Raw genomic sequence first — 183823 nt, 5'->3', positions numbered from 1 at the left:
GGACGCGAAAGTGAAGATCAGCATGGACGGGAAGGGCCAGTGGATGGATAACGTATTCATCGAACGCTTGTGGCGGTCAGTGAAGTACGAAGAAGTCTACCTGCATGCTTACGAGAACGGTTCCGGCGCCCGGGCCGGGCTCGGAGCGTACTTCGAGTACTACAACACACGCAGGCGTCACCAAGGTCTAGGCAGGCGTACACCAGACAAGGCATATTCCAAGGACCAGCCGCTCCCGCACGCGGCATAAAAACCAGGCAAGGACTCCACCTAAAAAACGCCGCGGACTGTCCAACCAACGGGGTCCACCTCAGTTTCTTGTTTGCGCGCTTCGATCGCTGCAAATCGCGGTGAGCCTCACGGCACGAGTCACAGGGTTCTTCCTTGTGTCGCAAGTGGCGTTTATACGCGGCTTCCGTCCCACATGGGGAGGGCTTACGAGGCATGCCGAGCACCTCCTCGCACAAATGGAGCACACGGAGAAAACTGCGGGGAGAAAAATGCCTCGAGCCGCGCGGGAGGTTGGCAGCAGGCGGGGCCCTGGATTTTTAGGGGGTGGGAGTTAGCGGCGCCGTCCGTTGAGGGTCCAGATGTCAAGGAGCGTGTCCCACCAGGCGAGGCGTAGGCGGTTCGTTTTCGTTTGACTTGTGGCCCATCGGTGGAGTGCTTGTTCTCGGTGTTGGACTAGTGTCGTGGTGATCATTAGCTGGCAGCCCATCCTTCGAGGTCGATGTCTTCGCGGTTGCCTTTGCGGCTGTTGCAGGAGCGGTGCATTGGTTGAAGTTGTTGGCCTACGAGTCTGCCGCCGTTGGCGAGCGCGTCAGGGTGGTCTGCGGTGAAACTCATGCGCTCTGTTCCAGGGAGGTCTGTGTCGATAGGTTGCCCGCACCAGTAACAGGGAAGGTTGAGCCGTTTGACCCTTGCTTTGAGGGCTGCTTGTTGTCTTCGGTATGCGCGGTGGCCACGCCCGTTGCGACTGCTAGCCTGTTTCACACTCACGTTGTCATCCTCCTGAATAGGTTTTCAGGTATGGCTGATAAACAGTGAAGGTCTTGTATTTGTGTGTGGAGCTGCGTCCCCTTGGGCGCACTTCCGCGCTTTTCTTAGTAAACGTTGAGCGGCACTGCCTCTGGCTGGTCTAGGGAACCTCCAACGCTGCATTCAACGTTAAGTGTGTTCTTGTCAACACTGGCTTCAATTTTTATGAACCATGTATCATCTTCATCAAGTGTCGCTGCGAGAATTCCGGCAAGCGTGTGTAGCTTGACTTTCGATGCGGGAAATTCATTCTTAAGTGCGGTTTCCCAGATGTCACCGCATGCATGTACAGCGCCGTATTGGTCTAGACCTTGCGAATTTGTTACTTCTTCCGGTTTAGATTCAGTAGCAGGTGCAGCCGGGACGGGTTCTTCGGCTGGTTGTTCTTCGGCAGGGGGAGCATCTTCGCTCTTTGTTTCCTCATTTTTCGTGACGGTAAGAAGGACTTGATTGTCGTTCTGTTTTTGTTCGATGACGGTCCAGTTGCCCTTATCGAGGATCATCTTTCCGTCATCGGATACGGCTTCAACTTCGTATCCTTCGAGCTCAAGGTTAGCCTCTGCGATTGTGAGCAGCTCGCCTACTTGATTGGAGGCTTGCGGTTCAGATTGAATAACTTCAGCTGATTGTGTTGTGCCCGAGTCAGTATCGTCACATGCGGTGAGTGTGAGTGCCAACAGTATTGCGGTGAGGGATGCGCCGATGCGTTTCATAAGTATCAGTGTATGTGGTTGGCACCCATTTCGGAAAGTGTCTACCCTGCCTTGACATTGTCTATCTAGGGGGGCTATACTATAGTTATGACGAAGCCGATGAAATACCGCGAACTAGCCAAGAAGCTCGAAGCTGCCGGGTTCACCTCGCGCCAAGGCAAAGGCGACCACGAGGTGTGGCGCAACGGCTCAGTCACGGTGACCATCACCCAAGCGCGCGTCGTGTCCCCAGCTGTTGTACGCGACGCACTGAAAGCTATCGAAAGGAGTCAAGCATGAGTGAGATCGAGGTGACCGCCACCAAGTGGGATGGCGGTTGGGAGTTGGAAATCGACCGAGACCATCACACTCAGGTCAGAACGTTAGACAAGGCGCGCCAGCAAGTGATCGACTATTTGGATACGACATATCCAGAGGTAGATCACTCTGATTGGTCTATCACCGTCGTACCAGATATTCCCGAATGGGATCTAGTGATGCAGGCGCGCGAAGCGACCAGGGAAGCCTCTGAAGCGACAGTGAGAGCAGCTGAGCTTTCCCGCCAGGCTGTGCGGCGTTTGAGGGCGAAAGGGTTGTCTGTCACGGATTCTGCGGCGATCATGGGTGTTTCCCGGGGGAGGGTATCGCAGCTAGTTGACTGATTTAGGGACACCAAATACCCCTCAGCGACAACATTAGCTTTCACTTGCGCTCTAGGCAACTGTTGATGTCGGCGAGGCAATAACGGCCTTCTTCCTTTTGAACCCTGCCACGGCCGATCCAGACGTGGAGTTTCCTGCCGTCGAGCTTCGGCCAGATGGTTTTCAGCTGGGCCCGGGTGACGAGTACGTTGCGGCTGATTTTCGGGCTACGGAGTCGTTCGATGAGGGCAGCGTCCCAGTCTTCTTTGGTGAGGTCAAACGACGCTCCGCACCCAGCGCACACACCCTTTGTGGCTTGTCCGTCATGGGTCATGTGGGCTTTGACTTTGCCGCCGCACTGGGGGCAGAGGCGCACGGTGACAGCGCTGCGGCCACACAGGCGCGCTACGGTGCCATGAGCTTGCGATAGCTCGGTGGTGAACTGCTCCCAGTCTTCCCAGGCGTGCCAGAAGGTTTCTGGGTAGAGCCAGAGTGTTTCGTGTAACCAGTGGGCGGGCCAGCCTTCCACGTCCACCTGGAGGTGTCCTGCGACCATGATGGGTAAGGCCGCGACTACAGTCAGCTTCTTGTGCAAATTTGTCGATTCTCTGAACTGACGGGGGTGGTGCGGGGCGTCACCTTCCAACTGAGCTTAAAGGTTGGTCGCGTTGGGGCCTGACTTTGAACGTAATCTTTGCGAAATTGGCTTGTGCAGATATATCAACCGAAAACCTGCAGCGCTCGTCCACTTAGCAAGTCCAAAATCAGACCCCACAATCAAGCTAATATTCGTTACTTCTATCCGCGTTCTATTCTTTTGTATCTAGTAAGGAGAGCAAGTCCGCCAACCACCAACAACACAACGGACAATAGTCCTATTATCAACGCGGTGGATCCAGTTATTGCCAGATCAGTCTGTGGCTCTGCGTCTGTACGCCCCTTTTCGCTTCCGCCAGACTCGCTTCCGCCAGACTCGCTTCCACCAGACTCGCTTCCGCCAGACTCGCCTCCGCCAGACTCAGGTTTCTCTTCTTCTGTGGCATCCACCTTGAATTCGATATCCCCCAGTGTCGCGCTTGCACCATACGTGTCGGTGGCACGCAGCGAACAACTATTGGAGGCAGATACTAGAATTTCATAACTGTAAGCTCCCTCAGGATCCGCGATGATCGTGTCTGTCCCGATTTCTTCTCCTGTGCACGTCCAGTTATTGGTAACCTCCGCGTTAGGACTGTACCCCTGACCTTTGACAAGATACGCTGTCTTTTTTTGGGTTGTGGCCCTTTCTTTTCCAGTTTCGGACGCACCTACCGAAATGCTTGGCTGCTTTGCTTCAGCACTGCCATCGGGATTGACTGTCTCGACCTTTCCTGGCCCATATACCGAAATCGAATAGATGCTGTAAGCGTATTTGGTCAATCTCGACGTACCAGTAACTCTCAGGTAGCGACCTGACGTCCCCTGAGGAAGATCTGAAGTCACCGTGATCGGAGAATAGGCGTTTTCTCCGTGTTCCACCACCGCCCATTCTTTGGCGTCATCTGAGACGGAGATCTGATACTCCTTAGCAGCAGCCTTCTCCCAAGCAACAACCACCGATCCAATCTGTTGGCTTTCACCCAGGTCAATTTGTATCCACTGGGGGTCAGAAGTAGCTGACTCCCAACGCGTAAGTGGATCACCATCAGTTACTGCCGCTGGAAGGTTTTGGTTACTGTTTTGTACTGAAGAAGCATTGGCAGTCTTACCGAGAGCTAAGTCTGGGTTGTCACTAACTTGCCTAACTTCGAAGCTTCTCAGTGAATAGCCACTAGCCCCTGGCACCACTGGCTCATCCAAAGATAACTTGACATATTGCGCACGCGTTGGAACGAAAGAAACTTTCGAACGCTTGCCAAACCCCTCGGTCTGCGTGGCAATGTCAATCCATGTCTGGTTGTCGCTAGAAACTGAGATTGTGAAGTCTTTTGCGGCCATGGGTCCCCACAACAGCTGCACCTCCGCAACGTCGGTGATCTTACCTAAATCAACGGTGACCGTCTGATTGTCTACTTCTGACGATTCCCACATTGTTTCCGGGGTTCCGTCGATAACACTATTCGCATCAAATCCATCCTTGGTCGAGGAAGCAACTACTGATACGGCGTCGCGGGCGATATCCCGGTCGGTATTGCGATTCCACCCCGCCGGAAGGCCGTCAAATGTAACCTCGTTTCCTTTTTCTACCCTGGTAGCACCTGACGGAATCGTCACCAACACCACGGAGCCTTCACCGGGTACCGAAATGTTCACTTGGCCTGATACTCCGTCGGCGATCACGGTGTCTGATACCGAATCATAGAGCCCAACGGGGCTCTCTCCGACGTTGACTGTCACTTCAGCGTCGTCACTATTCCCGTTGTAGTAGAGCGAAGTGGGGTAATAATTGTCGCCAAAAAAATCAAGTACGTTTAGGTCAACGCCAATGACGTTCTCGGTGCCGGTATCACTCAAGGCCGCGCCCATAAATCCGACCCAACTGGAACCATAGAGCCCTAGACTTGTGGCATCAGACCCGACACCCCAGTTTGTGGAACGGTCAGGTACATCACCCAGAGCCATAATTCCTGCGTTCCCCGATGACGTCAGCCCTTCGTAGGCAATCACGTTGGCCTCATCGTTTATGAAACGATCACCCCAGTACTGCTGATCTGCGCTCATTTGATCCGCATAGAAGTAACGCGCTGCGTGGTTGACGTTTGCCATCCATTTCCCAATTACATTCGCATACCGGGAATCATATTTCGCGGTGGCGGCTAGTAAAGGGGTGGCGAACGAGTTCATCGCAAATGCGTATCCTGATTTTCCGTCTCCACACCCCTTAGGACCGCAATCTGTTAGTGATCCTGACAGCCCATAGACGTCTATTCCGCCCCACGTATCTGCTAACGTACCCCAGCTTCTTCGGGCAGATGAACCCCCCATTAGCCAATTTAGATACATCGACACGTCATAGTCCGTGTTTTCTGTCGCATTCAGCCTGGCCGCGATATACGGGGCGAAGAGTACGAGAACTTCGTAATACAAGTTTTTGCCCGCGTTTTCAAGGGAATCCATTGCCCAGATGGCGCCTTCTAGATACTTTGCATCCCCGAACTTTGAGTTTGCCCATAGCAGGATCGCTGCAGCACCTGCAGCGGCTTCTCCTCCTTCGAGGCGTCCTTTTGTCACAGTTTCATTGGCAAAGTCGTAGTCCTGAAAGTCGAGATTGGCGTTGCTCTTGCCTAGCGCCTCAAGCATTTCGTAATATTGGTCTGCGATTGAGCGCAAAATTGTGTCCATGTCTGTCGCATTTGGATAAAGCGATCCCATCATGTAATACAAGACGTTTGCCGTCGTTGTATACCAAATTGATTTCGATCCTGGCGAGTTATCTTCACCAGCAGGCGTATTCATGGCAATCCCGGTCTCTGGATGATAGAAGGTGCGGAGCATGTCTACATAGTTGTAACCGTCTTGATTGCTCTTATCTATTCCAACCAAGGTAGCTCCAACAACGGAGGCTATTTGAGTTACCGCTTCTTGAGAGCCGTCACCCGATTCTGCAATAGTACGGCTGTCACCATAGTATGCGGGCATCTTGTAGGTGGTTTCCCCATCTTCCATATTCAGAGCGGTTGCGTCTTCACGAATCGTGGAATAAACCCCCCTATCAGTCCAGTCATAGACGAATGCGTCATAATCACGGGCTCGCTGTGCCCAATCAAAACTGCCCGTACTCGGTTGTGGGATCGAAGGGTATTGCGCCACTTTTACATCTTTTGCCTGTTCTTGTGGCACTGCAATAGCAGGACTTACAGCTACTAAAGAGCCAACAATAGCAGTAACGATCGCGGTACGTATTCTGATTCTCTTCCCCATATTGTTCTTTCTCTAAGTTCAGTTGTGGCAAGATGCCTTCACCTTTGAAGCTGTGATTCTTACGCACTGCAACCACGCACGTAAGGTGAAATGCCTTGGTTAATCATCAGCCGCCCTTGCCTGAAAGTGTCACTACCGCCTACGCTGCGGCATTACTAAACCTATTTAGTCCAGTCGCTGGTAGTGTAACTACGGCTATTCACGCTGTCAAGGAGGAGTATCGGCAATTAGGGCCACTCACTTCTATTCCGGGGTTTACTAAACCGCACAGAAGGAGATTGCTCCGCCAATCCGAAACCGAGTACTCCGGTTGGTGCGGCTTTGATCTCTGATCTGACAAGCCACCTGCTCAGCAAGCGCAAAACGGCCCCGGGAAGGGCACGCTGCCAAGCATAGTAGCCAGCTCTTTCCGCGTCCTCACAGGCCTTTACCAAGATAAACCAACATTGACCAACCCCCTTGACTTACCTTTTTCCTACTGTTACTGTCTTGAATGTGAAGACCGTGAAAGTTCAACAGGCAAAAACCCACCTTTCCGCCATTCTTACCGAGGTGGAAGAGGGACAAGAGTACGTCATCGCGCGCGCTGATAAGCCTGTTGCGCGGCTGGTCGCCATCGAATATGACGATAAACGGCCTCTAGGCTTCGTGAATTACCCGGTCCCTGACTCTTTCTTCGATGCTTTACCAATCGAAGAACTGAATGCATGGGAAGGTTAGAGTCTTGTATCTCCTTGATACACACACTCTGCTCTGGGCACTGACAGAGCCGAGTCGCCTAGGAAAAAATGCGTACCGCATCATCGAGGATAGGAACTCTGTACTATATGTGTCTCCAGCATCTGCATGGGAGATAGGCACAAAACAGCGTCTTGGAAAGTTGCCACAAGCAGACTTCCTCATTGCCGGGTACTCAGACTACCTCAACCAGTTAGGTGTGCAGCGACTGCCGATTACGGACCACCATGCAATGGTCGCCGGATCTATGGAGTGGCAGCACAAGGATCCATTCGATCGAATGCTTGCTTCTCAAGCAATTCTTGAGTCGCTCACACTTATCACCTGCGATAGCGTATTTGGCACTCTTCGTGCGCTCAAATATGTGTGGTGAGCGCAATCAGCATTCTCGTCGCATGCCGCCGCATTTCTACATTTCAAACATGTCACACAGTTGACACGAGAATCACCCACTGAGTCGAGCTCTCGACACCACATGCCATGCTGCCGAGAAACGCCCCTATCATGAGAGAACCAAGAAGCTCAGCAGAGAAGTCCTGCAGGCACTTCCAAACTAAGCATTTCCTTTAGCTGTCGACGCGATTGGATGCCGCTCTTCTTCAAGAGATGACTCCAGCCACTCAGCATCCCTTGCACCCTCCTCGAAGGCTTCTTTCGCCCTGTCAGGAAGCTGATCAATCTTTCCTGTGCACCAGCCTAAATAGATTCCGTAGACAGTTTGCTGGTAGAGCGCAGGGACATCGGCAACATTCTGTTCCAGCATTCCTTCAAGCTCAAGAGTAATAAGCCCGTGAACCGCTGCCCAAAAGCACGCGCCCAATTCAGATGCTTGCTCATCAGGAAGCTCACAATCCTGCCCTAGAAGTTTTGCGGCATCTCTAAACCTGCCCAAAACCCGTACCTCCAGATTTTGCATATCTGGATGAATGCGCCCCAAAACAGTTGAACCTCGGCGAATATCCTTATTGGCGGCAAAAATTCCGCGGAAAGTCTTTGGATCAAGCAGTGCCCGCCACCGGTAATATCCCGCCAGGTACATCAGCTGTGCCAACGGACATGAATGCTCACCCCGTTCTGACGATAGTGCCATTTTACGGTCCAAATCACGCACAATGACTTCAGAAATCAACGCTTCTTTGGAACCAAATAACGTGTACACAGCATTAGTCGAGGTACCAGCATTTTTCGTGAGAGTTCTCAGTGAAACTGCCTGATACCCCTCATCCTTCAGCATCCTTGTGGCTTCCTCAATAAGACGATCACGCAAAGTATCATCGTATATTTTCGGCCTACCCATACGTTCTCCTCCAAGTCGGGCCGGTCCCCAAACCAGCAAATATTACGGGAGTCCCCCATTCACGTACACCGTAAGATCGGTAATCCAACACCGTTGCGAATGCGTAGCGACGTCATTAGCTTACCGATGACACCCGTAAGTCGCAATAATCCAAATCGCTATATTGACCATACGGTCGTTGACTTCGGGTGATCGGTAACTGAGTGGGACTTAAGCCCTATTCATATAGGGAATGCCGGTCTTTTCGAATATTATCCTCATAGGCTTTGCAGAAATCTTATTTAGATCAAATCGCCTTATAAAGTCCTTTGAAGTATCACAATCGGGCACATTAAGAGATGCTGATAACATTGTGAACACTGCCTTTGTAGATAATCCTAAATCTTCACAATCTTCCATTGTGACAGCCCCATCACGTTTCGCTAAGCGCTGTCCGCCAGGCCCCAGGACTAATGGGACATGCACATAGGTCATAGGATGATCGGAAATGAGACTTGTAAGATAAGCCTGTGCCGGAGAAGAGGACAAGAGGTCATTTCCTCTAACCACTTGGTCAACACCTAAATCTATGTCATCAACAACAGAGGCAAGATTATAGGCGGGCCATAGGTCGCCGCGGCGAAGCACAAAAGCATCGACAGGACCGGTGAAGCGCCCCACGAAGTCGTCATCAATGGACCATTGCGTCACACTGGGTTTGAGTCGCAGCGCGGGAGTCTTTCCGGATAGCATGGCTTCTCTACGTTCACCGTCAGTGAGACGAAGACAAGTCCCCGGATAATGAGTCGGCGGCATATGCGGAGCTCGTGTAGCCTCGCGAATATCCTTTCGGCTACAAAAACATGGGAAAACCAGACCGCGTTGCTGTAGGTCAGATAAGACTTCTTCGTAGAGTTCTCGTCTCTTCGCCTGATAATAGACTGGGCCATCCCAGTCAATGCCTAATCTCTCAAGTTCCCGTATTTGCTGATCTGCTGCACCATCGCGTCCCGGATCAATGTCGTCTATGCGAAGAAAGAAGGACCGCCCAGTTTGACGTGCCAATGCCCAGGCAATAAGCGCGGTGCGCAGGTTCCCCAGATGCAGTGGCCCCGAAGGAGAAGGGGCATAGCGACCAGCATTCATAGGTGGATTCTCCCAATATCTACATAACACTGTCCACCATGCGCGCATTGCAACACGCATGAAGGCTCCCGCGTATGCTTAGCTCTGATCTTGGAGGTATGAGTTTCGTGATCGAGCTGATCGACGTGAGTAAGGTGTACCAGATAGCTGGTGGCACCGATGTCGTCGCACTCGATGATGTCTCTCTCACCATTAAAAAGGGCGCTATTCACGGAATCGTTGGCCAATCCGGAGCAGGAAAATCCACACTCATCCGATGCCTAACTGCACTTGAACGGCCGACATCAGGGTCAATCATTGTCAACGGCCAAGACATGACTGCTTTGAGAGGGACGGCTCTTCGCCAAGCACGTCGGAATATCGGCATGGTGTTCCAACAGCCAAATCTTCTCGACAACCGCACTGCTGGAGCAAACGTCGCCTATCCCCTCCACATCGCCAAAGCCGATAAGAACAAGATTTCTCGGCGAGTCGATGAACTGCTTGACCTCGTTGGCTTAGCCGGACGCGGGAACTCTTACCCTTCTCAACTCTCTGGCGGTCAACAGCAACGCGTAGGAATCGCGCGTGGCATGGCAACAAACCCCCCGGTTCTCCTGTGCGATGAACCTACCTCAGCTCTCGATGCGGGATCGACTGCACAAATCCTCGATCTTCTCCGTGAGCTTCGAGACACTGCCGGTGTCACCGTTATTATCATCACCCACGAAATGGGAGTTGTCACCGAAGTCTGTGACTCAGTGACACTTCTGCAACGCGGCCAAGTAGTTCAAAACGGGACATTGGATGAGGTATTGGCTGACACTGATTCCCCTCTTTCAGAATCTCTCATACCACCTCCCAGCGTTGATGATGCCGATGTGCGCCCGGGCACGGTCTTGGTAGATGTGGCTTTCACCTCACAACCTGGCGTCCCTACCGGAGCAACCGTCCTCAATTTGATTGCTTCACTTGGTGCCGACGTGACGGCAGGACGTTTCGAGTCAGTTGGCAGCCTGCAGGTGGGGCGACTCGCAGTCAGCGTGCCGCAGTACCATGTCGAATCAGTTGTGGCAGAGCTTCAACGCAACGATGTGAGTGCGCGGAGGCGGTCGGCATGATTGATGTGATCCTTGCAGGACCTAACGACCCCATGTGGTTGGAGAACCCAGTCCTGTCAAAAATGCTTTGGCCGGCGCTCTGGCAGACTCTGGCTATGGTCGCCTGCACTGGTATTGCCACAGTGATTCTTGGCACTCCATTAGGCTTGCTGCTTGCATCCAGTTCTAACGGAGGTCTACGCCCCCGTCCGGTACTAAACCAAGTAGTCGGAACCATAGTGAACGTCGTTCGCTCATTTCCTTTCATCATTCTGATGATCTCAATTTTGCCTTTCACTCGTTTCATTGTGGGAACGACTCTCGGTTGGTATGCGGCGGTCGTACCCCTTACTATCGGAGCTGTGCCATTCTTTGCTCGCCTTGTTGAATCAAACGTCGCTGGGGTAAGTGCGGGCAAAATTGAGGCGGCTCAAATGATGGGTGCGTCCATTTCTCGTATCCAATGGGGTGTTCAGATACGCGAGGCCCTACCCCAGTTGGTACAGTCAATCACCTTGTTGACCGTCACGTTGGTCGGCTATTCCGCAATGGTTGGAGTTGTCGGAGGCGGTGGCTTAGGCCAATTGACCATGAACTATGGCTACAGCGGGCACCAGTGGGATGTCTTGGTCGTCACAGTTATTCTCTTCTTGGTTATCGTACAAATCGTACAAATGTGTGGCGACATGATTAGCCGGTTGGTAGACCACCGCTAAGGCGCTGCCAGCCGGAGACCTCACCATAAAGTCTTGGCGTTCATCATTTTTTCTAAGTTAGAAAGTGGAAAATTCATGCGCAAATCAACTATTTTTTCAATCGCTGCAATCGCGGCCTTGGGACTTGCCGGGTGCTCAGGTAGCGCAGACAAGGCAGAATCCTCCGACACACAATCCGCAGAACAGTCCTCATCAACCGGCTCTGCGGGAGGCGACCTCACCGTCCTCAAGGTCGGTGCCTCGCCCAGCCCACACGGCCAGATCCTCCGCTTTGTTGATGAGAATCTTGCTGAAGAAGCAGGGCTGAAGATCGAAGTAGTCGAGTATGCCGACTACGTTCAGCCAAATGAGGCCCTTCGTAGTGGCGATCTTGACGCCAACTTTTTCCAAACCGTCCCCTATCTCGAATCCGAGTCTGAGGCACGCGGTTTTGACTTTGTTGCAGGTGAAGGTGTGCACCTCGAACCGCTTGGCATCTACTCCGACAAAATCGAAGACATTAAAGATCTGAAGGATGGCGCCAAAGTCGGAATTATCAACGATCCTTCCAACCAGGCTCGCGCGCTCAAACTGCTGGCGGATCAGGGCTTGGTGGAACTCCCGGAAAGTGGCGAGGCTTCAGTGGCTACGGTCACTCCGTTGCGCGGAATTGAACTGGTGCAGGTTGAAGGACCGACCTTAGTTCGCGCGCTCCCTGACGTCGACATTGCTGTGATCAACGGTAACTTTGCTCAAGAAGGCGGCCTCAGCGCTTCTGAAGATGCCCTGGTTGTTGAATCACCTGAGAACAATCCGGCGGTCAACGTCCTCGTATGGTCGGCTGACACTGACAAGGCAGATGCCATCAAGAAGCTTGAAGATCTGCTCCACTCAGACGATGTGAAGACTTTCATCGAGACCACATGGACTGATGGATCTGTGATCCCTGCTTTCTAAAGCTCTAAAAGCAAGCGCGGCTAGTTGTATAGCTCGATTGGCAGTATTTCTGTACTCCTTTCGGCTAACACATCTAGCCGCGTTTTTTGACCTCCCATTTGTGTGTGGGGCTAGTTCACCTGTGCCCCGCGAAGGCTCCACTGAGCTAGAATCAAGAGCATGAGGTCCGAAGCAGATTACGAGGCGGCGATGTCCCATGCGTTGCTTCTGGCCCATCGCTGCACAAAAACACGTGACGTTCCCGTCGGGGCGGTCGTACTCAATGCCAAAGGGCAAATTGTTGGAAAAGGGTGGAATCGCCGCGTCGCTGCCGATGATCCCACCGCACACGCTGAGCTTGAGGCTCTTCGCGAGGCGGGACGCAACTTAGGGACCTGGAATCTAACGGGCTGTACTCTGGTAGTCACTCTTGAACCGTGCACAATGTGTGCTGGAGCGGCTGTCAATGCTCGGGTCAGTCGTATCATCTTCGGAGCATGGGATGCCAAAGCTGGCGCATGCGGTTCCATCCGGGACGTGGTTCGTGATGCCCGGCTTAATCACCAGATAGAAGTCCATGGCGGTCTCATGGAAAACGAAGCCAGCGTCCAGCTGAAGGCTTTTTTTGCAGAGCGCAGAAGAGTCCACGAATACCCAGAATCAGACTTTTGGGCAAAACGGAAACCACGGACAGTCTCACCAGCTTCCCCAACTGAGAGTATTTCCCGCCAACCAACACACGACGAAAAGAAGCCAGCGGCCTCAGTTCCCACACCTACTTTAGAGAAGTCTGACACCAAGCCAACCCCTGTTCCCGCGCCACCTACCCGCAAACGAGCTGATCGTCACACAGGACGCATTGTTGTTCCTCCCCTTGATGACTCTGCGCTTCGGTAGGTCTTGTGAGCGGAGCTCTCTTAGGAGTTGCAGTCATTGCAACTTTGATCATCCTTGGGTGGGCAATGCAACGCACGCGTGCCTTTCCTATCGGTACTTCGGAAGCTTTAACTGCTTTTGCATATTGGGCTGCCACCCCTGCACTATTGTTTTCAGTCCTATCTCAACAAGATTTGCGCTCCGTTATCGGAGCTCCCTTTCTGGTGGCGGCAGCTTCGGGATTCGGCAGTGCGATGGTTTTTACCCTTGTGGCCATGTTGTTCCGTACTGACCGAGCTAACCTGACACTCGGGGCAATGGGAGCCTCTCTCAACAACATTGCGTATATTGGTATCCCCGTTGCCACTTATGTTCTGGGTTCAGCGCATCATATTGTTCCAGTCCTCGCCTTTCAGTTGGGCTTTTTCACACCGATGTATTTTGTTCTCGCCGAGTTGGCTGGCAAAAAGGGCGGGGCATCTGTTGGAAGCATCGTCCGAACAGTCATCACCAACCCTTTAGTCATCGCCGCCTTGGTAGGTGTTCTGTGGAACCTCACTCCCCTTGCGGTTCCCCTCTACGTATCAGAAGTGACCAGTTTTCTTGGCTCTGCTGCACCCCCAACAGTTCTTGTGGCTTTTGGCGCATCTTTAGTTGGACAGTCAATACATTTGGGAAAGAAAATCTGGTTCTTAGTGAGCTGGTCAACTGCATGCAAACTCATCGTTCAGCCTCTCATTGCCTGGGGCGTCGGACTAGCTCTTGGGCTCAGTGACATCGAGCTTGCAGCTGCCGTCATTATGGGTACCCTCCCAGCAGCTCAAAACGTATTCATCGCCGCAATGAGAGCTGGAGCAGGGAAAGAAGTGGCACAAGGCAGTGTTCTTATGTCCTCGGCACTGTCTCTTCCCGTTATTGTCGGTGTGGCTACGTTGCTCTTGTAGTAAAGCTAATAGGCTAGATAATAAGAGAATCAGGCACGTATAAGGCGCATGCAATACCTGCATACTGGCGATCAAGGAGTTCAGCATGACACACTCACCCGCATCCAGCTCAGCGCGATGGAACAATGTTGCTGACTGGAGCTACCTGGGACTTGGCGTATTGATGCTGGTATGTGGGATATTTCTTGACAACACGGACACCTGGGCATCACCCATCGCAGGTGTGGTCATGGTTCTGGTCGCATTGTGGGACCTTGCCGCACCATCCATCGCAGCAACGTGGGCAGAGGGCATTGTTGCCTTTGTAGTCTTTTTACTCCCGTGGTTTAGCGTATGGCTTCCTGGAGATTACAACGGGCTAGGAAGTTGGTTAACATGGGCTGGTGGAGTCTTAGGAATGATCTGTGCGGCCTGGTCGTGGGCATCCCACACCGACCCCCGCTGAACCATAGTCGCACCGTATTCGACGTCCAGGCACAATAGGTAGCATAGAGACGGTCGCGAGATTTAGAGGGGGCCAACATGACGGTGGCAAAAACGCGAGTTGGAATACTCACTGCCGGTGGTGATTCCCCAGGACTCAATGCAGCGATTCGGGGTTTTGGCAAAGCAGCAATCTCCTATCACGGGATGGAACTCATAGGTTTCCGCGATGGTATTACCGGGCTAGCGCACGATCGCACTATTGTTTTGGATTCCCGAGCCCTTTCTGGAATCCTCACAGCTGGTGGAACCATTTTGGGAACCTCACGCGATAAGCCCCACAAGATGGTGATAGACGGACAAGCCCAAGACATGGTGCCAACCATTGTCGAGAATTACGAGAAGAATCATCTCTCAGCTTTAGTGTGCATTGGAGGAGGCGGAACAGCTAAGAATGCCTACCGCCTGGCACAAGCTGGCCTCAATGTTCTCCATCTTCCCAAGACGATCGACAACGATATCGCTCACACTGACACGAGTTTCGGTTTCTCTACCGCTCTCGGCATTGCTACTGATGCTATCGACCGATTGCACTCAACCGCACATAGCCATCACCGGGTGATTGTCGTCGAAATCATGGGGCACAAAGCAGGATGGTTGGCTCTTGGATCTGGAATTGCTGGAGGAGCCGACGTCATCCTCATCCCAGAAATCCCCTACTCCGTAGAAGCTGTGGCTGAATCGATTCTGGCCCGCGCCGCTGGAGGACACAGTTTTTCGGTTGTTGCCATTGCCGAAGGTGCCCGGAACATCCAAGATTCGGCTGACTTGGAAGCCGCGGAATTACTGGTTAAAAGTGCGCGAGGCCCAGAAGCTAAAGCCGCTGCCAAGACCCACCGGAAGAATGTTGAATCAGGACATAGAGGAAATGCCTATCGCCTCGCGGACAAATTAGAAGAACTCACAGGGCTTGAAAGTCGGGTCACAGTCTTAGGGTATGTTCAACGAGGTGGAACCCCTGATGCTGCTGACCGCATGTTGGGGACACTGTTAGGAAGCGCGGGTGCAGACCTCGTCGAACAGGGAGTATCTGGTGTTACCGTGGCTTCACATGGACAATCTGCCGTCCCAGTACCGTTAGAAGAAGTGGCGGGAAATCTCAAGACGGTCCCTCTGGACCACCCCTGGTTATTGGCAGCGCGCCAAGTCGGGACCGGCCTTGGCGACTAAGAACAACAGCAGCATTTTCCTCATCGCCATAGTCGTCGCTGTTACGTCAGGGGCAATCGTCTCGCTGCAAGGATTCGTCGATGGCAGTCTCACTGATGCCTCCGGGTCACCTCTTGTTGGCACCCTCGTATCGTATGTTGGAACAATCATTGCATTACCCCTCTGGGCACTACTCACTGGCAAGTTCCCTTCGTTGTGGCGTCTACTTAGAGAGGAAAGCCAATGGTGGTGGTACTGCATCGGTTTCCTCGGCGTCCCCCTAGTCCTCGCAACGTCCTGGGGTGTCGTTCTGGCAGGAGTTGCCGTCGCCTCAGTTGCTTCAGTTGCAGGTCAAACGATAACCGGACTGATTTTAGATTCGCGTGGGCTTGGTATTCCTCGGCCAATTCCACTCACCCCCCTGCGAATCTTGGCGGCTGTCATCTCCCTGGCAGGGTTGAGCTTGGCACTCATCGGTAGTAACGGAATAGCCCCTTGGTTACTGCTTGGAGTTGGCGTAGCCATATTCCTGGGCGGTTCTGGACTAGCTGGTCTCCAAGCTGGCATGGGTTTTGTCACCGGTCGCAGCAATAATGCCTTAGCTGCGGGGCTTGCCAGTGCCCTAGGGGGCACCGTTCTGGTCCTGATCATCACAGTGGTGAGTTGGCTGTCAGGCAGTCTCGATTCGATCACCCTTCCCGCAGATCCTTTGCTTTATCTGGGTGGACCCTTGGGAGCCATCGTGGTCACGGCAGCTGCTTGGTGTGTGCGGCCCCTAGGGACCTTCCGTCTCTCACTGAGCGTGGTGTGCGGACAGATGGCCGCGGCTATGGTGCTCGATGCAATCTCCGGAATGCCACTTCCATGGACGACAATAGCGGCCTGCGTAGGGGTGGCTATCGGACTTCTTATTGCAGTATCCAAACCACAACAGAAAAGGAAAACGCATGTCTAATGCAGGACTGCAAGCTGCCATCGAAAAAATGGAAGCCAAAGGAGTCGCGCCCGCAGCGATCCGCGTTTTTTCTCGCTTTTACCAACAACTTGAGGAGGGAGAGAGCGGTATCATTCGCGAGGATAGTATTCGTCCCTACCTTGATCCCCCACTCCTTGACGACATTGAAGTCGACCCTGCTGCGGCTAGTAGTGCCCTCGACAAGACCGTCATCATCAAGCTCAATGGCGGCCTAGGAACCTCCATGGGGTTGGACCGCGCCAAGACACTTCTCGAAGTGCGCGACGGACTCACCTTCCTTGACCTTATTGTCCGACAAGTACTCGCAGCACGGGGTGAACACCACGCGCGCCTGCCCTTGTTATTCATGAACTCATTTCGCACCGAAGCCGATACTCTCCACTACCTGCAGAAGTATCCTGAGCTTGAAGTGCCGGGTATTCCCCTGAGCTTTATGCAAAATCAGGAGCCCAAGCTGCGTGCGGATGATCTGACTCCTGTGGAGTGGGAAGCCGATCCTTCACTGGAATGGTGTCCACCTGGGCACGGTGATCTCTACACGGCCCTTTTGTCATCAGGGATACTGGACCTTCTTCTAGAGCAAGGTTTTGCCTACGCTTGTGTTTCCAATGGCGATAATTTGGGCGCAGCCCCTAACGCGCAAATTGCAGGATGGTTCGCTGCCTCGGGCGCCCCTTACGCAGCCGAATTGTGCCGCCGCACTATCAACGACAAGAAGGGCGGCCACCTCGCCATCCGTAAGAGTGACAACCAGCTGGTGTTGCGTGATACCGCTCAGACTGCACCAGAAGAGATGGATTTCTTCACCGATGAATTCCGTCATCCTTTCTTTCACACCAACAATCTATGGTTCGATCTGAGGAAACTGAAGGCGACTCTTGATGAGCGCGAGGGGGTCTTAGGACTGCCACTCATTCGCAACGACAAGACCGTTGATCCCACAGACTCATCGTCAACTCCGGTGATCCAAATTGAGTCAGCAATGGGTGCAGCTATCGAGGTGTTCCCAGGAGCAACTGCAATTTGCGTGGGGCGCGATCGCTTCTTGCCTGTTAAAACTACCAACGAACTGCTTCTCTTACGCTCTGACGTGTATGATCTCTCCCCCGAAGGCAGACTAGAAACAACGACAGATAAGACACCAGAAATTGACCTGACTTCGTCTTATTACAAAACGGTCCAAGCATTTGACCAGCGCATTCCTTCTGCTCCCTCACTTCGCAAAGCTGAGTCATTGAGAGTGCAGGGCGACTGGGTATTTGAACCCGGTGTTGTTGTCGAGGGGTCGCTGGTTCTTGGCCCTGAAGGTGGAGTTGTCACCAAAAGAAAAACACTACTTTAGGACTTCCTGGGGGCACCAACAGATTCCCCTTGAAAGAGGGTGCCATTGATCCACACTTGTTCGGTAGTGCGGTGCTCATGTTGGAGTGCTGCCACAAGCACTCTCACAGTAGATTGCGCAATTTTATCTAGTGGCTGTGCAATGGTGGTGATTGAGGGGACCGTGTAACTTGCTATATCTAGTCCATCAAACCCAGTAACCGACACGTCCTGGGGCACTCGTACACCAGCTTCATGCAGTGCCCTCAGGACACCCGTGGCTACGGCATCACAGGAACAGACAATTCCGGTCGTGTCACCCAATCCCTCACCTAGCCATGCCCTCACAGACTCATACCCACATGCCATGGAGTACATATCTGGAGGATTCATAGCCGGTATCATGAGTGCTTCACCAGCTAAAAGCCCTGCTGTTTCCATAGCATCCCGGTAACCGCGATAACGCAACGCCCATGCATGCCCCGATTCGCGCCCGATCTCGTCCCCAACACAGGCATAGGCAATGTGTGTGTGTCCGCGTTCAATCAGCAGGCGTGTCACCTCACTAGCGCCAGCGTAGTCATCAACAGATACTGACGATTGAGAAAACGGTGACCCAGAGAAATCGGCAGTCGTGCAAAATACGATGGGCACACCCACCCTCGCAAGTTGGCTAGAAAGAAGCGGCGCGTCCTTAGATCCTGAGTTGCCATAGCGTCCTAGAAAAATAACGGCAACGTATTTTCGCTCGGACACAATGCGTTCAACTGTCGCGGCATCGGCTTTATCATCGGGAACATGGGAAAGGTACGAGTCATATCCCGCGTCGCTGAGTTTTTGCTCTAGCTCAGCAAGCAGTTTGATTAACAGCTCACTGGTTTCACCTTGGATAATGACGGCAATCGTCTTAGTGTTCTCGATCTTTAGGTTACGTGCACTCTCATTGGGTACATATCCCATACGTTTTGCCGCCTCAAGAACACGGGCCCGCGTTTCCGGATTCACGTCCGAGCGGTCATTCATTGCCCTCGAAACGGTGCTTGCCGCGACACCGCACGCCTCGGCCAGCTCTTTAATTGTCACCCGAGCCATGCTGGTTCACTCCCCTCCCTGGGATTTACCTCACCCCTTCACCGCACCAGCGATGACTCCTTGAATGATATGACGTTGACTGGTGATGTAAAAGATGACCACTGGAATCATCGCCAACACCAATACTCCCATCATGGCGCCAATATCAACAGCTCCATACCCTCCTTTGAGATATTGGACAGCCACGGGAATAGTCTTATATTTCTTTAGATCTAGGGTCAGATAAGGCAACAGATAGTCATTCCACAGCCACATAATCTCCAGAATTGCCACGGTCATCACCGCAGGCTTGAGGACCGGTAGTACCACTTGAAAGAAAGTACGAACCGTGCCGCAGCCATCGATAGTGGCTGCTTCTTCTAGTTCAAGCGGGATCGACTTGACGAATCCGGTAAAGATGAAAACTGCAAGACCTGCCCCAAATCCTAAATACACTAGCCACAGGCCAATGGGGTTACCCAATCCTAGATAGTCGGTAAACCATGAGAGGGTAAACATCACCATCTGAAATGGAACTACCAGATTGAGGAGGAATGCAAAGTAGAGAACTTTCGCATAAACGTTGTTGGCCCTGACGATCCACCACGCAGCCATAGAAGTACATAGAAGAATCCAAAATGCTGATCCAATAGTAATTACCAGCGACCAGCCAAATGCCGCCAGGAAGTTAGTCTTGGCAATGCCGTCGATGTAGTTCTGAATACCCACAAAGCTCTCTGATGTGGGCAGCGAGAAGGGGGTATCGGAAATATAGACTTTGCCCTTGAAGGAGTTGATGACGACCAACACGATGGGAAATAAATACGCGATGGCTATCAACGTGAATAATACAGTCCAGAGAGCAGGACGCTTTGTATCAGTCATTGCTGGACTCCTTCGAGCGCACGAACCAGTTTTGGGCCAGGGCAATGGCAGCCACCAAAATAGTGAAGACGACTGCTTTAGCTTGTCCCACACCTTCAAAGCCGGGTCTGCCGTAGAAGGTATTAAAGATATTGAGCGCTAAGAGCTCTGATTGACGCGACGGTGCGCCGTTAGTCAACGCCAGGTTCTGATCGAACATTTTGAATCCATTAGTAAGTGTAAGGAAAGTACACACAGTCACGGAGGGCATCACCAATGGAATGATAACTTTGTTAAGAATCTGGCGGTTATTGGCTCCATCGACTTTAGCCGCCTCGATTACGTCGGTGGGAATTGATTGCAGGCCAGCAATGTAAATGACCATCATGTAACCGATTTGCTGCCAGCACACGACGATGACCAAGCCCCAAAAACCGTAGGTTCCTGAGAAGGTGATTGAGCGCGCCCAATGGCTAAGAATGCCGTTGAGTAGCAGTAGCCAGATATAGCCCAGAACGATGCCACCAATAAGATTGGGCATAAAGAATACCGAGCGGAATATATTGCGGCCTTTAATTGCTTTGACCAGCATATAGGCAATGGCAAAAGCCAGGATATTGATGATGACTGTGGTTACTACCGCGTAGAGAGCGGTGTACCAAAGTGAGTGTGTAAAGGTTGAGTCGCCCCAGATTCGGACAAAGTTTTTCAGTCCCACCCATTCACTGCGTGTAACCGTAGTGAATTCGGTGAATGAAAGATAGATACCTAAAACAAACGGCACTACAAAGCCGATCATAAAGGCAAATACTGTAGGCCCGGTAAAAAGCCACCCCCATCGTTTGAGGGATCTGTTCATGGTGTGTCCTCTGTAATACTTCCCTGGGATCTGTGCTGGAAGACCCCAGGGAAGAGTTTCTTTTAGCTACTAATATGCCGCTGTCAGAGTTTTAGCCGTTATTAGTGAGTTCGTACTCTGAAGCCCACCCATCAACGAAAGCTCCCTTGACGCCATCCCACTGGCCAGTGCCCTGCGCATATTCAAGCAATGCCTGACCCACACCGTTCTTCCACTCTTCGGAAGGCATCAGAGTGAAGTTCCACGTCACAGGAGTCTTGCCCTTTTCTGCGTACTCATCATCTGCTAGAACCAAAGGATTCGTGGTCTTGAAGTCTTCGAAAGTTACAAAAGGAGTCACAAAACCCATTGTTTCAGAGAGCGTCTTGCGCCCCTCGTCCGAAGTAATAACCCATTCAAGGAAGTCAAGGGTTGCCTTTTGATCTGCTTCTGACGCTTCTGAGTTGACCACCCAGTAGTTTTCTGAGCCGGTGGCAAGTCCTTGATTTTCTTCACCAGGAGCCCCAATAAAGATGGGCAGCATGCCAAGGTTTTCATCATTGAGGACATCGCCAACCACATCGTTGTAAGCCCACGTGCCGTTTTGCAGGAATACAGCCTTGCCTAAAGCGAATTCAGACGTGGCATCTTCCATGGTCTTGCTGGAAAGCAACGTGGGGTCAGTGGTGGAGTTGTTGATGTAGAGATCAAAGATGTTCTTGTAACCATCAAGGTAGGTTCCCTTAATAGTGGCTGGCTGGTCGACTACTCCCTCGTCCTTGAACTCATAGTAGAGAGGAATATTGGCCAGGTGGGTTTTGAAGCGCCAGTCTGAAGAAGAATCAAAACCGGCTGAGGTGAATGCTCCCTCTACGCCGAGTGCTTCCTTGTTAGCCTGAATTCCTTCTGCAACAGCTTTCAGATCATCGAAGCTGTCGATCTCGTCAACGGACTTCACAGCCGCATCGGGCAGCTCGAAGTACTTATTGAGAAGATCCTTGTTATAGATAATTCCGTATGTTTCCATCACATAGGGAATCGCAGATATCTGTCCCGATTCACTGTCTTTGAGGGCTACATCCTTATCCTTGAGGTTCTCATAAATCGCGGAACCTTCTAGGTCAGCAGCATATGCGCCCCATGTCGCCAATCCCACCGGACCGTTGACCTGGAACAACGTGGGCGGATTAGATTTAGCCATTTCGGACTTCAGAGTTGTCTCATAAGTTCCTGACGCGGCCGTCTCTACAGTTACAGGAACCCCGGTCTCTGCGGTGTAATCTTCAGCCAGCTTTACCCAGTCGTCAGCCTGTTCTGGTTTGAAGTTGAGGTAGTACACCGCACCTTCGCCAGCCTTAGCATCAGCCGCTCCAGATTCTGCGCCACTCTCATTGCTACTCGATGATCCGCATGCGCTCAGCGCCAGGGCCATCGTCACTGCTACGGCCCCCGCAGCAATAGACCTGCGGTGAATGATCTTTTTCATTATCCTTCGTCTCCTCCATTGGAAAGTCGCGGCTATATGGCCAACGGTGGTCTCAGCTCCTCCACGGATAGTGAGTATCCGAAAAATCTTCCGGAACCGATTCCATTGCTTTCGTTTGTTGAGTTTACGTCACTACTCTCTCGTCGGCAAGCGAATAAGGTAACGACTTTATTACAGGAGTCTGATACTCAGCGTGGCGATGGCTCCGAATTGTGGTCTGATTCCTGCATCAACCAAGGGGCAAGCGATCGTATAAATAGCGGGATACTGCCGTAGGCCGGAAGCGCCACACCTAAGAGAACCAGGGGCGGCAAAGCCTGGGGAAGTTGCCATGTCACCAAGGCAATAAGTACCCCCATTCCGACATAAAGCAGCATGATTCCCAACGAGTACGGAAGGCGCGCAACCGACATCAAGACAGCATTTTTCACGGTGTTCCCTACCGAGTTCTCAAAGCGTGCCTGCACCATCCACAAGTAAGGAAACACCGTTAAATAGCAAATCGACAAAAGTGCTTTGAGCACAACAAGCTCGGAGGCATCAACATAAATCCATACCCATGCGAGTACCGCAAGTGGAACTGCCGCAATGAACCATAGAACTGTACTGGGCACACAATTGTCTTTGAAAGAACGCCAATACATCCGCACCACCGACCCACCTTGCTCATCGTATAGGCGCCAGCAACAGTCATTGAGCGCGGTGAAGGCGGCTCCCACTGTAATGAGTGGGAGAGAAAATGCAATGGTCAAAAGGTTGATGATCACTAGATCCGCGCAACGAGCAACAGCTTGCCAAAAGGGTGACTCTGGATCGAATAGGCGTTTCATTTCTTTGCCTCCACCGTTAACTGTCCATCCAAACAGCAGCATGCCACACGAAAACTCTCATGTCCTACGAGCAACACACGCATATTCTCAGAACCGTTTCCGCTCTGGAAGTTTTTCGCGTATCATCCAAAAGCAGATTCCTAGAGAAAGGCGACGATGGCATGACAGGCACTCTCACCACCGACGCAGCACCGCAGACTATCGCCCACAGCCCTGCTGACTGGTGGAAAAAAGCCGTCTTTTACCAGGTATACCCAAGATCTTTTGCTGACTCCAACAATGATGGAATTGGAGATTTGCCCGGTTTACTTTCCAAACTGGACTACCTCAAAGACTTGGGCATCGACGCCCTATGGATTTCACCGTTCTATCCTTCTCCACAATGGGATCAAGGCTACGATGTCGCCGACTATTTTTCGATCGACCCTAGCTACGGGTCTTTAGAGGACTTTGACGTAGTCCTGTCGGAAGCCCACCAGCGCGGGATGCGCGTTATCATCGACGTCGTTCCTAATCACAGCTCTTCTGAGCACGAATGGTTTCAAGCGGCCCTTGCTGCGTCACCCGGATCGCCAGAACGCGACCGCTACATATTCCGCCATAGCAGTGATGGAGCGCCAAATAACTGGGGATCCATTTTTGGTGGCCCCGCCTGGAGCCAAGTAGAGCCTCTCACTGGAAGAGAAGAAGACCACGGCTGGTGGTATCTACACATGTTTGATTCCCACCAGCCTGACTTCAACTGGGAGAATCAAGACGTTTGGGACCTATTTGATCGTTACCTACACTTCTGGCTTGAACGAGGAGTGGATGGGTTCCGGGTGGATGTTGCACAGGGCCTAGTCAAAGCTGAGGGATTACCCGATGACGAAATCGGTCCCGAACGCTACGCGTACGTAGACCCCTCCGGCAATGGTCGAACCCAACGAGCCCCCGACCGCGGTCCTTATTTTGACCAGGACGGCGTACATGAGATCTATCGTCACTGGCGCACTATCCTCGACCAGTACGGACCGGATCGGATCATGGTTGCTGAAGCAACAATCGATGACCCTGTGCGCAAAGCTCGATATGCGCGTGCAGACGAAATGAATCAAGCGTTCAATTTCGATATTCTTTCGTGCGGTTGGAATAGCGAAGAATTGCGCCACACCCTACACGCCACTATCGAGGCAAACCGTGAGGTAGGCGCGGTGAACACCTGGGTTCTTTCCAATCATGATCAAGTTCGCCACGCCACTCGTTTTGGCTATCCCTATGGCGCCTATCTCGACTCTGGTTTAGGCCCTATCGACCCCAGACCCGATGAGGAAATTGGTCTAGAACGCGCGTTGGCATTCACGACTTTCCTCCTCGGATTACCTGGCGCCATGTATTTGTACAACGGGGAAGAACTTGGTCTGCCCGAGGTCCTCGATATACCTGCCAACGAACGCCAAGACCCTACATGGAAACGTACCAATGGACGTGCATGGGGACGCGATGGATGCCGCGTGCCACTCCCATGGTCCTCACACCAGCCAAACAGCGGTTTTGGCACTGGCAAGCCATGGCTGCCTATGCCGAAAGGGTGGGAGCAGTACGCCGCCGATCTGCAAGAAATCAACCCCGCTTCATGTCTAAACAAGTACCGACAGGTGATCTCTCTACGCCGCCAGCTGGACTTGGGAGCGGGAGACTTCCACATGGTTCCTGCCGATGAAGACCTCGTGGTCGTACGTAACGGGGATATTACTGTGGCTATCAACCTAGGAATGGTTGCCCGCCCCGTTGAAGGAGTGCAAAAAGCTTTGGTCACTTCCTCACTAGGCACGGAAACGCTTCCAGTTAAGGACCAGGCCGTTTTCCTACCGCCGAATACTGCGGCATGGTTGCAGGCCGAGTAGCCGTCGGTCAGATGACTGCCTCCTCCTAAGCCTATCGGACAATACGCTCTGGCCAGTCCCTTTGACATTATGAATATATGCAAAACACGATTATTGATGTTGAAGGGCTGGTAAAGCGCTACGGCGATTTTCCAGCGGTAGATGACGTAAGTTTCAGTATGGAGCGCGGGCAGTGCTTGGCGATCCTTGGGCCAAATGGCGCTGGAAAAACAACAACGGTTGAAATCCTGGAGGGTTTCCGTTCTCCCGCTGCTGGAGCTGTCACGGTACTTGGCGTGACCCCGCGTACGGCTGGGCGACAATGGCATAACCGCGTGGGCATCGTTCTGCAATCAGTATTCAATGCTTCTACCCTCAAGGTGCGCGAAGAATTACAGCTTGCTGCTACCTCGTACTCGAATCCTCGCCCCGTGGACGAAGTGCTAGAACTGGTCGGGTTAAGCGAAAAGGCCACCAGTCGAGTTGGAAAACTTTCTGGGGGACAACGACGCCGACTAGACGTGGCTCTAGGGATTATTGGACGTCCCGAACTACTTTTCCTCGATGAACCGACCACAGGATTTGATCCAACTGCCAGGCACTCGTTTTGGGAGATGATCGAGGGTCTTCGCCTGGAAGACACATCGGTTCTACTCACTACCCACTACTTGGATGAGGCAGCGCGCCTAGCTGATCGAGTTCTTGTCATGGCTAAGGGAAAGATCGTTGCTGAAGGTACTCCCGAGAGCCTAGGTGGACCTCGCGCACATTTACCCCGAGTGCGATGGACTGACGATAAAGGGCGCACATGCGAAAAAGTTTCCGCTGATCCAACGGCTGAGGTAATCGCACTCAGCCGTGAAATGGGCGGAGTCATTCGTGATCTTGAAGTTATTCGCCCCACGCTTGAGGACGTCTATCTACAGCTGGTAGGCGAAAAAACGCCGGAAGGACACGCCGCATGACTGCTACGATTGACCGAGCACCCACACAGATTAACGCCCCTACCCTTCCCTCATCATTCATAGTTGCGCTACGACGCATTCCTTTTGAACTGCTCTCTTTTGTCCGCGAAACACCTTCCTTAGTTTTCAACTTCGGCTATCCAGCACTGATGTATATGGTGTTTGTTGCCACCGGCATTATTGATCTATCTACCGGCATTATGGCAATACCTGGCGCAACTGATTTTGGATTTGAAACCTATTTTCTACCAGGCATGATCGCCACCGGAATTTTGGTGGCCACTACCCAAGAACTGGGAATACGTGTAGTTGAGGAGCGTGAGTCTTCTGCACTAAAACGACTGAAGACCACTCCTACAACCGCAGCCGCCTACGTAGGAGGCAAACTAGGTCAAGTCTCCATCATGGTCCTGGGTCAAAACATCGTGCTCTTAGCCATTGCAAACCTTGGATACGATGCACTCTTGCCCCAGGGAGCAAAAGCGTGGGCGATGTACATTGGAATGCTATTTTTGGGTACTCTGTGCGGATCGGCACTCGGCTTTGCCTTGGCTGTACTACTTCCCTCAACGCGTTCCGCCAATGGAACGATCGTCCCCGTCCTACTCATCCTGCAGTTCTTCTCTGGAGTGTTCTTTCCTTTCAATCAGCTCCCTGAGTGGATGCAAACAGTTGCGGGATTCTTCCCATTGCGCTGGCTGGCTTCTGGCTTGCGAGCGGCCTTCTACCCCGAATTCATGACAGCTATGGAACCGGGCGAGTCATTCCAGACAGTCACCGGGTTGGTAGTCTTGGCCGCATGGACCTCAGCATCTATCGTTGTCGCCTTGCGCTTCTTCCGGTGGATGCCTCATGACGAAAAGTAAGAGCACCTAGTTTAGCTCCGCGCGCATCTGGTCTGGACTACTTGTTGGAATCGGAGCTGTCGTCATTGGTCTCACTCTCTCGGATGAGAGCGTTCAGGCTCCTCCTGCTATTGCGGCTACTGTCATCCTTCTCGTAGCCTGGTTTGCTCGGCAGGGTGGGCTACCCGGCACTTTCAGTGATGGTATCCGCGGCCAAGTATTCCTCGTCATCATGGTGGCAATAGTAGGCATTGCCACTTATTTCAGTGACTGGATGCAGATGTTTCTTTTTGTCTGTTACCCACTCACCTGGATTCTCTCCCGTTCACAATGGCAAGGACTCGCCTGGACGTGGCTACTGACGGTCTCTGTGGGGCTCGGTCTCTACTCTGCTTCAGGTAAAAATTTCAGTGAGGTACTGGGCTACTCGGTCGTAGTAGGAGCCTTCTCCTCAGCGATGGGTCTGTGGATCAGCGCAATCTTCCATTGGGGTCAAGAACGCGAAGAAATGCGCCACGCCATTGAAGCTTCCCGCGACAGGGAGCTAGAGGCCGCACGGACTCTGGCAATCCGTGAGCAACACGAGCACATGGCCCGCGAAGTCCATGACACTCTTGCCCAGGGCTTCGTTTCTGTCATTGCGCTTTCTCAAGCTGCTCAGCCACTAACCGAGAGCGTATTGACCGACAGTACTACCGAAAAGATACGCGACCGCCTCGACCAGATAGAAGAGGTTGCCAGGGAAAATCTGGAAGAAGCCAGAGCGCTTATACAGGCGTGGAAACCGCCAAGCCTTGCCGAAGGCGACCTCAAAGCAGCTGTGGAGCGCCTAGTCACCTCCGCGACGAAGCGCAGCGATATTACCTTTAACCTGACAATAAGGGGGGATGAAGCGCTTAGCACTGAGGATGAAGTTACGGTGTTGCGGATCCTTCAAGAACTCACCAGTAATGTGACGCGCCACTCCCAAGCAAACACGGTCACGATCGAAGTTTGCATTGCCACCGGTAGCTGCATTATGACGGTCGAAGACGATGGTATTGGCATTGCAGGCAACCCGGAGGGCACAGGTCTGCAGGGAGTCCGTCAGAGAGCCCGCATATCTGGAGGACATACCACGATTGAATCACCTGATAATGGAGGCACCCGCGTACGGGTAGTACTACCAAGAGAGGCGCCATGACTATTCGAGTTCTCATTGTCGATGACCACCCCGTGGTGCGCTCTGGAATTGCTGGAATGATTGAGACCGACCCCGAGATTTCCGTATGCTCCGAAGCGGGCGACGGAAAGCAGGCTCTTGCAAGTCTAGCCTCTTAAAAGGTAGATGTGATCCTCACTGACCTGCGTATGCCGAATATGGATGGCGTGCAACTGATTCGTGAGGTGCTCGCCCTAGGCCGGGATACTCGGGTCGTGGTTCTCACTACCTACGACTCGGATGCTGATATTCTCCATGCTGTCGAGGCTGGCGCCTCCGGGTATTTACTGAAGGATGCTCCCCGCGAGCAGATCATCGAATCCATCAAAGCTGTAGCTTCGGGAGAGACCGCTTTGTCGCCTCGGGTAGCGGCACGCCTTGTAGCCCATATAAACACACCCTCTGCTGCGTCTCTTACTGGGAGGGAAAGGGAGATTCTGACCCTTGTTGCGCAGGGGTATACGAATCAGAAGATTGCCCGCATTCTGGCCATCAGTATTTCCACAGTAAAGACGCACCTGGAACGCAGTTATGAAAAACTTGGAGTCTCTGACCGAGCTTCTGCCGTCAGTCAGGCTCTTGCCCGAGGGCTCATTTCTTCCTCGTGACAGGCCGAGTGCATCCCGCCGCCCCGTCAGGTGCGTGTTATGTGTCTGTTATGGCTGGGGTCCGGTCGCAAAAATCCAGCACCTGAGGAGTAGGGACACAACTCAGATAGCCACCAGGAACATTTCGCGGCAGACTGGAAACAGCCACATCACCGAAAGCAGGAGAATACGATGACGAATCTGGCCGAGGTGACTGCTCGGAATCTCGACAACGCTCTCACCGCAAACAACGGGCGCAGCGCTGAGCTAGTAGCCCACGACGGGGTTCTGCGCCAAAGTATCATCGCCTTACGCGCGGGAACTCGCCTCCAAGAACACAACTCGCCCCCCGCCGCCACTCTCCAGGTACTGAGTGGAAGTGTGCGTGTAGAAATAGGTGACAAAGAACAAGGCCACTTCAAAGAAAACGAACTGTGGGTGCTTACCCATGAACGCCATAGTGTTATTGCCGTTGAGGATTGCGTTTTTCTACTCACCACGGTCACGTCGACCGGGGAGGAATCCCACGGCTAGCCCAGGTTGTAGCTGGTAGCCGCATCCACCAGCTGTTTAGTATACGGATGATGAGGATTGTGAAGGATTTCTTCAGTTGCTCCCGCCTCAACAATATGCCCAGCCTGCATGACAACGACGTTCTGACAGATGCTCCGCACAACCCGCAAATCGTGAGAAATAAACACAGGCGCGTGTCTACTTCTATTCAATCCCGTTACGGACTCTATCGGCCCAAACCAATAAGCGTTAAATAGTTCTAAAAGTCGAATAGCAGTTGTATGTCTTCTGCACTGAGTCTCGCCCCTGATGTGGCCTGAGCACCGGACTGCTCATCAAGAAGTGCGTGCGCCAATTTGCGTTTTTTCTCTTGGAGGGACAACATTTTTTCTTCAATGGTGTCTTTTGCAACTAGACGATACACGTGAACTGGCCTGGTCTGTCCGATGCGGTGTGTGCGAGCAATGGCTTGACTTTCAACGGCCGGGTTCCACCACGGATCAGTAAGAATCGCATAGTCGGCTTCAGTGAGGTTGATTCCAACACCGCCCGCTTTCAAACTCATGAGGAATACTGGAGCGCTGCCCTCGCGAAAGCCTTGCAGTACACGCCCCCTATCGGTAGTACTCCCGTCAAGATACGAATAGGCTATTCCTCGATCGTCTAATTCTTTGGCAATCCGGCGCAAATACCGTGTAAATTGACTGAAAACTATCACTCGGTGTCCGTCAACCAGTACCTCATTGAGTACTTTCAGCAGCTCTTGAGTTTTCGAAGATTCCACGCGGGATTTTTCTTCGACAAGGGCTGGATCAATAGATAATTGGCGCAGGCGAGTAAGGGATGCCAGAATCTCGATCTGGTTGTGTTCGGTATCTTCTAACAGTCCAAGCACGCGTTGACGTTCTCTGTGCAAATGTTGGTCGTAGAGTCTTCGATGTCCACTTTCAAGAATGACTGGCCATATTTGTTCTTGTTTTTCAGGAAGGTCCAACGCGACTTTCTCTTTAGTGCGTCGCAATAAGAAGGGTGCGATGCGGCGGCGCAAAAGTGCCATCATTTGTTCGCCTTCTAGGCCGCCGTTGTCGATAGGTTTTCGGTAGGTTTGTGCGAATTGTTTGGGGCTTCCCATCATGCCGGGCGCCACCAACGTGAGCATCGACCACAGCTCAGTGAGGTTGTTCTCTACTGGAGTTCCGGTAATTGCATAGGTCACGGGGGCACCCGTCTTCACTAGTGCTTTGAATACTCTCGCACGATAGTTCTTCGCGTTTTGTGCCTCGTCGACAATAAGGCCAGCCCAGTCAAGTTCGGCATATTCTTCTTCGTCGAGCCTCAACAGGGCAAAAGACGTTATAAGAATGTCCTGTCCTTCAGCTATTGTGCTGAGACTTTGTGTCCGGCGCGCAGCCGTCCCCTTTATCACTTCCACTTTTAGAGTTGGGGTGAACCGGTGTGCCTCATCTGCCCAGTTTTCCACTACCGATGTGGGTGCAACCACCAGCCACGGGCGTTCCGTAGACCCAGTTTCGCGCTGATCAGCGATCATTGCCAGCGTTTGAACCGTTTTACCAAGTCCCATGTCGTCAGCCAAAATACCGCCAAGACCTTGGCGGCGAAGATTTGCCATCCAACGGAAACCCTCAACTTGATATGATCGCAAATTGGCACGCAGACCCGAAGGAATTGGTGCCTCTACAGGTGGAGTTTTGATAGCTTTCTTCAGTGAGTCAAACCACTGTGACGAGGCAGTTTGCACGATGTCCAAATCGAGCATTTCCTCCCACCATGACAGCTGTTGGGGGCGGACTTTCAGCCTACCGGCTTTTCCATCGCCAAGACTTTGTGCCTCGTGAAGTAGCCGCCGTAAGTGGTCGAACTCAGGATTGTCCAAGGGGAGATAACTTCCGTCGGGCAAGAATAGAGCGTCATCATCGCGTACCAGCGCAGCGATGAGGTGAGCCAGAGGAACTTCATGTCCGCCAATAAGTACTTCGACTTCCAAATCCAGCCAGTCGTTGCTGTGGGAGTCTTCGTTGACAGACAATTGCACGTGAACTGAGTCGGCGCGACGATATTGAGGGAGGTTAGTGGTCATAACTTGCACACCGAGCTTTTGCAACGCGGGCACACATTGGTCAACAAAATTTGCAGCGGCTAGCCCACTGATAGAAGTTGATTCTTCGATTGTGCCCGGGGCATCGCGGACTAGACGCGGATATGCAGCCACTTCCCGCGCCACTTGCGCCAGGATTTCTGACTCTGTTCGCTCGTCACGACCATACTCACCAAACCCTGGATAGAGAGAGGCGGCAGGAAGGTCGTCTCCATCTTCATCTCGGTATTGCCACTGCCACAGCAAGCGAATCTGTGGGATGTCCGTTTCTGTTGTCTCAGTGTCGAGGTGAAGCACCAACGTGGGGTGCTGAGGCGTTGGCGGCATAAAACTGTCATCGGATGATGTCCACCCTGCACGGGCCAGCGAAGGAAAAACCGAGCGCGTAAATTCTTTACTAGCAGTGGCGGGAACTTCTACTTTTCCACCTTCACGCAGCAGCCTCGACCACGCATTCGATGGCGGATTCTTCACCTGGGCTAGGTGAAGGTCCTGCTGTTCCAGCCATATCACCGAATGGGGTATCTCCCCCAATATGTAAAGATGCGCACCTTTCGAAGCGTGCGGATGTGACACCTCGGCAGAAATAACTAGATCTCCTTGCGGCAGGCTTACCACATCAATGGTGGTGTGTGCCGGTTGAGTTTCGACCACTACCGGAGAATTATAGGGGGCGAAGAGGAATGGTACGTGCCTTGCGGATAAGTCCCCCATGATCTCCCACCAGGCACCCCCCTCAAGCGATCCCACACTGACCGGAACGCTCCCCGATGGTGAGTAGTACGAGGTGCGGTCAGCCAAATCGCATAGGCGCTGGAAAACTTCTAGTGTTCCCAGGTCAAAACCTGAAGCTGATCGCCCGCGAATAGCACTCCAAGTGATTGCGTTCCTCACCCACTGCTTTGTCTTTCCTCTTGTCACTGATCGAATGTCGAGCCGGGCACCTTCATGTTTACTTCGTTTGCGCAATGCCCCTGAGCCCCCAAACCGGGTAGGACTTGTCTGCGCGATCGATGGCGTCGTAACCTCAAACTGCAACGCCAGCGGCATTACTTGCTGCCGAGGAGTCTGCAACCAGGAGGGGAAAACTCGACTGAGTTGCTGTTTCCATTCAGGTTCTCTCACCGGGGTACTTGCAGGTGCAACCTCTATGTCTTCGTCGATAATGTGAAAGCCAACAAGGGCTAGCGCCACGCAATGTTTGCAGTTGTGTGCAACCGGACAGCTGCATGCCCCGTCAATGGAAGCAAGCGCCCCATGTCGCGTGAACTCGCAAAGAACGTCGACAACGTAAGTTTTTCCTCCCGAGCCTCGACAGGTACCATACACCGTGCCCTTGACTGGATCGACGTCTTTGACTCTGACCCGCCGTCCACGCGCGTATGCTACGCCGAGCGTCCATGTATTTGGTGTTGCTAATCCAGGAATACTCGTTTGCTGCACGTCCCAACTTTAGGGCACTGGTATCACCTGGAGGAAATGCTTGCCACGCACTTGCCTATCCCCTCGAATAAAACAGTGTCCCGGCGATAAATATGTCACTGCTACGGGTTTTATGACACCGCGATAGGTTGGGGTTGAGAAAGAGTCCCCTAGCACCTGCGCATGTGATATTGATGATGTCATCATATTCACATGACAATGATTCAGGTGAGGAATGTTCCAGACGGACTCCACCGCGCTCTAAAAGTACGGGCTGCCAAAGAGGGGATGACCCTTTCCGATTTTGCTCTCAAAGAGCTTCGTCGCGCAGTTGCTACCCCCAGTCCGAGTGAGATGAGCGAGCGCCTGCAAGCACGAACCCCCCGTCCCTACAACGGTGAAACGGCAGCTGAATCTACTCGAGCCGAACGAGACTTGCGCTGATAGTCCTTGAAACGTCGGCGGCCATTGAGCTTCTGCTCAATCTGCCGCTCTCAATGGAAGTACAAAAGCATATTGAAAGGCATCAGTGGCATATTGTTGCCCCTCAACTACTTACCATTGAGGTACTGCAGGTCCTGCGGCGAAGAGTTCACAGAGAATTGACCTGCCTTACGGATGCTGAAGAAGCAATTGCATTGCTGGGAGACCTCGGTATTCACTACTACGACCATCAATTGTTGGCCACAAGAGTTTGGACAATGCGCGATAGTCTGACTGCTTATGACGCCTGCTACGCAGCACTAGCGGAGGCAACGAGTGCAGATCTACTTACCTGCGACAGGAGAATGGCCAATGCACATGGCATTCAAGCTCGTATCATTCTGGTGGAGTAACCATTTCTCACACCAGAGCCTCAGCAGAAATCATGCATCAATATTGTGGGGGCATTACAGATTGCCATATTAATGCCAAAAGATGCTGGCTCTCAACACTGCGTCTATCTAGCAACACTAGTGTGGATTCGCTGCATAGAGTAGCTGACGCCAGTATGAGCGCAGAACCGTTTTCAAAGTCTCGGTATTGAGATCACCGTGTGCGGTAACAGTATCAAGAGTCAGTCCACCTACCATCGCAGCTAGCTGAAGTGCATCAACTGCAGCTTCACCGCGCAACCCTCTCAGTTTAGAGACAGGGTATTGTGATAGCCGACGCACCATCCGATCGCCAGCCTCCTGGGCGACAGCACTCAGCAGTTCGCGGTATCCATTGAAGTTTCGAAGCGCTGTTCTGCCGATTGCGCCAGTTCATATCTGGCAAGAACGCGCGAGGCATCTTCCCGAGGTAAAACTGAACCGTGTTCGTCCCTTCGGTGCAAATTTTCCAATAAAGTCCGGCCTACCAGGTCTGGACGAGAACGCTTTTGAGCGAACCATCCGGGCCGAACACGCGCACCCAGCTTTGCCACACCTGTATGCCCCACCGGGTCAATATTCACCTCGCCCACTGGTTCTTGACCTGATTCGGGATCGGTTCCTCCGCCAGCAAGTAGCCGCAAAAAGTGTGATTTTCCTGATCCATTGGATCCCAGGACTGCTACACGATCCCCATGCCATGCTTCGAAATCAAAGGGCCGCATCAGTCCCGTCAGTTCAAGGGAATCACAGTTAAGAACTTTTTCCCAGTACGACCACCCCGCAAGCGTATATCGATATGTTGCCGGAGGGGTTGTTTTAAGGAGGGCCCTCGTGCTCAAAACGTCCCAACCGCGTTTGAGTGGCCCAATATCGGGAAGCCATGTCCGAGTTATAGGTAGCCTTTTGCTTATACGCCTGCATCTGTGGGCGCAGTTTCGCATGTTCCTCATCCCACCCACGACGCAGTTCTTCAAAGCGTTCAAACCTGTGTGCACGCGACTGGTAATAGGTTGAAAAACTCCCCGGATGGGTCCAGGCGGTGTTTCCCGCTGCACCTAGTTCGAAAGTGACGATTGACGTGGCGGTGCGGTCAAGTAGTTGGCGATTTCGTTCTCTAGTTCTTCTTCCTCCATAAGAAAAGAGTGTTTGCCCCCAGCAACCTTGACTGCTTCACTCAGCACGCGGTCAATGGGTCTAGGCATCCGCATTGGGATGTGCCACAATAACCGGCGTCTTCATCTAGGTTATACACTGGTGTTGGTACTGCAATTCGTAGAGGATGGCCTCAGGTTCAGGCGAATGCGTCGGATCCACGCAACAAAAGAGGGAGAAGAACTTGAGGCTCGACTCTCCGGTGAGCAAATGATGTTACTTGAAAAAGTGTTGAGTAACTTTGACTCCAAAGCCGAGATTCAGTGGCGGCACATACTAGAACACCTCGCTCAAACAGGCGACGCACAAGAATAAGCGAACCACGGTGCCGCGGATCACACCCATAAAGCCTATGTACGCTTGTACACACACATAGGATTATCTACACTAGACGTGTCATTGAATTCGCGGGTCGCACTGTTCCCGCTTGTCATGCTTCATACCGAGCGGAAATCATGTATTCAATTGTGTTGGCTATCATCTATGTCGCGTTCATTAGCTTAGGTCTACCCGATTCCCTTCTGGGTTCTGCGTGGCCGGTCATGCATTCTGATCTGGGTGTTCCCGTGTCCTACGCAGGTATCGTCACTATGATCATTGCCTTTGGAACGATTATTTCCAGCCTTCAATCAGATCGCCTTACCAAGAAGCTGGGTACTGGGCTAGTCACGACCATCAGCGTTGCTATGACAGCAGCCGCATTGATTGGATTTTCTTTCTCCCACTCTTTTGTCTTGCTATGCATATGGGCAATCCCCTACGGATTAGGAGCTGGCGCAGTCGATGCAGCCCTCAACAATTATGTGGCTCTGCATTATGCTGCCAAGCACATGAGTTGGCTCCACGCTTTTTGGGGCGTGGGAGCAGCAACCGGACCGGTGATCATGGGGGCGGTGCTCTCGGGCGGAAGTCCCTGGACAACTGGCTATTGGCTGGTCGGACTCATCCAAGGTGCTCTTACATTATTCCTAGTCTTCAGTCTTCCCTTGTGGAAGAAAGTGGAAACTTCTCCGTCGAGAAACACTGTCGGAGAATCCTTGCAACTAACTGAACCGATTCCCCTCTTTAAGGCAATCCGTTTCCCTGGAGTGCCATACATGTTGGTAGCTTTCTTTGGATACTGCGCGTTCGAAGCCACTTCCATGTTGTGGGCTTCGACCTACTTGGTTGAATACCGCGGAGTCGTTCCGGCCACCGCCGCACAATTTGGCGCGCTTTTCCTCATTGGTATTACTGCCGGACGCTTCATGAGTGGTTTCGTTGCCGACCGTATGGGAGACAAACGGATGATCCGTCTGGGAACTCTCACAGCATTGGTAGGTGCAGTCCTCATAGCGTTACCGTTATCGACCAATGGATTTGCCCTCGCGGGAATGGCTGTTGCAGGACTTGGATGCGCACCCATATATCCCGCGATTATTCACGCAACACCGGACAACTTTGGTCGTGAAAACTCTCAAGCCATCATCGGTATCCAGATGGCAAGCGCGTATTTGGGTACTACTCTTATGCCGCCACTTTTCGGGATTCTAGCGACAAACTTCTCTATGGGCCTATTCCCGTTCTACCTCATGATCTTCGCGGCGCTTACGTTCGTGATGACCGAACGACTCAACCTCCTCTCTACCCGCCGCACTAGCAACAAGGTTGACCTACATTGATAGGTCGGATTGTGCAGTAATCAGGTCTATTGCTCTGATTACCTCTGCCGGATCCCGTTCTTCTGTGTCCAGGGCTCTATGGATCGTCAATCCTTCGATAAGGGCATCAAGGATGCGGGCGGTATCGGCATCAAAGTGTTGTTCTAAAGCAGCGCGACTGCGTGCCATCCACGCCGACGTTATCTGTCGAAAGCTCGGGTTCCGCGCTGCCAAAGTGTACAACTCGTGCGTCAACACCAAGTCCGATGCACCACCAAAAATATCGTTAAGTACATGCTCGACAACTGCTGACTTGGCCGATTGGAAGTCCGTTGCCTGGGCCATACGCAATTCCATTTGCGCGGATGAAGTTGTTGCGAACCGCGTAAATGCCTCATGCAACAGTTCATCCATCCCAGAGAAGTGGTACGTCATTGAGCCCAGTGGAACATCGGCTGCTTTTGCAATCTTGCGGTGCGAGGCACCAGCAACACCCTCGGCAGCTATGACCTCCAGGCAGGCATCAATAATGCGATCGCGACGGTCAGGGTCTATGCGCCGCGGTCTGCGCTGCGTTCCACCATCCGTCGATTGCGACGCCATTTTCGGCTCCTATTCCCTTACCTACCTCTAAGACTATCTGCATTCCATCTGTCAGTTATGCGTGAGACGATCAAGGAGCTCAGCGCTCCTGCATATCCTTCGCTCTAGGCCCGCCTTCACAGGCTATGTATTCAGCTCACGGAACAGTGACACGACTGTTGCTATACAGGAAGTCACATATCAGCGCGCGCAAACGCACTCTTTGACTATGGCATCAGTGCGCGCGTTCAACGCGAAGGGAACACCCTCTGCCTGCGCGGCTGCGATCACCGATTCCATGAGAGCAACAGAGTTGTCGAAGGGTTTCATTTGATCTTCAACATTTGCTCCTGAAACACCGATTTCAATAGCTCTACGCACTGTTTGAGGGGCATCCCCAAAACCACCATCAAGGTCCGCAGTGACGGGAAGATTCGTTGCAGCCACTATCTCGGCAGTGCTCGCTAGCATGAGGTCAACTGGAATGTTCTCGCCGTCTGGGTATCCGTGCATAGCGGCAATGCTGTGTCCAGCAGTGGCAATAACTTTTGTTCCTGGCAACGCTGAGATTACGCGGGCAGTGACCGCATCCCAAACATTGACGAGGCGAAGAATCTCTGGTGTAGCCGAAAGCTGCCGAATTATCTGAGCAACAGCGGTTGTTTGAGTAATACTGCGAGTATTTTTTATATCTGCCATTAACCTACCTGCTGCCGACTACGAAGCACTAGGCGTTGCCCGAATCTCCTATGGACCCATGACTCAAAATATTGCCCTCACAGCCCTTAGGGAACTAGGTGCTGCACTGCTTGCTGGGGACGTTATTCCCGGGGACACAGAAATGCTAAACGACTTCGAGTGGTTCCTTCCGGTTCAACTGGTGGAGGAAGCCACGCACAATGAATGCACGCAGCGATACCGTTGCAGCTCGCTGTTATTGCCACTAAGACTGGACACGGGTGAATTTCGAGACAAACACAGATACTGTTCCCGCTGCGATCATTGGATTCTCCGTCCTAGATTCGTTAAGGACTTTTTAATATCTGCAGGGTTTGTCCCCATGGTGCCCGGGCCCGCACTGACCAGTAAGCCATCGATTTTGCCCAATTGAGAAACAGTATTAGACACTAATATGTCCATTTGTTCGGCGCGCGTCACATCTGCTCTCATACAGATCAACTCACCTGAAAGGGCTGACGCCTGATCTAAGAGAACCTGGAGGGGCTCTTCCGAACGCGCACAGACTGCTACATGTGCACCCTCACGTAGCAATGCTAAAACTGCCGCTTTACCTATCCCACGAGAGCCACCTGTCACAATGAATACTCTGTCAGCAAGTTTTAGTTCCACAAGGTTTATCCGATCATTGTGCGAGGAATAGTAGTGAGGTCAAAGGCTACGCCATTGCGTCCCCCCGTCTCTCACTACCCTACTGTGGGTGCTTATTCTTTAAAACCCCTCCTGGCTACATCTCCTGTTTCAATCTACGCCAAGTTCAGATTTTCACTTTCAGTTCTAAACCAAGATCGGAGTCGCGGTCTCCGGCCTGCATATTAGTTTCGCGCACCTCTTTGTATTGGGACAGGTGTGTATAGAGTTCCTGTGTGAGTGGATTGCGGTGATAGTGAATGATGGTTCGGACTTGGTAGATTAGCACTGCGATATTTGCTGCCAAGGCGATGAACGAGACTGAGAACAGGGCTACAGGATTGCCGGAAGAGTTCACGGCAAACTGTGAATCTGTCACGAATGCAGGAACCGCCATAGTGAACATCATCCACAGGGCCAGCGTATGTGCGCGGTGTTGTAACCATGCGCCCTTTTTGATGAAGAATGCAGGGATAGTACATGAAATCAACAGTGCAGCCCCCGCGTAGAAAGAGTGATCCCCCACGCAGTTGTATACGTAAGCAAAGTTCCACAAATCGTATGCAATAATCCAGAACCACAACATGTCCGGCCAGATCATATCTTTGGCTTTATCCCTGGAAATAATGATGCCCATCCACCCACAAATGGTCACGAGATTGATGATTCCAGCAATGCCATTCATCCAGTTCCATGAGCCGGAAAGCATGTAGACGCCATCCACCACTCCGTCAGCTCCCAGCGCTCCTACCTGGAAATCACGAATACACGCTTCCAGAATATTGATCGCCAAAATAGCCGGTGGGAACATCAGTGCCCACCGGTTCCGCGAGAGCTTCGGGAAATATCGAATGGCCATGAAACCAAGGCATCCAGCCAATGCGGAATACACTTTGACCCAGTGGAACCAGGTGCCCGTGGAGGAGTCTGGCCCGGCGGTTGTAGGCCACACAAAAATGGTCAAGATTATTGGAAGCGCGACAAAGAAAATGAGACCACCTGCTTTGGAACGCCTCGTCAGTTCATTGAAACCTATGAGCGCGGCTAACACGCCAAACCACGCCAGCCATGAATACCATGGGATTGATTCAAAGAGGAACACCTTTGCCTCCTAATAACGGGTCCCGGGGGATGTCCGGAACATGATCGAGCAGCCCGATTCGAGCTTCACTATCACGTTATAATTCCCAGTGGATAGGCGTCATTAGACAGTGTGGAACAAGTGTCTAATGACGAAGGTGATTCACTGCAGCATCGCAATGCGTGAGGGACAATGGACCCATAACGGCCAACTCCTTATGGACGGTGACAGATGGATAACCCCGGACGGTCGACACGCGAGCTATTACGTGATGCTCTAAAAGACGAGCTGACCCGTCAGCCCCTCGACCGCGTCTCCGTCAGTTCCCTCTGCCGACGCGTCGGCATCACCAGGCAAGCCTTCTACTATCACTTTTCTGACGTCTATCAACTAGCTGCCTGGACTTTTGAGGAAGAAATTGCCAAGCACATCATGCAACATGCCACCTATGACCAGTGGGCAGATGGTTTGAAACGCATGCTGATATATCTGCGCAGCAACCAACAACAAACCTACGCAGCCATAGACGCGCTTTCTATTCAGGAACTGGAAATCTTCTTTCTTGCACAGTTTAGGGCAATGATGCGTGCGATCGTCGCTGAGATAGGCGGGGACATCACGTTGCGCGGCAATGACCGTGACTTCGTCATTGACCACTACGCACTCTCCATTTTGGGGCACGTTCTATGGTGGCTATCTAACCGCATGCAGCAAGACCCCCACGTATTGGTCGCTCGCCTCGAGAAGATTCTCAACGGTAGTGTTCGGCAGTCACTTGAGAGGTTCGCTGATACCGACCAGCAGTGACACATATTGTGCACAGCAAGTTCACACACAATTCGACAACCGCGATGGAAGACCTATAACCTACCTCGGACTGTAGGCGACAGATCGCCTCGCCGAATCCTAGCGAATAGAAAAGTGCCTCTGTGCTACCCTCACTCCATGGTGTCTTCTCGAGTGTTGAAATCTGCTGTTGCAGTTGGAGGTTATGACTTTCTCTGGTATGCCTCCCCTGATCTGGCCAATACACAAGGAGGACACATTGCCCTGCGAAGCCTGGCCGCTGCCGGAGTCTCCGTTGCAGTCTTTGATACGGCATTGATGCACGTCAAAAAGGTAGTGGAGAATCGGGATGAGTTCGGCAATGAAGAACCAGAAGAACCACTCTCCAACGCCAAAGCAGTTGCTGCAGTTGCTGGCATAGTTGCAGTGGGGGCCATCGCAGTGGGAGGAGAAATCCTGACATACCGTTTTGGTCAGCGCCTCAAAAGGCGCGGATGGCGTTTTCCTCATCTGATGATTGGGGCACTCTCGGGTATCGGCACAGCGATCCTCGTAGCAAAGGAATTGCAGTCATCTAAAACTACTCCTGCCAAGGTCACGGTTACTTACGTTCAATAGCACCCGAGGGAATCCTTCTGACGGCTCACAAAGTCGATTGCTGAAGCAGAAAATACTTGGCTCATCAACCGCAGACATTCCTCAAATATGCGATCACAAGGCCGCCCAGCCCAATCGCCCAGAACTCCAATGACTAGCGGAAGAGAAAATACGACCATAACGCCCCGGCTATCGCACTTTTATCCCCCATCTTTGCCCTACTCAGCTCCGGCTGAAAGCTGCGGGTATCGCAGTTGAAACCGCTCACAAATAACCGGCATATCAGGCTCATAGCCTCGCGGATTGTCAGAAAAGCGACGCCAAAAACGCTCATGAATATCGCGCCAGGACTCTAAGCTACGGTCGTCTTCGCCTTCACCATAGGCATGAGCTTCACTCACTTTGTTAAAGGGAACCACTTCAACCAAGGTCGTTTCAATAAGTGCCTTCGGACTACCTTGCCCATCAAGAATGATGCTGAAATCACCCACTGCAGGAAGGGGATCCCGCAGCGACCATCTCCGGCGTCGGCTCCACGCACGATTTCTTCTTCTTAGATGCCACAGCATCCAGTGTGCGGGCAGACATGAATCATGCCCACCTTCCACGCCGACCAACCAGTCAGCGGATAAGGCCAGTTACACACTTCTAAGCACAGTCCCCGGATTCCAAACACGCTTCACTACACTGATACACAGACTCTCCGGGCAACAGATGCGGAATTGACACCTACATCCTGTCAGCCGGAGGGTCACCCACTGAAGCCCCCTCCAAGAAGAGCCCCTTGTCGTCTACGTCCTGGTCGTGCAGACGCGCCGCGGACTGCCTCTTTACTTTTTGGAGGACGTACGCGCCGATGCCGATCGCAATCAGAACTAAGACGATTAGAGGCCAAATCCACCAGGGGCGCTCCACCATCCCCGTGGGTCCAATTTCGTAGCCAAGCTTCTTCGCTGGCCCATCCACACGACTCCCAGTAACGAGCAGTCTGTGCGTATTAATCCCATAGGGTGTACAGGTGATTAGCGTAACCAGGTCTTCCCCTGGGACGCGCACAATATGTTCGACACCTTCTTCCGGGGTGTATACCTCAGTGCTCACAACTTGGTATGCCAGTTCTTCACCCAGCACGTTAATGAAGAAGTGGTCACCGACCTTCAATTCGGGTAGGCGGTCAAACATGCGTTTATCCAGCATCCCCGAATGTGCCGACAGGGCTGCATGGGTTGACGGTCCACCGACCGGCAGGTGCGTCCCGTACAGGTGGCCTACGCCCTTCATCAGCACATCGTCCGAGGTGCCGTGGTAGATCGGGAGATCCACTTCAATCTTTGGGATGGTAAGTCGTCCCATCACGGTGGACCCTGGAAGCGCCAAATACTCTTGGTATTCGGGAGGGTATTGCGCTACCTCTGTGTAATAGTCGCCAATCGGCATGACCGGGAGGTTCGCGTTGTACTCACGGGCCTTCTCTAGCATCACCTGAACGTCCGCACTCTCAATAGCATCCACGTAACCGGTGACCGCTTCAGCCTGCTTTTTTGAGTTGAACCAGCCCCCAGCGAACGGATACACGATGACACCGATACCGATCAACATGACCAGTGTCAGAGCCAGAATCGCGCGCTGTTTACGTTTAGCGGCCGCTTTCACTTCCTCAGGCGACAGTTCCGGCTGCGGAGGTCCCCCAACGAGGGGGTCAGTGAAGCCTGGCCCCCCCGGTTCGCCGGTCATTCCCACTTGGAACTCGGGAACAACAGCGCGGTCTGTCCTCTTTGGGAGGCGCCGAGTCCTGCTTGTTCGTCCCGTTACGGCATGCTGGGGGCGTGACCGCATACCCGCACTATCTCTAACGGCCGCGCGACTGCGCCATTGAACAGACATACATGTCACCCCTCCTAAAATGGCGCAGTCGAAGAACCAACTCGGCTTTTTGAGCCCTTATTATTTTATTGTTTCAGTGCCTGGCAGAGTAGGCACGTTTGGGCTTTCGCCCCAGTAGCGACACGCCACCTAGCGAACTTAGGACGATCAGGCCCCCAACAACCACGAACGCTGCTATCCCGAACATGCCGGCCCTGGGCAAACTGCCACCTGACTTTGCATTGAAGGTCGCAAACGACTTGTAGACCTTTCCGTCCTCGTCGTGCGCCTGAACCGTCACGGTATCTTGGTGGACGAATTCGTCCATCAGCAGACTTCCCTGGCAGTCAACGGAGCCAGAAACATCAAGAGTCCCGAGACCATCGCCGCCCACGTTCCACGAACAACTATTGCTGAGGCCATCAACCTCTGGACCCTCATCAGTCGTATCAATCAGCGAAGCACCGCTAAGTTCGGTTCCCGTATTGTTCGTTATCCGGGCCGTAATCGTGTGTTCTTCCTGGTACAACAAGTAGGACGAGGACTCAATCTTTCCGTCCTTGAGGACACCCTTGGAAACCGCGAGGCCGCTATCAGGACCGTCATCCACGGACGCCGTGAACGTTGCCTCTCCTAGCTGATCCGCGGATCCATTTGCCCAAATCATCAGCGAATCCTGGTGATCGCCCTTAGCAAGTTCAGCCAGGTCGAGTGACCCCTGACACTGCAGGGACTCACCGTTTTCAAGCTTCACGTCAACATCGACATTCGGCTCGATTTGATCATCGCCAGAGAACGTATAGACATTACCCCCAGAAACTCCGCCAGTATCAAACTTCTCGCAATCCTGCCATGTAACCTTGGGGCCGTCCTGGTTAGAATCCCGGAACTTCAGGTTTTCCAGAGCCACTTCACCGGTGTTCTTGATCTGCGCGGTCACAGTTTCCACCTGACCTGAAAGGTCACCACTGTAGACCACGTCACCCGCGATATCCCCAGTGTTCGGGTCCAGCACTCCCTTTTGCACCGTCAGCTCTGGCACCGCTGGCACCGTCGCACGTTCCAATCTTGCCTGTGCGTTTACCTCGGGCGCCCTGTTGCTCTTGTCAAGCGTCAACGGCGTCTTGGACACACCTTCAGCATTGATGGCCGCATCTAGCCACACCCATTCAGTACCCGCTGGAATGTTGGTTGGCAGCGTAGCCTTGTCGAACTTCAGGTAGTAATCCGCACCGTAGTCGACATCGTTGAACGTATATGACCCATCATTCTCCGTCGGAACTGTCTTTATCAGCTGTCCACTCGAGGACGGGTCACCATTGTACAGGCTCACGTCGACTCCCTCAGCGGGGACAAACGTCGCATCTGTCGGAGAGAAGCCGGCCCAGTCAACCTCAACGGTCCCGCTGATGGTGCCGCTCGTAGCCTCAACCCACTGCCCTACGGCGTCTTGCACGGTCTCCTGGGCTTTCACCACGGTGAGGGCCTCACTCTTGCCGTTCTCGGGGTCCAGCCACTTCCATACTTTTCCGTCTTCCAGCGGCGCCTGGAACTCGACCCAGTACTGTCCGGGATCCAAGTCCGGGAACTTGTAGGTGCCATCGTCTTCTGTCGCCACCGACAGCACGGGCGTCTTTTCGCCGTTTACTACCTCCATAAGCGTTACACTGACATCCTCGATCAGAGAGCCTGCATCATCCTTCACAGTGCCGCTCACGATCCCGGTCTTCGCGAGCTCGGCCGTGAACGTCTGCGACGACGTCCAGTAGGCATAGTCTGTCTCGCCTGGCGCAGATGCTGAGCCCTGCGACACCACCGTGACCGTGTCTGTGTGGGTGGCGCCATTACGGATCTCCGAAGTGTCTAGTGTGCCTCTGCAGACAACGGAGAACTTGGCCGCCACGGCAGTGCTGCCCGCTCCAGCCGGGACGTTATACCCATCGAAGAAGAGCTGCTGTCCATCGGTCGGTTGCGTCTTAAACGTGTGTCTACCGAAAACTGCGCCATTGGACTCCTCTCTTTGACAGTAGTCCCACTTCACGTTTCCACCGCCACCGGGCTGGTCCTTGAAGGTGAAGGAAGTCGCCGTCTGATTATTGGAGGTCTTTGTTTCGGAAATGATTTCTATGACGTCCGGGACATCGGCCTTCGTGGCGTAGACCTTGGTGTTTTCTATCCCTTGCGCCCCGCTTACGCCCTTCTTCACGTTTATCTTGGCAGGCGTGGCTGTCCCGCCGCCGGCGCTCTCTCCTGTGCCGCCCTCGTTGCCGCCGCCGCCCAGCTTCCCGTCGAACACGTAGTGGAACTCCGTCCCATTACAATTGTAAGCCGGACCGATTGCCTCTTCGAGATTCCTTTGGATCAGCTTCCAGTTGGAACCGAGTACCTTGTTAACCGAGTCCTTGTCAATGACGACTAGCCATTTCTCATTCCTTCGAGGAAGCGTGAGGTTGAAGTAACCCTTCGCGTTGGTGACGGCAGGGGGATTTATGGACCACCCTTTGGTGCCATCGTCATTGCGGAAATAGATTTGAACCTTGATGCCTGGGATAGGCGTCCCATCTTTAAGATGCAAAAATCCTCTAACATCATCAACTGGGCTCCCAGGGAAGCATCCTCTGGGAGTTGCGGTAGGTGCTTCCGCAGGTGCTACCGCCGCGGCGTTGCCGTCCGATGACTCTTGCACCGACGACCCGCCATCTTGACTGTTACCCTCGATTGCCACCGCCGCAGGCACCACGTCTTCCGGAGAGGTGGCATTGTCTGAATCATCGAATGCTGCCGCCCAAGCCACAAATGTGTCGCCTTCTTCGGCTCCGTTGGCCCGCGCCGTCACAGTAACTTTCGCTTCGGCTGTATCAACCCCGTCGGCTGGTGTCACCTTCACAGCGGTGGTATCCGCGCCGCAGTCGCTGCCCCACGCTATGGTGGGGAGCACAACTCCGCCTGCGAGGTCGGTGGCAGAGGTACATTCAACGTTGAGTGCCCCGGCCGCCTCGCTAGAAACTTCGACCGCGTCAACCGTCAAGAGTTCGAGGTCTCCGTGGAAGTCTGATGCCGCAGCCCCCTCGGCATCTGTGGCAATTTTGGCGTAAGCCGAATCGTCGGCACGCCCTGGGAGAACAAAGGTCGCAGATGCACCTGGGCTCGGAAGGGTAGCGGTCATTTCCCAAGTCAGGTCCTCAGAGAGGGCCACCACCTGGTTCGGCGTGTCCAGAGCAACCTGCGCGCTGGCCTCCGGAGGGTCATCAATCACCGACGCGCTCTCATCAACCATGTCACTTTGAGCAGGCTGCGGACCGCTCTGAGGCTGTCCTTCTCCGGCAGCATATGCAGCAGCCATGCCACCCGTAACCAGAGATGCCACGGCGGCGATTGCCGCCCACGTACGTCTTCCGAAGTGCATGCGTTCTCTCCCCCAAATGAAAGACCGTAGAAACTAACTAATCGGAGTGAAGTTCAGAGTCACTCGACTCGTATAGAGACACTGGCTCACTGCGCTTGTGAGTAAGACCGTGCCTTGAACTGTGTGTATTTGTGGCACGGTCCGATCTGCGATCAGAAGTTGAATCAAAAACCTAACTCAATGGTCCGTGCCAGTAATGAACAAATACTTGAAGGTCCTCTTGCTCCTGGCGGGTGCCCCGCACTCAATCGAAGTACGGGGCACCCGCTTAGGGCACTAGAAAATACGGGAGGTGTTAGGCCTTGGTCCGGGCAACCCGGTACATGCCGTAGCCCGCTCCACCGAGCACCAAGCCACCAACCAGAACCATCAAGATGATTCCGCTCATACCGGTTAAAGGCAGGGTGCCAGTCACCGAAGCGGTGGAAACGTTCACGATCTCGGTTGCGCTGGTATCAGCGTTGACCTTGAACATCACTGGCGCAGCCAGCGGCTGGTAGCCGTTGGGAGCCTCGGTCTCAACTAGCCAGTAGTATTTGCAGTCGGGGTTGACCGTGCCGCTGGTAGAATCATCACAGGTCAGCTGCGTATTCTTCGCCCAGTCGGTGTAACGCAATCCCTTTGCCGAGAACGCCCCGGTAGCGTCCGAAACCAAAAGGTCGTCTTTTGTCATGCCGTCGAGGCCCGTGATGCGGTTGGTCTTACTGAACACGGGAGTGTTGGTCCAGTAGACCTCGAACTTCGCGCCTGCCAGCTTTGCGCTTTTCTCGCTGACCTTTGAGAATGCCCTTGTGCCCATCTTCACCTCGACTTTGGCGCCCGGATCGGTGCTCACGGTGTGCTCACCGTTGCCGTCGTCGATGGTGTAGCTGGCCTCGTTGGTGATGCCATTAATGCCGTCTGCATTGAGGGTAGTCTCGATGGTGGTCTCAACCTTGGACGCGCCGGCCTGTTGAGCAGCCATCAGTTTGGCGAGACCCGCCTGTTTGAAGGTAACAACCACGGAGCCGGTGACTTCGTAATCAGTACCTTCAATGAACGTCGTAGTGCCAGCCTTGATGCTCAAGCTATCATAGGTCAGACCTTTGTGCAGAGTGTCCGTAATGACATATTTGGTTAGGTTTCCGGCGGGAAGGCCTGTGGTTATCGTGAACGAGACCTTATCCCCGACCTTCACCACCTTGGAGTCGTCAGCGGTTTTCTCAATAGAAGACACCGTGTTCTTCGGGTAGATGTGAACGTTGTAGTTCCAATCACCAGCTTTGGTCGCCAGAGGCACCGTCACCAAGAACGGCGGGGCAACCTTGATGCCCAGGTCGCCCGAGTAGGACTCAGTCACCAGGTACTGGCCGACCGCAAGGTCCGCGAACAGTGCATCACCGTCGGCATCGGTTTTTGCAGACTTCGCATCCACCAGGTCACAACCCGTAGGTGCCCAGGCGAATTTGTCGGTCGAAGCCTTGAGCGAATCCACCATCTGAGAGGCCTTTTCCCAGCCGGCATTGGTAGACAGGTCCACACACTTCAGTTTCTCGACTTTGAAGGTGACATCTTTCAACGGCTTCAATCCGTTAGTATTCTGCACGGTACCGTCAGGTGCATCACCTAGTGTTGCTGGCTGCTCAAACTTGTGAATGTTGATGCTGCCCACTGCGTTCGGGTCCACGGTTTCCGCAGCAAAAGCGACCCCCGAAGCGCTCACTAGTCCTGCAAGCGCCACAGCCGCGGTTGCGGCCAGTCCTCGCTTAAATCTCAATTTTCCCCCTCAATTAAGGTGTTCTTATAGGCCATTGTGCCCAGGAGCAATATAGCAAACACATCGGGGATAAGGAAATCCCGGGTTCTAGTGGGAAGTGCAACATCTTTTAGGGTGGTGTTGTCGAATCATCACTGTGAAAGGGTTGCACTTCCGTGGTTACAGGGTATCGGCATTTGTGTCTTGATGAATGCGTCCAGATTTGAAAACTGATTGATCAGGGGAAATCTGTTCGCTATGTGGCGGCGTGTTTGGGACGCTCGCCCTCAACGATCAGCCGGGAGGTGCAGCGTAATGGGTGGAAAGCCTTCCTCCACGTCCCAGGCTTACGTGCCCTACCGCACAGCGGCCCTGAAATGCGGTCCGTACACCCAGTGGCAATATCGGGCCAGCATCGCCCAAGACAAGGCAGCACAGGCGTTAGAGCATTCTCACCGGCCGTGGCGCATGACCCATGACCCCCTAGTGGACTGGGTGGTTCAAGCCCTCCGCCGGGGCTGGACCCCAAAAATGATCGCTGGGCGCCTTCGCCTGCTGTATCCAGAAGATACACGGATGCGGATCTGTGCTGAGAGCATCTACCAGTGGGTGTATTCCAAGGCACAGAAGTGGCGTGAGCTAGTTCAATACCTCCCTAGGGGCAATAAAAAAGAGACGAAAACGCTCGGGCCGTAAAGTACACCGACAGTCCTGCATTCCAGACCGTGTGAGCATTCACGATCGGCCAGGTGAAGTCGAGGATCGCCTCGAGTTTGGCCATTGGGAAGGGGGGCTCAGTGATCGGGGGCGATCATAGTGGGGTAATTCATACCAAGGTCGAGAGGAAAACTCGCTACCTAGCTGCGACTTTGCTGCCAAGGTGTGGGGCGAACGAGACCCTGGCCGCGCAACTCTGCATTTTCACTGCTCTGCCAATAGGGGCCAGGACGAGTGTGACGCCAGATAACGGGAAGGAGTTCACCGACCATGCCGGTCTGCATAAAACTGGTATCAAGACTTTCTTCGCTGATCCATACTCATCCTAGCAACGCGGAACAAACGAGCACTTCAACGGTCACATCCGCCGTTACCTGCCCAAAGAGACCCGGTTCGACACGATCAACGAACAAGAACCCCACGAGATCATCAACGAAATCAACCACCAGCCCCGAAAATGCCTCGGCTAACACACCCCAAACGAAGCCTTCGAACAAGACATACAATCAAACAACCACCCCATTGCACTTCCAAAATGAACGCGGGAATTAGGTGTGTCTGGGGTGGGGGTTGCATTACCGTTTCCAGGTTTTGTGGTGTAGGTCTTCCCAGCACAGTCCCTAAAAACACCAATTCTGGCCGCATACCCTCCACAACAGAATATGTGCAGGTTATTGAGATACCAACGAAAAACCCCGAGAAATCAATAGTTCCCGGGGCTATGAGCGGAGAGTAAGGGATTCTCCCACTTTGTTGATATTCCAACAAAAACTAGCTTAGGTGGTTGTACTGGCCTAAATATGCCCTGATTATTCACTAGATTTGGGCGTACCGCTGGGCAGTAATCTCAGCGGTACCTGACACCGATTAGGGGTTGTCATGGTTTTAGGTTATCAGGCACTACATAATGCAGAGGCGATCAACCTAGAGATGGGTCGGTTTGCGGGTTTGGGTGATTTTGTTTCTCAGGTTGGTGCGCTTCGTCATGATGTTGCTCTGGCGGTTAGGGAGCTGGCTGAGGGTTTTTCCGATGTGGACGTGCGGCTGCTCCGGGGGGTGATCGCCGAGGAAGTTGGTCGTTACTTTTCGGAGCGTTTGTCTGTTCCTCGTACGACGGTTTTTGATGTGTTTGACCGGCTCGGTGTGGTTGAGTTGCGTGACGTGGGTGGTCGGTTGGCGTCGGTGTTGGCTGAGGAGCTTGACCATGAGCAGGCTGGGGAGGTTGCTGCGCTGTGGGATTCACATTTGGATACTCACGGATGTTTGACGGTCGATGAACAGGTCGGCTTGGCGGTGAAGTATTTGCGTGATCGTGGTGGCTTGCGTGATGTTGGCTATCTTCTTGACGCTGGGAGCAACGAGGCTGAGCGGGGTTAGTGATCTGGTGTCTTCCAACCTTAAAGGGCGCTTGTTTTGCGTGTGTCCTTTGGGGTGAGTGGGTAGCAGATCACCAAATGCCGTTGGTTGAGTGTTCCTAGGCCGCTGGAGTACGTCAGGCCTTTATAAACGATAGTGGGCGGTTCATATCCTCATAGCCTTGTAGACCGCTGCAAGGGGACAATGCTTTAGCTAGGCGTTGTCCAAGCCATATGTGAATGCGGCTGCCATTGTGGTAGGCGCTGTTTGGTGTGGCGCGAATGCTTGGAGAGCGAGGACGGGGCCAGCGGGCACTTTGGGGAAGGGGCTACCACCGGTACCTAATCTGTTATAGATGACTTTGAACTACTGTCGATGATTTCGTGGATGCAAGGACAATCTTTTCTGAGGGCTTCAGCAGTGAATGCTCGTGTACGCGTGCGTCATTCCTGCTTGTTTTGAAAGTCCTTTTCTTGCTGGAGAAGCTTCCGTAGCGATTTTTTGGCTAAGAGTCTGCCACGTATGTTCCTGGTTTTCTTTCGGTCTCTCAGTTTCTTAAGTATGCTGGCTATTCTTTGTTCTTCCTTCCGATTCAACTCCCCTTCCACTTCGGTCTTTCCCTCATGAATCATCGCGTCTGCTAGTAATTGACGTAATTCCTCATCTTCGAGTCTGGAGCCACGCCTGCCTTGGTGCGCGATAATTTTCTCGTAGAGCTCTGTTTTAGTAGGCATGCCTAGGTAGCCTCTTATTATGCTGTCATTTTCCTCGTACGTGAGAGCGCCTGGTTCTAGTGATTGAGCATCTGGTTCTTGGTTCTCGCTGTATGTGGGATGTTGGAGCATCACTGATTTCAGAAAATCTTCCCTACGTTTACTCTCGAGGATTTCCACAAGTTCGTTCTTAGTGAGCTTCTGAGTGTCTTTCGTGGGGGAGACTATGGCTGCTATGGCGCGTAGCTCGTTGCGGGCGAGGCGTTGATAGTTACCTTTTCTCAGCAAAGTGTTGATTTTGTCGCGAGCGCTACTTGGTGTGGGATAGTCGTGAAGAACCGCTAAGGCGTTGAAAAAAGCTTGTGGAGACGGCTCGCTGTATTCAGCTATGACTTGTTCTCGGACGCTATCGATAAGCCGATTTCTCCCACCGATTAGATGGTTTACTTGTTTGCGAGTGATCCAGACGCCGATGTCCTGGTAAAGGTATATCAGTAGGGCGCGTATCTCAGCGGCAGATGTCCTAGAGGCCATACCTACATCGTATACATGATGACTCTTTTGGCTCTACGCGGCCTTTTCCTCTGAGTTAATGACTGGCCGGGGTGCAACTGGCCCGAATCAAACAGTCACGACAGACGTATTCATGCTGTTCAAAAGGTCGAAAAACCTGTTCACGCTTTGAACTGAAATGGGCGAGCTGCCCTAAATGACGTTGTGTTTGCGCTGGTCCAGACTGGTTTACATGAGCGAGAAAGAAAAGAACGTAGTTGCTGTCAGCGTGAATGAGGCCGCGGAAATCCTCGGAACTTCTGCTGACACGGTGCGCAGGTTGGTCGCTAAGGGCGAGCTGCCATCGTATCGGGTTGGTTCAAGCCGAATCGTTCGGGTGCTGCGTTCCGATGTTCTCGCTCTATTGAAACCGGTCTCCGCTGGCTTCAAGTAACGCAATGTACCGAAGCAAATCAAAGGTCCATGGGACCAAAACAGATGAAAGGTAACAGGATGAAAAATGTGTCTCTGGTGGCCGATGGGCTGCCGATCAAAGAAAATGCCGCTTTCGAGGCTGCGGGTCAGCCTCAGCCAGTCTTCGTTTATGAGGACGGGAAGCGAACTGATAGGAGGGAGGTGGTAGAAGGGTTACCGGTGTGGAAGGTCCCCGTCAAGATTCCTTGGAAGGGCGGCCGCTCCGACAATGTCAAGGTTTCTTCGGCTACTGAGCCGGTATTGGATGCCGGGGATGTGGTTGTTTTTGACCAGTTGATTGCCCGCCCGTGGTCTATGGGTGAAAATTCAGGCTTTGGTTTGCGTGCTCTCGGAGCGCGGAACGTTGGTCGAGTCCGTACCGAGGTACTACTCGACGACGAGTCCGACGCAGAATTGGAGCTGAACTGAAATGGAAGACCACAGTTTTTGGGCGGCATTCAAGGACGCCGCAAGGAAGTATTTTCAGAAGAAATCTGTTGATTTGCAGGGCCGAATCGAGGTTCGAGAGCAAGAAAACCGGGTCCAGGAATGGCAATGGTCCCTTGAGAACCAACTCGTTCCGGCACTTCAAGCAACGTTCGCGGCACGTCGCGGCGAAGCTGGGGGGCAGTCTCCAGGTTTTGTGGTCGGTGGCAATGGTCTGCAAACTGCGTGGCTGCGAGTGCACCTCGCGGGCACACAGTTGAACTGGACTATTGTCGAAAGCACCCTACGTAAAGCAGGGGATTCTTTGGGGTACCGCATCCAACCGATGCGACCAAGGGCATCTGACCCTGGATTACCTCGCAACATCAGGGTCTATCAACTCGATTTCAGACCCCACCAGTAACAGGAGGACTGAGAGGGTGGCGCGACCCGTACCGCTACGCCGGAGGCAAGCGGGAAGGGGAGCGTCATCCCTCTCGGAACGACTCATTGGGCGGCGAAGCCGCCCTGGTGGGGGGTTAGTGTTACCCCCCCACCTCTGTATCCGTATCTATACCAGACAACTATCGGCCCTGATCTGCGCAAAGGAGGTCAAACCATGACTACACCTGATCGTAGCCAATCTGGCAACCATGTAGCCAGCGTGTCTGACTTCGATGAGAATACCGAGAAGCCGGAAGCCCGCGTTGATGACACTAAGTCCAGTTCGGGGAGGGGATTGCAGTCCCGGGGGTGAATTCTCACTTTACCGGCCTCTGAGTATGACGAGACGGCCGTTGTGAAGGGTCTGGGCATGTATGGGGGCGTTGTTGGGCAACTTGAAGAAGGCACTGATACCGGGTATCGACATTTTCAAGTCTACGTGGAACACACGAGCCCGATCAAGTTCACCACGTTGCGTAACAAGTTCCCGAAAGGCCATTTTGAGCCTCGTCGTGGCTCTAAACGTCAAGCGTATGAGTACGTGACGAAAGAAGATAGCCGCGTCGTTGGTGAGGATGCTTGCCACATCGAAACCGGGTCAATCGATCTGAAAGACAACCAAGGCAAACGCAGCGACCTGGTTGTGTTCCATGACGCGATCATGGAACAAGGAATGAGCGCTCAAGAGGTTATGCGGGAGTACCCAGGCGCATACCGGTATGCCTCAAACCTGGAGGCGCTTCAGAACGCGCGGGACCAAGAACACTTCTCCACGCAAATGCGCGACATTGAAGTCACTTACATTCACGGTGCGCCGGGGGTCGGCAAAACCAGGTACGTATTCGATAAGTATGACCCCGCGCGCGTGTACCGAGTCACGGACTACAAGCACCCTTTCGATGCCTACCACGGGCAAGATGTCCTTGTTCTCGATGAGTTTGATTCCCAGATCAACTTTGATCTTCTAATGAATGTGCTGGACCGTTACCCATTGGAACTACCCGCAAGATACCGCAACAAATGGGCCGGATACACGAAAGTTGTGATCATTTCTAACCTACCCCTAGCAGACCAATACCAAGACATTTACTGGTCCCAAAGGAAACGATGGGGCGCATTCATAAGAAGAATACATCACGCTTTCGAGATGACACCTGGCGGGCTCCTAGTCAAGGATGACGCTCATCTACAGGGCAAAATAGTGCCTACACCTGCCCGGTCGAGAATATCCGACGCGGACGTTCACGCCCTACTCAACAAGGGCAGTTAATCCCCCACCAAAACGTTTACCTAAAGCCACGAAAACCTCTCTCCTTCCAGAGACATGAAAATACCAAACCCACCAAAAAGCAGGCCACGCACCAACCAAACACTACGGTAGGGGCCTGGGCAAACAAACCCCCAATAGGACAGCAAAAACAGGCTGGCCAAGTCGGGGCAGGGTTGGAATAGGCAGCACAAAACCCCCTACCCAAGAAGGTAAGGGGTTCGTGTATTGCAGGTTAAAGGTTGTCACCAAACTTCCCAGCAGGAACAACCATCACAATGCCACTCTGAACCAGGAATCCAATACCCTGGCTCAGATGGCTGAGACGGAGCAGGCTGAGATGGAGCAGGAGCTGGCTGTGACGGGGCAGGAGCGGGCTGTGAGGGAGCCTGGTACCCTCCACCGGAATTGTTGGAGTACCCGCCACCACTGTTACCACCGGAGTAGTCGTTGTAACCCGAATAGTCGCTATAGTCGGAGTAATCGTTGGAATAGTCCTCCGAGTACCCACCGTTGGAGGGAGCGGAGTTCTGGGCTGCCTGTGCTTGCGCTGCCTTAGCTTCCTCGTCAGCCTTCGTCTTAGCCGCCTGCGAATCGTTGACGGCCTTCATAGCCGCCTCTAGCGCCTTCGTAGCCTCAGACTTAGTACCCTTGCTCAGATCGCTAGGAACAGGATTCTCAGGAGCCTCAGCTTTGGCTTCCTTCTTCGCCGCGTCAATCGCCTTCACCAAAGCATCACGGGTCTTATTATCAGCAACCTTCCCGTCAGAACTCTTCAGCAGCGCCTCTGCCTTAGCAATGGTGTCGTCCAGCTTCTTACTGGCAGTGGTGTAGGTTTCCAAAGCGGCGTCCAACTTCACCCCGAAAGCCTCCGAAACAACCTCAGCACCCGTGTTAATCACGGTGTCAGTCTGGGCTTCAACTTCTGAGGTGAGTTCCTCGATCTTGTTGAGTTGTTCCTTGGTGTAGTCGACCTCTGGGTCAGCCGGGACAGTAACAATAAAAGGACCGAAAATGCTTGTAGAGCCTGACTGGGCGGTGTCTCCCGACTGGGCAGAGCCTGACTGGGCTTCGTCTTCCGATTGAGCGGCCTCAAGGGAGTACCCAAGCTCTTCGAGCTGAGTCGTGAGAGGGACTGAAGATTCTGAACCGGACTGTGAGTCTGATTGGGCCTCATCGGACTGTGCTTCGGAAGAATCGTTCTCTGCAAGCTGGGCGACGATCACCTGAGCGGAAACGTTCGACACGTCCGTGTAGAGTCCCGGGTTGTCGGGGTTGAGAGCGTCTGCAAAGGAAAGGTGTCCCGTCTCCTCGACCTTCGAAAGCACCACCTCAGTACCCTCAACAGCCGTAGCCACCGAGCTAGGCACCTCTCCCGCCTCGAACAGTTCCCCTGCCAGCGTTTCCAATGACACCGTGCTTGTTGCAAGCTCCACCGTGTCCTGCGTCAGAACCTCTACCGCCTGCGCGTACCGCTCGTTCAGGTTCCCCTGCGCGTTGGTTGCGACGCCCCACCAGATTCCGCCACCGGCCAGGGCTAGAGTCACTGCCGCGACTACGCCGACTACTTTGTTCCTGGATTTCATTTGTTCCTCGCTATTTTTTCAACGCGTGATTTTGCCGGGTTTCTACGTGTTTGTCTTGTTTGTCAGTTGGTGTTGCTGCTGCGTGATTGGCGAACCAGGTTTTGCAGTGCGCTGATGTGGGCTATCTGTTCGGGAGAGTTATCGAGGTAAATGGACCAGGTTTCTCCCGCGTTTGTTACTACTAGTGCCACTTCATGCCCGCGAGAGGAACTGACTGTATGAAACGAGACGGTAACTTCACGAAGGGCCCATTGAATGTTGCCTTGATACTCACGATAGGACTGTCGAAGATCAAAAACTTCTTTAACACCGTGAATCCACCCCTGCGAGCAATACAGGGTCTTCATTTGGATGGATGAGAAGGTGCGTCCCTCATTGGGAGCTGCCCACAAGTAAGGTTCGGTGCCCCAGACTGTTCTGTATAGCGGGTCCCCGGGAGTGGGAAGCGGAAAGTCTGTTGGGCGTGTCTCAACGAAGGGAGGTATGTCGCGGTACTCTATGTTGCCCAAAGCGTCTCGACTAGCTGTCTTCTCGTTTACTATGGCCTGCTCGGCTTGAAGGTTGAACTGTTCTGTAAGAGTCTGGAAATCCCGGTGCTCCTTATTTCCGATGTAAACGCACGCGGCCGCGCCTAAACCCATCAGCAGTGCCAGAAAGAATCCCACACCACGTAACTCTGTGGAGAAGAACCCAAGGAGGACACCTGCTCCCAGACACGCCGCCGCGGCTATCCCTAATGGCTTTACGAACTCTAACCACCGGCCAAACTGGAATTGGTAGTAGTCATGAATTGTCTTGTAGTTGACCGGTATCATTACTGCTCCGTTCAATAAGGTCATTCCAATTCTACCGGAACCTATCACTTCCGCGGAACTGATAAGTACCTGGTATTGATGGGTTCCTGCTCGGACTATGGGTAGGCGACTAAACCTCTCAGATTCTTGGTTGGCGAAAACCTGCGTGAAGTGCGGAAAAGCAGGGGACTAACCCAAGAAAAACTAGCGGAACAGCTAGAGGTGACCCCCAGGTATCTCGCGGGAATAGAGCGCGGGGAACGAAACCTCACACCGTTGACTCCGTTACCCTCCACCTCGGCGTTGAAGCACTAACACTCATTCAAGGGACTTCCGGCCCTCAATGAGCTGGCCCTATTGAGGCGGGCTGCGTGTTACTGGCAGGGGTTTGTGTTTGGGCAGGTAGGCTCATCGGCGGATAGGTCCCAAGAAACTGCTGGGTCGGTCCCGTTGTCGTAGTGCAGCCCCTGGAGGGCTTTACCATTCGGCGATCCGAAGGGGATTGCACCTATGGCGCATTCGCCGGGCTGAATGTAATTGGAGCCGGTGTTGCCATAACCGACCGATAGCGGGTCAGCACAGTCGGCAGATCCACAGATCACGTCACCATCTCTTGCCCCTACGTACGCAAAGTCCGCGCTCCACGGGACAATTGAATAGGTACCCTCGTACGTTGTAGAACAGATAGCGATCGTTACCGAGTTGCCGTCTCCAAAGAGCGGGGTAAGAGTGATTCCGCCCAGAACTGCGGGTTCACGCCAGTGCAGTGATCGTCCCGCAGGAACCGTTACGGCTGGGAGTATGCAATGCTGCTCAGGAACGACTAGGGTCCCACAACTGCGCGCCACGATACTACCGCCACCACCGCTGCTGTAAGGGGCAGAGTTGCTACTCAAGTCGGATTCTTCCTGCACGTTAGGTTCTGGCGTGTAGGTGGAAGGGTTCTCTTTTGCATAGTCGGTCGTGGCGATTGCCCAGGACATCATTCCCAACGTGCATTTGTCGCCCTCCGGAATTCCCTCAATGCATGAGTTGTTGGAATTCTCCGACACAAAATAGTCGACAACTATTGTTGGAAGAGTCTTTCCTTTGAAAGACAAAACCCACGAATCTCCTCCTGGAAATCTGAATCCACCTAATTCCGTGCCAGGCGTATTATCTATGTTGTCGCCCTCGCAGCCGACCAAAAGTGCTTTACTGTTGGCTTCGGGTGCACCGTAGGGGTCGTATCGCACCTGTCCTTTCCAGTCCGTTTCGCATTGCTCTATCATCGACACACTCAGATCGTAGGAAGAGACTTCGAATGTCATCTGTCCTGTGACTGCACTGAACTGATGGCCATCACTTTCGCATTCAATCCCGCGAAATCCGTCAGCCTCCGCTAATCTGCACGAACTTGCCAGGGGTGTTGGCAACATCGAACCGACGCCATTGCCCTGTACCCACTTCCAGGAGTCACTTGGCTGCATCCGCCCAGTCTCTACCGCCTTTGGGAAGTCGGCTGTGGATGTTGGCTCAAACCCGGGGTGTACCGGAAGATACGCTGAGGCGATCTGATTTTCCAGTCCATTTGCCGCTGACCTCCAGTCGGAAAGCTTTACATCTACTTCTTCATTTCTGGCTTCCAGGTCGGTCACACCTTCTTGGGTATTCTGAGCAGCAGGATTACCCACCACGTTCTCAGACTCTGTCAATGCCCCCAACGTCGCAGTCTCATACTCTTCTAGGCTCGTGGTGTCGACTTGATAGTCGAGGGCTTCCGAAGATAAAGCTTGTCCACGTCTTTGGAGTTCCGCCACAGCGTTCTTGTTGGCCTCATAGACACCTACGGCCTCCGTCCACCGTTCCTGTACCGCGAGGTGACTTTGCTTCGAGTAGTGATTGGCAAACAACCAACCAATAACACCCAACACAATAATGAGGGCACCGATTGTGATGAAGGTGCGCTTGAGGCTGCGCGGACGACGTGGGTGGGGATTTCCTTCGATTCCAACCCCTGGCACCATCGCCGACTGCGGTGTGAATTGACTGTGGTCGGTCATTATTAGCATCTCCGTCACTTTGCTTTCAGACATGTCTCACCTTACTGGAACTTATCGGTTCTCGAGTACTTATAGGTACCTGGTATTGATAGGTTCCCGCCTAGACGATGGGTAAGTGACTAAGGCCCTGAAATACCTGGTAGGAGAAAACCTCCGTGAAGTGCGCAAAAGCCGGGGACTAACCCAAGAAAAACTAGCAGAACAACTAGAGGTGACCCCCAGGTACCTTGCAGGAATAGAACGCGGGGAACGAAACCTAAGCCTTGACACACTTGATGCCCTCGCCAACAAACTCGACATCGACTCAAAAGAGTTTTTCAGCTAGGCCCGCCATTAGCGTCATAGCTGATTATCTCTGCTTCATCCATTCGTTCAACTGTGCTGTGTGCTGCTGATCGCGCTCGATACTGGAATGTTGGTACCGTTGGGCTGCGTCAACGTCTTTATGTCCGCCCCGGCGCATGATCTCGGTTTGGGTGGCTCCAGCCCTGGCATACATTGTTAGTCCAAAGTGCCGCAAAGCGTGAAAGTCCGTGCCGGGTCTAACCGTTGCCCTAGCCTCGTTCCACCGCCTGGCAAGCGCATTATGACTAATAGGCCTACTCTTGTCCCGAGGCGAAGGAAAAACCGGCGCGCTAGGACTATCAAGCACATACCTATCCAAATGCGCCTTGGCTTTCTTTGCCAGTAGATCAGGCACGGCAACAGTGCGGTAACTATCATCCTTGGGCGGACCATACGCAGGCGGATTCGCTTTGCTCAACCACTGCCGGTCAATATTCAGTGATGCTTTCCCGGGCTTATCAAGATTCTTGAAATCCCCCCTCTGCAAGCCGATCACTTCACCTACGCGCAGAGAACACCACGCCGCCAACAACACCGCCAACTCAGTTTCAGGTGTCATAGCCCCCGCCAAAGCAGACACCTCCTCCAACGAAGGCACCTCACCATCTTCACGGGTACGTGCCCGCGCTTTGCCAACAGTTGCAGTTACGGGCGATTCATTGAGTCCGCCGGCGTTAACGGCTATCGCAGCATTAAACATACTCTTGGCATAGCGAAGAACGTTCTTGCCTGCCGATTCATGCTTGCCACCATCCCGCGCCGCCTCTACGCACGCCTCAATATCGTCAGGGGTTACCTCGGTGAGGTTCATGTGGCCAATCCGAGGCAATACATGGGAGTTCATAGCGCTTCTGTAGCTGGCTACCGTGGATGGAGAACGGGCTTCCGTGCCCTCTGCCAAGTCTTGTAGCCACTGGTTACACCATTGACGAACAGTGAGCTTCCGTTCTTCTTCGCGTTTCTTTTCTTCGGCTTCTTGTTGCTGTTGTAGCTTGCGCAGCCTTCGTCGCTCTGCGGGGGGAATAAACTCGCGCCGGGCAATGTCCGCTTGTGCCAGTTCCAGCGCCGCTTTGGCATGGGTGAGAGGAAAGTAGCGCCCAACGGTGTACTGACGCCCTTCCCACGTCACCCGCACGCGATATTTGCCTAGAAGATGGTCCCAGTCGATTCCCGTAGGAAGAGAAGACTCGTTTTTCGGACGGCTTCTTGGTGGCTGTCGTTTCTTCCTCCGAATCCGCGTAACGGGTTTGTCAGTGTCCTGATTGCCTGACTGTCCCGCAACCATTACCCTCTCCTTGCTATTGGCCTAATAGTGCTCTACTATTGAGCCTATTAGAGCGTACTACAGCCTACAACTACATACAGCTAGATTATCGCAAACCGTGTCATTGCAACAAAAAACCCCGAGAACTCAATGGTTCCCGGGGCTCGTCGCGGAGAGTAAGGGATTCGAACCCTTGGTGCCATTGCTGACACATTGGTTTTCAAGACCAACACCTTCGGCCGCTCGGTCAACTCTCCGGGCTTCCGTCCAGGACAGAAGCACATTAGATTTTAGCCTCTTCTATGCGGCCAGCGCCAACTAGCGCGCTCGACCAAAAACATTCCAGGATCGTTTATCTGCCGGAGGCTGCTCCGGGTGATCTAAAAGACCACGTGAAAGGGCAGATGCGAAGGGGGGCCATAGGGGCACTCGAGGCATGAGGAATGCCTGCAAAGTGTGATAGATATCCGGTCGATTCGGTATGGTCTCTGCCACCGGTTCGTTGTCCGGGCCCAGCACCCGCGCGAAGACTCCCGGTTCAATCATCATGTAGTCGTTGAGGTAATCGAGCCACGATCTGTAGGAATGCTCATAGGCCTCCACATCGCCCGTAGTGCCACCGTCATCGAGAACGGCCCTGCGCAACGCAAGAGTCGCACAGATTCCCTCACTGACGACCCACTGCAAGTGGTCGCGCAACACCGGCTCGCCATCAAAATTTACTGTGTATATGAAACCGGGCACACCGTCCCTGCGCCAGCCGTCAAGGCGCGCACGCTCAAACAGTTCTGTTGCCATGCGCATCAAATATTCAGGTTCTGGGCGACCTAGCGAACGTAGGGCTGACCTCATTTGTACTGACAGCCGCGCCAATTCCATGCCGTGACCAATAAGAGAACCATATGGGTAATAGTGCGCGCTGGGATTGTCTTTGTTGAACGAGGGGTCTGGTCTCCACTGCTCATCAAAATGCTCAGGTACTCGCCAGTCGAAGGGTGCGGCTACTTCAGAGACCATGTGTAGCATCACCTCGGCTCGACTCACCCACTCGGGGTCAGTGGTTGCCTCCGCGGCGGCCATGTACGCCTCGATCGTATGCATCAGCGAGTTCATACCCCGATAGGGAGCACCGGTTGACCAATCGCGCGCATAGCGGTCCTTCACCAGGCCCGTATCCTCAGAGAGCCAGTACTCTTCTTGGTTGTCAAGGGCTTCGCGCAAGAGTTCAAAGGCGCCGGGACGGTTAGCCACTGCCGCCGCCGCCGCGGCAAGAATCAGAAAAGCATGAGCATACTGCCACTTGTCTGCTGCCGCCTCACTCCATGGAATTCCCACGCCATCGGGAGCTCGGTGTTTGATTGCACTAAACCACCCGCCGTATACAGGATCTTTGAAGTATTTCGCTAAGCAATGCAGTCCATGGTCACAGAATCTGCGCGATCCTGGAATTCCCATGAGTGTCCCTAGGGAATAGACGTATGTCATGCGAGCGGTGATAGCCAGGTCGATGGGCTTGTCTTCATCTACCTGACCGTCGGCACCGAAGTATCCAAATCCCGTCTCCGCGCGCGCAGCATGCCCGTGCTCCAGTAATGCCTGCATTTGCCGTGACAGCCACCGGCTGTGTTCGACGGAATTCAACCACCCCATTGTGCCTCCTTTGATCGTGTCTATTCTATCGTCAATATTGTTGCAGAACTGCACGGATGACAGCAGCAGCACCGTCGTGCTCTACGGGACCGGTTGTCGCATCAGCTGCGTTTATCACCGCAGAATCTGCACTTCCCATTGCTACTCCATGAGCAGCCCAACGCAGCATGGCGATGTCGTTCATTCCATCTCCGATTGCGATTGTGCCGTGAGAGGGTACTCCTAGGGCTACTGCAAGATCCTCTAGCGCACTTGCTTTGGTGACTCCCATCGGGCCAATGTCGGCCCATGCGGTCCAGCCAACAGAGAGTTCGCACCCCTCCAATTCCAACAAATGCATCATTTGTGCAAAATGTTCCCGGTCCATTTCGGGAGCGCGAACTACCAGTTTTGTGGTGCGTCTTCCTATGACCTCTTCCAAATCATTAGCTACCTGGTGAAACAAAAGCTCACCGCGAGGAAAGGGCGCAGACACCAACAGACCCAAAGCTTCTTCGTCACGGGCAAGAAGCGCACTGGGGATCGCCTGCAACACTTGCTCAGCAACCTCACGGGGGTCAAAATCATGACGTGTTGCCACTTCTGGCTCCCCCTCCCAACGTAGGGTTAGAGCCCCATTGGAGCACACTGTCCACCCATGCGTGAGCGCAACCTCGTTAACCACTGGAGCTGTCGAGGCCACGCCTCGCCCAGTGGCAATAACGACATGAGCGCCCACTTCCTGAGCTTCCTGCAACGCGTCGAAGACTCGAGGCGTTACCCCACCGGGGTGCAGCAACGTGCCGTCAATGTCTAACGCAAAAAGTAAGTCGCTAGGATCCTCAGGTAATCCGGGAAGTGAAGCAGCTGCTTCGTCAACTAACTGTTCAAAAGGGGTTTCTGGCAAACCTGAAAGTGGAGGACTGAGCAGGTTTTTCACGGAACCAACGCCTCTAGGCCTCCCATGTACGGACGCAAGGCCGGAGGTAAGTACACGGAACCGTCCGCTTGCTGGTGATTTTCGAGGAGCGCCACCAACCAGCGTGTTGTTGCCAGGGTTCCATTGAGTGTTGCTACAGGAGCGTTCTTCTGACGCACTCCCAGTCGTCGAGCCTGGAAGGTGGTGCAGTTCGAGGTACTGGTAACTTCCATCCACCGCTCTTGGGTTGGAAGCCACGCCTCGCAGTCAAACTTCCTCGCAGCTGAAGAACCCAAATCACCGGCAGCCGTATCAATAACTCGATACGGAAGCTCCAGTTTGCCCAGCATCTCTTCTTCCCACCCTAAAAGACGTTGGTGCTCTTCTGCCGCTTCTTCGACTGGACAGTATGAGAACATCTCTACTTTATTGAACTGATGAACGCGAATGATTCCCCGCGTGTCCCTCCCCGCGGCGCCAGCTTCACGCCGGTAGCAGGTGGACCATCCTAGATAGCGCAGGGGCCCCTCACTCAAATCGAGAATCTCATCGGCGTGGTAGCCCGCAAGCGCAACCTCAGAGGTTCCCACCAGGTAAAGGTCGTCGGCGGGAAGATAGTAGATTTCGTCGGAATGTTCTCCGAGGAATCCCGTGCCACGCATGATTTCGGGTTTGACCAACGTGGGAGTTGTCATCATGGTGAAGCCGGCCGCGGTTCCCTGGTCGAGGGCCATCGAAAGTAGTGCAAGTTCGAGCCGTGCGCCAACACCGGTCAAATAATAGAAACGTGAACCGGAGACTTTGGCTCCACGTTTCATGTCGATCGCCCGCAAGCCTTCAGCGATTTCGAGGTGGTCTTTGGCGGAGAATCCCTCAGCAGCAAAGTCACGCGGCTTGGGCCCTTCGTACCGAAGTACAACGTAGTCCTCTTCACCACCGCTGGGTGCACCCTCGACAATGTTTTCCAGCTGCATCGCAATCTTTTCGAGATCGCTGGCGGCGGCCGCAGACTCAGCCTCAGCCTCCTTGACTTGGGCGGCGAGTTCTTTCGCTTTGGCGAGGATTGCGGGGCGCTCTTCCGCAGTGGCTTTGCCAACAGATTTTGACATCTGTTTCTGCTCTGCGCGCAAAGACTCAAATGTCTGGAGTGCTCTTCTGCGCTTCTCGTCGGCAGCGATAATCTGATCTACCAGGTCAGGATCATTTCCACGCGCCAGTTGCGAGGCTTTCGCCACTTCTGGATTTTCGCGCAACATTCGCAAATCAATCATGACTCCATGCTATCGCGCAAGAGCAAGAGGAATAACCCCCATAATCGCGATAGTCTCTTAGACATGATCCCTCAGTTACCCGTTCCAGCTGGACCGCTTATTGTTTTGGCTGTTCTCATTCTGCTAGCGGTGATCATCATCTCGTGGATGCCGACGCATAGAACTGAGCCTTCCCCGGAGGCTCTAGCGTATCTTGGCCTTAAAGATGAAACCTTTGATGAGACTTCACCTGACGATGTTCCTCACAAACGCGTATGGGTAATTGCTAATCCAACGAAACCAAATAATCTCGAGGCTTTTAAGGCTCAGGTTAACCGAATTTGTCAGGCAATGACTGGCAATGAGGCGCAGTGGCTAGAAACCACCGTTGAGGATCCCGGAACCGGGCAGGCAATCGAAGCAATCCAACATGAACCCCTCGTTGTGCTAGCCGCGGGTGGCGACGGAACTGTCCGCGCGGTCGCAGCGGGCATGGCCCATTCGGGCTACCCCATGGGGATAATTCCTGCGGGAACTGGAAATCTGCTTGCGAGAAATCTAGGTCTGCCGCTTACCTTGGAAGGTGCCCTCGAAGTGGCCGTCCTGGGTGAGACGCGCCGGATTGACTTGGCATGGTTGCACGCTGAACGCGTTGTTGTGCCTTCGGACCTTCCGGCCGAGGGAGGTTTGCTTCGCGCAGCTAACGCATCAATGGTGCGTAGTCTTCCCGCCGGATTGGCGGAACCTCGACCAGATGAATACGCGTATCTGGTGATTGCTGGAGTGGGCTTTGACGGTGAAACGATGGCTAACACTAGCTCTAAGATGAAAGAGGCAGTTGGGTGGAGTGCCTACGTTTTTTCAGGAATGAAATCTCTTGCAATTGAGCGTATGAAGGCTACTGTGACCATCTTTTATCCTCCGGGCAGCGACGATGTTAAAAGGGTCCGCAAACGGTTCTCTCCTATCCCCCGCAGGGTCACCGAAAAAATCGTCGCCTCGCAAACCATTGGACATAAGAACTCTCCAACCCAGGCGATTCACACTGAGGAAAACTGGCAGATGTCGGTGCTGCGGGCGCGTACGGTTCTTTTCGCGAACTGTGCGGACCTTCCTTTTGTGAAACTGGCACCTGATGCGGTTATCGATGATGGTGTCCTCGACGTTATTGCGATTGATACAAAGGGGGGCCTAGTTGGGTGGCTAAGCGTGGCAGCAAAAATCATTAGTATGGGGGTGGGGTTGCCGTTGGGTAATGCGCGGAAAGGATTGGGAAACATAGTTTTCAAACAGACGCATAAAGCCCGGATAGATATTAATCGGGCTTACCCCGTTCAGGTCGATGGCGATGCAATCGGAACGTCACGAACTGTGATCGCCAGGACTGATCCAGGCGCACTGGCGGTTCGCGTTCCTTCTCGGAGCTTTTAGGAGCGGTTGTGGCACGAATTCTACTTTTCGTTGTGGCCATTGGATTGACGATTTATGCGTTGTTTGATTGGATTTTTCGGTCGCGGCAGCGCACCCCCGGGGGTGTCAATCGTTGGCTCTGGCTAGCCGTCATTGTCTTGATCCCCGTAGCGGGGCCAGCCGCTTGGATTATTCTTTCCCTGGTAATGGCCGCTGAGGCAAAAGACACCCCTGATCGTAGCGAATCTTTAGCCCCCGACGACGATCCAGAATATCTGCGCGAGGTGGCAGAACGAATCAAACGCCGTCAGAAGCGGACACGGCCCGTCATTCCCCCCAGACCGGAAGAATCTGAATCTGACGAATCTACCGATGAAGATGAGGACACCGATAACACCCCGCAATAAAAGTGTGTTTACGAACGTGTAGCCGCGGCTGAACTACCTGGGGTGACATCGTGGGCGAGTGTCAACAGTTTCTTTGCTGGCTCAGCATAGCTCCACCCCACTAGCGTATGTTCCTCGAATAAAAGCGAGGTGAGCGAGGCGAGCGAACACTGTCTTCTCAAGGGCGAGTGTGACAGTGGTCTACCTTGGATAAATCGTTGGACCATCACAATGGGTAGTTGATGGGATACCACTAGCGCCTCGTGACCATATGCCTGGTCAATAGCGCTGGAAAGGGCGGCTTGCATTCGAGTAAGGATCTGAGCGTAGGCCTCACCCCATGAAGGCCTATGGGGAGCGCGATATTTACTCCAATTGCGGGGATGCGCCAAGACCCATCTGTTGCGGTTCACATTGACCCCCTCGAAAAGGGACGCTGCCTCCACCAATCGCGCGTCAGTCTCAATGGGGAGCTCATAGGCGAGAGCTGTTGGCAAGGCGGTCTCTTGAGCACGCAGCAGTGGAGAGGATCGAACGTGAGTGATGTCGGCGTCTTCAGCCACCAGATAGTCGGCGACGCACTGCGCCATGTCTTTGCCCAGTGGAGTGAGCCCAAATCCGGACATTCTTCCGTATATCACGCCCTGGGGATTATCGACCTCTCCATGGCGCATGAGGTGAACTATCGTGAAAGTCATAGTCTTAGTCTCTCATGCGCCCACGGCCGCTATGGCAGACAGTTGTCTATAACCCATGTTTGAACGCTCTCCGCGTTCGTCATCATGCTTTCTAGCTTGCTGAACATCTCTTCCATGTCCTCTACGCTAGCGGAGGTCGGATCCGTTGCGAGATCAGCCGTCATCTTCATTGCTTCAGCGAGCTCTTGCAATTCAGATTTAATGTCAGCGGGAGCAACTGCTGCAGCATCGCCAAATACGCGTGCAGCTTCTCTTATAACCGCCGGGTCCTCTAAGTCCAATGACTCGAAGCCCGTCGTGCCATTTCCAAGTACTTCGCATGTCTCGCGGATACTAGGTGAATTAACTTCCGCTGATCCTTGCTGCTCTGGAGCTGGCTTTGTTTCTGTTTGCGGCGTGCCAGACCCCTCAGGTGTTGCCGATTCAGAAGTCGGTTCTTCTTGAGTTGCCGCGGGTCGGCCTGAAGTTTCAGCAGCTGGCGAAGAACCGCGTCCCAGGAACCAGTAGAGTGCGCCGACAATCAAAGCTACCGCAATAATTCCCAGAAGAATCCACAACCACAGAAGATTTCGCTTTCCTTCAGCAGACTGGGGGGCTGCAGAATATGATTGTGTAGCGTTTGCTTGCGGATAGTCCTGTGCCGGATATTGCATCGTCGGATATCCAGCCGCAGAGACCTCTGACCGTGAAAATTCTTGAGTAGCTTCACCTGTGGCATCCAAAAGCTCAGTCTTGTCCATGGGAGGGACGCTAGGCATTTGTTGCTCAATCCACCCGCGCAATCCCGGGTAGCAGTTGGGGTTCGCGAGTACCTGCGACCATAACTCCGGGTGTTCTGCAGCGATCTGCGCTAAGCGTTCTAGCTGAATGGCAGGATCTTGGACTTCGTCTTCAATGTTCATGGGTGCTCATTTCGTCAGTATTCTGTCCCGGTACCCCCGCACCCGGCGCAATATGCTTGTGGTTTCACTCATGGCAAAGGACAATATTCCCCTTTGCTCTGTCGCATTGTAAGAAAAACCGGGAGCCGCGAGGGTTCCCGGTTACTGGGAGTTATTTCTTATTTCTACGCTGGTGACGCGTCTTACGCAGCAACTTGCGGTGCTTCTTCTTAGCCATCCGCTTACGACGCTTTTTAATTACTGATCCCATACGGGCCTCCTTGAACTCAGGGAGCTGCTAGATAACGACTTAGGCTATCTTACCCGCCTAATGCGGTATCTTCGGAACCCTGCCATGAGATATCCAACAACTGTTGCACAGCTGCCGAAGGAACGCGAAAGCTCTTTCCGACGCGAATGGCGGGTAGCTCTCCCGCGTGGATCAGCCGATACACCGTCATTTTAGAGACACGCATAACCTCTGCTACCTCACTGACAGTAAGGAACTGAGGTGCGGCTGGTTTCTCCATGTGCGTATCCCGTCTTCAGCACTACGGCACGTTAGTTGATGTGGTTTCTTGGTAATACTACCTCACTTCTCACTTTCGTGGTGCCGGGGCACTAGGATTGTGATGTGTCCGCACAATCAGGTGATCTGGCAAAAAACCCTTCACAAGGTGAACATCGAATCGCGCGTTTCTTACGTCGCGCACTGCGCAACCACCCTGCCAGGGTCACAGTAGTTGTTTTTGTCTTACTCATCGTGTTTTTCTGGTCCCTTCTGAGTTTGCCCATTGCAACCGCTTCAGGACAACGGGCGCCAGTAATGGATGCACTTTTCACAGCCGTATCAGCCGTATGTGTCACTGGTCTAACGACCGTGTCAACTGCGACTTTCTGGTCGGTTTTTGGTCAAGTCGTCATTACGCTGGCAATGTTTGTTGGTGGCCTGGGAGTGATGACTCTCGCCTCTCTATTGGCCTTCGCTGTTTCACGCCACCTGGGACTAACGCAACGCCTCATCATGCGAGAATCGACATCAACCGGCGCGCTCTCAGACGCAGCAATGATTATCTTGGGCGTTATTTTTACTAGCTCAGCAGTCCAACTAGTCATTTTCCTATCGCTCTTCCTCAGCTTTTGGAGCGAAGGAGTTTCAGTTGGCACTGCCGCATGGGATGCAGTTTTCATGGCAATTTCAGCATTCAACAATGTTGGTTTTGTGGTTACTCCAGGTGGCATCGAACAATATACGAGTGACTGGGGCGTGATTTTACCCATTACCCTCGGCGCTTTCATCGGAGCGCTAGGTTTCCCTGTCGTCACCGAGTTGCGCCGCTTCTGGCGAACTCCCCGCCGCTGGTCCGTGCATACGAAACTCACCCTATCGATGTTCTGCGGCCTCGTGGCTACCAGTATCATCGCGACAATGGTATTGGAATGGACCAACCCCGACACCCTGGGTTCTGCCCCTTGGTCGGAAAAGATACTCGGAGCCCTCCTCTCGGGGGTGAGTCCACGGTCCTTGGGAATATCAACCATTGCAGTTGATGATATGCGGCCCGCAACCAGGCTACTCAACGATATTTTTATGTTTATCGGTGGGGGCAGCGCCTCGACCGCTGGAGGCGTCAAAGTAACCACTTTCGCGGTTCTCGTTCTGGCAGTTTTGGCTGAAGCGCGGGGCAACAACGACATCGAAGTCTTCCGTCGGCGTCTCTCCTACAATACTGTTCGTTTAGCGGTCGGGGTACTGATGTTGAGCTCAATCCTGGTATTTGGATCAACATTTGCTCTACTGCTCCTCACCGATTTTGGTCTGGATGAAGTGCTGCTCGAGGCGATTTCTGCATTCGCGACAGTGGGATTATCGACCGGTATTACGCCTCTGCTGCCCGATCCTGCGAAACTTCTCTTATCGCTACTCATGTTGGCCGGCCGGCTAGGACCCATCACGTTGGCAACCGCATTAGCATTGCGACAACGTCACAACTTGATCCGTATGCCTGAAGCACGTCCGATAATCGGGTGATAGAAAGGAAGTCATGGCAGAAAAGAAACGTACTAGCGGCACGATGGTAATAGGTTTAGGTCGTTTTGGTGCCGCAGTTGCCGCCACCCTTGACTCCATGGATAAAGAAGTCTTGGGGGTGGAACAAAACCGAAGAAAAGTACAACACTTCAGCGGACTCCTGCCAATCATCGAGGCTGATGCTTCTGACCCTGAAGCCTTAGACCAGGCCGGGGCCAGCGACTTCACTTCGGCAGTTGTCGGTGTGGGGTCATCGCTAGAAGCTTCAGTACTCATCACAGCTAACTTGGTCGACCTTGGAGTGGAATCCATTTGGGCGAAAGCAGTTTCCAGGGAACATGGCTCAATTCTCAAACGCATCGGCGCCCACCATGTTGTATATCCCGAATTCGATGCGGGTCAACGCACAGCCCACCTAGTCGGTGCACAAATGATGGATTACATTCGCCTGGACCGCGACGAATTTGTAGTGGCGAAGATGCGTCCTCCACGGGAACTTGAAGGATTTCCGCTGGGGAAGACCAAGGTGGAGGAAAAGTACGGCGTTCGTATCATTGCGGTACTTTCACCTCAAGACCCTTATTCGTATGCAGATGACAATACCGTCATTGATTCAAGTGACGTCATCATTGTGTCAGGATCTGCAGCAGCAGTGGACCGCTTTGCGGAACGGCCCCGTTAGACTTCCCGGGGTTCGTCAATGACTTGTCGCACCCATGATCTACGCTTGCCCTATGGCAAAAGCTAAGGTTCTCTATCAATGCAACGCATGCGGGTGGTCAACACCTAAGTGGGTTGGGCAATGCCGGGACTGCGGCGAGTGGGGGACGTTGGCAGAACACGCTGCCGTTGGTCCGACTGGTAGTGCGCCTACCGTCAGGCAACCAGCCCAACCGGTAACACAAGTTGACGCAACTCAAGCCCAAGCTTTTCCTTCAGGTATTTCTGAACTGGATCGGGTTTTGGGACCTGGAATCACGCCCGGGGCTGTTATCTTGTTGGTAGGCGAACCCGGCGTTGGGAAGTCGACGCTTCTACTTGATGTAGCAGCGCGCTTTGCGCGCATGGCTGTCCAACGTGGCCCAGTTCTCTATGCCACAGGGGAGGAATCGGCAGCGCAAGTACGCCTGCGTGCGGACCGTATCGGCGCTCTTACCGATAATCTCCTTTTAGCCGCAGAAAACAGTTTTGAGTCCGTCATGGCACATATCCAGGAAACATCACCCTCCCTCATCGTGCTCGATTCAGTGCAGACATTTACGACTGCGTCTGCGGACGGGGCTGCCGGTGGTGTCAATCAAGTTAAAGGTGTTGCCAGTGAAATCATTGCTGTGGTGAAGGACCGCCATATTCCGGCAATCCTGGTTGGACACGTAACCAAAGACGGTAATCTCGCTGGCCCACGCACTCTAGAGCACCTTGTTGATGTGGTATGCCAGTTTGAGGGAGACCGACATACACCACTGCGCCTGTTGCGCGCAGTAAAGAATCGGTATGGCGCTACCGATGAAGTTGGCTGTTTTCAGCTGACAGATGCTGGAATCGAAGAAGTACCTGATCCTTCGGTTCTTTTTACAACCTCGTATTCAGAAGAGATACCGGGTAGCTGTACCACTATGACGTTAGAAGGCAACCGTCCAATGGCCGTGGAAATACAGGCTCTTGTTGCACCCGGAGGTGGTGGTAGTGGTAGGCGTACCGTTGCGGGCGTAGACCCCGCACGCGTCGGAATGGTATTAGCCGTTCTTCAAGCCCGATTGGGACTAGATCTCAAAGACATGGATGTGTACGTGTCAACCGTTGGTGGCGCACCTGCTCGTGGTCCTTCTTCGGATCTGGCAATCGGATTGGCGTTACTCTCAGCAACATCGGGCAAGCCGATTGCTCTGCGCTCCTTTGCTGTCGGAGAGGTTGGTCTCACCGGCGACATCAGAGGGTGCGCAGGTCTTGGACGCAGAATCCAAGAAAGTGCGCGACTTGGCTACAAAATAGGCCTTATTCCTCAAAGCCAAAGTGAAAGTACCAGCCATATGAAGGATTGCACTTTGATTCCAGTTCGGACATTGAGTGAGGCCTGGACGCAAAGCCTAGCGTAGGATCAACAGAGGGGACATTTGGCAAAGGATACAACTGTGACCAGTGATCAAGAGGCTCTTAGAGAAGCACTGCATCTCATTGCACCAGGTACTGCCCTGCGCGAAGGTCTTGAAAGAATACAACTTTCTCATACTGGCGCATTGATCGTTTTGGGGTATTCTCCCGAAGTTGCAGCCATTTGCTCCGGAGGCTTCCGCGTCGACACAGAGTTTTCCGCGTCGCGCTTAAGAGAGCTCTGCAAGATGGATGGCGCCGTCGTTGTCGATACCGAAGAGTGGATTATTCGCCTAGCAAATGTCCAGCTGTTGCCTGATCCCTCCATCCCCACCAATGAATCGGGTATGCGCCATCGCACTGCCCAGCGCACTGCCAGACAAACAGGGCTCCCCGTACTGTCTCTTTCAGCGTCAATGCGGATTATCTCCGTGTATCTAGGGGACCTTCACTACACCGTTGATGAACCAGAGACCCTTCTGGCTCGCGCGAACCAGGCAGTTGACACTCTGGACCGCTACACGCAGCGCCTTGAAGAAGTTGTGACAACCCTAGGCATCCTGGAGATGCGCGATGAAGTTGCCATTAGGGATGTGGCGACCGTAATTCAGCGAATGGAAATGATTCGCCGCATTACCGCTGAACTGAACGGATACATTGATGAACTGGGGGCTGATGGAAGGCTCTTGGCACTCCAAGTCGATGATCTCCTTCGCGGTGCGGCCTCAGAGCGCGCGCTCGTATTACGCGATTACATCCGGTCCCCTGAGCTATTGGGCCAGGCTGAGCAACAGCTTTCGGCTCTCAGCGGTGAATCCTTAGTTGACCTCACCCAGATTGCCAATATCCTCGGTCTCGGCGCATACGAGCCTTCTGATTTAGACCGTAACGTTGTTGCACGTGGAGTGCGGGTTTTGGCGATGGTACCACGTCTGCCGTGGACCACCGTGCAAATCATCAGCGAAAAATGGCCGACCCTCACGGCGCTGCGTAATGTCACTACCGAAGATTTGCAGACCATTGAGGGCATCGGTCCGTACCGCGCTCAAATGATCGTAGAGCACCTCCAAGAACGCGAGCAGCTTGCCAGTGAACTAGCAGCTCGCTGGTAGGAACCGCACACCAACTACCGGGGGCAACAGCGTGTCTCTTCCCGTCAGGTGCGTGCTATGTGTCTGTTATGGCACTTTGCGGGCCGCAAAAATCCAGCACCTGAGTGAAGGTGGGAGGTGGAGGGGAGTTCATCCGATGGTAATTGGGATTTTCTCGCCTACAGGTTTGCCGTCCACCTGTACCGAAAGCAGATAGGTTCCCGCCTCGGCAAAGAGGTCCTCCACCTGTTCACACTGTTCGTAGATGCGGGCATCCCAGTCGAATTGCATGTCAGTTTTTATCCCATCTGCCAGCAAAAGGACTTCTTTGTTGGCAGCGCATGCAGTAGGCGTCCATACCTGATAAGTGCCGCTGGTGAGTTCTACGGCCAACGTGTCTTCAGTAAGAAGACATCCTGTCGGATTCTTAGTACTCACCGTCACCGTGACGTTCATCCCCTGGCTAACGTAGAGCTGAGTCGGTGTTGCCTTCATGCGGATGTCAATCTCATCAGGCTGACACTCGGATATATCGACAGATTGAGGTGCCGATACGGCGACTGCCGCTTCGCGTGTCTGTGAAAGATTTGTCCCAACCCACGTCACAAACATGTAGACGAGGTATCCGATACCAGCTAACAGCGCCAGCAGGATAACTGTAGAAATAATTCGACGCACCCAGATTTTGGCAGGCACTTTCATCATGCGCCAACTTTTCGTGAAGAGGAGTCTTGCTCTGGACTGTCGTCAATACACCAGTGCTCGACAATTGCCGCAATGACTGTCAACAGCAGTGCGCCCAAGGCAGCAACACCACTCCCAAGGGAAGCTGAAAGCATTGCTGGGGCCCAAAGCCTCATAACTCCAATAAGTGCTGTCCCGGACAAAAAACCGGTAAATCCGGCCCCATTAATGAGTGATGACCTGGCAAGAGCAGCGATGCGAGCAGCCTGAAGAGGACTAATACGCGTGGGAGCACCTGTTTTGAGGCGTTTCACGCCGATACCACCCCAGAGAAGAAATCCTGCGACTACCAGGAAGAATAATGCCAGCCAGGGGGTCAAGATCAGTGGGTTATGCCCCAGAACGACCAGTGTTCCAGACAGGACAGCTCCAACGATCGCGGCAATTACCGCGACTCCTATCACCAGCGGCCAGGAAACAGGTTTCACTGCGATCCAGAATCCGATTGAGTACCCCGCGGCAGACTAATAGAGCCTGTGGGGGTGGGACGGATGACGGCACGCCGAGCTACCCTGGAACCTAGAGGCCGGGGCTGCACAGTGGCATCTTCAGGATCATCCGAGTCGACAATACGGACGTTTTCGCGGGGTTCCCATTGGGGTACTGGCTCGGCACGGACAGCAACTGGCTGCCCCTGCTGTGGTTCAGCCGAGGCTTGCTGCTGGGAAGGAGACTCCTGTACCGGACTGTCCTTTCTATCATCTCGACGCGATCTCCTTGACCTTTTCGGCAACTCAGGGACGCTTTGAGGACTCTCTTCCGATTGTGGTTGGGGCATTGCCTGCGAAGGCTGTTCCTCACTGAGCCAATCTGCGATAGTGTCCGTGATTCCTTGTCTGTCAGGTGCCATTGCAGCAGCAGTAGCTACGCCGCGACCATCGGTGAGCCGTGCCTGCGGATCGACCTCCGACCACGGAACCAGCACAAAGGCCCTTTCCCCTGCGCGAGGATGCGGCAAAGTGAGATCGGAAGTCGTCAGTGTCCGACCACCGAAGTCGACGATATCGATGTCGAGGGTGCGCGCGCCCCAGCGCTCAGTGCGGCGGCGTCCACATCGGTTTTCAATGTCTTGTAGTGTCTTTAAAAGCTCATGCGGAGTCAGCACTGTGCGGGCCAAAACCACAGCATTCTCGTAGTCGTTTTGACTTGCCATGCCTGGTTCTAGAACAGGACGTGTGCGGTAGAGAGACGACACCTCATCCAGTTCCAATCCTGGAACTTCTATCAAAGCAGACACTGCGTTGCGCAGAATCCCCGTCGAGTCGCCCATATTGGATCCCAGCGCTAAAACGACACGGCTCACTTCAGGTTCTGGAGCGTCCTCGGTTCTGTCGCGTCTAAGGGTCACTGACACGTCAGAAAACTGGTGCCGCACGGGAGCCATCGGTTTATGCACCGTGACTTCTACTGCCTGGACCTGAGTGTAAGCGAGTGCGGCATCAACGAGGCGCTGCGCCAGGGTTTCCAGTAGGTAGACGGGAGTGCCGGTGAGAATCTTGACTGCATCTTCAGCAATCTGCGAATAGTCAACCGTGTATTTTACGTCGTCAGTAAGAGCCGCCTGACGCGCGTCAACGTAGAGTGTCAGGTCCGCGGAGAACACTTGAGAGCCTGACCGTTCAAAGTCGTAAACTCCGTGGTGGCCGACAGCTGAAAGCCCCCGAAGCGTTATGACGTCCAGATTTTCTCTCACGCTACCTCCACATTTTCTTTAACATCGTGCACGCGCACAGCCCACGCTCCAGCCAGCTGCGCTTGACGTGTCACCTCAAGCGTACCTGCCAGGACATTGTCACCGTAGCGTTCACGGATGAAACGTTTGCGAGATGCACCCACCATTACAGGGTAGCCAGTTGCCACCCAGCTTCCAAGAGCATCGACCACGCGCCAACAATCCTCTGCCTCCAAGGCAAAGCCGAGTCCCGGGTCAATAATGATCCGAGAAGGGTTCACTCCGGCAGATTGAGCTTGTTCAACTTGGGTGAGTGTCTCGTGAAGAACCTGTTCCACCGAATCATAGTGGCAGTCCAGATTAGGATCCGAGGGGAAGCCCCTCCAATGTTGGACAATATAGGGGACGTCAAGTTGTGCAACAGTTTCAAGCATCCGCGGGTCATAGCACCCCCCAGAAATATCATTGATGTAGCGGGCACCCGCCTCTACCGACCGGACCGCAGTTTCTGCATTGACGGTGTCGACAGAGACCGTCATGCCGCGCTTGACCAGCTCGGGCACGACCGCTTTAAGACGCATCCATTCTTCCTCTGGACTCACGCGCCGCGCTCCGGGCCGGGTGGATTCGGCGCCTACGTCAATAATCTCGGCACCTTCATCCCACATCCGCTGCGCATGCTGCACCGCCGCAGTCACCTCGGTGTACCGTCCCCCGTCACTAAAGGAATCCGGCGTGACATTGAGAATGCCCATGACAATCATGCGCGCAGTAACTCCAAGAATTCAGCTTTGTCGATCGAGCCACGGTAGGCAGTCGTCACTGTGATGGCACCCGGTTTGCGAATACCACGCATGGTCATACACATGTGCTCTGCCTCTACCATGACTGCCACGCCCTGCGCTTCTAAACGATCATGTACAGCATCAGCTATTTGCGCAGTGAGGCGTTCTTGAACCTGCAGACGGCGCGAGTACCCCTCCACCACCCGAGCAAGCTTCGACAGTCCAGTAACCTTACCTCCCGATGGAAGGTATCCGATATGCGCACGCCCGTGGAAGGGAAGCAGATGATGCTCACACACAGTGTGAAAGTCGATGTCCCTCACGATGACCAGGCCCTCTGTATCCACATCAAAACTGGTGGTGAGGTGCTGCGAAGGATCGTCACTCACACCTGAAGACAGTTCTGCCCAGCTGCGGGCTACTCTAGCTGGCGTATCTATCAGGCCATCGCGGTCAGGGTCTTCCCCAATAGCCGTCAAGAGAGTCCTGATGGCCCCCTCAATGGCTGCTTGGTCAGTCATTACATTTCCTCGTTTTCCGACAGAGGAGCAGGCGGGTCCACTTCTTCCGGTGTCAGGCCTACAGGATCACCAAATTTAGCGCCGGGAATTGCCGCGTCTGCCTCGTAGTTCCATACGGGGCGTTTGGGTTGCTTGATGAGGTCTTTAAACATTTCGGAGAGTTTCGCCTCATCCAAAGTTTCCTCTTCTAAAAGCCGAACAGCCATGCGGTCAAGAAGATCGCGGTTACGAGATAGGATCTGCCATGCTTCGCGCATAGCCTCATCCAATAGCTTGCGAACTTCGGTGTCGATCATGGCAGCGACCTCATCGGAATATCCGGGACCTCCACCGCGGCCCATTTCGCGACCAACAAATGGATCAGTTTCCTCGCTGCCCAACTTGACCGGCCCTACCAAGGAAGTGAAGCCGTAATCCGTCACCATTGCGCGAGCCGTCTTGGTGGCCTTCTCAATGTCATTGGATGCGCCAGTCGAAGGATCCTGGAAAACCAGTTCTTCAGCCACCCGTCCACCCAGGGCATAGACCAAGTCATCGAGAAGCATGTTGCGTGTCTTGGAGTAGCGATCCTCTACCGGCATCACCATGGTGTATCCCAAGGCCCCACCGCGCGGCAGGATAGTCACTTTGGTCACGGGGTCCGTGTATTGCAGGGCGGCTGCACAAATGGCGTGACCCATCTCGTGATAGGCGGTTACGGCTTTATCATGCTCGTTCATGACGCGAGTACGCTTTTGTGGTCCGGCAATGACACGGTCGATAGCCTCGTCAATAGCGCGTTCGTCAATCAAGTCTGCATTAGAACGCGCAGTAAGGAGAGCTGCCTCGTTGAGTACATTTGCCAAATCAGCGCCTGTGAATCCGGGAGTGCGCTTGGCAATAGCATGCAAGTCCACGGTATCGGTGAGCGGCTTGCCCTGTGCGTGAACCTTGAGGATCGCCTCGCGACCCTTCAAATCAGGTGCTTCTACTGCAATCTGTCGGTCGAAGCGACCCGGGCGCAGCAGCGCGGGATCGAGAATATCGGGCCGGTTTGTTGCAGCAATCATGATGACATTGGTACGCGCATCAAAGCCATCAAGTTCCACCAACATCTGGTTGAGGGTTTGTTCGCGTTCGTCATTTCCACCGCCAATGCCAGAACCACGGTGGCGTCCAATAGCATCAATCTCATCGACGAAAATAATCGCAGGTGCAGCTTTTTTAGCGCGATCAAAGAGGTCTCGAACTCGCGAGGCGCCGACGCCGACGTAGAGTTCCATAAATTCAGAACCCGAGATAGAGAAGAAGGGGACGCCTGCCTCGCCCGCAACGGCTTTAGCCAGCAGCGTTTTACCAGTTCCTGGGGGACCATAGAGCAGCACGCCGCGAGGAATCTTTGCCCCCACCGCAGTGAACTTGGTGGGGTCATCAAGGAACTCTCGGATTTCTTCTAGTTCCTCAACTGCCTCATCCTCACCAGCGACGTCAACGAAAGTTACTTCAGGTTTCTCTTCGTTGAATTCGCGGGCCTTGGAGTTACCAAAACCACCCATCATCTTGCCGCCACCCATGCGGCTCATCAGCCACCAGAAGCCACCCAAGAGGATAAACATCGGCAACAAGAGCTGCAGCGTTGACCCCCACACCGACTGCACCGGGTAGAGGGCGTTATAGCCTTCTGGGGGCTCAGCATCTTCAATGAGGTCAACAATTTCTTCCGACTGGATGCGTGCGTAGGTGAAAGACACCGCCTTGCCCAGATTCTTTTCTGGGTCGGTGGCTCCGGTGGACTCGTGCACGTATTCTTTTTGGAGAATCAGGTTTACCTGCTGAGTGCCGTCGTTCATCACCGCCTGAGCAACAGGTTGTTTGCGTAGAATCTCCAGGCCTTCAGACGTGGGTACGGGGGCGGGCTGGAACATGCGCATGACGAACCAGGCCGCAAATAACAGCATGAGTAGCGGCACTACGATGTAGGGCCATACCCGCATCTTGCCCTTGGGCTTAGAGGAAGTCTTTTTCGTCTGGTCACTCATCGACATCGTCTCCGCCATACACGTGAGGGGCTAGTGTTCCCACACAGTCAAGGTTGCGATATTTCCCTGCATAGTCCAAGCCGTATCCGACCACAAACTCGTTAGGAATATCAAAGCCGACGTATCCAACTTCAACAGGAACCTTGAGAGCATCCGGCTTACGGAGGGCTGTCACGATGGTAACGCTGGCTGCGCCTCTCGCCTCAAGATTTTCTTTCAACCACGCGAGTGTGAGTCCCGAGTCGATGATGTCCTCCGCCAACAACACGTGGCGCTCATGCACATCCGAATCTAGGTCTTTGAGAATACGGACAACACCTGATGACTTGGTGCCCGAGCCGTAGGACGATACCGCCATCCAGTCCATTTCGACATCGGATTGCAAGTGTCGAGACAGGTCAGCCATCACCATCACAGCACCTTTGAGGACACCCACCATGAGGATACTGCGACCTGCAAAGTCGGCATCCACCTGCTTGGCGATTTCCTTCAGACGTTGTTGCATTTCATCATTCGTGATCAGTACCCGTTCCAGGTCTGATCCCATTTTTGCCGCGTCCAATTACGCTCCTTGGTTAATACTCTCTGGGGACCAGACTGCCATATTTAGGACTCTCCTTGCACATGTAGCTGTCCTTTTTCGCGCCAAGCGCGAACACCTCCCGGCAAATGGACAGGACCTTGACCATGCCAGTCGGTAATAAGCGCGTCCATTTGTGCCACATGTGTGCTGGTCACCTGCCCTGCGGGGGAGCCTTCTTGTACCGCTGCTTCTAGCAGAGCTCTTTTGCGAAGTGCAGCCGGATACTTTTCCATATGTTCGAGGCGCTGGGGCATCAAAGACCGTAGTGCATCCTCATCCTCACCGGCTTGTGCGGCAAACCTCGCCAAAGCTGGAACAACGTCTTGTGCAAGAGCTTCTGAAAGGGCTGGGAGAGCTTTCTCACGGACTGCTGCCCGACGCAGGGGGTTCCCATCTTTACCCTGCCAAGGACCATCAGTGTAGTTGGTGGGATCATCAACTACCGGCAATCCCAAATACTCACAAAAGGCATGCGTATCAGCGCGGCGCACACCGAGCAGTGGCCGCCCCAAACTCACTGTGCCGAAGCGACGCCTGGGACGCATTGCTGCCAATGCGCGCAGGCTGGCACCGCGACCTAGTCTCAAAAGTACCGTCTCAGCTTGGTCATCCATAGTGTGGCCCAAGAGAACATCCACTTTCTTTGGAGCCAAAGCGCTTGCTGCTTCGGTCAATGCGGCGTAGCGCGCATCCCGCGCTCCCCCCTCACCTGCGTCAGTGAGTTTGACTTTCACAACAGAGGCATTGTGAGCTCCCAGTTCCTTCATAAGAGCAGCAACGCTGTTAGCTTCAGCATCCGAGTTCTTCCTCACACCATGATCGACTGTCACCGTAGAGACCTCTGGGCGATCGGCAAGGGCCAGCAGTGCCACAGCTAAGGCTACTGAGTCGGGCCCCCCAGAAACCGCCACCAGGACTGCTTCGGGAGTGTAACTACTCATATACCGCTTGGCAGCTAAAGAGACTGGGCGCAGCGGCTCAGCAGGAGTGCCGCCCACTAACGCGCGTGCTGTATGCATATCAGACGCTTTCTACCGTGCGCTTGTGCTGTAGCCAGCTTTCCATGATCGATGTCTCGTCGAGGCGCCCGACGGCAGGGTCTTCCAGAAATGACTGAACCTCTGAGTCTGCGGCTGCGACACTTTCGAGTCTCTCCCGTATCCATCGCACTGAGGAAATATCCCGGGGGCTCAGTTCTTCTAAACGCCGATGCGCTAGGACCCGGGCCATAGCTTGCGCTTCTCTATTGCCGTTGCCGATAGCGAGATATTCTGCGAAAAATGCTGCCTGCAGACACACCCATTTGGCGTAGTCTGCTTGGTCGAAGTCGAATCGAGTAGCGGTGACAAGAATGTTGGGCGCACACAACCACAGGCTGCCGGTTGATTTTCCGTACTGCAAGCTGCGGACTGCGCGGCGCATATCAGCCCAAGCGTCGCCGGCCCCTGGCCACGGGTCCCTCACCGAATCAAGGCATAGCAGGTCAATCAAACTGAGTCTGTCAATGACGAGGGCATTGGGAATATCGACGTGTGAGGAACCTGCTGAACCAGTTTTGCGTCGATACTCTTGTGCCCATTGCAGGCCCGAGCGGAGCCGTGACACTGTTGCACGGGCAGCTGATGGGGCGACTAGCGGACCTGCTGCCGTCGTGGCTTTGAGAGCCCGGGAAAGCTGGAGCCAGCGTTGCGTGTCCATAGATGAGATTCTATCCCGCTAGGGCAGAAACAAACTGGTCGATATAGGGCTTCACCCAGTAGGCGCCTTCGTCGGGGACCCCATCGGCACCAACCGCGAAGATCAAGGTTTTCCCATCCGCTGATGTCACCAGTCCGGCCAGTGAAGAAACGGAACCCAAAGAACCTGTCTTAGCCTGAAGATTTCCGAAGGTTTGTGCTTGGTCAAGGCGGTCGATAAGTGTGCCATCAATGCCAGCCCGCGGGAGCATCTGGAGGAGACTCCTACTCTGCTTGAGTACCTCTCCTAGCTGCCGCGGCGCAATCTTGTCATTTTCGGACAGTCCTGAGCAGTCGTCCAAGTATAGTCCCGCCGTGTCGATTCCAAGCGAGGCAACATGGTCAATAACCGCGGAGGTCGCACCCGCAAAGGTGGTTTCTGCCCCTTGAGCTTGGGCTGCCAGTTTGCAGAGTTGCTCTGCCATCGTGTTGTCAGAGTCGTGCAGCATGTACATGATCTGTTCGGTGATAGGGGCCGAATGGACCTCAGCTATTTGGGTAGCCCCTGCAATGCTACTGCCCGGTTGTGTCGACGTAACGGTTATTCCGGCTTCTTGGAGGCGGCTGGCGAATTCTGCGGCGACCACAGCTGCCGAATCATCGACAAAAGCCCATTCTCCAGGCGCAATACGGCCGGTTTCGATTGCAAACGAGGTTGTGTCCCCGGCAAAGTCGGTGACTTCTTGAGCCGCCCAGGCAGGAAGTCTCTTGTCCCCTTGGAAGAGAGAATCTTGATAGATCAGGGATACTTCAGAGACTTTGCGTTCCGAGAGTTCTTTCGCTGTCTTTGCTGCAAGGTCTGCCAGTCCTGCCCGCCCTGCTATAGCAGTGGAGTTTCCAACACCTGCAGATAGCAGTAGGTCACCCTCTCCCCATAAATACAGGGAATTATCCGCATAGGACACCCCCGTGGCCAAGGTATTCTTCCCGTCTAATGCCGAGAGCGCGAAGTCTGCAGTGAGTATCTTGGCAATAGATGCTGGAGTGTGGGGAGTTCCAGAGTCCGCCTCGAAAATCACTTCCCCCGTGTCGCCGTCGGCCACGTAGGCCCACGCTTTCCATTTACCTTCGCTGGCGGCACTTTCCATACCCGCCCAGGCTTGTGCAATCGTTTCTTGTGTGGGACCTGACCCCGCTGTCGGAATAGGAACTTCCACGACATGCAGGCCACTTTGTGGCTGAGGAGGGGGAACATACGTGGCCCCCTGATACACATCAATTGTGTCTTTGAGGTGTCCATCAGCAGTTTGTGACCACGGTGACCAGACAACCAGCCCCGCTACACCGGCACACGCCACAACGCCGACTACACTTGCCACTAGACCTCGCCGCATTGTTCACCTCCTCATCCAAGAGTAGAGCACTGCGGCGGTGCACAATACGATCGGAGCGAATGATGGAATTTGACGTCACAGTAGAGATCCCTAAGGGAAACCGCAACAAGTACGAAATTGATCATGAGACTGGGCGTATCCGACTGGACCGGATGCTTTTCACTTCGACCAGATACCCCGATGACTACGGTTTCATTGATGACACCTTGGGAGAGGATGGCGATCCCTTAGATGCACTGGTGCTTCTTGAAGAGCCAACCTTCCCCGGCTGTGTGATTCGCTGCCGCGCTTTGGGGATGTTCCGCATGAAGGATGAGATGGGTGGGGATGACAAAGTATTGTGCGTTCCTGCGGCAGATCACCGAGCAGCGTGGCGCACTGAGATCGAAGACGTCTCTGAATATCACCGTCTCGAAATCCAACACTTCTTTGAGGTGTATAAGGATCTTGAACCGGGCAAGTCTGTTGAGGGCGCACATTGGGTGGGACGCAAAGAAGCGGAGGAAGAAATCCTCCGCTCCTATGAACGTGCCCGCGCTCAGGGCCACTAGATTCCTCTGCCAGCGAGTGCTTGGTTTTTACTGGTTTCGATGAGGAAATCCGGTAAAAATCAAGCACTCGGCAAAGGACTGGGTGGAGTCAGACCACGCGACCGGCGTACGGCATGACACTGCCCCAGTTGTAAATGGAAGTAACCCGCACCGGGACCCCAAAGGTGGGCGCTTCGATTATTTCGTTATTCCCTAGGTAAATTGCCACGTGGTAGATGCCTGATTGTGAGCCATTGGAGGACCAGAAGATAAGGTCACCGGGCGCTGCCGAGTTGATGGAGACTTTGGCAGTCTCTGCATACTGCGAGCGCGACTGGTGAGTCAAGTAAATACCCACCGAACGATACGCCACTGTGACCAGACCTGAGCAGTCATAGCCAGGTCCTTCTCCGCCCCAAACGTACGGTGCTCCGAGAAGCTGCTTAGCGTAGTTGATAGCGCCCTGAGCACCTGAACCAGTCGAAGGTGGGGTCCATGGTTCAGGCTCTGGTGGATACCAGGGCTCCGGGGCAGGCGCTGGAGTCGAGGGTGTCTCGGGAACCAAAGTATTCTCTTCCTCGGCTTCCCGCTGTTCCTGCTCTTCGGCTGCTTGCTGCTGGGCAGCAATCTCAGCCGCTCTTGCCCTAGCAGCCTCTTCAGCAGCCTTTTGCTGTTCGGCCTCAATCGCCTTTTGTCGCTCAGTTTCTAACTCAACAGTCGTATTGCGGCGGACCGCAAGTTCTTGAATAACAGCGGCGTAGCGAGCTTCGGTTTGCGCTTGGATCGCAGATGCCTCTTGTGAAGCGCTTTCTGCCTCGTTAGAGCGAGTCTCTACAGCTGCTACTGCCTCTTCTTTGGCGACGCGAGCTTTCTCAGCAGTGCCTGCCATGACGTCAGCAACCTGCTGAAGAGCCAAGACCTCTTGCAGCTGAGCATCAACTGCCTGGCCGAAACTGCTCAAAACACTTTGCCTGGCCTCAATGTCGCTGAGACCATTGGAGGAAAGATACGGAGCCAGTGAATCAAGGTTCCCTGATCCCGTGCGATAGGTAGTCTGAACTACTGTCGCTAGTTCTTTACGCCCAGCCTCGAAAGCTTCTTGAGCCGTCTGCGCTTCAGCTTTTGCCTTTTCTTCTGTTTGAGTGGCCACATCCAGGTCAACTTTTGCCTGGTTAAGGTCCTCAGCTGCCACCCGCGCGGTAACCAAAGCAGCATCCGCATTGGCACGCACTGTCGCTAGTTGTACCTCTAGCTGCGCAACCGACATTTCCGCCAGTTGTTCAGCTTCGCGAGCTGCAGCAATGTCATCTTCTGACGGTGCGGCAACCGCGATCATTGGTGCGCTCATTACACCAACTAATAAAGTCGCTGCGGCAGCGACACGCAATACTCGCCTGTTTTGCATGGGTATACCCCCAATCCACGGACTAACCTACCGAACACTCGCCACAGATGCAACATATTCAACAATCGTAACAATAGCAACATGCCGCCCGCATCCTAGACAAAGCAACTAAGCTCTAGTTATGGTTGACGATTTGCCCGAGGTGCCCGACCAAACTGCACCCAATGACGTCGAATATGACGTCCTTGCCCCCTGGGGTACCGGCGGGCCACCCGCCTCCGGGCTGTGGGTAACTGACATTCTTGGAACTCCCTATTCCTGCCGCACACTCGAGCTCTTAGATGACGAAGAGGGGCCAGTCGTTGCAACATTAGTGCGAAAAACACGGCGCAACCCACGTTTTATTCTCTTGTACCTCCATGGCCGCAACGACTACTTCTTTCAAACCGAACTAAGTGAAATAATCGACCATAGTGGAGGCGCCTTCTACGCCCTTGACTTACGCAAATACGGTAGGTCCCTTCGGCCTTGGCAAACCATAGGTTACATTGATGACCTTAGCGCTTACGATGAGGACATTTCAGCCGCACTCGACCTTATTCGCCTCGATCACCCCGATCTGCCACTTATTGTCATGGGGCACTCCACGGGGGGACTTATTGCCACTCTCTGGACCTATCGCCATCCTGGTGCGTGCACCGGGCTGATCTTGAACTCTGCCTGGTTAGACCTCCAAAAATTTGCGTCAATGAAACCAGCCCTGAAGGGTGTGTTGGATAGAGTCGCGGCCAGATCTCCGCACGCGCCAGTGATCGGCGCAGGATCGGACACTTACTCGCGATCGCTTTCAGGTGGGTGGGAGCAATCAGGGTTCCCTCTCCCCGCACACCTGGAGGCTTACCGCGATGATCCAGCTGTTCGCGGATGGGTGTATGCACCTGAGTGGAAGCGGCCCGATTCCTACCCGGTTCCTGCCGCGTGGTTGGCAGCCGTAATACGCGGGCAGGAAGAAATCGAGAAAAATGCCCACATCGATTGCCCGATTTTGTCGATGACCTCTACGCGTTCAATGCTGGACGAGAAATGGAGCCCCGACGTTTTCAGCAGTGACATAGTTCTGGACGTCAACGCCATCCGCAAGCGAGCAGTCAACCTTTCCGACTGCGTCACCATGGCTCGCCTACCTGGAAAGCACGACTTGGCCACTTCAGATCCGGATGTCCGGGCAGACTATTACGCAATTATCACGCGCTGGCTGCGAGCCGTCTGCCCGTAATACAGCTAACCTACGCGCCGAATTGACTATTCAGTTCTGTGAGCGCTTCAGCAAGTGTTGGACCATACTGGTCACCGATGTGCCAGGCATCCCATCCGTCACGACCGTCGATTCCTTGGGCAACAAGAGCATCGGTTGGATCACGGAACTCACCCGCAGAGACGGTAATGACACCTTGGGCGGAGAGCTCGGCCTCAACTGGAGTGTCCCCCTCGTACACCAGAGTGACAGAACGCCCAACAGAGGCACCCATAGCTTCTAAGGCTTGCGGGGAACGTGGCCACGGTCCTTGCGAAGTGTTGAGGCGCTCACGGTGAGCCGCGCGGCGCCTTTCCAATCGTGAAGGGAAGGGGACTCCTACACGCCTGGTGGGTGCGCTGGGCGGCTCCTCCTCCACGCGGGCATGGGCATGCGTCTTGCGTTTGGCCAACACGTCCGCTTGGGCAATGGATGCCGTATCTGTGGCGGGTTCCTTGTGTTTCTCCAACTGGGGAATAACCTGTTCTTCTAGCATCCCCTGCGCAGAGTTTTCTCCCAGCAGCAAGTTGGCACGGTGCCCGTACATACGCGGCCCAACAATCGACACTTCTAAGAATGCGCGCCCGTTGCTCATTTGACGCAACGACATTTCATGAACTTCAATGCCCGACGAAGAAAGTACATCGAGAGCTGGACGCACCTCTTCGGTGATAGAAGCGGCGACAATCACGAGGCGAGGCCCGTGAGGAGGCGAAGGTGGCATAGATTCGCGGAACTGAAACCATCCCCGTTTGAAACCTTCGACTCCACCTGAGTATTCGCTAGCCAAGTCAGTCCAGGACATGGAGGCCGTGTCAGCCAGACGGGACAATGAATCGATCAGCGTTTCAGCGTCAAGACAGTCAAGCACCTCGACTGCAACCACCTGACCAGAAGCGTCCAGAGCCGTCAGGCGAGGAGTGCTGGCCGCCTCCGAATGGCGCATGATATTTCGCCACGTAATCGGAAAAAGTGGTCGAGAAATAATCTCCAAAACTTGCGCCCGCACTGCATCGAGTACTTCAGGTGTGAAACCGTCAACAACTTCGTGACCGAATTGTGCTGGGACAAGATGTCCGTCTTCCAACTCAAACAATGTCATACCGCGTCCCTTGTGTTTGCTTCAACCTCTATTGTCACACAGGTGGACGATCCATTCATGCGTTCGCTAATGGACAACCAGAACATGCGATGTGCGCTTGCGGCGATTGTGCTCCATGACACATTCCGAGCCCCGAGGCGCACAGGCTTGTCGCATCGACCAACAGTCCGCGCCGGCGCATGTCGTCGACGATGATTTCTCCCAGTGAATGCGATATTCCTGCCACTGCTGCGGCTCTTTCCACCGGCATGCCCTTGTGTAGCTGAGCTGTGAATGAGGCGACTGTCATATGAACAGCCTTCCAATTTGGAAGATTCCAACCGCCAACACCCAGGCTAATACCAGTTGAGCAATCACGGCGATAGTCGTTGCCCGCCCACCAATCTGGCGTGCTTGCTCTGCCACAGTTGCCAGGCATGGTGTGTAGGTGAGGACAAAGACTAGGAAGGCAAAAGCTGCCAAGGGCGCTGCCTCGCCAGCAGATTTGGTGAACGACGCATGTATTAGGTCTGGCAACGAGCCTAGGTCCTCGCCGCCGTCTTCAGCATCCCCTGCCTGCTCCTCGCCCAGATTGTAGGACACGACTATGGAAGAGATAACTGTTTCTTTAGCAACGAATCCTGTCATGAGGGCACCTGTCATGTGCCATTCCCCAAAGCCAGTGGGGGCAAATACGGGCTCTAATACCTGCGCAGTGGTTCCATAAAGAGAATCTTTCATCGGCATGTCGGAGTCGCCGAACGAATACCCTGCCGTCATTGGGATTGCCGACATGAGCCACACGACCATTGTCATAGCCACGATGATCTTCCCCGCACCCTTCACAAAGGCCCAAGAGCGCATCCACGTTGTCTGGAGTGTCACCAAAATGCGCGGTGTCTGGTACGCGGGTAGCACTAATGTGAGTGGAGCAGCCGCCTCGTTCTTAGTGAAAAACGGTTTGAGAGCCAGGGCCCCAATTATCACCATCACGATGGACAACACATAGAGCGCCATCACGACCGTTCCCGTGTGTTGGGGGAAGAAGATACGGGCAATCATCATGTAAATGGTCAGACGCGCCGCGCAGGAGGTGTACGGGGTGATCAGTACGGTTACCAATCGCTGACGCGCATTTGGCATGGTTCTGGCAGCAGCCAGCGAAGGTAGGTTACAGCCGAACCCCATGATGAGTGGCAAAATGACACGCCCATCGAGACCGAGTTTTCGCATGAGTCGGTCGCCGAGGAAAGCGGCCCTGGCCATGTAGCCGGAGTCTTCCAGGATGGAAATCATGAGGAAGATGACAAACATGAGGGGCAAGAACGAGGCGACAACACCTAAGCCGGTACACAGTCCCCCGACAAGAAGGCCCTGCAGCCAGCTCTCTTCTAATCCAACTCCGGTTAGTAGGGCAGTCACGCCGTTGGCTAGGGAGAAGACTCCCGGTTCATCTGATGCGAAAAGGGCGTCAAAGAAGTCTTGGATAGGACCGACCCATCCACCCGCAATCATGAAGAGCACCCACATGAGCCCAAAGAAGACAGGGATGCCAATAAACGGGTTGAGCAGCAGCCGGTCAATCTTGTCGGAACGAGACATACGAGTGGCTTCGCTGCTGGTCACGCCCATCTGTTTTTCGATGGTGTCCACCCAAGCAAAAATTTCGGCTGCTCTATCTGCGTCCGAGGTGGAATGAAGGGCTTGGGTTGAATCAGGAGCTGGCTGGTCACACTGGTCACACCCGCAAGAATCCTGACAATTGCTCTGTGCGGCCGCTGCAGCAAGTTGGTTGTAGCCAGGAGCCGTGGGGTCGGGTTGAACTCCCGTAATACGGGGGCGCTGGTGGAGTGCTGCGACGACAAAATCCTCAAGGTCGTGAATGCACTTGTGGCTACGGGGGTCTAGACCCATGACTGGAATGCCCAAGGCTGTCTGTAACGCTTGCAGGTCTACCGGTCGCCCCTCTTGCTCGGCAACGTCGCACAGGGTTACCACCACTGCCATAGGACGCCCGGTCTTGGCTACTTGCGCTAACAGGTAGAGGGATCGCGTCAGGGCCGCTGCGTCAAGGACGCATACCACTAGGTCCACGGAGCTTCCTTGTGCGGCGTCCGTGAAAGACCCGGGTGTTCCAGCCAAAGTATCCACTACCAGTTGCTCATCAGGAGATTGTGCAACGAGAGAATATGTACCCGGAAGATCCAGGATATGCGCGCCTATCTTCTTCCAGGTTCCGGTCATCACTTCCACGGTGGTTCCCGGAGCATTCACCACAGCCTGGCGCGCGCCGGTGACCGCATTGAAAAGTGTGGACTTCCCAACGTTGGGATTGCCAACCAGCACAATGGTTGGCATAGCTGCCTGCGCTGGCAGGACTGTTTGAGGGACAGGATCGCAGTGAGGACACGACATTAGAGGATCTCAACTTCCATCTTTCGCGCGCTACCGCGATCCACAGCTATCCGAGTGCCGCCGATATTGATGACAACTCCAGAGATCAAAGAACGATTCACCGCAGTGAAATCTGCACCGGGTCGAATACCGAGTTCTTGAAAGCGCAGGAGATATTTGTCGCTTACGGCAGGATCAACAATCCGCGCCCTGGTGCGCAAAGGACATTCGCTGAGATTCACATGACTAATGTTAGCCTCACCTAACGGAAATAGGTGGGACCAATGGCCTATTGCGTCGCCTGCGAAGGACACTGGAATATAGGGAGAAGGAAAAAGTCATTAGCATAGCACTTATGACATATGAAGAAGCATGGGCGGCATTGCAAGACCCGATGACTGATGCCCTTGTCTTAGCGACCATTGCCGAACAACACCCCGAACTAGCACCTCACATTGCAGCGCACCCCCAGCTATACCCGGGCCTGCGTGAATGGCTGATCGCCTTGGAAGACCCCCGCGTCGATCAGGCACTAGGTATACGCAGGGAGAAACCAGTGGAAGCACCGCCACCCATCCAGCCTCATCAATCAACGTCAGCTGCGCCGCCAGCCCGCCTGGTATTCCGCTTCGACGGATCAGCAGGGTCATATGTTGCCACTGCATTGCTGGCTTTTCTCATCACTGCCATCACCCTGGGGATTCTCTTCCCCTACGCCAACATCCTCTTGCAAAAGTGGCGGTGTGAACACACCTATATTAACGGGATGCGCTTGCGGTTCACCGGCACGCTAGGTGGGATCATGGGCCACTGGATAGTATGGCTACTTCTGACCATCATCACGTTGGGTATCTACTCTTTTTGGGTTGTTCCCCGATACACACGATGGATCGTTGAGCACCAAGAGGTTGACCAAAGAAACCTAGTTCGGCAGTTCTAAGAATTAAAATGCCGCGAGTGCGTGGAATGCGCAGATTCTCATCGAAATTCTGCGTCAAAACCACGCACTCGCGGTGTTAAGCCAGGTAAGGCAGAGCCCTAGCCCTGCATTACCGTGGCGCGTCCTGCTTCAAGGCGGGCCACCGGCACGCGGAAGGGTGAACACGACACGTAGTTCAACCCGATGGAGTTGAAGAAGTGGATGGAGTCAGGATCGCCTCCATGCTCACCACACACGCCCAACTTGAGGTCAGGCTTAGTAGAGCGACCACGTTTGACGCCTTCTTCGACAACCCGGCCCACGCCGTGCACATCAATGGTTTCAAATGGCGACACCCCGAAAATACCCTCTTCGATGTAGAGGGGGAAGAATACGCCTTCGACATCGTCGCGGGAGAAGCCCCACACTGTCTGAGTGAGGTCATTGGTACCGAAGCTGAAGAAGTCAGCCTCAGTGGCCAGGTCTTCAGCCGTCATCGCTGCACGCGGCAACTCGACCATACAACCAATGGGTATATCCAAGTCCACACCGTAGTTGGCCGATACCTCTGCAATAGCACCCTCAGCCTGCTCGCGGATCAAGGCAAGCTCACGAACTGACCCCACCAAAGGAACCATGATCTCAGGCTTGGGATCCAAGCCCTGCTTCTTCAGCTCTGCAGTTGCTTCAGCGACCGCGCGAATCTGCAGTAAGAACAGGCCTTCAAGGTAAAGTCCCAAACGCACACCACGCAAACCAAGCATCGGGTTTTGCTCGTGGAGGCGGCGCACCTCAATGAGCATTTTTGCCGTAGTATCATCCAAAGTGTCACCCGTAGCTTTAGCAACGGCAGCCTGAATTTCCAGCGATGTGAGGTCTGGCAAGAACTCATGCAACGGTGGGTCGATAAGACGAATAGTCATAGGAAGACCACTCATCACCTTCAGCATTTCCAGGAAGTCTCCCTTTTGCTTCTCTTCCAAAGCAGTCAAAGCTGAGGTGCGGGCATCCGAACCAGGTTCAGAAAGAATCGCGCGCTCAACCAGAGGGCGACGGTCCCCCAAGAACATGTGCTCGGTGCGGCACAGGCCAATGCCCTGAGCGCCAAATGCAACAGCACGCTCAGAATCCAGTGGTGTGTCAGCATTAGCACGCACCTGCATGCGCCGGACCTTGTCCGCATGGGACAACAGGCGATCAACGGCTGCAATCAGCTCTGACACGTCCTTATCGCCACCAGCCGCAGCAAGCCCAGCTTCCAAACCATCGGCCAGGTAGGTTGTCACAGGTGAATCCTGTACGGCAACCTCGCCGAGGAACACTTCACCAGTCGTTCCGTCAATGGCGATGACGTCATCGGCGGTGAGGGTATGACCAGCGACCTTGACAACGCCTTCTTCTTCATTGATATCCAAGGCTTCCGCACCAACAACGCACGTCTTACCCATGCCACGAGCAACCACCGCTGCATGCGAGGTTTTACCTCCACGGGCTGTCAGCACGCCCTCAGCGGCAACCATACCGGGAAGGTCATCCGGATTGGTTTCACGGCGCACCAGCACAGACTTTACGCCCGCAGCGGCAGCCGCCTCGGCCTGATCGTTATTGAAAACGATCTTTCCAACCGCAGCACCCGGTGAGGCAGCCATGCCCTTAGTGACGAGAGTTTTCTCTGCATCGGGATCAATCTGAGGGAACATCAGCTGGGTCAGCTGAGCGCCGGTGACACGCTCTAACGCCTCGTCCATAGTGATGAGTTTTTCATCGACCAACTGAGTGGCGACGCGGAATGCCGCAGCCGCGGTTCGCTTACCCACGCGGGTCTGCAGCATCCACAGTTTGCCGCGTTCAATGGTGAACTCAATGTCGCACAGGTCCTGGTAGTGAGTTTCCAGGGTGCGCATGATGTCACGCAGCTGCTTATACGAGGTGGCGTCTGTTTCTTCCAGCGCGGCAAGCGGCAGCGTGTTGCGAATCCCCGCAACGACGTCCTCACCCTGAGCGTTCATCAAATAATCGCCGTAGACGCCCGAGTGCCCTGTGGAAGGGTCACGGGTGAAGCACACGCCGGTGCCAGAGGTTTCCCCCATATTGCCAAAGACCATGGTCTGCACGTTAACCGCAGTGCCCAGGTCATCTGGAATACGCTCACGGCGACGGTAAATCTTCGCGCGCTCAGTATTCCACGAACGGAAAACTGCCTCGATAGCAAGATCCATCTGCTCACGAGGATCCTGAGGGAAATCGCGTCCTGTCTGCTCTTTGAAAATCTTCTTATACGTAGCAACAAGACCCTTGAGGTCCTCTGCGGTGAGGTCCGTGTCAGCCTGAACGCCGCGCTCAGCTTTGAGTGCCTCTAATGCGTCTGAGAAATAGTCACCTTCGATGTCCATAACCGTCTTGCCGAACATCTGGATAAGGCGACGGTAGGAATCCCAAGCAAAGCGCTCATCATCAGCGGTCTTTGCCAGCCCCAGGACAGAATCATCGTTGAGACCGATGTTGAGAACTGTCTCCATCATGCCCGGCATGGAGAACTTAGCTCCCGACCGCACCGATACCAGCAGCGGATCCTGAGCATCTCCCAGTTTCCTCCCCATCTGCTGCTCGACTTTGACTAGTTCTTGAGTGACTTCGGGAGCAAGTACTTCAGGAACTGCACCTTCATTGAGGTAAGCCCGACATGCTTCCGTTGTAATAGTGAATCCAGGGGGGACAGGAAGACCTAACTTGGTCATTTCTGCGAGGTTAGCTCCCTTGCCACCTAGCAGGTCCTTCTTGTCCTTGTCACCCTGCGTGAAATCGTAAACGTATTTGACCATGGGTTGTATTGGCCTCCGTGTAGTTATTAACTGCCTCTGTCATTCTAGCAAGCAATCTAGGGCTGAAGTCCCCCCTTTACCAGGGTTCAATCAGGGGAATACCCGATAGATGCTTTGGCGTGCGCCCTATAACCTAAAAATATGGAAAAGAAACTTGTACGCGACACCCAAAATAAGGTGTTCGGCGGAGTGTGCTCAGGCATCGCCAACTATTTCGGTATCGACCCCACATTGGTGCGTATCCTTACCGTCATCATCGCTGTTTTTACTGCAGTATTCCCGACCTTCCTGGTGTACCTGGTCTTCTGGGCTGTCATCCCGGCAGATGTGAGCGTCTACGGTCAACCTCAGCCGCCACAGAACTACCAGACTGGCTACCAGCAGGGTTACTGGGCTGGGTACTACCAGGCGCAGGCTCAGCAGCAGGAACAGGACCCCCAATTCCCACGTACGGAGTCATAAAACCGTACACGGGGCGGTATGCGGCCCCGGCATATGCCACATCGCCCAGGGAGTTGCAGGGCCATCCACGCAGAGGAGAAAGTCCATGCCTTCAGAAACTCCCGTGAATCATCTACTCCCACCTGGACAATTCCACCCCGCTTTTCTACCCTCCCCCGAATCCACCTGGCCAAGAGTGATTCTTCCGCTACACAGCGGCCGATCAGCACACAGGGCAAAGCTCAAGGTACTTCGTAGGCATACCTACATGGCACTTTCCGGCCACGACTCGGCGCACTGGCGAGAATTCCCAGCGCATGGAAGCTAGACAGCCGTTACTGAGAAAGCTCAGCGCTTCGGGTCTGCCAGACAATGTCAGAGACAGACGTTCGGAAAGCCTCCGCGTGTTGTAAAGAACTGGTAATAAACTCAAACGTGAAGGCCTGCGGAGAGCCGCCAAAGAAGACATCCGCAGTTACTGAGAGACTAAACAGGTTTTCCTCACAGTCCTTGAGCAATGCGCTGGTACCAATGACTCTGCCAGCAGGGATCTCTTGTTCCCAACACTCGTATTCGAGTACGTCAGTGAAATCAACGTAGGGCTCAGTTTTTCTTTCCTGCAAAGCCCTTGCATATGAGGTTTCTTCGTCTCTCAGTGACACGCGCAGAGAGCCATGAGCGCCCTGGTGAACTTCTGGATACCAATAGCCCACCAGTAGCGAGTCATAGTCCAGAAGGACTTCGATGAGGCTTGCGTACTTAGCCGACCTTGCTGGGACTGATTCACCTTTTCCAACCAAGTCCCAGTCTGGCGGTGCTGGCACATCTAAAAATGTCATTGCTTCTCTCTATTCACCAGCCACCAGGTTCCTGCTATAGAATCAAACAGGCTTGTGAATACCGTTTTGTCTTTGACTACGGGGAGTGTGAAAGACAGCTGCAATAATGCATCGTGTTTGCTGTCAGTCAGAGAGTAGATCACTGCCTCTTGCGCTAGGGCAGCATCCGAGGTGAGTTCTGGTGGAGGCAATGGAATCCACTGTCGGATCCCTCGTGACAATCGCGATGTGAACACTTCGGTGTCCTGACCTGTTTCCAGCATCGTTTCTATCAATTCTTCAGCGTCATTGCGGGGCATGGAAAGACAGCGTACAACACAAGTGAGTGAGAACAGGAATGGCTCTCCTGGGATAAGTGCTCCCGCCCAGATCGCTGCATCTGCATCGAGCGCCGCGCCAACGGATTCTTGAATACGGCCACAAATTTGTCTGCGTGTTTCGTCATCTACTGGTGCCAACACATTCCGATCAGCGTAATCGCGAATCTTGACAGCAATAGAGCCTGGCTCACTCAGATCAATAACAAGCCACCGATCCGGGAAACAAAAGACAGGCTTCAACACCGGCAAATTAGCGGAGGGGACTGTCATGGCCCGGTGTGGGTTGTGTGGGTGGGTGTGGTGTGGGTGGGTGCGGGCAGGGGAATGCTGGTGTTAGTTAGACGAGGGAAAAGAGCTTCGGTTGAACGCAAAAACTCTCTCACATTCTCCGCGCGGTAGCACTCATACTCAAGCACAAACCCTAATGTTTTATCACCAGCAGGAACCGTCATCCCCTCAACATCACGCAACGGAATAAACTGACGAACCACCACACACTCACTGACAGTATCAGCAAACACCTGCTGCCACCCAGACCAAAAATACGAAAACTCTACCGGCTGAGACTTACACGGATGACCATGGGGACAAACCTGACCCCCATGAGTAAACCCCCCACTGGCCCCAACCACCCCAGTATCAACAACACCAACACGCGCGACCCCACAACACTGCTCACCAAGCCCATCGGGATACCACTGCCCAATCTGGCTCCAACACATGTCAGGCGTAATCCAATGCGGCTCACACCGCCCCTGAGTCAAACGAGCAGAAGAACACTCACCAACCGACAAATACCAACCAACCGAAAAAGTCACCGCCAAAGACACCACCACACCACCGGCAGGACGAACAATCACACTACCCGCACGCAACTCCTTACCCACAACATCCAACCGCTCAAGAGCGCGAACACTATCCTCAACCTGACGGGCATAATCACTACGCTTACCCACAGGCTCAACAAAAGGCCTCACAACAACCGCGTACTCCACCACCTCGCCCGCACGAGCCGACACAAAACCCCGAGTACCAATCGCCAACCCCTGATACACATGATTAGACCCCACACCCGGCACATGCAACATATAAAAATACGCATCCACCGCAATCACCCCCATAGGCTCCTTCCTCGAACGAAGCCCCCACACCTCGATAGCATCCCCCACATCAACCAACACCACCGGCTCTTCCAACCGAGTAGGCAACAAACTCCACTTCTGCTTAAACCGCGTCCGCTCCAACACCCGCCGATACGGCAACATACACCGCGCCGCAACCAACACCTCACCAGAACGAAAACCACGCACCCGACGAACCAACCCCCCAATCCGCCACCGCCACACCACAGACCGCACACTCAAACCCACAACCACAAACAGAACAGTCAAGACAACAAGGACACTCGTGGCTACCGCAATCTCCAGCTCAAGATCACCGCGGAGGTAATCATAAAATGGCCAACCGAAGGCAAGCGCAGGAAACACGAGAAAAATGACCGCCAAATAGTACGGATCACGCAACGGATACTCACCAAAAATCACCGGATACTTCACACCCGAATCCAACAACCCCCGAGTATCATTCGTGACCATCAAATCACCTAGCCAAGGAATCAACTACACCCATGGCCCGGTGTGGGTTGTGTGGGTGGGTGTGGTGTGGGTGGGTGCGGGCAGGGGAATGCTGGTGTTAGTTAGACGAGGGAAAAGAGCTTCGGTTGAACGCAAAAACTCTCTCACATTCTCCGCGCGGTAGCACTCATACTCAAGCACAAACCCTAATGTTTTATCACCAGCAGGAACCGTCATCCCCTCAACATCACGCAACGGAATAAACTGACGAACCACCACACACTCACTGACAGTATCAGCAAACACCTGCTGCCACCCAGACCAAAAATACGAAAACTCTACCGGCTGAGACTTACACGGATGACCATGGGGACAAACCTGACCCCCATGAGTAAACCCCCCACTGGCCCCAACCACCCCAGTATCAACAACACCAACACGCGCGACCCCACAACACTGCTCACCAACCCCATCGGGATACCACGCCCCAATCTGGCTCCAACACATGTCAGGCGTAATCCAATGCGGCTCACACCGCCCCTGAGTCAAACGAGCAGAAGAACACTCACCAACCGACAAATACCAACCAACCGAAAAAGTCACCGCCAAAGACACCACCACACCACCGGCAGGACGCACAATCACACTACCCGCACGCAACTCTTTGCCCACAACATCCAACCGGTCAAGAGCGCGAACACTATCCTCAACCTGACGGGCATAATCACTACGCTTACCCACAGGCTCAACAAAAGGCCTCACAACAACCGCGTACTCCACCACCTCGCCCGCACGAGCCGACACAAAACCCCGAGTACCAATCGCCAACCCCTGATACACATGATTAGACCCCACACCCGGCACATGCAACATATAAAAATACGCATCCACCGCAATCACCCCCATAGGCTCCTTCCTCGAACGAAGCCCCCACACCTCGATAGCATCCCCCACATCAACCAACACCACCGGCTCTTCCAACCGAGTAGGCAACAAACTCCACTTCTGCTTAAACCGCGTCCGCTCCAACACCCGCCGATACGGCAACATACACCGCGCCGCAACCAACACCTCACCAGAACGAAAACCACGCACCCGACGAACCAACCCCCCAATCCGCCACCGCCACACCACAGACCGCACACTCAAACCCACAGCCACAGTCGGATACGAAACCGCCAAAAGAACACCCAACACCACAGCAAGTTCCAGCTCAAGATTACCGCGCATGTACTCATACAACGGGGCACCAAGAACAACAGCAGGAATAAACACAAAAAGGAACGCCAAATAGTACGGATCACGGAGAGGAAATTCTCTAAAGATCACCGGATACTTCACACCCGACCCCAGTAATCTACCCCTCTCATTCTTTACTTCAGAATCACTCAACACCTACAGCCTCCTTCACAGCCGCGTTTACCACCGGTTCACCCACGCATTCATATACTTTTTTTGTGACATTCCAACGAAATGCGATCCCTTGTGATTCAAGTGCCTGGTTGATGAGAACTATGTCGGCAGCGGTTAGCGGTTTCCATTGAATAAGTCGGTTAAGTCGTTCCACCGACCCCGTGTTCTCACCCAAAGAACGCCATACCTTGTCCAGCACCTCGAATGCAGGGGACTTGTCAAAGCCATTTACTGGAGGAGTTTTCACTGGCCCTGTCGCTAGGACGCTTTTTCTGGCGGCTTCAACGTCCTCTGCAAGACGTGCATTCGGCCCCTTGAAGTTACGAAATCCAGGGAATTTACTAGCTAGCTTTCCTGCCCCCGGTAAAGCTAGGAAGGCCCCATCAATGAGGACACCTTCCCATGTTCCCTCATCGTACTGAGTGAGGAGAACGACATCGATACCCAAAGTGGCGGTAGCCAAACCAAATGAGGCCATAGCAAGCCAGTAAGACGATCCTCCATCAAGTGGAACCGCCACCAATGAAAGAATCCCCAGCCCATATGCGAATATTCCCCCCACTTTTGACGCGCTTTGCAGGACTTTTTGCTCTGTTTCGTTCCACGCATCGATCATGCTGGAATCGAGAGACGAGGTGATAGTGTCCGCTGCAGTCTGCGCAGCTTGAAGCGACGTGTTGTAGTGCGTGTTCGCTTCGTCTACGTACCCATCAATTTGAGTGTTGAGATTCGCGATCCTTGTCTCTAGGTTGTTGCTAGACCTGAATAATTGGTCATGTTGCTCAGAGTATTCTTCGTCCGTCAACGGCTCCCCGATAAGCAGCCTCATCTCTTCTTCGATGGAATAGCGCTTTTCTTGGGCATCAGTCAGGGCGTCAGCGAGGACTCGTACAGTCATCTGGATCGCCTCAACCGCATCCTTGCAATTCCGCAACACTGGATGGTATGTGTCAAGTGCGGTACTGGTCTTCCGGTAGCTGGTTTGCACTTTGCTTAGCTGATCGCGTATCTCCGTGAGTTCTTGTTGCAAGGCCACAACACTCTGCCCTCGTAATGTCGCATTCCTCCCCGTAATGTCATCAAGCGTATTGACGGCGTCCCCAATGCTTTCCGCGAGATTTGCATAGTCGTTGGCGGCCGCCGCAATCATATCTGGATCGCCCGGAATCGGGTTTTCTGCTGCGACCAAGTCAAATTTCGTAATTGCCATTGCTATGCCACTCTCAGCAGATCAGCCATTATCAGTCTCTTCAAAAGACTTAGCTATATCAGTCGCAGAGGCTGCTGCTTGCCCCATCTTGTTTACTAGCTTTTCTCGCTTGAACTGCCAGTCGGCTGCGGACCTCAAAATGGCAGTCTGTAGAACTTCGTGGCCTGCAGCTGCGTCCGCTATGGCAACAGCGTCAGCCCCTGCACTGACGAACTTATCGGCAACAAATGCTAGTCGTGTTGAAGTCTCAGCCAAGACTTCATAGTCAATGAATAGATCAGCCATATGGCAGGCAATTTTTAGATTTGTGCTGCGAGTTGTGCGTCAGTCGATTCCATTGCTTCAGCGGCGCCACGCAAATACCGAGCAAGATCTTCTAGATTATTGATTGTTTCTGTTGCATTAGTGGTGAATTCCGTATACGTTTCGCCAAACCGAACAGAGGCTTGATCGGTGACGAATCCAGAGCTAATTAGACTGGAAATAAAAGCTTTTAGCTCATTGAGTTTCGAGACCATTTCGTCGCGGCCTACTCCAAGACGGTCTGCTGCCGAACGCATCTCGTCATAGGTCACATTTACGTTAGCCATAAGAATCCTCCAATCAAAAGGGCGGGAACACCCCGCCTGTGTAAAACAAACATGCGTGAACCGTCATCCATAAGGTCGACACGAAGATCCGTAAATGTTCATCGCAAAACGATTGCCTCTAGGTTACCGCACACTCGGAAAGGAAAAAAGGGAATTCCCCAAAGATCCGCTTCTAACCACAATCGCTCAATAACTGGGGCCACCAGCACTTTCATTAAAGTCGCGATACAGAGAAAACCTTGATTTTCCCGCTTAAATTACCGATTGGTATATAAAGCCAACATAGTTATTTACCTGTTCTAACACTCATTTTTTATGCACAATATCAAGTAGACGAATACTTGCAGCATCTTTTTTAACATCGTGTAAGTCTCATGTTGTGGCCAGCACTAGATAGACTCAACAGTTTTGCTAGGCTAACGCGCGCCAAAAATCAGTGAGTTAACTCAAAAATAGGGTCGTTTTTGCCAGAAAGCCGACGAATTATGTCGAAGGGGATGTGCTATGCAGTTGCGATTACGAGTTGTCACTACGGCAGCTGAAGTGATCGACCTTATCGTGACTTCCGATGCGACAGCGCGAGTTAGCGACATAGCCCGCGCTCTTGCCAAGGCCAATCCTGCATTTCATCGAGCCCCAGAGTCGGCAGAAACACTAACATTGGTCGTTTCTCGTCCAGACGGATCATCCCCCACGCGATTAGTTCCTCACGCTGCAATTGGGGATTCCGGAATTTGCTCAGGTTCCACTGTCTCCCTCGACGCATATCCACTAGAAAGCAATCGTGTAGGCGAAGTCCCCCTCGGTAAAATACACGTTTTTGCTGGACCAGACGAGGGACGAATGTTCAGCCTATACCAAGGGGCTAATACTATTGGTCGTTCTCGCAACAGCGATATTATTCTTAGCGATCCCACGGTCTCAAATACCCACGCAACCTTGCATGTCGGAGATAAAATCGCAGTCCATGATAGAGGCTCAGCAAATGGCACCTTTGTTGGCGCTTCCCAGATCGGGTCCGCTTATGTTTCCCCACATGACGTCATCAGTATTGGTGACACCGAAATAGGTATCGAGCTATTTGAGGCGACAGAGAACAGCCACCGCGCCATGAACCTTATAGGAACCCAGGTTCCCTACAATCGTTCGCCAGTAATCACGCGCCAGTTTGAGGGGACTGAAGTAATAGCCCCCACACCTCCTCTTCCTGCCAAACCTCAACGCTTTCCAATACTTCTCATGTTGGCACCCGCACTCATGGGTCTTGCAATGTATATGGTGACGCGCAATCCTATGAGCTTGCTGTTTATAGCAATGACTCCCTTGATGATCACCGGCCAATACATTGAACGACGTCTATCTGAGAGGCAACGGAAAAGATTGGAGCGTGACGAATTCGAAGAAGCGCTCGCTACTCTCCAAAAGCGTGCCCAATATTTGCGCCAAGAAGAAATCGCCACCCGCAACGCCGAAGTTCCAAGCCAGGACGTACTTCTTGCAACCTTATACGGTCAATCCGCACAACTGTGGTCGAGGCGTCCCGACAAAGAAAACTTTCTTGAGATTCATTTAGGGGCAGCTTTTAGACCTTCCCGAAACTCTATCTGCCTACCCACGAGAAGTGAATCGCGCTCAGCTGACTGGGAAAGGCTCATTGCTATCCGGGACGAATTCGCGACCGTGGGTCCAGTGCCCCTTACCGTGAAGTTACGTGATTGTCATTCTTTTGGTGTTGGTGGAAGCAAACAACTACGGCAGGATATTGCGCGCGCACTTGTGCTTCAGATAGTTACCCTTCACTCGCCCTCTGAAGTGATCGTGTGTGCGTTAGCTTCCCAGGATACTTGCCCCGAATGGGAGTGGTTGAAATGGTTGCCTCACACAGCATCCATTCATTCACCCCTGCCCGGGCCACACCTGGCAGCAGATGCACATTCAGCTCAGAGGCTAGTTGAATCCATCGAAGGGCTCCTAGTACGCAGAGAATCCCACAAGAACAGTGCTCATGAAATACGACTTCCAACAGTGATACTTCTCGTTGAAGACGACGCGCCAATAGAACGCGGAAGACTAGTAGCAATCGCAGAAAACGGTGCCCCATTGGGGGTGCACGTAGTGTGGTTCGCCGATAGTCAGGAACAACTGCCAAGTGCGTGCCGGGCTTTCCTATCTGTCAAGGCATTTCCTGGTCCCAATGTGTTTGGTGATGCACAATCCGATAGCCTCATTCAGGTCGATTCGTTATGGGTTACCCACGAACATGTGCGTTCAGGAGCGCTACGTCTCTCAGCATTGACTGATTCGGGTGCCCCACTCATCGATCAGTCTGACCTGCCCAGAAGTGTCTCTTTCCTTTCCCTTGTTGGCAGTGAGGTCGCAGATGATGCGCAAGCAATTATCGGGAGGTGGCATGAAAGCGGGTCGATTATTCGTGGTTTCACAAAGCCTCTGCGCCGTCGCAATGATGCCACTCTCAAGGCGATAGTCGGGCAAGGCACCCAGTACGAGTATTCGTTAGATTTGCGAACCCAGGGACCCCACGCTCTTGTAGGCGGCACGACCGGTTCCGGGAAAAGCGAGTTTCTTCAAGCATGGGTACTTAGCATGGCAGCCTCACACAGCCCCGATCGAGTAACCTTCCTGTTCGTCGACTATAAGGGTGGCGCCGCATTTGCTGATTGCGTGGAACTTCCCCATAGTGTCGGGCTAGTGACTGATCTTTCCCCTCATCTGGTTCGCCGGGCTCTCACATCACTTAGAGCAGAGCTACGCTACCGAGAGCACCTCCTCAATCGCAAGAAAGCAAAAGATCTCTTGACCCTGGAGCGGACAGGAGACCCCGAAACACCACCTGCTCTGGTCATTGTTGTTGACGAATTCGCAGCGTTGGCAAAGGAATTCCCAGAATTCGTTGACGGAGTAGTTGACATCGCCCAACGGGGTCGTTCCTTAGGACTCCACCTTATTTTGGCAACGCAACGCCCTGCAGGGGTGATAAAAGATAATCTGCGCGCCAACACCAATCTCCGTATCGCACTACGCATGGCCGACCCGGTCGATTCGACCGATGTTTTGGGAGACGGGCTCGCTGCGGACTTCGATCCATTGCTACCGGGTCGAGCCGCAGTAAGGACAGGACCCGGTAAGATCTCACTATTTCAAGCCGCCTATGCGGGTGGGCGTAGCTCCACTAAACCAACACCTCCCACCATAGAGTTAGAAACACTAACTTTTGGGCCAGGTGAAAAATGGGATATTCCGACAGATGCACCTACTGATGAGCTTAACGTTACTGAAGACGGCCCTACAGACATTGCCCGATGTGTAGCTACTATAAGCGCTGCAGCAACCCTCGCTACGATCCCTCCACCAAGGAAACCTTGGTTGCCCGAACTACCCTCCACGGTGGACCTACTATCACTGACATACAACCGTGGCCAGGTCCCCCTAGGCATTGTCGATTCACCTGAAGATCAGAGCCAATACGTAGTCTCTTACTGTCCCGACCACGATGGAAATCTAGCTGTTTTCGGAGCATCCGGCGCGGGAAAATCCACACTGCTACGTTCGGTGGCCCTGGCAGCTGCCCTAGGAAATAGTCCTGAGCCCGTCTGTGTATATGCACTCGATTTTGGTGCAGGAGCATTGACAATGCTTGAAGACTTACCGCACGTCGCTTCTGTCATCAAAGGTACGGATGCGGAACGTATCATGAGACTGACAAAACTCCTAGTCGAAGAAATTGAGTCTAGGACAAGGATTTTCTCCGAGTTTCGTGCTGAATCCCTTGAGGACTACCGGACCCTCAGCAACAATCCACATACTCCACGCATTTTTGTCATCATTGACGGACTGGCAGCCTTTCGAGATGCTTACGAGGGCGAAGCCAACTTAGTTTCAACATATGAATCTATTAAGCGCGTCATGGCCGAAGGCCGTCCCCTTGGAATACACGTGGTAGTAAGTATCGAGAGACCAGGTGCTCTCAGTTCCACCCTCAGCGCCTTCTTTTCTCTACGCCTAATTTTGCGACAAGCCGACGAAAATGCGTACCTCTCTTTGGGAGTAGACAAGAGTATTCTCACCAAAGATTCACCTCCCGGGCGTGCAGTAATATCCTCAGACCAACACGAAATCCAACTAGGCGTGATCGGTGGTCTAGGAAAACCTAACGATCAAGCAGAGTATGCGAAACAAGTAGCAGAACAACTGCGGCACGCTGGCATTCAAGATGTTGCGCCCATTGAACGCCTCGAAGAAGTGATACCGCTATCTTCAATCCTCAGCGACTACTCTAACGATCTCCCTTTGCTCGGAATCGCAGAGGATACGTTAGGGGCAGTAGGTTTTTCTCCGCATGGCATTATCATGCTTGCCGGAATGCCCCGCAGTGGCCGCAGCACAGCGGTTCACTGTCTCAGCCTCAGCCTGCGACACTGGTCTAAAGACATACGCATGGCGTATATAGGTTCTCCCCGCTCACAGGCAGCAGGGCTAGAGATATGGGATGATCGCAGCACCAACGTTGAATCAGCAGCTGAGCTTGCAGCGACGCTGCAAAATATAGCGCGGATTCCAGCAGGCGAAGAACCGGGCTTGGTGCTCGTCATCGAAGGATTGTCCGATTATCTGGGAACCCCAGCTGAGCAGCCTCTTCTATCCCTCATCAAAGAGATACGCCGCAACGACCACCTAGTGATTGCCGAGGGCGAAAACTCTGCATGGTCATCTTCATGGCCGCTCATTGCCGAGGTACGTAACCAGCGTCGAGGCTTAGTACTCCAACCCGATCAAATCGATGGCGAAGCCCTATTCCGAACTCCTTTCCCACGTATGCGACGCTCAGATTTTCCTCCGGGACGAGGAGAATTTGTTGACGGTGGCAGACTGAGACGAATCCAAATGCCTCTGCCCGATTTGTGATTCTCCCCAAGACCGTTACCTTGTTGACAAGTCCTTTTGACGGGTCCTGATGGGCTCCTGAAGCAGTTCACGAAAACGGTCCTGGAGACCGCGTTGAATGAGGAAATGACGGAGCATTGAATCGCCCCGGGTTTGGTGGAGGGTTGTTTATCCCGGGGCTATTGCGGTCTGGGTGCTGTTTTGAAGGTGCTGGTAGTTGGTTTCGCATTCGATTGGTGTCCGGTATCCGATCGTGGAATGGAGGTGGTCGTGATTGAACCAGTGCATCCAGGAAAGGGTCGCCGGCTCGGGTTCATCAGTGGTGCGGAACGGCCTGTCAGTCTTGACGCACTCAGTCTTGTATAGGCCGACCGCGGTCTTTGCGAGGGCGTTGATGCTCCTATGTTTGTCAAGTGAGGATTTCGCCGGTTTCTGTGTCGATTGGGACTGCTGCACGTTTAGGTGGCATTTGATTTGGCTAGTTTTTGGACTGGCTGGAAGGATGTTGCTGTGCCTGTGAAATACCCTGATGAGTTCCGCGAGGACGTTGTCCGCGTGGCACTTAACCGTGAAACTGATGTGACGTTAGTGCAGATAGCCAAAGATTTTGGGATTCATAGGTGTACGTTTCGACCCAAACACAGGGTGGACGGCGTGTTACCGTGCCGAAAGGTGATGGTAGTCAACCACGATCACGCACAGAGATTTCGGTGACAAACTCAAGATACCTGTCTGGGGAAGATACTGCCCAGGTGATTCAGGGGCACTATCTGGCTTGGTTGGATGCGGCAACGAGTTCACCTCAGCATCCGTACATGCTATAGGTAAGGGGAATGGGACAGAACGCGACTTCGACTTCATAATTTGTGAAGAAGTCTTTCAACGATTCGGTATTAATTCGACCGTCTTTTCACTTTCCGCGACTCCAGTCTTTCTCATCAATAACAGTTGGTTATGTGTGGCACCCCACTTGCAGAACTAACACTATTAACATAGTATCTTTCACACAAGGGGTGATGCGCCCATGATGAGTTTCTTAGATAGTCGATACGATAACATAGGCCTGACCATATTGTTCTGGGCAAGGTGGAACTCTTGCGTATCGTCTTTGAGAATGATGATCTTCGGCGTCTGGCCGAAGATGCGTCCTACACGCCGCGGCGCTGGGGCGCAGACATCATCAAGGCGTACCGGAAGAAGATTCAGGTACTGCGTGCCGCTACTGACGAACGAGACCTATATGCAATGCGTTCCCTCCGGTTAGAACAACTCAAAGGCAACCGTGTCGGAACCTCATCCCTTCGACTCAATGATCAGTTCAGACTGATCATCAAGTTCGAAACGGATGACGAAGGCCGGATAGTCATCGTCATCGAAATGGTTGATTACCACTAAAGGAGAGTACCGCTCATGAGTACGCCGATGGCCGCCGAGGTGTTCCCGGCCGGGGAATACCTGGCTGATGAACTCGACGCGCGCGGCTGGACTCAGGCCGACTTTGCGGAGGTCCTGGGACGACCAGCACAGTTCGTATCCGAGATCATCTCAGGCAAAAAGGAAATTACCCGCGAGTCAGCTGCGCAGATCGCGGCCGCACTCGGAACAAGCAGCGAGTTCTGGCTCAATCTCCAAGACTCCTATCTCCTTTGGAAGCAAGCACAGGATTCGCGCACTAGAGAAAATCTTGACGCCGTAAAGACCCGCGCCAGGTTGCGTTCGTTGGTGCCAGTCACCCTGTTGAGAAAGCGTGGTTTTATCACTGCATCAGATCCTGAGGGGCAGGCAAAAGAAGTACTTCACCTCTTTGGGATGCAGAGCCTTGAGGAAGAACCTGCTATCAGATTCGCTGCGAGACGAAGCAATACGGACGAGGCGGTCACTGTGCTACAACAGGCCTGGGTTGCCTGCGTGAAGGCTAGCGCATGTGAACTGGAGGTTGCGTCATACTCTCGTAATCGACTCCGAGAGTTGGCTGAGCATCTCTCGGAAAGAGCACGCAACCCGGAGGAGTTCGCCGCCTTCCAAGCAGATTTTGCAAAAGCTGGCGTGAAGCTGGTCTATGTTGAAGCTTTCCCCGGAGGGAAGCTTGATGGATGCACACTGATTGTTGATGGAACCCCTGTGATAGGCATTTCCGGTCGATGGAAGCGCCTCGACAAAGTCCTCTTCACAATCCTCCATGAAACTGCCCATATTCTATTGGGTCATGTCTCAGAGGATGGGGAGGTCATCGTTGATGACCTATCCGAGGAGGGCCGGGACGAGGAAACCGATGCAGATAGGCTCGCTAGTGAACTCGCAATCTCTGGGCCTCTTCCTATCGTTCCTGAACGCCCAAGCCTGGCTTGGGCGCACGCACAGGCAAACGAACTCGGCGTACACCCAATCACGCTAATAGGCAGGCTTCAAAACGATGGTCTGCTGTCGTGGAAAACTACCCTCGTCCGCGACGCGCCCAACGTCACTGAGCAGCTCAAGCAATGGACTGCACTCATCACTACTTGAGCCGATCTCGTTATTTCACCTTGAGGGGCACATCTTCCGCAGATCGGAGGCTTCAAGATACAGAGTGCTTCCGTGATGTGTCGAAAATAGCAGGCTTTCTCGCGCGTAAAGATGTTATCCTAGCGGCGACATACGAAGAATCTATCGTGCATCACCTCGGGCCACATGGCCGACTAAGGCGGCACTATTCCCGCTAGGAGGGCCATGAGCACGCCAGTGCGCAATCAGCAGCGCAGTGCTGACGATACCTTAATTGCCGTAGCAGGGTGGACCTACTTTCCCATTGCTTTTTTTGCTCGCTTGCCCTACGCCATGATGGTCGTGGGCGTAATGACGCTGGTTGTTGCCGCCCGCGGTTCCATCACCTTGGCAGGACTCACCTCCGCACTTGTAGGAGTCGGTGCAGCAACGGTTGGACCAATCTTAGGTAACCTCGCCGACCGCCATGGGCAACGCCCAGTGCTGTTAGTTGTTGGTATGTGCAATGCAGCGTTCCTCCTGGCGATTGCAGCAGTCGCCTATTCCGCTCTGCCAGGCTGGACGCTTCCGGCGATCGCATTTTTTGTAGGAGGTACCGCCCCGCAAGTCTCTCCCATGTCGCGTTCGCGGCTTGTTGAGATCATCCGTCAAAAGCTACCCAAGTCTCGCCTAACACGCACCATGTCCTTCGTCATGTCCTACGAATCTGCCGTCGACGAGATCGTCTTCGTCTTTGGGCCAGTACTGGTGGGGCTGTTGGCCACGCTCTTGGGAGCTGGCTCCCCCCTCATCGCAGCAGCGATCCTCACAGTTGCTTTTGTTTCCGCATTCGCACTTCACCCTAGCGCTGGCCTGGTCCAGCCTTCCAAACAACGCAGCGCCGACTCGGCGCCCATCGCTCCCATGAGCTCAATCCTGCGCCTGCCCCTCATCCTGTGTGTCATAGGTATGACGGGTATAGGCATTTTCTTTGGATCGACCCTCACCTCGCTCACCTCTTATATGGAGACTCTGGGACAGCCTGACACTGCGGGCCTTTGGTATGGGGTTTTAGGGGTTGGTTCCACGATCTTGGCTCTTGCAATCGCCCTAGCGCCCCCCACCTTCACCTTGCGGGCACGGTGGGTGACGTTCGGATCAATCATGGTGGCCGGATCACTCATCTATGCTCTTGCGGGCAACCTACTTTTCATTGGAGTGGCACTCTTAGTTGCGGGCATCGGCATCGGCCCCACATTGGTGACCCTCTATAGTCTTGCCGCTGACATTGCCCCCGAGGGGCGCGCCGCAACGGTCATGACGATCATGGGGTCTGGACTCATCGTGGGACAGTCGATCGCCTCGGCAATCACCGGATTCATCGCAGGACAGCTAGGGACAGCAGCGGGAATGTGGGTGCCGTTGGCTGCCGCCGCTATTGTCTTGGTCTCGGGGCTGGTCAGTCTGAGTACCACTCGCTACTCGCACGCGTGAGTGCTTGGTTTTGACGGAATTTCGAGTCGGAAACCCGTCAAAACCATACACTCAGCGACGGTATGGGGTTAGGCCCTGGGATTCCAGGTCCCCTGAGCAACAGCTGGCACAAAGTCGTTGAGATCCAGGGGCCACCTGACCGTTTCCCCCGTTTCAGCAGACTTGTATGCGGCCATCAACAGTTCTACTACTTCAAGGCCTGATTCTAGCGATTCGAGGGGCTGCTCTCCGTGAAGAAACATGGTGCACAGAGCCGCATTCTCCCCGGTGTATCCATAGCTCACAGACTCGTCCGACAAAAGCGGCATGAGGCCTTGCTCTGCATTTTGCTTCTCAATCATGTCCTCACCCTCAGCCTGCTCGAGACTCCTGGAAAGGAAGAGCTTCGACTCGGTGGACAAGGTATCGGACTCCATCGAATATTCTGGGCCTAGCAGCTCGAAGGAGAGTCGTAACCCGGCCCCCACATATGACCACGAGGTGGTTGCCTCCACAACTACCGGCTCGCCATCACCATTGACGAATTCGAATACTGCGTGCGCATAGTCCTCGCTGGGAGTCTTTGTGTAGTCGACAACCCCCGGGTAGGTGTCCTGCAACTGTTCAGCATACTTCTTTCGTCCCCACTTGAGTGAGGCAATAGTGGCGGTTACAGCAACCGGTTTCAGCCATGCGGAAGATTTCTCTCCCGGAGGTGTCAGCAGGAAACGTCCCGCCTCCACGGAATGGCACATCATGTCATTGAGCACGCCGCCCCCCTCAGTGGCACCATTCCAGAACCAGGTGTTGTGCGGGCCGGAGTGTTCCTCCGCTGCCCGCGCCAGATATGGCGTGCCAGCCGATGCAGCGCCGCGCGCCCACACAATCTCGCGCGCACGGACTAAACCGGGGGAATACACCTGGTTTTCCAAATATCCGTGCAACAACCCTGCCGCCTCAACCATTTCCAAAACCTGGCGGGCTTCATCAACTGTGCGGCCTAGTGGCTTCTCGATGGCAATGGCTTTGAGTTGGGCACGACCAGAAATCACCTCGTCAGTGATTGCTTTGATGACATCTATCCTGGTGAAGTTCGGTGTAAGTACCCAAATAGCATCAACGCGGGGGTCCTGAACAAGGGCCACCACATCGTCGTAAGCGGCGACGTCCTCACCGACGCCGGACTCAACGGCTTCACGGGCCAGTGACTCCGCGTTCTTTAGTGTGCGCGAACATACGGCCACAATGTCGCCGTCGCGAACCCCCTGCCACGAGCGCACATGGAACTGACCAATGAACCCGGCCCCTAAGATTCCCACTCCAAGAGACTTGCGTTCTACCATTATGTTTCCTTTCTCGATGTCCAATACGTTGTTACAGGGTGTGCACTCACGTGCGCAGGCGCCGCTGCCTTCCGTATGCGGCAAGAAGAACGATCAATACCAGGCCGTTGACAATGATGCGGCCTGATTCAGGCATGTTGACGGTAGTGAGGAAGGACCCTAAGACTGTCAGGAGAACAGCACCGATAGCGGAACCAAGATATCCGCCCACTCCACCGGCAACCAGGGTTCCGCCGATGACGACTGCCGCTACAGAACGAAGGGTGTAGTCATCAGCAAGGTTGAGGAACACGGTCTCGGTATATCCCAACAGCATGATGCCACCCAATGCAGCAAAGATGCCTGATGCACAGTAGGCCAAGAGGACCGTGCGCGTGACGGGGACTCCTGAGAGCCTTGCTGCTTCTCGGTTGGCTCCCACTGCGTAGAGATTCCATCCGGCCGAGGTGCGGCGCAGGAAATAAGTGACGGCCACAATCGCGATGATCCACAAGAACAGGACGCCGGGAATACCCAGAATCCACTTTCCGTTGACCAGTGCGGTGAGGGCGGGGGCGCTGCGTCCTCCGGCAACCCCTCCCGTGTACGCCAAGATGAGTCCGTGTACGACGCCCATCATTCCCAACGTCATTACAAAAGGCGGGATGCGCAAGTACAGTATTCCTAACCCGTTGACTACGCCGATTGCCGCACCCACCAATAGGGGGATGACTATTCCCGCAACGAGTCCCGCATTAGAGCCTTCCATGAGTTTGGAGGCGATTATGGCTGCGAAGGTGGCGACTTTCCCTACTGACAGGTCGATGCCGTCACCCCCGCTGAGAATGACGATTGTCTGGCCGATCGCAATAAAGCCCAGGAAACATGCCACGCGTAACATGGACACGACTTGTGGATATGAGCCGAAACCAGGAGAGATAATCTGTCCAACAAGGATCAGTAACACCGTGATGACAGCTGCAATCAATGGCGCATTCGTCAGTAGCTTTTTCACCGCTGGCGGTACTACCCCTCGGTTTTTCTCCAAAGCGGAGGTTTCTACACTCATTGTTTCTTCTCCCTTGTGGTGAGAACCGATAACGCCAAGGCGACAATGATGATGAGGCCGCTGGCAAGAGCGCGGTAGGTGGTGGGGACCCGCATGAAGGCAAGAATGTTTGTGCTTATTGCCAGAATCAGGGCTCCAGCGATTGCGCCGAGAGGATTCCCACGTCCTCCACTCAACGCAATTCCACCTAGAACCACTGCTGCGATTGAGTCCATTGCCATCGACGCTCCGATCAGTGGATCACCGGAGCCGGTGTTGGCGAGGACTGCGAAGGCTGCAATGCTTGCGAAGATAGATCCCGCAACAAAACTGGAAAATGTCACGCGGGTTACTGGAACCAGTGACGCGTAAGCGGCCTCACGGTTGCCCCCCACTGCATAGAGGTGTCGAACAAAACGGGTTCGCGACAACACCCACCACATCAAGGCGCCCAACACCACCACTATGACAGGAACTGGGATAGGACCCGCTACCATGCGGTATCCCGCAACCATTGCCGGTGGCACTGCGCCTCCAGGAGAAGGAAGAACCACCAGGGCAAGCCCAGAGAAGACCGAAGCCGTCGCAAATGTTGCGATCAGCGGCTGGAGTCGAATCACCGATACGACGAACCCGTTGACAGCTCCGCACAGCGCCCCAGTGAGAATCGCTGCAACCAAGCCCAGCACGATCTTCGAGTCTTGGCCATCCATCACCTTCAATGCCACGACCGACACCAGGGCAATTTGTGCCCCAATGGAAAGGTCAAGACCACCACCAATGACGATAACCGCCTGTGCCAGCGCAGCAAATACCAGTGGAACGAACGTGGCGAAGTTACTTGTAAATGAGTAGAGCGTGAAAAATGTGGGCTGAACAGCAGCGTTAATGACAACTGCCACAACCAGAAGGATCGCGGTGATTGCCCCCGAAAGATGGAACGTGAAGTAGGACTGCCACGGGCGGCCTCCCACAAGGGCAGGGCTAGTTTTCTTGTCCATCGTCCCCCTCCTTATCTCCTACACGCAAAGCTGCTGCGACGAGATTGTCCTGTGTGACACTGTCACCAGATAGCTCATCAACGACTTTCCCCTCATACATCACCAGAACTCTGTCGCACAGTTCTAAGAGTTCTTTGTCGTCGCTGGAGTTGAGGACAATGCCAACACCTTGAGACGCCAGGTCACGAATGATGGAGTAGATTTCAGCTTTGGAGCCGATGTCCACCCCTTTAGTCGGATCATCGAGCAACACGACTCGCGGTTTGTTCAGGAGCCATTTTCCGATAACAACTTTTTGCTGATTGCCTCCCGACAGCGACGAAACCGCATCAGAGAGTTCACCAATCTTGATGTTGAGTTGCTTCACTTCGTTGTCAGCCGCTTTCCGCTCCGATTTCATCGAAATGAAGAGTCCCGCAACTAGACGCTTTTTCAAACTGGCAATCGATAGGTTTTCTTGGATGGGGCGAACCATGAGCAAGCCTTGCGTTCCACGATCGCCCGGCACGAGTGCGAATCCCGCCCGAATAGCTGAGCGCACATTGGTCGTCTTTACGGAAGACTCGTCGATCGCAATTTCGCCGCTCTTGCGGGGAATATCGGCAAAAAGTGCGTGGAGCAGTTCGGATTGTCCCATTCCTTGCAGGCCGCCCAACCCCACGATTTCGCCGCGACGCACTTCGATCGAAACATCCCGAACCCCCGGAGCGCTCAGACCGCGTACCGTGAGAACCGGTTTTCCTTCTATCTCATTGGTGCGGCGCCCTTCCTGCGAAGGTGTAAAAGCTTCATCTCCGACCATCAGCCGGACGAGGTCTTGTTCGGAGGTATCCGCAAGCGACACAGTTGCAACAGTCTCTCCGTTGCGCACGATGGTGGCCCGCTCACATAGTGTTGTGATTTCTTCGAGGCGGTGCGACACGAAAACAACGCTGACTCCGTCGCTAACAATGCGTCGAACCTGAGAAAAGACCAGTTCAACTTGGTCGCGGCGCAACGACGCTGTCGCCTCGTCCAAAACGAGAATTTTTGGTTTGCGCGCCATTGCTTTGGCGACTTCGACTAGTTGCTGCGAACCGGGGCTTAGGGTGGCGACTTTCTTGTCGAGGCTGAAACCTGTGTCGAGCCCGCTCAAAAATGGTTCAATGGCAGCTTCAGCATACAGACGACCCTCACGGTTGTTGACGAATGGGCCGCGGGTGAGTTCTGTCCCTAAGAGGAGGTTTTCTGCCACGCTCAGGTCTGGAACTAATGAAAGTTGCTGGTAGACCGCTGAGACGCGATGCTTGTATGCGTCAAGTGGCCGGTCAATTGTCACCGGTTTGCCATCAATGGCGATGCGGGCTTGGTCTGGTCGCACCGTACCTGCGAGGACTTTGTTGAGGGTTGATTTTCCCGACCCATTGGGGCCCAACAGTCCGTGAACTTCAGCGGCGTTCACCGACAAGGACGCATTCTTGAGGGCTTGCACGCCGCCGTATCGTTTATACACGCCCTCCATGGTGAGAAGAGTCATGGCGTTCTCCGTAGATTGTGGCCGAAAGATTGGATTCCACACATCTCGTCGTGGCAAGCCACGTTGCGCCTATGGGCAGAACAACGTGGCTTGCCTATTGAAGAGAGCGGTGGTTTTACTTGAAGTAGGCGGCTACTTCTTCGGCACTGAGGATCTGATCCAGGACGTAGGTGTCAGGTAGGTCCTTCACCTTGTCCCATTCAGCCTCAAAGTTTTCGTTGGTGATGGCTGGAGCTAGCGGAAGGATAACCGTGTGCCCATCGGTTAGCTTGCTTTCATCCAGTGTCTTTCCTTGCAGTTGGTTGACAATGAAGTGCATTGCCGTGGCGCCGGTTCCCGGTGGGTTGATGATTCCTACGGAACCAAATCCACTGGGCAGCAGGTCGTTCCACATCCGCATGAAGCCAACACGCGCCTCACCGGACACTACGATTGAATCAGTCTTACCTGCGGCTTCAACGGCTTTGAGGACTCCCTGCGCCATACCGTCATAGGTCCAGATTCCGGCAATATCCGGGTAGGTGGCAAGAAGGTCGGTGGCAACAGTTTGGCCAGTTGTCTGGTCCCAGCCGCCGTCGCCTCGTGTCAGAACTTCGATCCCCTTTTCCTTGAAGATTTTTTCCGCGCCAGCCCAACGTGCGTCGGTGGCGGGGTTTCCGGTTGCCCCTTCGACAGTGACGATCTTGTCGCCTTTCTTGAGTTGATCTGCGAACCACTGAGCATTCGCGGCTCCCAGTTCTTCCTGTGAGATTCCCACGTTGATTACTTCAGGGGAATCAACCTGCTGGTCAATGGCATATACCAGGATTCCTTGGTCTGTTGCTTCTTTGAAGACGGCAGACAGTGCGGTTGCTGAGTTCGGGTCGACGATGATGGCGTCGACACCACTGTTGATGAGATTACGGATTTGCTGAATTTGACCGTTGACGTCAGCGTCGGCGTTTTCGAGGATTAGTTCGTCGACAATCCCCTGTTCTTTGTATTCACCGAAGACTTCTTCAATGGCTTCGATCATTTGTGTGCGGTATTCGGAGCCGACAAACGCGTTGCTCACACCGATGGTGAAAGGCCCTTCCTTGGCGCCGTCCCCCGTCGATGCTTCTGATTGTGTATTTGCATCCGTGTTGCTATCGGTGCCCGAGGGGCTTGGCGACGAGCAACCCGCCACAAGTGACGCACCGGCCACAAGGGCTGCTGCAGATAGTAGTAGGCGTCTTGCTTTCATAACGATCCTCCTCGATTCCTATGGTGGTACAAGACACCCCTTATTTTTAGGCCGCAAATAAGGGGTAGCACTATTCTTGCACCATATTGAAATCCAGACAATACACGCACAGCAGAAAAACCGCGCAAAACCCGCCTTAAGGCTGTTCAGATGCTAAATAACGTTTTGGCTACAACTCCGGATAGCGCGCAGAAGCACACCGGCTCCTCATCCGACAAAGATCATGCAAGGGACAGGATTCCGCCTTGACGGTCACATGCATACAAGGCAGCCCCCACCAGCTTGGCATCATCCTTGAGCGTGGCCGCCAAAAGAGTCGGACGATGCAAAACGTTGCCCTCCAGGCGGGTTTCTAGCTCAGGAATAACAAGATGCGACCACTTTTCAAAAAGACCCGCAAAGACAATCACTTCCGGGGCAACAATCGCTGACAGATTGGCTAGTTGGAAGGCGTACTCATCCATCGCCTCGGCGAAAAGCTGAGTTGCTTTAGCGTCGCCCTCTTGAACTTGTTTGAATACGACATCCGCCGAATCGTCGTCACTAATGACAACAGCTGCTTCAACGGCACGTTCACGCAACGCGTCCGCCCCAAGCCTTCTCTCTACCTGACCAAAGCCCTTGCGATTACTGCGCAGCCCCTCAACATCCATCAACATGCGGCCAAACTGTCCCGCAGCCCCGCCATTGCCACGCCAAAGCCTACCGCCCTCAACAATTCCAGCACCAACCCCCTGATAGACACCTATCGCAACCAAAGCATCAATTGTCCCCGCAAACTGGCGGTGATACTCAGCGTAGGCGATGAGGTTTACGTCGTTCTCAACGGTGCAGAGTATAGGAACTTCTCGGCGCAACGCAGTGCCTAAGTCCGCGTCATACCAGTCGACAGCCGGGGCAATGGTGACGATTCCGTCCGAGGTGACCGGGCCCGGAACGGACACCCCCACAGCAACATACGGCGACTCTTTGTGCGCTTGACACTGTTCAGCGATCGCACGGACAAACTGTTGCATGATTCCGGGGCCGTCTAAACCTTTGATCGAGATAAAACGTTTGGATAGAACATCTCCGAGAAGACTCGTTTCCGCCAATTCGATTCCGTGCTGAGTGACGTCTGCCGCCAAGATCTGACGCGCTTGCGGGTTGAATTTCACGAGGAGGGACGGCCGTCCGCCCGTGCTAATGTCCGACCCCACCTCCTCAACCAGTCCAGAAGCCATCAGCGCTGCTGTCAGGCGATTGACCGTTGCCGGTGAGAAACCCGTCATCTTTGCAATGTCGATGCGCGAAAGTGCCTGGCCATCCAAGAGACAACCAAGGACCGTTTGGCGGTTGCCTTTGGTGAGGTCTCTGGACTTCCCCGTCATACACTCGCTCCCTTCGCACAGCACCGATGGAACCTAGCCTACGCACTGTGAAGCGCCTTCGGCGCCATCGGCCCCAACTCACTAAGGGCATGAGTGCTTGCTTTTGACGAAATCTCGGGCAGGAAAGCCGTCAAAACCACGCACTCGGCAGCCAAGACAAACTAGCACCACAACACATGAGTAACACCGACAATGCTGGGCGGAGCGTCACACCTATCTACATGAGTACACGCCACTGCGCGCCGCGTGGCTATCCCTCAACCCCTCCGAACTTGCCGAACAGCGGCTCGCCAATCCTCTTTCAGCAGGGGTCCTCTCACACACGTCGGCAGCGAAGCTTCACAGACTCGGTGATCTCCTTGATGATAGGCCAGAAATTACGACACCGGACAGGAAGCAGAGCCGTCGAGGTCTTCGCCTGCATCGAACAGTACTCGGCGCTGATGAGATGACAATTGTGGAGGGCCTACCGGTGACGACACCCGCCCGAACCGTTGCAGACCTTCTCCGCGACAAACACGATCCTTCACATGTTGCGGAAATCGCCGGTGACGCACTTCGACGGGATCTCACATCGCGGCAAGACATGGTGGAAGCCCTGGAACCCCTTGCACGCAGAAATGGGCAGCCCAGCGGTGCTGCACTCCTGGAGCACCTGCTGGATCTGGTTGGTCTCAGCGCCGCGGCACTGGCGGAGAATCTCACAAATAGCGACCTGGGGAAGGCTCTCGTCACAGCAGGGCAGCTCAGTGCGCTCAAAGGGCTCACCGAGACTGTCTCGAATCTCGATATCCCAAGAAACGCACTTGGGTCGCTGGACTTCGAGGCAATGGCGGCATTCGCGAAAGATGCCATACCTCTCCTGGTCCCCGAGGGCGCGCTCTCGAAGCTGGATGTGCTGGCGATTATCAATGCGGCAAACTTCTCGATCCCAGTCGATACCGAAGCATTCCGCAGAGCCCTAAACACGAGCTTTCCCGAATGGCTGCCCAATATCATCCGATCTGTGCCAGCAGGTTCGTGTTCGCCGCCAGTACTGAAGACGGCATCTGCTGAAAGAGGTAGCCATCAACATGACCGATGAACTCCCATACAAGGACGGTAACGCGCTCTGGGCAGCAGCTACGGCTCACGCAAAGACCGATGCCCAAACCTTCGGAGTAACGTCAGGTACGCTGCTCAGGAGATTCGTTGTTGATCGGTTCCTGGCGCGCGTGTTCGCACTTCCCGGCGACGAGTGGGTGCTAAAGTGCGGCAACGCTGCGCTCACGCGTGTGCATGACGCACGTACGACCAAAGATATAGATCTACTCGCCAAACTGGATAACCTTGATGCAGCTGTTGCCCGCCTTCATAAGGCCGTTGAGATCGATCTCGAAGATCATTTTCGATTCGTAATCACCGGCACTCACATGGCATCTGGAAGAGTGATGCAACCCGATGTCGATGGATACAAAGTGTCGATAGATGCGTATTGCGGAGTCAAGCGTCGCGATCACTTCAGCGTTGATATGGTCACGGGTTCTCTAATGACGACCAAGCCTGATGTGCAGACGCGGCCCGGCCTGATATCTACCATCGCGCCGACCCGTGTGCGTCTCTATCCTGTGGTCGATCACATCGCTGACAAGCTTTGCGCAACTCAGAGCACCTATGGCGCAGCCGGTAGTCAGCCCTCGAGCCGAGTCCGCGATCTCGTTGATCTTGTCGTGTTCGCGCGCACGCAGTATGTCAGCGGGACTGACCTCATCAAGGCGATCAACTCCGAATGGGCGCATCGCAGGCTCCCTGGCTCGGCACACTTTGCACCACCGCGGCACTGGGATCGGCTCTATTCAGCAGCGGCGCGCCAAGTGCCTGCATGCGGTGATACGCTCACATTCGTCGCCGCTACGGAGCTTGTCACCGCGCTGCTCAACCCCGCATTCGACGGTATGGCAACAGGCAAGCATTGGGAACCCTCGTCCCACTCCTGGACACAAAACTGACGCTCAACAGCCATAAGGGCGCGCCATAAGACGACTGTATTCTGCTCCCTAAGTGGCACCTGGGCTTTACTCAATCAGCGATACACACAATGGACGCCTTCCCCACACAAACGAAAGTACATGTAACCAACGCGATGGCTGACGCCTCCCACCACGTAGTCATTTCAAGTTGAGCGCAAACTGCCACAACCACCCCTAGATTTCGCCTTATTATAGAGCCGGTTGGTTTCCCCAGAACCAACCGGCTACTCCCCAATTGAAAAAGAGGCTTTCATGCTCCCCCCTACGGTAGGACCTAGTCGATCGCGTGAACATGGTGATGCCACACTCTTAGTCGTCGGATCAGCCAACCTGGACATCGTTGCCCATGCTGAGCGGATTCCGGCCCCCGGCGAGACGCTGCTGGGAACAGAGGTGCTGTATTTGCCAGGAGGCAAGGGACTCAACCAAGCCTGCGCAGCCGGCGCAGTCTACCCACTCGTGCATTTCATAGGTTCGGTGGGCTCGGATAACGCGGGAGACCAGTTGTCCACGCGGCTCACAGAATACGGCGTGAACATTGAGCACCTGCTTCGCTCAGACCAGTCAGCAACGGGAACTGCACACATTTCTGTCGATACAACCGGCATGAACAGCATCATCGTTGTACCTGCCGCCAACGCTGATGTAACCTCTGAACATGTGGAGCAGGCGTTCACCGAGCTTGATGATCTCACCGGCTGTGTCACAGTGTTACAGGGTGAGATTCCCCCAGCTAGTTCGCTTTGGGCCGCGGAACTCACTTATGAACGCGGCGGCAGAACCGTGCTGAATCTGGCCCCCGTCACTCGGGAGGAACCTGCCCTTTTGACCTACGCTGATCCGCTGATTGTCAACGAATATGAAGCCGGAATCCTACTGGATGCCGATGCACCGGAAAGCTGGGAGGACGCGGAGATTGCGGCAGAGAATCTGCTAGCCACGAGTCCGTCGGCTATCGTCACTCTCGGGTCGATGGGATCGGTTGTGGCCTGCCGCTTAGATGAGGGGTCAATCCAGCTGACCCGAATCGAAGCAACCCCCATCGATCACCCCGTCGATTCGACAGGTGCGGGTGATGCTTTTGTTGGTGTGCTTGCCGCAGGATTGTGTCAGGGTAAAGATCTGGTCGAGGCGGCTCAGGCTGCCTCATACCATGCTGCTATGACAGTCGAGGTTCCCGGCGCCTCCGAGTCCTATTCTGTTTTGCGCACAGCCTCCGGAGACACCAAATAGACAGATACCCCCCCAGGGAATGGATGATCTCCTAGAGTCTCGCCACCTAGTAGCAAAACCCCTGTAGATAATCCCAAACCCCGAGGGCTATCCGAACCTTGGTTCAGTTTTATAACTCTGTAATGTGCATTAGGAGCCGTTGAAAGAAAATTCTTTCTGGCCGTCCTCTTCCTTCACCCCGACAGTCACCAGGTCGCCGGGCTTGATATCGCCGAAGAGGATCCGCTCAGAGATGGAATCTTCAATGTCCCGCTGGATGACGCGGCGCAGCGGCCTAGCCCCCAGAACCGGGTCAAAGCCACGCTCAGCCAAGAGTTCACGCGCCTCATCGGTAAGTTGCAAACGCATATCCTGATCTTGCATGCGCTTATCCAAACGTGCAGTCATCAAGTCAACAATCTGCTTGATGTCATCCTTGGTGAGCGGTGGGAAGACCACGATCTCATCGACACGGTTGAGGAACTCCGGGCGGAAATGCTGACGCAGTTCCTCATTCACCTTGGCCCTCATGCGACCGTAATCCTGAGTCAGGTTCTCCGTGCTTTGGAAGCCGGTGAGGACACCCTTGTTGATGTCGCGCGTACCCAGGTTGGTGGTCATGAGAATGACCGTGTTCTTGAAGTCAACCATCCGGCCTTGCGAATCTGTGAGGCGTCCTTCTTCCAGAATCTGCAACAGCGAGTTGAAGATATCCGGGTGGGCCTTTTCAACCTCGTCAAAAAGCACCACGGAGAAGGGACGACGGCGAACCTTTTCGGTCAGCTGACCGCCTTCGTCGTAGCCGACGTACCCGGGAGGTGCACCAAAGAGCCGTGAAGCAGTGTGCTTCTCAGAGAACTCAGACATGTCCAGCTGGATCAGTGCGTCTTCATCCCCAAAGAGGAACTCAGCCAGCGATTTGGCCAGCTCAGTCTTACCGACACCCGTGGGGCCAGCGAAAATGAACGAACCGCCAGGGCGCTTCGGGTCTTTGAGGCCAGAACGCGTGCGGCGAATCGACTGCGACAAAGCCTTGACGGCTTCATCCTGACCGATGACCCGCTTGTGCAGCTCATCTTCCATGGCCAACAGCTTCGAGGTTTCCGTAGCTGTCAGTTTGAAAACGGGGATACCTGTGGACATCGCAAGTACTTGTGCGATTTCCTCTTCGGTGACCTCGCCCATCTCACCGGTGTCTTCGCCGCGCCAGCTGCTTTCCTTTTCCTGCCGTTCAGCAGAGAGCTTCTGTTCTTCGTCACGAAGACTGGCGGCCTTCTCGAAATCCTGCCCGTCAATGGCCGCTTCTTTTTGACGCTTGACGTCCGCAATCTTCTCATCCAATTTGCGCAGCTCTGGGGGGGCGGTCATGCGGCGAATACGCAGCCTGGCGCCCGCCTCGTCCATCAGGTCAATAGCCTTGTCCGGAAGGAAACGGTCAGAAATGTACCGGTCAGCTAGATTGGCCGAGGCGTCGATAGCTTCATCCGTGATGATGACACGGTGGTGTGCCTCGTAGCGGTCACGCAGACCCTTGAGAATCCCCACGGTCTCTTCAACGCTAGGTTCTTCAACCTTGACTGGCTGGAAACGTCGCTCTAGCGCGGCGTCCTTCTCAATATGCTTGCGGTACTCATCCAAGGTGGTGGCACCAATGGTTTGCAGTTCACCGCGAGCCAGCATAGGTTTGAGCATCTGCGCTGCGTCGATCGACCCTTCGGCAGCTCCCGCTCCCACCAGCGTGTGAATCTCGTCGATGAAGACGATGATGTCACCGCGAGTCTTGATTTCCTTGAGTACCTTCTTGAGGCGCTCTTCAAAATCACCACGGTACCGGCTACCTGCCACCAGCGACCCCATGTCAAGGGTGTAGATTTGCTTGCCCTTGATGGTCTCTGGAACGTCGCCGTGAACAATGGCCTGCGCCAATCCCTCAACAACAGCCGTTTTACCAACGCCAGGTTCACCGATTAGCACCGGGTTGTTTTTGGTGCGACGTGAGAGAACCTGCATGACGCGTTCCATCTCAGTCTTACGGCCGATGACTGGGTCCAGTTTGCCCTCGCGGGCCATCTGGGTGAGGTTGCGCCCAAACTGTTCCAGCAGAGCGGAGTTTCCCCGCTCACGGTCCCGCATGGGGGCTCCGCCGGTGCCAACCGCTTCACGGCCTTCTCCTTGATGTCCCTGCAGCAGTTGCAAAACAGCCTGGCGGATTTGTGCCTGGTCGGCACCTAACTTGTGGAGGACTTGGGCGGCGACGCCTTCGCCTTCCTTCAACAACCCCAGCAACAGGTGCTCGGTCCCAATGTAGTTGTGCCCCAACTGTAGTGCTTCACGCATCGACAACTCGAAGACCCGCTTAGCCCGCGGCGTGAAGGGAATGTGCCCTTCTACCGGCTTTTCACCCTCGCCAATCAATTCAATGACCGCGGCACGCGCAGCGTCTAGCTTGATGCCAACCATCTCCATGGCCTTAGCGGCCACGCCATCCCCCTCATGGATCAGGCCCAGCAGAAGGTGCTCGGTCCCAATGTAGTTGTGCTTGAGTCGACGCGCTTCTTCCTGCGCCAGCACGACAACGCGCCGAGCACGGTCGGTAAACCGCTCAAACATATTTCACCCTCTCATTGATACTGCTGCAAGCCTAGAGGGACTTGCCCCTTTCGCGCTGGCTGTTTCGCTACCGGCGTGGGCGTTACGCCTCTACCAGAACGGTAAAAGGTCCCGAATTTGTTAGCGAAACGTCCATCATTGCTCCAAATACTCCGGTCTCCACCTGCAAGCCGCGCTGTCGCAACCCGTCAATGACCCGGTTGATCAGTGGTTCTGCTTCCTCACCGGGTGCCGCATCCACCCATGAGGGTCTGCGGCCCTTTTTCGTGGAGCCATAGAGCGTGAACTGTGAAATCACCATCACTGGCGCCGACGCATCGAGCGCAGATACTTCACCATCCAGGATACGCAAGTCCGCTATTTTGCGGGCAATCAGGTCGGCAGCAGCTTTGTCATCTCCGCGTTTGACACCAACTAACGCCACGATTCCTTCCCCACTGAACTCACCGACCACGGATCCATCCACGCTCACTGATGCGCCGTTAGCGCGTTGCAATACTGCAATCATTCTGGCCGCCTCAATACTCGCAGGCCCGCCCCGGGGCGCTCTTTTGGTGAATGGTCACTGCGCCCCTCAACTGGCACTATCAGTTCCTGGGCTATCGCAATGTCGCCGGTGCGCAGTGCCGCAGCAGGATCCAGGTTCCGTTTGAGTAACCCCAATGCTATTGGCCCCATTTCGTAGTGTCTGGCAGGCGAGGTGATAATCCCCACCTGACGGCCATCAAGTTCGATGGCATCACCTGGGGCGGGTATTGATTCTGTTGAGCCGTCCAACTGTAAGAAGGTGAATCTGCGGGGTGGTTTACCCAGGTTGACGATGCGGGCGATAGATTCCTGTCCCTTGTAGCAGCCCTTTTCTAGGTCGACTGCGCTGCGAATCCAGTCCAGTTCTGCAGGCATTGCCCGCGGGTCAACGTCGCTACGCATGAGGGGACGCCACGCAGCGATCCGTGTTGCCTCGGCGGCAAGCTCTCCCACGCGGGGCCGTTTAGGTGCAAATTCTTCGCCTGCCGGGACCAGGTAGACGCGCCGATTCAGGTCAGCGCCGGGGTGCGTTCCTTGGAAGTAGCGGGCTCCTTCTCCAGGCCAAGGGTCGTTCCATACGATGGTGGCACCTGGTGTTACCGCGGATTCAGCAACAGTCGAGTACGCGTCAAAGTCGCCGGTGCGGTCTGCTACTTCTACCCGCAGCATGAATTTCATAGATTCTAAGAATTCTGTGAGCGAGGCGGGGTCTCCGGTTGTGAGTAGCCATGTGGTTTCACCATCGTCAACGACCCCTGCTGCGTGTTCTATACGGCCGTTGGCATCCAACAACAGTAGTTCGGTGTCAGTTGCCACCACTTTGGTGGACAGGGTGGTGAGCCACGAGAGACGATCAGGTCCGCTAACAGTGACCACGCCGTAGCCATGTATGGGGTGGAGGCCGGTACCGGCCTCGTACAGTTCTTGTTCTTTGAAGGGGTCCCCGTAGTGGAGGCCTTCTGGGTATTCAGTCATTGACGCGCATCAATCGTCCGGTGAGCTCAACCTCTGGTTCCGCGTCTCCCACGGTGAGGTCTGTTGTCCACATCAGTTCCCCTGCGACCAGCCCGTACATGCGGGTCATTCGGTCAACATCAACGGCACCGGGTTCGCGGGCGATCACGTCGGTGGTCAATGTTACGCGTGGCCCCATGACCGCTCCGATCCACAACACCGACAATCCCCGCGTGTCACAGCTAGTCAAGGCCATTTCGCGAGGTGTTTGGTCGTCGTCGGGGACAACTGCGAGGGGTGAGGTGACCCTCCAGTACGCGGTTTCTTCACGCAGCAGGTCCCCGGCTGTAATAATCTCTAGGCCTTGGGCGGCGGTGAGTTCTGGGGCGACGTCGCTATCAGCATTGCCCTTGTACAAGGTGGTGACCATGCGCATCTGGGTGCCGACAATGTCGCAGCGGATTTCTTGGACGAGGGCACTGTCGCCTTCTTCAGTGAGCACCCCCCACCCTTGCCAGCGTCCCAGCAGCCAAGCCAGGGACGAGAGTTCTAGGGGGAGGTCTTCTGGGATTTCAAACATGTCTCTAGCCTATGCTGTACAGAAGTCAGGTTCTACTGCTGATAGATAGACACACAACTATCGCGTTTCATCCCACTAAGTACAGGAAAGCATTGTTGTTGCCTCAACCAATGAAGATCGGGTGCCTATCCCGCACCCAACTCTCATATCTTTGGGCAATATGCGGAGCTAACTTCTCGTAACCATCCCAACTATCCGGTACGCGGTAGATGTCGGTGACCGCGTCATCAAACGTTTCGGAGTAATCGTCAATGTAACGCGAGTCGTCATCCTGCCCTTCATAGTAGGCAAGGGCAAAAAGCGTTGCCTGTGTCAGTGAGATCATCACTTACAAATTTTCCGTCCAACACCTCCATAAGAAATACTCCGGGAGTAATCTCCTTTCTTTCAAGACGTTCTGTTTCTTCCCGCATTTCTGCAACAGTTTCTTCATCGAAAAGTTGATTGAGTAAACACCATGTCACAAACATCCCGATGTGTTGTCCCCACAGACTCAGGTAGATCCTCAGGGAAATCCCCCTCGCAATGCCAACTCGCGTCATCATATTTTGTCATACATCCAGCAAATCATATGTACGCGGTGGTGCCACTGAAATAGCCTTTGTCGCCGGGTCAGGTTTTTGTGTATACCTCGCAAAATCAAGATGTGCCAACCATATTGGCAAATAGTCCTTTAGGGTAAGATTATGAACGTGTTGACTGGGGTTAATGGGGTAGCTAACTTTCGTGATCTTGGGGGACTACCACTGCGTAGTGGTGGGGTAACAAATACGGGCGTGGTGTACCGGTCTGCCGCGTTGAACACTGTGACGGAAAAAGGTTTGGGTGAGCTGGCTGCTAGTAATGTGGCTTCTGTTGCTGACTTGCGTGCCACCGATGAGGTGCGCATGGCACCGGACCGCCTCCCCACGGGTACTGGTATTGACTATGTGGAATTACCGATCACGCCAGGAAACCTCACCCCCACACGCATGGAAACAATGCTCTCTGGTACTAGTGATATAGCAGCCGCGTTAGAAGCGAACATTCCCAGTCTGGGTGACTTGTATGAGTCCATGCTCGAGGGTTACGCACCACATTTTGCTGCCGTGGCACGTTTGGCTTCTGGTGGGGCCACGTTGGTGCACTGCACTGCAGGTAAAGACCGCACCGGGGTTGCCTGCGCGCTCATCCTCGACGCAGTTGGTGTCCAGCGCGACGCGATTGTGCAAGACTACGCCCAGAGCCAGAAGGCACTGGCAGGCACGTGGGCAGAAAATGCTAAAGCACAACTACAAAAAGCTGGACTCCCTTTAGTTCCTGCATTGGTTGAGGTGGCTACCACCACACCACCAGCAGCCATTGAACAGGCATTCACCTGGATTTGTTCCCATTTCAAGAGTTCAGCACACTACCTACGCCACGGCGGTTTGCTGCAAGAAGAATTGGAACAATTGCAGGTGCGTTTTGGCGCATGAGTGTTAGCCTGATTACATGGTTGCATATCGCTATTTGGGAAACTCAGGCCTCAAAATTTCAGAGATTACCTACGGGAACTGGATCACCCACGGTTCGCAGGTAGAAGACCGCACCGCCATTCGCACCGTCCACGCGGCGCTGGATTTAGGTATCACAACTTTTGACACCGCTGACGTCTACGCCAACACCGCCGCCGAATCAGTATTGGGACGTGCGCTGCGGGGAATCCCTCGTGAAAATCTAGAGATCTTCACCAAAGTGTATTGGCCCATCGGTCAAAAAGGCCCCAATGATGTGGGGTTATCACGCAAACACATTATGGATGGGATTCACGGGTCACTGCGCAGGCTAGACACCGATTACATTGACCTTTATCAGGCCCACCGCTTCGACTATGAGACTCCTTTGGAAGAAACCATGACGGCCTTTGCCGACCTGGTTCGTCAAGGAAAAGTCCTCTACATTGGAGTGTCTGAGTGGACGGCAGAGCAGCTTCGCGAAGGCGCGGCGCTGGCAAAAGAGCTGAACATTCAGCTGATCTCAAACCAACCACAGTATTCGATGCTGCATAGGGTCATCGAAGAAAAAGTTATTCCTACCAGCGAAGAACTGGGGATTTCCCAGATCGTGTGGTCTCCGATGGCCCAGGGAGTGCTCTCTGGAAAGTATCTTCCCGGCCAGCCTGCCCCTCAGGGGTCGCGCGCCACGGATGAGAAGAGTGGCGCAGCAATGATCGCCAAGTTTATGGACGAAGCGACACTCACTGCCGTCCAAAACTTGAAGCCCATTGCGGCTGACTTAGGATTGTCGATGCCGCAGATGGCAATTGCCTGGGTGTTGCAAAACCCCAACGTCGCGGCAGCCCTGGTGGGGGCGTCACGCCCTGAGCAGCTAGCAGATACAGTAAAAGCCTCCTCGGTCGAAATTCCCAAGGAGGCCATGGACCTCATTGATCAGACCCTGGCGGGCGTGGCCAACAAAGATCCTGAGCATACTTACACGGTGTCACCAAAAACGCGCCCGTGAGTAGCTAGTACGCTTACTGCATGTCGGGGCAAAGCTCCTGCAGCTTGTTCATGTCCTCAAGAAGAGTTGTTTGAAGTTCGGTGCTCTTAGTGGTGAGCTCTTTCATCTTGGCTTCGTCAATCGAAGCAGGGTCACTCAGGTCAACACCATCGAGCATCTGAACCATGGAATCGAGGTCGGTCACAATACCGTCCCACGCGCCCTTGACCTCAGTGTTGGTGATCTTTTCCCCGACGCCCTTGGCTGAATCAACCAGTGAGGTCAGGGCACTGGGATCCTGAAGTGCGGATGCGTTGAGGCTTCCGAATGCCGCTTTGCCCTCTTCGTTTAGGACTTTGCATGCCGCGTCGACTGACTGTTCACCGGAACCACATGCGGAGAGTCCCAGGGCTAGAAGGAGAGTAGTACACACTGCGATAGGAGTTTTTTTGTTCATGAGAAAAGACCCGATCGCGGTAAGCCCGTCATTAGCTACCCTCTCCATATTGGCTAGACTGTGATCATGTTTGCTTCCTCCACAAGCGCACACCCCACCTCGCCCACGTATACCGAGGGTGTTGTCAGCTGCAGAGGCCTGGTGAAAATCTACGGAGAAAAAGGCACCTCAGTCACCGCTTTAGACCACGTCAGCATCAGTTTTGAAGAATCGAAACTGACAGCCATCATGGGGCCTTCAGGATCGGGAAAATCGACGCTGATGCACTGCCTGGCGGGCCTCGATTCTCCTTCCAGCGGGGAGATAAAACTAGAGGGTAGCGAGATAACCCACATGAACGAGCGCCAGCTCACAAAAGTGCGGCGAGATCGCATCGGATTCATTTTCCAATCCTTCAATTTGGTACCAACTTTGACGGTAAAACAGAACATCACATTGCCTGCAAGTATCGCTGGCAAGAAGATTCCCGATGAACGCTTACGGGAGGTTGTCGAAGCCGTTGGACTGACCGATCGCCTTAGTCACCGCCCCTCAGAGCTTTCTGGAGGACAACAGCAACGAGTTGCCTGCGCCAGAGCGTTGGTCACAGAGCCAGCCGTGATTTTTGCCGATGAGCCAACAGGTAACCTCGATTCACGCTCATCCCGCCAGATTCTTGAATTTCTTCGCCGAGCCGTTGATGTCTATGGGCAAAGCGTCATCATGGTCACTCACGATGTCGATGCCGCAGCATGGGCGGACCGCGTCGTATTCCTCGCGGACGGCAAGGTTGCTGGCGAGCTGATCTCTCCTTCGCGCGACATGGTGTTGGATGCGCTACGCGAATTGGGACACGACACGGAAGTGTCTCTAGAAGAACAACTCACCCACATGGCACCTAGCGGAGAACTGCCGCCAGCTGCAGCGGAGCTAGCAGATCGGGCCAAACAAATCCTCGACAACCTTCCTGGCTCAGTCATAGACCAGTGATCGTGGCACAATAGACCTACCTGCAGTGAGAGGATCCACTTATGCGGCCAAACCCCGAAGCTGATTCACCTCAGCGGCCTACTCGTTCCTTGGGCTCCCTTATGTCCAGCGCCACATCCCAGTTCACGTCAATTTTGAAGGCTGAAGCTGAACTGGCGAAACTGAAGATGAAGCAGGCTCAGAAGAGTTTGGCGGGAGGCGCAGTTCTTGTGGCTCTTGCTGCTCTTTTCGGCCTTACATTATTTTGGTGGCTTTTCCACAGTATTGAGCTTGCTTTTGCCTTGATTGTGCCAACATGGGCCGCCGCCCTCATCACCGCGGGAATTTTGTTACTGCTGCTGGTGATCTGCCTGGTTATTGCGGTCCTACTTTTCAAGGATGGGAAACGCAAGATGCCTGAAGTCAAGGAAGGCGTCACCAAAGATTTCGACATTCTCAAGGAAGGACTGAGCGATGAGTGATCGGGCAACAGCACGTCAGATCCTGCAAATGGAGAATGCGCTAGCTGAAGATCGCGCCGAGCTAGAAGAGACCCTGGCACAGCTTCGCTATACGATGCAGCCCAAGGTGCAGGTGCAGCTCCTCAAAGAAAAAGCCCAAGAGAAAGTCGATGGGCTACAAGAGGATGCTGCCGCCACGTGGCAGCGAGCCCTCGCTGGCGACAAAGAATCAATCATGATACTCCTATCGACGGTTGTAGCGGCAGGGGCAACTGTCGCATTCATCGTATGGCGGATTCGAGAAAATACCGGCACCCGGCGTCAACGCAAGCAATGGCGGCGTTTTACTAGGGAATTGGGGAAGGTCTACCCTCCCCAAGGAGTAGATTTCACTGTCCGTTAGTTGGACGTCTATTTTCGTCCGGGTTAGAATGAGTCCCGGAACAGATTTGATACGCACAGGGGACCGCATCAAGCGGACCCGCAAGAGGTAGAGGGGGTCGACGCCATGGGGCGCGGCCGTCAGAAGGCCAAACAGATGAAAGTCGCTAGACGGCTCAAGTATTTCAGTCCTGAGACTGACCTTGAGGCGTTACAACGCGAGCTTTCCGGCGACACGGCAGAAGCGGATGATTTTGAAGACTCCGACTTCGAGGAAGACGATGCCTTAGATGATGAGGATGAAGCCTATCGGGGCTGGTCCTCACCTGAGTCTCTTTGAGCTGCCTGATTTAACTCATCGACACTGAGTGTCGAAAGGTCTGCTATCCCAGTGCGGTATGCGGTACGCCCTAGCAGGTGTGACGCGACTGGTGCAGCCAATAGTTGAATGGCAATCACTACGGTGCATATCAGCACCCAGTACCAAGTTCTCAGTGTGAGGCACAATCCTAGGCAAATGATAGTGAGCCCTAAAAGCTGGGGTTTGCTGGCAGCATGCATGCGGGCAAACAGTTCATGGAACCTAAAAAGCCCAAGGGCCGCGATGGCAGTGAGAGAGATGCCTAGTAATAGGCACACAGCACCAATAAGGTTGAGAACTTCGTCGCTCATGCGTTATCTCCCCGCTGTCTTTTATCGGCTTCATCTGCCAACGCCTTTTCTTTGAGCAACTGGCGTTCCTCTTCGTCGCGGAGTTTTTGCAATTGGCGCGCCGCTTCTTCCGGGCTAAGAATGCTCCGTTCTCCCGGACGCTCTTTACCGACGAACCTCGCAATAGCAACCGACGAAAAGAATCCAGTGAGGGCAAAAATAACCAAAAGGACACTCAGGTCTGCCCGGCCCTGCCAAACAATCACCAAGACAATCACAGCAATTGCCACCGCGGTAAGAAGGTCAACGGCAACGGCTCTATCTAAGATAGTGGGGCCAAGTCCCAGCCGGATAACCGTGAGGAGAGCCGCGAATGCGGCTAGCCCGCCGCAGATCCAGTAGATAATCTCAGTTGCTTCGGCCATCGTGCCTCCTTTCCTTGAGGCCAGTTTCGGACAGAACACTGTTCGGCGCGAGCGCTCGCAGTATTCGAGTTTCTTGAGCGGCGGTCGCCTCTCTCACACCGGCAATGCCACCTTGATATTCCATGTCCAAAACATGAAGGAAGATTCGGCGGTGAGGCCGATCCACCTGCACGACAATTGTGCCGGGAATCAGCGAAGTCATGGCAACCAGGATGGAGATGTATACGGGGTTGACGCTGCGAACCTGGCACTCAACAATGCCATCTTTGCGTGGTGGAGAAAAAATGACCAGGTAGGCCACATGAAGACCAGCTTTTGCCATGTCCCATAGAAACCGGACCACAAGCCATGCCAGCGGCACGACGCGTACATGCCATGTCTTTGACTGATGAGGAAGGGGAAACAGCCACTGTATGGCGATCGCAATTGCCGTGCCGCCGATGAGGGAAACCCATGAGAAGTCTCCGAATGCGGCAAACCAGATAAACAGCAGCCAAAGGCTAAAAATGAGTGAAAAACGCGGGTAGGCTGCGGGATTCTTCCCTACGATTGTCCGAACTCTTTTCCTCACTTGGTCTCACCCCCCACGTCGGGAAGGTTGGCGCTTTCATCAGGTGCATACGGGATTGGGCGAGGGGGAGTCTCCCACGGCAACGAGATTCCTCCCGTAACATCGTTAGACACTCCGCCGCCTCGCCCATCTTCACCAAGAACGGCTGTGACATACGAATGCTTGTTGATAAGTGCTGAAGCAGACTCAGTCGTGTACGCGAAGATGTTGCCGCCGAATACCGACATGGCTATCTGCACCAGGGTGAGGGCCACGACCGTTCCATACATGATGGCTCCTACATTGCCGCCACCACGTTCATGCTCAGTTCGAGCCGACTCGGCGACAATGTGTGAAACACGCTGAGAGCGATCGGCCAGTTGAGCACGTTTAAGCATCCGTTCTTCACGGCCAGACAGGTGCTTCTTCTTTCCAAAAGTATCGGCTAGGCGACTGCCATCTTCGGGGGTTTGCCAAAAAACTCGGTTCCACACTTTGATAAGTACGTAGAGGGTGAGCAGCGAAGTGACCAAGCCGGCTGCCAACAGCGACCATGCCACGGGAGTATCCGCATTGACCGAAGCCTCAGTGAGCCCCAGTTTTCCAATGAACCCTGACAACGGTGGGATTCCCACCAGGTTGGTTCCAGAGATAAAGAAGAGAATGGCTATAAACGGGGCTGTGCGCATCATGCTGGACAGACGTGATGAGGAGGTGGTTCCAGTCTTGCGTTCAATGAGTCCTACGATGAGGAATAAAGTGGCCTGCACCAAAATGTGGTGGGCAGCGTAATAGATAGCCGAAGATAGCGACAAAACTGTAGCTAAGGATATTCCCCACAGCATGTAGCCGATGTGTGAGACCAAGGTAAAACTCAAAAGTCGCTTCACATCATCTTGAGCCACCGCCCCCATAATGCCGGTAACCATTGTGAATATCGCGAGAACTGCCAATAATACCTGCAGATTATTGTCAGGGAAGAGAGTGAACTGCAGACGCATAATGGCGTAGATACCGACTTTTGTCAGCAGGCCAGCAAAGACAGCAGTTACCTGTGCGGGTGCGGTGGGATAGGAGTCTGGAAGCCATGCAGACAATGGAAAAATTGCTGCCTTGATGCCGAAGGCAACCAAAAGCATCAGCTGCAATAGGAGTGCCATATTGGGGTCAAGGTCGTGAATCCGCACCGAAAGCTGCGCCATATTCACCGTACCCAGTGCGCCGTAAATCAGTGCAATGGCGGTGAGAAAAATGACGGAAGAGATCAAGGAGACGACTACGTATACGGTTCCTGCTCGCACGCGGCCACGGGTACCACCAAGAGTGATGAGAACAAAACTAGCTGCAAGGAGAAGTTCGAAACCGACGTAGAGATTGAAGAGGTCCCCAGTGAGGAAGGCGTTAGACACTCCCGCCACCAAGACAAGGAACGTTGGGTGATAGATGGCGATTGGTGCGGCGGGTGAGTCGTCTGCAACATCTTGGCCGATGGAATAGACCATGACTGCTAGGGTGACGATTTGGGAGATCACCAGCATAAGAGCAGCTAACCGGTCGCCAACCAAGGTGATTCCGATGGGCGCTGCCCACGATCCCACATCCAAAACCAGAGGTCCAGAGTTAGCCGCAATAAGAATATAGATGCTGAAAACCAGCGAAGTCGCTAACGCTGCAACTGAAATAGCCTGTTGAATACGTGGCCGGCGGGAAACGACCAGCGCTAATCCTGCACTCAGTAACGGCAGTAGCACCGGAATAGGTAACATCCACGCGTTCACTGGTCGTCCCCACTCGCGTCGTAAATGATGTCCGGATCTTCTGCACCCGTGGCACCGCTGGTTTCAGCAGTTGCTGCGCGGCCACGCGCAACCCTACGATCTTCCACATCATCGGCAACCTCATCGTGACCGGTCAGTCGCCATGATCGATACGCTAATGCAAGACCAAAGGCCGTCGTCCCTAAGGACAAAACAATGGAGGTGAGAATCAACGCCTGCGGAAGAGGATCAACAATCGTGTCACTATTGCCTCCCAAGAGCGGAGGAAGGCCTGCAGCGCCGCCCATTGCCAAAATGAGGACGTTGACTCCGTTGGTAATCATAGAAAGCCCTATGAAAACGCGTGTGAGAGTCCGTTCCAAAACCAAGTAAACTCCGCAACCAACCAGGACTCCAGCAAAGAGCAAAATTGCAAATGAGGGCATTAGCGCACCTTCTTTCTGCTCTTAAGGCGGGCTTTTGCATCTCCTGACTGGCGATCAATCTCAGCTCCAAGCGCAGAAACTAAATCGATCACCAGACCGAGAACTAGGATGTACACTCCAACGTCGAGGACCATTGCGGTGGTGAAGTGGAGGTCACCAAGAACGCCTAAGTGAATATCAACTGCGGTTGACTGCAGAACTGAGTTTCCGAAGAGCAACGGAGCGGCGCCGCCAGCCGCAGCTACGAATAGACCGAAGCCCAGAAGCTGACCGGGTGGAATCGGCATCGCCTCGCCCAGTTCATAACGTCCCCCCGCCAAGTACCGTAGGACAAACGCCAAACCGGCGACGACCCCGCCAGCAAAGCCACCACCTGGATCATTGTGTCCGATGAGAAGCAGCCATACAGAAATCATCAGCATGGTGGGGAAAAGTGCTCTCGTGGCAACCTCAAGAACTACAGAGCGGTCCTGCGGGCGCAATGTGGCGACAGCCGGCAGCATCTGAGCTTTACTCTTCACCTCTGGAGAGGGCCGGTCAATCCTTCCAGAGCGAGACTGAACATAGATCAGCGAGGCAACCCCTGTAGCTGTTACCAGGAGTACAGAAACTTCGCCAACCGTATCCCACGCCCGCATATCTACCAAGATGACGTTGACGATGTTCATTCCATTGCCGAACTCCAAAGCCTCCGCAGGCATAAGCTCAGATACCGGCGAGTGCACACGCGATGACATGGCATGCCACCCACCAAAGACCACAAGCAGTCCAACAATGATGCCCACTGCCATGCGCCACCATCGGCTAGAGGCCAATGGCCGATCAGAGAAGTACTGCGGCAGCTTGCGTAGAACCAGAATGAAAACAATGAGAGATACTGCCTCCACCACCAGTTGGGTGAGTGCAAGATCGGGGGCTCCTTGCACTGCGAAAAGTAGCGTCACCATCATGCCTACTGCCGCAAGCGCTAAAACTGCTTTCAACCGGCGCCTAGCGCGGACAGTAATGACCGCAGCAATGATACCTATGGCCACAATCACGGCTTGGAAGGTGTTATCCCACAACAGGAGACTCTTGGTGGGCAGGCCCATGCGCATCAGTGGGTAACCGCACAGCACTATCAAAGAGACGAAAATAACCGACAAATCGTACGGTAGGGAACCACGCTGCAGCAGACTGGTGATGCGGGCCGAGACCAGTTCCAGTTCTCTGACCGTCCAGGAATAGAACGCAACCATGGAGCCGCGTGGGGCGATGCGCCGCTGAAACCGGGCCACGCGCGGACGGAACCGGGCTAACAGGACTCCACCGAGGATGATGAGTGCGGTGATGCCGGCTGGTCCCCATCCAGACCACAGTGCCACGTGGGGGGTTCCAGGCAGGTTCTGCGTGATGTGCGCAGTGAGTTTGTCGAGGGCTGGGAAAGCCAGTCCGATAAGCGCACCAAGTGACAGGAAGGCGATAGGAACGGTCATTCCCCGGGCAACCGGCTTGACCGTAACGTCCATGTGGATGCGTTTATCTCCGAAGGCACCCCACCAGAAACGCCACGCATAGGCGAGTGACAGCATGGATGAGATCACCAAGACAACCAGAAGAGTGATGTCTGTTGTTGATGTCGCCCAGGGTGCAGCTGATCCTTCCATCAATGTGGTGACTAAGGTTTCTTTACCCACGTAGCCGGTGGTGATGGGGATCCCTGCCATGGAAAGGGCAGCCAGTGCAGCCGCACCAGCCAGTACGGGGTGGTATCGCCAAAGCCCTGAGAGGTCACGCAGGTCGCGGGTGCCCGTGGAAGACTCAACTGCACCAACCGTGAGGAAAAGGGAAGATTTGAAGAGAGAGTGGGCAATGAGCAACACCAGCCCTGCGGCCATTGCTCCAGCACTGCCCATACCCACTGCTGCCATCATTAGGCCCAGTTGCGAAACTGTCCCGAAGGCCAAAATAAGTTTGAGATCAAACTGGCGCATCGCCCGATATGCACCCACTAAGGCCGTCACGAATCCAACAGTCACCACCACCGCAGACCAGCCTGCCACCAAACTCAGGCCTGGGGCGAGTCTGGCAACAAGGTACACGCCCGCTTTGACCATGGCAGCTGCGTGGAGGTAGGCAGAGACAGGAGTGGGGGCGGCCATCGCGCCTGGAAGCCAAAAATGGAAGGGCACCTGTGCCGATTTTGTAAAGGCACCCACCGCGATGAGAAGACCCGCAACAATGACGAGCGGGCGCTGGGGATCAATGGTGCCGTTGATGAATGCTTCGATAAGCTCCGATATCCGGTAGGAACCTCCACGAAGCTGACCGAGCATCACGAAGCCAGCGAACATTGCTAGGGCCCCGGTCGAAGTAATCAGGAGTGCCTGGCGGGCTGCGCCGCGCGCGGGGCCACGATCATGGTGATGTCCGATGAGGAGAAATGACAGGATCGATGTCAGTTCCCAAAAGACGTACAGCATAATGGTGTGATCTACCGTGACCACACCAAGCATTGCCCCGGCGAAGCCCACAAATATCCCCGCGAACCTACCCATGCCGGACGCACCAGGGGAGAAGTATCGGGCCGCATAGATCATGACGATCGCACCCACGCCACTGACAACCAGAATCATCAGCCATGAGAGTGCGTCAATGCGAAAGTCGATACTCAGGTTGAGGTCGCGAACCCACACGATGGTGGTGTCGATTCCGCCCGCAAACGCCTGCTGAGTGTGGAAAAGAGCCCACATCACAGCACTGATGGGCGCCAAGCTAAGAAGTAAAAATGCATTGCGCCCCAGGTAGCGAACCGCTAAAGGCGCGCACAAAGCCGCGACCAAGTGCAGTCCCAGGAGGGCTAGCATCAGGTGATGGTCCTCTCTTCGATCATGTCTATCCTAGTTGAGGAGGTGGTCCAGATTCGTGTTTAGTGTCAAGATTCTGCCTATGGCTCAAGACCACGCTTCTGGTCAAGATTGGCGACAGTGAGACAATCCTTGCATGATTGGGTAGGTATGAGCATCTGCGGAAAGGCATCATGGTGGGAACACCAGCAGTAGTGTCAGTGGCAATCGCCGTTGCTGCTGTCAGTACAGTGGCGGGCGTCCTCTCTTTTGGACGAGGTGTCTTTGCCCTTATCTCTGACATGCGCACCGGAAAACCCGACCGAACCCGCACCTCTCACCCATGGCGTCGGCTCTGGAACACGGTCTGGACTGTTGTCAGCCATCGCACATTCCGTGGCCGTCCCGTCGTGAGGGCTGCCCACTGGCTGGTGATGGTAGCCTTCGTCGTCTTGGTACTTACTTTGCTGCGCTCTTACGTGCAGATCCGTTACCCGGCATTCATGCTGCCATTGATCGGTTCGTGGTTCATTTGGGGATGGATTGCTGAGTTCTTTGCCTGGGCAGGTCTGCTGGGAATCATCTCCCTGATGGTCACCCGTGTAGTGGTGCGCATCCGTCACCGCGACAATCCTAAGAGCTCTCGTTTCTACGGTTCAACCAGGTGGCAGGCGCACTTCGTCGAGTGGGTGATCCTGCTGGTGTGCGCCTGTGTCATTGTGCTGCAGACCCTTGACTGCGCCTTTGAAGCTAAAGACCCCTCCACGGCGGGGCACGCCACTGTCCTTAACTATCCTTTGACCTTTTGGCTCACTAGTTTTGTTGAAGACTGGTCCGCTACCGCTTTGGCTAATGGGATTGTCGTTGTTTCCGCATTGAAGATTCTTGTCTCCATGTCCTGGATGACTGTGGTGGGTGTGAGTACCACGATGGGAATCTCATGGCACCGTTTCTTGGCCCCTATCAACATATTTGCCGGCCGAGAAGTAGGTGGTGCTAAATCTCTGGGAGCTCTTGCGCCGCCTTTAGTGCAAGGTGAGTATGTCGAAGATATGGACGAGGCTCCTGACGATGCAGTTTTTGGTTTGGGGCGCACCAGCGACCTCACGTGGAAAGACCGCCTCGACACTCTATCGTGCACTGAATGTGGCCGGTGTCAGGCAGTGTGCCCGGCGTGGAACACCCAAAAGCCGCTCTCCCCGAAACTGCTCACTTTAGCGTTGCGCGACAATGCCGCCTCAGCCTCGCAAGTGGATGTTCGTCAGACCGATGGTCCTACCACGATTGAGTCTGGCATTTCACTATCGCCAGGTTCTTTTGACATTCGCCAAGCACTCGCCGCAGACGGCATTTCTGTGCCCGCCGGGGAAGCCGAGTTAGTTCCGGGCGTGCTGGGCGACCAGATGATCTGGGATTGCACCATGTGCGGAGCCTGCGTCGAACAGTGTCCGGTCGACATTGAACATGTGGACCGTATTGCCAACCTGCGCCGCTACCAGGTACTGATGGAGTCGGCGTTCCCCCGTGACCTAGCTGCACCACTGAAGTCAATGCAGACCAAAGGTAACCCCTATGGCCGTCCGGCGCGGGCACGATTGGATTGGGCGAAAAAACTCGACTTTGACGTGCCCGTAATCGGCCAAGACATCGAGGATGCCAGCGAAGTCGACTACCTCTTTTGGGTCGGATGCGCCGGAGCCTATGACGACAAACAGAAAAAGACCACTGCAGCCGTGGCGGAACTACTGCACACGGCAGGGGTCAGTTTCGCAGTTCTTGGAGGAGGTGAATCGTGTACGGGCGATCCTGCTAGACGCGCCGGAAACGAGGCACTATTCCAGCTGCTGGCCTCAGCGGCAATCGAAACGTTGAACGAGGCGAAAGCACAGCGCATTATTGTCACCTGCGCTCACTGCTTCAACACGATCGCCAACGAATTTCCTCAGCTCAACGGCCATTTTGAAGTTATTCACCACACACAAATACTCAATCGTTTAGTTCGCGAAGGCACGTTGAAGCCGGTAGCACATGAAGAAGCACAGAAGATCACCTACCACGATCCGTGCTTCTTAGGCCGTCACAACCGAGTATTCGAGGCCCCAAGGGAACTGCTGGGAGGAATACCTGGCGTAGAGCTTACAGAGATGTCCCTCAACCGAGAAAACGCCATGTGCTGCGGCGCCGGGGGGGCGCGGGCGTGGATGGAAGAAACCCAGGGAGAAAGAATCTCTACGGTGCGCATGAGTCAAGCAGAAGCGACGGGCGCACAAACCATTGCCACAGCATGCCCGTTCTGCACTCAAATGCTCAGCTCTGCACCTGGTTTCTCACAGGCCCCCGAAGTTAAGGATGTGGCTCAGCTTCTGGTGGAAGCAGTTCGGCGGGGGCAACCAGAAAGTCATCCTCATCAATGATCGCGGCCCGCCCCACCTCGTCAACAATCATTGCTGCAACCATCGCTATACCTTGACGGGCTATGGAACGCCCCCGGCGCCCCACCCTAGACAAAGTTCCATTGGGCAGTATATTCGTAGCACCACCCGTCCAATTCAACTCATAAATGTAGACCGGCCCTTTGATCCAGTCTTCCCACCGAAGTGCGCGTGGAACCTGATCCACAGGTCGAACCCCTGCCATGACCTGCTCGGCATCCTTACCTAGCACAGCCACATGGGGGACCCCCACCTCGGTAGTGGCACCTGGCTTCGGTTCCACCCCCAGTAGGTGGGCAAATCTTACAGCATCAATGTAATGCGGCGAATACACACGCAGATTCACTGCGCTCTCGGGATCGGGTGCCATGACGGTGCCCGACCCTGCGATCCTCAGTGCAGCACCCAAACGACGGGACATACGTCGCATCACCAACAAGGCACGGTATTCGATGCCCACAGGCATTCCCTCAGGAAAAGCCGCCGCCCATTCATCGAAACGCCTGGTCGGCTCACTAGGGGGGGCACCCCGCATCACATCAGCCCGAAGTATCCAAGCAAAAGCGCAGTTGTCGGGAAGTCCTAAGGTTTCACGCACGTCGGCACGGAGAGGCCAAGGCCCCTCTAAAGTGGCTCCCTCGGCTAAATGGAGGACTCCCGGAGATGTCCACCCAGCTTCATTCCACACGGAAATCGCCAAAGCCTCGATCTCATCTTCAGACACATCAGCAGGTAAACACAGTAGGTGGTGGGCTGTCCCCACCTTCGGGTCAAGATCCTCCAACGTAATTGCGGGGGCTGCCAACGACGCAGCAGTATCAACAATCAACTCGCCAGTGGCAGCGACTCGAAAAGAAGAAGTCTGGGACTGTGGGTCCGGCATGGTCACTACGTGCAGTTCGACCAGGGACTCCTCAGCGTTTTCCTTTGACGCTAGACGCTCAGCAATGGAGCGGCGTTCCACGTCACCATTCACGATCTTCCACCCGGGTGCGTTCAAAGCGCAGATACGATTTTGACGGAGTAGGTCCGCGCTGACCTTGATAGTGCGATCCCGTCCCGCTACTGCCGTAGGGGTGCTCGGCTGGAGAAGACAGGTCGAAGAAACACAGCTGACCGATTTTCATGCCTGGATACAGCAAAATAGGCATCGTCGCCGTATTGGACAATTCGAGGGTCACATGCCCGGAGAATCCTGGGTCAATGAAGCCCGCCGTTGAGTGAGTCAGTAGGCCCAACCGTCCCAGAGAAGACTTCCCTTCTAAGCGAGCAGCAATATCGTCACCGAGCGTGACCAGTTCATAGGTGGAACCGAGGACGAACTCTCCAGGATGGAGGACAAAGGGCTCTTTGGGACCAACATCGACCAAGCGGGTTAAATCAGGCTGGTCCTGAGCCGGATCGATGACAGCGTAGCGATGGTTGTCAAAAAGCCGGAAATAGCGGTCCAAGCGCACATCAATGGATGCGGGCTGGATGAGGCTAGCGTCCTCTGGAGACAATTTGATGCGACCGGTGGCGATTCCCACACGGATTTCTCGATCACTAAGCAGCATGCATCAAGTGTGACACGAAATGGGACGCAGTCCCAACTGGAGATTCGCAGCAGATTTCGGGCCGACTAAGCAGACCCAGCAATGCCTTCCCTTCGTTGAAATATAGCCAAAAATCACTCATTATTGTGATATGAAGTTGCTCCGTCAATATCCCGTGGTTGCCCTTGCTGTTGTTGTGGCAGCGGTGGCTGCAGGCGTCTATTTTCTTTATGCTCCAGTAGGCGCCCAGGTTATCGTCTCTGTTTTTGTTGGAATCTTCTGTCTCTACACGCTGATCGATATGGTCCGCCAGATCCTTCGCGGGCATTTCGGCCTAGACGTGCTAGCGCTGATAGCTATGCTTTCCACCTTAGCTGTTGGAGAGTATTGGGCGTCACTTATCGTGGTCCTCATGCTCTCGGGTGGGGAAGCCCTTGAAGATTATGCCCAACGGCGCGCCTCAGGCGAACTGACCGCGCTGCTTGACCGCTCCCCCGCTGAGGCCCATGTGGTGGTTGCCGGTGATGAAACTTGCGACGTCCCCGTCAACGATGTGCAGGTTGGTGATGTGATCATCGTTCGCCCGGCAGAAGTTGTTCCGGTCGATGGCGAGCTCATGTCTTCCGTCGGCACTTTTGACCAATCCTCTTTGACCGGAGAAAGCCTTCCTGTCACGCTCAATGCTGGCGCCGAAGTGGCATCAGGATCCGTCAACGGCTCCTCGGCCGTCAAAATTCAGGCCTTGCGACCTGCATGTGATTCGCAATATCAACAGATCATTCGTCTAGTCCAAGAAGCTCAAGACTCCAAAGCTCCCGTCGTGCGCCTCGCCGACAGATTCGCAGTCCCCTTCACGGCGATATCACTGACAATTGCTGCGTGCGCATGGTGGTTTTCAGGGGACCCCGTGCGCTTTGCAGAAGTCCTTGTGCTAGCCACTCCATGCCCACTCCTCATCGCCGCACCGGTTGCTTTCATGGGCGGAATGTCGCGGGCTGCGAAAAACGGTGTAGTGGTCAAAGGCGGCGCAGTTTTGGAAGCAGCCGCACGCATTCACTCCGCCGCTTTCGACAAGACTGGTACCCTCACCGAAGGACGCCCTGAAGTTGTACGAGTCGAAGGGCCCTCAAAGGTTTTAGCTATTGCAGCCAGCGCCGAACAGTACTCGTCCCACGTGTTGGCGGAAGGAATTCGCCGCGCAGCAAGCGGCACCGCACTGCCAGCGGCAGATCGGGCCACTGAGGTTCCTGCCGAGGGTGTCGAAGCTCTCATTGATGGCCACACTATTCGTGTAGGTCGCTACGATTTCGCGGGCGGTGACGTTCGTGCGGAATTACGTCCGGGTGAGGTTGCCGTGTACGTGAGTTCGGATGGTCTTCCTTTGGGCACCATCATCCTGGCGGATGCTGTGCGTCCCGAAGCTGAGGCTCTTGTCGAATGGATGCGTGGGGAGGGAACAGAGCACATCGTCATGGTAACTGGTGATGCTCAAGCTGCCGCCGATGCTGTGGGGGCTGAGGTTGGGGTTGATCGGGCATATGCGGATCTTCGCCCTTCCGACAAGGTCTCTATCGTCACGGAGCTTGGGCCCAAACCAACGCTTATGGTTGGTGATGGCGTCAACGATGCCCCCGTTTTGGCAGCTGCATCGGTGGGGGTTGCCATGGGTGCGCGGGGCTCAACTGCCGCTGGAGAAGCTGCTGATGCGGTTGTATTGCAGGACTCGTTGACCGGCGTAGCTTCGCTTATTGCCATCGCAAAACATACGTTGTCTGTGGCCTTGACGGCCATTTGGTTAGGTGTTGTGCTTTCGGTAGTCCTCATGCTTGTTGCTACCACCGGGGTGATTCCCGCGATCTTTGGGGCCCTGGGACAGGAGATTTTGGACCTTGTTGCCATCCTCTATGCGTTGCGTGCCTTGGGAGGAAAGCTTCCCTCACTCCGCGTTCCCTCCCCCACGCCGCACCCCGCCTCCCCTCAGGTGCGTGTTATGCGTCCGTTATCGGATACCAAAACAGACAAATAACACGCAGCTGGCGAGGGAGAGGTTCCCGTTCGACTAGGACTGTCAGCCCTGAGCAAAATTCCTTAACTCCTCTTAGCACTCCCACCTTTTGAGTGCTAATCTATAAGCAGGTTGAGTCAAGGAGACTCAAGTTTAGAGATACCTGTGAAGGGAGTAGATAATGACAACAATCGATACATGGCGTGATTTCGACCGCCTAGCTCAGACAATTTTGGCCGGAAAGCCAGCTCTACGCGCAATGCCAATGGATCTATTCCGCCGGGGCAACGAATACATTTTGTCCGCTGACCTACCCGGGATTGACCCCTCGTCCATTGACGTTGACATTGATGGCCAGCAGCTCACGATTCGCGCGGAACGTTTCGTGCCTGACAGCAAAGACGTCAAGTGGTTGGTTCGCGAACGCAGTGGCGGCACGTTTGTCCGTCAGCTTTCCGTAGGTGAAGGAATCGACACCTCGTCAATCACCGCGTCCTATGACGACGGAGTTCTCACCGTCACCATGCCGGTACGTGAAAGTGCCAAGCCCCGGAAGATTTCGGTTGCCCGCGTAAGTGAAGGCGAGGCTGAAGAGGCTAAAGTCGTCGAGGCATAGTTCTTCACCGTGCCATTCCAGCGATGTGCACAGCGAACTACCTAAACTCTTACGGGAGAGAACCCAGCACCCGCGTTCCCGCATCCTGGGCGATATGGTAAATGCCGGGGCGGCATACGGCCCCGGCGCGGTTTTATGACCCCGTACGTGGGAATGAATGGAGGGGACTAGAAAAGCGTCTGTTCCTGTTCAGTCGCAGGCTCCTCCTCGGAAGGAATCACCTCTGTGGCAGGAGCCTGCACGCCAAAACCTGGACCGCTGGGAATAGGCCGCCCCGCTTGGAAGGCTTCGGAGACGGCCCTAGCACGCTGATCAGCAGCCTCATTCATGTCATGACCTGCATGTCCGCGTACCCATTCAAAAGTGACATTGCGTCCACGCATCGCCACATCCAGAGCCTCCAATATGGGTCTGTTAGCGACAGGCTTGCCATCAGCTTTACGCCACCCTCTGCGCTTCCACCCGGGCATCCACTGAGTAATGCAATTGATCGCATACTGTGAATCAGCCAAAATACGTAAAGGTTCGTCTGCAAGGCCCGCTGCGGCTGTCGCCTCCAAAAGGCGCAACACGGCGGTAAGCTCGCCCATATTGTTTGTACCCTCAGGCCAACCACCAGCATCCCAGCAATCGGGAGACACATACCAAGCCCATCCTGCAGGTCCTGGGTTTCCAAGCGATGATCCGTCAGCTGCTGCAGTAATAGTCACCAGGCCACATTACCTCAACAGCCAACGGGCAATCATCCTCTAATCCGTGGCCAATGCCTCAACTGGGCTGACCTGCGAGGCGCGGCGTCCCGGCAGCCACGAAGCAATCACAGCTGCCACTACAGCAACAACCAGCACAATAGCGATTTGTAGCCAAGGAACCGCAATTACCAGCTCGGTAAACTCGGCAGGAATAGCGGTCATCCCAATGGCGCCAAAGAAAATTCCAGCAGCGATTCCTAAAAGGGCTCCCACCACAGAGATCACTAAGGCCTCCACAGTAAGCAACCGTGATACCTGGCGGCGAGTCATTCCCAGTGCTCTCAGCAACCCGTTTTCACGGGTGCGCTCAACGACGGAGAGTGAAAGAGTGTTTGACACTCCAACCAGCGCAACCAGCACTGAGACAGCGAGGAGTCCTACGACTACAGCCAAAACAATAGTGATAATATTTTCGAATTCTGCGCGCATTGGTGCCGCACCTGAAACAGAAAATGAAGAATCAACACGTTGAATATCAGCAACAATTCCTGCATGATCACGAACATCGGTCAGCTGCGCGACTATCTGCTTGATGGGAGCATCCGGAGCCAACGCATCAAAAACGTCCGACGTTACGGCAAGTGCTCCTAAATCGACATAGGTCACCGGCAACGCAGTGAGCTTCTGGCACGTATTTTCACCACAGAGCTCTACCTCATCGCCCGATTCATATCCCGAGTCGAGGTTCACAGCCACCTGCGAAGAGTCGGGCGCGGTAATATCGGTCCGCGCCACCTCCACCAGAGCGTCAATATCCACTAATGCAGTGCTTTCACCATTGGCCGTGACGGGAGGTTCGCCTTCTCCGGACCAGACGTGCATGCGCAATGGTAGTGCTTTGGCAACACCTGGCACGGATGACACCTCATCAACCTGCGCCGCGCTCAGATCACCATGGGTCGTGATCACCACGTCGGTTGGCATGAGCCGATCTAGGTTGGTGTCCATGGTTTGGCGCAACGAATATGCACCGACCATCATGGTGACAATCAAACTGACACCGATCACAACCGAGACTCCAGTTGCCGCGGTCCGACCGGGATTGCGCAGAAGGTTACCTCTCGCCATTCTGCCCGTCACCCCACGCAGCGGATAGGCCAATGCCGCCACAAACCAGGGGAATGCCGCTGACAGGAGCACAATCAGTCCAACCAGACTGACGATGCCAGAGACAAATGCCATGCCAAATGATGCCGTGGTCTGGTGAGGGGCCTGCCACACCATGACAGCTCCAGCTCCAACCGCCATGATTGCACCAATAATGAGACGTGCCCACCATCCGACTCCACGTTTGACGGCAGGAACATCAGCGTTTGCCAGTGCCTGGATAGGTTCAATGCGACCGACCTTCAAAGCCGGACGAATGCCAGAAATAACAGTGATGACCACACCCAAGAGGAACACCCACAGCATCGTCCATGTCACCACAGCATCTAGCGCAGTGACGAATGTGGGAACCAGTCCGACCAGCCAAATTACCAAAGCTCCCAACAGCCCACCCACGACAACACCGATTGCGGAAGCTACTGCACCGACCGCAGCCGACTCGCCCAGAATTAGTCTGCGTACCTGCTTCGGCGTCGCCCCCAGACAACGAAGCAAAGCCATCTCCCGCAAGCGCTGCTGAACAATCACCTGGAACGTAGTACCAACGACGATGATGGCCACAATCGCAGCAATGAGAGGAAAGACCATTACCACCATATTCATCGAGGCCATGTCCATGTTAATCCCAGAAAGACCGGCGTCGATCACTTCGGATTTAGTTTGTACCAACAAACCCGTATCCGTCCCCAAAGCCGCAGCTACTGCGTCAGCTAGTTTTTGCTGCTGCGCATCAGTGAGGTCAGGATTCCCCTTGATGAGAACAGCGTCTGCGGACGCAGTACCGACCAATGCATCGAAATCTGCGGGATTCATCAACATTTGGTTGTTTGCCATGGTGATCAATCCGCCAGTGCCATAAATGCCCGACACTGTCAGTTCAAGGGGCTTGTCCTCACCACCGAATGCGTTGTCGACTGCAATAGTGTCACCAACAGACAGCTTAAGAGCATCGGCAATACTGCGATCTACGCTCACTTGACCGGTGTGAGGGCGTTCCCCTTCGGCATACTCAACTTCGACAAAACCTGGAAAGTCTGGTGCGCTACGCGTGTTCAATACGACATCGTCTGCTGCCACCTGGGCGTAGAAAGACACTTTAGGTGCTACAGCCTTGACCCCATCCACGTCTTGTACCTGTCTGGCAACGACCTCGTAGTTCTCGATATTGAACAAATCAGCGTCAGGATCGGCCACTACGGCCACATCAATATTCTCATACTCACCGATAAGTGCCTTCTTTGCCCCCGCCCCCATTCCAGCAGCAAAAGATAGCGCGAGCATGATGAATGCCACCGCGATTGCAACTGCGCCCATGGTTGCCACATATCTGCGCCCATGGTGACGCATATTGGCACGAAGGAGCCCTTTCATCGGTGAGCACCCACCATTTCATCTTGAGTAATTTTTCCATCCCGCACGGTAAGAACTCTATCGGTTCGCGCCGCACACGCAGGGTCATGCGTGACCATAATGACGGTTTGCCCTAGCCCGCGCACAGCCTGACGCAACAGATCTAGGACTTCTTCGGTGCTTTCGGTATCCAAGTTTCCTGTCGGTTCGTCAGCAACGATTACGGCCGGACGCATCACCAAGGCCCGCGCAATTGCCACGCGCTGCTGCTGTCCACCTGAGAGCTGCGAGGGCAAATGGTGAAGGCGCTCTGTCAGTCCAAGGGCCCGCGTCACCTGGCCAAACCAGTTGCGGTCTATGTGTTTTCCTGACAGCCGCATCGGAAGCAGGATGTTTGCTTCCGCGTCGAGGGTCGGAATGAGGTTGAAACTTTGGAAGACGTAGCCGATTCGCTCACGCCGTAGCCTGGTCAGGGCATTGTCATCGAGTCCAGACAATTCCACACCCTCAATGCTGATTGAGCCCTCTGTTGCCGAGTCCAGTCCTGCTAAAAGGTGCAGCATGGTTGACTTCCCCGACCCCGAAGGGCCCATTATTGAAGTAAATACTCCCTTTTCGAAGCCCACGCTGACGTTGCGTAAAGCCATGACCGCTGTGTCCCCTTCTCCATAGACTTTGCTGACATTGTGTAGGTTCACAACCACATCTGACATAGTTCAGTCTCCTTGCATCGTTACCATCCCATGCTGCCATGTGGCTTCCCGAATATTTTCAGATTTTTCCCTGGTTGTTCCCTGGTTCCCCTAGTCCTTTTGGATGAGGGAAAACCCCTACTTCAGGCTTTTGTCGGGCCTCTGGCCTATTCTTGATTCCATGCGTAGGCAATCATTTTCTGGACGAGGGGGCCGTCCAGCTAAGCGTTTTGATGACCGTCCCCGCTCTGGCTCTGACCAAGACCTTCTGCGTCTCCTTCGCGGCATAGATGGGTCTTCATACGGAGCCTATAAGCGCGCCTTAGGTGATTGGAACTTTGGGTCTTTTACAGTCATTCTGGACCGGATTCAGTCAGACCCATATGCGCCGCCTTCGGCTGCTCGCATCACAATGAGTGCTTCGACGGCAGGTCTTCCTGCTGAAGCGATTTCCACGCCAGATCAGCAGTTGGCCACTGCTGATTTTTTGGCGCGCAACTTCCACCGGGTACTGCGTCATTCATCCCGTTTTGGCGCTCTCTCTATCGCAACTCCAGGCCAAGAAATTTTGCAGCGTTCATCCTGCACGGTCACTGAAAAGTCGATTGAACTGCGAATTCAGATTCGGATGCCTGCGCGTGGCCGGACAATTCTTGGCCAACAGGCGGCCACAATTTTCGACGTGGCCATCCCTGATGCTGTGGGCGAGACTCTTGACTTCCTCAGTCCCCACGCAGCCGAATACCGCGCCGACCTGTTGCGCCATGTGGCCGCGTTTGAGGACCATCGCGCCCTTCAAGAGTTGGTGTCTGCACGTGGCTGGGTAACTTTTGTTGCAGACGAGGCGATGCTCGCGCGCCGCTCAGGGATATCCGCGTTGCCCCTTAGTGACGGAGTGCCTTTTTCCTCTCCCGATTCACTTCGTGAAACAGTATCATTACCCCACGCCGGACAGGTTTCTGGCATGGCAATCCCCCGGGGTATCACTTTGATAGCAGGCGGTGGCTACCACGGAAAGTCCACTCTGCTATCGGCCATCGAAAGCGGGGTCTACCCGCATATTCCAGGGGATGGACGCGAACTGATAGCGACCGCGCCAGAGGCGATGAAGATTCGTGCCGCCGACGGCCGACCCGTCACCCGCGTAGATGTGTCCCCTTTCATCAACCACCTACCAACAGGCACGGATACTCACATTTTCTCCACGCAGAACGCCTCCGGATCGACTTCGCAGGCAGCTTCTTTGGTTGAGGCAGTGCAGGCTGGAACCTCTGCCCTCCTCATTGATGAGGACACGTCGGCAACCAATTTGATGATCCGTGACGAGCGGATGCGTGCCCTCGTATCAGCCGCGCAAGAACCCATCACCCCTCTGATTGATCGCGTGCAAGCCCTGGCGAAAAAAGTGTCAGTTGTGATGGTGATGGGCGGGTCCGGAGCATATCTCGATGTGGCAGACCGCGTTCTGCAGATGGATGCCTACCATTGTCTTGACGTGACTGGTCAGGCACATCAGATAGCGCAAAAACTTCCTCGACACCTGTCCACGATTGATAGTTTTCCCCCATTGGCACCTCGTACACCTCGACCACTGAGCAGTCCTGAACGGGCGAAGACACGCTCATCTGGATTGGATTCCATCACTTTGGATAAACAGACCATTGATGTTTCTGACGTGGAACAGATCGTTGACCCCGGACAAACCGAGGCGATTGCTTGGGCGCTGCGTGGCATCCTTTTCCAGCTGGCAGATGGAACTAAGACCCTGTCAGAGCTGGCGTCCCAGGTGGAATGGCACATTGAAAGAAAAGGACTTGACGCTTTGAGTGAATACGGTGGGCGTCCTCATCCTGCTTTCCTGGTTCGCCCGCGACCAATCGATATTATTGCCGCTGCAAATCGGTATCGAGCACTTGAGATTGCCCCGGTGTCATAGCCCCGGCCGCAGCTTTTGACACATTCGATACCAGGAGTTCTAGAGGGCCGCGCTGACGGGTCGCGGCCAGCAGGCCACCAACTGCAAGAACCACCACAAGTTGCCACCAAAAGGCCCATTGCACATATCCGGGAGGAGAACTGAGGTCAAACGCGTTGAGGCCGACGTACATGAAGGCGGTCATCGCCACGTGGAGAACATAGATTGTCAGTGGAGCTGCGCCAGCGGACAGAACTGGTTTAATCAGCCAGGGCACCGTGGTGAGGGAAGCCGTGGCCAATAGACACGCACCAATAATTGCGATAGCAGCCCCGCCGGTATGAGCAATGTCAATCAACGTGCCTGAGTGGGGGGTCGGCAGCATCCACGCGGCGAAACCAGCGTCAATAGGGGCACCATAGCTGGACTGATACACATAATCGCGGATCATTGCGGTGCTTTCACCGGTGAGGTGAGCCACGGTCGGTGCGAAGCTCATGCGCACGTAGGCTTCCCCAAAAATGGAGGCTGCGGAAGACACGATTGCGCCGCCCACCAGCATCCATGTGGCCGCTTGGGTGAGTTTTCCACCAGAGCGCATTGCGAGCATCCACCTCGCCATGATGATGCCTATCAGCATGTACACGATCCAGGTCAGTACCGGATACGTCCCCGTGATGAACACTGATTCGAAGAAGTGCCCATAGTCCAGCAAACCTGGCATTGCGTCATACACTTCGATGCGGTACCACGCGTTAAACTGGGCTCCCCCTAAGGACAAAATTGCGGCAATAAGTACCAGACCCCAACTAGGGAGATTCACGATGAATGCTGAGACGGCAATCGCTGTTCCAAAATAGACCAAAACTACCGCAATGTTGTGGTCGGGAAGTAACTCCATCAGCCAGCCAATAAACACTACAACGATACCGCGAACAAAAATTCCCACGCTGGCGGAGAAGCCCTGTTGCTTGCGTGAAGCAAAGACGACCCCGAATCCTCCAAGGACAGCGAAGAGGGATGAGGGAAAACCTGAACTGACGATCTCCACCCACGCGGGAGCATTGCCCATTGGAACTAGCAGATGGGCTGCCATCATTCCCACAATGGCAAGGAATCGCGCCAGGTCGATACCTATAATGCGGGCCTTAACTGATGTGGTCACCTCACTAGCGTACTGCCCCGTCGCGCATTACAGAGTTATAAATCAGAACACCAGCCGATATTCCATACTTGGTTTAGTTTTATGACTCTGTAATGTGCGGAAGGGACGACTCAGTGATTCCCATCGCACCACTGCTCAGGCGGGACGACAGCCTTCACAGAGTCGATGTGCTGGCCACATCCACTCCACGTCGTTTTATTGCATACAGGGCACGGGACAGGTGAACACATAGTTTTCCTTCATGATAGGGAGAGGAACACCTTTTCAAGTTCCTCTACGGTGAGCGGTTGATCTGGATCTTCTAAACAGTCCTTCATTGCCGATGAGATGACGACGAATCCGGCGCGATCAAGCGCCTTTGAAACAGCTGCCAGTTGAGTGACCACGTCACGGCACGCGCGTCCCTCTTCCACCATCGCGATTACTCCATCAAGTTGCCCGCGGGCCCTCTTGAGCCGATTGACCACTTTCTTTTGGGTTTCTACATCCGGGGCAGCCATCTACATTCCCTTCTCCACAACCAACGTCGGTCCTAGCGTATCGGCGAGGGTGGTCATTCCACCGGAGAAAGTTGCGACGTCTATGCCTTGCTGAGCAAGAATCCGGTAGGCGAGGTAAGAGCGCATCCCCGACTTGCAGATAAGACGTATAGGGCGTCCATCAGCGGCAGCGGTGATCTGGTCGAGGCGTGCACGAATCTGCGTGTGAGGCACGCATAGCGCTCCAGGCAGGTGTCCCGAAGCAAACTCGGCTTCACTGCGCACATCAATGATGAGAGCGTTTTCCTGCGCCCAAGGAAGATCAGAGGCATACCAGAGTCGAATCTCACCGTCGAGCACATTTTGGCCAATCATGCCTGCCATATTGATGGCGTCTTTCGCGCTTCCATACGGCGGCGCGTAGGACAAATCCAAGTCGATAAGATCATCTACTGTCATGCCTGCGCGTATAGCTGTCGCCAATACGTCAATGCGCTTATCAACGCCATCCGTCCCGGCAGCTTGAGCGCCCATAACAGTTCCGTCAACGCCATAGTGCACCAATAGAGACATGGCTTGTGCGCCTGGAAAATACCCCGCGTGCTGGGTGGGGTGCAGGTGAATAGTGTGATAGGTGCGGCCTGCAAGCGCGGCTCGGTTTGCGCCCGTCATCGCCACAGTCAACTTCCCGATTCGGACAATTGCAGTGCCCAATGGCGTGGGAAATTTCCGCGCCAACTCGGGTGTAAAAATGTCATCTGCAATATAGCGGCCACCCCGGTTTGCGGGACCTGCCAGAGCAACAGGCCTGTTCATGTCGTGAAGAACCGCAGCATCTCCAGCCGCCCACACATGGGGCGCCGAAGTGCGTCCGTGCCTGTCAATAACAATTGCACCATTCTTCGTTTCGATTCCAGCATCCGCGAAGATCTCCGTATCGGGGCGCACGCCTGCTGAGAGAATGATGAGGTCGGCATCTAGCTGACGCCCGTCAGTCAGCAGCACTTGAGTCGCGCTGACTTCACTTGCCCCTACACCGGCAATGACATGAATGCCTAACCGTTCCAGTTCACGTGTGGCGATACTCGCTATTTCGCGTTCAACTGGAGGTAGAACATGCTCGGCAAGTTCAACGATAGAGACATTCCAGCCGCGGAACGCCAACGCTTCCGCGGCTTCCACACCAATAAATCCAGCTCCCAGGATGACAGCATTACCGGGTTGTTTCGCTACAGATGCAACCTCTACAGCATCGCCAACTGAGCGCAAGGTATGCACGTGTGGCAGGTCAAGGCCAGGGATGGGTGGCCGAACAGCCGTGGCACCAGGAGCGAGAACCAAAGCATCATATTTTAAGGAGTACCCATTTACCGTGATCACTTTCGCCGCAGTGTCGACTGCCGTCACCTCATGATTTACCCGCACATCGAGGTTGAGTGACTGCTGCAAGCTCTGCGGCGTCTGCACCAGGAGGTCCGATTCGTTGGGGATTTCGCCTCCAACGAAGTAGGGCAGTCCGCAATTGGCAAAAGATACGTGGGGACCTCGCTCTAAAACAATGATCTCCGCAGACTCATCGAGACGTCGTGCCCGGGCAGCCGCCGACATTCCAGCAGCCACCCCTCCGACGACAATCAGTCTCACTGAGCAACCTCAGCAATCACACGCCCCAGTCCTTGCGCATTGAGCGCACCAGGCTGAGCAAAGACTTGCTTACCACCGCGGAAAGCTACAAGTGTCGGAATTGAGGTGATCTTGAATGCTGCTGCCAGTGCTGGCTGCGATTCCGTATCGACTTTCCCAAAGACCATCTCTGGGTGTTCGCGTGACGCTGCCTCAAAGACAGGGCCAAAAGCCCGACACGGAGGACACCAATCCGCCCAAAAATCTAGGAACACGATGTCATTCTTCTCAATAGTGTCTTGTAGGTTTTCCGTCGTAATTTCTAGCGTAGCCATGTGAACACAATACCCCCCTGGGTATTATGACTGCAAGTGGTGTGCGCCTCTCAACGTTGTGGTGCGGTAACGTGTTGCTATATCGAATAGATGGGAGAACGCGTGGCAGCAGATCCACACTGGGCTGATAGTGTGCGGCCAGATAATGCTGAGGCAAAGCGCTACCCGTATGCTCCGCCGAATTATCCCGTCCACGGAACACCCACCCCCAGTCAAGTTCCACCACAGCAGACTTTTACCTACACGGGCCCCACCTTGAGCAACCCCTCAGCCGACCCTATAGGTGGTGGCAGCTCACTTGTTTTCGGGCTGCTCTCGTGGATTCCTTTCGTCGGCCTGCTGGGTATAGTTGGGATACTCTTAGCTCTCAATGCCCTCAAGCGTTCCGCAGAACAGAGTAAAACACTGGCACCGCTACCGTTGGCAGGCCTCATTACCAGCGCAATGGGATTGGGTGCAACAATTTTTATTATCGTTATTGCACTCTTTGTCGACTAAAGCCCCTACACCTCAGGTGCTGGATTTTTGCGAGGTTAACGCCGGTCAAACCCGCAAAATTCCAGCACCTGGCGCCTAATGGGTTACAGCATGCAAGAAACGCAGCCCTCGATCTCTGTTCCCTCCAGCGCCATTTGTCTGATCCGCACGTAGTACATGGTCTTGATCCCCTTACGCCAGGCGTAAATATAGGATTTATTCAGCTCACGAGTGGTGACCGTGTCTGGATAGAACAGCGTAAGCGACAGTCCCTGATCCACATGCTGCGTTGCAACAGCATAGGTGTCGATAATCTTCTCTGGGCCAATTTCATACGCATCCTGGTAGTACTCCAGGTTGTCGTTAGTCATGTATGGGGCCGGATAATATACGCGGCCAATCTTGCCTTCTTTGCGGATCTCGATCTTCGAGGTGATCGGGTGAATCGAAGAGGTGGAATTGTTGATGTAGCTGATTGAACCCGTGGGTGGAACAGCCTGTAGGTTCTGGTTGTACATGCCGTGTTCTTTGACCCGCGCGGCCAAATCAGCCCAGTCCTCAGAGGTGGGGACTTTGATCGAGGACTTCGCTAAAAGCTCCTTAGCTTTATCCGTCTTAGCTGACCAATCCCCGTTAATATACTTTTCGAAGAATTTGCCACTTGCATAATCGGAACGCTCAAAGCCGTCGAATGTCTCCTTACGTTCTTCGGCAATCTTGGACGAGGCTTTGATTGCCTCATAGGCAACGGTCATGAAGTAGACGTTGACGAAGTCAAGAGCTTCATCAGAGCCGTAATAGACATGCTCACGCGCTAAATATCCGTGGAGATTCATCTGACCCAGGCCAATCGCATGACTGCGGGCATTGCCAGCAGCAACCGAAGGCACTGATTCGATGTTCGATAGGTCAGAAACGGCAGTGAGTGCGCGAATGGCTGTTTCGATAGTCATCGAGAAGTCTTCAGAATCCATTGCCTTAGCGATATTGAGAGACCCCAAGTTGCACGAAATGTCCTTGCCGATTGTCTTGTAGGACAGGTCGGGGAAAAACTCTGAGGGTTCAGATACCTGCAGAATCTCCGAGCACAGGTTGGACATGGTGATGCGTCCATCAATCGGATTGAGCCGATTCACGGTGTCCTCAAAGACGATGTAGGGGTAGCCTGATTCAAACTGAATCTCTGCGATGGTCTGGAAGAAGCGGCGCGCGTTGATCTTCTTCTTTCTGATCTGGGGATTGTCAACCATTTCGCGGTACTTTTCCGTCACCGAGATTTCAGAGAAGGCCTTCCCGTAGACGCGTTCGACGTCGTATGGGCTAAAGAGGTACATATCCTCATTCTTCTTAGCCAGGTCGAAAGTAATGTCTGGAATAACAACACCCAGGGACAGTGTTTTGATGCGAATTTTTTCGTCGGCGTTTTCACGCTTGGTATCCAAGAAAGCCAAGATGTCGGGATGGTGTGCATTAAGATACACGGCACCTGCACCTTGGCGAGCCCCAAGCTGGTTCGCATATGAGAATGAATCTTCTAGCAGCTTCATGACAGGAATGACGCCACTGGACTGGTTCTCAATACGTTTGATCGGCGCGCCAGACTCACGCAAATTCGTGAGGTTTAGGGCCACACCCCCGCCGCGCTTAGAAAGTTGCAACGCGGAGTTGATGCCGCGCGCAATCGACTCCATGTTGTCTTCGATGCGCAACAGGAAACAACTCACCAGTTCCCCGCGCGCCTTCTTTCCAGCATTGAGGAAAGTCGGGGTTGCTGGCTGGAAACGCCCGGCCATCATTTCATCGACTAAACGCTCTGCAAGGGCATAGTCACCCCGAGCTAAGTAAAGTGCCACCATGCATACGCGGTCTTCAAACCGTTCAAGATACCGTTTGCCGTCAAAGGTCTTCAGTGTGTACGAGGTGTAGTACTTGAATGCCCCCAGGAAGGTGGGGAAACGAAACTTCACAGCATAAGCACGCTGGAAAAGCGCTTTTACTTGATCAAAAGTATATTGATCTAAGGTTTCTTTCTCGTAGTAGCCGTTATCGACCAGATAGTCCAGCTTCTCACCAAGATCGTGGAAAAATACCGTGTTCTGGTTGACATGCGATAGGAAGTATTGTCGTGCTGCCCGACGGTCAGCGTCAAACTGAATCTTCCCCTCAGCGTCATAGAGATTCAGCTGCGCATTGAGCGCATGATAATCGAGCTCTGGCGAGAGCGCGGGTTCTAGACCGGTGTCGGTGAGGTTGTTGACCAAAATCTCCTCAGTCCCTCTTGAACGCGGACAACATCTTCAGGAGTGCCCAGCAGTTCGAACTTATACATATGTGGTACGCCCACTTTCTGGGCGATGATATCTCCAGCTATGCAGTATGCCTTACCGAAGTTAGTATTGCCTGCCGAGATAACTCCCCGGCAGTGCGAACGATTCTGTTCATTGTTGAGAAACCGAATCACTTGCTTAGGGACAGCTCCCCTTTGGTTCCCACCCCCGTATGTTGGTACTACCAACACATAATCACGGTCTATTTCTAATGGCACATCGCCAGCTCTCAGTGGAATTCTGCTAGATGGAAAACCAAGGCGATCAATGAATCGCTTGGTATTTTCCGTCACTGAAGAAAAGTAGACCAGGTGTACCACGAAGAATCAACGCGCCGCCGCTAGTGCCAACGCGGCGACCTCCTTAACACGGTCAGGACGGAAGCCGCTCCAGTGACCCGCGTCAGTAACCACTACGGGAGCCTGTTGATAGCCCAAGCCAATGATGTATTCCAGAGCTTCAGGGTCGGCAGTCACGTCGACCTTCACGTAGTCCACCCCCAGCTTGTCCAAAGCACGATACGTAGCATCGCATTGCACGCAACGTGGCTTTGAGTAAACGGTGATGCTCATTTTTGCTCCTTCTCCCGGCTGAACTACATGCCTGTAATCACATCCATGTCATTCTCACAGAGAAGACTGATGCGCACAACTTGAACACTACACCTTGTGGTCATTCATCGAAACAACCCCTAGGTCTAGTGTCCAAACTTCTGTCCACTACATCACGTTCTTCTTGTGGAACCACACGTAACAGAGTCTCACAGAGCTCCGACAAGTCCCGGGTATCATGCCAGAAACACTGTGGAACAAAGTTATCCACAGGCTGTGGATACTGTGGATAGAATGCTGATGTGATTTTCCCGGCTCGGCGTGTCGCACACATGTGGCTCTCACATGCTTCAGTGCTCGGGAACTCAATGCGCACGCGCTCCCAGCACATCGAGCTTCCCCAAGCACATTGGCATCAGCTACACGCAGGCTCACACCTAGTCCGGCAGTATCTGCGAGCACACTTCCGTCACATACTCATCTGGACTCACACCCGAACCGGGGCCAACAACGTAGACGTTGTACATCATCGCCGGCTTCAAACCGTGGCGATCAGCATAGGCGGCCAGAATATCTGAAGCCGGTCCAATGGTGGAATCATATGATCCGGTGACCGTAATACTTATTGCCTCAAACTCAGGAACCGTCTGGCATTGCAAGGGTGCAGAAGGAGTAAAGGGCTCTGGAACTGTCATCCAAATCTCAACATCACAGTCAGTTTCTTTGTAGTCGGGGTCATAGAAGCTGGCTCCCACAACAGTATCTGGCCCCCAACTAATTCCTACTTTCCCAATAAGTGGCATGAATTCCTGCCACAGATCCCCTTCATGGCCGTAGTTCGGGATAATCTTGCGTAGCGCCGCACGGACATGGGCAGGCACTGTTTTGCGAATAACATTTTCTTGTGAAATCACTGGATCCTCAATCTGTTGGACGAGGCGTCTGACAGCAGCCATTTGTTGCGCCATCTTCTTAGCCTCGTGACTAAGACGGTTACCATGTGCTTCTAGAATTGTGATGACTCCAGCATCATCTAAAGTCAATGCTTGGGCAATCTCATCAATGGGCAGCCCCACATCGCGCAATTCTCGAATCCGCATTGCACGCATCAGTTCTGCGCCACCATAGAAGCGATAACCGGTGAAGGGATCAGTCCAGGCGGGCTGCAGCAAAGAGCGCTCTTGATAGTGTCTGAGCATTCGTATGGATATGCGCGTCAGACGAGAGAACTCTCCTATTTGCCACAAATCTTGGTCTGTTTCCTTCACATCCACTATGTAACTGTCTCACACAGTGTGAGGGTCAAGATACCTTTTCCACCATGGCTTCGACACGCCTGCGCATTTCCGATTCAGGAAGCGCGCCAATATTAACATCCGTCAGCAACCCGTCAGCTGTCACAAAATAGTGAGAAGGGACTGCCGCGTTGCGGTATAGCGAAGCCAACTCCGATTGGCGATCAACCACAATGGGAAACGTGAGGTCCAACTGCTGAGCATAGTTGCCCACCGTATCCTCAGATTCGCCAACAAACACCGTGATTATGTCGATGCTGTCGCCGTAGCGTTGATACATCTCCTGGAGATCAGGCATCTCCGCACGGCAGTTGGCACACCAGGTCGCATTGAACACCAACCATAGTGGGCGTCCTTCACGCTGCGCAATGCTGATTTCCTCTCCCTGCAAAGTCCTGGCGGTAAAATCAGGAACCTGTTCTCCTACCTTGGGAGCGGGACCGGAGGAATCTGAGATCTCAACCTGACTGGCTTGCGTGGACGTCACCCCTGCACCACCAGAAGTACCACTGCTATTACTAAAACCTCCACGACTCCACCAAATGAGGCCAAGAATAACTACCGCAGCAATCACAAGAACTACGACGTTAGTGACAGTAGAATTTCTGAATGATTCTTTTTCACCCATAGGAATGCAAACCGCCAAAGAAATGGTTCCCGAAGTACGCAAAGAGCACAGCAGCAAAACCCACCAGTAATAACCAGGCACTCCGCTTTCCCTGCCATCCTCTGGTAACACGAGCATGGAGGTAGGCGCCATAGATCAGCCATGTAACCAAAGCAGCTGTCTCTTTCGGGTCCCAACCCCAGTATCGTCCCCAAGCAGTGTCGGCCCACACAGCCCCCAAGACGATCATGATAGTGAGCATCGGGAATGTGACAGCAGCAGCCTTGTATCCAATGTCGTCGAATACTTCACGCCTCGGGAGTCCGCGAATTTTCAGTTTGGGGTAGAGCAAGTAGAGCGCTGCCGCACCACACGATACGCAGGCCGCACCGTAGGCAAGAATCGCAAATCCCACATGAAGGGTCAGGAGAAGGTTATTTTGCAGAGCTGGAACCAGTGGCTCTACCCCCGCATCCATTGACATGGCATAGACCAATAGGGCTGCTGCAATCGGCAGTACTACCAGCGATAGTGCGCGAATACGGTAGAGATATTCCGCGATGAGGTAGGCCCCCAGGATGCCGAAAACAAAGGACACCGCAAACTCGTGCTGGTTGGCAAAAGGCCCATGTCCGGTCATTATCATCCGCACTATCAAGTACACGGTGACTAGAAGAAAAGCAATCACTGTGAAGCCCGTGGCGTATAGCGCCAGTCCACGGATCGGGGGCCTCTTCTTACTCTGTGGTGCCGGTGTGGACGAGGTGGCACCTGCGGCAACGGGTTGCGTCACCTTTTGTCTAGCTTTTGAAGTACTGACAATTACGACATTGCAGATCATCGCAATGACCGTGAATACCAGTGCGCTTATCAATAGGTATTCGGCTAAGCGCAGCGTTTCATCCATGTTCTTCTTCTTTCTGTGGTGCCAAGCGCATCCCTACTTCTTCGACGATCGCTTGGAATTGCCTCTCAAAAGAAACATCAAATCGTGCAACCGCCCCGAATTGCACCACGGTACTTCCATCTGGTTTAGGTGTGGCGCGCAACCATAGGCGCCGGTATTGAAACCAGAAAGTAATCGTCATGCCAACCACTAACAACACCGACCCCGCCCACATAAGTGGCGCACCGGGATCTTGACGCAGACGCAATCCCGTAAACTGGCGTTCACGTTCGAAGGTGAGCTGGTATTCCCCAGCCTGGACCGCATCTCCTTGTGTCGCCTCGACCATCCCTAGCCGTTCATCTGAGTTGAGAGAATAGAGTTCAAAGGCGGCAGTTCCCGCAGCCAAGTCCGAATCGACTCTCCCAGATGCAGGAGTAACAACGACAACTTCGATGTCGCTGTCAGGAATGGTGAATTTTCCTATCGCATTGGCTCCATCTGATGAAGTCCATTTCAGTGGCACCGCTTGGCTGAAGAGCTCATTGCCGTCAAGGTCAGTGACACTCACGTCCGCAGCAATTCCGAAGGTCACCTGGTGGAACTTCAATCCGTCGTACACCAGGGGTGAATTGACGCGAACATCCTGTTCGGCAACTTTTTCTCCATCATCGGTGAGGATGACATGCGAAACATAGTCAGCGGGACGCCCCTCTTCGGTATACGTGTCCGAAAAAGCAGTGACCTCAAGACTCAATTTCGTGTTGTGGCCGACTTCAACGCTTCCCCCCACAGGAATCGACAGGTCCTCCTCGATCCCCCACGTCGAACTGACAACGAAAGCTAAGAGAATCATGATGAAACTTGCATGAGCCAACACCGTACCGATGCCGCTGCGGGCATTTCGGTCCGCATACCTTGCATGTTCCGGGTCACGATCATCAGTCAAGACACGATAATGTTGTGTGCCCAGAACCTGGGCTGCCACGGCAAGAGCTTCTTCTTGTGAAGCCTCAACGTGGACCTCGCCGCGATATCGAGCCTTCGTGAAGAAGGTTGGCGATACATGCAATCTGGGAGTGTGGACTCGGCGCCAAAGCTCTGGGATGCGGTGCACGGTACACGCCGTAATGGAAGCCGCAAGCATTCCGATCACCACATAGAAAGGAATCGAAGTAAAGATATTGAAGAACCCCAGGAAAGCCAGAATCGAAGTCCATCCTCCAAAAGATGGGCGCACCTGGTCCAGGAAACTTGCCGCGGCGGAAGGATCCTTCATCGTCCCCGGTGGGGCTTGAATCACCAGGGCACCGATGACGGCCATGACCGCGAAAAGAAGAATAAGAATAAGCCCGACGGTCTTGGAATAAAAGAAGCGATAAATCCACAGGAAGAATTCTTTCCCTGGCACCTCACTTGTCTGCTGCTCAGACTGAAGCTCCTCATTGTCAACTACAACAGAATGGGACACTCTTCTCCTTCCCTACGCGACCAGCCAAAGACTGGCCACTTTCTCAAATAGGCCAGTAATCATCAGCAGCCCTACAACGATGAGAAGCAGCCCTGTGAACCTAGAGATTGCGCGGCGATGCGCGGTAAGCCATGTCACTACCGGTTGCGCGGCCTGCAGCCCCATCGCGATGGCAATGAGAGGAAGCGACATTCCTAAGCAGTAGACAACTAAGAGAATGGCTCCACTGACCATCGATTCAGTTTGTGTTGCAAGGCCGATAACAGCACCCAAGATTGGTCCGATGCAGGGGGACCATCCCAGACCGAAGGTAAAGCCAAGAACGGCACATCCTCTGATAGTTCCTGGAGTTCCAGTCTTATCGATGGGTTTGAAAGCCCGATCAAGCAAAGGGATGCGCAGTAGCCCTATGGTGTGAAGTCCCATCACTACTAATACGCACCCTGCCACTATCTGTAACGGCTCACGCCACGACGACACCGCAAAACCAACAGCGGCAATGAGCAGCCAAAAAGCACAAAAGACTAAGCTGAAGGCCGCAGAGAACGCCACAGCTCCAAAGAAAGCACCCTTTGTTCCTTGCGAAACACGACTACTTGGTGAGGTCCTGGTCGCAGTGGTATTGGAACCGAGGATAAATCCCTGTTTTCCTGCGGTCGCTGCCAGAGCTGGATAGCGACTTGTTGCATTGCGCTCAGTAATAAAACTGAGGAAGACCGGGACTATCGGCAGGAAACATGGCGACGCGAAAGCGACTAACCCAGCGGCAAAGGCCAGGGGTGCCAAAACCAGTCCATCCATGTCATCCCTCCTCCGATTGGGAGGCTTGCTGCAGACCGTCAAGGTGAGTGCGCGCTTTGGCGGCCTCATCCGTATCCGGAGCAATGTCGATAACTTTCTGCCAGGCCGATGCGCCTAGTTTCGGATCATTGGGTGCGTAAAGAAATCCCAACCGATACCAGGCCTCGACGGAAAGCGGATCAAGTTCCGTCACTTTCTCAAGTTGTTCGATGGCGTCATCGGTAAAACCCACTGCAGTTTGCATGTCAGCAAGTCTGATGCGCATGCCTATATCGTCAGGATTCTGCTCGACCAGAAATTTGGCTTCTAGCAGTTCTTCCATCATTGCATCATCAGAATCTGCCATACCTGCTGGTACTTCAACATCTGGATGAGCAGAGCCAACTCCACCAATCCATAGTGACAAGCTCATCCCTGCAATCACCGCACATAATAGTGCCACCCAGCCCAGATACGGCAGGCCTTCACGCGTGGGCGCCCCAGATTTTTGCTGTCTACGTTTCACCCGTTTCTGGTAGACAATGTCGTCGTCATTGTCACCTAGTCCCTGGTAGAAGGCTTCGTCTTCCCCACCTTCCTCCACATGGTCAATCAGGGTAGTCGATGGCTGTTCCTCTTCCAGCAGCTTCCGTTGCGCCGCCGCCCAGTTCTTTACCGACGGCGGCGCGGTATCAAGAAACTCCAGAATGTCCTGGACTGAATCTGCTTCAGTCACCCGACTTTCCTTGCGCTCGCAAAGATGCCTCAAGGTTGGCCCGGCTGATCTCGGAGGGTTCTAGCTCTTCGGCAGATGCTCCAGCAAGGGCCATTTGCCCCTTGCGAGAGGCGTCAAGACTAGTCGAGAGAATCCTCTGAATATAGTCCGGTGCGTGGAAACCATAGGAGTTTTCAGAATAGACGTAGTCAGCATAAAAGCTGGCCTTGTTTTGATAATGCCGAGCTAGGTTCAGTTGTTCTTCACTGACACCTTCATCCATGGCAGTCTCAATGTCATCGACTAGGTCCACAAGTGCGTCCATTGCGCGATCGCGAGACTCAAGGAAGCGATCTTGGATGGTCGTGATTCGTTCCTCAAGGACACCATCGTCGGTGTCATGACAGGTTCCACATGAAGCATTGAGATCTGCCGTTGGCGAGGTGATGTGGTGGTTGCTGACCTTCTCAGCACCTTCTTTCTTATAGTTCATGTGGCAGTCCGCGCAGCTCACGCCGTTGGCTGCGTGAACGCCTTGCGACCAGATTTCGAATTCGGGGTGTTGTGCTTTGAGAATCGACGCCTCGGTTGTCGCGTGTACGTAGTCAACGTGCGGAGTCTCCATGCTGGCGTAATAGTTCCACTCGTCGTCGATATCGAGACCCTGAGCCCAGGGGAATGTCAGTGTCTTTTCTTCTCCTGCAAAGTAGTATTCGACGTGACATTGAGCGCACACATATGAACGCATTTCTTGACGTGTCGCATCCCTGTTGACATCGTAGTCTTCGATTCCCTCACTGGCCTTGAGCTTATTTAGAGCATTCTTGAGCGCTGGCCGTGTGATCACCAGGTCCATGGTTTCTGGGTCGTGGCAGTCGATACACGTGACGGGGTGTTCTGCTAATGCCGAGGCGTCGGCAAAAGACATCTTATTCATTTCGGCAAAGCCTTGATCGAGGTCGCCGTTCCCTAGCTCTTCCATGAGGATTGGAGTGGAGACGTGACAGTTGAGGCACGCGCCAGGCTGATTGAACTCTTTGACACGCAGGGTATTCTCCTGGTCAATTTTCATGTACTCATGTCCGCGGGCATGGCGGTAGTCGACCGAAAATGGGTATCCGGCCCACATCACTTTCAGTCGAGGATCTTCTTCGATCTTTGACGAGGTGATACTTTCACGAGGATCATCTTCTTGCACCGGAGCCACCAGTGTTCCGCCATGTGCAGACTGGGTGAATTCTCCGGTCTTAAGATAGTCCTCATATTGTGTGGGAAAGTTCTTTCCCCACACAGCGGGATCTGCCGTGTGAGAGTCAATCTCTACCACCTTGGCAAAACTGGTGGAGCCTTGAGACTTCTTCTCAAAAATATTGATCAAAAGCGCGGTGATCACGAACGTGAGGATCGCCGTGACCACTACGGCCACAATGAGCAGCCAGGTCCGATTTATCGACCGTTTATTGTGTGGGGTGTTCTCACTCACGATTCCTCCTCTTTAGTGGCCTATGCCTGAGTGGCAACGCACACATGAAAACTCTTCGTCTGCATAGTTGCCAGGATGGGTTACGTCGTCAACAAAATCTGCGTGGCAATAGATACATGCATCATTCGTGATCTGCAGACTCACGTCACGGATGACGATATTTTCTGGGTAATTCCCCAGAGTGAACTTCGATGCGTGAACGAAGCCGTTTTCTGCTTTGGTGTAGTACTTCGCCACAACATTGTCATGGGGTAGATGGCAGTCGTTACATGTCGCAACATTTGCATGCGGACCATGGAGCCATCCGTCATACTCTTCATTCATAACATGGCAGTTAATGCAGGCAGCCGGGTCACCTGAAAGGTAGGAAAATCCCTTGGCATATACGAAAGTGAACAGTCCCAGCCCCAATACCAGGCCGGTCATCACGGCGCCAATACCCCAAAGCACATGGCGCAGTGACCATCGCTGTGTCTGTGCACCTGCTTCCATATAGCGCCCTCATTTTCTCATGTCTGCTCCACTTACAAAGCTCTGCGTCCTTGCAGGCGGTTGGATGTATGACTTACTGTAGCGATACCTCGCAATAATTTATCCATTTTTGCCGTGCAAATTATGACGAATTGGTTTCGTTCACTTCACATAAGCAGAGACGTAGGCCCTTTGTCCTACAGGGCAAGTTTCATAACATGTGCCTACTTTCAACCTCTTCATTCCCAAGCCCGTAAACTGTCACCATGACCGAATCTCCCCAACGAATGAACGTCGAATCCTTCAACCTGGACCACACAGCCGTGCGCGCGCCTTTCGTTCGCATTGCCGACCGCAAGCGACTACCCGGTGGCGATGAACTCATCAAATACGATGTACGTTTTACTCAACCCAATCGCAGTCATCTAGAAATGCCCACTGTTCATTCCCTGGAACACATGGTCGCCGAACTCATGCGCAACCACACGGATGCCCTTGTCGATTTCTCACCCATGGGGTGCCAAACCGGCTTCTATGCACTGACGTTAGGCGTTGAATACGATGATTTTCTTACTTTGTTAGAGCAGACGCTTACCGACGTACTGAGTGCTCGGTCGGTACCGGCAGCCAATGAAGTTCAGTGCGGGTGGGGAGCGAATCATTCTCTCAGTGGCGCCCAGGACGCCGCGAAAGAGTTCCTTGCTCACCGTGATGAATGGCGGGATATCGACGCATGAAAGTGGATGTGATCATTGCATGCGCTATGGAAGAGGAGGCGGCTCCCTTCCGGGAGGTGACTGCCTTCAGTGGCTCTGGCCCCTGGGTTGGGAAGATCGGCGGTCTTGATGTGGGGCTGGTTGTCTCAGGAATAGGATTGGTCAATGCGGCGATGGCCGCCGCGGATCAACACCTCGACACCGACCTCTACCTTGTTGCGGGGACCTGCGGTGGGCTCGCCCAGCAGATTCGCGTCGGCGACGTTGTTGCCGGGACCTTTGCCAGTTATCTGCACGCAGATGCCACCGCGTTTGGTTACGAGCTAGGCCAAATACCTGGTATGCCTGCCAGGTATGAGTCTACTCGCGCACAACACATGATTCCAGCAGATCATGCTGGACTTGTATTGTCGGGAAATTCCTTTGTGACTGAAGATAATGTCGAACAGACCCGCGAAGATTTCCCCCTAGCCCTCGCAGTCGACATGGAAACCACTGCGGTAGCCCAAGTGTGCTACCGGCGGGGATGGGACTGGCTGTCGCTGCGGGCGGTATCTGACCTGTGCGGGCCCCGCGCAGGAGAAGACTTTCATATTGAACTCAATGTTGCTGCTGAAAAAAGTCGCGATGCGGTTGTCGCATATTTAGAGGAGTTGTGATGGAAAAGAGAATTCTTGGACGAGGCGGATTTCCCACCTCAGTTGTCGGTTTAGGAACATGGCAGTTGGGCGCCGACTGGGGCGATGTATCTGAAGGTGATGCTTTGGCTGTTCTTGACGCGGCCTACGAAGCAGGCATCACCTTCTTTGATACGGCCGATGTGTATGGTGATGGACGCTCCGAACAACTCATTGCTGCATGGCGCGCCACCCACCCCCACGACCAACTGCATATTGCCACCAAGATGGGGCGGCGTATGGATCAGGTGCCCGAAAACTACTGTATGGAGAACTTCCGCACATGGGCAGACCGGTCCCGGAAGAATCTTGCGGTTGACACTCTAGAGTTGGTGCAACTGCATTGCCCACCATCGGCAGTTTTCCACGACGATGAGGTTTTCGACGCTTTGGATACCCTGGTGGAGGACGAGGTGATAGCCCGCTACGGAGTCAGTGTGGAGACAGTTGAGCAAGCACTTGTTGCAATGGAACGTCCCAACGTGGTGAGCATACAAATCATTGTCAATGCTTTTCGTCTCAAGCCTCTAGAACAGGTGATTCCCAGGGCGCGCCAGCTGGGTGTAGGAATCATTGCGCGCGTACCTTTGGCCTCTGGGTTGCTTACCGGCAAATACACGAAAGACACGACCTTTGCCACCAACGATCATCGCAATTTCAACCGACACGGTGAATCCTTTGACGTGGGAGAGACTTTTTCAGGCGTTGACTTTGAGCTCGGTGTCGAGGCGGCGCAAGAGTTTTCGGCTTTAGCTGAGCGCTTTGCTCCGGCAACAACCGCCCAAGTTGCTTTGGCCTGGTTGATTGCTCAGGGAGTCACCACAGTAATTCCTGGTGCTCGCAGCCCCAAGCAAGCCCGCGCGAATGCGGCAGCGGCTTCGGTTCAGGTGGATGAGCAACTGAACCAGGACGTCAAAGATCTCTATGACCGTTATTTCCGAGCGGATATCCACCAACGCTGGTAGGCCTTTCGCGCCGATGTGCATGGGGAGGCTCAATGTGCATGGGGCCCGTGCACATTGAGCCTCCGAGAGCACATTGACGCCTGCTAGTTTTTCCACGATAAACTAGGAGTTGCCGTTACTGGCGCAGATGGAAAACCATCAGGGAGCGGCAACACAAAACGCGTCGTGCATCGCCCGCCTGGGTGCCCGCTTGAGAAAGAGGAGCACATATGACCCGTAAACCCATTCGCCGCGCATTGGTTTCTGTTTTCGATAAGACCCACTTGGAAGAACTGGGCCAGGCACTCTCCGCTGCCAGCGTCGAGGTGTTCTCAACCGGCTCGACCGCGACACGGCTATCACAATCGGGCGTAAAAGTGACTGAAGTGTCAACACTGACCGGATTCCCAGAATGCCTTGACGGTCGCGTAAAGACACTGCACCCAGCGGTCCATGCTGGAATCCTGGCAGATCTGTCAAAAGAAACCCATCGAGAACAGTTACACCAGCTCAGCCTTGAGCCCTTTGACCTCGTCGTTGTCAATCTATACCCCTTCGTTGATACCGTTGCCAGCGGTGCCGATTTCGCCGATTGCATCGAGATGATCGACATTGGTGGCCCCACTATGATCCGAGCAGCCGCAAAGAACAACGCACATGTTGCCGTGGTCACCAATCCTTCACAGTACGAAGAAGTCATGAGTGCACTGCGTGATGGCGGCACCACCACGGAACAACGGCAACGCCTTGCGCTTGAGGCTTTCCGAGCCACCGCCGCATACGATGTTGCAGTTGCTTCCTGGCTGGGCGAACAACTAGGAAAAGAACGCGAGTGGATGGGACGCACCTGGCGTGAGAGCTCACCACTACGCTACGGAGAGAACCCCCACCAAGCTGCAGGCCTCTACGTTGACGAAAGCCCAGAAGCCGCTTCCGGTGATTCCCTGGCAACAGCCACACAACTGGGTGGCAAAGCCATGTCCTATAACAATTATCAAGACGCTCAGGCAGCCGTGCGTGCAGCGTGGGATCAAAAAGGTCCGGCCGTGGCCATCATCAAGCATGCCAACCCTTGCGGGATCGCTACGGCTGAGAATGTGGCGCAGGCATATGCGGCAGCTTTTGCGTGCGACCCCCTCTCTGCGTACGGTTCCGTAGTCGCAGTCAACCGAGGCGTCGACTTAGCACTAGCCGAAAAGATCGTACCTGTCTTTACCGAAGTTGTGGCAGCACCTAGTTTTGACGATGATGCGTTATCTCTACTGCAAGAAAAAAAGAACTTGCGTCTGCTGCTCGTCAATCAACCTCATCAGTCTCGCTGGGAATTCACCGAGATTGACGGGGGTGCTATCGCCCAAGAAATCGACGCTATAGACGCAGAGGGTGAACGCGAAGATGGTAGTTCGTTCGGTGATTCACCTCAGCTCTGGACGTTGGCGGCAGGAAACCCGGCGGACAACCAGACACTGGAAGACCTCACATTTGCGTGGCGCGCTGTGCGTTCAGTGAAGTCGAATGCGATTCTCATAGCTAAAGATTGTGCCACTGTTGGCGTGGGTATGGGGCAGGTCAATCGAGTTGATTCCGCGCGGCTCGCCGTTGAACGGGCTAATACTCTTGATGCAGGCCGCGTACGAACCCAGGGGGCAGTTGCGGCATCTGATGCTTTCTTCCCCTTTGCAGATGGACTCCAAGTCCTCATTGATGCAGGCGTGAGCGCAGTAGTCGCACCGGGTGGGTCGATCCGCGACGCAGAGGTTATTGAGGCAGCTCAAAACGCCGGAATCACCCTATATTTCACGGGGACACGCCACTTCTGGCACTGATACCCCATATATAAGGGGGGCAGAAGAAAGCTCTGCCCCCCTTTATATGTTTATATGTCAAACGCCTAGATGCCGGTGGTGTTACGAATATAGTCGCGTGCCATCAGAGCATATTCGAGCGGATTAGCCAAAGCAGGATCCTGCTCTGCTTCGACAACAAACCAACCTTCGTAGTCTGAGTCGGCAAATTTCTTGACAACCGGCTGAATCTCAACGAAGCCGTCGCCTGGGACAGTAAATACTCCCGCTTTGACGCCATCGAGGAAACTCATCTTTTCGTCCTTTACGCGTTGAAGCACGTCCGGACGGATATCTTTCAAGTGAACATGGCCGATACGGTCGAAGTGCTTCTCGGCAACTGCCATGGGATCCTCTCCGGCAAAAGTGAGGTGACCCGTGTCCAATAACAGTGAGACTTTTTCAGGATCAGTATTTTCCATCAAGCGGTCAATTTCGGCAGCGCTTTGGACGCCTGTTCCCATGTGGTGGTGGTAGACGATTCGCTGGCCTGTTTCGGCCGCAAGCTCACCCAGCCGTTCCAAGCCAGTCGTCAAACGATCCCACTCCTCGTCAGTAAACTGCGGTTGATTATCGAAGACTGGTTCATCTAAACCTTGGATAGAGTGACCTTGTTCGGCCACAACGATGACGTCGGCTCCCATTGCCTTGAGGAAATCACGTTGTGCAATAAAGTCACGCTCAGTTTCTTCAAACGGTTTCGTTGTCAGGAATAGACTGGTCCACGCAGAGGCAACCCGCAAGCCACGCATCTCTAAGGCCTTACGCAAGACGTCTGTATCACGCGGGTACTTATTTCCGACCTCGGTGCCGGTGAATCCCGCAAGGGCCATTTCAGAAATGCACTGTTCAAATGTGTTTTCAGCGCCAAGCTCTGGAAGGTCGTCGTTGGTCCAGGCAATAGGGGCGATTGCCAGACTGATTTTGCTCATAATGGTTCTCTTCTTTCATTTCATAGTGCGGTTTTGGTTGGCGAGGAACCCTCACGAATCCCTCGCCCATGTCTCTTTAGGAAAAACGTTCTTCCATTTCAGTTTCGATTTGCTCCAAGGACTTCCCCGAAGTTTCGGGCATGATCTTGATCAGGACGAAGGCGAAGACCAAGTTGATAGCCGAGTAGATTCCATAGGTCCACGCTCCACCGAGGTTTGCCATCATGGGCGGGAAGCTGATGGCAACAATGGCGTTCATCACCCACAGAATGAACACTGCAGCGCCGTTTGCGGCGCCTCGGACACGTGCCGGGAACATTTCGCCCATCATGGTCCAAACCACAGGACCGTTCGAGCTTTGAACAATCAGCATGAAGATACCCATGATTCCAAGGACGAGGAAAGGTGCCCAGCTCGGTGGGAATACGCCTGAGTCCATTGCTGGTTGAATGGTAAATCCGAAAAGCAATGATATGAGACCCAAGCAGACGAATACGCCAAAGAGACAGGAGATCAATATCTGTCGGCGCCTAAAGCGACTGATGATCCACAACGCTGCCGCGGAGCCAACAACGGACATGATACCGTTGGCTACTTGCGCGGTGATTGCCGCAGACGTTCCCATACCGGCATACTCCAAGACTTTGGGAGCATAGTACATCACAGTATTGACACCGGTGGTTTGGTTCGTTATTGCAATGAAACACCCGACAAAGAAGAGCTTCCTGATCCAAGGAGTTCGAATAATATCTGCAAATCTGCCCTGGGGAAGGCCCTTCTCACGTTCATTTGTTTTTGCAATGTCGTAGATCTCGTCTGCAATGTCTCCATCTTTATCCTCATCCCGAATGCGCTTGAGGGAGCCAATCGCAGCATAGTAGTCACCACGCGCAGCCAGCCAACGAGGAGACTCGGGCATCATCCTCATGCCAATCCATAGGGCAACGGCTGGAATGGTACATAGAAGCAGCATCCAACGCCAACCTGCGCCGTTACCTCCGGCAACAGTGAGGTTATCCATGAACTGCCACCACTGGGAGTCACTCATGGTACCGATAGAAGTGGCTTTTTGGTGGAGCACATTATCGAAAGGCTGCATTCCTGGTTGGAGAATCCCCGAGGGGTCCTCAACCACATCCAGTTGCGGTCCGCCATATACGTGGTTAATGATTGCATTGAATGAGAATGCCATAAGCTGACCGGTGACAATCATGAGCTGATCGATCGCTACGATCGTGCCGCGAATACGTTTCGGAGCGGTCTCAGAAAGATAGACGGGGACAATTCCCGATGCCCCACCTACGGCCAAGCCTAGGATAAAGCGGAATGGGTACATCATCCAGATATTGAGGGCTCCGGCTGTCCCCAGTGAACCGATGACGAAGATAATTGCCAGCCAAATGATGGTACGGCGACGTCCAAGGGTGTCAGAGAGACGACCTGCAAAAAGCGCCCCAAATGCTGCGCCAATCAGCAGAGTACCGCCAACAAACCCCTCTTCCAAAGAGGTCATGTGGAGCCCGCCAGCGTTCCACGGCATCTGCATATAGGGAAGGGCCCCAGAAATCACACCCGTGTCGTAGCCAAAGAGGAATGACCCCAAGGTGACAACAAAAGCTATGAAGCCTATCTTTCGTTTCTTACCTGATGGCGGTACTTTAGCGACATATTCTCGCGCACTCTTACGCGACTGAAGTATTTCGTCACCCGCAGTCTCCGTACTAGACATGACTCTCCTTTGTGTCCTCATCAATCCGGTCAAATGTGAGAGGCCCTGTCACGGGTGCAACCGCATGCCAGGTGCCATCTTCAGCCGAAGCGACAGCCGCGTCGACTACTTCTGCTGCTAGGCACGCATCAGCGGCACTAGGGGCATATTGGATTCCGGATAGAACTGATTCAATAAACTGCGCTGCTTCAACAACTTTCATGTCGTCAAAGCCCATTGACGTTCCAGCTGATGGCTGGAACACTGAAAATGCCGGGAAATGGGAGTTGGCCATCACGCGGGTATATCCCTGGAACTCACTGTCCCTTCCCAGGCATACTTCCAACTCGTTGAGGCGTTCAAAGTTCCACCGTATAGACCCATCAGTGCCATAGACTTCGATGACGTATTCAGCGCGAGGGCCAACGCACACGCGCGACGATTCAATAGTGGCGATGACACCATCGTTTAGACGTGCCAGCACTGCAACATAGTCTTCATTTTCCACGGGACCTAGTTCGTCGGAAACTTGCCATCCTTCGTGGCCAACACCTGCTTTGAGTGGGATAGGACGCTTTGGAATAAAAGTTCCAGTCACAGCAGTGACATCCGTAATCGCGCCACACAGGTAGTGCACCAGGTCAGCGCCATGGCTCATTAAATCGCCAAGAACTCCAGCTCCTGCTTGCTCTCGGTTATATCTCCATGTGAGAGGTCCGGTGGGGGAACTTGCATAGTCAGCAATCAACCAGCACCGAGCATTTGTGATGCGACCCAGCTTCCCCTCGTGAATAAGTTGACGCGCCTTTTCAATGGCGGGAGTGTGCCGATAATTGAACCCGACGGCTGTCACCACGTTATGGCGCTGAGCTGCCGCGGAAATTTCTTGCGATTGCGCGGCACTTACACCCATCGGTTTTTCAATCCAAAAGGGTTTACCAGCTTGAGCGGTAGCAACAGCCACATCACGATGGAGGAAATTGGGACAACATATAGATACGACGTCAATGTCAGGATCAGACAAGAGGTCCTTGTAGTCGGAATACACGCGCTCGAATCCCAGCTGTGAAACTGCTGCGTCACGGTTGCTTTCGAGGGGATCCGCAGCGGCAACCAGTTGGATATCAGCATCGAGGTCAGGATAGTATTCCTGAAGTTTTCGGTAACTACGCGAATGTAATCGGCCCATCCACCCTAGCCCGATGACCCCAACGCCTATAGTTCTCTTCGTCATCACTGACGACTCCTTTGCCACTGTGATCGTCTCTATTCACGCCGCGTCCGCGCGACACATTCACAGTGAAACATATGTTAGAACAAAATAACTAACGATTTAGCATTCGTAACGTTTCGGAGTTTTTCCTCACTGCCTTACCGGCCCAGTACTACTGCGGATCACGAGCCGCGCCGGGAATGAAATGCGTTGTTCTTCTCCCTCACCAGCCATCCCGCTCGTCATTCTCTGATTGAGAAGCTCTAATGCCTTTGCTGCCATCGCCTCGCCCGGCTGGTAGATGGTAGTCAATTCGATGGTGGGATCAGAAGCCAAGTCTGTGTCGTCATAACCAACGACGCTCACATCTTCAGGCACACGGATTCCGCGTTGCCTCAGGCGGCGGACAATAGCGGCTCCCACCATATCGTTATATGCCACCACTGCGGTGGGAGGGTTCGACGCCTCAACAATGGCGTCTGCCGTTGCCACGCCCGCTCCGACGGTATCCCCCACACGCAAGATGCGCATATATGAAGTCAAGTCACGGCGCTCCATGGCGGCACTAAATGCGGCTTCTCTTTCTTCGCCCATAGACCTACCGGGTGCACTAGCGAACCATATATCTCGATGCCCCATGCTCACAAGATGTTCGATAGCATGATCTTCCCCTTGATCAGGGTCGGAATACACCTCGTCAACCCCGGGAAGATCTACAGAACGGCACAGGCTCATCACCGGCATCGTACGAGCCGCCTCGATGATATGCGGTGAAGCAAGCCCAGCCCCAGTGAGAATCAACCCGGTGCAGCGTTCCGTAAGTAAGAGACGCAAGCACTCAAGTTCTGAATGATGGGCCGTAGCGCCAGCGAGAAATAACTCAACTCCGGGGGCCTTGCCAGCGGCCGCATACAACGCATCAACCAGCTGCGCCTGAAATGCCTGTTGAACTTCGTATACAACTCCTACAACGACATAGTCGCTGCGACGAAGTTGGGACGCACGCCTATCTGCACGCCACCCCAACTGATTCGCCGCTTCGAGAACCCGTTGCCGAGTTTCAGGGGCGATAGAAGAATGCGTGCTGAAGGCAGCCGAAACCGTCGAAACAGACGTGTGCGCCAAACGTGCCACATCCCGAATTGTCACTCGTCGACTCATTGTCGTGCCTCCTTGGACTGCCTGCGGGCAGCCTACCTCACTACTCTCGTCTGAAAGTGCAGCATCATCAACCTAACGTATTTGTACGAACAATTAGGGCTATCGAAATGCCCCTCATAGGGATTCCCATGTTAACGGGCGGCGTCCGTTGATGCTCATATGCGGTCTGATCTAATGTTGAACTATGGGAAACCTAGGCCAGAGTGCAACACAGATCACTTCAGAACTCGTGCGTATCAACTCCACCACAGGAACCCCGGGAGAAGTCGAAGCGTTACAATGGGTCGCCCGTATTTTCGAGGCAAATCCAGGCTATACCCTCAGCTGGGCGCGCGATGAACGTGCGCTAGTTGTTGCCCCCACGCAACACTGCGGAAAGGAACTTCTCCTGTTGAGTGGTCACGTCGACACAGTCGTGGCAACGCCCGATGATTGGAGTTTTGATCCCTGGTGCGGTGATATCGTCGGCGGAATGCTGAGAGGCCGGGGAGCCTCGGACATGAAGTCTGGGGTAGGCGCGCAAATTGCTGCAATGCTTGAAGCTGGACCAACAGCACCTGTGGCGCTAGCTTTGTCGACAAGGGAAGAATGGGGATGCGCGGGCACCCCCGACGTGATCGAGGCCATTGAGAAAGCTGACATCAAGGTGGGTGCGATCTTAGTCGCAGAACCAACCGATGGGCTATTACTCCTCGGCCATAAAGGACCCCTGTGGTTAGAAGTGACAGTACGTGGCCGCTCCGCACATGGTTCGGCTCCCCACCTCGGCGAAAATGCCATCAGTAAAGCGGCGGCCCTCATTTCGCGCGCCGAATCAGAGATGCCCCTGAGGGAGCATTGGCGGTTGGGTAAAGAAACTCTCAACATTGGAATTATGCGTGGTGGCACCATGCGCAACGTGGTGCCCGATACTGCCACTATCGATATTGACATAAGGACCGTAGACCCGGATGCCCAGCCAGTGATTGATTGGTGGCGCAGCCAGCCGGAAACAGCTGATGTGCGCGTCGTTGCCCATCATCCTCCAGTATGGACTGCAGCGAGCGACCCTTGGGTGAGTGGGCTTCGTCTAAAACCTGAATCTGAGCCGGCTGCATTTGGTACGGAGGCGGCACCTTTGGGGGCTGCTCTCAATTGGCCGCCCACCGTCATTTGGGGGCCTGGTCCTAGAGCAGCGATGCATGTGGTTGATGAGGCTGTTCCCGTCAGTTCTATCGCTACGGCAGCTGAAGGCTACCTACATGCGATTGGCAGCTGGGATCGCCAGCGTAGTGCGTATTCCCCCAAGTAAAACAGTGTCCCGGCTACAAATACCTCACTGCCATGGTAATTAGCACACTGTGATAGAACAACTTTGGGGGCAAGCAGTGCTCGCCCCCAGTTCATTGTGTTCAGTCTTCGTCGCCTTGCGCAGTCTCTTCACCAACCGCAATTGCTGCAGTATCGGCAGCTTCTTCAGCATCAGCAGTCTGTTCTGTAACCAATGACTCATCCACTACATCAGGAGTTTCGGCCTCCAGATCAGACCAGTATTCCTCAGCCCAAGGATCTTCGATTGGGCGCGAACGACGCCACAACAAGTATCCAACCCCGGCCGCACCAGCAGCAACCAGAGTCCACTTCAGAACTTTTTTACCGCGCGAACGACGTCGAGGCTGGGTTAGCTCTACGCGGGCAGCCTCTACGGCTTCAGGAACTGAGGCCTTAGCGGCAGCAGCTTCAACAGCATGCCCCAAGCGAGGCAAATAGTCATCCACTAGATCTTGATGGACCTTGTGGAGTCCCTCACCAGCGCGTTCTGTGAAGCGCGCAGTATTGGCAACCGCGGAATCAACCCACGGACTAGCCGCTTTCACTGTTGCATCCGCTGCGTTCAGTACTTTAGGCTTCGCTACTTTTACACCAGCTTTGGTCAGCTCAGACGCGGTCAGCAGAGCCTCGGAGGCTTTGTCTGCAACCACGCTAGCTAATTCAGCGGCGCGCTGCTTTACATCATCGTTATTTCTTATGCCCACTGTGGTCCTCAATTCGCTAGAACGTGGCGTGTATCAGAGTCTATTCTGCCTCTAATCCGCTCTGAGCGCACCCCTGGACGTCGCGATGAGCGCCAGATAATGACAAGATAGGCATATGAAAGCAGTCATTCACACAAATAAAGGCACTATCAACGTCGAGCTATTCCCAGCAGAGGCCCCGCAAACTGTGGCAAACTTTGCGGGACTTGCCAAAGGAGAACGCGAGTGGACTGACCCCGCAAGCGGCCAGAAGACTTCCCGGCCCCTCTACGACGGAGTTATCTTCCACCGAGTAATCCCCGGCTTCATGATTCAAGGTGGCGACCCCCTCGGGACAGGCACAGGCGGTCCCGGATACACCTTCAACGACGAGATTAGCCCCAATCTCCGATTCAACAAGCCCTACCTCCTGGCAATGGCCAACGCCGGGACTCGTATGGGCAAGGGAACTAACGGATCCCAGTTCTTCATCACAACAGATAGCACGCCTTGGCTGGATGGAAAACACACCATTTTTGGTGAAGTATCCGACGACGAGTCAAAGAAAGTTGTCGATGCTATCTCGGCTACCCCCACGGGGGCAGCCGATCGTCCAGTCGACGACGTCGTAATCGAACATATCGATATTGAGGACTAATGTCTGACCTGCCCCGTTTTGGGCAATATGCGCAAAAGCCACGTGCGGAGATGTGTCCCCGTCATCCGGGGACACCCGCCGTGGGCTACTGTAAGCGCTGTAATAGGCCCACTTGTTCTGATTGCACCATTCCGACCGAAGTTGGCACCATCTGCGTGGACTGCGCTAACCCGCGCTCTCGCAGGCGTTTCACCCTGGCGGTCCCTGGCGGACAGCCAGTTGTCACCTATGCGGTGCTAATCCTTAACGCGCTGATTTTTGTGCTAGGAAAGATCTGGCCTGCGATATACAACGCATTGGCTTTCAACCCAGCAGCGGCCTATACGCAACCGTGGCGATTCATTACCTCAGGTTTCGTCCATATCGGTTTTTTTCACCTATTTTTCAACATGCTGATGCTCTACATCATCGGCGCGGCTGTTGAGAAGGCTGCTGGACGTTGGCGTTTCGTTTGCCTGTACCTACTCAGTATCATGGGCGGGTCCATGGCAATCCTCGGATGGGTATATGCCGACAACCAGTCTCTACTGGTGGTCACCGTTGGAGCATCTGGGGCGCTCTACGGCCTCTTGGGCGCAGTATTCGTCGAACAACGACTCTCGGGCATGTCGACAACCGCAATCCTGGTGCTGCTGGGAATCAACCTGGCATTTAGCTTTATCAATGCGGGGTCAGTCTCGTGGCAAGCACATATTGGCGGTTTGATTGTTGGTGCACTGGTCGCATGGATGTACTTGGTTCTCAGTCGCCCCCGACCGGGAATGACTGAGCGAAAACAGACCCTATGGTCCATCGCAGCAACAGCAGGCGTCTGTGCGTTGCTGGCAGGCATCACTGTCGGCCTATATCAGGGCCTCATGCCACTTCTTCACGCAGTTGGAGTCGCCTAACGCCACTTCAGAGTCATGATAAAACCAACCATCATGATTCCTATTCCAATCAGCAGATTCCAGTTTCTGATTCCCGGAATGGGGAACTGATAGCTTGAAAAATAGAAAATGACTATCCACAGTAAGCCGACAATAAGCAGCGTAATGAAAACAGGTGCCCACCAGGAAGGACTAAGTGGAATACCATCAGTCCAGCTAGGTATTTCAGACTGTTCTTCTGCCCGCGCACGCGCCGCTTTCTCGCGACTCTTATCTTTATTGTCGGCCACTTCACCCTCCGGTTTCGTTTTCTCCCCATAGACTAGCTCTTGAATATGCAACTCCACAAAAGGATCGGAGGAAAAAGGTGACTAGTCCTTTCCCGACCCGTAGCGAGCTGCGCAATGCGCAGCTGAACAGTAACCCTATCCCACCTCGGTCTCAGGCCAAGCCTCAGAAGAAAGTTGGTTTCTTCTGGCACTTGTTGGGCTTCGTGGGGGAGGTGCTCATCACAATTGCCATATTCTTAGGGCTGTACGTTGTCTGGCAGCTGTGGTGGACAACCGCACAGGTGGAGCCGCTGCGTCAAGCTCAGGTCAATACCTTCCAAGAGAAGAATCCAACACCCGCTACCGATATCGAACCTGAACACCGCACTGATCAACCTCCAGGGGTGGGCGAGGTATCAATTGGAGAGACTTACGGTGTTCTTCATGTTCCCAGTTGGGATTGGATGCAGATTCCTATAGCTCAAGGGACAGAGCAGTGGATTCTCGACCAGGCCTATGCCGGCCACTACGTAGATACCCAGCAACCTGGGGAAATTGGAAACTTTGCTGTTGCTGGTCACCGTCGGACCTATGGAAACAACTTCCGAGCAGTTGACAAGCTAGTTCCCGGAGACATTCTCGTAGTCGAAACAGCAGACGCATACATGGTCTACACCATGGACAGCTTTGAGATTGTCGACCCCAGTCAATCTCAGGTACTTTTCCCGGTGCCAAATCAGCCTGGAATAGCACCGACCGAACGCATCATGACCATGACAACCTGTCACCCAGAGTTCGGAAATTCAGAGCGCTACATAGTGTATTCGAAGATGCAATACTGGACTGCCAAGTCAGAAGGTAAACCTGGCGTCCTGCGCGATGAGCCCGTGCGTTAGGAGAGTAGAAATATGTACGGATGGATTTTTCGCCATCTTCCTGGACCGAAATGGCTCAAGGTTATCGAAGCACTTCTACTCATCCTCGTCATCATTTGGGCGCTATTTACTTACGTCTACCCGCCCATTCATGAACATTTCAACCAAGTAACTGTGGGTTAGAGTTCGCCCCACACTTTCAATAGTCGAGGGTATGCCCCCACCCGCTCTTGTGTCGGTGAGTGTGTGATTTTTACAGGTTACCGCCGTGAAAACCCGCAAAAATCACGCACTCACGAGAATCCGTCGTCCCCCCCCACACCAGTCGCTGGGGGCACCGCACACAGGAAACCACAATCCCTAGCTAACTCCTTGCAGCATCCTGGGCCATATGGTAGCTGGCGGGGCCGCATGCCGCCCCGTGTACAGTTTTATGACCCCGTACGTGGGCAGTGGGGCCAAGCCTGAGCCTTAGTTATTCGAGCCTTGGTCGCCTGACTGTGATGGCTCAGGATTTGGGTTGGGGGGAGGAGTTGGCTCTGGTTCTGGCGGCTTGGGGCCCTTCGACACAACGATAGATATCGTCGTACCCTGCGGTTGCAGGCCAGTGGGACTTAAGTAGATGACATTCCCCTCGGCCACCCGGTCGTCATACTCACCCTCGCCAATCATCACATTGAGTTTGAGGGCCTTCAGCATCTCTTCCACTTCAGCTTGCGGGTGATCCCACACTTGACTGTTTTCTGGAACTGGGACATTCCCGGTCGAGAAGTACAGGTTGACAGTGGAACCTGCTGGCAGCGTGCTTCCCATCGCAGGGTCAGTACGAATCAGTTTGTCCTTGGGTTGGTCGGGGACATCTTCATAATTAATATCTCCCATCTCCAGGCCAAGATCCTTAAGTTGATCCCGCACTTGCTGCTGATCCCATCCAGCCATGTTGGGCAGGTCAACTGATCCTGGACCACTTGAGAGGTGAAGAGTGATCGTAATCGGGTCGCCTTTTTCCTTCAACTCTGTTGGTCGGCCCAGTTCAGTGCCGACAGAAGGATCGACTTTGGCAACTTTGTCCTTGTCGATGTCCTCGCTGGCCACAGGATCGCCCACAACAACATCGAAACTCAGTTCAGGGTCTACAGCTTCAATGGCCGCAATTGCCTCTTCTTGAGACATGCCAATCACATTAGGGACTTTCAACTGCGCTTCGGGTTCTTTACTACCGCCAAAAACGCCCAAGGCGTACAAAGTACCGCCGATAGCCGCTATTGCGAGAATCACCAGCAAGGTGATCCAGACGGCTTTACCTTTGCCCTTCTTTTCTTCCAGCTGCTCGTTTCCCTGTGCCGGTGTCGGGGTTGTTGCCCCTCCGCTGCGAGTAGGTCCCTGGTACACGGCAGTCGCCGTTTGCTGCGCCGCAAGAGGTGTCGTAGCCGCGGTAACAGCGGTCCACGAGGCGACGGTGGGGGCATCCACCGATTGTCCCTGTACAGCGCGAATCATATCCAACCGCATGATCGAAGCGGTTGCGTAACGATCAGCCGGATCTTTGGCCATAGCCTTCATCGTCACCCGGTCAAGGCTCTCAGGTACATCCGAAGCAATACTTGATGGGGCAGGAGGCACCTCAGAGACGTGCTGATAGGCAACAGCCACCGCCGAGTCTCCTTGGAAGGGAGGCCTGCCCGTCAGCAACTCAAAAAGAAGACACCCTGTGGAATAGATGTCAGAGCGTGAATCAACCTGCTCACCGCGAGCCTGTTCGGGAGAGAGATATTGCGCGGTGCCAACAACAGCGTTTGTTTGCGTCATGGTCGCCTGCGAGTCGCTCATTGCACGTGCGATGCCGAAATCCATCACCTTGACTTTTCCGTCGTTGGTGAGCATCACGTTGCCTGGCTTGATGTCTCGGTGCACTAAACCTGCCGAATGAGCGTTCTCTAATGCGGACAGAACACCCGAAGTGATCTCGACTGCTTCATCAATCGGAACCGGGGTCCCATCACTGAGCAGTTCCTTTACCGTGTGTCCCTCCACATATTCCATGACAATGTAGGGAATACCTACCGGTTGGCCATCGGCGCCGGTCATGGTTTCTTCACCGGTGTCATACACGCTGACAATATTGGGGTGGTTGAGCGAGGCGGCCGCTTGTGCCTCTCGGCGGAACCTAGTTTGGAAAATTGGGTCACGTGCCAAATCAGGACGCAGCATCTTGATGGCCACCACACGCGAAAGTCGCACGTCGAAGCCTAGATGTACTTGCGCCATTCCTCCGCGCCCAATCAGGGAACGGATCTCGTAGCGCCCTGCTAGGCGACGGTTGTCGGCATTTGCCATGCTGATACCTCCTTGGTCAGGGCGCTGGCGGAATCTCCTGAGCCCTCATCGTGTGCGTTGCGGATCATGGCAACCACTATCAGGGCCACAGTTAGAACAACCAGCCCTATTATTACCCACAGTCCCCACGGGGACTGCTCTTCTTGAGGCGTGGCCTCATTTTCACTTGGCGTATACACTTCTTTGACAGGTGGGGGCGTGGCAGACACTGGCTGCCACTGCACACCGGAGTGATCCGGCAGATGCTTTTTCACCTGGTGGCGTACCGGCGGAATAACTTTAGGGAAAACTGGGGCCGCTTCTAGGCCTTCTTTTGGCACTTCGTTGACGGTAGGCATTGGCGCGGGCACGATCTCCGGCTCAGGCCGCTCTATCTGCACTATCTCAGAAGGCTCAGCGACTACCGGTCTTTGCGGATCGCCTAGAGGACGTGCATTGACGTCGATCCCCAACCCATCTGCAACCGCCCGGAGATGACGAACCAATGCCGCACCTGTTTGCGGACGATTTGCTGGGTCTTTATCCAATAATCCTGCGACGACCGCTGCAAGCGGTGCCGGGACGTCGTCAGGAAGCGGGGGCAGTTCGTCGTTCACGTGTGCGAAAGCAATATCGACTTGGGTTTTTCCTGTATAGGGGCGGTATCCCGCTAGGGCCTCATATGCGACCACCCCCAAGGAATACAAGTCACCCACCGAGGTTGCGGTCTTCCCAAGAGCTTGCTCGGGAGCCAAATACTGCGCTGTTCCCATGACCATGCCAGCTGCCGTGAGGTTAGCTTGTCCATCGGCCAGGGATACCCCAAAGTCGGTGAGCTTCACTAGGCCATCCTCGCGGATAAGGATATTGGCAGGTTTGATATCTCGGTGTACCACTCCCGCCCGCGCGGCAGTATCGAGGGCATACGCTGTCTGCACCAGTATTGGTAGCAGCTGCTGGGCTGAAAGACGTCCCCCCTCGCGCAGATAGTCGGTGAGCGGGCGCCCGTCGACCAGTTCCATTACAATCCAGCCTTGCCCATTTTCCTGGCCGGAATCAAGTACTGCTGCGATATTGGGGTGGCGGGCCACCATCGCATTCTTCGCTTCAACCCGCAGTCGTGATAGGGAGATTTCTTCGCCGCTCAATTCGGGGCGTAAGACCTTAATAGCCACCAGGGTCCCCGTGACCGAGTCGCGGGCTTTCCACACCTCACCCATACCGCCAGTCGCGATCAAAGTAAGTAGTTGATATCGTCCCCCCAGACGCGAACCAGTAGTCACACTCAATTGAGTCCCCTTTCCATGAGGGTTCGTGCAATGGGGCCTGCCACGTCCCCGCCGTGAGGGATGGGATCGTTGTCGTCCCCCTCTACGATGACAGATACGACAATCTGTGGATCTTCCGCTGGTGCAAAACCGACAGCCCAGGCATTTGCTCGCACTTGTCCGTCCGCTGTCTGGGTTTCAGCCGTGCCTGTTTTTGCGGCCACACTCACCCCATCAATTGCCATTGACTGTCCCGTGCCATAGGGCTGGTCGACTACTGCTCTCATCATCGTATTGATGCTACTGGCTTGGTCCGCAGTCAAGGGGTTACTCAGAACTGATGGCTCAGTTTGTGAACGTACGCGGTTGTCGGCATCGCGAATGGTGTCCACCAGATATGGCTGCATCATTGCGCCACCGTTAGCCACCGCCTGCGTCACCATTGCCATTTGTAGAGGTGTCACTTTGACGTCGAACTGGCCGATGGCGCTCATGGCAAGTTCAGCTGGACTTGGTTCTTCGGGAAAGGAAGACGGCGTGACAGATAGAGGAATGGAAATACCATCTCCGAAACCAAATCGCGCCGTAACATCCTGCATCGCCCTTGCAGGAAGTTTTTCTGAGGCAATTGCAAAAGTGGTGTTACACGAACGTGCAAATGCTTCTGTCAAGGACACCTCGCCACTACCGCATTCTGCATCCTCGTTGTTGTACATCGGGGTTTCTGTACCCGGCAAAATTGTCGAAGGAGGGGACGGCAGGACTGTCTCTGGTGTCACACCACTTTCCAACATGGCTGTAACCGTGAGTATTTTGAATACAGATCCGGGGGCGTAAAGATCGCCTCCAATCGCCCGGTTGACGAGGGGTCGACTCGGATCAGCGTTGAGGTTCTGCGATGCTTCCTCAGCGACCGCGGTGTCTAACGACGCCAAGGGGTTGGGGTCAAAGGTGGGGGAAGAGTAGAGAGAAAGTATCTTGCCGGTCTTTGCTTCCATAGCGACAACAGCACCTGCACGCTCCCCTAAGGAGTCGGCAGCCACTTGCTGCAGCTCTTGGTCGAGGGTGAGCGTCACGCCCCCTCCTTGGCGCTCCTTGCCCGCAAAGAGATTCTTCACCCTTTGCCAAAAGAGTTCTGAACTATCCCCTTCGAGAACCTCATCTTCGGCAGCTTCAATCCCCGTGGCAGAGAGATTCATTGCTGAAAAATATCCGGTTACACCCGCATAGAGTGGACCTTGAGGGTAGGTCCTTTGGTACCTGCGACTGTCCTCTAGCCGTTCCGAATATGCTACAGGTTCTCCCGCCACAACTATCGGACCGCGGTCACGTTCTGCCGCTTGAAGAAGTCGACGTACATTGCGTCCATCCGCGCCAAGGTCAGGGGCATACACGAACTGGATCAGCGTTGATGCAACTCCCAAAGCAAGGAACATGCCCAACACTATGACAAAAATCTTTCTCACCTGTGCATTCATGACAATGTCCCCTTGGTCTCATGATCGTGACTCCATGGGGCAGGTTTTGTTGCGGGACGCCGGGCAGCGTTAGAAATACGCAGGAGTAACGCCACTACGATCCATGAGGAAATCATGGATGAGCCGCCTTGAGCTAAGAATGGCGCTGTCAGTCCGGTCAGAGGGATGACTCGAGTAATACCGCCAAGGACAACGAAAACTTGCAGGGCGATCGAAAATGAGAGTCCCGCAGCGAGGAGTTTACCGAAGCCATCGCGGGTTCCCAGTGCTGCTCGTAGACCACGTTCCACCAAAATCAGGTAGAGCAAGAGGATCGCAAGGAGTCCGACAAGGCCAAGTTCTTCCCCCAACGACGCGAAGATGAAGTCCGACTGCGCAAACTGGACTAATTGCGGGTAGCCTCGTCCCCATCCGGTTCCAAAAAGTCCACCATTTGCCAAACCAAAAAGCCCTTGGACCACCTGGTATGATCCACCTTCCGCATCGTAAACGGCGGGATCAAGGGCATGTAGCCACACTGTAAAACGGTTGGCGACGTGAGGGAATGCCTTCATCGCTAGGTAGGCCGCTGGAATAAAGAGAAGAGCGCCGATCACAAGCCACGACACTCTGTTTGTTGCCACATAGAGCATGGCGACGAACAAACCAAAGAACAGAAGAGACGTTCCCAAATCACGCTGGAATACCAATATCCCAATTCCAAGCAACCATACGAGAACGATAGGTCCAAGATCTTTGAGTCGGGGCAGCCGCAGTCCGAGAATTTTTGGTCCGCCGACCGCAAGTTTATCGCGATTCGTCACCAAATATCCGGCAAAGAAGATAGCCAAAGTAATCTTCACAAACTCTGCCGGTTGCAATTGGAACCCAAATATCCTAATCCAGATTTGGGCTCCCAAGTGTTTGACGCCAAGGAACGGGATCATTGGCAGGATCAGGAGGATCACTGATATCACCATCGACGTATAGGTATACCGGCGAAGCACCCTGTGATCTTTTATAAGGATCAATGTCAATGCCGCCATCACCAATGCTACAGCTGTAAGAACTAGTTGACGTATCCCCACAATAGGCTCGTCACGGGCTATATACGACTGGTCGAGGCGATAGATCATTGCCAGACCCAGTCCCGTCAGAGCTGTGGCAATGGGAAGAATAACGGGATCGGCATAAGGTGCCAGCCAATGCACACCTACTTCGGCAACAATGGCAAAGGCGATCAGTACCCCAACATAGAGGCCCATGTTGGGAGGAAGATTGCCGGTGCGGTTAAGGTTCGTCAACACGTAGCCCGAGATCCCCAGCATGACCGCTAAGATCATCAAGACCATTTCCACAAAACGCCGGGGCCTGCCCGGAGATACCTGAACCGTGGCCATCAGTTCCCGCTTTGCGCAGTGCTGCCACTCTGAGAGTCGTCGCGCTTTTGTTCTTCAGCAGCTTGCCGCTCTGCGCGTGCAACAAGTTCGGTCAAATATGCATCGAGTTCTGCTCTGGACGCAAACGTCACCGGTTCTAGCAGTCGCTGCCGGTCGATCGGCTCTAACTCTGCAGGCTTTACGCCAGCAACTTGGAGTGGCTTAGATAGTTTAAACTCACCTATTCCCTGAGGTATTCCCTGATAAACAGTGATTTGTGCGCCATCGCTGAGTAAATAGTATTGGCTCTGTGACCACCGGTACCCAAAGAAACCAACAGCAGCCAAACATGCAACAAGCAAGAGAGTAAGACCGCTGGCCACCCATTTCCAGGTTGATCGTTTGCTGTCGAGCCCATCATCATCAGCTGCGTCCAATTGCGACTTACCCGGAGACACCACCGCCGCGGCTCGACCAGCAGCGCCCTTACCCAGCTGACTAGGAGCTAGTCGGTCGGTAGCTGCGGCTCCCACCACCTCCGGTGTCGTATTGGGTGCCGTAGTTGACGGGACCACATCTGCTAGAACACAGGTGACATTATCTGGAGCGCCCGCTAGGAGGGCAAGGTTGACTAGCTCAGCAGCTGCCTCGTCCAGATCAGGTGTTTGTCTGAGTACTTCTGCAATCGTATCCGCGGAGACGACTCCCGACAGGCCATCAGAGCACAGTAACCACCGATCACCAAGTACTGCTTCACGGAGGGTTTCGTCTGCAACATCCATACCTCCTGAATCACCCAAAACCCGTAAAATTACTGAACGCTTGGGGTGTTGCTCTGCTTCTTCAGGAGTAATTTGCCCAGTATCAACCAAGTACTGAACTAAAGAGTGATCGGTAGTAACCTGCGCTAGTTTTCCGTCGCGCAGCAAGTAGGCGCGCGAATCACCAATATGCACCATGGCCAGTTTATTTGCCGAACGCAGCAAGGCGATACAGGTGGTTCCAAGGCCTTTGAGTGATGGGTCTGTTTTTGAGCGGGCTACCAGTTCGTCGTGCGCTTCTTGAAGTGCAGTGCGCAGGCGAATCAGCATTTCGTCAGCAGGAATAGTATCCGAATCGAGTGGCGCCAGTGTCGCGACAGCAACAGACGAGGCAATGTCACCACCAGCCGGACCACCCATACCGTCAGCAAGGACTAGCAGGCGCGGACCCGCATAACCTGAATCCTGATTATTCGTTCGGACCAGTCCAACATCCGAGCGAGCCGCAAAAGCAAAAGTGACGTCTTCCATTACTTCACCAACTCGAATGTCGTCTGGCCCACCCGCACCGTGACACCGGGAGTGAGGCGAAGTGGCTCAGTTAGACGCTCGTCATCGACAAATGTTCCATTCGTTGAGCCCTGATCGGAAATTATCCAGTCCCCGTTAACATTTTCTAAAACCGTATGTCGGCTAGAAGCATAGGGATCTTCAATCACCAGCGTTGATGCCGGTGAACGGCCAATCGTGATAGGAGAATTCCCCAAAGGCAATAGGGTTCCCGTCAACGGACCACCGGTGACAAGGAGATTATGTGGCTGAGATGTGGGGGCTGTTTTTGGTGCCTTCCCAGAGCTGCGTCCTTTACCCCTAGGAGTAACCATGGTCCCGTAGATATCTTTACGCAACACCGCCACAGCCCCAAGAACCAAGAGCCATAGGGCGATGAGGAAGCCAATCCTGGTGACAGTGAATGCGAGGTCGGTCACTCAGTCCTCCGGGTGAGTCCAAAATAGAATCGGAGTTCGACCAATAACAATCTGGTTTCCATCCACTAACGTTGCCGCGTCGACCTTATGCCCTTCGACATATGTGCCGTTGGTTGACCCAAGGTCTGTAATGATCACTCCTGTAGGCGTAATTCTAAATTCGACGTGTTTTCGTGAAACTCCTGAGTCATTGACAGTGATGTCCGCTTCGCTACCGCGCCCTACTACTGTCACAGCCTCTGTAAGTAGCCATTTTTCACCGTCAATATCGATAATCGGATGATCTGGAGACGCAGTTGCACCTACCGCCGGTGCGGCTGGACCACGCTTAGCGACGGCTTGAACATCTACATTGCCAGTGAGTTCTGTCTCAGATGCTTCGAAATCCACCTCTACCGGCCCCAGAAGGGCATAACCTTGCTGCCCCACGTAGGTCGTGACCTCTTGCGATAGGCTCTCCGCAAGCACTTCGATGTCCTCTGCGTCAAGAGATGCATAATCCTTTGGCGCTACCATGACTCGGAAGTAGTTTGGTGCCAGCCTGTTGTCATTCGCTGCCGCATCATCAACGCTTTTTTTGAGTGCAGCGGAGACATCAACCGTTTTCAGACCCGAGCGAAAAACCCGGGAAAAGACGTTGTTAACGCCCTTTTCTACCGCGCTTTCGAACTTATCGAAGAAGCCCACGGTATCCTCATCTCTTCAGTCGCTATTACTTGGTGACAACCCCCTAGATTACATGGTATTGACACTACTGTTCCAGGAATCACCCTTCTCAGTTTGACGAATGCATAGGTTTTGTCGGTATAGTCATCTCAGCGCGCAAGTGGCGGAATAGGCAGACGCGCACGGTTCAGGTCCGTGTTCCAGAGATGGAGTGGGGGTTCAACTCCCCCCTTGCGCACTCTTTTCTTTTGTGTAATCTTTTTCATCACAGTGTCCTAATACTCATGGCAGTAAGATATTTGGGTCTCTTTGGTGAGATTTGCGGCTCTTCGGACTTTGGTGGGGTGTGGGTTAGGGGATGGTGATTGAGTCGAGTGTTTTCCAGTGGGGTTTGCCGGCGTAGAGGAGGACTCTGGTTTTGTAGTTGTTGAAGTTGGTGAAGCCGAATCC

186 protein-coding genes, 2 tRNA genes and 1 riboswitch are annotated in these 183823 nt (G+C 54.0%); of the genes, 74 read left to right on the top strand and 114 right to left on the bottom strand.

The features are described 5' to 3' along the window. Window positions 1–250, top strand: a 250-nt coding sequence (locus FYJ24_RS05535; RefSeq protein WP_154544364.1) for an integrase core domain-containing protein, incomplete at its 5' end; no start/stop codon positions are given. Window positions 251–702: 452 nt separating this feature from the next. Here FYJ24_RS05535 and FYJ24_RS13365 read toward each other — a convergent pair. Together FYJ24_RS13365 and FYJ24_RS05520 are read right to left on the bottom strand one after the other, a co-directional pair. Next, window positions 703–999, bottom strand: a complete 297-nt coding sequence (locus tag FYJ24_RS13365; protein WP_318656553.1) for an HNH endonuclease — start codon at window positions 997–999, stop codon at window positions 703–705. A 104-nt stretch (window positions 1000–1103) separates the two neighbouring features. Beyond that, a complete protein-coding gene (locus FYJ24_RS05520) occupies window positions 1104–1751 on the bottom strand; it encodes a hypothetical protein (RefSeq protein ID WP_154544360.1) in 648 nt (215 codons plus the stop codon). 87 nt (window positions 1752–1838) lie between these two features. Between FYJ24_RS05520 and FYJ24_RS05515 the strand changes: the two genes are divergently transcribed. Next, window positions 1839–2030, top strand: a complete 192-nt coding sequence (locus FYJ24_RS05515; protein ID WP_154544358.1) for a type II toxin-antitoxin system HicA family toxin — start codon at window positions 1839–1841, stop codon at window positions 2028–2030. After that, window positions 2027–2392, top strand: coding sequence for an antitoxin HicB (locus FYJ24_RS05510; protein WP_154544356.1), 366 nt, complete (start codon window positions 2027–2029; stop codon window positions 2390–2392). The genes FYJ24_RS05515 and FYJ24_RS05510 overlap by 4 nt, the downstream gene beginning before the upstream one ends. Before the next feature lie 40 nt (window positions 2393–2432). Here the strand turns inward: FYJ24_RS05510 and FYJ24_RS05505 are convergent, their stop codons facing one another. Both FYJ24_RS05505 and FYJ24_RS05500 read right to left on the bottom strand, forming a co-directional pair. Continuing rightward, a complete protein-coding gene (locus FYJ24_RS05505) occupies window positions 2433–2966 on the bottom strand; it encodes a hypothetical protein (RefSeq protein ID WP_154544354.1) in 534 nt (177 codons plus the stop codon). A gap of 203 nt (window positions 2967–3169) precedes the next feature. Continuing rightward, window positions 3170–6271, bottom strand: a complete 3102-nt coding sequence (locus tag FYJ24_RS05500; protein ID WP_154544352.1) for a discoidin domain-containing protein — start codon at window positions 6269–6271, stop codon at window positions 3170–3172. Between the two features lie 495 nt (window positions 6272–6766). Between FYJ24_RS05500 and FYJ24_RS05495 the strand changes: the two genes are divergently transcribed. Then, window positions 6767–6991, top strand: coding sequence for a type II toxin-antitoxin system Phd/YefM family antitoxin (locus FYJ24_RS05495; protein WP_318656552.1), 225 nt, complete (start codon window positions 6767–6769; stop codon window positions 6989–6991). Window positions 6992–6995: 4 nt separating this feature from the next. Further along, window positions 6996–7382: a type II toxin-antitoxin system VapC family toxin gene (locus FYJ24_RS05490; protein WP_225872013.1), complete on the top strand. Its 387-nt coding sequence runs from the start codon at window positions 6996–6998 to the stop codon at window positions 7380–7382. Window positions 7383–7562: 180 nt separating this feature from the next. Here FYJ24_RS05490 and FYJ24_RS05485 read toward each other — a convergent pair whose 3' ends face one another. Both FYJ24_RS05485 and gluQRS read right to left on the bottom strand, forming a co-directional pair. Continuing rightward, window positions 7563–8306, bottom strand: a complete 744-nt coding sequence (locus FYJ24_RS05485) for a TetR/AcrR family transcriptional regulator (RefSeq protein ID WP_154544346.1) — start codon at window positions 8304–8306, stop codon at window positions 7563–7565. A 210-nt stretch (window positions 8307–8516) separates the two neighbouring features. Next, window positions 8517–9431 (bottom strand): tRNA glutamyl-Q(34) synthetase GluQRS, encoded by a 915-nt coding sequence (gene gluQRS / locus FYJ24_RS05480; protein ID WP_206192520.1) that lies wholly within the window; start codon window positions 9429–9431, stop codon window positions 8517–8519. Window positions 9432–9538: 107 nt separating this feature from the next. On the opposite strand from gluQRS, the gene FYJ24_RS05475 reads away from it, so the two are divergent. The 9 genes from FYJ24_RS05475 (at window position 9539) to FYJ24_RS05435 (ending at window position 17911) form a co-directional block, all read left to right on the top strand. Beyond that, window positions 9539–10531: a methionine ABC transporter ATP-binding protein gene (locus tag FYJ24_RS05475; RefSeq protein ID WP_318656556.1), complete on the top strand. Its 993-nt coding sequence runs from the start codon at window positions 9539–9541 to the stop codon at window positions 10529–10531. Then, the gene (locus FYJ24_RS05470; RefSeq protein WP_154544342.1) at window positions 10528–11226 is read left to right on the top strand and encodes a methionine ABC transporter permease; all 699 of its coding nucleotides are present in this window, start codon (window positions 10528–10530) and stop codon (window positions 11224–11226) included. The genes FYJ24_RS05475 and FYJ24_RS05470 overlap by 4 nt, the downstream gene beginning before the upstream one ends. A 75-nt stretch (window positions 11227–11301) precedes the next feature. Continuing rightward, a complete protein-coding gene (locus FYJ24_RS05465; protein WP_154544340.1) occupies window positions 11302–12162 on the top strand; it encodes a MetQ/NlpA family ABC transporter substrate-binding protein in 861 nt (286 codons plus the stop codon). Between the two features lie 159 nt (window positions 12163–12321). Continuing rightward, the gene (tadA, locus tag FYJ24_RS05460; RefSeq protein WP_206192519.1) at window positions 12322–13038 is read left to right on the top strand and encodes a tRNA adenosine(34) deaminase TadA; all 717 of its coding nucleotides are present in this window, start codon (window positions 12322–12324) and stop codon (window positions 13036–13038) included. A 5-nt stretch (window positions 13039–13043) separates the two neighbouring features. Beyond that, complete coding sequence (locus FYJ24_RS13360) at window positions 13044–13961, top strand: AEC family transporter (RefSeq protein WP_154544338.1); 918 nt, start codon at window positions 13044–13046, stop codon at window positions 13959–13961. Between the two features lie 85 nt (window positions 13962–14046). Beyond that, complete coding sequence (locus FYJ24_RS05450) at window positions 14047–14406, top strand: hypothetical protein (protein WP_154544336.1); 360 nt, start codon at window positions 14047–14049, stop codon at window positions 14404–14406. Between the two features lie 77 nt (window positions 14407–14483). Beyond that, entirely contained in the window at window positions 14484–15614 is a 1131-nt protein-coding gene (locus FYJ24_RS05445) for a 6-phosphofructokinase (protein ID WP_154544334.1), read from the top strand. Then, entirely contained in the window at window positions 15604–16548 is a 945-nt protein-coding gene (locus FYJ24_RS05440) for a DMT family transporter (protein WP_154544333.1), read from the top strand. Before FYJ24_RS05445 ends, FYJ24_RS05440 begins: the two co-directional genes overlap by 11 nt. Then, on the top strand, window positions 16541–17911 hold the full coding sequence (locus FYJ24_RS05435) for a UTP--glucose-1-phosphate uridylyltransferase (protein ID WP_154544331.1): 1371 nt from the start codon (window positions 16541–16543) through the stop codon (window positions 17909–17911). The genes FYJ24_RS05440 and FYJ24_RS05435 overlap by 8 nt, the downstream gene beginning before the upstream one ends. Here the strand turns inward: FYJ24_RS05435 and FYJ24_RS05430 are convergent. The 5 genes from FYJ24_RS05430 to FYJ24_RS05410 all read right to left on the bottom strand — a co-directional run bounded on the left by FYJ24_RS05430 (window position 17908) and on the right by FYJ24_RS05410 (window position 22978). Next, a complete protein-coding gene (locus FYJ24_RS05430) occupies window positions 17908–18981 on the bottom strand; it encodes a LacI family DNA-binding transcriptional regulator (RefSeq protein WP_154544329.1) in 1074 nt (357 codons plus the stop codon). The two genes, FYJ24_RS05435 and FYJ24_RS05430, sit on opposite strands and share 4 nt — an antisense overlap. 30 nt (window positions 18982–19011) lie before the next feature. After that, window positions 19012–19845: a carbohydrate ABC transporter permease gene (locus FYJ24_RS05425; RefSeq protein WP_154544327.1), complete on the bottom strand. Its 834-nt coding sequence runs from the start codon at window positions 19843–19845 to the stop codon at window positions 19012–19014. Beyond that, on the bottom strand, window positions 19838–20683 hold the full coding sequence (locus FYJ24_RS05420) for a carbohydrate ABC transporter permease (RefSeq protein WP_154544325.1): 846 nt from the start codon (window positions 20681–20683) through the stop codon (window positions 19838–19840). Before FYJ24_RS05420 ends, FYJ24_RS05425 begins: the two co-directional genes overlap by 8 nt. 91 nt (window positions 20684–20774) lie before the next feature. Continuing rightward, window positions 20775–22148 carry an ABC transporter substrate-binding protein gene (locus FYJ24_RS05415; RefSeq protein ID WP_154544323.1) on the bottom strand — a complete coding sequence of 458 codons (1374 nt, stop codon included), beginning with the start codon at window positions 22146–22148 and terminating at the stop codon, window positions 20775–20777. 188 nt (window positions 22149–22336) lie between these two features. Continuing rightward, window positions 22337–22978, bottom strand: a complete 642-nt coding sequence (locus FYJ24_RS05410) for a YesL family protein (RefSeq protein ID WP_206192518.1) — start codon at window positions 22976–22978, stop codon at window positions 22337–22339. A 161-nt stretch (window positions 22979–23139) separates the two neighbouring features. Between FYJ24_RS05410 and FYJ24_RS05405 the strand changes: the two genes are divergently transcribed. The 7 genes from FYJ24_RS05405 (at window position 23140) to FYJ24_RS05380 (ending at window position 28975) form a co-directional block, all read left to right on the top strand. After that, complete coding sequence (locus FYJ24_RS05405) at window positions 23140–24864, top strand: glycoside hydrolase family 13 protein (protein ID WP_154544319.1); 1725 nt, start codon at window positions 23140–23142, stop codon at window positions 24862–24864. Between the two features lie 77 nt (window positions 24865–24941). Next, on the top strand, window positions 24942–25808 hold the full coding sequence (locus FYJ24_RS05400) for an ABC transporter ATP-binding protein (protein WP_154544317.1): 867 nt from the start codon (window positions 24942–24944) through the stop codon (window positions 25806–25808). Then, window positions 25805–26674, top strand: a complete 870-nt coding sequence (locus tag FYJ24_RS05395; RefSeq protein WP_154544316.1) for an ABC transporter permease — start codon at window positions 25805–25807, stop codon at window positions 26672–26674. Before FYJ24_RS05400 ends, FYJ24_RS05395 begins: the two co-directional genes overlap by 4 nt. 211 nt (window positions 26675–26885) lie before the next feature. Next, window positions 26886–27836 (top strand): sensor histidine kinase, encoded by a 951-nt coding sequence (locus FYJ24_RS05390; protein WP_154544314.1) that lies wholly within the window; start codon window positions 26886–26888, stop codon window positions 27834–27836. After that, window positions 27833–27973: a response regulator transcription factor gene (locus FYJ24_RS12870; protein WP_225872011.1), complete on the top strand. Its 141-nt coding sequence runs from the start codon at window positions 27833–27835 to the stop codon at window positions 27971–27973. The genes FYJ24_RS05390 and FYJ24_RS12870 overlap by 4 nt, the downstream gene beginning before the upstream one ends. Before the next feature lie 9 nt (window positions 27974–27982). Beyond that, entirely contained in the window at window positions 27983–28462 is a 480-nt protein-coding gene (locus tag FYJ24_RS13355) for a response regulator transcription factor (protein WP_318656551.1), read from the top strand. A gap of 171 nt (window positions 28463–28633) precedes the next feature. Further along, on the top strand, window positions 28634–28975 hold the full coding sequence (locus FYJ24_RS05380) for a cupin domain-containing protein (RefSeq protein ID WP_154544312.1): 342 nt from the start codon (window positions 28634–28636) through the stop codon (window positions 28973–28975). Here the strand turns inward: FYJ24_RS05380 and FYJ24_RS05375 are convergent. Next, window positions 28972–29142 (bottom strand): ABC transporter ATP-binding protein, encoded by a 171-nt coding sequence (locus FYJ24_RS05375; protein WP_206192517.1) that lies wholly within the window; start codon window positions 29140–29142, stop codon window positions 28972–28974. The two genes, FYJ24_RS05380 and FYJ24_RS05375, sit on opposite strands and share 4 nt — an antisense overlap. A gap of 71 nt (window positions 29143–29213) precedes the next feature. Next, window positions 29214–32513 carry a DEAD/DEAH box helicase gene (locus FYJ24_RS05370; RefSeq protein ID WP_154544310.1) on the bottom strand — a complete coding sequence of 1100 codons (3300 nt, stop codon included), beginning with the start codon at window positions 32511–32513 and terminating at the stop codon, window positions 29214–29216. A 192-nt stretch (window positions 32514–32705) separates the two neighbouring features. Between FYJ24_RS05370 and FYJ24_RS05365 the strand changes: the two genes are divergently transcribed. Continuing rightward, window positions 32706–32936, top strand: coding sequence for a FitA-like ribbon-helix-helix domain-containing protein (locus FYJ24_RS05365; RefSeq protein WP_154544309.1), 231 nt, complete (start codon window positions 32706–32708; stop codon window positions 32934–32936). Continuing rightward, window positions 32906–33328: a type II toxin-antitoxin system VapC family toxin gene (locus FYJ24_RS05360; protein ID WP_318656555.1), complete on the top strand. Its 423-nt coding sequence runs from the start codon at window positions 32906–32908 to the stop codon at window positions 33326–33328. The genes FYJ24_RS05365 and FYJ24_RS05360 overlap by 31 nt, the downstream gene beginning before the upstream one ends. Before the next feature lie 117 nt (window positions 33329–33445). Here the strand turns inward: FYJ24_RS05360 and FYJ24_RS05355 are convergent, their stop codons facing one another. From FYJ24_RS05355 to FYJ24_RS05345, 3 genes are all read right to left on the bottom strand, one after another. After that, window positions 33446–33607: a hypothetical protein gene (locus FYJ24_RS05355; RefSeq protein WP_206192516.1), complete on the bottom strand. Its 162-nt coding sequence runs from the start codon at window positions 33605–33607 to the stop codon at window positions 33446–33448. Window positions 33608–33681: 74 nt separating this feature from the next. Continuing rightward, complete coding sequence (locus tag FYJ24_RS05350; RefSeq protein ID WP_206192515.1) at window positions 33682–34188, bottom strand: ATP-binding cassette domain-containing protein; 507 nt, start codon at window positions 34186–34188, stop codon at window positions 33682–33684. A 216-nt stretch (window positions 34189–34404) separates the two neighbouring features. Further along, a complete protein-coding gene (locus tag FYJ24_RS05345; RefSeq protein WP_154544306.1) occupies window positions 34405–34551 on the bottom strand; it encodes a hypothetical protein in 147 nt (48 codons plus the stop codon). Window positions 34552–34648: 97 nt separating this feature from the next. On the opposite strand from FYJ24_RS05345, the gene FYJ24_RS05340 reads away from it, so the two are divergent. Both FYJ24_RS05340 and FYJ24_RS05335 read left to right on the top strand, forming a co-directional pair. Continuing rightward, window positions 34649–34816 carry a hypothetical protein gene (locus tag FYJ24_RS05340; protein ID WP_154544305.1) on the top strand — a complete coding sequence of 56 codons (168 nt, stop codon included), beginning with the start codon at window positions 34649–34651 and terminating at the stop codon, window positions 34814–34816. A 140-nt stretch (window positions 34817–34956) separates the two neighbouring features. Further along, window positions 34957–36162 (top strand): MFS transporter, encoded by a 1206-nt coding sequence (locus FYJ24_RS05335; protein ID WP_154544304.1) that lies wholly within the window; start codon window positions 34957–34959, stop codon window positions 36160–36162. On the opposite strand, the gene FYJ24_RS05330 is transcribed toward FYJ24_RS05335, so the two are convergent. The 4 genes from FYJ24_RS05330 to FYJ24_RS05315 form a co-directional block, all read right to left on the bottom strand. Further along, window positions 36154–36744, bottom strand: coding sequence for a TetR/AcrR family transcriptional regulator (locus tag FYJ24_RS05330; protein ID WP_154544303.1), 591 nt, complete (start codon window positions 36742–36744; stop codon window positions 36154–36156). The genes FYJ24_RS05335 and FYJ24_RS05330 overlap by 9 nt on opposite strands. Window positions 36745–36924: 180 nt before the next feature. After that, complete coding sequence (locus FYJ24_RS05325) at window positions 36925–37422, bottom strand: isocitrate lyase/phosphoenolpyruvate mutase family protein (protein ID WP_154544302.1); 498 nt, start codon at window positions 37420–37422, stop codon at window positions 36925–36927. 300 nt (window positions 37423–37722) lie between these two features. Continuing rightward, window positions 37723–38073: an SDR family NAD(P)-dependent oxidoreductase gene (locus FYJ24_RS05320; RefSeq protein WP_154544301.1), complete on the bottom strand. Its 351-nt coding sequence runs from the start codon at window positions 38071–38073 to the stop codon at window positions 37723–37725. Between the two features lie 145 nt (window positions 38074–38218). Continuing rightward, window positions 38219–39193 (bottom strand): DUF5692 family protein, encoded by a 975-nt coding sequence (locus tag FYJ24_RS05315; protein WP_318656550.1) that lies wholly within the window; start codon window positions 39191–39193, stop codon window positions 38219–38221. Between the two features lie 210 nt (window positions 39194–39403). On the opposite strand from FYJ24_RS05315, the gene FYJ24_RS05310 reads away from it, so the two are divergent. Continuing rightward, the gene (locus FYJ24_RS05310) at window positions 39404–39979 is read left to right on the top strand and encodes a TetR/AcrR family transcriptional regulator (RefSeq protein ID WP_154544300.1); all 576 of its coding nucleotides are present in this window, start codon (window positions 39404–39406) and stop codon (window positions 39977–39979) included. Between the two features lie 138 nt (window positions 39980–40117). Continuing rightward, window positions 40118–40576, top strand: coding sequence for a hypothetical protein (locus FYJ24_RS05305; protein ID WP_154544299.1), 459 nt, complete (start codon window positions 40118–40120; stop codon window positions 40574–40576). Window positions 40577–40773: 197 nt separating this feature from the next. Here the strand turns inward: FYJ24_RS05305 and FYJ24_RS05300 are convergent, their stop codons facing one another. The 4 genes from FYJ24_RS05300 to FYJ24_RS05285 form a co-directional block, all read right to left on the bottom strand. Continuing rightward, window positions 40774–41124, bottom strand: coding sequence for an ASCH domain-containing protein (locus FYJ24_RS05300; RefSeq protein WP_154544397.1), 351 nt, complete (start codon window positions 41122–41124; stop codon window positions 40774–40776). Between the two features lie 160 nt (window positions 41125–41284). Then, window positions 41285–42439, bottom strand: a complete 1155-nt coding sequence (locus FYJ24_RS05295; protein ID WP_154544298.1) for a class C sortase — start codon at window positions 42437–42439, stop codon at window positions 41285–41287. 73 nt (window positions 42440–42512) lie between these two features. Then, window positions 42513–45824, bottom strand: coding sequence for a carboxypeptidase regulatory-like domain-containing protein (locus tag FYJ24_RS05290; RefSeq protein WP_154544297.1), 3312 nt, complete (start codon window positions 45822–45824; stop codon window positions 42513–42515). Between the two features lie 295 nt (window positions 45825–46119). Further along, window positions 46120–47580 (bottom strand): SpaH/EbpB family LPXTG-anchored major pilin, encoded by a 1461-nt coding sequence (locus FYJ24_RS05285; RefSeq protein ID WP_154544296.1) that lies wholly within the window; start codon window positions 47578–47580, stop codon window positions 46120–46122. A 294-nt stretch (window positions 47581–47874) separates the two neighbouring features. Between FYJ24_RS05285 and FYJ24_RS12860 the strand changes: the two genes are divergently transcribed. Beyond that, window positions 47875–48255, top strand: a complete 381-nt coding sequence (locus FYJ24_RS12860; RefSeq protein ID WP_225872010.1) for a hypothetical protein — start codon at window positions 47875–47877, stop codon at window positions 48253–48255. 341 nt (window positions 48256–48596) lie between these two features. Here the strand turns inward: FYJ24_RS12860 and FYJ24_RS05275 are convergent, their stop codons facing one another. Beyond that, window positions 48597–48782, bottom strand: coding sequence for a hypothetical protein (locus tag FYJ24_RS05275; RefSeq protein ID WP_154544295.1), 186 nt, complete (start codon window positions 48780–48782; stop codon window positions 48597–48599). 373 nt (window positions 48783–49155) lie between these two features. Here FYJ24_RS05275 and FYJ24_RS05270 point away from each other — a divergent pair, with 373 nt between their 5' ends. Continuing rightward, window positions 49156–49653 carry a zinc-binding metallopeptidase family protein gene (locus tag FYJ24_RS05270; protein ID WP_154544294.1) on the top strand — a complete coding sequence of 166 codons (498 nt, stop codon included), beginning with the start codon at window positions 49156–49158 and terminating at the stop codon, window positions 49651–49653. Window positions 49654–50075: 422 nt separating this feature from the next. Here the strand turns inward: FYJ24_RS05270 and FYJ24_RS05265 are convergent, their stop codons facing one another. Then, window positions 50076–50879 carry a hypothetical protein gene (locus tag FYJ24_RS05265; protein WP_154544293.1) on the bottom strand — a complete coding sequence of 268 codons (804 nt, stop codon included), beginning with the start codon at window positions 50877–50879 and terminating at the stop codon, window positions 50076–50078. Window positions 50880–51090: 211 nt separating this feature from the next. Here FYJ24_RS05265 and FYJ24_RS05260 point away from each other — a divergent pair, with 211 nt between their 5' ends. The 5 genes from FYJ24_RS05260 (at window position 51091) to FYJ24_RS05240 (ending at window position 53451) form a co-directional block, all read left to right on the top strand. Then, window positions 51091–51291, top strand: coding sequence for a helix-turn-helix domain-containing protein (locus tag FYJ24_RS05260; protein ID WP_154544292.1), 201 nt, complete (start codon window positions 51091–51093; stop codon window positions 51289–51291). A 59-nt stretch (window positions 51292–51350) separates the two neighbouring features. Next, entirely contained in the window at window positions 51351–51740 is a 390-nt protein-coding gene (locus FYJ24_RS05255; protein WP_154544291.1) for a hypothetical protein, read from the top strand. Between the two features lies 1 nt (window position 51741). Then, entirely contained in the window at window positions 51742–52161 is a 420-nt protein-coding gene (locus FYJ24_RS05250) for a hypothetical protein (RefSeq protein WP_154544290.1), read from the top strand. Between the two features lie 195 nt (window positions 52162–52356). Beyond that, window positions 52357–52494 (top strand): hypothetical protein, encoded by a 138-nt coding sequence (locus FYJ24_RS05245; protein ID WP_154544289.1) that lies wholly within the window; start codon window positions 52357–52359, stop codon window positions 52492–52494. Between the two features lie 57 nt (window positions 52495–52551). Beyond that, window positions 52552–53451: a hypothetical protein gene (locus tag FYJ24_RS05240; RefSeq protein WP_154544288.1), complete on the top strand. Its 900-nt coding sequence runs from the start codon at window positions 52552–52554 to the stop codon at window positions 53449–53451. Window positions 53452–53693: 242 nt separating this feature from the next. Here the strand turns inward: FYJ24_RS05240 and FYJ24_RS05235 are convergent, their stop codons facing one another. Together FYJ24_RS05235 and FYJ24_RS05230 are read right to left on the bottom strand one after the other, a co-directional pair. Further along, window positions 53694–55034 carry a hypothetical protein gene (locus FYJ24_RS05235; RefSeq protein WP_154544287.1) on the bottom strand — a complete coding sequence of 447 codons (1341 nt, stop codon included), beginning with the start codon at window positions 55032–55034 and terminating at the stop codon, window positions 53694–53696. A gap of 62 nt (window positions 55035–55096) precedes the next feature. After that, complete coding sequence (locus FYJ24_RS05230) at window positions 55097–55873, bottom strand: hypothetical protein (RefSeq protein ID WP_154544285.1); 777 nt, start codon at window positions 55871–55873, stop codon at window positions 55097–55099. A gap of 126 nt (window positions 55874–55999) precedes the next feature. Between FYJ24_RS05230 and FYJ24_RS13545 the strand changes: the two genes are divergently transcribed. After that, window positions 56000–56143, top strand: coding sequence for a helix-turn-helix domain-containing protein (locus FYJ24_RS13545; RefSeq protein WP_206192511.1), 144 nt, complete (start codon window positions 56000–56002; stop codon window positions 56141–56143). 59 nt (window positions 56144–56202) lie between these two features. On the opposite strand, the gene FYJ24_RS05220 is transcribed toward FYJ24_RS13545, so the two are convergent. Then, window positions 56203–57903, bottom strand: coding sequence for a hypothetical protein (locus tag FYJ24_RS05220; RefSeq protein WP_154544281.1), 1701 nt, complete (start codon window positions 57901–57903; stop codon window positions 56203–56205). Window positions 57904–57985: 82 nt separating this feature from the next. Here FYJ24_RS05220 and FYJ24_RS05215 point away from each other — a divergent pair, with 82 nt between their 5' ends. Continuing rightward, window positions 57986–58195: a helix-turn-helix domain-containing protein gene (locus tag FYJ24_RS05215; RefSeq protein WP_206192510.1), complete on the top strand. Its 210-nt coding sequence runs from the start codon at window positions 57986–57988 to the stop codon at window positions 58193–58195. A gap of 24 nt (window positions 58196–58219) precedes the next feature. On the opposite strand, the gene FYJ24_RS05210 is transcribed toward FYJ24_RS05215, so the two are convergent. The 5 genes from FYJ24_RS05210 to serS all read right to left on the bottom strand — a co-directional run bounded on the left by FYJ24_RS05210 (window position 58220) and on the right by serS (window position 63298). Further along, window positions 58220–59500, bottom strand: a complete 1281-nt coding sequence (locus tag FYJ24_RS05210; RefSeq protein WP_154544279.1) for a tyrosine-type recombinase/integrase — start codon at window positions 59498–59500, stop codon at window positions 58220–58222. A gap of 149 nt (window positions 59501–59649) precedes the next feature. Further along, a tRNA-Ser gene (locus tag FYJ24_RS05205) sits at window positions 59650–59736 on the bottom strand. 61 nt (window positions 59737–59797) lie between these two features. Further along, window positions 59798–61129: an AGE family epimerase/isomerase gene (locus tag FYJ24_RS05200; protein ID WP_154544277.1), complete on the bottom strand. Its 1332-nt coding sequence runs from the start codon at window positions 61127–61129 to the stop codon at window positions 59798–59800. A gap of 31 nt (window positions 61130–61160) precedes the next feature. Next, window positions 61161–62048, bottom strand: a complete 888-nt coding sequence (locus FYJ24_RS05195) for an HAD family hydrolase (RefSeq protein WP_206192509.1) — start codon at window positions 62046–62048, stop codon at window positions 61161–61163. Next, window positions 62045–63298 (bottom strand): serine--tRNA ligase, encoded by a 1254-nt coding sequence (serS, locus tag FYJ24_RS05190; RefSeq protein ID WP_154544273.1) that lies wholly within the window; start codon window positions 63296–63298, stop codon window positions 62045–62047. Before serS ends, FYJ24_RS05195 begins: the two co-directional genes overlap by 4 nt. Window positions 63299–63361: 63 nt before the next feature. Here serS and FYJ24_RS05185 point away from each other — a divergent pair, with 63 nt between their 5' ends. Together FYJ24_RS05185 and FYJ24_RS05180 are read left to right on the top strand one after the other, a co-directional pair. Beyond that, window positions 63362–64708, top strand: a complete 1347-nt coding sequence (locus FYJ24_RS05185) for a diacylglycerol/lipid kinase family protein (protein ID WP_206192508.1) — start codon at window positions 63362–63364, stop codon at window positions 64706–64708. Window positions 64709–64716: 8 nt separating this feature from the next. Then, window positions 64717–65094, top strand: coding sequence for a PLDc N-terminal domain-containing protein (locus tag FYJ24_RS05180; RefSeq protein ID WP_154544269.1), 378 nt, complete (start codon window positions 64717–64719; stop codon window positions 65092–65094). Window positions 65095–65102: 8 nt separating this feature from the next. Here the strand turns inward: FYJ24_RS05180 and FYJ24_RS05175 are convergent, their stop codons facing one another. The 4 genes from FYJ24_RS05175 to FYJ24_RS05160 form a co-directional block, all read right to left on the bottom strand. Continuing rightward, on the bottom strand, window positions 65103–65771 hold the full coding sequence (locus FYJ24_RS05175; protein ID WP_154544267.1) for a histidine phosphatase family protein: 669 nt from the start codon (window positions 65769–65771) through the stop codon (window positions 65103–65105). A 29-nt stretch (window positions 65772–65800) separates the two neighbouring features. After that, window positions 65801–66673, bottom strand: a complete 873-nt coding sequence (locus FYJ24_RS05170) for a variant leucine-rich repeat-containing protein (protein WP_154544265.1) — start codon at window positions 66671–66673, stop codon at window positions 65801–65803. A gap of 151 nt (window positions 66674–66824) precedes the next feature. Then, the gene (locus FYJ24_RS05165) at window positions 66825–66923 is read right to left on the bottom strand and encodes a 30S ribosomal protein bS22 (RefSeq protein WP_003792170.1); all 99 of its coding nucleotides are present in this window, start codon (window positions 66921–66923) and stop codon (window positions 66825–66827) included. A gap of 49 nt (window positions 66924–66972) precedes the next feature. Further along, a complete protein-coding gene (locus tag FYJ24_RS05160; RefSeq protein ID WP_154544263.1) occupies window positions 66973–67182 on the bottom strand; it encodes a helix-turn-helix domain-containing protein in 210 nt (69 codons plus the stop codon). 104 nt (window positions 67183–67286) lie between these two features. Between FYJ24_RS05160 and FYJ24_RS05155 the strand changes: the two genes are divergently transcribed. From FYJ24_RS05155 to disA, 4 genes are read left to right on the top strand one after another with little or no spacing between them, the layout of a single operon-like run. Further along, window positions 67287–68684 (top strand): TrkH family potassium uptake protein, encoded by a 1398-nt coding sequence (locus tag FYJ24_RS05155; RefSeq protein ID WP_154544261.1) that lies wholly within the window; start codon window positions 67287–67289, stop codon window positions 68682–68684. 13 nt (window positions 68685–68697) lie between these two features. Next, window positions 68698–69366, top strand: a complete 669-nt coding sequence (locus tag FYJ24_RS05150) for a potassium channel family protein (RefSeq protein WP_154544259.1) — start codon at window positions 68698–68700, stop codon at window positions 69364–69366. Between the two features lie 52 nt (window positions 69367–69418). After that, window positions 69419–70780, top strand: a complete 1362-nt coding sequence (gene radA / locus FYJ24_RS05145) for a DNA repair protein RadA (protein ID WP_154544257.1) — start codon at window positions 69419–69421, stop codon at window positions 70778–70780. A gap of 36 nt (window positions 70781–70816) precedes the next feature. Further along, window positions 70817–71887, top strand: a complete 1071-nt coding sequence (disA, locus tag FYJ24_RS05140) for a DNA integrity scanning diadenylate cyclase DisA (protein WP_318656549.1) — start codon at window positions 70817–70819, stop codon at window positions 71885–71887. A 129-nt stretch (window positions 71888–72016) separates the two neighbouring features. On the opposite strand, the gene FYJ24_RS05135 is transcribed toward disA, so the two are convergent. From FYJ24_RS05135 to dacB, 10 genes are read right to left on the bottom strand one after another with little or no spacing between them, the layout of a single operon-like run. Further along, a complete protein-coding gene (locus FYJ24_RS05135) occupies window positions 72017–72571 on the bottom strand; it encodes a hypothetical protein (protein ID WP_154544253.1) in 555 nt (184 codons plus the stop codon). Further along, the gene (locus tag FYJ24_RS05130) at window positions 72568–73038 is read right to left on the bottom strand and encodes a DUF3180 domain-containing protein (RefSeq protein ID WP_154544251.1); all 471 of its coding nucleotides are present in this window, start codon (window positions 73036–73038) and stop codon (window positions 72568–72570) included. Before FYJ24_RS05130 ends, FYJ24_RS05135 begins: the two co-directional genes overlap by 4 nt. Then, complete coding sequence (gene folK / locus FYJ24_RS05125; RefSeq protein ID WP_154544249.1) at window positions 73035–74303, bottom strand: 2-amino-4-hydroxy-6-hydroxymethyldihydropteridine diphosphokinase; 1269 nt, start codon at window positions 74301–74303, stop codon at window positions 73035–73037. The genes FYJ24_RS05130 and folK overlap by 4 nt, the downstream gene beginning before the upstream one ends. Beyond that, entirely contained in the window at window positions 74300–75046 is a 747-nt protein-coding gene (folP, locus tag FYJ24_RS05120; protein ID WP_154544247.1) for a dihydropteroate synthase, read from the bottom strand. Before folP ends, folK begins: the two co-directional genes overlap by 4 nt. Beyond that, the gene (gene folE / locus FYJ24_RS05115; protein ID WP_154544245.1) at window positions 75043–75588 is read right to left on the bottom strand and encodes a GTP cyclohydrolase I FolE; all 546 of its coding nucleotides are present in this window, start codon (window positions 75586–75588) and stop codon (window positions 75043–75045) included. Before folE ends, folP begins: the two co-directional genes overlap by 4 nt. Next, the gene (ftsH, locus tag FYJ24_RS05110; protein ID WP_404814698.1) at window positions 75588–77606 is read right to left on the bottom strand and encodes an ATP-dependent zinc metalloprotease FtsH; all 2019 of its coding nucleotides are present in this window, start codon (window positions 77604–77606) and stop codon (window positions 75588–75590) included. The genes folE and ftsH overlap by 1 nt, the downstream gene beginning before the upstream one ends. Beyond that, window positions 77599–78168 carry a hypoxanthine phosphoribosyltransferase gene (gene hpt / locus FYJ24_RS05105; RefSeq protein WP_154544243.1) on the bottom strand — a complete coding sequence of 190 codons (570 nt, stop codon included), beginning with the start codon at window positions 78166–78168 and terminating at the stop codon, window positions 77599–77601. Before hpt ends, ftsH begins: the two co-directional genes overlap by 8 nt. Window positions 78169–78212: 44 nt before the next feature. Next, a complete protein-coding gene (gene tilS / locus FYJ24_RS05100) occupies window positions 78213–79208 on the bottom strand; it encodes a tRNA lysidine(34) synthetase TilS (RefSeq protein ID WP_154544241.1) in 996 nt (331 codons plus the stop codon). 1 nt (window position 79209) lies between these two features. Next, window positions 79210–79887: a hypothetical protein gene (locus FYJ24_RS05095; RefSeq protein ID WP_154544239.1), complete on the bottom strand. Its 678-nt coding sequence runs from the start codon at window positions 79885–79887 to the stop codon at window positions 79210–79212. Window positions 79888–79897: 10 nt separating this feature from the next. Beyond that, window positions 79898–81259 carry a D-alanyl-D-alanine carboxypeptidase/D-alanyl-D-alanine endopeptidase gene (gene dacB, locus FYJ24_RS05090; protein WP_154544237.1) on the bottom strand — a complete coding sequence of 454 codons (1362 nt, stop codon included), beginning with the start codon at window positions 81257–81259 and terminating at the stop codon, window positions 79898–79900. Window positions 81260–81321: 62 nt separating this feature from the next. Between dacB and FYJ24_RS05085 the strand changes: the two genes are divergently transcribed. Further along, window positions 81322–81810: an inorganic diphosphatase gene (locus FYJ24_RS05085; protein ID WP_154544391.1), complete on the top strand. Its 489-nt coding sequence runs from the start codon at window positions 81322–81324 to the stop codon at window positions 81808–81810. Between the two features lie 88 nt (window positions 81811–81898). On the opposite strand, the gene FYJ24_RS05080 is transcribed toward FYJ24_RS05085, so the two are convergent. Beyond that, the gene (locus FYJ24_RS05080; protein WP_154544235.1) at window positions 81899–83194 is read right to left on the bottom strand and encodes a C40 family peptidase; all 1296 of its coding nucleotides are present in this window, start codon (window positions 83192–83194) and stop codon (window positions 81899–81901) included. Window positions 83195–83315: 121 nt separating this feature from the next. Here FYJ24_RS05080 and FYJ24_RS05075 point away from each other — a divergent pair, with 121 nt between their 5' ends. Continuing rightward, window positions 83316–84410: an alpha/beta fold hydrolase gene (locus FYJ24_RS05075; RefSeq protein WP_154544233.1), complete on the top strand. Its 1095-nt coding sequence runs from the start codon at window positions 83316–83318 to the stop codon at window positions 84408–84410. A gap of 10 nt (window positions 84411–84420) precedes the next feature. On the opposite strand, the gene FYJ24_RS05070 is transcribed toward FYJ24_RS05075, so the two are convergent. From FYJ24_RS05070 to FYJ24_RS05055, 4 genes are read right to left on the bottom strand one after another with little or no spacing between them, the layout of a single operon-like run. After that, window positions 84421–85530 carry a hypothetical protein gene (locus FYJ24_RS05070; RefSeq protein ID WP_154544231.1) on the bottom strand — a complete coding sequence of 370 codons (1110 nt, stop codon included), beginning with the start codon at window positions 85528–85530 and terminating at the stop codon, window positions 84421–84423. Between the two features lie 55 nt (window positions 85531–85585). Next, the gene (locus FYJ24_RS05065) at window positions 85586–85819 is read right to left on the bottom strand and encodes a hypothetical protein (RefSeq protein WP_154544229.1); all 234 of its coding nucleotides are present in this window, start codon (window positions 85817–85819) and stop codon (window positions 85586–85588) included. After that, window positions 85816–87924, bottom strand: coding sequence for a ferrous iron transport protein B (gene feoB / locus FYJ24_RS05060; RefSeq protein WP_154544227.1), 2109 nt, complete (start codon window positions 87922–87924; stop codon window positions 85816–85818). Before feoB ends, FYJ24_RS05065 begins: the two co-directional genes overlap by 4 nt. After that, window positions 87924–88145, bottom strand: a complete 222-nt coding sequence (locus tag FYJ24_RS05055) for a FeoA family protein (protein WP_318656548.1) — start codon at window positions 88143–88145, stop codon at window positions 87924–87926. Before FYJ24_RS05055 ends, feoB begins: the two co-directional genes overlap by 1 nt. Before the next feature lie 113 nt (window positions 88146–88258). Between FYJ24_RS05055 and FYJ24_RS05050 the strand changes: the two genes are divergently transcribed. After that, the gene (locus FYJ24_RS05050) at window positions 88259–88843 is read left to right on the top strand and encodes a DUF6693 family protein (RefSeq protein ID WP_206192507.1); all 585 of its coding nucleotides are present in this window, start codon (window positions 88259–88261) and stop codon (window positions 88841–88843) included. 98 nt (window positions 88844–88941) lie between these two features. Here the strand turns inward: FYJ24_RS05050 and ppdK are convergent, their stop codons facing one another. Then, window positions 88942–91644: a pyruvate, phosphate dikinase gene (gene ppdK / locus FYJ24_RS05045; RefSeq protein ID WP_154544225.1), complete on the bottom strand. Its 2703-nt coding sequence runs from the start codon at window positions 91642–91644 to the stop codon at window positions 88942–88944. 141 nt (window positions 91645–91785) lie between these two features. Here ppdK and FYJ24_RS05040 point away from each other — a divergent pair, with 141 nt between their 5' ends. Then, a complete protein-coding gene (locus tag FYJ24_RS05040) occupies window positions 91786–92106 on the top strand; it encodes a PspC domain-containing protein (RefSeq protein WP_154544223.1) in 321 nt (106 codons plus the stop codon). Between the two features lie 314 nt (window positions 92107–92420). On the opposite strand, the gene FYJ24_RS05035 is transcribed toward FYJ24_RS05040, so the two are convergent. Genes FYJ24_RS05035 through FYJ24_RS05005 form a run of 7 tightly spaced genes read right to left on the bottom strand, consistent with a single transcriptional unit; the run spans window position 92421 to window position 98031 of the window. Further along, window positions 92421–92924: a hypothetical protein gene (locus FYJ24_RS05035; protein WP_154544221.1), complete on the bottom strand. Its 504-nt coding sequence runs from the start codon at window positions 92922–92924 to the stop codon at window positions 92421–92423. Next, window positions 92921–93514 (bottom strand): hypothetical protein, encoded by a 594-nt coding sequence (locus tag FYJ24_RS05030; protein ID WP_154544219.1) that lies wholly within the window; start codon window positions 93512–93514, stop codon window positions 92921–92923. Before FYJ24_RS05030 ends, FYJ24_RS05035 begins: the two co-directional genes overlap by 4 nt. Beyond that, a complete protein-coding gene (locus FYJ24_RS05025) occupies window positions 93511–94839 on the bottom strand; it encodes a hypothetical protein (protein ID WP_154544217.1) in 1329 nt (442 codons plus the stop codon). Before FYJ24_RS05025 ends, FYJ24_RS05030 begins: the two co-directional genes overlap by 4 nt. Before the next feature lie 24 nt (window positions 94840–94863). Beyond that, window positions 94864–96210, bottom strand: a complete 1347-nt coding sequence (locus FYJ24_RS05020) for a hypothetical protein (RefSeq protein WP_154544215.1) — start codon at window positions 96208–96210, stop codon at window positions 94864–94866. Beyond that, the gene (locus FYJ24_RS05015) at window positions 96203–97441 is read right to left on the bottom strand and encodes an AAA family ATPase (RefSeq protein WP_154544213.1); all 1239 of its coding nucleotides are present in this window, start codon (window positions 97439–97441) and stop codon (window positions 96203–96205) included. The genes FYJ24_RS05020 and FYJ24_RS05015 overlap by 8 nt, the downstream gene beginning before the upstream one ends. Window positions 97442–97462: 21 nt before the next feature. Beyond that, window positions 97463–97726 carry a hypothetical protein gene (locus FYJ24_RS05010; RefSeq protein ID WP_154544211.1) on the bottom strand — a complete coding sequence of 88 codons (264 nt, stop codon included), beginning with the start codon at window positions 97724–97726 and terminating at the stop codon, window positions 97463–97465. Window positions 97727–97740: 14 nt separating this feature from the next. Then, window positions 97741–98031, bottom strand: coding sequence for a WXG100 family type VII secretion target (locus FYJ24_RS05005; RefSeq protein ID WP_154544209.1), 291 nt, complete (start codon window positions 98029–98031; stop codon window positions 97741–97743). A 504-nt stretch (window positions 98032–98535) separates the two neighbouring features. On the opposite strand from FYJ24_RS05005, the gene FYJ24_RS05000 reads away from it, so the two are divergent. Beyond that, entirely contained in the window at window positions 98536–102954 is a 4419-nt protein-coding gene (locus FYJ24_RS05000) for an FtsK/SpoIIIE domain-containing protein (protein ID WP_154544207.1), read from the top strand. Window positions 102955–103101: 147 nt separating this feature from the next. Here the strand turns inward: FYJ24_RS05000 and FYJ24_RS13540 are convergent, their stop codons facing one another. Continuing rightward, window positions 103102–103389, bottom strand: coding sequence for an integrase core domain-containing protein (locus tag FYJ24_RS13540; RefSeq protein WP_154544205.1), 288 nt, complete (start codon window positions 103387–103389; stop codon window positions 103102–103104). Between the two features lie 630 nt (window positions 103390–104019). Between FYJ24_RS13540 and FYJ24_RS04990 the strand changes: the two genes are divergently transcribed. From FYJ24_RS04990 to FYJ24_RS04980, 3 genes are all read left to right on the top strand, one after another. After that, window positions 104020–104328, top strand: a complete 309-nt coding sequence (locus FYJ24_RS04990) for a type II toxin-antitoxin system RelE/ParE family toxin (protein WP_206192506.1) — start codon at window positions 104020–104022, stop codon at window positions 104326–104328. 15 nt (window positions 104329–104343) lie between these two features. Continuing rightward, window positions 104344–105438 carry a HigA family addiction module antitoxin gene (locus FYJ24_RS04985; RefSeq protein WP_154544203.1) on the top strand — a complete coding sequence of 365 codons (1095 nt, stop codon included), beginning with the start codon at window positions 104344–104346 and terminating at the stop codon, window positions 105436–105438. 204 nt (window positions 105439–105642) lie between these two features. Next, a complete protein-coding gene (locus tag FYJ24_RS04980; protein ID WP_154544201.1) occupies window positions 105643–106890 on the top strand; it encodes an MFS transporter in 1248 nt (415 codons plus the stop codon). A gap of 68 nt (window positions 106891–106958) precedes the next feature. On the opposite strand, the gene FYJ24_RS04975 is transcribed toward FYJ24_RS04980, so the two are convergent. From FYJ24_RS04975 to FYJ24_RS04950, 6 genes are all read right to left on the bottom strand, one after another. Continuing rightward, complete coding sequence (locus FYJ24_RS04975) at window positions 106959–108212, bottom strand: Gfo/Idh/MocA family protein (protein WP_154544199.1); 1254 nt, start codon at window positions 108210–108212, stop codon at window positions 106959–106961. A 46-nt stretch (window positions 108213–108258) separates the two neighbouring features. Continuing rightward, window positions 108259–109260, bottom strand: a complete 1002-nt coding sequence (locus tag FYJ24_RS04970) for an ABC transporter permease (protein WP_154544197.1) — start codon at window positions 109258–109260, stop codon at window positions 108259–108261. Next, window positions 109257–110240 (bottom strand): ABC transporter permease, encoded by a 984-nt coding sequence (locus FYJ24_RS04965; protein ID WP_154544195.1) that lies wholly within the window; start codon window positions 110238–110240, stop codon window positions 109257–109259. The genes FYJ24_RS04970 and FYJ24_RS04965 overlap by 4 nt, the downstream gene beginning before the upstream one ends. Further along, window positions 110224–111756 carry a sugar ABC transporter ATP-binding protein gene (locus FYJ24_RS04960; RefSeq protein ID WP_154544193.1) on the bottom strand — a complete coding sequence of 511 codons (1533 nt, stop codon included), beginning with the start codon at window positions 111754–111756 and terminating at the stop codon, window positions 110224–110226. The genes FYJ24_RS04965 and FYJ24_RS04960 overlap by 17 nt, the downstream gene beginning before the upstream one ends. A gap of 115 nt (window positions 111757–111871) precedes the next feature. Further along, window positions 111872–112981 (bottom strand): substrate-binding domain-containing protein, encoded by a 1110-nt coding sequence (locus FYJ24_RS04955; RefSeq protein WP_154544191.1) that lies wholly within the window; start codon window positions 112979–112981, stop codon window positions 111872–111874. Window positions 112982–113202: 221 nt separating this feature from the next. Next, window positions 113203–114351, bottom strand: a complete 1149-nt coding sequence (locus tag FYJ24_RS04950) for an ROK family transcriptional regulator (RefSeq protein WP_154544189.1) — start codon at window positions 114349–114351, stop codon at window positions 113203–113205. Window positions 114352–114823: 472 nt separating this feature from the next. On the opposite strand from FYJ24_RS04950, the gene FYJ24_RS04945 reads away from it, so the two are divergent. The 3 genes from FYJ24_RS04945 to FYJ24_RS04935 all read left to right on the top strand — a co-directional run bounded on the left by FYJ24_RS04945 (window position 114824) and on the right by FYJ24_RS04935 (window position 117593). After that, window positions 114824–115435 (top strand): hypothetical protein, encoded by a 612-nt coding sequence (locus FYJ24_RS04945; protein WP_154544187.1) that lies wholly within the window; start codon window positions 114824–114826, stop codon window positions 115433–115435. Continuing rightward, on the top strand, window positions 115425–116339 hold the full coding sequence (locus tag FYJ24_RS04940) for a nucleotidyl transferase AbiEii/AbiGii toxin family protein (RefSeq protein ID WP_154544185.1): 915 nt from the start codon (window positions 115425–115427) through the stop codon (window positions 116337–116339). Before FYJ24_RS04945 ends, FYJ24_RS04940 begins: the two co-directional genes overlap by 11 nt. A 273-nt stretch (window positions 116340–116612) precedes the next feature. Then, on the top strand, window positions 116613–117593 hold the full coding sequence (locus FYJ24_RS04935; protein WP_154544183.1) for a ribokinase: 981 nt from the start codon (window positions 116613–116615) through the stop codon (window positions 117591–117593). 129 nt (window positions 117594–117722) lie between these two features. Here the strand turns inward: FYJ24_RS04935 and FYJ24_RS04930 are convergent, their stop codons facing one another. From FYJ24_RS04930 to FYJ24_RS13635, 6 genes are all read right to left on the bottom strand, one after another. Continuing rightward, window positions 117723–120182 carry an ATP-dependent Clp protease ATP-binding subunit gene (locus tag FYJ24_RS04930; protein WP_154544181.1) on the bottom strand — a complete coding sequence of 820 codons (2460 nt, stop codon included), beginning with the start codon at window positions 120180–120182 and terminating at the stop codon, window positions 117723–117725. Between the two features lie 82 nt (window positions 120183–120264). Beyond that, window positions 120265–120690, bottom strand: coding sequence for a D-aminoacyl-tRNA deacylase (dtd, locus tag FYJ24_RS04925; RefSeq protein ID WP_154544179.1), 426 nt, complete (start codon window positions 120688–120690; stop codon window positions 120265–120267). Beyond that, on the bottom strand, window positions 120687–121685 hold the full coding sequence (gene ygfZ, locus FYJ24_RS04920; protein WP_154544177.1) for a CAF17-like 4Fe-4S cluster assembly/insertion protein YgfZ: 999 nt from the start codon (window positions 121683–121685) through the stop codon (window positions 120687–120689). The genes dtd and ygfZ overlap by 4 nt, the downstream gene beginning before the upstream one ends. After that, complete coding sequence (locus FYJ24_RS04915; RefSeq protein ID WP_154544175.1) at window positions 121678–122244, bottom strand: FABP family protein; 567 nt, start codon at window positions 122242–122244, stop codon at window positions 121678–121680. Before FYJ24_RS04915 ends, ygfZ begins: the two co-directional genes overlap by 8 nt. Window positions 122245–122347: 103 nt before the next feature. Continuing rightward, entirely contained in the window at window positions 122348–122572 is a 225-nt protein-coding gene (locus tag FYJ24_RS12595) for a hypothetical protein (protein ID WP_206192505.1), read from the bottom strand. Beyond that, the gene (locus FYJ24_RS13635; RefSeq protein ID WP_450097628.1) at window positions 122523–122714 is read right to left on the bottom strand and encodes a DUF7832 domain-containing protein; all 192 of its coding nucleotides are present in this window, start codon (window positions 122712–122714) and stop codon (window positions 122523–122525) included. Before FYJ24_RS13635 ends, FYJ24_RS12595 begins: the two co-directional genes overlap by 50 nt. Window positions 122715–122930: 216 nt before the next feature. On the opposite strand from FYJ24_RS13635, the gene FYJ24_RS04905 reads away from it, so the two are divergent. Then, window positions 122931–123701: a tyrosine-protein phosphatase gene (locus tag FYJ24_RS04905; protein WP_154544173.1), complete on the top strand. Its 771-nt coding sequence runs from the start codon at window positions 122931–122933 to the stop codon at window positions 123699–123701. A gap of 16 nt (window positions 123702–123717) precedes the next feature. Further along, complete coding sequence (locus FYJ24_RS04900) at window positions 123718–124728, top strand: aldo/keto reductase family protein (protein WP_154544171.1); 1011 nt, start codon at window positions 123718–123720, stop codon at window positions 124726–124728. Between the two features lie 13 nt (window positions 124729–124741). Here FYJ24_RS04900 and FYJ24_RS04895 read toward each other — a convergent pair whose 3' ends face one another. Then, window positions 124742–125212, bottom strand: a complete 471-nt coding sequence (locus tag FYJ24_RS04895) for a hypothetical protein (protein WP_154544169.1) — start codon at window positions 125210–125212, stop codon at window positions 124742–124744. 93 nt (window positions 125213–125305) lie between these two features. On the opposite strand from FYJ24_RS04895, the gene FYJ24_RS04890 reads away from it, so the two are divergent. The 4 genes from FYJ24_RS04890 to FYJ24_RS04875 all read left to right on the top strand — a co-directional run bounded on the left by FYJ24_RS04890 (window position 125306) and on the right by FYJ24_RS04875 (window position 127294). Continuing rightward, complete coding sequence (locus FYJ24_RS04890; RefSeq protein WP_318656547.1) at window positions 125306–126133, top strand: ABC transporter ATP-binding protein; 828 nt, start codon at window positions 125306–125308, stop codon at window positions 126131–126133. Window positions 126134–126174: 41 nt separating this feature from the next. Then, window positions 126175–126594: a phage holin family protein gene (locus FYJ24_RS04885; RefSeq protein ID WP_154544165.1), complete on the top strand. Its 420-nt coding sequence runs from the start codon at window positions 126175–126177 to the stop codon at window positions 126592–126594. Further along, window positions 126587–126976 (top strand): hypothetical protein, encoded by a 390-nt coding sequence (locus tag FYJ24_RS04880; RefSeq protein WP_154544163.1) that lies wholly within the window; start codon window positions 126587–126589, stop codon window positions 126974–126976. The genes FYJ24_RS04885 and FYJ24_RS04880 overlap by 8 nt, the downstream gene beginning before the upstream one ends. Window positions 126977–127111: 135 nt before the next feature. After that, window positions 127112–127294: a DUF3073 family protein gene (locus FYJ24_RS04875; protein ID WP_404814697.1), complete on the top strand. Its 183-nt coding sequence runs from the start codon at window positions 127112–127114 to the stop codon at window positions 127292–127294. Here the strand turns inward: FYJ24_RS04875 and mnhG are convergent. Genes mnhG through FYJ24_RS04845 form a run of 6 tightly spaced genes read right to left on the bottom strand, consistent with a single transcriptional unit; the run spans window position 127261 to window position 133629 of the window. Then, complete coding sequence (gene mnhG, locus FYJ24_RS04870) at window positions 127261–127626, bottom strand: monovalent cation/H(+) antiporter subunit G (protein ID WP_154544159.1); 366 nt, start codon at window positions 127624–127626, stop codon at window positions 127261–127263. The genes FYJ24_RS04875 and mnhG overlap by 34 nt on opposite strands. Then, a complete protein-coding gene (locus FYJ24_RS04865) occupies window positions 127623–128030 on the bottom strand; it encodes a monovalent cation/H+ antiporter complex subunit F (RefSeq protein ID WP_154544157.1) in 408 nt (135 codons plus the stop codon). Before FYJ24_RS04865 ends, mnhG begins: the two co-directional genes overlap by 4 nt. Next, window positions 128014–128601: a Na+/H+ antiporter subunit E gene (locus tag FYJ24_RS04860; protein ID WP_154544155.1), complete on the bottom strand. Its 588-nt coding sequence runs from the start codon at window positions 128599–128601 to the stop codon at window positions 128014–128016. Before FYJ24_RS04860 ends, FYJ24_RS04865 begins: the two co-directional genes overlap by 17 nt. Beyond that, window positions 128598–130346: a Na+/H+ antiporter subunit D gene (locus FYJ24_RS04855; RefSeq protein ID WP_154544153.1), complete on the bottom strand. Its 1749-nt coding sequence runs from the start codon at window positions 130344–130346 to the stop codon at window positions 128598–128600. The genes FYJ24_RS04860 and FYJ24_RS04855 overlap by 4 nt, the downstream gene beginning before the upstream one ends. Before the next feature lie 8 nt (window positions 130347–130354). Further along, a complete protein-coding gene (locus FYJ24_RS04850) occupies window positions 130355–130783 on the bottom strand; it encodes a Na(+)/H(+) antiporter subunit C (RefSeq protein WP_154544151.1) in 429 nt (142 codons plus the stop codon). Beyond that, window positions 130783–133629, bottom strand: coding sequence for a Na+/H+ antiporter subunit A (locus FYJ24_RS04845; protein WP_154544149.1), 2847 nt, complete (start codon window positions 133627–133629; stop codon window positions 130783–130785). Before FYJ24_RS04845 ends, FYJ24_RS04850 begins: the two co-directional genes overlap by 1 nt. A gap of 173 nt (window positions 133630–133802) precedes the next feature. Between FYJ24_RS04845 and FYJ24_RS04840 the strand changes: the two genes are divergently transcribed. Beyond that, window positions 133803–136022 (top strand): (Fe-S)-binding protein, encoded by a 2220-nt coding sequence (locus tag FYJ24_RS04840; RefSeq protein WP_154544147.1) that lies wholly within the window; start codon window positions 133803–133805, stop codon window positions 136020–136022. Here the strand turns inward: FYJ24_RS04840 and FYJ24_RS04835 are convergent. Together FYJ24_RS04835 and dcd are read right to left on the bottom strand one after the other, a co-directional pair. Then, entirely contained in the window at window positions 135952–137016 is a 1065-nt protein-coding gene (locus tag FYJ24_RS04835) for a hypothetical protein (RefSeq protein ID WP_154544145.1), read from the bottom strand. The genes FYJ24_RS04840 and FYJ24_RS04835 overlap by 71 nt on opposite strands. Continuing rightward, on the bottom strand, window positions 137006–137596 hold the full coding sequence (gene dcd, locus FYJ24_RS04830) for a dCTP deaminase (protein ID WP_154544143.1): 591 nt from the start codon (window positions 137594–137596) through the stop codon (window positions 137006–137008). The genes FYJ24_RS04835 and dcd overlap by 11 nt, the downstream gene beginning before the upstream one ends. Window positions 137597–137726: 130 nt before the next feature. Between dcd and FYJ24_RS04825 the strand changes: the two genes are divergently transcribed. Together FYJ24_RS04825 and FYJ24_RS04820 are read left to right on the top strand one after the other, a co-directional pair. After that, window positions 137727–139601, top strand: a complete 1875-nt coding sequence (locus FYJ24_RS04825; protein WP_154544141.1) for a heavy metal translocating P-type ATPase — start codon at window positions 137727–137729, stop codon at window positions 139599–139601. Window positions 139602–139761: 160 nt separating this feature from the next. Next, on the top strand, window positions 139762–140196 hold the full coding sequence (locus tag FYJ24_RS04820) for an Hsp20/alpha crystallin family protein (protein WP_154544139.1): 435 nt from the start codon (window positions 139762–139764) through the stop codon (window positions 140194–140196). 167 nt (window positions 140197–140363) lie between these two features. On the opposite strand, the gene FYJ24_RS04815 is transcribed toward FYJ24_RS04820, so the two are convergent. From FYJ24_RS04815 to FYJ24_RS04805, 3 genes are read right to left on the bottom strand one after another with little or no spacing between them, the layout of a single operon-like run. Next, complete coding sequence (locus FYJ24_RS04815) at window positions 140364–140906, bottom strand: ribonuclease H family protein (protein ID WP_318656546.1); 543 nt, start codon at window positions 140904–140906, stop codon at window positions 140364–140366. Between the two features lie 39 nt (window positions 140907–140945). Further along, window positions 140946–143426 (bottom strand): ABC transporter permease, encoded by a 2481-nt coding sequence (locus tag FYJ24_RS04810; protein ID WP_154544135.1) that lies wholly within the window; start codon window positions 143424–143426, stop codon window positions 140946–140948. Then, the gene (locus FYJ24_RS04805; protein WP_154544133.1) at window positions 143423–144118 is read right to left on the bottom strand and encodes an ABC transporter ATP-binding protein; all 696 of its coding nucleotides are present in this window, start codon (window positions 144116–144118) and stop codon (window positions 143423–143425) included. Before FYJ24_RS04805 ends, FYJ24_RS04810 begins: the two co-directional genes overlap by 4 nt. Before the next feature lie 160 nt (window positions 144119–144278). On the opposite strand from FYJ24_RS04805, the gene FYJ24_RS04800 reads away from it, so the two are divergent. Next, window positions 144279–146033, top strand: a complete 1755-nt coding sequence (locus tag FYJ24_RS04800) for an ABC-ATPase domain-containing protein (RefSeq protein WP_154544131.1) — start codon at window positions 144279–144281, stop codon at window positions 146031–146033. Here FYJ24_RS04800 and FYJ24_RS04795 read toward each other — a convergent pair. The 4 genes from FYJ24_RS04795 to FYJ24_RS04780 form a co-directional block, all read right to left on the bottom strand. After that, on the bottom strand, window positions 145981–147177 hold the full coding sequence (locus FYJ24_RS04795) for a heparan-alpha-glucosaminide N-acetyltransferase domain-containing protein (protein ID WP_154544129.1): 1197 nt from the start codon (window positions 147175–147177) through the stop codon (window positions 145981–145983). The two genes, FYJ24_RS04800 and FYJ24_RS04795, sit on opposite strands and share 53 nt — an antisense overlap. 239 nt (window positions 147178–147416) lie before the next feature. Continuing rightward, entirely contained in the window at window positions 147417–147677 is a 261-nt protein-coding gene (locus FYJ24_RS04790; RefSeq protein WP_154544127.1) for a metal-sensitive transcriptional regulator, read from the bottom strand. Continuing rightward, window positions 147678–149300, bottom strand: coding sequence for an FAD-dependent oxidoreductase (locus FYJ24_RS04785; RefSeq protein WP_318656545.1), 1623 nt, complete (start codon window positions 149298–149300; stop codon window positions 147678–147680). Continuing rightward, complete coding sequence (locus FYJ24_RS04780) at window positions 149297–149614, bottom strand: thioredoxin family protein (protein WP_154544125.1); 318 nt, start codon at window positions 149612–149614, stop codon at window positions 149297–149299. Before FYJ24_RS04780 ends, FYJ24_RS04785 begins: the two co-directional genes overlap by 4 nt. A gap of 102 nt (window positions 149615–149716) precedes the next feature. On the opposite strand from FYJ24_RS04780, the gene FYJ24_RS04775 reads away from it, so the two are divergent. Further along, window positions 149717–150112, top strand: a complete 396-nt coding sequence (locus FYJ24_RS04775; RefSeq protein WP_206192504.1) for a DUF4190 domain-containing protein — start codon at window positions 149717–149719, stop codon at window positions 150110–150112. Window positions 150113–150195: 83 nt separating this feature from the next. Here the strand turns inward: FYJ24_RS04775 and nrdE are convergent, their stop codons facing one another. The 11 genes from nrdE to nrfH all read right to left on the bottom strand — a co-directional run bounded on the left by nrdE (window position 150196) and on the right by nrfH (window position 160698). After that, entirely contained in the window at window positions 150196–152352 is a 2157-nt protein-coding gene (nrdE, locus tag FYJ24_RS04770) for a class 1b ribonucleoside-diphosphate reductase subunit alpha (RefSeq protein ID WP_154544121.1), read from the bottom strand. Then, window positions 152322–152738, bottom strand: a complete 417-nt coding sequence (gene nrdI / locus FYJ24_RS04765; protein WP_318656544.1) for a class Ib ribonucleoside-diphosphate reductase assembly flavoprotein NrdI — start codon at window positions 152736–152738, stop codon at window positions 152322–152324. Before nrdI ends, nrdE begins: the two co-directional genes overlap by 31 nt. A 6-nt stretch (window positions 152739–152744) precedes the next feature. Then, window positions 152745–152990 (bottom strand): glutaredoxin-like protein NrdH, encoded by a 246-nt coding sequence (gene nrdH / locus FYJ24_RS04760; protein ID WP_154544119.1) that lies wholly within the window; start codon window positions 152988–152990, stop codon window positions 152745–152747. Window positions 152991–153406: 416 nt separating this feature from the next. Continuing rightward, window positions 153407–154243, bottom strand: a complete 837-nt coding sequence (locus FYJ24_RS04755) for a MerR family transcriptional regulator (protein ID WP_154544117.1) — start codon at window positions 154241–154243, stop codon at window positions 153407–153409. A gap of 28 nt (window positions 154244–154271) precedes the next feature. Continuing rightward, complete coding sequence (locus tag FYJ24_RS04750) at window positions 154272–154892, bottom strand: TlpA family protein disulfide reductase (protein ID WP_154544115.1); 621 nt, start codon at window positions 154890–154892, stop codon at window positions 154272–154274. Further along, window positions 154885–155778, bottom strand: a complete 894-nt coding sequence (ccsB, locus tag FYJ24_RS04745) for a c-type cytochrome biogenesis protein CcsB (protein ID WP_154544113.1) — start codon at window positions 155776–155778, stop codon at window positions 154885–154887. Before ccsB ends, FYJ24_RS04750 begins: the two co-directional genes overlap by 8 nt. Further along, the gene (gene resB / locus FYJ24_RS04740) at window positions 155771–157228 is read right to left on the bottom strand and encodes a cytochrome c biogenesis protein ResB (protein ID WP_154544111.1); all 1458 of its coding nucleotides are present in this window, start codon (window positions 157226–157228) and stop codon (window positions 155771–155773) included. Before resB ends, ccsB begins: the two co-directional genes overlap by 8 nt. 12 nt (window positions 157229–157240) lie before the next feature. Next, window positions 157241–158029 carry a cytochrome c biogenesis CcdA family protein gene (locus FYJ24_RS04735; protein WP_206192503.1) on the bottom strand — a complete coding sequence of 263 codons (789 nt, stop codon included), beginning with the start codon at window positions 158027–158029 and terminating at the stop codon, window positions 157241–157243. 1 nt (window position 158030) lies between these two features. Further along, on the bottom strand, window positions 158031–158744 hold the full coding sequence (locus tag FYJ24_RS04730) for a tetratricopeptide repeat protein (RefSeq protein ID WP_154544107.1): 714 nt from the start codon (window positions 158742–158744) through the stop codon (window positions 158031–158033). Beyond that, the gene (locus FYJ24_RS04725; protein ID WP_318656543.1) at window positions 158737–160206 is read right to left on the bottom strand and encodes an ammonia-forming cytochrome c nitrite reductase subunit c552; all 1470 of its coding nucleotides are present in this window, start codon (window positions 160204–160206) and stop codon (window positions 158737–158739) included. The genes FYJ24_RS04730 and FYJ24_RS04725 overlap by 8 nt, the downstream gene beginning before the upstream one ends. A 12-nt stretch (window positions 160207–160218) precedes the next feature. Next, window positions 160219–160698: a cytochrome c nitrite reductase small subunit gene (gene nrfH, locus FYJ24_RS04720; protein ID WP_154544105.1), complete on the bottom strand. Its 480-nt coding sequence runs from the start codon at window positions 160696–160698 to the stop codon at window positions 160219–160221. 266 nt (window positions 160699–160964) lie between these two features. Between nrfH and FYJ24_RS04715 the strand changes: the two genes are divergently transcribed. The 4 genes from FYJ24_RS04715 (at window position 160965) to purH (ending at window position 164840) form a co-directional block, all read left to right on the top strand. Next, on the top strand, window positions 160965–161414 hold the full coding sequence (locus FYJ24_RS04715) for an S-ribosylhomocysteine lyase (RefSeq protein ID WP_206192521.1): 450 nt from the start codon (window positions 160965–160967) through the stop codon (window positions 161412–161414). Continuing rightward, a complete protein-coding gene (gene mtnN, locus FYJ24_RS04710; RefSeq protein ID WP_225872009.1) occupies window positions 161411–162052 on the top strand; it encodes a 5'-methylthioadenosine/S-adenosylhomocysteine nucleosidase in 642 nt (213 codons plus the stop codon). Before FYJ24_RS04715 ends, mtnN begins: the two co-directional genes overlap by 4 nt. Beyond that, complete coding sequence (locus tag FYJ24_RS04705; protein ID WP_154544376.1) at window positions 162052–163035, top strand: aldo/keto reductase; 984 nt, start codon at window positions 162052–162054, stop codon at window positions 163033–163035. Before mtnN ends, FYJ24_RS04705 begins: the two co-directional genes overlap by 1 nt. A gap of 104 nt (window positions 163036–163139) precedes the next feature. Beyond that, a riboswitch (ZMP/ZTP riboswitch) is annotated at window positions 163140–163226 on the top strand. A gap of 18 nt (window positions 163227–163244) precedes the next feature. Beyond that, a complete protein-coding gene (purH, locus tag FYJ24_RS04700; protein ID WP_154544099.1) occupies window positions 163245–164840 on the top strand; it encodes a bifunctional phosphoribosylaminoimidazolecarboxamide formyltransferase/IMP cyclohydrolase in 1596 nt (531 codons plus the stop codon). A 65-nt stretch (window positions 164841–164905) separates the two neighbouring features. Here purH and iolE read toward each other — a convergent pair whose 3' ends face one another. The 4 genes from iolE to FYJ24_RS04680 form a co-directional block, all read right to left on the bottom strand. Further along, the gene (gene iolE / locus FYJ24_RS04695) at window positions 164906–165790 is read right to left on the bottom strand and encodes a myo-inosose-2 dehydratase (protein WP_154544097.1); all 885 of its coding nucleotides are present in this window, start codon (window positions 165788–165790) and stop codon (window positions 164906–164908) included. 76 nt (window positions 165791–165866) lie between these two features. Then, a complete protein-coding gene (locus tag FYJ24_RS04690; protein ID WP_154544095.1) occupies window positions 165867–167519 on the bottom strand; it encodes an MFS transporter in 1653 nt (550 codons plus the stop codon). Beyond that, complete coding sequence (locus FYJ24_RS04685; RefSeq protein WP_404814699.1) at window positions 167512–168735, bottom strand: Gfo/Idh/MocA family protein; 1224 nt, start codon at window positions 168733–168735, stop codon at window positions 167512–167514. Before FYJ24_RS04685 ends, FYJ24_RS04690 begins: the two co-directional genes overlap by 8 nt. Window positions 168736–168861: 126 nt before the next feature. Continuing rightward, the gene (locus FYJ24_RS04680; RefSeq protein WP_154544091.1) at window positions 168862–169872 is read right to left on the bottom strand and encodes a LacI family DNA-binding transcriptional regulator; all 1011 of its coding nucleotides are present in this window, start codon (window positions 169870–169872) and stop codon (window positions 168862–168864) included. Window positions 169873–170056: 184 nt separating this feature from the next. Here FYJ24_RS04680 and FYJ24_RS04675 point away from each other — a divergent pair, with 184 nt between their 5' ends. Further along, window positions 170057–171163, top strand: a complete 1107-nt coding sequence (locus FYJ24_RS04675) for a M20 family metallopeptidase (protein WP_154544089.1) — start codon at window positions 170057–170059, stop codon at window positions 171161–171163. Window positions 171164–171263: 100 nt separating this feature from the next. Here the strand turns inward: FYJ24_RS04675 and FYJ24_RS04670 are convergent, their stop codons facing one another. Further along, window positions 171264–171887: a hypothetical protein gene (locus FYJ24_RS04670; RefSeq protein ID WP_154544087.1), complete on the bottom strand. Its 624-nt coding sequence runs from the start codon at window positions 171885–171887 to the stop codon at window positions 171264–171266. 115 nt (window positions 171888–172002) lie between these two features. Between FYJ24_RS04670 and FYJ24_RS04665 the strand changes: the two genes are divergently transcribed. Together FYJ24_RS04665 and FYJ24_RS04660 are read left to right on the top strand one after the other, a co-directional pair. Beyond that, entirely contained in the window at window positions 172003–172524 is a 522-nt protein-coding gene (locus FYJ24_RS04665; RefSeq protein ID WP_154544085.1) for a peptidylprolyl isomerase, read from the top strand. Continuing rightward, window positions 172524–173414 (top strand): rhomboid family intramembrane serine protease, encoded by an 891-nt coding sequence (locus FYJ24_RS04660; protein ID WP_225872008.1) that lies wholly within the window; start codon window positions 172524–172526, stop codon window positions 173412–173414. The genes FYJ24_RS04665 and FYJ24_RS04660 overlap by 1 nt, the downstream gene beginning before the upstream one ends. Here FYJ24_RS04660 and FYJ24_RS04655 read toward each other — a convergent pair. Next, on the bottom strand, window positions 173411–173683 hold the full coding sequence (locus FYJ24_RS04655; protein ID WP_318656542.1) for a cell division protein CrgA: 273 nt from the start codon (window positions 173681–173683) through the stop codon (window positions 173411–173413). The two genes, FYJ24_RS04660 and FYJ24_RS04655, sit on opposite strands and share 4 nt — an antisense overlap. A 77-nt stretch (window positions 173684–173760) precedes the next feature. Here FYJ24_RS04655 and FYJ24_RS04650 point away from each other — a divergent pair, with 77 nt between their 5' ends. Both FYJ24_RS04650 and FYJ24_RS12590 read left to right on the top strand, forming a co-directional pair. Further along, complete coding sequence (locus tag FYJ24_RS04650) at window positions 173761–174558, top strand: class E sortase (RefSeq protein WP_318656541.1); 798 nt, start codon at window positions 173761–173763, stop codon at window positions 174556–174558. Window positions 174559–174570: 12 nt separating this feature from the next. After that, a complete protein-coding gene (locus FYJ24_RS12590; RefSeq protein WP_206192502.1) occupies window positions 174571–174720 on the top strand; it encodes a hypothetical protein in 150 nt (49 codons plus the stop codon). Between the two features lie 288 nt (window positions 174721–175008). Here FYJ24_RS12590 and pknB read toward each other — a convergent pair whose 3' ends face one another. From pknB to FYJ24_RS04615, 7 genes are read right to left on the bottom strand one after another with little or no spacing between them, the layout of a single operon-like run. Beyond that, a complete protein-coding gene (gene pknB, locus FYJ24_RS04645) occupies window positions 175009–176874 on the bottom strand; it encodes a Stk1 family PASTA domain-containing Ser/Thr kinase (protein ID WP_154544083.1) in 1866 nt (621 codons plus the stop codon). Further along, entirely contained in the window at window positions 176847–178136 is a 1290-nt protein-coding gene (locus tag FYJ24_RS04640; protein ID WP_318656554.1) for a serine/threonine-protein kinase, read from the bottom strand. The genes pknB and FYJ24_RS04640 overlap by 28 nt, the downstream gene beginning before the upstream one ends. A 2-nt stretch (window positions 178137–178138) precedes the next feature. Beyond that, window positions 178139–179599, bottom strand: coding sequence for a peptidoglycan D,D-transpeptidase FtsI family protein (locus tag FYJ24_RS04635; RefSeq protein WP_154544081.1), 1461 nt, complete (start codon window positions 179597–179599; stop codon window positions 178139–178141). Beyond that, window positions 179596–180978 (bottom strand): FtsW/RodA/SpoVE family cell cycle protein, encoded by a 1383-nt coding sequence (locus FYJ24_RS04630; protein ID WP_154544079.1) that lies wholly within the window; start codon window positions 180976–180978, stop codon window positions 179596–179598. The genes FYJ24_RS04635 and FYJ24_RS04630 overlap by 4 nt, the downstream gene beginning before the upstream one ends. Next, complete coding sequence (locus FYJ24_RS04625; RefSeq protein WP_154544077.1) at window positions 180978–182249, bottom strand: PP2C family protein-serine/threonine phosphatase; 1272 nt, start codon at window positions 182247–182249, stop codon at window positions 180978–180980. Before FYJ24_RS04625 ends, FYJ24_RS04630 begins: the two co-directional genes overlap by 1 nt. Continuing rightward, a complete protein-coding gene (locus FYJ24_RS04620) occupies window positions 182249–182707 on the bottom strand; it encodes an FHA domain-containing protein FhaB/FipA (protein ID WP_318656540.1) in 459 nt (152 codons plus the stop codon). The genes FYJ24_RS04625 and FYJ24_RS04620 overlap by 1 nt, the downstream gene beginning before the upstream one ends. After that, window positions 182708–183394: a DUF3662 and FHA domain-containing protein gene (locus tag FYJ24_RS04615; protein WP_318656539.1), complete on the bottom strand. Its 687-nt coding sequence runs from the start codon at window positions 183392–183394 to the stop codon at window positions 182708–182710. Window positions 183395–183527: 133 nt separating this feature from the next. Here FYJ24_RS04615 and FYJ24_RS04610 point away from each other — a divergent pair. Next, a tRNA-Leu gene (locus tag FYJ24_RS04610) sits at window positions 183528–183611 on the top strand. Window positions 183612–183823: the final 212 nt, after the last annotated feature.

Origin of the sequence: Scrofimicrobium canadense, assembly GCF_009696615.1 — a bacterium.
Classification (GTDB): Bacteria; Actinomycetota; Actinomycetes; order Actinomycetales; family Actinomycetaceae; genus Scrofimicrobium; species Scrofimicrobium canadense.
This window is presented reverse-complemented; position numbering and strand designations above follow the sequence as displayed.

What these genes read in the sequence shown, in the direction of transcription:
- FYJ24_RS05520 (WP_154544360.1), bottom strand. Translation starts at nt 1,751, where the DNA reads ATGAAACGCATCGGCGCATCCCTCACCGCAATACTGTTGGCACTCACA.
- FYJ24_RS05515 (WP_154544358.1), top strand. Translation starts at nt 1,839, where the DNA reads ATGACGAAGCCGATGAAATACCGCGAACTAGCCAAGAAGCTCGAAGCT.
- FYJ24_RS05510 (WP_154544356.1), top strand. Translation starts at nt 2,027, where the DNA reads ATGAGTGAGATCGAGGTGACCGCCACCAAGTGGGATGGCGGTTGGGAG.
- FYJ24_RS05500 (WP_154544352.1), bottom strand. Translation starts at nt 6,271, where the DNA reads ATGGGGAAGAGAATCAGAATACGTACCGCGATCGTTACTGCTATTGTT.
- FYJ24_RS05485 (WP_154544346.1), bottom strand. Translation starts at nt 8,306, where the DNA reads ATGGGTAGGCCGAAAATATACGATGATACTTTGCGTGATCGTCTTATT.
- gluQRS (WP_206192520.1), bottom strand. Translation starts at nt 9,431, where the DNA reads ATGAATGCTGGTCGCTATGCCCCTTCTCCTTCGGGGCCACTGCATCTG.
- FYJ24_RS05470 (WP_154544342.1), top strand. Translation starts at nt 10,528, where the DNA reads ATGATTGATGTGATCCTTGCAGGACCTAACGACCCCATGTGGTTGGAG.
- FYJ24_RS05465 (WP_154544340.1), top strand. Translation starts at nt 11,302, where the DNA reads ATGCGCAAATCAACTATTTTTTCAATCGCTGCAATCGCGGCCTTGGGA.
- tadA (WP_206192519.1), top strand. Translation starts at nt 12,322, where the DNA reads ATGAGGTCCGAAGCAGATTACGAGGCGGCGATGTCCCATGCGTTGCTT.
- FYJ24_RS05450 (WP_154544336.1), top strand. Translation starts at nt 14,047, where the DNA reads ATGACACACTCACCCGCATCCAGCTCAGCGCGATGGAACAATGTTGCT.
- FYJ24_RS05445 (WP_154544334.1), top strand. Translation starts at nt 14,484, where the DNA reads ATGACGGTGGCAAAAACGCGAGTTGGAATACTCACTGCCGGTGGTGAT.
- FYJ24_RS05435 (WP_154544331.1), top strand. Translation starts at nt 16,541, where the DNA reads ATGTCTAATGCAGGACTGCAAGCTGCCATCGAAAAAATGGAAGCCAAA.
- FYJ24_RS05430 (WP_154544329.1), bottom strand. Translation starts at nt 18,981, where the DNA reads ATGGCTCGGGTGACAATTAAAGAGCTGGCCGAGGCGTGCGGTGTCGCG.
- FYJ24_RS05425 (WP_154544327.1), bottom strand. Translation starts at nt 19,845, where the DNA reads ATGACTGATACAAAGCGTCCTGCTCTCTGGACTGTATTATTCACGTTG.
- FYJ24_RS05420 (WP_154544325.1), bottom strand. Translation starts at nt 20,683, where the DNA reads ATGAACAGATCCCTCAAACGATGGGGGTGGCTTTTTACCGGGCCTACA.
- FYJ24_RS05415 (WP_154544323.1), bottom strand. Translation starts at nt 22,148, where the DNA reads ATGAAAAAGATCATTCACCGCAGGTCTATTGCTGCGGGGGCCGTAGCA.
- FYJ24_RS05410 (WP_206192518.1), bottom strand. Translation starts at nt 22,978, where the DNA reads ATGAAACGCCTATTCGATCCAGAGTCACCCTTTTGGCAAGCTGTTGCT.
- FYJ24_RS05405 (WP_154544319.1), top strand. Translation starts at nt 23,140, where the DNA reads ATGACAGGCACTCTCACCACCGACGCAGCACCGCAGACTATCGCCCAC.
- FYJ24_RS05400 (WP_154544317.1), top strand. Translation starts at nt 24,942, where the DNA reads ATGCAAAACACGATTATTGATGTTGAAGGGCTGGTAAAGCGCTACGGC.
- FYJ24_RS05395 (WP_154544316.1), top strand. Translation starts at nt 25,805, where the DNA reads ATGACTGCTACGATTGACCGAGCACCCACACAGATTAACGCCCCTACC.
- FYJ24_RS05390 (WP_154544314.1), top strand. Translation starts at nt 26,886, where the DNA reads ATGGTGGCAATAGTAGGCATTGCCACTTATTTCAGTGACTGGATGCAG.
- FYJ24_RS12870 (WP_225872011.1), top strand. Translation starts at nt 27,833, where the DNA reads ATGACTATTCGAGTTCTCATTGTCGATGACCACCCCGTGGTGCGCTCT.
- FYJ24_RS05380 (WP_154544312.1), top strand. Translation starts at nt 28,634, where the DNA reads ATGACGAATCTGGCCGAGGTGACTGCTCGGAATCTCGACAACGCTCTC.
- FYJ24_RS05365 (WP_154544309.1), top strand. Translation starts at nt 32,706, where the DNA reads ATGACAATGATTCAGGTGAGGAATGTTCCAGACGGACTCCACCGCGCT.
- FYJ24_RS05345 (WP_154544306.1), bottom strand. Translation starts at nt 34,551, where the DNA reads ATGCCTAGACCCATTGACCGCGTGCTGAGTGAAGCAGTCAAGGTTGCT.
- FYJ24_RS05340 (WP_154544305.1), top strand. Translation starts at nt 34,649, where the DNA reads ATGCGTCGGATCCACGCAACAAAAGAGGGAGAAGAACTTGAGGCTCGA.
- FYJ24_RS05335 (WP_154544304.1), top strand. Translation starts at nt 34,957, where the DNA reads ATGTATTCAATTGTGTTGGCTATCATCTATGTCGCGTTCATTAGCTTA.
- FYJ24_RS05330 (WP_154544303.1), bottom strand. Translation starts at nt 36,744, where the DNA reads ATGGCGTCGCAATCGACGGATGGTGGAACGCAGCGCAGACCGCGGCGC.
- FYJ24_RS05325 (WP_154544302.1), bottom strand. Translation starts at nt 37,422, where the DNA reads ATGGCAGATATAAAAAATACTCGCAGTATTACTCAAACAACCGCTGTT.
- FYJ24_RS05310 (WP_154544300.1), top strand. Translation starts at nt 39,404, where the DNA reads ATGGATAACCCCGGACGGTCGACACGCGAGCTATTACGTGATGCTCTA.
- FYJ24_RS05305 (WP_154544299.1), top strand. Translation starts at nt 40,118, where the DNA reads ATGGTGTCTTCTCGAGTGTTGAAATCTGCTGTTGCAGTTGGAGGTTAT.
- FYJ24_RS05300 (WP_154544397.1), bottom strand. Translation starts at nt 41,124, where the DNA reads ATGCTGTGGCATCTAAGAAGAAGAAATCGTGCGTGGAGCCGACGCCGG.
- FYJ24_RS05295 (WP_154544298.1), bottom strand. Translation starts at nt 42,439, where the DNA reads ATGTCTGTTCAATGGCGCAGTCGCGCGGCCGTTAGAGATAGTGCGGGT.
- FYJ24_RS05290 (WP_154544297.1), bottom strand. Translation starts at nt 45,824, where the DNA reads ATGCACTTCGGAAGACGTACGTGGGCGGCAATCGCCGCCGTGGCATCT.
- FYJ24_RS12860 (WP_225872010.1), top strand. Translation starts at nt 47,875, where the DNA reads ATGGGTGGAAAGCCTTCCTCCACGTCCCAGGCTTACGTGCCCTACCGC.
- FYJ24_RS05270 (WP_154544294.1), top strand. Translation starts at nt 49,156, where the DNA reads ATGGTTTTAGGTTATCAGGCACTACATAATGCAGAGGCGATCAACCTA.
- FYJ24_RS05265 (WP_154544293.1), bottom strand. Translation starts at nt 50,879, where the DNA reads ATGGCCTCTAGGACATCTGCCGCTGAGATACGCGCCCTACTGATATAC.
- FYJ24_RS05260 (WP_154544292.1), top strand. Translation starts at nt 51,091, where the DNA reads ATGAGCGAGAAAGAAAAGAACGTAGTTGCTGTCAGCGTGAATGAGGCC.
- FYJ24_RS05255 (WP_154544291.1), top strand. Translation starts at nt 51,351, where the DNA reads ATGAAAAATGTGTCTCTGGTGGCCGATGGGCTGCCGATCAAAGAAAAT.
- FYJ24_RS05250 (WP_154544290.1), top strand. Translation starts at nt 51,742, where the DNA reads ATGGAAGACCACAGTTTTTGGGCGGCATTCAAGGACGCCGCAAGGAAG.
- FYJ24_RS05245 (WP_154544289.1), top strand. Translation starts at nt 52,357, where the DNA reads ATGACTACACCTGATCGTAGCCAATCTGGCAACCATGTAGCCAGCGTG.
- FYJ24_RS05240 (WP_154544288.1), top strand. Translation starts at nt 52,552, where the DNA reads ATGTATGGGGGCGTTGTTGGGCAACTTGAAGAAGGCACTGATACCGGG.
- FYJ24_RS05235 (WP_154544287.1), bottom strand. Translation starts at nt 55,034, where the DNA reads ATGAAATCCAGGAACAAAGTAGTCGGCGTAGTCGCGGCAGTGACTCTA.
- FYJ24_RS05230 (WP_154544285.1), bottom strand. Translation starts at nt 55,873, where the DNA reads ATGACCTTATTGAACGGAGCAGTAATGATACCGGTCAACTACAAGACA.
- FYJ24_RS05220 (WP_154544281.1), bottom strand. Translation starts at nt 57,903, where the DNA reads ATGTCTGAAAGCAAAGTGACGGAGATGCTAATAATGACCGACCACAGT.
- FYJ24_RS05210 (WP_154544279.1), bottom strand. Translation starts at nt 59,500, where the DNA reads ATGGTTGCGGGACAGTCAGGCAATCAGGACACTGACAAACCCGTTACG.
- FYJ24_RS05200 (WP_154544277.1), bottom strand. Translation starts at nt 61,129, where the DNA reads ATGGGGTGGTTGAATTCCGTCGAACACAGCCGGTGGCTGTCACGGCAA.
- serS (WP_154544273.1), bottom strand. Translation starts at nt 63,298, where the DNA reads ATGATTGATTTGCGAATGTTGCGCGAAAATCCAGAAGTGGCGAAAGCC.
- FYJ24_RS05185 (WP_206192508.1), top strand. Translation starts at nt 63,362, where the DNA reads ATGATCCCTCAGTTACCCGTTCCAGCTGGACCGCTTATTGTTTTGGCT.
- FYJ24_RS05175 (WP_154544267.1), bottom strand. Translation starts at nt 65,771, where the DNA reads ATGACTTTCACGATAGTTCACCTCATGCGCCATGGAGAGGTCGATAAT.
- FYJ24_RS05170 (WP_154544265.1), bottom strand. Translation starts at nt 66,673, where the DNA reads ATGAACATTGAAGACGAAGTCCAAGATCCTGCCATTCAGCTAGAACGC.
- FYJ24_RS05165 (WP_003792170.1), bottom strand. Translation starts at nt 66,923, where the DNA reads ATGGGATCAGTAATTAAAAAGCGTCGTAAGCGGATGGCTAAGAAGAAG.
- FYJ24_RS05160 (WP_154544263.1), bottom strand. Translation starts at nt 67,182, where the DNA reads ATGGAGAAACCAGCCGCACCTCAGTTCCTTACTGTCAGTGAGGTAGCA.
- FYJ24_RS05150 (WP_154544259.1), top strand. Translation starts at nt 68,698, where the DNA reads ATGGCAGAAAAGAAACGTACTAGCGGCACGATGGTAATAGGTTTAGGT.
- radA (WP_154544257.1), top strand. Translation starts at nt 69,419, where the DNA reads ATGGCAAAAGCTAAGGTTCTCTATCAATGCAACGCATGCGGGTGGTCA.
- FYJ24_RS05135 (WP_154544253.1), bottom strand. Translation starts at nt 72,571, where the DNA reads ATGATGAAAGTGCCTGCCAAAATCTGGGTGCGTCGAATTATTTCTACA.
- folP (WP_154544247.1), bottom strand. Translation starts at nt 75,046, where the DNA reads ATGATTGTCATGGGCATTCTCAATGTCACGCCGGATTCCTTTAGTGAC.
- folE (WP_154544245.1), bottom strand. Translation starts at nt 75,588, where the DNA reads ATGACTGACCAAGCAGCCATTGAGGGGGCCATCAGGACTCTCTTGACG.
- ftsH (WP_404814698.1), bottom strand. Translation starts at nt 77,606, where the DNA reads ATGAGTGACCAGACGAAAAAGACTTCCTCTAAGCCCAAGGGCAAGATG.
- tilS (WP_154544241.1), bottom strand. Translation starts at nt 79,208, where the DNA reads ATGCATACAGCACGCGCGTTAGTGGGCGGCACTCCTGCTGAGCCGCTG.
- FYJ24_RS05095 (WP_154544239.1), bottom strand. Translation starts at nt 79,887, where the DNA reads ATGGACACGCAACGCTGGCTCCAGCTTTCCCGGGCTCTCAAAGCCACG.
- dacB (WP_154544237.1), bottom strand. Translation starts at nt 81,259, where the DNA reads ATGCGGCGAGGTCTAGTGGCAAGTGTAGTCGGCGTTGTGGCGTGTGCC.
- FYJ24_RS05085 (WP_154544391.1), top strand. Translation starts at nt 81,322, where the DNA reads ATGGAATTTGACGTCACAGTAGAGATCCCTAAGGGAAACCGCAACAAG.
- FYJ24_RS05080 (WP_154544235.1), bottom strand. Translation starts at nt 83,194, where the DNA reads ATGCAAAACAGGCGAGTATTGCGTGTCGCTGCCGCAGCGACTTTATTA.
- FYJ24_RS05075 (WP_154544233.1), top strand. Translation starts at nt 83,316, where the DNA reads ATGGTTGACGATTTGCCCGAGGTGCCCGACCAAACTGCACCCAATGAC.
- FYJ24_RS05070 (WP_154544231.1), bottom strand. Translation starts at nt 85,530, where the DNA reads ATGACATTGTTTGAGTTGGAAGACGGACATCTTGTCCCAGCACAATTC.
- FYJ24_RS05065 (WP_154544229.1), bottom strand. Translation starts at nt 85,819, where the DNA reads ATGACAGTCGCCTCATTCACAGCTCAGCTACACAAGGGCATGCCGGTG.
- feoB (WP_154544227.1), bottom strand. Translation starts at nt 87,924, where the DNA reads ATGTCGTGTCCTCACTGCGATCCTGTCCCTCAAACAGTCCTGCCAGCG.
- FYJ24_RS05050 (WP_206192507.1), top strand. Translation starts at nt 88,259, where the DNA reads ATGACATATGAAGAAGCATGGGCGGCATTGCAAGACCCGATGACTGAT.
- ppdK (WP_154544225.1), bottom strand. Translation starts at nt 91,644, where the DNA reads ATGGTCAAATACGTTTACGATTTCACGCAGGGTGACAAGGACAAGAAG.
- FYJ24_RS05040 (WP_154544223.1), top strand. Translation starts at nt 91,786, where the DNA reads ATGGAAAAGAAACTTGTACGCGACACCCAAAATAAGGTGTTCGGCGGA.
- FYJ24_RS05035 (WP_154544221.1), bottom strand. Translation starts at nt 92,924, where the DNA reads ATGACATTTTTAGATGTGCCAGCACCGCCAGACTGGGACTTGGTTGGA.
- FYJ24_RS05030 (WP_154544219.1), bottom strand. Translation starts at nt 93,514, where the DNA reads ATGACAGTCCCCTCCGCTAATTTGCCGGTGTTGAAGCCTGTCTTTTGT.
- FYJ24_RS05025 (WP_154544217.1), bottom strand. Translation starts at nt 94,839, where the DNA reads ATGGTCACGAATGATACTCGGGGGTTGTTGGATTCGGGTGTGAAGTAT.
- FYJ24_RS05015 (WP_154544213.1), bottom strand. Translation starts at nt 97,441, where the DNA reads ATGGCAATTACGAAATTTGACTTGGTCGCAGCAGAAAACCCGATTCCG.
- FYJ24_RS05010 (WP_154544211.1), bottom strand. Translation starts at nt 97,726, where the DNA reads ATGGCTGATCTATTCATTGACTATGAAGTCTTGGCTGAGACTTCAACA.
- FYJ24_RS05005 (WP_154544209.1), bottom strand. Translation starts at nt 98,031, where the DNA reads ATGGCTAACGTAAATGTGACCTATGACGAGATGCGTTCGGCAGCAGAC.
- FYJ24_RS05000 (WP_154544207.1), top strand. Translation starts at nt 98,536, where the DNA reads ATGCAGTTGCGATTACGAGTTGTCACTACGGCAGCTGAAGTGATCGAC.
- FYJ24_RS04985 (WP_154544203.1), top strand. Translation starts at nt 104,344, where the DNA reads ATGAGTACGCCGATGGCCGCCGAGGTGTTCCCGGCCGGGGAATACCTG.
- FYJ24_RS04980 (WP_154544201.1), top strand. Translation starts at nt 105,643, where the DNA reads ATGAGCACGCCAGTGCGCAATCAGCAGCGCAGTGCTGACGATACCTTA.
- FYJ24_RS04975 (WP_154544199.1), bottom strand. Translation starts at nt 108,212, where the DNA reads ATGGTAGAACGCAAGTCTCTTGGAGTGGGAATCTTAGGGGCCGGGTTC.
- FYJ24_RS04970 (WP_154544197.1), bottom strand. Translation starts at nt 109,260, where the DNA reads ATGAGTGTAGAAACCTCCGCTTTGGAGAAAAACCGAGGGGTAGTACCG.
- FYJ24_RS04965 (WP_154544195.1), bottom strand. Translation starts at nt 110,240, where the DNA reads ATGGACAAGAAAACTAGCCCTGCCCTTGTGGGAGGCCGCCCGTGGCAG.
- FYJ24_RS04960 (WP_154544193.1), bottom strand. Translation starts at nt 111,756, where the DNA reads ATGACTCTTCTCACCATGGAGGGCGTGTATAAACGATACGGCGGCGTG.
- FYJ24_RS04955 (WP_154544191.1), bottom strand. Translation starts at nt 112,981, where the DNA reads ATGAAAGCAAGACGCCTACTACTATCTGCAGCAGCCCTTGTGGCCGGT.
- FYJ24_RS04950 (WP_154544189.1), bottom strand. Translation starts at nt 114,351, where the DNA reads ATGACGGGGAAGTCCAGAGACCTCACCAAAGGCAACCGCCAAACGGTC.
- FYJ24_RS04940 (WP_154544185.1), top strand. Translation starts at nt 115,425, where the DNA reads ATGACCGATGAACTCCCATACAAGGACGGTAACGCGCTCTGGGCAGCA.
- FYJ24_RS04935 (WP_154544183.1), top strand. Translation starts at nt 116,613, where the DNA reads ATGCTCCCCCCTACGGTAGGACCTAGTCGATCGCGTGAACATGGTGAT.
- FYJ24_RS04930 (WP_154544181.1), bottom strand. Translation starts at nt 120,182, where the DNA reads ATGTTTGAGCGGTTTACCGACCGTGCTCGGCGCGTTGTCGTGCTGGCG.
- dtd (WP_154544179.1), bottom strand. Translation starts at nt 120,690, where the DNA reads ATGATTGCAGTATTGCAACGCGCTAACGGCGCATCAGTGAGCGTGGAT.
- ygfZ (WP_154544177.1), bottom strand. Translation starts at nt 121,685, where the DNA reads ATGACTGAATACCCAGAAGGCCTCCACTACGGGGACCCCTTCAAAGAA.
- FYJ24_RS04915 (WP_154544175.1), bottom strand. Translation starts at nt 122,244, where the DNA reads ATGTTTGAAATCCCAGAAGACCTCCCCCTAGAACTCTCGTCCCTGGCT.
- FYJ24_RS13635 (WP_450097628.1), bottom strand. Translation starts at nt 122,714, where the DNA reads ATGTTTGTGACATGGTGTTTACTCAATCAACTTTTCGATGAAGAAACT.
- FYJ24_RS04905 (WP_154544173.1), top strand. Translation starts at nt 122,931, where the DNA reads ATGAACGTGTTGACTGGGGTTAATGGGGTAGCTAACTTTCGTGATCTT.
- FYJ24_RS04900 (WP_154544171.1), top strand. Translation starts at nt 123,718, where the DNA reads ATGGTTGCATATCGCTATTTGGGAAACTCAGGCCTCAAAATTTCAGAG.
- FYJ24_RS04895 (WP_154544169.1), bottom strand. Translation starts at nt 125,212, where the DNA reads ATGGAGAGGGTAGCTAATGACGGGCTTACCGCGATCGGGTCTTTTCTC.
- FYJ24_RS04885 (WP_154544165.1), top strand. Translation starts at nt 126,175, where the DNA reads ATGCGGCCAAACCCCGAAGCTGATTCACCTCAGCGGCCTACTCGTTCC.
- FYJ24_RS04880 (WP_154544163.1), top strand. Translation starts at nt 126,587, where the DNA reads ATGAGTGATCGGGCAACAGCACGTCAGATCCTGCAAATGGAGAATGCG.
- FYJ24_RS04875 (WP_404814697.1), top strand. Translation starts at nt 127,112, where the DNA reads ATGAAAGTCGCTAGACGGCTCAAGTATTTCAGTCCTGAGACTGACCTT.
- mnhG (WP_154544159.1), bottom strand. Translation starts at nt 127,626, where the DNA reads ATGAGCGACGAAGTTCTCAACCTTATTGGTGCTGTGTGCCTATTACTA.
- FYJ24_RS04865 (WP_154544157.1), bottom strand. Translation starts at nt 128,030, where the DNA reads ATGGCCGAAGCAACTGAGATTATCTACTGGATCTGCGGCGGGCTAGCC.
- FYJ24_RS04855 (WP_154544153.1), bottom strand. Translation starts at nt 130,346, where the DNA reads ATGTTACCTATTCCGGTGCTACTGCCGTTACTGAGTGCAGGATTAGCG.
- FYJ24_RS04850 (WP_154544151.1), bottom strand. Translation starts at nt 130,783, where the DNA reads ATGCCCTCATTTGCAATTTTGCTCTTTGCTGGAGTCCTGGTTGGTTGC.
- FYJ24_RS04845 (WP_154544149.1), bottom strand. Translation starts at nt 133,629, where the DNA reads ATGCTAGCCCTCCTGGGACTGCACTTGGTCGCGGCTTTGTGCGCGCCT.
- FYJ24_RS04840 (WP_154544147.1), top strand. Translation starts at nt 133,803, where the DNA reads ATGGTGGGAACACCAGCAGTAGTGTCAGTGGCAATCGCCGTTGCTGCT.
- dcd (WP_154544143.1), bottom strand. Translation starts at nt 137,596, where the DNA reads ATGCTGCTTAGTGATCGAGAAATCCGTGTGGGAATCGCCACCGGTCGC.
- FYJ24_RS04825 (WP_154544141.1), top strand. Translation starts at nt 137,727, where the DNA reads ATGAAGTTGCTCCGTCAATATCCCGTGGTTGCCCTTGCTGTTGTTGTG.
- FYJ24_RS04820 (WP_154544139.1), top strand. Translation starts at nt 139,762, where the DNA reads ATGACAACAATCGATACATGGCGTGATTTCGACCGCCTAGCTCAGACA.
- FYJ24_RS04810 (WP_154544135.1), bottom strand. Translation starts at nt 143,426, where the DNA reads ATGAAAGGGCTCCTTCGTGCCAATATGCGTCACCATGGGCGCAGATAT.
- FYJ24_RS04805 (WP_154544133.1), bottom strand. Translation starts at nt 144,118, where the DNA reads ATGTCAGATGTGGTTGTGAACCTACACAATGTCAGCAAAGTCTATGGA.
- FYJ24_RS04800 (WP_154544131.1), top strand. Translation starts at nt 144,279, where the DNA reads ATGCGTAGGCAATCATTTTCTGGACGAGGGGGCCGTCCAGCTAAGCGT.
- FYJ24_RS04790 (WP_154544127.1), bottom strand. Translation starts at nt 147,677, where the DNA reads ATGGCTGCCCCGGATGTAGAAACCCAAAAGAAAGTGGTCAATCGGCTC.
- FYJ24_RS04780 (WP_154544125.1), bottom strand. Translation starts at nt 149,614, where the DNA reads ATGGCTACGCTAGAAATTACGACGGAAAACCTACAAGACACTATTGAG.
- nrdH (WP_154544119.1), bottom strand. Translation starts at nt 152,990, where the DNA reads ATGAGCATCACCGTTTACTCAAAGCCACGTTGCGTGCAATGCGATGCT.
- FYJ24_RS04750 (WP_154544115.1), bottom strand. Translation starts at nt 154,892, where the DNA reads ATGGGTGAAAAAGAATCATTCAGAAATTCTACTGTCACTAACGTCGTA.
- ccsB (WP_154544113.1), bottom strand. Translation starts at nt 155,778, where the DNA reads ATGGATGAAACGCTGCGCTTAGCCGAATACCTATTGATAAGCGCACTG.
- FYJ24_RS04735 (WP_206192503.1), bottom strand. Translation starts at nt 158,029, where the DNA reads ATGGATGGACTGGTTTTGGCACCCCTGGCCTTTGCCGCTGGGTTAGTC.
- nrfH (WP_154544105.1), bottom strand. Translation starts at nt 160,698, where the DNA reads ATGGAAGCAGGTGCACAGACACAGCGATGGTCACTGCGCCATGTGCTT.
- FYJ24_RS04715 (WP_206192521.1), top strand. Translation starts at nt 160,965, where the DNA reads ATGAACGTCGAATCCTTCAACCTGGACCACACAGCCGTGCGCGCGCCT.
- mtnN (WP_225872009.1), top strand. Translation starts at nt 161,411, where the DNA reads ATGAAAGTGGATGTGATCATTGCATGCGCTATGGAAGAGGAGGCGGCT.
- FYJ24_RS04705 (WP_154544376.1), top strand. Translation starts at nt 162,052, where the DNA reads ATGGAAAAGAGAATTCTTGGACGAGGCGGATTTCCCACCTCAGTTGTC.
- purH (WP_154544099.1), top strand. Translation starts at nt 163,245, where the DNA reads ATGACCCGTAAACCCATTCGCCGCGCATTGGTTTCTGTTTTCGATAAG.
- iolE (WP_154544097.1), bottom strand. Translation starts at nt 165,790, where the DNA reads ATGAGCAAAATCAGTCTGGCAATCGCCCCTATTGCCTGGACCAACGAC.
- FYJ24_RS04690 (WP_154544095.1), bottom strand. Translation starts at nt 167,519, where the DNA reads ATGTCTAGTACGGAGACTGCGGGTGACGAAATACTTCAGTCGCGTAAG.
- FYJ24_RS04680 (WP_154544091.1), bottom strand. Translation starts at nt 169,872, where the DNA reads ATGAGTCGACGAGTGACAATTCGGGATGTGGCACGTTTGGCGCACACG.
- FYJ24_RS04675 (WP_154544089.1), top strand. Translation starts at nt 170,057, where the DNA reads ATGGGAAACCTAGGCCAGAGTGCAACACAGATCACTTCAGAACTCGTG.
- FYJ24_RS04665 (WP_154544085.1), top strand. Translation starts at nt 172,003, where the DNA reads ATGAAAGCAGTCATTCACACAAATAAAGGCACTATCAACGTCGAGCTA.
- FYJ24_RS04660 (WP_225872008.1), top strand. Translation starts at nt 172,524, where the DNA reads ATGTCTGACCTGCCCCGTTTTGGGCAATATGCGCAAAAGCCACGTGCG.
- FYJ24_RS12590 (WP_206192502.1), top strand. Translation starts at nt 174,571, where the DNA reads ATGTACGGATGGATTTTTCGCCATCTTCCTGGACCGAAATGGCTCAAG.
- pknB (WP_154544083.1), bottom strand. Translation starts at nt 176,874, where the DNA reads ATGGCAAATGCCGACAACCGTCGCCTAGCAGGGCGCTACGAGATCCGT.
- FYJ24_RS04635 (WP_154544081.1), bottom strand. Translation starts at nt 179,599, where the DNA reads ATGAATGCACAGGTGAGAAAGATTTTTGTCATAGTGTTGGGCATGTTC.
- FYJ24_RS04630 (WP_154544079.1), bottom strand. Translation starts at nt 180,978, where the DNA reads ATGGCCACGGTTCAGGTATCTCCGGGCAGGCCCCGGCGTTTTGTGGAA.
- FYJ24_RS04625 (WP_154544077.1), bottom strand. Translation starts at nt 182,249, where the DNA reads ATGGAAGACGTCACTTTTGCTTTTGCGGCTCGCTCGGATGTTGGACTG.